Source organism: Actinoplanes sp. NPDC000266 (assembly GCF_042899005.1).
GTDB lineage: Bacteria > Actinomycetota > Actinomycetes > Mycobacteriales > Micromonosporaceae > Actinoplanes.
In genome coordinates, this window is the sequence record NZ_JBIAZI010000002.1 from 950,916 (window position 1) to 1,169,175 (window position 218,260).

At 72.2% G+C, this 218,260-nt stretch carries 159 protein-coding genes and 3 pseudogenes (1 of these 162 running past the window's edge); 85 read left to right on the plus strand and 77 right to left on the minus strand.

The window, feature by feature from the left end; all coding sequences use genetic code 11:
- Window positions 1–908 carry the 5' portion of a beta-galactosidase gene (locus ACFY36_RS10650; protein WP_499745678.1) on the minus strand. It extends 1,018 nt beyond the left edge of the window, so only the first 908 of its 1,926 coding nucleotides appear in the window; the start codon lies at window positions 906–908; its stop codon lies off the left edge, out of view.
- 125 nt (window positions 909–1,033) lie between these two features.
- Between ACFY36_RS10650 and ACFY36_RS10655 the strand changes: the two genes are divergently transcribed.
- Complete coding sequence (locus tag ACFY36_RS10655) at window positions 1,034–2,065, plus strand: LacI family DNA-binding transcriptional regulator (protein WP_499745679.1); 1,032 nt, start codon at window positions 1,034–1,036, stop codon at window positions 2,063–2,065.
- Window positions 2,066–2,131: 66 nt separating this feature from the next.
- On the opposite strand, the gene ACFY36_RS10660 is transcribed toward ACFY36_RS10655, so the two are convergent.
- The 10 genes from ACFY36_RS10660 to ACFY36_RS10705 form a co-directional block, all read right to left on the minus strand.
- The gene (locus tag ACFY36_RS10660) at window positions 2,132–2,722 is read right to left on the minus strand and encodes a GTP-binding protein (RefSeq protein ID WP_499745680.1); all 591 of its coding nucleotides are present in this window, start codon (window positions 2,720–2,722) and stop codon (window positions 2,132–2,134) included.
- Window positions 2,706–3,044: a DUF742 domain-containing protein gene (locus ACFY36_RS10665; protein ID WP_499745681.1), complete on the minus strand. Its 339-nt coding sequence runs from the start codon at window positions 3,042–3,044 to the stop codon at window positions 2,706–2,708. The genes ACFY36_RS10660 and ACFY36_RS10665 overlap by 17 nt, the downstream gene beginning before the upstream one ends.
- Complete coding sequence (locus tag ACFY36_RS10670) at window positions 3,041–3,460, minus strand: roadblock/LC7 domain-containing protein (RefSeq protein ID WP_499745682.1); 420 nt, start codon at window positions 3,458–3,460, stop codon at window positions 3,041–3,043. Before ACFY36_RS10670 ends, ACFY36_RS10665 begins: the two co-directional genes overlap by 4 nt.
- 95 nt (window positions 3,461–3,555) lie before the next feature.
- On the minus strand, window positions 3,556–5,895 hold the full coding sequence (locus ACFY36_RS10675) for a sensor histidine kinase (RefSeq protein ID WP_499745683.1): 2,340 nt from the start codon (window positions 5,893–5,895) through the stop codon (window positions 3,556–3,558).
- A 189-nt stretch (window positions 5,896–6,084) separates the two neighbouring features.
- A complete protein-coding gene (locus tag ACFY36_RS10680) occupies window positions 6,085–6,843 on the minus strand; it encodes a DeoR/GlpR family DNA-binding transcription regulator (RefSeq protein ID WP_499745684.1) in 759 nt (252 codons plus the stop codon).
- Between the two features lie 17 nt (window positions 6,844–6,860).
- On the minus strand, window positions 6,861–8,555 hold the full coding sequence (locus ACFY36_RS10685) for a glycerol-3-phosphate dehydrogenase/oxidase (protein ID WP_499745685.1): 1,695 nt from the start codon (window positions 8,553–8,555) through the stop codon (window positions 6,861–6,863).
- 13 nt (window positions 8,556–8,568) lie between these two features.
- On the minus strand, window positions 8,569–10,044 hold the full coding sequence (gene glpK / locus ACFY36_RS10690; RefSeq protein WP_499745686.1) for a glycerol kinase GlpK: 1,476 nt from the start codon (window positions 10,042–10,044) through the stop codon (window positions 8,569–8,571).
- A 148-nt stretch (window positions 10,045–10,192) separates the two neighbouring features.
- On the minus strand, window positions 10,193–11,791 hold the full coding sequence (locus tag ACFY36_RS10695; protein WP_499745687.1) for an alpha/beta hydrolase: 1,599 nt from the start codon (window positions 11,789–11,791) through the stop codon (window positions 10,193–10,195).
- 90 nt (window positions 11,792–11,881) lie between these two features.
- On the minus strand, window positions 11,882–14,122 hold the full coding sequence (locus ACFY36_RS10700; RefSeq protein WP_499745688.1) for an ABC transporter permease: 2,241 nt from the start codon (window positions 14,120–14,122) through the stop codon (window positions 11,882–11,884).
- Window positions 14,119–14,778 (minus strand): ABC transporter ATP-binding protein, encoded by a 660-nt coding sequence (locus tag ACFY36_RS10705; RefSeq protein ID WP_499745689.1) that lies wholly within the window; start codon window positions 14,776–14,778, stop codon window positions 14,119–14,121. Before ACFY36_RS10705 ends, ACFY36_RS10700 begins: the two co-directional genes overlap by 4 nt.
- A gap of 131 nt (window positions 14,779–14,909) precedes the next feature.
- Between ACFY36_RS10705 and ACFY36_RS10710 the strand changes: the two genes are divergently transcribed.
- The 4 genes and pseudogenes from ACFY36_RS10710 (at window position 14,910) to glpK (ACFY36_RS10725) (ending at window position 19,142) form a co-directional block, all read left to right on the plus strand.
- On the plus strand, window positions 14,910–16,217 hold the full coding sequence (locus ACFY36_RS10710; protein ID WP_499745690.1) for a sensor histidine kinase: 1,308 nt from the start codon (window positions 14,910–14,912) through the stop codon (window positions 16,215–16,217).
- Window positions 16,214–16,876, plus strand: coding sequence for a response regulator (locus tag ACFY36_RS10715; RefSeq protein ID WP_499745691.1), 663 nt, complete (start codon window positions 16,214–16,216; stop codon window positions 16,874–16,876). Before ACFY36_RS10710 ends, ACFY36_RS10715 begins: the two co-directional genes overlap by 4 nt.
- 28 nt (window positions 16,877–16,904) lie before the next feature.
- Window positions 16,905–17,667 (plus strand): annotated as a pseudogene (locus ACFY36_RS10720) (IclR family transcriptional regulator).
- Entirely contained in the window at window positions 17,664–19,142 is a 1,479-nt protein-coding gene (gene glpK / locus ACFY36_RS10725) for a glycerol kinase GlpK (protein ID WP_499745692.1), read from the plus strand. Before ACFY36_RS10720 ends, glpK (ACFY36_RS10725) begins: the two are co-directional and overlap by 4 nt.
- Here glpK (ACFY36_RS10725) and ACFY36_RS10730 read toward each other — a convergent pair.
- On the minus strand, window positions 19,132–20,802 hold the full coding sequence (locus ACFY36_RS10730; protein WP_499745693.1) for an alpha/beta hydrolase: 1,671 nt from the start codon (window positions 20,800–20,802) through the stop codon (window positions 19,132–19,134). The two genes, glpK (ACFY36_RS10725) and ACFY36_RS10730, sit on opposite strands and share 11 nt — an antisense overlap.
- 156 nt (window positions 20,803–20,958) lie before the next feature.
- Between ACFY36_RS10730 and ACFY36_RS10735 the strand changes: the two genes are divergently transcribed.
- From ACFY36_RS10735 to ACFY36_RS10750, 4 genes are read left to right on the plus strand one after another with little or no spacing between them, the layout of a single operon-like run.
- Window positions 20,959–21,660: a class I SAM-dependent methyltransferase gene (locus tag ACFY36_RS10735; protein WP_499745694.1), complete on the plus strand. Its 702-nt coding sequence runs from the start codon at window positions 20,959–20,961 to the stop codon at window positions 21,658–21,660.
- Window positions 21,661–21,677: 17 nt separating this feature from the next.
- The gene (locus ACFY36_RS10740; protein WP_499745695.1) at window positions 21,678–22,721 is read left to right on the plus strand and encodes a GGDEF domain-containing protein; all 1,044 of its coding nucleotides are present in this window, start codon (window positions 21,678–21,680) and stop codon (window positions 22,719–22,721) included.
- Window positions 22,722–22,749: 28 nt separating this feature from the next.
- Window positions 22,750–24,165, plus strand: a complete 1,416-nt coding sequence (argG, locus tag ACFY36_RS10745; RefSeq protein WP_499745696.1) for an argininosuccinate synthase — start codon at window positions 22,750–22,752, stop codon at window positions 24,163–24,165.
- 34 nt (window positions 24,166–24,199) lie between these two features.
- A complete protein-coding gene (locus tag ACFY36_RS10750; RefSeq protein ID WP_499745697.1) occupies window positions 24,200–27,199 on the plus strand; it encodes an AfsR/SARP family transcriptional regulator in 3,000 nt (999 codons plus the stop codon).
- On the opposite strand, the gene ACFY36_RS10755 is transcribed toward ACFY36_RS10750, so the two are convergent.
- Entirely contained in the window at window positions 27,175–27,729 is a 555-nt protein-coding gene (locus ACFY36_RS10755; RefSeq protein ID WP_499745698.1) for a dihydrofolate reductase family protein, read from the minus strand. The genes ACFY36_RS10750 and ACFY36_RS10755 overlap by 25 nt on opposite strands.
- 36 nt (window positions 27,730–27,765) lie before the next feature.
- Complete coding sequence (locus tag ACFY36_RS10760) at window positions 27,766–28,833, minus strand: GAF domain-containing protein (RefSeq protein WP_499745699.1); 1,068 nt, start codon at window positions 28,831–28,833, stop codon at window positions 27,766–27,768.
- A gap of 87 nt (window positions 28,834–28,920) precedes the next feature.
- Here ACFY36_RS10760 and ACFY36_RS10765 point away from each other — a divergent pair, with 87 nt between their 5' ends.
- The 6 genes from ACFY36_RS10765 (at window position 28,921) to ACFY36_RS10790 (ending at window position 37,116) form a co-directional block, all read left to right on the plus strand.
- Window positions 28,921–30,537 carry a SulP family inorganic anion transporter gene (locus ACFY36_RS10765; protein ID WP_499745700.1) on the plus strand — a complete coding sequence of 539 codons (1,617 nt, stop codon included), beginning with the start codon at window positions 28,921–28,923 and terminating at the stop codon, window positions 30,535–30,537.
- A gap of 137 nt (window positions 30,538–30,674) precedes the next feature.
- Window positions 30,675–31,901 (plus strand): ABC transporter substrate-binding protein, encoded by a 1,227-nt coding sequence (locus ACFY36_RS10770; protein WP_499745701.1) that lies wholly within the window; start codon window positions 30,675–30,677, stop codon window positions 31,899–31,901.
- Window positions 31,898–33,817 carry an ABC transporter permease subunit gene (locus tag ACFY36_RS10775; protein WP_499745702.1) on the plus strand — a complete coding sequence of 640 codons (1,920 nt, stop codon included), beginning with the start codon at window positions 31,898–31,900 and terminating at the stop codon, window positions 33,815–33,817. Before ACFY36_RS10770 ends, ACFY36_RS10775 begins: the two co-directional genes overlap by 4 nt.
- Entirely contained in the window at window positions 33,814–34,563 is a 750-nt protein-coding gene (locus tag ACFY36_RS10780) for an ABC transporter ATP-binding protein (RefSeq protein ID WP_499745703.1), read from the plus strand. The genes ACFY36_RS10775 and ACFY36_RS10780 overlap by 4 nt, the downstream gene beginning before the upstream one ends.
- Window positions 34,556–35,245, plus strand: a complete 690-nt coding sequence (locus ACFY36_RS10785) for an ABC transporter ATP-binding protein (protein WP_499745704.1) — start codon at window positions 34,556–34,558, stop codon at window positions 35,243–35,245. The genes ACFY36_RS10780 and ACFY36_RS10785 overlap by 8 nt, the downstream gene beginning before the upstream one ends.
- Entirely contained in the window at window positions 35,245–37,116 is a 1,872-nt protein-coding gene (locus tag ACFY36_RS10790) for a GMC family oxidoreductase N-terminal domain-containing protein (protein WP_499745705.1), read from the plus strand. Before ACFY36_RS10785 ends, ACFY36_RS10790 begins: the two co-directional genes overlap by 1 nt.
- On the opposite strand, the gene ACFY36_RS10795 is transcribed toward ACFY36_RS10790, so the two are convergent.
- Complete coding sequence (locus ACFY36_RS10795; RefSeq protein ID WP_499745706.1) at window positions 37,113–38,120, minus strand: hypothetical protein; 1,008 nt, start codon at window positions 38,118–38,120, stop codon at window positions 37,113–37,115. The genes ACFY36_RS10790 and ACFY36_RS10795 overlap by 4 nt on opposite strands.
- Window positions 38,121–38,194: 74 nt before the next feature.
- Window positions 38,195–39,046: a pyridoxal kinase PdxY gene (gene pdxY, locus ACFY36_RS10800; protein WP_499745707.1), complete on the minus strand. Its 852-nt coding sequence runs from the start codon at window positions 39,044–39,046 to the stop codon at window positions 38,195–38,197.
- Window positions 39,047–39,130: 84 nt separating this feature from the next.
- Here pdxY and ACFY36_RS10805 point away from each other — a divergent pair, with 84 nt between their 5' ends.
- Both ACFY36_RS10805 and ACFY36_RS10810 read left to right on the plus strand, forming a co-directional pair.
- Window positions 39,131–39,895 carry an NPP1 family protein gene (locus tag ACFY36_RS10805; protein ID WP_499745708.1) on the plus strand — a complete coding sequence of 255 codons (765 nt, stop codon included), beginning with the start codon at window positions 39,131–39,133 and terminating at the stop codon, window positions 39,893–39,895.
- A gap of 130 nt (window positions 39,896–40,025) precedes the next feature.
- Entirely contained in the window at window positions 40,026–40,631 is a 606-nt protein-coding gene (locus ACFY36_RS10810) for a hypothetical protein (RefSeq protein ID WP_499745709.1), read from the plus strand.
- Here the strand turns inward: ACFY36_RS10810 and ACFY36_RS10815 are convergent.
- Both ACFY36_RS10815 and ACFY36_RS10820 read right to left on the minus strand, forming a co-directional pair.
- Window positions 40,628–41,770, minus strand: a complete 1,143-nt coding sequence (locus tag ACFY36_RS10815) for an acyl-CoA dehydrogenase family protein (protein ID WP_499745710.1) — start codon at window positions 41,768–41,770, stop codon at window positions 40,628–40,630. The two genes, ACFY36_RS10810 and ACFY36_RS10815, sit on opposite strands and share 4 nt — an antisense overlap.
- A gap of 2 nt (window positions 41,771–41,772) precedes the next feature.
- Window positions 41,773–42,624: a hypothetical protein gene (locus ACFY36_RS10820; RefSeq protein WP_499745711.1), complete on the minus strand. Its 852-nt coding sequence runs from the start codon at window positions 42,622–42,624 to the stop codon at window positions 41,773–41,775.
- A 98-nt stretch (window positions 42,625–42,722) separates the two neighbouring features.
- Between ACFY36_RS10820 and ACFY36_RS10825 the strand changes: the two genes are divergently transcribed.
- Together ACFY36_RS10825 and ACFY36_RS10830 are read left to right on the plus strand one after the other, a co-directional pair.
- A complete protein-coding gene (locus ACFY36_RS10825; RefSeq protein ID WP_499745712.1) occupies window positions 42,723–43,166 on the plus strand; it encodes a hypothetical protein in 444 nt (147 codons plus the stop codon).
- 171 nt (window positions 43,167–43,337) lie between these two features.
- Window positions 43,338–44,474, plus strand: coding sequence for an adenosylhomocysteinase (locus ACFY36_RS10830; RefSeq protein ID WP_499745713.1), 1,137 nt, complete (start codon window positions 43,338–43,340; stop codon window positions 44,472–44,474).
- A gap of 44 nt (window positions 44,475–44,518) precedes the next feature.
- On the opposite strand, the gene ACFY36_RS10835 is transcribed toward ACFY36_RS10830, so the two are convergent.
- Both ACFY36_RS10835 and ACFY36_RS10840 read right to left on the minus strand, forming a co-directional pair.
- The gene (locus ACFY36_RS10835) at window positions 44,519–50,263 is read right to left on the minus strand and encodes a ThuA domain-containing protein (protein ID WP_499745714.1); all 5,745 of its coding nucleotides are present in this window, start codon (window positions 50,261–50,263) and stop codon (window positions 44,519–44,521) included.
- Window positions 50,264–50,406: 143 nt separating this feature from the next.
- Complete coding sequence (locus tag ACFY36_RS10840) at window positions 50,407–53,217, minus strand: beta-galactosidase (RefSeq protein ID WP_499745715.1); 2,811 nt, start codon at window positions 53,215–53,217, stop codon at window positions 50,407–50,409.
- A 118-nt stretch (window positions 53,218–53,335) separates the two neighbouring features.
- On the opposite strand from ACFY36_RS10840, the gene ACFY36_RS10845 reads away from it, so the two are divergent.
- Window positions 53,336–55,330, plus strand: a complete 1,995-nt coding sequence (locus tag ACFY36_RS10845; RefSeq protein ID WP_499745716.1) for a M6 family metalloprotease domain-containing protein — start codon at window positions 53,336–53,338, stop codon at window positions 55,328–55,330.
- Window positions 55,331–55,333: 3 nt separating this feature from the next.
- Here the strand turns inward: ACFY36_RS10845 and ACFY36_RS10850 are convergent, their stop codons facing one another.
- Window positions 55,334–56,740, minus strand: coding sequence for an FAD-binding oxidoreductase (locus tag ACFY36_RS10850; RefSeq protein WP_499745717.1), 1,407 nt, complete (start codon window positions 56,738–56,740; stop codon window positions 55,334–55,336).
- A 97-nt stretch (window positions 56,741–56,837) separates the two neighbouring features.
- Here ACFY36_RS10850 and ACFY36_RS10855 point away from each other — a divergent pair, with 97 nt between their 5' ends.
- From ACFY36_RS10855 to ACFY36_RS10865, 3 genes are read left to right on the plus strand one after another with little or no spacing between them, the layout of a single operon-like run.
- Complete coding sequence (locus ACFY36_RS10855) at window positions 56,838–58,652, plus strand: AfsR/SARP family transcriptional regulator (protein WP_499745718.1); 1,815 nt, start codon at window positions 56,838–56,840, stop codon at window positions 58,650–58,652.
- Complete coding sequence (locus ACFY36_RS10860) at window positions 58,649–59,020, plus strand: DUF1622 domain-containing protein (protein ID WP_499745719.1); 372 nt, start codon at window positions 58,649–58,651, stop codon at window positions 59,018–59,020. The genes ACFY36_RS10855 and ACFY36_RS10860 overlap by 4 nt, the downstream gene beginning before the upstream one ends.
- On the plus strand, window positions 59,017–59,277 hold the full coding sequence (locus tag ACFY36_RS10865; protein WP_499745720.1) for a hypothetical protein: 261 nt from the start codon (window positions 59,017–59,019) through the stop codon (window positions 59,275–59,277). Before ACFY36_RS10860 ends, ACFY36_RS10865 begins: the two co-directional genes overlap by 4 nt.
- On the opposite strand, the gene ACFY36_RS10870 is transcribed toward ACFY36_RS10865, so the two are convergent.
- Genes ACFY36_RS10870 through ACFY36_RS10880 form a run of 3 tightly spaced genes read right to left on the minus strand, consistent with a single transcriptional unit; the run spans window position 59,240 to window position 61,762 of the window.
- Window positions 59,240–60,016 carry an SAM-dependent methyltransferase gene (locus ACFY36_RS10870; protein ID WP_499745721.1) on the minus strand — a complete coding sequence of 259 codons (777 nt, stop codon included), beginning with the start codon at window positions 60,014–60,016 and terminating at the stop codon, window positions 59,240–59,242. The two genes, ACFY36_RS10865 and ACFY36_RS10870, sit on opposite strands and share 38 nt — an antisense overlap.
- A 13-nt stretch (window positions 60,017–60,029) precedes the next feature.
- Window positions 60,030–61,481: a glycoside hydrolase gene (locus ACFY36_RS10875; RefSeq protein WP_499745722.1), complete on the minus strand. Its 1,452-nt coding sequence runs from the start codon at window positions 61,479–61,481 to the stop codon at window positions 60,030–60,032.
- A 59-nt stretch (window positions 61,482–61,540) separates the two neighbouring features.
- Window positions 61,541–61,762, minus strand: coding sequence for a hypothetical protein (locus ACFY36_RS10880; protein ID WP_499745723.1), 222 nt, complete (start codon window positions 61,760–61,762; stop codon window positions 61,541–61,543).
- A gap of 137 nt (window positions 61,763–61,899) precedes the next feature.
- Here ACFY36_RS10880 and ACFY36_RS10885 point away from each other — a divergent pair, with 137 nt between their 5' ends.
- From ACFY36_RS10885 to ACFY36_RS10905, 5 genes and pseudogenes are all read left to right on the plus strand, one after another.
- Entirely contained in the window at window positions 61,900–63,387 is a 1,488-nt protein-coding gene (locus tag ACFY36_RS10885; RefSeq protein ID WP_499745724.1) for a glycosyltransferase family 4 protein, read from the plus strand.
- A 36-nt stretch (window positions 63,388–63,423) separates the two neighbouring features.
- Window positions 63,424–64,464, plus strand: coding sequence for a CinY protein (locus ACFY36_RS10890; protein ID WP_499745725.1), 1,041 nt, complete (start codon window positions 63,424–63,426; stop codon window positions 64,462–64,464).
- Window positions 64,465–64,500: 36 nt separating this feature from the next.
- Window positions 64,501–64,965, plus strand: coding sequence for a hypothetical protein (locus ACFY36_RS10895; protein ID WP_499745726.1), 465 nt, complete (start codon window positions 64,501–64,503; stop codon window positions 64,963–64,965).
- Window positions 64,966–65,033: 68 nt separating this feature from the next.
- On the plus strand, window positions 65,034–65,585 hold the full coding sequence (locus ACFY36_RS10900; RefSeq protein WP_499745727.1) for a helix-turn-helix domain-containing protein: 552 nt from the start codon (window positions 65,034–65,036) through the stop codon (window positions 65,583–65,585).
- Window positions 65,582–66,691, plus strand: a pseudogene (locus ACFY36_RS10905) (MFS transporter); the annotation flags it as partial. The gene ACFY36_RS10900 and the pseudogene ACFY36_RS10905, both read left to right, overlap by 4 nt.
- Here the strand turns inward: ACFY36_RS10905 and ACFY36_RS10910 are convergent.
- Window positions 66,647–67,615: a DMT family transporter gene (locus ACFY36_RS10910; RefSeq protein WP_499745728.1), complete on the minus strand. Its 969-nt coding sequence runs from the start codon at window positions 67,613–67,615 to the stop codon at window positions 66,647–66,649. The pseudogene ACFY36_RS10905 and the gene ACFY36_RS10910 sit on opposite strands and share 45 nt — an antisense overlap.
- A gap of 72 nt (window positions 67,616–67,687) precedes the next feature.
- Between ACFY36_RS10910 and ACFY36_RS10915 the strand changes: the two genes are divergently transcribed.
- Window positions 67,688–68,611, plus strand: a complete 924-nt coding sequence (locus tag ACFY36_RS10915; protein ID WP_499745729.1) for a LysR family transcriptional regulator — start codon at window positions 67,688–67,690, stop codon at window positions 68,609–68,611.
- A gap of 10 nt (window positions 68,612–68,621) precedes the next feature.
- Here the strand turns inward: ACFY36_RS10915 and ACFY36_RS10920 are convergent, their stop codons facing one another.
- The 4 genes from ACFY36_RS10920 to ACFY36_RS10935 form a co-directional block, all read right to left on the minus strand.
- Complete coding sequence (locus tag ACFY36_RS10920) at window positions 68,622–69,977, minus strand: glycoside hydrolase family 43 protein (RefSeq protein ID WP_499745730.1); 1,356 nt, start codon at window positions 69,975–69,977, stop codon at window positions 68,622–68,624.
- Entirely contained in the window at window positions 69,974–71,161 is a 1,188-nt protein-coding gene (locus ACFY36_RS10925) for a CE1 family esterase (RefSeq protein WP_499745731.1), read from the minus strand. The genes ACFY36_RS10920 and ACFY36_RS10925 overlap by 4 nt, the downstream gene beginning before the upstream one ends.
- Entirely contained in the window at window positions 71,161–72,468 is a 1,308-nt protein-coding gene (locus tag ACFY36_RS10930) for a glycoside hydrolase family 10 protein (RefSeq protein ID WP_499745732.1), read from the minus strand. The genes ACFY36_RS10925 and ACFY36_RS10930 overlap by 1 nt, the downstream gene beginning before the upstream one ends.
- 75 nt (window positions 72,469–72,543) lie before the next feature.
- A complete protein-coding gene (locus ACFY36_RS10935; protein WP_499745733.1) occupies window positions 72,544–73,497 on the minus strand; it encodes a glycoside hydrolase family 6 protein in 954 nt (317 codons plus the stop codon).
- Between the two features lie 165 nt (window positions 73,498–73,662).
- On the opposite strand from ACFY36_RS10935, the gene ACFY36_RS10940 reads away from it, so the two are divergent.
- Complete coding sequence (locus ACFY36_RS10940) at window positions 73,663–74,670, plus strand: LacI family DNA-binding transcriptional regulator (protein WP_499745734.1); 1,008 nt, start codon at window positions 73,663–73,665, stop codon at window positions 74,668–74,670.
- 8 nt (window positions 74,671–74,678) lie between these two features.
- Here ACFY36_RS10940 and ACFY36_RS10945 read toward each other — a convergent pair whose 3' ends face one another.
- Window positions 74,679–76,295: a glycoside hydrolase family 27 protein gene (locus ACFY36_RS10945; RefSeq protein ID WP_499745735.1), complete on the minus strand. Its 1,617-nt coding sequence runs from the start codon at window positions 76,293–76,295 to the stop codon at window positions 74,679–74,681.
- Window positions 76,296–76,509: 214 nt separating this feature from the next.
- Here ACFY36_RS10945 and ACFY36_RS10950 point away from each other — a divergent pair, with 214 nt between their 5' ends.
- Window positions 76,510–78,510 (plus strand): RICIN domain-containing protein, encoded by a 2,001-nt coding sequence (locus tag ACFY36_RS10950; protein ID WP_499745736.1) that lies wholly within the window; start codon window positions 76,510–76,512, stop codon window positions 78,508–78,510.
- A gap of 59 nt (window positions 78,511–78,569) precedes the next feature.
- The gene (locus ACFY36_RS10955; RefSeq protein ID WP_499745849.1) at window positions 78,570–80,015 is read left to right on the plus strand and encodes a non-reducing end alpha-L-arabinofuranosidase family hydrolase; all 1,446 of its coding nucleotides are present in this window, start codon (window positions 78,570–78,572) and stop codon (window positions 80,013–80,015) included.
- A gap of 21 nt (window positions 80,016–80,036) precedes the next feature.
- On the opposite strand, the gene ACFY36_RS10960 is transcribed toward ACFY36_RS10955, so the two are convergent.
- Entirely contained in the window at window positions 80,037–81,548 is a 1,512-nt protein-coding gene (locus ACFY36_RS10960) for a sigma-70 family RNA polymerase sigma factor (protein WP_499745737.1), read from the minus strand.
- A gap of 53 nt (window positions 81,549–81,601) precedes the next feature.
- A complete protein-coding gene (locus ACFY36_RS10965; RefSeq protein ID WP_499745738.1) occupies window positions 81,602–81,805 on the minus strand; it encodes a hypothetical protein in 204 nt (67 codons plus the stop codon).
- Between the two features lie 103 nt (window positions 81,806–81,908).
- Here ACFY36_RS10965 and ACFY36_RS10970 point away from each other — a divergent pair, with 103 nt between their 5' ends.
- The 5 genes from ACFY36_RS10970 to ACFY36_RS10990 all read left to right on the plus strand — a co-directional run bounded on the left by ACFY36_RS10970 (window position 81,909) and on the right by ACFY36_RS10990 (window position 88,748).
- Window positions 81,909–83,348, plus strand: a complete 1,440-nt coding sequence (locus ACFY36_RS10970; RefSeq protein ID WP_499745739.1) for an endo-1,4-beta-xylanase — start codon at window positions 81,909–81,911, stop codon at window positions 83,346–83,348.
- A 19-nt stretch (window positions 83,349–83,367) separates the two neighbouring features.
- Window positions 83,368–84,654 carry an ABC transporter substrate-binding protein gene (locus ACFY36_RS10975; RefSeq protein ID WP_499745740.1) on the plus strand — a complete coding sequence of 429 codons (1,287 nt, stop codon included), beginning with the start codon at window positions 83,368–83,370 and terminating at the stop codon, window positions 84,652–84,654.
- Between the two features lie 5 nt (window positions 84,655–84,659).
- On the plus strand, window positions 84,660–85,631 hold the full coding sequence (locus ACFY36_RS10980; protein WP_499745741.1) for a carbohydrate ABC transporter permease: 972 nt from the start codon (window positions 84,660–84,662) through the stop codon (window positions 85,629–85,631).
- A gap of 2 nt (window positions 85,632–85,633) precedes the next feature.
- Window positions 85,634–86,449 (plus strand): carbohydrate ABC transporter permease, encoded by an 816-nt coding sequence (locus ACFY36_RS10985; protein WP_499745742.1) that lies wholly within the window; start codon window positions 85,634–85,636, stop codon window positions 86,447–86,449.
- Between the two features lie 103 nt (window positions 86,450–86,552).
- Entirely contained in the window at window positions 86,553–88,748 is a 2,196-nt protein-coding gene (locus tag ACFY36_RS10990) for a putative bifunctional diguanylate cyclase/phosphodiesterase (protein ID WP_499745743.1), read from the plus strand.
- On the opposite strand, the gene ACFY36_RS10995 is transcribed toward ACFY36_RS10990, so the two are convergent.
- The 9 genes from ACFY36_RS10995 to ACFY36_RS11035 all read right to left on the minus strand — a co-directional run bounded on the left by ACFY36_RS10995 (window position 88,735) and on the right by ACFY36_RS11035 (window position 98,483).
- Window positions 88,735–89,769, minus strand: a complete 1,035-nt coding sequence (locus tag ACFY36_RS10995) for a sensor histidine kinase (protein ID WP_499745744.1) — start codon at window positions 89,767–89,769, stop codon at window positions 88,735–88,737. The two genes, ACFY36_RS10990 and ACFY36_RS10995, sit on opposite strands and share 14 nt — an antisense overlap.
- Window positions 89,769–90,431 (minus strand): response regulator transcription factor, encoded by a 663-nt coding sequence (locus ACFY36_RS11000; protein WP_499745850.1) that lies wholly within the window; start codon window positions 90,429–90,431, stop codon window positions 89,769–89,771. Before ACFY36_RS11000 ends, ACFY36_RS10995 begins: the two co-directional genes overlap by 1 nt.
- Before the next feature lie 41 nt (window positions 90,432–90,472).
- Window positions 90,473–91,633 carry a mannosyltransferase family protein gene (locus ACFY36_RS11005; RefSeq protein WP_499745745.1) on the minus strand — a complete coding sequence of 387 codons (1,161 nt, stop codon included), beginning with the start codon at window positions 91,631–91,633 and terminating at the stop codon, window positions 90,473–90,475.
- 34 nt (window positions 91,634–91,667) lie between these two features.
- Window positions 91,668–93,098, minus strand: coding sequence for a sensor histidine kinase (locus ACFY36_RS11010; RefSeq protein ID WP_499745746.1), 1,431 nt, complete (start codon window positions 93,096–93,098; stop codon window positions 91,668–91,670).
- Window positions 93,095–93,790 carry a response regulator transcription factor gene (locus ACFY36_RS11015; RefSeq protein ID WP_499745747.1) on the minus strand — a complete coding sequence of 232 codons (696 nt, stop codon included), beginning with the start codon at window positions 93,788–93,790 and terminating at the stop codon, window positions 93,095–93,097. Before ACFY36_RS11015 ends, ACFY36_RS11010 begins: the two co-directional genes overlap by 4 nt.
- A gap of 33 nt (window positions 93,791–93,823) precedes the next feature.
- The gene (locus tag ACFY36_RS11020; RefSeq protein WP_499745748.1) at window positions 93,824–94,588 is read right to left on the minus strand and encodes an ABC transporter permease; all 765 of its coding nucleotides are present in this window, start codon (window positions 94,586–94,588) and stop codon (window positions 93,824–93,826) included.
- Window positions 94,585–95,493: an ABC transporter ATP-binding protein gene (locus tag ACFY36_RS11025; RefSeq protein WP_499745851.1), complete on the minus strand. Its 909-nt coding sequence runs from the start codon at window positions 95,491–95,493 to the stop codon at window positions 94,585–94,587. The genes ACFY36_RS11020 and ACFY36_RS11025 overlap by 4 nt, the downstream gene beginning before the upstream one ends.
- Before the next feature lie 99 nt (window positions 95,494–95,592).
- Window positions 95,593–97,782, minus strand: coding sequence for a penicillin acylase family protein (locus tag ACFY36_RS11030; protein WP_499745749.1), 2,190 nt, complete (start codon window positions 97,780–97,782; stop codon window positions 95,593–95,595).
- 38 nt (window positions 97,783–97,820) lie between these two features.
- Window positions 97,821–98,483, minus strand: coding sequence for a TetR/AcrR family transcriptional regulator (locus ACFY36_RS11035; protein ID WP_499745750.1), 663 nt, complete (start codon window positions 98,481–98,483; stop codon window positions 97,821–97,823).
- A 108-nt stretch (window positions 98,484–98,591) separates the two neighbouring features.
- Here ACFY36_RS11035 and ACFY36_RS11040 point away from each other — a divergent pair, with 108 nt between their 5' ends.
- Window positions 98,592–99,506, plus strand: a complete 915-nt coding sequence (locus ACFY36_RS11040; RefSeq protein ID WP_499745751.1) for an SDR family NAD(P)-dependent oxidoreductase — start codon at window positions 98,592–98,594, stop codon at window positions 99,504–99,506.
- On the opposite strand, the gene ACFY36_RS11045 is transcribed toward ACFY36_RS11040, so the two are convergent.
- Window positions 99,490–100,488: a hypothetical protein gene (locus tag ACFY36_RS11045; protein ID WP_499745752.1), complete on the minus strand. Its 999-nt coding sequence runs from the start codon at window positions 100,486–100,488 to the stop codon at window positions 99,490–99,492. The two genes, ACFY36_RS11040 and ACFY36_RS11045, sit on opposite strands and share 17 nt — an antisense overlap.
- A 180-nt stretch (window positions 100,489–100,668) precedes the next feature.
- On the opposite strand from ACFY36_RS11045, the gene ACFY36_RS11050 reads away from it, so the two are divergent.
- The 4 genes from ACFY36_RS11050 to ACFY36_RS11065 all read left to right on the plus strand — a co-directional run bounded on the left by ACFY36_RS11050 (window position 100,669) and on the right by ACFY36_RS11065 (window position 106,562).
- On the plus strand, window positions 100,669–101,322 hold the full coding sequence (locus ACFY36_RS11050; RefSeq protein ID WP_499745753.1) for a lytic polysaccharide monooxygenase auxiliary activity family 9 protein: 654 nt from the start codon (window positions 100,669–100,671) through the stop codon (window positions 101,320–101,322).
- A gap of 80 nt (window positions 101,323–101,402) precedes the next feature.
- Window positions 101,403–101,966: a hypothetical protein gene (locus tag ACFY36_RS11055; protein ID WP_499745754.1), complete on the plus strand. Its 564-nt coding sequence runs from the start codon at window positions 101,403–101,405 to the stop codon at window positions 101,964–101,966.
- Window positions 101,967–102,052: 86 nt separating this feature from the next.
- A complete protein-coding gene (locus ACFY36_RS11060; protein ID WP_499745755.1) occupies window positions 102,053–104,761 on the plus strand; it encodes an ATP-binding protein in 2,709 nt (902 codons plus the stop codon).
- 190 nt (window positions 104,762–104,951) lie between these two features.
- Window positions 104,952–106,562: a phospholipase D-like domain-containing protein gene (locus tag ACFY36_RS11065; protein ID WP_499745756.1), complete on the plus strand. Its 1,611-nt coding sequence runs from the start codon at window positions 104,952–104,954 to the stop codon at window positions 106,560–106,562.
- Here the strand turns inward: ACFY36_RS11065 and ACFY36_RS11070 are convergent.
- Window positions 106,553–107,143 carry a hypothetical protein gene (locus ACFY36_RS11070; protein WP_499745757.1) on the minus strand — a complete coding sequence of 197 codons (591 nt, stop codon included), beginning with the start codon at window positions 107,141–107,143 and terminating at the stop codon, window positions 106,553–106,555. The two genes, ACFY36_RS11065 and ACFY36_RS11070, sit on opposite strands and share 10 nt — an antisense overlap.
- Before the next feature lie 142 nt (window positions 107,144–107,285).
- On the opposite strand from ACFY36_RS11070, the gene ACFY36_RS11075 reads away from it, so the two are divergent.
- The 4 genes from ACFY36_RS11075 to ACFY36_RS11090 all read left to right on the plus strand — a co-directional run bounded on the left by ACFY36_RS11075 (window position 107,286) and on the right by ACFY36_RS11090 (window position 112,016).
- On the plus strand, window positions 107,286–108,407 hold the full coding sequence (locus tag ACFY36_RS11075) for a sensor histidine kinase (RefSeq protein ID WP_499745758.1): 1,122 nt from the start codon (window positions 107,286–107,288) through the stop codon (window positions 108,405–108,407).
- Entirely contained in the window at window positions 108,404–109,057 is a 654-nt protein-coding gene (locus tag ACFY36_RS11080) for a response regulator (protein ID WP_499745759.1), read from the plus strand. The genes ACFY36_RS11075 and ACFY36_RS11080 overlap by 4 nt, the downstream gene beginning before the upstream one ends.
- A 192-nt stretch (window positions 109,058–109,249) precedes the next feature.
- Window positions 109,250–111,337: a DUF4153 domain-containing protein gene (locus ACFY36_RS11085; RefSeq protein ID WP_499745852.1), complete on the plus strand. Its 2,088-nt coding sequence runs from the start codon at window positions 109,250–109,252 to the stop codon at window positions 111,335–111,337.
- A 67-nt stretch (window positions 111,338–111,404) separates the two neighbouring features.
- On the plus strand, window positions 111,405–112,016 hold the full coding sequence (locus ACFY36_RS11090) for a DUF5701 family protein (protein WP_499745760.1): 612 nt from the start codon (window positions 111,405–111,407) through the stop codon (window positions 112,014–112,016).
- On the opposite strand, the gene ACFY36_RS11095 is transcribed toward ACFY36_RS11090, so the two are convergent.
- Both ACFY36_RS11095 and ACFY36_RS11100 read right to left on the minus strand, forming a co-directional pair.
- Complete coding sequence (locus tag ACFY36_RS11095; RefSeq protein WP_499745761.1) at window positions 112,017–113,372, minus strand: permease prefix domain 1-containing protein; 1,356 nt, start codon at window positions 113,370–113,372, stop codon at window positions 112,017–112,019.
- Entirely contained in the window at window positions 113,369–113,719 is a 351-nt protein-coding gene (locus tag ACFY36_RS11100; RefSeq protein ID WP_499745762.1) for a PadR family transcriptional regulator, read from the minus strand. The genes ACFY36_RS11095 and ACFY36_RS11100 overlap by 4 nt, the downstream gene beginning before the upstream one ends.
- 122 nt (window positions 113,720–113,841) lie before the next feature.
- Between ACFY36_RS11100 and ACFY36_RS11105 the strand changes: the two genes are divergently transcribed.
- The gene (locus ACFY36_RS11105; RefSeq protein ID WP_499745763.1) at window positions 113,842–114,417 is read left to right on the plus strand and encodes a hypothetical protein; all 576 of its coding nucleotides are present in this window, start codon (window positions 113,842–113,844) and stop codon (window positions 114,415–114,417) included.
- On the opposite strand, the gene ACFY36_RS11110 is transcribed toward ACFY36_RS11105, so the two are convergent.
- Both ACFY36_RS11110 and ACFY36_RS11115 read right to left on the minus strand, forming a co-directional pair.
- Window positions 114,407–115,078, minus strand: coding sequence for a class F sortase (locus ACFY36_RS11110; RefSeq protein ID WP_499745764.1), 672 nt, complete (start codon window positions 115,076–115,078; stop codon window positions 114,407–114,409). The two genes, ACFY36_RS11105 and ACFY36_RS11110, sit on opposite strands and share 11 nt — an antisense overlap.
- A complete protein-coding gene (locus ACFY36_RS11115; protein WP_499745765.1) occupies window positions 115,075–115,899 on the minus strand; it encodes a DUF4397 domain-containing protein in 825 nt (274 codons plus the stop codon). Before ACFY36_RS11115 ends, ACFY36_RS11110 begins: the two co-directional genes overlap by 4 nt.
- Window positions 115,900–116,055: 156 nt before the next feature.
- Here ACFY36_RS11115 and ACFY36_RS11120 point away from each other — a divergent pair, with 156 nt between their 5' ends.
- The 6 genes from ACFY36_RS11120 (at window position 116,056) to ACFY36_RS11145 (ending at window position 122,449) form a co-directional block, all read left to right on the plus strand.
- Window positions 116,056–116,637 (plus strand): RNA polymerase sigma factor, encoded by a 582-nt coding sequence (locus ACFY36_RS11120; protein WP_499745766.1) that lies wholly within the window; start codon window positions 116,056–116,058, stop codon window positions 116,635–116,637.
- Window positions 116,591–117,316: an anti-sigma factor gene (locus ACFY36_RS11125; RefSeq protein WP_499745767.1), complete on the plus strand. Its 726-nt coding sequence runs from the start codon at window positions 116,591–116,593 to the stop codon at window positions 117,314–117,316. Before ACFY36_RS11120 ends, ACFY36_RS11125 begins: the two co-directional genes overlap by 47 nt.
- Window positions 117,317–117,399: 83 nt before the next feature.
- Complete coding sequence (locus ACFY36_RS11130) at window positions 117,400–118,044, plus strand: fasciclin domain-containing protein (protein ID WP_499745768.1); 645 nt, start codon at window positions 117,400–117,402, stop codon at window positions 118,042–118,044.
- 121 nt (window positions 118,045–118,165) lie between these two features.
- Entirely contained in the window at window positions 118,166–119,605 is a 1,440-nt protein-coding gene (locus ACFY36_RS11135) for a glycoside hydrolase family 76 protein (protein ID WP_499745769.1), read from the plus strand.
- A 52-nt stretch (window positions 119,606–119,657) separates the two neighbouring features.
- Window positions 119,658–121,307 (plus strand): hypothetical protein, encoded by a 1,650-nt coding sequence (locus tag ACFY36_RS11140; RefSeq protein WP_499745770.1) that lies wholly within the window; start codon window positions 119,658–119,660, stop codon window positions 121,305–121,307.
- Window positions 121,308–121,411: 104 nt separating this feature from the next.
- Complete coding sequence (locus ACFY36_RS11145) at window positions 121,412–122,449, plus strand: adenosine deaminase (RefSeq protein WP_499745771.1); 1,038 nt, start codon at window positions 121,412–121,414, stop codon at window positions 122,447–122,449.
- 41 nt (window positions 122,450–122,490) lie between these two features.
- Here the strand turns inward: ACFY36_RS11145 and ACFY36_RS11150 are convergent, their stop codons facing one another.
- From ACFY36_RS11150 to ACFY36_RS11165, 4 genes are all read right to left on the minus strand, one after another.
- Window positions 122,491–125,631, minus strand: a complete 3,141-nt coding sequence (locus ACFY36_RS11150) for a S8 family serine peptidase (protein WP_499745772.1) — start codon at window positions 125,629–125,631, stop codon at window positions 122,491–122,493.
- A 66-nt stretch (window positions 125,632–125,697) separates the two neighbouring features.
- Entirely contained in the window at window positions 125,698–126,348 is a 651-nt protein-coding gene (locus ACFY36_RS11155) for a hypothetical protein (RefSeq protein ID WP_499745773.1), read from the minus strand.
- Window positions 126,345–126,842, minus strand: a complete 498-nt coding sequence (locus ACFY36_RS11160; RefSeq protein WP_499745774.1) for a sigma-70 family RNA polymerase sigma factor — start codon at window positions 126,840–126,842, stop codon at window positions 126,345–126,347. The genes ACFY36_RS11155 and ACFY36_RS11160 overlap by 4 nt, the downstream gene beginning before the upstream one ends.
- Window positions 126,839–127,138: a hypothetical protein gene (locus tag ACFY36_RS11165; RefSeq protein ID WP_499745775.1), complete on the minus strand. Its 300-nt coding sequence runs from the start codon at window positions 127,136–127,138 to the stop codon at window positions 126,839–126,841. The genes ACFY36_RS11160 and ACFY36_RS11165 overlap by 4 nt, the downstream gene beginning before the upstream one ends.
- 89 nt (window positions 127,139–127,227) lie before the next feature.
- On the opposite strand from ACFY36_RS11165, the gene ACFY36_RS11170 reads away from it, so the two are divergent.
- Window positions 127,228–128,181: a DUF8832 domain-containing protein gene (locus tag ACFY36_RS11170; RefSeq protein WP_499745776.1), complete on the plus strand. Its 954-nt coding sequence runs from the start codon at window positions 127,228–127,230 to the stop codon at window positions 128,179–128,181.
- Here ACFY36_RS11170 and ACFY36_RS11175 read toward each other — a convergent pair.
- A complete protein-coding gene (locus ACFY36_RS11175; RefSeq protein ID WP_499745777.1) occupies window positions 128,172–129,185 on the minus strand; it encodes a LuxR C-terminal-related transcriptional regulator in 1,014 nt (337 codons plus the stop codon). The two genes, ACFY36_RS11170 and ACFY36_RS11175, sit on opposite strands and share 10 nt — an antisense overlap.
- Window positions 129,186–129,364: 179 nt before the next feature.
- On the opposite strand from ACFY36_RS11175, the gene ACFY36_RS11180 reads away from it, so the two are divergent.
- Entirely contained in the window at window positions 129,365–132,202 is a 2,838-nt protein-coding gene (locus ACFY36_RS11180; protein WP_499745778.1) for a M4 family metallopeptidase, read from the plus strand.
- Between the two features lie 48 nt (window positions 132,203–132,250).
- Here ACFY36_RS11180 and ACFY36_RS11185 read toward each other — a convergent pair whose 3' ends face one another.
- The 3 genes from ACFY36_RS11185 to ACFY36_RS11195 are packed head-to-tail and all read right to left on the minus strand — an operon-like array spanning window position 132,251 to window position 134,178.
- Window positions 132,251–132,715, minus strand: coding sequence for an RDD family protein (locus tag ACFY36_RS11185; protein WP_499745779.1), 465 nt, complete (start codon window positions 132,713–132,715; stop codon window positions 132,251–132,253).
- Window positions 132,716–132,742: 27 nt separating this feature from the next.
- Complete coding sequence (locus ACFY36_RS11190; protein ID WP_499745780.1) at window positions 132,743–133,609, minus strand: SDR family NAD(P)-dependent oxidoreductase; 867 nt, start codon at window positions 133,607–133,609, stop codon at window positions 132,743–132,745.
- Window positions 133,606–134,178: an NAD(P)-dependent oxidoreductase gene (locus tag ACFY36_RS11195; RefSeq protein WP_499745781.1), complete on the minus strand. Its 573-nt coding sequence runs from the start codon at window positions 134,176–134,178 to the stop codon at window positions 133,606–133,608. Before ACFY36_RS11195 ends, ACFY36_RS11190 begins: the two co-directional genes overlap by 4 nt.
- On the opposite strand from ACFY36_RS11195, the gene ACFY36_RS11200 reads away from it, so the two are divergent.
- On the plus strand, window positions 134,168–134,740 hold the full coding sequence (locus tag ACFY36_RS11200) for a TetR/AcrR family transcriptional regulator (RefSeq protein ID WP_499745782.1): 573 nt from the start codon (window positions 134,168–134,170) through the stop codon (window positions 134,738–134,740). The genes ACFY36_RS11195 and ACFY36_RS11200 overlap by 11 nt on opposite strands.
- 8 nt (window positions 134,741–134,748) lie before the next feature.
- Here the strand turns inward: ACFY36_RS11200 and ACFY36_RS11205 are convergent, their stop codons facing one another.
- The 5 genes from ACFY36_RS11205 to ACFY36_RS11225 all read right to left on the minus strand — a co-directional run bounded on the left by ACFY36_RS11205 (window position 134,749) and on the right by ACFY36_RS11225 (window position 138,786).
- Window positions 134,749–136,419 (minus strand): DUF885 domain-containing protein, encoded by a 1,671-nt coding sequence (locus ACFY36_RS11205; protein WP_499745783.1) that lies wholly within the window; start codon window positions 136,417–136,419, stop codon window positions 134,749–134,751.
- 25 nt (window positions 136,420–136,444) lie between these two features.
- Complete coding sequence (locus tag ACFY36_RS11210) at window positions 136,445–136,855, minus strand: hypothetical protein (RefSeq protein WP_499745784.1); 411 nt, start codon at window positions 136,853–136,855, stop codon at window positions 136,445–136,447.
- 85 nt (window positions 136,856–136,940) lie between these two features.
- Window positions 136,941–137,429 carry an SRPBCC family protein gene (locus tag ACFY36_RS11215; RefSeq protein WP_499745785.1) on the minus strand — a complete coding sequence of 163 codons (489 nt, stop codon included), beginning with the start codon at window positions 137,427–137,429 and terminating at the stop codon, window positions 136,941–136,943.
- Between the two features lie 32 nt (window positions 137,430–137,461).
- A complete protein-coding gene (locus ACFY36_RS11220; RefSeq protein WP_499745786.1) occupies window positions 137,462–138,250 on the minus strand; it encodes a DUF4142 domain-containing protein in 789 nt (262 codons plus the stop codon).
- A gap of 110 nt (window positions 138,251–138,360) precedes the next feature.
- On the minus strand, window positions 138,361–138,786 hold the full coding sequence (locus ACFY36_RS11225) for an Hsp20/alpha crystallin family protein (protein ID WP_499745787.1): 426 nt from the start codon (window positions 138,784–138,786) through the stop codon (window positions 138,361–138,363).
- Window positions 138,787–139,075: 289 nt separating this feature from the next.
- Between ACFY36_RS11225 and ACFY36_RS11230 the strand changes: the two genes are divergently transcribed.
- The 3 genes from ACFY36_RS11230 (at window position 139,076) to ACFY36_RS11240 (ending at window position 140,342) form a co-directional block, all read left to right on the plus strand.
- The gene (locus tag ACFY36_RS11230; protein ID WP_499745788.1) at window positions 139,076–139,246 is read left to right on the plus strand and encodes a hypothetical protein; all 171 of its coding nucleotides are present in this window, start codon (window positions 139,076–139,078) and stop codon (window positions 139,244–139,246) included.
- Window positions 139,243–139,845: an RNA polymerase sigma factor gene (locus ACFY36_RS11235; protein ID WP_499745789.1), complete on the plus strand. Its 603-nt coding sequence runs from the start codon at window positions 139,243–139,245 to the stop codon at window positions 139,843–139,845. Before ACFY36_RS11230 ends, ACFY36_RS11235 begins: the two co-directional genes overlap by 4 nt.
- Before the next feature lie 131 nt (window positions 139,846–139,976).
- On the plus strand, window positions 139,977–140,342 hold the full coding sequence (locus tag ACFY36_RS11240) for an STAS domain-containing protein (RefSeq protein WP_499745853.1): 366 nt from the start codon (window positions 139,977–139,979) through the stop codon (window positions 140,340–140,342).
- Window positions 140,343–140,370: 28 nt separating this feature from the next.
- Here the strand turns inward: ACFY36_RS11240 and ACFY36_RS11245 are convergent, their stop codons facing one another.
- Window positions 140,371–141,276: a hypothetical protein gene (locus ACFY36_RS11245; RefSeq protein ID WP_499745790.1), complete on the minus strand. Its 906-nt coding sequence runs from the start codon at window positions 141,274–141,276 to the stop codon at window positions 140,371–140,373.
- A 114-nt stretch (window positions 141,277–141,390) separates the two neighbouring features.
- On the opposite strand from ACFY36_RS11245, the gene ACFY36_RS11250 reads away from it, so the two are divergent.
- Complete coding sequence (locus ACFY36_RS11250; RefSeq protein ID WP_499745791.1) at window positions 141,391–141,846, plus strand: hypothetical protein; 456 nt, start codon at window positions 141,391–141,393, stop codon at window positions 141,844–141,846.
- A 15-nt stretch (window positions 141,847–141,861) separates the two neighbouring features.
- A complete protein-coding gene (locus ACFY36_RS11255; protein WP_499745792.1) occupies window positions 141,862–142,062 on the plus strand; it encodes a hypothetical protein in 201 nt (66 codons plus the stop codon).
- 11 nt (window positions 142,063–142,073) lie between these two features.
- On the opposite strand, the gene ACFY36_RS11260 is transcribed toward ACFY36_RS11255, so the two are convergent.
- The gene (locus ACFY36_RS11260; protein ID WP_499745793.1) at window positions 142,074–142,433 is read right to left on the minus strand and encodes a Rieske 2Fe-2S domain-containing protein; all 360 of its coding nucleotides are present in this window, start codon (window positions 142,431–142,433) and stop codon (window positions 142,074–142,076) included.
- An 80-nt stretch (window positions 142,434–142,513) separates the two neighbouring features.
- Complete coding sequence (locus ACFY36_RS11265; RefSeq protein ID WP_499745794.1) at window positions 142,514–143,308, minus strand: NAD(P)H-binding protein; 795 nt, start codon at window positions 143,306–143,308, stop codon at window positions 142,514–142,516.
- A 152-nt stretch (window positions 143,309–143,460) separates the two neighbouring features.
- Here ACFY36_RS11265 and ACFY36_RS11270 point away from each other — a divergent pair, with 152 nt between their 5' ends.
- The 4 genes from ACFY36_RS11270 to ACFY36_RS11285 are packed head-to-tail and all read left to right on the plus strand — an operon-like array spanning window position 143,461 to window position 147,531.
- Window positions 143,461–144,384, plus strand: coding sequence for a phytanoyl-CoA dioxygenase family protein (locus ACFY36_RS11270; RefSeq protein WP_499745795.1), 924 nt, complete (start codon window positions 143,461–143,463; stop codon window positions 144,382–144,384).
- A 20-nt stretch (window positions 144,385–144,404) separates the two neighbouring features.
- A complete protein-coding gene (locus ACFY36_RS11275) occupies window positions 144,405–145,457 on the plus strand; it encodes an NADPH:quinone reductase (RefSeq protein ID WP_499745796.1) in 1,053 nt (350 codons plus the stop codon).
- A complete protein-coding gene (locus ACFY36_RS11280; protein WP_499745797.1) occupies window positions 145,433–146,227 on the plus strand; it encodes an arylamine N-acetyltransferase in 795 nt (264 codons plus the stop codon). Before ACFY36_RS11275 ends, ACFY36_RS11280 begins: the two co-directional genes overlap by 25 nt.
- Window positions 146,228–146,247: 20 nt before the next feature.
- Window positions 146,248–147,531 carry a phthiocerol/phthiodiolone dimycocerosyl transferase family protein gene (locus ACFY36_RS11285; RefSeq protein WP_499745798.1) on the plus strand — a complete coding sequence of 428 codons (1,284 nt, stop codon included), beginning with the start codon at window positions 146,248–146,250 and terminating at the stop codon, window positions 147,529–147,531.
- 50 nt (window positions 147,532–147,581) lie between these two features.
- Here the strand turns inward: ACFY36_RS11285 and ACFY36_RS11290 are convergent, their stop codons facing one another.
- The 5 genes from ACFY36_RS11290 to ACFY36_RS11310 form a co-directional block, all read right to left on the minus strand.
- Window positions 147,582–148,802 carry a cytochrome P450 gene (locus ACFY36_RS11290; protein ID WP_499745799.1) on the minus strand — a complete coding sequence of 407 codons (1,221 nt, stop codon included), beginning with the start codon at window positions 148,800–148,802 and terminating at the stop codon, window positions 147,582–147,584.
- 40 nt (window positions 148,803–148,842) lie between these two features.
- Window positions 148,843–150,465, minus strand: a complete 1,623-nt coding sequence (locus ACFY36_RS11295; RefSeq protein ID WP_499745800.1) for a class I adenylate-forming enzyme family protein — start codon at window positions 150,463–150,465, stop codon at window positions 148,843–148,845.
- Between the two features lie 14 nt (window positions 150,466–150,479).
- Window positions 150,480–152,054, minus strand: coding sequence for a class I adenylate-forming enzyme family protein (locus tag ACFY36_RS11300; RefSeq protein ID WP_499745801.1), 1,575 nt, complete (start codon window positions 152,052–152,054; stop codon window positions 150,480–150,482).
- Between the two features lie 29 nt (window positions 152,055–152,083).
- Window positions 152,084–153,652 carry a class I adenylate-forming enzyme family protein gene (locus ACFY36_RS11305; RefSeq protein WP_499745802.1) on the minus strand — a complete coding sequence of 523 codons (1,569 nt, stop codon included), beginning with the start codon at window positions 153,650–153,652 and terminating at the stop codon, window positions 152,084–152,086.
- Window positions 153,653–153,745: 93 nt separating this feature from the next.
- Entirely contained in the window at window positions 153,746–154,768 is a 1,023-nt protein-coding gene (locus tag ACFY36_RS11310; protein ID WP_499745803.1) for an acetamidase/formamidase family protein, read from the minus strand.
- A gap of 217 nt (window positions 154,769–154,985) precedes the next feature.
- On the opposite strand from ACFY36_RS11310, the gene ACFY36_RS11315 reads away from it, so the two are divergent.
- Window positions 154,986–170,594, plus strand: a complete 15,609-nt coding sequence (locus tag ACFY36_RS11315) for a type I polyketide synthase (protein WP_499745804.1) — start codon at window positions 154,986–154,988, stop codon at window positions 170,592–170,594.
- Between the two features lie 4 nt (window positions 170,595–170,598).
- Here the strand turns inward: ACFY36_RS11315 and ACFY36_RS11320 are convergent, their stop codons facing one another.
- Window positions 170,599–170,763, minus strand: a complete 165-nt coding sequence (locus ACFY36_RS11320; protein ID WP_499745805.1) for an MbtH family protein — start codon at window positions 170,761–170,763, stop codon at window positions 170,599–170,601.
- Window positions 170,764–170,855: 92 nt separating this feature from the next.
- Complete coding sequence (locus ACFY36_RS11325) at window positions 170,856–172,061, minus strand: cytochrome P450 (RefSeq protein WP_499745806.1); 1,206 nt, start codon at window positions 172,059–172,061, stop codon at window positions 170,856–170,858.
- Window positions 172,062–172,287: 226 nt separating this feature from the next.
- Between ACFY36_RS11325 and ACFY36_RS11330 the strand changes: the two genes are divergently transcribed.
- The 5 genes from ACFY36_RS11330 to ACFY36_RS11350 are packed head-to-tail and all read left to right on the plus strand — an operon-like array spanning window position 172,288 to window position 176,769.
- The gene (locus ACFY36_RS11330) at window positions 172,288–172,905 is read left to right on the plus strand and encodes a class I SAM-dependent methyltransferase (RefSeq protein ID WP_499745807.1); all 618 of its coding nucleotides are present in this window, start codon (window positions 172,288–172,290) and stop codon (window positions 172,903–172,905) included.
- Window positions 172,906–172,953: 48 nt separating this feature from the next.
- Window positions 172,954–174,114, plus strand: coding sequence for a DegT/DnrJ/EryC1/StrS family aminotransferase (locus tag ACFY36_RS11335; protein ID WP_499745808.1), 1,161 nt, complete (start codon window positions 172,954–172,956; stop codon window positions 174,112–174,114).
- Window positions 174,111–175,196 (plus strand): Gfo/Idh/MocA family protein, encoded by a 1,086-nt coding sequence (locus ACFY36_RS11340; protein WP_499745809.1) that lies wholly within the window; start codon window positions 174,111–174,113, stop codon window positions 175,194–175,196. Before ACFY36_RS11335 ends, ACFY36_RS11340 begins: the two co-directional genes overlap by 4 nt.
- A 14-nt stretch (window positions 175,197–175,210) precedes the next feature.
- Window positions 175,211–175,861, plus strand: a complete 651-nt coding sequence (locus ACFY36_RS11345) for an HAD-IA family hydrolase (protein WP_499745810.1) — start codon at window positions 175,211–175,213, stop codon at window positions 175,859–175,861.
- A complete protein-coding gene (locus tag ACFY36_RS11350; protein ID WP_499745811.1) occupies window positions 175,858–176,769 on the plus strand; it encodes an ROK family protein in 912 nt (303 codons plus the stop codon). The genes ACFY36_RS11345 and ACFY36_RS11350 overlap by 4 nt, the downstream gene beginning before the upstream one ends.
- On the opposite strand, the gene ACFY36_RS11355 is transcribed toward ACFY36_RS11350, so the two are convergent.
- The 3 genes and pseudogenes from ACFY36_RS11355 to mhpA form a co-directional block, all read right to left on the minus strand.
- Window positions 176,761–177,939, minus strand: coding sequence for a nucleotide disphospho-sugar-binding domain-containing protein (locus ACFY36_RS11355; protein WP_499745812.1), 1,179 nt, complete (start codon window positions 177,937–177,939; stop codon window positions 176,761–176,763). The two genes, ACFY36_RS11350 and ACFY36_RS11355, sit on opposite strands and share 9 nt — an antisense overlap.
- Before the next feature lie 52 nt (window positions 177,940–177,991).
- Window positions 177,992–193,162 (minus strand): annotated as a pseudogene (locus ACFY36_RS11360) (SDR family NAD(P)-dependent oxidoreductase); the annotation flags it as partial.
- A gap of 158 nt (window positions 193,163–193,320) precedes the next feature.
- On the minus strand, window positions 193,321–194,838 hold the full coding sequence (mhpA, locus tag ACFY36_RS11365; protein ID WP_499745813.1) for a bifunctional 3-(3-hydroxy-phenyl)propionate/3-hydroxycinnamic acid hydroxylase MhpA: 1,518 nt from the start codon (window positions 194,836–194,838) through the stop codon (window positions 193,321–193,323).
- Between the two features lie 139 nt (window positions 194,839–194,977).
- On the opposite strand from mhpA, the gene ACFY36_RS11370 reads away from it, so the two are divergent.
- The 8 genes from ACFY36_RS11370 to rubN8 all read left to right on the plus strand — a co-directional run bounded on the left by ACFY36_RS11370 (window position 194,978) and on the right by rubN8 (window position 205,890).
- Window positions 194,978–198,925, plus strand: a complete 3,948-nt coding sequence (locus tag ACFY36_RS11370) for an amino acid adenylation domain-containing protein (RefSeq protein ID WP_499745814.1) — start codon at window positions 194,978–194,980, stop codon at window positions 198,923–198,925.
- Window positions 198,922–200,151 carry a cytochrome P450 gene (locus ACFY36_RS11375; protein WP_499745815.1) on the plus strand — a complete coding sequence of 410 codons (1,230 nt, stop codon included), beginning with the start codon at window positions 198,922–198,924 and terminating at the stop codon, window positions 200,149–200,151. The genes ACFY36_RS11370 and ACFY36_RS11375 overlap by 4 nt, the downstream gene beginning before the upstream one ends.
- The gene (gene fabG / locus ACFY36_RS11380) at window positions 200,148–200,897 is read left to right on the plus strand and encodes a 3-oxoacyl-ACP reductase FabG (RefSeq protein ID WP_499745816.1); all 750 of its coding nucleotides are present in this window, start codon (window positions 200,148–200,150) and stop codon (window positions 200,895–200,897) included. Before ACFY36_RS11375 ends, fabG begins: the two co-directional genes overlap by 4 nt.
- A gap of 85 nt (window positions 200,898–200,982) precedes the next feature.
- On the plus strand, window positions 200,983–201,438 hold the full coding sequence (locus tag ACFY36_RS11385; protein ID WP_499745817.1) for a type II 3-dehydroquinate dehydratase: 456 nt from the start codon (window positions 200,983–200,985) through the stop codon (window positions 201,436–201,438).
- A gap of 12 nt (window positions 201,439–201,450) precedes the next feature.
- Window positions 201,451–202,230 (plus strand): thioesterase II family protein, encoded by a 780-nt coding sequence (locus ACFY36_RS11390; protein ID WP_499745818.1) that lies wholly within the window; start codon window positions 201,451–201,453, stop codon window positions 202,228–202,230.
- On the plus strand, window positions 202,227–203,348 hold the full coding sequence (locus ACFY36_RS11395; protein ID WP_499745819.1) for a DegT/DnrJ/EryC1/StrS family aminotransferase: 1,122 nt from the start codon (window positions 202,227–202,229) through the stop codon (window positions 203,346–203,348). The genes ACFY36_RS11390 and ACFY36_RS11395 overlap by 4 nt, the downstream gene beginning before the upstream one ends.
- A 29-nt stretch (window positions 203,349–203,377) precedes the next feature.
- The gene (locus ACFY36_RS11400) at window positions 203,378–204,613 is read left to right on the plus strand and encodes a class I SAM-dependent methyltransferase (protein WP_499745820.1); all 1,236 of its coding nucleotides are present in this window, start codon (window positions 203,378–203,380) and stop codon (window positions 204,611–204,613) included.
- Window positions 204,614–204,627: 14 nt separating this feature from the next.
- On the plus strand, window positions 204,628–205,890 hold the full coding sequence (rubN8, locus tag ACFY36_RS11405) for an amino sugar nitrososynthase RubN8 (RefSeq protein ID WP_499745821.1): 1,263 nt from the start codon (window positions 204,628–204,630) through the stop codon (window positions 205,888–205,890).
- Window positions 205,891–205,948: 58 nt separating this feature from the next.
- Here the strand turns inward: rubN8 and ACFY36_RS11410 are convergent, their stop codons facing one another.
- Complete coding sequence (locus ACFY36_RS11410) at window positions 205,949–206,815, minus strand: ParB N-terminal domain-containing protein (protein WP_499745822.1); 867 nt, start codon at window positions 206,813–206,815, stop codon at window positions 205,949–205,951.
- A gap of 581 nt (window positions 206,816–207,396) precedes the next feature.
- Between ACFY36_RS11410 and ACFY36_RS11415 the strand changes: the two genes are divergently transcribed.
- Entirely contained in the window at window positions 207,397–208,629 is a 1,233-nt protein-coding gene (locus ACFY36_RS11415; protein WP_499745823.1) for a helix-turn-helix transcriptional regulator, read from the plus strand.
- Here ACFY36_RS11415 and ACFY36_RS11420 read toward each other — a convergent pair.
- Window positions 208,626–209,453 carry a shikimate dehydrogenase family protein gene (locus tag ACFY36_RS11420; RefSeq protein WP_499745824.1) on the minus strand — a complete coding sequence of 276 codons (828 nt, stop codon included), beginning with the start codon at window positions 209,451–209,453 and terminating at the stop codon, window positions 208,626–208,628. The genes ACFY36_RS11415 and ACFY36_RS11420 overlap by 4 nt on opposite strands.
- Before the next feature lie 163 nt (window positions 209,454–209,616).
- Here ACFY36_RS11420 and ACFY36_RS11425 point away from each other — a divergent pair, with 163 nt between their 5' ends.
- Genes ACFY36_RS11425 through ACFY36_RS11440 form a run of 4 tightly spaced genes read left to right on the plus strand, consistent with a single transcriptional unit; the run spans window position 209,617 to window position 214,496 of the window.
- Window positions 209,617–210,669 (plus strand): 3-dehydroquinate synthase family protein, encoded by a 1,053-nt coding sequence (locus ACFY36_RS11425; protein WP_499745825.1) that lies wholly within the window; start codon window positions 209,617–209,619, stop codon window positions 210,667–210,669.
- Window positions 210,666–211,889, plus strand: a complete 1,224-nt coding sequence (locus ACFY36_RS11430) for a 3-deoxy-7-phosphoheptulonate synthase (protein WP_499745826.1) — start codon at window positions 210,666–210,668, stop codon at window positions 211,887–211,889. Before ACFY36_RS11425 ends, ACFY36_RS11430 begins: the two co-directional genes overlap by 4 nt.
- 34 nt (window positions 211,890–211,923) lie before the next feature.
- Window positions 211,924–213,123, plus strand: a complete 1,200-nt coding sequence (locus ACFY36_RS11435; protein ID WP_499745827.1) for a glycosyltransferase — start codon at window positions 211,924–211,926, stop codon at window positions 213,121–213,123.
- The gene (locus ACFY36_RS11440; protein ID WP_499745828.1) at window positions 213,120–214,496 is read left to right on the plus strand and encodes an NDP-hexose 2,3-dehydratase family protein; all 1,377 of its coding nucleotides are present in this window, start codon (window positions 213,120–213,122) and stop codon (window positions 214,494–214,496) included. The genes ACFY36_RS11435 and ACFY36_RS11440 overlap by 4 nt, the downstream gene beginning before the upstream one ends.
- Here the strand turns inward: ACFY36_RS11440 and ACFY36_RS11445 are convergent.
- Together ACFY36_RS11445 and ACFY36_RS11450 are read right to left on the minus strand one after the other, a co-directional pair.
- Window positions 214,488–215,474 (minus strand): NAD-dependent epimerase/dehydratase family protein, encoded by a 987-nt coding sequence (locus tag ACFY36_RS11445; RefSeq protein ID WP_499745829.1) that lies wholly within the window; start codon window positions 215,472–215,474, stop codon window positions 214,488–214,490. The two genes, ACFY36_RS11440 and ACFY36_RS11445, sit on opposite strands and share 9 nt — an antisense overlap.
- Window positions 215,471–216,406 (minus strand): putative sugar O-methyltransferase, encoded by a 936-nt coding sequence (locus ACFY36_RS11450; protein WP_499745830.1) that lies wholly within the window; start codon window positions 216,404–216,406, stop codon window positions 215,471–215,473. The genes ACFY36_RS11445 and ACFY36_RS11450 overlap by 4 nt, the downstream gene beginning before the upstream one ends.
- 179 nt (window positions 216,407–216,585) lie before the next feature.
- On the opposite strand from ACFY36_RS11450, the gene ACFY36_RS11455 reads away from it, so the two are divergent.
- Window positions 216,586–218,142: an FAD-binding oxidoreductase gene (locus ACFY36_RS11455; protein ID WP_499745831.1), complete on the plus strand. Its 1,557-nt coding sequence runs from the start codon at window positions 216,586–216,588 to the stop codon at window positions 218,140–218,142.
- Window positions 218,143–218,260 lie beyond the last annotated feature (118 nt).

Below are 218,260 nucleotides of genomic sequence, written 5' to 3' on the forward strand. Positions count from 1 at the left end.
GTGGACTGCTCCATGAGCATCCACGGCTTGCCGCCGGCCAGGCCACGGGTCAGGTCGGCCGCGAAGCTGAGCTCGGCCGCCGGCTGACCGAGGCGGTGGTCCAGGTAGTGGTCGTTGGCGATCACGTCCATCCGCGGGGCCCAGCGCCAGTAGTCCATGTTGCGGATGTGCGCGGTGACCATGAAGTTCGTGGTGACCGGGACGCTGGAGTGCCGGCGCAGCACGGCCGCCTCGGCCTCGTAGTAGCCGAGCAGCTCGTCCGACGAGAACCGGTGGAAGTCGAGCATCTGGGCCGGGTTGCGCAGCGACAGCGCGGCCCGGGGCGGCAGCACCTCGGACCACTCGCCGTAGCGCTGGCTCCAGAACGACGTGCCCCAGGCCGCGTTCAGGCCGTCCACGGTCTCGTAGCGGTCGGCCAGCCAGGCCCGGAACCGCTCGGCGCTGGCGTCGCAGTAGCAGAGCGCGTTGTGGCAGCCCAGCTCGTTCGAGACGTGCCACAGGGCCAGGGCCGGATGCCGCCCGTACCGCTGCGCGACCTGCTCGGTCAGGGCCAGCGCGTGCTCGCGGAAGACCGGCGAGCTCGGGCACCAGGCCTGCCGTCCGCCCGGATAGCGCCGGGTGCCGTCGGCGGCCATCGGCAGGATCTCCGGATGGCGGGCGCCCAGCCACGGCGGCGGGGAGGCCGTGGCCGTACCCAAATTGATCTTTATGTCGTTCTGGTGCAGCAGCTCGACGATGCGGTCGAGCTGTTTGAAGTCGTATTCGCCGGACCGGGGTTCGAGGTCCGACCAGCCGAAGATGTTGACCGCGACCAGGGAGATCCCGGCGGTCCTCATCAACGCGACGTCCTCGGCCCACACCTCGGCCGGCCACTGCTCCGGGTTGTAGTCGCACCCCAGAGTGATCACAGGCTCTCCTCGTCTGTGCACGTGCACACATTTCTGCTGCGTAAAACCCGCAGGTCAGATGTGTGAACGTGCACACATTAGGTTTCCTCAATAGGCCCGTCAAGACCAAAAGATAAGGTCGTTGCGTGAGCGCGACCGAACAGCCGAACAAGCCGGGCAAAAGGGCGACCGTGCACGACATCGCGGCCGCGGCCGGTGTCTCGCGGGGCACGGTGAGCCGTGTGCTCAACGGCGGCTACGTCTCGGTCACCGCCCGCGCCGCCATCGAGCGGGCCATCCGCGAGGTCGGCTACGTGCCCAACACGGCCGCCCGCAACCTGGTCATGCAGCGCTCACAGGCCGTCGGCTTCATCGTCCTCGAGCCGCACACGCTGTTCCTGGAAGACCCGAACATCGGCGGCATCCTGCTCGGCGCCAACACGACCCTGTCCGACGCCGATTACCAGATGGTCAACCTGGTCGTCGACTCCGAACGCGACACCGCCCGCATCACCCGCTATCTGAGCGGCGGCTTCGTCGACGGCGCGATCATCGTCTCGGCCCGCAGCCACGACCCGATCATCCAGGTGGTCGGCAGCCTGGCCCTGCCCTCGGCCTTCGTCGGCCATCCGCGCGACCTGCGCCCCGAGATCCCGTACGTGGGCATCGACAACCTCTCCTCGGCCGAGGAGATCACCCACCGTCTGCTCGGCACCGGCCGCCGCCGGATCGGCATGATCGCGGCCGCCGTCGACCGCGACTCGGGCGCCGACCGCCTGGCCGGCTTTCGCCGGGCCCTGGGCCCGCTGTTCGACGAGAGCCTGGTGGCCGAGGTCCCGCTGTACGACTTCTCGTGCGGCGCCAAGGGCATGCGCACGCTCCTGGAGCGCGAGCCGAAGATCGACGGCGTCTTCGCCGCGTCCGACGCGGTGGCCGCCGGCGCCGTCGAGGCCCTGCGCGAGGCCGGCCGGGCCGTGCCCGAGGAGGTGGGCGTGGTCGGCTTCGACGACAGCTCCTGGTCGACCCGCACGCGGCCCCACCTGTCGACGGTGCACCAGCCGGCGGCCGACATCGGCGCCCACGCCGCCGACCTGGTGCTGCGCCAGCTGAGGGGCGAGCAGATCCCCCAGGGCGGCCTGCTGCTCCCCTCCCCCGTCGTCTGGCGCGAATCAGCCTGACGGGCGGCGCACTCCTTTCCTCCCCCGCCGGTCGGCGCTCCTGCTCTCCCCTGGCACTGGCACGAGTCAGCCTGAGCGGCGCCGCCGCCTGATCAGGATCTCCTCTGTCAGCGCGAGCAGCACGTCCTTCACCGACTCGCGGCGCCGGGCGTCGCACTCGACAATGGGGACGACGTCGCCGACACCCAGGGCGTCGCGCACCTCGGCCAGGTCGAAGCGCTGCCCGCCGTCGAACCGGTTCACCCCGACGATGAACGGGATCCCGTTCTCCTCGAAGTAGTCGATCGACGGGAACGAGTCCTCGACCCGGCGGGTGTCGACCAGCACGATGGCGCCGAGCGCCCCGTCGACCAGGTCGTCCCAGAGAAAGGCGAACCGGTCCTGCCCCGGGGTGCCGAACAGGTAGAGCAGCAGCGCGTCGTCGAGGGTGAGCCGGCCGAAGTCGAGGGCGACGGTCGTGGTGGTCTTGCCGGACACGGCCGACGTGTCGTCCACGCCGATCGACGCCTCGGTCAGCTCGGCCTCGGTGACCAGCGGCTCGATCTCGGAGACAGCACCCACGAAGGTCGTCTTGCCCACCCCGAAACCACCGCTGATCACGATCTTCACAGCGATCGGCGGCGCCGCGGTCGCTGTGGGGTCAGAGCGCACGGACACGGTCCCGGATCCTCTCGATCAGCTCGGTGGAGAGCTCGTCCGGCTGCTCCTCGATCCGCAGACAGCCCTCGGCGAGCAGATCACCGACGATGACCCGGACCACGCCGAGCGGCGCACCGAGCGCGGCCGACAGATCGGCCAGCGAGTGCGGACGCTGACACAGCTCGACGATGCGGCGCGACTCGAACCGCAGGGGCGCGCTGAGCGCGGCCGGCGCCGCCCCGAGCGGGGTCTCGAGGCGCAGCCCCTCCAGAACCGGCTGGGTCCGCCCACCGGTGAGCATGAACGGCCGTACCACGGGGTCCTCGTCGTACCCGGTCATCGCGGTAGGTGTTGCCGGGCCTCGGCGATCAGGGCCGGCGTGAGAAGGGCGCCGAACCGCTCGGCCAGCAGCGAGATCTCGTAGCCGACGAGGCCGACGTCGCACTCGCTGCCGGCGACCACGCCGAGGACGCTGCCACCGTCGATCTGCGACACGAGCAGGAACCCCCGCCGCATCTCGATCATGATGAGTTTGAGGCCGTCGAAGTCGTACCGCCGCGAGGCGCTCCGTGAGAGACCGGCCAGGCTCGACACGATGGCGGCCAGTTGGTCGGCCTCGGCCCGGTCGAGCCCGGCCGACCCGGCGATCAGCAGACCGTCCGAGGAGACCGCGACGGCATCACGGACGCCGTCGGTCTGGTGGACGAAGTTCCCGAGCAGCCAGTTGAACTGCCCGGCCGACGCGTCGACGCTCATCCTTGTCCCCGTTCCTGTCGTGTACCGATCACGGCCGTCCCCGCTTCCCACGCCGGGCGATCACGGCCGTCGCCCCCTGCTCGTTCATCGGCCGATCACCCCCGTCCCCCCTCTCCCGCGCCGGCCCGGCTCACGCCGGCGCGGAACGCGGTGAGCCGGTCGCGGACCGCCTCCGGCGAGTCGGTGACGGCCGCCGGCGAGCGAGGGCCCGGCGCCCGGTCCGGCTTCATGCTTGTGGCCCGCCTCCGGCGCGGGCTGCGCCGGCGCAGCCCGTTGGGCGTGCGCTCCTCCACATCGGACCGATCGAACCCACCGCCCGTCGCACCGGAGTTCCTGGAGGCGCCCCCAACCACCGCGCCCGTCTCCCGGAGAGCGGCCCCAGCGAGCGCGCCGTCCCTCGACGCCGCTCCCTCCATCGCGCCGGATTCGCTGGGCGGGACTTCGGCCGCCGCACGGGGATCCGCCGGCGCGCCGTCGGGCACCACCACGAACTCGATGGTGTCGGAGCGCAACGGCCGGGGCGCCGGTGGGAGCGAGCGGGACCCGCCGGCGCCGACCGTCCTCTGTTCGCTGATCACCGTGGACGGCAGGGCCAGGCGGGCCGTCACGCCGGTGATCGGTGACGGGATCAGTTCGACCCGGACGCCGGTCTCGGCGGCCAGGCGGCCCACCACGAAGTGGCCGAGGAAGCGGGCCGGGGCCGTGATGAAGTCGCCCTCGCCGCGCAGCCGCTGGTTGGCCTTGTCCATCTCGGCCGCGGTCATGCCGACGCCGGAGTCGGTGACCGCGATGAGGTAGCCGTCGCCCGTCACCCGGCCGTGGATCTCCACGTCCACGTCGGGCGGCGAGAAGGCCAGGCCGTTCTCGATCAGCTCGGCCAGCATGTGCGCGATGCCGCCCACCGCCGAGCCGTTGACAAGCACGTCGTCCACGCGGCGCAGGGTGACCCGGCGGTATTCCTCGACCTCGCTGACCGCGGCCCGGATGACGTCGGCGATCGGCAGCGGCTCGGTCCACTGGCGCGGGCTGGCCGCTCCCACCAGCACGAGCAGGCTCTCCGCGTTGCGCCGCATGCGGGTGGCCAGGTGGTCGAGCTCGAACAGGTTGGCCAGGCCGGCCGGGCTGGTCTCCTCGCTCTCCAGCCGGGTGATGAAGCCGAGCTGGCGGCGCAGCAGGTTCTGGTTGCGGCGGCCCAGGTTGGCCAGCGACTCGGCGGTGGCCACGCGCAGCCGGGCCTGTTCGGTGGCCAGCTCGTACGCGGTGTTCTGCACCCGTTCGAAGGCCTCGGCCACCTGGCGCACCTCGACCGTGGCGTCCCCGGGCACCCGGATCGGGGGCGGGCGGTTGTCCGGGCCGCCGGCGGTGGCCCGGCGCACCGCCTCGGGCAGCGACTCGGCGCCGATCCGGGCCGCCTGCCCGGCCAGCGCGGCCAGTGGACGGGCCAGCCAGCGGGACGCCACCAGGGAGAGATAGACCGCGCCGATCAGGCACAGCGCGACCAGGACGGCCAGCACGCCGAGGCGTACGGTGGCCCGGTCTTTGATGTCGCCGGCGTTCGCCTGTGCGACGGCGCCCATGTCCTGGCCGGCCTGGAGCAGCACGTCGAGGACCGCGCCGGACGCCGTCCACCAGTCGGCGGCGTTCACCGTCAGCGCCCGGCCACCGGCCGCGGCCAGGGCGGCGTTCTCCATCGCGACGACCTGCTTGCCGGCCGGGGTGTCGAGCACCAGGCTCTGCGCCTGGAGGGCGGCCGGGTTGCCGTACTGGTTGAAGGCCAGCACGGCCGAGTCACGGGCCGACTTGGCCGAGACGAACTGGACGAACTCGCCGTTGCCGAACCGGCCGGCCGCGAAGACGCCGTACAGCAGCACGCGCTCCTGCGCGCCCGACTCCTTGGCCAGGTTGATCATGCTGAGCGTGGCGTAGTTGCGGCGCAGCTCGCTGTTGCCGACGGCGTCGAGACCGAACTCGATGGTGTTCAGCCGGCTGATCATGGCGGTGTAGAGGCGGGCGGTGTCGGCCGGGCCTCCATCGCCGGTGTCGGTCGTGGCCCGCAGGGCGGCCAGGCCGTCGAGCTGGGCGGTGGCCGCCGCCACCCGGTCCTCGACGTCGCCGCCGCGCTCGGTCAGCTCGTCGACGGCCGCGCGCTGCCGGTCGACGGCCTGGCGGGCCGGGGCGAGCCGGGCCCGGAAGGTCGGATCACCGCCGAGCAGACCGGCCGCGAAGCCGCGCTCGGCCTGCAGGGCGTCCACCAGTTCGAGCACGGCCAGGTCGAGGCCGACCGCGCGGTCGGTCCGGTCGGCGTCGCGGTAGTTGCCGATCTCGCCGGCCGCGACGACGCCGAGCAGGACGAGGGTGACGGCGACCGGAAGGGCGAGGGTGCGCGCGATGCGGCCCCGGATCGTGCCGTCGGTGCGGCGACGGGGTGCGGACACGCGATCAGCTCCTCGGCAAGGTGTGTGCTCGTGCACACGGTCGGTTCGGCGGCACTCCTGAGGTGGGAGACGGGGATGGTTTCGAGCGGTTGGGAAGGGATCACTCTCCGCTGACCGCCGAACCAGAATCTGCGCTCCAGCGGCCATGGTCAATACTCTGACCGCAGGAAATTCAGATCGGTCAGTCCTTTACGGAACGTCGGCGACGATCAGCCGGCCGACCCGGCCGCGCAGCGCCGACCGGCCCGCCCGCACCAGGCCGTCGTCGGTGACCACCACGTCGGCCCGCTCGAGCGGGGCGATCACGGCGGCGCCGGCGGCGCCCCAGGCGCCGTGGTCGGCGAGCACGACGACCCGCCGGGCGGCGGCGATCAGGGCGGCCCCGATGCGGGCCTCGGGCCGGCCGGGCGCGGTGAAGCCGGAGGGCACGTCCATGCCGGACACGGCGACGAAGACGACGTCCACGTTGAGACCGGCCGCGGCCCGCTCGGCGACCGGGCCGGTCAGCGCGCCCGACCGGGTACGCACCCCGCCGAGCAGCAGCACCATCTGATCGGGCCGGCCGCCGTGGTGGAACACATCGGCGATCGGGATCGCGTTGGTGACCACGCTGAGACCGGGCACCCCCGCCAGCTCCCGGGCCAGCAGCGCCGTGATGCCGCCGGCCAGGATGCCGATCGCCTCGTCCGGCCGCACGAGCCGGGCCGCGCTGCGGGCGATGGCCGTCTTGGCCCGCAGGCCGGCCCCGCGTGCGGGCGCGGGCACGGCGGTGCGGGCCATCGCCCCGCCGCGCACCCGCGCGACCAGGCCCCGCTCGGCCAGCGCCTCGACGTCGCGGCGCGCCGTCACGTCGGAGACGCCGAGGCGGGCGCCCAGGTTCGTGATCCGCACCCCGCCGGTCCGATCGATCTCGGCCAGGATCCGAGCCTGCCGCTCCTCGGTGGACACGACTCAGGCCCGGCGTCTCATACCGCGGCGAGCCGGGTGGCGTCGGCGCTCTCGTCGTCGGGCTGCTGCTGCGCGGCCAGCTCGGCGGACACGCGGGCCTCGTACCGGCCGATCTCCTTCTCCGTCTCGGCGGCGGACCAGCCGAGCGGGCCGGCGATCACGGCCGCCGTGGCCCGGGCCGCGGTCACGCCGCGGTCCGGGGTCTCGATGGAGACTCGCGTGCGGCGGGTCAGCACGTCGTCCAGGTGGCGGGCGCCCTCGTGGGTCACCGCGTAGACCACCTCGGCCGCCAGATGATCGGGGGCGCCGTCCAAGGGGCGGCCCAGCGCCGGTTCGGCGCCGATCAGGGCGAGCACCTCCTCGGCCAGGGTGCCGTAGCGCTTGAGCAGGTGCTCGACGCGGGAGACGGGCAGGCCGGCGCGGCGGGCGAGCTGGGCCCGCCGGTTCCAGGCGGCCCGATATCCGGCCGCGCCCAGCAGCGGCACCTGGTCGGTGCAGGACGCGGGCACGCGGGCGTCCAGGTCGGCCACGGCGGCGTCGACCGCGTCCTTGGCCATCACCCGGTACGTCGTGTACTTGCCCCCCGCGACCAGGACCAGGCCCGGTGCCAGCCGGTCGACCGCGTGCTCGCGGGACAGCTTCGCCGTGATGGCCGCGTCGGCCGACAGAAGCGGGCGCAGGCCGGCGTAGACGCCCTGCACGTCGTCGCGGGTGAGCGGGGTGGCCAGGGCCTTGTTGACCTCGTCGAGCAGATAGTCGACGTCCTGGGCCGAGACCGACGGGTGGGCCTTGTCGAGGTTCCACGGGGTGTCGGTGGTGCCGATGATCCAGTGCCGGTCCCACGGGATCACGAACAGCACGCTGGTCGCCGTCCGCAGAATCATGCCGGCGCTGCCGATGATCTTCTCGCGGGGCACGACCAGGTGGATCCCCTTGGACGCGGTGATCTTGAACTGGCCGCGCTCGCCCTTCATCAGCGACTGGATGTCGCTGGTCCACACCCCGGTCGCGTTGATCACCGTACGGGCGCGGATCTCCAGCTCGGCCCCGGTCTCGGTGTCGCGGGCCCGGACGCCGACGACCCGGCGGCCCTCGCGCAGGAAGGCGATCACCTCGGTCCGGGCCGCGACCTGGGCCCCGTACGCCGCGGCCGTGCGCACCAGGAACATGGTGTGCCGGGCGTCGTCGACCTGGGCGTCGAAGTAGCGGATGGCGCCGACCAGCGAATCGGGCCGCAGCGCCGGGAACGCCTTGAGCGCCTCGGTGCGGCTCAGGTGCCGGTGGCGGGGCAGCCCCGCGCCCCAGCCGGAGAGCGCGAGCGTGTCGTAGAGCGCGATCCCCGCGCCGACGTACATCCGCTCCCAGGCCCGGTGGTGCAGCGGATAGAGGAAGGGCACCGGGCGGACCAGGTGCGGCGCGAGCCGCTGGATGAGCAGGCCGCGCTCGCGCAGCGCCTCGCGGACCAGCCCGAAGTCGAGCATCTCCAGATAGCGCAGGCCGCCGTGGATGAGCTTGCTGGACCGGCTGGACGTGCCGCTGGCGAAGTCGCGGGCCTCGAGCAGGCCGACGGAGAGCCCGCGGGTCGCCGCGTCGAGGGCCGCGCCCGCGCCGACCACGCCGCCGCCGACGACCAGCACGTCGAGCTCGTCGCCGGACGCCATGGTGGCCAGCGCCGCCGTACGGGCCTCGGGTGACAGGTTTCCGGTGTTCATGATGATCTCCGATTCAGCTGACCCAGTCGAGGCTGCGGTCGATGGCCGCTCGCCAGCGGGTGGTTCCTTCGTGGCGCCGCTCGGGCGACCAGGACGGCAGCCATCGCCGGTCCTCCCGCCAGTTGGCGCGCAGCTCGTCCGGTGACGTCCAGAAGCCGACGGCCAGCCCGGCCGCGTAGGCGGCGCCGAGCGCGGTGGTCTCGGCGACCGCGGGCCGGCTCACCGGCACGCCGAGGATGTCGGCCTGCAACTGCATGCAGAGAGCGTTGGCGGTGACGCCGCCGTCGACCTGGAGGCAGTCCAGCTCGGTGCCGGAGTCCTGGGCCATCGCGGCCACGACGTCGCGCGTCTGGTAACAGATCGCCTCGAGCGCGGCCCGGGTGATGTGGGCCGCGGTGTGATAGCGGGACAGCCCGACGATCGCGGCCCGCGCGTCCGGGCGCCAGTAGGGCGCGAACAGCCCGGAGAACGCCGGCACGAAGCAGACGCCCTCGCTGTCGTCGACCCGGGCCGCCAGCTGTTCGCTCTCGCTCGCCGAGTCGATGACGCCGAGCTGGTCGCGCAGCCACTGCACGGTCGAGCCGGTGGCCGCGATCGACCCTTCGAGCGCGTAGACCGGCGCGTCCTCGCCGAACCGGTAGGCCACGGTGGTGAGCAGCCCGTGCGTCGAGCGGACCGGGGTCGTCCCGGTGTTCAGAAGGACGAAATTCCCGGTTCCGTACGTACATTTGGCGTCGCCAGGCGCAAAGCACGTCTGCCCGAAGAGCGCGGCCTGCTGGTCGCCGATGGCGGCCGCGATCGGCACACCGGGCAGCGCCGTCGAGGCGTACCCGTAGATCTCGGCCGATGACTTGATCTCCGGGAGCATGGCCCGCGGAACGCCGAACAGCTCCAGCAGCTCGTCGTCCCAGTCGAGGGTGTGCAGGTTCATCAGCTGGGTGCGGCTGGCGTTGGTGACGTCGGTCAGGTGGTGCGTGCCGCCGGTCAGGTTCCAGATCAGCCAGCTGTCCAGGGTGCCGAACAGGACCTCGCCCCGCGATGCCCGTGTCCGCAGGCCGGGGACGTTGTCGAGCATCCATTGGACCTTGGTGGCGGAGAAGTACGTGGCCGGCGGCAATCCGGTCCGATCCCGCAGGAGCGAGGCGTCCAAGGAGTTGATCGAGGAGGCGGTCCGGGTGTCCTGCCAGACGATCACGTTGTGGCACGGACGGCCGGTGGCGCGGTCCCAGATCAGGGCGCTCTCGCGCTGGTTGGTGATGCCGACGGCGGCCAGGTCGGCCGGCGTCAGGCCGGCGTCGGCCAGAGCGACGTCGATGGTCTTGAGAGTGTTCTCCCAGATCTCGTCCGCGTCGTGCTCGACCAGCCCGGCCCCGGGCAGGATCTGCCGGTGCTCCAGCTGGTGACGGCCGATCTCGTGACCGGCCCGGTCGAAGACCATGAAGCGCGTGCTGGTGGTGCCCTGATCGATCGCGCCGACGAAGTCCGCCACATCGCCCCCTTCTCGTGGGAGCGACGCTAGGGAGCGACAGGATCAGGAGCAACGCCGACCGTGCGACAATGTCGCACGATGCCGGGTCTGATGACGGGCCGGCGGCCCGGTTACCCCGAAGGGCTGCCGGGCCGCCGGTGAGGTGACGTCAGCGCGGCGCTGGTGCGGCGTCGCGCAAGGCCGCCTTCAGGCTGCCGTTGGTGGTGGTGGCCGTCGACCGGGCGGCCGCCGCCGTCGGATCCGGCTGGGGAACCGGGGCGCACTTCTTGTCGGAGCGGTTGCCGTGCACCCGGTTCGGCAGGGCGCCGGTCTCCAGGTACGCCGCGATCGTGTCGTCGGTGCACGCGATGCCGCTCAATGAGCCGGAGTGCGTGGTGCCGCCGACACCCTCGATCAGGACCGAGCGGGGGAACCGCTTGCGGATCTCCAGGCTTCCCGCGTACGGCGTGGCGGCGTCGTTGGTCTCGCTGATCAGCAGGATCGGCGGGGCCTTCTTGCCGTTGACGTTCACCGGCCGGCCGACGTCGCCCTTCCAGAACAGGCAGGGCGCGTTGTACCAGGCGTTGTTCCAGGTGATGAACGGGTACTTCTGGTAGATCCGCCAGTTGTCCCGCTTCCACTTGTCCCAACTGGCCGGCCACTGCACGTCGGTGCACTGGGTGCCCAGGTAGACCGCGTAGCCGTTGTCCGATCCGGGACCCGGCTCGGAGTACAGCTCCAGCAGGCCGGAGGCATCGCCGCTGTTGACATACGCCGAGAACGCGGTGGCCACGTCCTCCCAGCCGTACACGTAGTAGCCGGCCGACACGAAGATGTCGTTCCACTCGTCCGGGCCGATCTTGCCTTCGGCCGGGGCCGAGCGGAGCTTCTGCAACGTGGCGTAGTACTTGGCCTTCACCGCCTTGCCGGTGGTGCCCAGGTGGTAGACCGAGTCGTACTTGGCCACCCAGCCGAAGTAGGTGTCCATGTTCTTGTCGAACTGGACGTCCTGGCTGAGGTTGGCGTCGTACCAGACGCCGCGCGGGTCGACGACGCCGTCGAAGACCATCCGCCGGACCTGGGCCGGGTGCAGCGTGGCGTAGACCTGGCCGAGATACGTGCCGTACGAGAAGCCGTAGAAGTTGATCTGCTTCTGGCCCAGCGCCTTGCGGATGCTCTCCATGTCGGCCACGTTGTCGGTGGTCTTCAGGTGATCGAGCAGCGGGCCGCCGGCGCGGTCACAGGCCTGGGCGTACGCCTTGGAGCGGGCCAGCCAGGTCTTCTCGAGCTGCCGGTTGACCGGGACGTAGTACGGCCGGTTGTAGCCGGCGACGTTGCCGTCGCACGCCAGCGACGGCACGCTCGAGCCGACCCCGCGCGGATCGAATCCGATCCAGTCGTAGTCGAGCCCGGCGTTGCCGGGGATCGCGCTCTGCAGCACCGAGTAGATGAGGCCGGATCCGCCCGGGCCGCCCGGGTTGACCAGCATGACGCCCTGATAGTCGGCGGCCGGCGACTTGGCCTTCACCCTCGACACGGCGATCTTGATTTTGGTCCCACCCGGGCGCGCGTAGTCGAGCGGGACGATCACGAATCCGCACTCGGCGCCGCGCGCCTTCAGGGTGGCGTTGGTGCACGTGCCCCACGCGATCGGCGGGGGCGTGTAACTCGGAGTTCCACTGTGGGCCTGCGCCGCGGCCGGGATCATGCTGCCGCCGAGCGCCAGTCCGACAGTCGTGGCGACGGTGGCCGCCAGAAGTCGTCTCATTTTCGGAGGGTAACCATCCGGACACAGCGATGAGGCTGCCCGTTAGGACAGACCTCAAGCACTGTTCAGAGGGTGGTGATCATGTGGCCTCTACTCGGTGCGCAGAGCCACCGCCGTCCGGGTGCGGGCGGCCCATCCGGCCGGGAGCAGGGCGCCGATCGCGGCCAGGATCAGGCCGGCCAGGGTCAGGGTCAGGAGCAGGCCCGGGGCGTATACGTCGATGATGCTGTCCGGCAGGCGGATGCCGGCCCCGCGGGCCATCGCGGGCACCGCCCAGTGATGCACGAGATAGCCGGCCGGGACGCCGGCGGCGCCGCCGAGCAGGCCGGCCACGCCGACCGAGGCGATGACCATGACGGCGGTCTGCTTCGGTGTCATGCCCACCGACTTCTGCACGCCGATGTCGTGCACCCGGTCGCGTGAGTCGAGGACGACCGCGTTGAGCACGCCCAGCGCCGCCACCGACACCAGCAGCGCCGTGAGCAGGGCGGTGAGCGAGTTGAGCACGATCAGCGTGCCGTCGGGGCCCTCGGCCCGGGTGGCCTCGGCCGGGAGGTTCTGGCTGGTCAGGGACTGAAGATAGGCGGCTTGGCCGGTGCCCGGCGCGAGCTTGACGTACCACTCGAACGGCGAGGTCAGGCCGGGCATGCTGGCGACGTCGGTGTAGAGGTGGTTGTTGGCGCTGCCGTCGAACACCTCGCCGACGAGCGTGAACGGCCGGTGACCGGCGCCGGTGACCGTGTCACCGATCTTCTTGCCGGTGGCGGTCAGGAACCCGGTCGTGACGACCGCCTCGCCCGGAGCGGCATACCAGCGGCCCTCGAGCATCTCGTAGCCGGCGGCGCGGGCGTCACCGGTGGTGACCGTCCCGTGTGCGGCCTCGCGCAGCCCGTCGACGGTGATGTCGGCCGGCCCGCGCCCGTAGTAGCTGCCGGTTCCCGGTGTGGCGGCGATGACGGCGCCGGCGTCCGTGCCGTTGTTGTCCGGTGCCGGGTGGACGATCACGTCGGCCGAGGTGACGGCCTTCTGGTCGGCCGCTTGGATCAGGCGCAGCGAACCGCCCAGCCCGATCGCGAACGTCGCCGCCGCCGTGCCGAACGCGACCGTCAGCAGCATGGCCAGCAGCCGGGCGGGCCGGGTGAACGGCTGGGCCAGGCCCAGGCTGAGCGGCCTGGGCAGCCGGGAGCGGGCGGCCAGACGGGCGGCCAGACGGCCCCGCCCGCTGAGCGGGGTGCGGCCGACCGCGAGCGCGTCGACCGTGCGCAGCCGGGCCGCCCGCCACGCGGCCGGGGCCGCGGTGGCGGCGATGACCAGCGCCGCGGCGACGATCGCGGCGGCGTCGACCCAGGGGGTGACCGACAGCGGGACGGTGCCGAACAGGTCGGCCACGTCGGAGGTCAGCGGCACCGCGAGCAGGTTGCCGGCGATGATGCCGAGGACCGCGCCGATCATTCCCGGTATCAGGGCCTGGATCAGGCAGGCCCGCACCACCTGGGCCGGGGTCAGGCCGAGCGCCTTCATGACGCCGATGCGGCGGGTGGCCGAGGCGACCGTGCCCGCGGCGACGTTGCCGATGACCAGGGCGGCCAGGGCCAGGCCGATCAGCCCGAACGCGCTGAGCAGCGGCACGAACAGCTTGGTGCGGTGGGCCGCGTCGTCGCGGACGCCCAGCCAGGACTGCGTCTGCGCGCCCGGGCCGATGGCCGCCTGATGTGCGGTCATCGCGGCCGCGGTGCCGGCGTCGGCGTACCGGTAGAGCATCTGCCAGCCGGTCTGGCCGAGCGCGGCCGCCTGGTCGGGTGTCACCCAGCCCTGCGCGGTCTGGCTGATCGACCGGGCTTCGCCGACGACCGTCAGCGTGGACCCGTTCTCCAGGCTCAGGACGGTTCCGGTGGCGATCCTCAGGTTGCTGCGGGCCACCACCACCTCGCCCGTGGTGCGGGCCCAGCGCCCGGACAGCAGGGTCACCTTGTCGATCGGGTCGCTGACCGGGTCGGCGCGCCCGACGACCTTCAGCGCCATGGGTGGCATGCCCCGCAGGCCCTCGGGCCGGACGGCGGCCGTGGCCACCGGGAACGGGCCGATCGCCTGCTCGGCCCGCGACGCGGTGGCCGCGGCCTGGTCCCTGGTCGTCGCCTTCGCGTCGAAGAACGCGGTGAGGTGGGCGCCGTTCTGGCCGGCGAACGCGTTGGCGAACGGCGCCGAGGAGGCGGCCAGCAGCAGGCCGGCCAGGACGGTCGCGGTGACGGCCATCGCCGTCGCCGCGATGATCACGATGGTGGAGACGCGGCGCCGCTGCGCGCCCCGCACGACGGTACGGACGCCGCTCATCCGGCTGCCACCTGCCCGTCGACGAGACGGACGGTGCGGGTGGCGACGGCCTCGGCGAGGACCTCGTCGTGCGTGACCAGGACGATGGTCTGGCCGTCGGCGTGCAGGTCGATCAGCAGTTTGCGCACCTCGGCGCCCGAGGCCGTGTCGAGCGCGCCGGTCGGCTCGTCGGCGAGCAGGAGCGGCGGCCGGTTCATCAGGGCCCGCGCCACGGCCACCCGCTGGCGTTCCCCGCCGGACAGACGGCCCGGATAGGCGCCGGCGTGCCGGTCGATGCCGAGCGTCTCCAGCAGTTCGCGGGCCCGCCGGCGGGAATCGGCCGAGGGCCGGCCGGCGATCTGGGCCGGCAGCAGCACGTTGTCGGTGACGGTCAGGTCGTCGAGCAGGTTGAAGAACTGGAAGACCAGGCCGATGGTGGCGCGGCGGTAGCGGGCGGCCGCGGCCTCGCCGAGCCGGTCGACGCGGGTGCCGCCGACCGTGACGCTGCCCTCGGTGGGCCGGTCGAGGCCGGCGATCAGGTTGAGCAGCGTCGACTTGCCGCTGCCGGACGGTCCGAGCAGCGCCAGGCATTCACCCTCGGCGACCCGGAGGCTCAGATGGTCGAGGGCGGCCCGGTCGCCTTCGTAACGGCGGCTCACATCTACGACGTCAATCATGGCCGGGACACTATGGACGGCCGCGTACCTGGGTCGTCGGCCGTGAGAGCCCCTTTCCGGACCGGGGTCATCCTTGCGGCGTAGTCCAGAGGTTGATGCGTACGCTCGACCGGCCCGGACACAATGAGCGGATGCCGCACCTGCTCGCGCGGGCTTTCCGCCGCTCCGGCCCGCAGCCACGGATGACCCGCCGCAACTGGGTCTTCGACGGGCTGCTGGTCGTGGCGTTCGTCGTGGTGGCGCTCAGCGGGACCAACATCACCGAGCATCTGTTCGACACCACCAACGACGTGGCGATGATGGTGCCGCCGCCGGACCTTCCCGATCTCCCCGATTTCCCCGATCCTCCGAAACCGGCGGAACGCGGGCAGGTTCCGGTCGACCCGTGGGGGAACGACCTGCGCGAGATACGCGACCCGCAGAGCCCGGGCTGGATCGCCATCGCCGCGATCCTGCCGCTGCTCCTGCGGCGCCGCTATCCCCTGGCCACCCTCTCGGTCATCCTCGGCATCACGGTGCTGTCGCTGCACGGCGTCGAGCCGAGCACCGACATCCTGCGCGTCTCCTTCTACGCCTGCGTGATCGCCGGGTACACCGCCGCCGCGTACAGCCCCTATCGGCTGTGGGCGCTGGCCGCGCTTCCGGTGGCGGCGCTGCTGTACAGCTCGTTCCCCGACCTGGCGGTGCCGATCGTGCCGGTGGGCTGGGTGCCGTTCCTGGTGCTGCTGCCGATCGGGCTGGCCGTGCACGGCATGCGCACCTGGCGTGAGCGGGCCGACCGGCTGCGTCAGGAACGCGCCGACGCGACGCGGGAGGCAGCCCGCCAGGAACGCGCCCGCATCGCCCGCGAGCTGCACGACATCGTCACCCACAACGTGTCCATGATGGTGATCCAGGCCGGCGCCGCCCGTAAGGTCCTCGACGCGGCGCCCGAGGCCGCCCGTGACGCCCTGCTCGCGGTGGAGGAGGGCGGTCGCGCGGCGCTCGGTGAGCTCCGCGGCGTCATGGGCCTGCTGTCCGCGGCCGACGACGAGGACGATCTCACCCCGCAGCCCGGCCTGGCCCAGCTGCCACCGCTGATCGACCGGGTCCGCGACGCCGGCGTCGACGTCGACGTCACCACCAGCGGCGACCCCTACCCGCTGCCGGCCGGCCTGGAGCTCGCGGCCTACCGCGTCGTGCAGGAGGCTCTCACCAACACCGTGAAGCACGCGTCCGGGGCCAGCGCCACGGTCGACGTCGCGTATGCGCCGGACGGGCTGCGCATCACCGTCACCGACACCGGCGGCCGCCCGGCCCCGGACGCCGCCACGTCCACGGGCCGCGGGCTGGCCGGCCTGCGTGAGAGACTCGCCGTCTACGGCGGCACCCTGCAGGCCGCCACCCGCCTGACCGGCGGCTACCGCGTCCATGCCCGGCTTCCCCTGGAGACCCCATGAACACAGTGCCGTTGCGGGTCGTGATCGCCGACGACCAGGCGCTGGTGCGGGCCGGTTTCCGGATGATCCTGGCCGCGGACGGCATCGACGTGGTCGCCGAGGCCGAGAACGGCGCCGAGGCGGTCGAGGCGGTCCGGCGGTCCGGGCCCGACGTGGTCCTCATGGACATCCGCATGCCGGACATGGACGGCATCGAGGCCACCCGCCGCATCCTGGCCGCCGCCGTCCCGCCCCGGGTCATCATGCTGACCACGTTCGACCTCGACAACTACGTCTACGCGGCCCTGGGCCTGGGCGCCAGCGGCTTCCTGCTGAAGGACGTCACCCCGGAATATCTGGTCGCGGCGGTGCGGATCGTCCGCGACGGCGACGCGCTGCTCGCCCCGAGCATCACCCGCCGCCTGGTCGAGCGTTTCACCACGCCCGAGCCCCGCGACTCGCCCCTGCACCGCGACCTGACCGCGCTCACGCCGCGCGAGCGCGAGGTGCTGACCCTGCTCGCGCAGGGCCTGAGCAACGTCGAGATCGCCGGGCGCCTCTTCCTGTCCGAGGCGACGGTGAAGACCCACGTGGCCCGCATCCTGGCCAAGCTGGGTCTGCGCGACCGGGTCCAGGCGGTGGTCGTCGCCTACGAGACCCGGCTGGTCACGCCGTCCTGAGCCCGGAATCCGTGCGACAATGCCGCACGTGCCCGGCATGATTCAGTCCGTCGAGCGGTCGTCGGCCGTGTTGCGCCTGCTCGCGGCCGGTCCGGCTGCGGGTGAAAGAGGTCGCGGACGCGCTCGGGCTGCCCAAGTCGACCGCGCACAGCATCCTGCGCACGCTTGAGCACGTGGGCTTCGCCGAGCAGGATCCGCGCACCGCGCGCTATCGGCTCGGCCGGGGCCTGCTGGAGCTCGGCCGGGGCGGCATCGACGTGAACGAGCTGCGCTCGCGGGCCCTCGACTGGGCCGACGCGCTGGCCTCGCGCACGGTCGAGTCGGTACGCATCGGGGTCCTGGACGGTGCGGGGGTGAAGGTCATCCACCACGTCTTCCGGCCCGACGACACCAGCCAGTCCATGGACATCGGCCTGGTCATCCCGGCGCATGCGACATCGCTGGGCAAGGTCCTTCTGGCCTACGACGCGCCGGCGGCCGACGCCGCGGTCCGGGGCGGCCTCGACCCGTACACCCGGAAGACCTTGACCGATCGGCGAGGCCTCGCCGCCGCACTGACCGAGATCCGCCGCCAAGGCTGGGGCGATGCGGTCGAGGAATGGGAGCCGGGCCGCGGGGGCATCGCGGCGCCGATCCGCGGCATCGGTGGGCTGGTGGTCGGCGCGATCGGCATCTACGGTCCGGTCGAACGCGTCTGCGATGCCCGGCTGCGCCCCCGCCCGGCCCTCGTGGCCCAGGTGTGCGCCACCGCCGAGTCGATCAGCCGGGACCTGACCGGCCCGCGCTCATGACCGAGCGCTACATCCTGGCCATCGACCAGGGGACCACCTCGACGCGGTGCATCCTCTTCGATCGGCGGGCGACCGTCGTGGCCGTCGCCCGGGCCGAACATCCGCAGAGCTTCCCGAAGCCCGGGTGGGTGGAGCACGACGCGGCGCGGATCTGGCGGGACACCCAGAAACTGATCAAGCGGGTGATGGCGTCGGCCGGGATCGGGGCGTCCCAGGTCGCCGCGATCGGCATCGCCAACCAGCGGGAGACCGCCGTGGTGTGGGACCGCGGGACCGGGGTGCCGGTGGCGCCGGCGATCGTCTGGCAGGACACCCGGACGTCCGCGCTCGTCTCCGCGCTGGACGCCGGCTTCGTCCGGGAGCGGACCGGCCTGCCGCCGGCCACGTATTTCTCCGCGCCCAAGGTGCAGTGGCTGCTCGACCACACGCCGGGGCTGCGGGCCCGCGCGGAGAAGGGCGAGGTGCTCTTCGGGACGATGGACAGCTGGCTGATCTGGAACCTGACCGGCGGCCGGCACCACCTCACCGACGTCACCAACGCCGCCCGCACGATGCTGATGGACCTGACGACGCTGCGCTGGGATGCTTCCCTCGTCGATGTGTGCACGATCCCACACGCGATGCTCCCGGAGATCCGGTCCTCGTCCGAGGTCTACGGGGCGGCCGACTCGGTGCTGCCGGGCGTGCCCATCGCGGCCGCCATGGGCGACCAGCAGGCCGCGCTGTTCGGGCAGACGTGCTTCGCGCCCGGCGACGTCAAATGCACGTACGGCACTGGTGGTTTCCTGCTCATGAACACCGGCTCGACGCCGGTGCGGTCGACGCACGGGCTGCTGACCACGGTGGGTTACCGGATCGGGAACGAGCCGGTGGCGTACGCCCTGGAAGGGTCCATCGCCGTCGCCGGATCACTCGTGCAGTGGATGCGCGACGGGCTCGGGCTGATCGGCACCGCCTCGGAGATCGAGACCCTGGCCGGCGCCGTCGCCGACAACGGCGGCTGCTACATCGTGCCCGCCTTCTCCGGCCTGTTCGCGCCGCACTGGCGCAGCGAGGCGCGCGGTGTGATCGTCGGCCTCACCTCGTACATCACCAAGGGTCATCTGGCCCGGGCCGTGCTCGAGGCCACCGGCTGGCAGACCCGCGAGGTGGTCGACGCGATGAACGCCGACTCCGGTCTCGCCCTGACCACGCTCAACGTGGACGGCGGGATGACCTCCGACAACCTGCTCATGCAGATCGTCGCGGACGTGCTGGACGTGCCGGTCGTACGGCCGATGGTGGCCGAGACGGTGTCGCTGGGCGCCGCCTACGCGGCCGGGCTGGCCGTCGGATATTGGTCCGACCTGCAGGACCTGCGCAACAACCGGCACCGAGCGGGCCGGTGGCTCTCGGCCATGGACGCCGATCGGCGCGCCGCCGAATATACGAGGTGGCGGCGCGCCGTCGACTGCGCGGTGTTGTTCAGCTCCTGAACTGCTCGCTGTGCAGGGCGAAGGAGCGGTCGAGCTCGGGCATCCAGTACGAATCCGCGTGGTTGCCGGGGCCGAGCTGGTAGTCGTGCTTCACGCCCTTCGAGGCCAGGGCCACGCTCATGTTCCGGGCCGCGGTGCCGAAGCCGTACTCGTCGGAATCTCCGCCGTCGAAGTAATAGGTGTGCCGGTTGAGCTCGGCCGCCGTCATCGACTGCACCAGCTTGATCGGCTGGAGGTACGCGTTGGCGGCGCGCTCCTCGGCCGTGCCGACCAGCGGGGCCAGGCTCAGCGCGCCGATGTGGCTGGCGATCGAGCTGAACAGCTCCGGGTGGGTGAGGCCGAGCGTGAAGGCGCCCTGCCCGCCCATCGACACGCCGGTGACGCCGCGGTGCTCGCGGTCGGGAATCGTGCGGTAGACCCGGTCGACCATCGGCAGCACCTCCTTGACGATCATCGACTTGTAGTTGCCGGCCGACGTGTCGACGTACCAGCCGCTGCCGCCGTCCGGGAAGACCACGATCATCTCCTCGAGGCCCTTGTCCTTGATCAGCTTGTCGAGGACGGTGCCCATGTCACGGGCCTCCCACTCGATGTTGCTGCCGTTGAACCCGTTGAGCATGTAGACGACCGGGAAGCGCTTCGCGGTCGTACGGGTGTAGCCCACCGGCAGGTAGACGTTGAACTGGACGCGCTTGTTCATCGCCGTCGAGACGTAGCTGTCGCGGAAGAACCGGGACTGGTCGCCCAGCTCGACGCCCTTGCGGGGGTCGAAGTGCAGGAACTCACGCGTGGGCGGCAGCAGCTCGGTGCCGTCGGTCGCGGTCCAGGCGCGGATGGTGTCGACGACGATGCGGCCCTTGTCGTCGACGAAGACCTCGGCCTGGGCGTCGGTCAGCCTGACCCGCTTGTTCCAGGCCTTGATCTCGGAGAGCCGCCTCGCCGTCGTGTCGCCCTGGTGGAAGAAATCCTTGGACAGGGTCGAGGCGTACGTCCTGAGGTCGCCGGCGGCGATGGCCCGGTGTTGCTTGGTGAGCAGCGCGCAGGCGTACGCCAATTGGCTCTTGCTCGCGGCTTTGCCCCCGCGGAAATGCGCTTTGGTGTAAAGGCCGACCGGCCCGGCGTAGAAGCCGCCGCCACCGGTGCCGTCGTAGACCCGGACCGCGATGGTGTTGACGCCGCCCCAATTCAGCAGCCCGTCGGCCGGGTAATACTCGCGCGGCACCTCCCAGGTGGAGTCGAACGCGGGCGGGAATCCCCCGGTGCGGCCGATCTCGGTGCCGTTGAGGAAGGTCTGGTCGGCGTCGTCGATCTGGCCGAGGGTCGCCATGACCGCCGAATCGGTGACGCCGGACGGGCGCGCGGGCAGGGTGAAGGTCTTGCGATACCACGCGAAGCCGTCGTAGTTCTTCAGATCGGCCTCGTTGTTCCAGTTGTCGGGCACGCTCCACGATTTCCACGCGGCGTCGTCGAACGACGGGGCGGCCCAGGCGACGTCGTCGCCGGTGGTGAACTTCCAGCCGTCGCCGGCCAGATCGAATCCATAGTCGACCGAGCCGGTGGTGGCACAAGAGGTATCGGCCAGCGCCGGCTCCCCGGACGAGACGACCACCCCGCCGGCGAGAATCAGGGCGAGGAGCGCGCGAGAAAGTTTGCGAGACATTCGACCGCCTGAACAAAGTCAAACACGAAACATGATGGACGCACACTCGCAACAATCCCAATCTCTGTCAATGGCCTTGACTCGAGTTGAGGATCCTTGTTCGATCATGTTTGATATTCGCCTTCCCCGCGCTTTCGAAAGCCTTAACATGTCGTGGTGGACAGCACGGAAATTCAAAAGCTGATCGCCCTCGAAGATCGACACTGGTGGTACCGGGAAAGGCGGGCGCTTCTCGCCCGCAATCTGCGCCGATTGCCCGGAGCTCCCGGAACGGCCCTGGACATCGGCGCCGCGGGCGGCGGGAACACGCGCGTGCTGCAGAAACACCATTGGTCCCCGATCGCCGTCGAATACGGCCACGACGGCGCCGCGGCGGCCCGGAAACGCGCATTACCCACCGTGCGCGGAGATGGCCGTCATCTCCCCTTCCGGTCGGACTCGGTAGACCTTGTCGTCGCATTCGACGTTCTCGAACACATTGACGACGATGAGCGGGTTGTCGCCGAAATGCGCCGGGTTCTGCGCCCCGGCGCCAGCGCGCTGATCACCGTGCCGTGCGACATGAAGCTGTGGTCGGCCCACGACGTCGCGGTCGGCCACCTGCGGCGCTATACGCGCGACACCCTGCGCACGGTCCTGGAGAACGGCGGCCTGCGGGTCGAACGGCTCTGGAGCTGGAACGTGCTGTTGCGCCCGGGCGCGGCGTACACCCGCAAGAGGTCCACCAGCAGCGACCTGCGCAAGATGAACCCGCTGGTCAACGCGGCCCTGAGCGCCGTCATCGTGACCGAGCGCTTCCTGCCGGTGCAGTCGCTGCCCGGCGTCTCCCTGATGGCCCGGGCGGTCCGCGACGCCTGACGGCATCGGGCACCCGCATGGACAACGATCTGGAGCACCGTCGCGCCCTGGAACGGGTCGCGCTGTGGTCCCGGGCCTGCGTGATGGTGCTGGTCGGTGTCGTCGTGGCCGGGACGCCGGACGACATCCGCTGGACCACCGGCTGGCAGCCGGCCCTGTGGCAGGTGGCGTCGGTGATCGGCGGGCAGCTGATCGCGGCCATGACTCTGGCCGTCGTCCGGCTGCGGCACGCCGCGGACGGCCGATTTCGATGGGTGGCCGGGGCGCAGACCGTGTTCGACGTCCTGGCGGTGGCGACGCCGATGCTGGTCATCGACAGCGTGGCCGGCGTTCCGGTGTGGCCGACCGCGGTGCTCGCCCTCATGTCCGCCGCCACCCGGCACAAGCTCACCGGCGTGCTGATCGCCTGGGCCGTGGTGTCGGCCGCCCTCGTCGCCGGGGTCCTGCTCGGCCACGGCGGGCCCGGCACGCCGCACGGGGCCGGCGTCGCGCTGGCCGTCGTCGTCCTGCTCGTCACCGCGGCCACCGCCGGCGTGCAGGCGAGCAGCCTCGACCGGTACGTCACCGAGCTGCACCGGGCCCGGTCGGCCATGGCCCGCCAGGCCCGCACCGACGCGCTGACCGGGGTGGCCAACCGGCTGGCCCTCGACGAATACGAGGCGGCCCGGCCGGACGGCGAGGTGAGCCTGGTGCTGCTCGACCTCGACGGCTTCAAGGAGGTCAACGACACCCACGGCCACCACGCCGGAGACGTGCTGCTGAAGACCGTCGCCGAGCGCCTGCGGAACCGGCTGCGGGCCGAGGACCTCCTCGTCCGGCTCGGCGGTGACGAGTTCGTCGTGGTCCTGCCCGGCATGCCGCCCGAGCGGGCCGAGGAGGCGGTCGCGAGCTGGACGCGGGCGGTCGCCGACCCGGTCGAGATCGGCGGCGGCACGGTACGAGTCGGTGTCAGCGCCGGCGTCGCCCATCGCCCGATCGGTGAGACTTCCGGCCTCGCGGAGCTGCTCCGTACGGCTGACCGGCGTATGTATCGCGACAAGCGCGGCCGCCGCTTTGCATGAAAATGCGGATCGGTGCATAATCTGACCCGTGACCAAGGTTCTGTCCTCTCTCCCGGTCGGCCAGCGGGTCGGCATCGCCTTCTCCGGTGGCCTCGACACGTCGGTCGCGGTCGCGTGGATGCGTGAAAAGGGCGCCGTGCCCTGCGCGTACACCGCCGAGATCGGCCAGTACGACGAGCCCGACGTGACCTCCGTGCCCGACCGCGCGCTGGCCTACGGCGCCGAGGTGGCCCGGCTCGTGGACTGCCGCTCGGCCCTCGTCGAGGAAGGGCTCGCCGCGCTCGCCTGCGGCGCGTTCCACATCCGCTCCGGCGGCAAGACCTACTTCAACACGACGCCGCTGGGCCGGGCCGTCACCGGCACCCTGCTCGTGCGGGCCATGCTGGAGGACCAGGTGCAGATCTGGGGCGACGGCTCGACGTTCAAGGGCAACGACATCGAGCGCTTCTACCGGTACGGCCTGCTGGCCAACCCGTCGCTGCGCATCTACAAGCCGTGGCTCGACAAAGACTTCGTCACCGAGCTCGGCGGGCGCAAGGAGATGAGCGAGTGGCTGCTCGCCCACGACCTGCCCTATCGTGACTCGACCGAAAAGGCGTATTCGACCGACGCCAACATCTGGGGCGCCACCCACGAGGCCAAATCGCTGGAACACCTCGACACCGGCATCGAGATCGTCGACCCGATCATGGGCGTCCGCTTCTGGGATCCCGACGTGGCGATCGCCAGCGAAGACGTCACCATCGGATTCGTCGAGGGCCGCCCGGTCACGGTGAACGGCAAGGAGTTCGGCTCGCCGGTCGACCTGGTGCTCGAGGCCAACGCGGTCGGCGGCCGCCACGGCCTGGGCATGTCCGACCAGATCGAAAACCGGATCATCGAGGCCAAGAGCCGCGGCATCTACGAGGCGCCCGGCATGGCGCTGCTGCACATCGCGTACGAGCGGCTGGTCAACGCGATCCACAACGAGGACACGGTCACCAGCTACCACACCGAGGGCCGCAAGCTGGGCCGCCTCATGTACGAGGGCCGCTGGCTCGACCCGCAGGCGCTCATGCTCCGCGAGTCGCTGCAGCGCTGGGTCGGCAACGCGGTGACCGGCGAGGTGACCCTGCGGCTGCGCCGCGGCGACGACTACTCGGTGCTCGACACCAAGGGCCCGGCGTTCAGCTACCACCCCGACAAGCTGTCGATGGAGCGGACCGAGACGCCGGCGTTCGCCCCGGCCGACCGGATCGGCCAGCTGACGATGCGCAACCTCGACATCGCCGACTCCCGGGCCAAGCTCGAGCAGTACGCGCTGCTCGGCATGGTCGGCAGCCCGCAGGGCCTGGTCGGCGCGCTGCCGGCCGGCGGCGCCGAGGAGATCGCGTCGCGGGGCGCCGAGTCGGCCGCCGAGGACGCGCTGCTCGACCAGGCCGCCATGGAGTCCGGCACGGACTGAGTGGGGTCGACCCGCGGTCGTAACATGTCCCGCTGTGCGCTTCGGGATCCTCGGACCGCTCGCCGTCACCACCGACGACGGCGAGCCGGTGGTGGTGCCCGGAGCCAAGGTACGGATGCTGCTCGCCGACCTCCTGGCCCACCGCGGTCAGGTGGTCTCCGCGGACCGGCTCATCGACGACCTGTGGGGCGACGACGCGCCGGCCAGCCCGGCGGCCGCCCTCCAGGTGCGCGTGTCGCAGCTGCGCAGGGCGCTCAACGACGCCGAGCCCGGCGCCCGTGACCTGATCGAGTCACGGCCGCCGGGCTACCGGCTGCACGCGACCGATGTCGACGCCGACCGTTTCGCCACGCTGGCCACCGCCACTGCCGCCGCCACCGACGTGGACCGGCTGGGCGAGGCGCTCGCGCTGTGGCGCGGCGAGGCGTACGCCGACATGGCCGACCACGAGTTCACCCGAGCCGAGGCGACCAGGCTGACCGAGCAGCGCCTCGTCGTGCAGGAACGGCTGGCCGAGGCCCGCCTGGCCCGGGGCGAGCACAACCTGGCCGCCGCGTCGCTGGCCGAGCTGGTCGCGCGTCACCCGCTGCGCGAGGGCTTGCGCGCGCTGCAGTTGCGAGCCCTGTACGCGGCGGGCCGGCAGGCCGAGGCCCTGGAAAGTTACGCCGGCTTGCGTTCCCGCCTCGCCGAGGAGTTGGGCCTCGACCCCGGCCCGGAAGTGACCGCCCTCCACCGCCGCATCCTCAACCAGGACCCGACCCTCATAGCGCAGCCCGGAGCGCCGGACGAGTTGATCGGGCGGGACGAGGACCTGGCCGAGCTGCGTGCTCTGGTGCCGGCCGGCCGGCTGCTCACGCTGGTGGGGCCGGGCGGGGTGGGCAAGACCCGGCTCGCCGAAGCCGTCGTGGCTGAGCGGACGGCGCCGGACGGCGTCTCTCTCGTGGAGCTGGCGTCGGTGCCGGCCGTCGGCGCTCGGGTGGCTGAGCGGGTGCTTGAGGCGCTCGGCCTGCATGAAGCGCCGGGTACCGCCGGGGCGGCCGATGATCGGCTGGTGGCGGCGCTGCGGCGGCGGGAGATGCTGCTTGTGCTGGACAACTGCGAGCATGTGGTCGAGGCGGTGGCCGGGCTTGTGGTACGGCTGCTCCGGGAAGCTCCGGGTGTGCGGGTACTGGCCACCAGCCGTGAGCCGCTGGGGCTGAGCGGTGAACGGGTCTGGGAAGTCGGGCCTCTGTCTCTGCCCGGGGAACCGGGGGACGTCGCGGCCGTGCGGCGGTCGGCCTCGGGGCGGCTCTTCGTGGCTCGGGCGGCCGCCCAGCATCGCGGGTTCCGGCTCGACGCCGAGACCGCGCCCGCGGTGACTCAGCTCTGCCGGCGGCTCGATGGGCTGCCGCTCGCCCTTGAACTTGCCGCTACCCGGGTGCGGGCTCTCGGCGTACAGGGAATCGTTGACGGGCTTGACGATCGTTTTCGGCTGCTCACCACTCGGCAACGCGATGTGCCGGAGCGGCAGCGCACACTGACCGCGGTGATCGCCTGGAGCTGGGATCTGCTCGAACCGGCCGATCGGACCGTGCTGGCGCGGCTCTCCGTGTTCCGCGACGGCTGTACGCCCGAGGCCGCCGAGCAGGTGTGTGACGCCGGCCTGGACGCGATCGACCGGCTCGTGGCGCGCTCGCTCGTGGTGGCCGAGGACGGGCCGCGCTATCGGCTGCTGGAGTCGGTTGCCGAGTTCGGCGCCGCGCGGCTTCCCGGCGCCGCCGCGATTCGGGCCCGTCACGCCGCGTACTTCCTCGATCTGGCCGAACGCGCCGATCCCCGGCTGCGCGGGGCCGAGCAGCGAGCGTGGCTGGCGGTTCTCGACGCCGAGCGGGCCAACCTGCGGGCCGCCCTCACCTACGGCGGTGGGCTACGGCTGGCGCTCGCCCTCACCTGGTACTGGTTTCTGCGGGGGCGGCTCAGCGAGGCGCGCCAGGCCCTGGCCACCGCCGGTCCGGCGGAGCAGGAGCGCCTGGCGGCGCCCTGGCGGCTTGGTCTCGCGCTGCTGCAGGGTGAGCCGGTCACTTCGGCCGTACGGGATGTGCCCGCTCCCGATCCGGACGGGCGCTCGGCCTGGTTCGTGGCCCACGCCGTGCTGGACCGGGGTGATCTGACCCTCGCCGCCGAGCTGCTGCCCGAGCGGTACGACGGGCCGTGGACCGAGGCCGCGGTGCTGACATCGCGGGCGATGCTCGCGCACGCGGCCGGTGATCTGAACGCGCTGGAGGCGGCGGCCACGCGCGGTGACGCGCTCTTCGCCGAGCTGGGTGACCAGTGGGGGCGGCTTCGGGCCAGTGACTGGGTCGGTGGCCTGGCCGAGTTCCGCGGTGAGGACGAGCGGGCGGCCGCCGTGCACCGGGAAGGGCTGCGCTGGGCCACCGAGCTTTCGCTGTGGCCCGAGGTCGGCGCCAAACTGTCCTGGCTGGCCTGGCTGGCCGTGCAGGGCGGCGACCACGAGAACGGCCGTGAGCTGGCCGAGCGCGCCTACCGGCTGGCCGTCGAGCAGGGTGCGCCGACCGCCGTCGTTTTCGCCGAGATGAGCCTCGGCATGGCGGCCCGGCGCTCGGGACGGCTCGACCAGGCCGTCACCCACCTGAGCCGGATCGCCGACGAGGGGCGGGTCCAGCCGCAGCCGCCGCCGTACCTGCCGATGATCCTGGTCGAGCTGGGCTACGCCCGGGAGCTCCAGGGCGATCCGGCGGCCGCCTGGGCGCTGCACGTGGAGGCGTACAAGGCCTCGATCGGCTCCACCCGCGACGGCATCGGCGCCGTCGAGGGCATGGCCGCGCTGGCCGAGCCGGCCGCCGCGGCCCGGTTGCTGGGCGCCGCGGCCGCCGCCCGCGCGCAGAACGAGGCCCCGGCCTCCCCGGCCGAGCGGCGTGAGCTCGGCCGGGCGGAACGGCGGGCGGTGGCCGCGCTCGGCCGGGGACGCTTCGACGCCCTGGTGGCCGACGGGGCCGGGCTCACCCTCGATCAGGCGGTCGCCTTCGGGCGATAGGTGGCGACGATGACGCCGTTCGTGAAGACCCGGGTGCCGATCAGTTCGAACATGGCCTTCACGTCGCTCAGCGCGGTGCTGAAACTGGGCACGCCCTCGATGACCGGGTGGATCCAGAACTTCACCTCGTCGACCAGGCCGGCCCGGACGAGCTGGGCGGTCACCGAGCCGTACCCGTACTGAACGATGTCCTGGCCGTTCTCCGCCTTGAGTTTCGTGACCGCCTCGACCAGGTCGCCCGCCAGCACCTCGGTGTTGTTCCAGGAGGGGTCCTTGAGGGTCGTCGACGCCACGTACTTCTTGACGTTGTTGAAGAAGGCGGCGCCGGTGCTGGGGTCGCTCTCGTCCATGGCCGGCCAGGCCTGCGAGAAACCGTCGTAGGTGGCCCGGCCCATGAGCAGCGCGTCGGCGCCGCCGGTGATCTCGCCGGCCACCTCGGCCGCCTCGGCCGCGAAGTACGGCGACGTCCACACCGGGTTGTCGATGACGCCGTCGAGGGTGAGGTATGTGGAGTTGATGAGCTTGCGCATGCCGGGAACGGTGCCCGACGGCCCTTACGGTTTCCTTCAGGTCCGGTTCACGTAGGCGGCCAGGCCGCCCAGCTCCTCGCTGGCGATGAAGACCGACCGCACGCTGATGATGGCCTCCTCCACGTGGTCGGGGCAGCCCCACGCCGCGTCGCCCCACGAATCGGCCAGCTTGATCTCGGCCGGGGCCGGGCAGGGCTGAGGGCCGCCCAGCTGGCAGTGCTCGGGGTGCGGAGCGGCGGCCTGCGCGGCGGCGGCCGCCTTCATCCGGGCGGCGCGCTCCTCGGCCTCACGCGCGGCCGCTTCGGCGCGCTCATCGGCGTGGTGGCGTTCGATGGCCAGGGCCGCGGTGCCGGCGAACACCCGGGCCAGCGCGAGGTCGGCCTCCTCCGGGACGCGCGGCTCGCGGTGGTACATGGCGAACGTGCCGAGCAGGCCACCGTCGCGGTCCAGGATCGGCGTGGACCAGCAGGCGGCCACGCCGGCCCGCCCGGCCAGGTCGCGGAAGTCGTCCCAGAACGGGTCGGAGGCGATGTCGGTGACGATGACCGGCTCCCGCCGGTGGGCCGCGGTGCCGCAGGAGCCGACGCCCTCGCCGGTGGCGATCCCGTCGATCGCCTCGTTGTAGAAGGCGGGCAGGCTCGGCGCGGCGCCGTGGCGCAGGTGCCGGCCGTCGGGGTCGGCGAGCAGCACGGAGACGAACACCTCCCGGGGCGCGAGCGCCTCGATGCTGCGGGCCATCCCGTCCAGCACCTCGGTCAGCGGCGCCTGCCGGGCGATCTGCTCCAGCAGCGCCCGGTGCTCGGCCATCAGCCGCTGGGCCTGCTTGATCTGGGTGGTCTCGACGCCGATCAGATGGACACCGACCACCTCGCCGTCCGCGTTCCGGCGCGGCTCGAAGGTGAAGTCGAAAGAGGCCTTACCGACCAGAACGTCCCGCTGGGTGAGCGGCTCCCCGGAGCGGTAGACCTGGTCCAGCTGGCCCCGCAGGTCCGGCCCGGGGGAGAAACTCCCGGTCTCGATCACATGTTCCGGCCCGGACAGCGACGCGAAGACCGCCGTCGGCCGGCCGAACAACGCCCGCTGGTCCTCGTTCGCCTCTGACATGGACACTTGTCTACCAGCAAGCATTTTCCGGCGCTCATCCGCCCCGCATGATGCCTGGTCCACGGAGCCCCGCCGACAATCACGAGCGTGGTGATCACCGGCCGGGCCCGCAAGGTCCGCAAGGATCTGGTGGCCGGACTGACCGGGGCGATCAGCGGCGTGCCCGACGGCATGGCGGCCAGCGTGCTGGCCGGGGTGAACCCGGCGTTCGGGCTCTACGCCAGCGTCTTCGGCCCGATCGGGGGCGGCCTCACCGCCGGCAGCCGGCTGATGGTCATCACCACGACCAGCGCCGCCGCCGTCGCCGCCGGCTCCGCGCTGGCCGGCGTCCCGGACGCCGACCGGCCCCGGGCGCTGTTCCTGCTGACCCTGATGGCCGGGGCGCTGATGGTCCTGGCCGGGCTGCTCCGGCTCGGGCGCTACCTCCGCTTCGTGCCGCACTCCGTCATGATCGGCTTTCTCTCCGGTGTGGCGGTCAACATCGTCCTGGCCCAGATCCCGATTCTCGCGGGCACCACCGAGAGCGGCCCGCTCGGCCTGCTGCGGCACCTCGACCGGGTGAACGCCGGCGCGCTGCTGGCCGGGCTCTTCGCCCTGGCCGTGCTGGTGGCGTTCCGGCGCACCCGGTTCGGTGCCTACGCGACGCTCGTCGCGCTGATCGTGCCCAGCGTCGCCATCGCGCTCCTCGACGGCTCGGCGCCGGTGGTCGGCGCCATTCCGGGCGGCCTGCCGGCGCCCGTGCTGCCACGTCCGTCGGACTTCTCCCTCAGCCTGCTGGCCGGCGCGTTCGCGGTCGCCCTCGTCGTCCTGGTGCAGGGGTCGGGGGTGAGCGAGTCGGCCCCCAATCCGGACCGGACGCGGGCGGACCCGAACCGCGACTTCCTCGCGCAGGGCGTGGGCAACCTGCTCGCCGGGCTGTTCCGCGGCCAGCCGGTGGGCGGGTCGGTCGGCCGCACGGCGCTGAACGTCGCGGCCGGCGCCGCGGACCGCTGGGCCGCCGTGTTCTCGGGCCTGTGGATGGCCGTACTGCTGCTGCTCTTCTCCGGCCTGGTCGGCGCCGTGGTGATGTCGACCCTGGCCGCGGTGCTCATCGTCGCGGCGATCGGCGCCTTCCGGGCCGCCGATCTGCGGGCGATCGTGCGCACCGGCGCCATCTCCCGGATCGCGGTCGCCGCGACCTTCCTGGCCACGCTGTTCCTGCCGGTGGCGGCCGCGGTCGGGGTCGGCGTCGCCCTGTCGCTGCTCATGCAGCTCAACCGCGAGGCGGCGGACCTGCGGGTGGTACGGCTGACGCCGCGCGACGACGGCGCCTTCGTCGAGCAGCCGGCGCCACGGCACCTGGAGTCAGGCGAGGTGACGTTGCTCGACGTCTACGGAAGCCTGTTCTACGCCGGGGCGCGGACCTTGCAGGCCCGCCTGCCCGACCCGGCGGGCGCCGAGCGGCCGGTGGTGGTCCTGCGGCTGCGCGGCCGCGCCATGCTCGGCGCCACCGCCTTCGCGGTCCTGTCGGACTACGCCGCACGGCTGGCCGACGCCGGCGGACGGCTCTACCTCACCGGCGTCGACCCGGCGGTGCTGCGCCAGCTGCGCCGCAACCGGACGGTCGAGCGGGTGGACGGCGTCCGCGTCTTCGAAGCGACCGACGTGATCGGCGAGTCCAGCCTCGAGGGCTACCACGCGGCACGGCGCTGGCTCGGCTTGTAAATCAGAAATCACTTCTTCTGAGTCGGATTGTCCTGCGTGTTTCCGCAGCTAACCTTATCGACTCTTCCCAATAAGTTACCTCTGAATTACAGTGCCGACATCCCGCAGCTCCTCCCGTCCTTCCGAACGAGGTAGCTATGCAGAGACATCTTTTCGCGCTCGTCGCCGTCCTGGTGACGGTGGCCGGTTGCGGCTCCACGTCGTCCCCCTCCTCCGGCGCGCCGGCGTCGTCCTTATCGAAGCCGCCGATCCTCGTCGGCTTCCTCAACCCGTCCGGCGGGCCGGTCCCCCAGCCCGGGACCGACACCGGGGTCAAGGCAGCGCTGTCCTACATCAACGGTGAGTTCGGTGGCGTCGACGGCCATCCCATCGAGGTCGTCTCGTGCGACACCGACACGACTCCGGAGCGGGCGCAGTCCTGCGCCAACATGTTCATCGAGAAGAAGGTGGTGGCCGTCATGGACGGCTACAACCTGTCGTCCAGCGCGACCCTGCCCGCGCTGACCGCCGCCCAGATCCCGCTGGTCGGCATGATCCCGTTCGACTCGGTGACCGGGGCCAAGGCCGAGAACCGGGTGTTCTTCGCGGCGCCGCAGGCCTCCTTCCTCATCGGCGCGCTCCAGGCCTTCCAGTCCGAGGGCAAGAAGTCGGTCACGCTGGCCCTGGTCGACACCCCCTCCTCGCACCAGACCATCGACACCCTGCTGCCGGTGCTGGCCAAGACGCTCGGCATCGACGCCAAGGGCATCTACTTCTCGCCCACCAACCCCAATTTCACGGCCGTGGCCTCGGCCATCGCCCAGGGCGACCCGGACGTGGGCGGGCTGGTCGCGTCGCCGAGCGAGGCGGTCTGCACGGCGCTGGTCAAGGCGCTGCGGCAGCTCCGGTACGAGGGCGAGATCTTCACCGCCGCGTGCACCGACTACATCAAAGCGGCGCCCGCCCAGGCCGCCGGCGGCGCGCTGTACTCGTCCAACTGGCTGCCCACCGCCGCCACGTACGCACCGCCCGAGGTGCAGGCCGAGCTGAGCCTGGCCGAGAAGTACATCTCGGCCGTGGACGGCGGCACCGCGGGTTACTACGCGATCGGCGAGTTCGCGCTCTTCGTGAACTTCGCGAAGGCCATGGCGGCCGCGACCGAGGCCGGCCTGACCGGCCCCGGGGTGCTGAAGACGCTCAAGGGACTGAAGGACTTCCCGAGCTTCCTCGGCCCGAAGATCACCTGCGGCAGCGCCACATCGCCCAACTGCACCACGCAGATGCTGCTGTTCAGCGTGCGGGACGACGGCTCGACCAAGCCGGTCACCGGCACCTGGATCACGCCGGCGCCGCAGATCCTCGCCGCCATCCCCGGGGCAGCATGAGCCAGGTTCTGCTGTTCGTCACGCTCGGCTTCGCCGCCGGTGCGGTGTACGCGGTGATCGCCGCGTCCATCGTGTCCCTGCACGCGGCCACCGGCGTCCTGAACTTCGCCCACGGATCCCTGGCCCTGTGGGGCGTCTGGGTGGTGGCCGAGGCCCGGACCAGCGGCACGCTCGTGCTGCCGGTCGGCTCGGTGCGGTTCGGCGACCCGGTGCCGGCGTGGCCGGCCGTCGCGCTCGGCGTGCTGAGCGCGGCGGCCCTGGCCCTGGCCGCGCACTGGCTGATCTTCCGGCCGCTGCGCTCCTCGCCGCCGCTGGCCCAGGTGGTGGCCTCGGTCGGGTTGATGCTGGCGATCGCGGCCCTGGTCCCGTTGCGCTTCGACACCGAGGGCAGGCTCGCGCCGGCCCTGCTCACCGAGCGGACGGTGACGGTCGCGGGCGCGGTCGTCAACGTCAGCGACCTGATCCTGCTGGCCGTGGCCCTGATCGTGGCGGCGGCGCTGTCGGCCTACCTCCGGTTCACCCGGTGGGGCGTGGCCACCCGGGCCGGCGCCGAGAACGAGCTCGCGGCCCGGCTGACCGGGCTGTCACCCGACCGGCTGGCCGGCGCCATGTGGGTGCTGACCGGCGCCGCCGCGGCGCTGACGGCGATCCTGTCCGCGCCCACCCTGGGCCTCGATCCACTGGCGTACATGCTCTATGTCCTGCCCGGGCTCGCGGCCGCCCTGCTGGCCCGGCTGACCTCGATCGTCACCGCCTGCCTGGCCGGCCTGGCCATCGGCGTCCTGCAATCGCTGCTGCTGTTGCTCAGCACCATCGACGGCTGGCCGGCGTGGGCCCAGGCCGGCCTGGGCGACGCGGTGCCGTTCCTCCTGGTGATCGTCGCCCTGGTCGTGCTGGGCCGGCGGATCCCGGCCCGGGGAACGCTCGGTACGATCCGCATGCCGGCCGTCGTGCTGCCCCGCCGGCCGGGGCCGGCCGCCCTTCTGCTGACCGGTGCGGCCGCCCTCGCCATCGCCCTGACCTCGGGCAGCTGGCGGTTCGGGGTCGTCACCTCGATCATCATGGCGCTCATCGCCCTGTCGTTGGTCGTCCTCACCGGCTATCTGGGGCAGATCTCGCTCGCCTCGATGGCTTTCGCCGGCAGCGGCGGGTTCATCCTGTCCCGGGCCACGACGGCCTGGCACGTGCCGTTCCCATTGTCGATAGTGCTCGCGGCCGGCGGCGCGACCCTCGTCGGTGTGCTCGTCGGCCTTCCCGCGCTGCGGGTCCGCGGGGCCCAGCTGGCGGTGGTGACGCTGGCCGGCGCGGTCACCGTGCAGCAGCTCGCGCTGGCCAACCCGGCGCTGACCCCCTTCGAGGGCAATCTCATCGCCGGGCCCACACTGCTCGGCCTCGACCTGAACGCCCGCGACGGCACCGATCTGACGACGGCCGCGTTCGCCACCACCGTCGTGGTCATCGTCGGTGTGCTCGCCTTCGCCGTCGTGCGGCTGCTGTCCGGCGCCACCGGGCAGTCGTTCCTGGCCGTGCGGTCCAACGAGCGCGCGGCGGCGAGCGCGGGCATCGACGTGGCCCGGGTCAAGCTGGCCGGGTTCGCCGTCTCGGCCTTCCTGGCCGGGGTGGGCGGATGCCTCATCGGATACAGCCGCTCGCAGCTGTCGGTCGAGTCGTTCGGCGTCGTGGTCGGCCTCAGCGTGCTGTGCATGGCCTACGTCGGCGGGATAACACGGGTCGCCGGGGCCGTCATCGCCGGGCTCATCGCCCCGCTCGGCGTGCTCTACACGCTGCTCACCATCACGCTCGGCCTCGGGCGCTACTACACGCTCATCGCGGCCTGCGCGCTCGTCGTGACCGCGGTGCTGAACCCCACCGGACTGGCCGGCCTGTTCCACCGCCACCGGGAGGCCACGGCATGACCGATCCCCTGCTGGCCACGGCCGGGCTGAGCGTCCACTACGGCGGTGTCGCGGCCAACCGCGACATCACCCTGCACGCCGGCGCGGGCGAGGTGGTCGGCCTGATCGGTCCCAACGGGGCCGGCAAGACCACGTTCGTCGACGCCGTCACCGGGTTCACCGCGTACCGGGGCACGGTCACCGTGGCCGGGCGGAGCGCCGACCGGCTCGCGCCGCACGAGCGCCGGCGGGCCGGCCTGGCCCGCACGTGGCAGGCCGGCGAGCTGTTCACCGACCTGACCGTGCGACAGAACCTCGCGGTCGCCTCCGGCCGGGGTCCGCTGCGCAATCTCTGGGGCGACCTCACCGGCCGTCACGGGCCGGGCCACGACGTCGGCGCGGCGCTGGAGATGTTCGGGCTCCACGGCGACGCCGACCGGCGCCCCGGCGAGCTCGGCCTGGGCCGGCAGAAGATCGTCGGCGTGGCCCGGGCCCTGGTCGGCGCGGTCCGGGTGGTCCTGCTCGACGAGCCGGCGGCCGGGCTCGACACGGACGAGAGCGCCGAGTTCGGCCGCCACGTGCGGGCGATCGCCGAGTCGGGCCGGGCGGTGTTGCTCATCGACCACGACATGACCCTCGTCGCGGACATCTGCGACCGGGTGTACGTCCTGGACTACGGGGCGCTCATCGCCTCGGGCCCGCCTGAGGCCGTGCTGGCCGATCCCGCGGTGCGAACCGCGTACCTCGGGGAGCTGGTCCATGAGTGAGGTGCTGAGCCTGCGCGGCGTCACGGCGGGGTACGCCGGTGCTCCCGCCGTACGAAATCTGGATCTGAAGGTCGCCGAAGGCGAGATCGTGGCCCTGCTGGGGCCGAACGGGGCCGGCAAGACCACCACACTGCTGACCGCGGCCGGCGTCCTGCGGCCGATGTCCGGCGCCGTCACCGCGTTCGGCCGGCCGCTGCACCGGCGGCTGGAACGCAACGCGCGGGCCGGCCTGGTCCTCGTGCCCGATACGAGAGGCATCTTCCACACCCTCACGGTCCGCGAGAACCTCGCCCTCACCCGCAACCCTCGCGGCGCGCTCGACCTGTTCCCGGCGCTGAAACCGATGATGTCCCGCCGGTGTGGCCAGTTGTCCGGCGGGGAGCAGCAGATGCTCGCCATCGCCAAGGCCACCACGGCCCGGCCCCGCATTCTGCTGATCGACGAGATGAGCATGGGGCTGGCCCCGATCGCGGTCCGCAAGCTGCTGCCCGGCATCCGCACGCTGGCCGACCGGCTCGGCGCCGGCATCGTGCTCGTCGAGCAGCACATCGATCTCGCCCTGTCCATCGCCGACCGCGCCGTCGTGCTGCGCCAGGGCCGCGTCGTGCTCACCGGCGGCGCCGCCGAGCTGCGGGCCGACCGGCAGGCCGTCGCCGAGGCGTACTTCTCTGGAGGTATTTGATGGAACTGACCGGCAAGCAGCGGGCCGCCCTGGCGAGCATCTGCGACACCTTCGCGCCCGGCGACGGCGCCGGCGTGCCGTCGGCCAGCGAGCTCGGCGCGGTCGACATCATGGCCGGGCTCGTCCTGACCGATCGCCGCTTCGCGCGGCTGCTGGACGTGTGGATCGCGGTGGGCGGCGCCCGGCGCTTCGCGCGGCGATCGCGGGAGCGCCGTGAGCGGACGCTTCTCGCCCTGGCCGGGTCGCGGTTCGCCCCGCTGTTCCAGGGCCTCAAGGGCGCCGCCACCCTGTCGTACTACATGGCGCCCGGCCCGTCCGGTCACTCCCCCGTGTGGGACGCCATCGGCTATCCCGGCCCGCTCGGCCCCCGTACGGACGCACCTTCGCCTTTGCTGACACCGATCCGCCCGTCCGGCCCTCTCGAGTGGGACTGCGACGTCGTGGTCGTCGGCTCGGGCGCGGGCGGCGGCACCGCGGCGGCCGTCCTCGCCGCCCATGGACTGGACGTCATCGTGGTGGAGAAGGGCGAGTACTACGACGACCGTGACTTCGACGGCGGTGAGCTGTCGGGTCTCTCCCGGTTGTACGCCCCCGGACCGGCCGCCAGCGCCGAAGGCCAGCTGAGCATTCTCCAGGGACAGTGCGTCGGCGGCGGCACGGTGGTCAATTACACGACTTCCTTCCGTACGCCCTCGCACGTCCGCGAGGAGTGGGGCGCGCCGTTCACCACGGACGAGTACGGGCGTTCCCTCGACGCGGTCTGGGCACGGCTCGGCGTCAACCGCGACCACGGCCGGATCTCCTCCCGCGACGCCCTGATGGAACGTGGACTGGAGAAGCTCGGCTGGCACGTCGACGAGATGCCGCGCAACGTCAAGGGCTGCGACACCGGCATCGACTGCGGCCGCTGCGGGCTGGGCTGCCGCCTGGGCGCCAAGCAGTCCACGGCCAAGACATGGCTGGTCGACGCGCAGCGCGCCGGCGCCCGCATCCTCACCGGTGTGGACGTCCGCACTGTTGTTTTAGAGGCGGGCCGAGCCGTCGGCGTCACCGGTGCTCAGGTGACCGTCCGGGCCCGGGCCGTGGTCGCCGCCGCCGGCAGCGTCCAGACCCCCGCCCTGCTGCGCCGCTCCGGCCTGACCAACCCGAACATCGGCCGCCACCTCCACCTGCATCCGGCCACCGGCGTCTGGGGCATCTTCGACGAGGAGGTACGCCCGTGGGAGGGCGGCATGCAGACGCGCTACTCGACCGAACACGCGAACCTGGACGGTCAGGGCCACGGCGTCATCTACGAGACGGCCGCCACCAACCCGGCCACGGCGGTGTCGTTCATGGCATGGACCGGCGCCCGCGCCCACCTGGACCGGATGCGCCAACTGCCCCACCTGAGCGGCGTAGGCGTCATCACCCGGGACCGCGACAGCGGCCGGGTGACGGTGGGCCGCGACGGCGAGCCGGTGGTCCGCTACCGCCTCTCCCCGTACGACGCCGCACACATGCGGGCCGGCATCGAGGGCGCGACCCGCATCGTGGAGGCAGCCGGCGCCCACACCATCTTCTCCGGCCACCAGCGGGGCAACCCGTGGCAGCGGGGCCAGACCCCCATCGACGACTTCATCGAGGCCACAAGGACCCTGGGCACCGCACCCGGCCAGATCGCCATGGCCGCCCTGCACATCATGGGCTCGGCCCGCATGGGCGCCTCCCCGTCGACGTCAGCGGCCAACCCCGACGGCGCCACCTGGGAGATCCCCAACCTGATCATCGCCGACGCCTCGGCGTTCCCGTCGTCCTCGGGCGTCAACCCGATGATCTCGGTGGAGGCGATCGCCCACATGAACGCCGGCCGCCTGGCCGCGACGCTCTAGTAGTTGTGGGCCCAGAGCCAGCTCTTCAAATAGCCGTACTCCTCGCCCGGGAAGAAGAGAGCCCACGCCGAGGCGGGCGCGACATGCTGACCGAGCTCGGCGAAGACAGCCCGGGCCTGTTTACGCCGGCCGGCCAGCGTGAAGAAGAGGGCCACCCATTGCAGACAGGTGGAGAGCAGGACCGGATCGGGGGTGCCGGCCCGCCATTGAGCAACGCACCGGTCCACTTCCTCACCCACTTCGGCCCGGCGGAAATACCGCTGGGCGACCTTGAGGTCACGCTCGGCCCGGGTGTCCCAGAGGAACTCGCGCATGGCGTACTCGAAATGGGCGAACAGCGGAAGAAGCGCCACACCGGAGCCGGCCGGGGCCCCGGCGGCGGCTTCGCGAGCGGTGGCGAACATCAGCTCGTGCGAGCCATACCATTTCTGGCAGCGCAGGCTGACGGCCCGACGGTGCAGATCGAAGTTGTACGGATCCCGGCGGCGCCCTTCCGCATAGAGCTCACCGAACGAGACGGTCATGGCCTCCCGATCGGCGTGCAGAGTGCTCATCATCTCGATCCAGGGCAGCGGATCACGGGACCCGGCCAGCGCCATGGCGTCAAGCCCGCGCTTCGCGGCGGCGGCGGAAAGCTCGTGATAGGTCCGCCCTTGCTGAACGCTGGTGTTGGCGGCCGACGCGAAGCCTCTCGCCTCCCACGCGCGAGCCTCCAAGGTGGCCGCGTCCAGAAGAACAGCCGCCGGATCCGAGGGTTCCTCCTCCAGCCAGGCCACAAGCCACGCGTCATCCTCGGCCGCGGCCTCACTCAGAACACCGAGGCGGCGCCCCCGAAGCGCCCAGTCCTCCCCGGCGCCGGCAAGCACATCACGGGCGGCTCGCCAGTCCCCGTGCCGCACCCGCTCACGAGCCTGACTGAGCGCCAGATCCCCAGCCGTCCCGCCGGGAAGAAACTGAGGCCGGGCCGGCAGAGCCCGGCCAAGCCGGCGCACATAAGAAAGCACCGCGAGATCCTAGATCACCGCCATCGCACGCCAGGCACATGAGCTTCGATCACGGCATGGTGCGACCGCTGCCGTCAACGCACCCGTTCGGACTTGAACTGCATGCGCGGGTTCGCGTAGAACTCCTGAGCCTCCACCAACTGCAACTCCCGCTGGCCGGAGCGGTAAGTCGTCTCAATCAAATCGAAGACGCTTGAGGCCGTACGTTCCAGCGCCACCCCCGCGTCCTTCGTGGCCACGTAATGCGCGGTGAACAACGCCGCCGTCACGTCCCCCGACCCGTTCGCCTTGAACGGCAGGTGGGGCGTGTTCACCAACCAGGCGCCGGCCGGGTCCACCACCAGCATCTCGATCGTGCCCTCTTCTCGGTCCGGGCGTTCCACGCTTGTCACCAGCACCGTCGACGGGCCCATTTCCCGGGCCAGGTCGGCCGACGCCAGGGTCGATTCAATGGTGTCCGGTGAAGTGCCGGTCAGGAAGCCCAGCTCGAACTGGTTCGGCGTGATGATGTCGGCCACCGGCACCACCCTGTCGCGTAGCAGCTCGGGGATCTCCGGCGCCACGAAGCAGCCCGACTTCGCGTTTCCCATGACCGGGTCGCAGGCGTACACCGCCGCCGGGTTGGCCTCCTTCACCCGGCGCACCGCGTCGACGATCACGTCGCCGATGCCCACGCCGCCCTGATAGCCCGACAGCACCGCGTCGATCTGCGGGAACACCCCGCGCTCCTCCACGCCGAGCAACACCGAAGCGACGTCCGCGGGCGGGATCAGCGGGCCGCGCCACGCGCCGTACCCCGTGTGGTTGGAGAAGTTGACCGTATAGACCGGGACGACCTCGACGCCGATGCGCTGCAACGGGAACACGGCCGCGGAGTTGCCGACGTGGCCCCAGGCGACCGCCGACTGGATGGACAGAACCTTCATCCCTCCAGCCTAGGGACCCGGCCGCCGCTCTGTGTTCACGCCCCATCTATTGACGCTTGTGAATCACAACCGCGAAGATCAGCCATGCGCCTGGTACGCCTCGGGGCCGTGTCCGGTCTCGCCACCCTCTTCCTGCTGGTCGCGGCCTCCCCCGCCCTGGCCGACCCTCCCCACAACCTCCCCCAGAACGCCGGCGGGTACGAGCAATCGTTCTCCCCGGCCTACGACTACGACACCGACGGCTGCTACGCCGTCCCCGCCATCGGCCCCGACGGGACGATCAACGGCGGCCTGAACACCACCGGCGCCGTCAACGGCTCCTGCCGCGACCAATGGGACCTGGACAATTCACAGACGTACGCCCGCTCGAAATGCAACAACGGCTGGTGCGCCATCGTCTACGCCAGCTATTTCGAAAAGGACCAGGCGGTCGCCGGCAGCGGCCTCGGCGGCCACCGCCACGACTGGGAACACGTGATCTCCTGGGTCAGCCAAACGTCGAACCAGGTCGAGTACGTCACCACGACCCAGCACAGCTCGCAGGTCACCTACGCCCGTTCCCAGGTGCGTTTCGACGGCAGCCACCCGAAGGTCGTCTACCACAAGGACGGCGCCTCCACCCACTTCTTCCGCCTCGCCAACAGCAACGACGAGCCGCCGGAGAACCACTACCACAATTGGCGCTACCCACCCGTGGTCGACTGGAACGGCTACCCCACAGTCGCCCTGCGCGACAAACTGATGGCCGCCAATTTCGGCTCCGCCACCATCAAAATCAAAGACGGCTCCTTCGAATACCTCCTGAACGCCGCCAAGCCGTCCGCCATCCCCTTCAACCCGTACGCCTAGCACGAATGGCTTAGCACGAACGGCTTCAGAACAGCTCCGAACGACCGGCACCGACGGCCCCGACCTCACCTTAGGTTGGGGCCGTCGTGCGCTTTGCCTCAACTGAGCCCAGTCCTCGCTAGGAGAACCCGTGTCCTACCCGCCGCCGCACCCGGATCAGCCCCAGCCTTCCTGGCAGGTGCCGGCCGACCCGTACGGGACCGGATATCCGCCGAAGAAGCGCAGCAAGCTGCCCTGGGTCCTCGGCGGTGTGGGCGCCGTTCTCGTCCTCTGCGTCGGCGGCACGGTCATCGCCGCGGTGTCCAGCGGCGACGCCAAGGACAGCTTCGCGGACGGCTACGCGCAGGGCGCCGCCGCTCAGGCGTCCGCCCAGCAGACCACGGCGGCTGCCCCGACCACCGCCGCCGTCCCCGCCCAGCCCGCGGAGCTTCCCACTTCCGCCCCGGCGACGACACCGGCCACCACCGCACCGGCCACTACCAAGGCGGTCACCACGAAGGCGGCCCCGGCCAAGGTCAAGGTGCCCAGCGGCGTGGGCCTCGACTACCAGTCCGCGCAGGATCTGTGGCGCTCGGCCGGCCTCATCGTCGCCCCGGCCAAGGACGCCACCGGGGCGCACCGCCTGCCGGTCATCGACGCGAACTGGGTGGTGCTCGCACAGGACCTCAAGCCCGGCTCCACGGTCGAGTCGGGTTCTCTCATCACCGCGACCGTCAAGAAGTACAGCGACGACTAACCGCCGTACCCGAAGATTCTGGCGGCGAGGTCGGCCATCACCTCGCTGGCCCCGCCGCCGATTCCCAGGATTCGCGCGTCGCGGTAATGCCTCTCGACCTCCGACTCGCGCATGTAGCCCATGCCGCCGTGCAGCTGGACCGCCTCGTCGACCACGTATCGGCACGCGTCCACCGCTGCGTTCTTCGCCAAGCACGCCTCCCCCACGACCATCTCCCCGGCCGCGTGCCGCAGGGCCACCCGCCTCGTGTACGTCCGGGCCAGTTCGATCCGCTGCCTCATCTGCACGAGTTTGTGCCGCACCACCTGCCGCGCGGCGAGCGGCTTTCCGAACGTCGACCGGTCCCGCGTGTGCTCCACGCTCAGGTCGAGGCATCGCTGCGCCACTGAATAGGCGTGCACGGCCATCACGATCCGTTCCGGCACGAACACCTGCGCGATCAGCGGGAACGCCTCACCGATCAGATTGCGCGCCGGCACCCGGCAGTCGGCGAAGGACAACTCCGCCGTGTCCGAGCAGAGCCAGCCCATCTTGTCGAGCCGCCGCGACACCGTGAAGCCCGGCGTCCCCTTCTCCACGACCAACAGGCTGATTCCGGAAGCCCCAGGACCGCCCGTACGCACCGCGGTCGTCACGAAATCGGCCCGCGTGCCCGACGTGATGAACATCTTGGCTCCGTTGACGACGTACTCGTCGCCGTCCCGCACCGCCGTGGTCCGCAACGCCGCCACGTCCGAGCCCGCGTCCGGCTCGGTGATGCCGAGCGCGCACACCTTCTCGCCCGCCAGCGCCGGCCGGACGAAGCGATCGATCAGGCCGCCGTCCCCTGAAGCCACGATGTGCGGCAGCGCGATGCCGTGCGTGAACAGCGCCGCGTGACACCCCGACGAGCCACCCGCTTCCAGGAACGCCTCGGCCGCCACCACCACGTCCACGGTGTCGCCGCCGTCGCCGCCGTGTTCCTCGGCGAATCCGATTCCGTACAGCCCCGCCTTGGCCGCCCGCCGATGCAGTTCCCGCGGTATCTCGCCGTCGCGCTCCCATTGGCCGAGGTGGGGCACGATCTCCCGCCGTACGAACGAAGCCGTCGCCTCTCGCAACGCCGCCCGCTCCGAAGTCTCGAAAGGGTCGTCATACATGCCTACTTGAGCACCGCCCTCGGCGTGACACCGGTCGTCTCGCGGCAGAAGGCGGCGAGCGTGCGGTCGTCGCCCTCCTCCCGCAGGCATGCCGTGAACACCGCGAACACGCCGCTGGCGAGCAGGGTAGTGCCGCGTTCACGGTCCATCAAGGCCCGGTCGCCCGGGCGCACCAGACGGCGCAGGCCGAGCCCTTCGGCCATCGCGGTGAGCATCGTGGCCAGGTCGGTGACGGTCAGGCCGGGCCGCAGGGTCAGGCCGTAGTAGCCCAGGATGCCTTCGGCGGTCCGGGCCCAGGCGTCGGTGATCGCCTCGTACATCCGGTCGAGGGCCTCCCGGATGATCGGCACGTCCGGCGCCAGGGCCTGCATGAGCACCTGGAGGCGGAAGTGCTTGTGCTCGAACAGCACCGCCTCGTTGAACGCCATCCGCTCGAACACCGCGTCCACCGGTACCTCGTCGTCGATCAGCTCGCGGACCGTCTCGAACGCGTAGTCGTCGCCGGCGAACCAGCTCGGCACGGTCAGCGCGTAGATCACGAGGTCGGAGTCGAAGCGGGCCTTCGTCGGCCACGTCTTGGCGTACGCGTTGCGGGCGCTGCTGGCCGGGTTGTCCTGCCCGGCGAACTCCTCGTCGAGGGCGGCCCGCGCGCAGACGGCCGGCACGGTCGGGAATCGGAACGGGTCGTCGATCCCGCCGCCGAGGCTCTCCTGCAGGAGCTCCGCGCCGACCTCCAGCAGCACCCGCACGCGCGGATTGCGCAGCCGTCTTCCCTGCTCGACGCGGGTCTGTTCGCTGACGAACGGACCGACGTCGAACGCGCCGTCACCTGTCATCGTGACCCGGACCCCCATGCGGGGCCCTCGGTCGGGGGCCCCGCGGCGGAGTCTTCCGGGCATCGATGGTGATTGGTAGACCTGCGACGGAAGCACGACTCACGAGGGGATGGGACATGAGATTCCGACGTACGATCGCGGCCGCCGCCACGCTGTTCACCGCGCTCCTGGCGTTCTTCGTGGTGACTCCGGCCCAGGCCGCCCCCGGCCAGTCCTACCTGACCACCGGCCAGTCGCTGACCGGCGGGCAATATCTGGTGAAGGGCCGGTTCCGGCTCAACATGCAGACGGACGGCAACCTTGTCCTGTACGAGAACTTCGGCACCAGCAGCCAGCGGGTGTGCGCCGCGTCGAACACGTACGGCTACAACGGCGCCCACGCCTGGAACTCCCCCGACGGCTACTTCGCCGTCTACGCCACCAACGGCGGCGTCCTGTGGACGACCCGCCCCTACACCGACAACGTCAACTACAACGGCGGCCTGGTCCAGCTCATCGCCAACGGCGACGCCGAGTTCACCGGCGCCGGCTACTGGCGGTACGTGTACTGGCGCTGCTGACTTCAGACGATCGCGGCCTCGGCTACCATCGCCGCATGACTTCGATGCCCGGCGTGCGCCCTCCGCGGCGCCGGGCCGTGTTCGGTGACCACTCCTACCGCATGGACTTCTACCAGTAGGTCCGGCCGGCTCTCCCCTGCCCGCCGACTACCACTGGAAGACAAAACCGACATGATTTCTGAGTCCTTGCTGTCCTCGTACGAACACCCGGCCGTTCGCTGGGCCGCCGCCCACATGCCTCTCCTGCACGAGACGATGAGCCGTTCCAAAAACGCTTTCGCCGGCGTACGGCTGGGAATGTGCCTTCATATCGAACCGAAGACCGCCGTCCTGGCCACCCTCCTGGTCCGGGCCGGCGCCCACGTCCGCCTGACCGGCTCCCCCGGCACGACCAGGCCCGAGGTGGTCGCGGCTCTGCGCGAGATCGGCGTCGAGGTGTACGCCGGTGACGACGATCCGCAGGTCACCCAGGTTCTCGACCTCGAACCGGACCTGCTGCTGGACAACGGCGCCGACCTGACCCTGGGCCTTCTCGCCCGTGGCGTCCCGCGGCATTTCCGGGGCGGCACCGAGGAGACCACCACCGGTGGCCTGCGGCTGCGTGAGGGCGGCCACGCCGGCGTGCCCTTCCCGGTCGTGGTGATCAACGACAGCCCGCTCAAGCAGCTGGTCGAGAACCGGTTCGGGGTCGGGCAGAGCGTCGTGCAGGGCTTCATGAACGCCACCAACCGCATGCTGCCGGGCGCGAACGCCGTGGTCGTCGGCTACGGCCCGTGCGGGCGCGGGGTGGCCCAGACGCTGCGCCTGCTCGGCGCCCGGGTGTCGGTGGCCGAGATCGACCCGTACCGCAGCCTCGAGGCCGCCCTCGAAGGGCACGGCACCGGCCCCGCCGAGGATCTCCTCCCCGGCGCCGACCTGGTCTTCCTCGCCACCGGGCGGCCCGGCGTGCTCGGCCAGGCGCAGATCGAGCGCCTCCGGGACGGCGTGGTCCTGGCCGGCGTCGGCCACCGCGGCGACGAGGTGGACCTGCGGCTGCTCGGCACCCCAGGCCCCGGCACCGGCTCACACCACCGCGAGCACCTGCTCGCCGACGGCCGCCGCGTCGTCGTGCTGGCCGAAACCCGCATGATCAACCTGGTGGCCGCCGGCGGCAACCCGATCGAGGCCATGGACCTCGGCCTGACCCTGCAGACGGCGTCGCTCGCCGCCATCGCCACGGGTGCGGTCGCCGGTGGCGTGCAGCCGGTGCCGGACGCGCTCGACCGGGACATCGCCGAGCGGTTCGCGGCCCGCCTGACGTCCTCCTGACAAGCGGAGAGGGCCCGCCCCGCAAAGGACGGGCCCTCCCGACGTCAGCGCCTCGGGGAGATCCGGGTCGGATCGCCGCCGAGACGGCCGGCGCCCTTCAGCAACTTGCCGTCGTTCGCCTTGACGCCGGCCGCGCTGGCCGTGCCGCCGAGGCGGACGATCATCGCGTCGGCGTCGCGGAGCAGCGTGTTCCGGACGTCGGCCTCAGTCGCCTGAGAGACAACCGCGGTCCTGAAGGCGTTCAGCTCCTTGATCGCCTTGTCGTCCTTGCCGGCGGCCTCGGCCTTGCGGACCGCGTCCAGCTTCTTGGTCAGGTCCTTGTGGGCCTTGGCCGAGAGCCGGCTGGTCGCCTTGAACCGGTCCAGCAGGTTCTGCATGTCCCGGAACGAGGTGGTGACGTAGAACTGGACCGTGGTCGTGGTGCGGTTGCCCGCCTTGTCGACCGCGGTCGCGGTGAGGTCGTGCAGGCCGAGCGGCAGCTCGTACAACGCCAGCAGAGCGCCGTTCGTGTACGCCTGACCGTTCAGCGTCGCGCTGGTGCTCTGCACGCCGGAGGTCGGGTCGACCGCCTGCCACGAGACGCGCACGTCCTGGCTGTCGCCGTAGAGCTGACCGTGCGCCACTCCGGAGACCAGCAGTGTCGGCTTGGCCCCGTCGATCCGTACGACCGCGGATTTGAGGGTCTCCGCGTTTCCCGCCTTGTCGGTGGAGCGGTAGAGCAGCTCGTGCTGGCCGTCCCCCTTGACGTCCACGGGTGAGGTGTACGGGGTCCACGCGCCCCCGTCCAGCGACCACTCCAGCTTGCCGACGCCCGATCCGGCGTCGGCCGCGCTGAGCGTGACCGGGATGGCGCCGGCGTGCCAGCCGTTGTCGTTCGGCGGGGCGAACGACGCCGACGTCAGCGGCGCCGTGCTGTCGATCTTCACCGCGGCCGACTTCGCGGTCTCCACGTTGCCGGCCTTGTCGGTCGAGCGGAACCGCACCTCGTGCGAGCCGTCACCCGTGACCAGAACCGGTGCGGTGTAGGCGGTCCAGGCCGTGGCGTTGTCGACCTGATATTCCGTGCCGGCGACGCCGGAGCCGGCATCCGTGGCAGTCAGAGTGACCGTGACATCCCCGGTGTGCCAGCCGTCGACCGGCGTGCCCGACACCGACGCCGCGGTCGCCGGGGCGGTGGAGTCGGAGTTGGCCGCGGTGAGACGGAAGTAGTCGAACGCCACCGTCTTGGCCGCGGTCTGGTCGGTTCCGATGCTGTAGAGACCCACCTTGGAGACGGCGGCGTTGGTCAGCGCCGGGAACGACGTCCACGTCGTGCCGTCGGCCGAGTAGGACGCCGTGTAGGTGCTGCCGGCCTTGGCCAGCCGCAGGTGCCACACCCCCGACGTCAGGTTGCCGGACTGGGGCTGCGGATCCTGTACCGCCGCCCCGATCTCGCTGCGGAACTCGATGCGCCGGCTCACCGCCTGCCCGGCCTCGTTGTCGAGCACGTAGTCGAGCTTGACGTAGTTGTCGTCGTCGCCGTAGACGATCAACCCGGCCTGCTGGTACCGCTCGTTCAGCGTGCTGCCGTCGACCTTCGTCTCCACGGTCCAGTCGCCCGACGGCGCGTTCTGCAGGACGAAGTTCTTCGGCGCGGTGTTGCCCCCGCCATAGATGTCACCGGCCGGTGTGTCGATCCGCAAGGACCCATCGGCGATCCGGTACGCCGTCGCGTCCTCCCGGACGACCGCGTTCCACCGGCACTTGTCGAGCGTCGTGCCGGTGAACTCGTCCGACGGCGCGACCGGCTCGGCCGGCGCGTCGGGCGAGATCTGGAACCAGTCGAACGCCGCGTCCACCACCGGAGCGGTGGTGCCGCCGTTGAGCGCGAACACCCCGACCCGCGGGTTCACGATGCCGGCCAGCGCGGCCGCCCGCCCGACCGCCGTGAAACTCTGCCCGTCAGCCGACGTGGCCGCCGTCAGGTTCGTCCCGTCGCTGATCAGCCGCAGGTAGAACGTGTCGCCGGCCGGGGCCGGGGCGCTGTCGCCGCTCTCGTTGCGCGGCGTGCCGGCCGTCTCCCGGATGAACTCGACCGTGCGGGACCCGTTGTAGAGCAGATCGAGCTTGGCGTAGTTGTCGTCGTCGCCGTAGACCAGAAGGCCGGCCTGCTGGTAGTTCGCGGTCACGGGCAGGGTGATCTTCGTGGTGGCCTGCCAGGCCCCGCTCGGCGCCGGTTGCAGCACCAGGTTGGTCGCGTCGTTGCGGGCGCCGTAGAGGTCGCCCACCATGGTGGGCAGCTTCAGCGATCCGCCGCCGACCGAGAAGGTCTGGTTCTCCCGGACCACCGACCACCGCGTGCGGTTCAGCCCGTCACCGAGGAAGTCGTCCGAGCGCGCCCCGAAGCAGGCCGTGTTCGGTGCTTCGACCTTCACCGGCACATTGACGTACGCCTTGGCGCCGCGCTTGTCCGTGACGGTCAGCGTGGCCGTGAAGTTCCCCGGCGCGTTGTACGTGTGGCTCGCGTCCAGCGTGTCGGCCTTGCCGCCGTCGCCGAAGTCCCAGGCGTACGTCAGCGGGGTGTCGCCCTCGGCGTCGGTGGCGGTGCCGTCGAAGGCGACGGTGACCGGCACGGTGCCGCTCGCCGGTGTCGCCGTGGCGCTGACCGTGGGCGGAGCGTTCTCGGTGACGCCGCGGCCGAGGAAGTCCATCCAGTTCACGTTGAACAGCGATCCGGCGCCGTCGCCCGGGTCCTGGGCGATGAAGAACAGCGACTCCGTCTCGGTGGCGGTGACCGGAACCGTGACGTCGGCCCAGGTCTGCCAGCCGCCCGTGCCCGGCACGGTGGCCGTGGCAAGCAGCGGGCCGTCGGCCGCGCCCGACCTGACCTCGATCCGGCCGCCGTTGACGGCCGAGGCCACCCGGAAACGGATCGAGTCGACGCCGGTCAGGCTGGCCGGGTCGAGCGACCACCAGTCGCCGTCCTCGATGAAGCCGATGTTCTGGCCGCCGCCGGCCGGGTCGGTGGTGGTCTCGCGCTGCACCCCGGCGTCGCCACCGCCGGTGCTGCCGGCCACCCGGCCGGTGCCGATGTAGTACTCGGCCTGCTTGCGCTTGGGCTGCAGCTGCTCGATGGCGCGGCCGGTGAGCGGGGCCGCCCCGCCCTCACCGCCGTCGTCGGTGTAGGTCGCCTCGAACACCGCGAAGACGTCGGCCTCGGCGCCGTGCCCGGCCGCGAGCGCGGTCTGCACGGTGCCGGTGCAGCCGGTGTGCTGCTCCAGCGGGTGGGCGTGCTCGTCGTGGCCGAGCAGCACCTGCAGCTGGATCCGGTCGCACTCGATCGTGCCGTCCTCGGGGTCGGTCACCTTGATCGTGTATTTGACCTGGTCGCCCCAGTCGAAGAAGCCGCCGTCGGGCGGGAACTCGATGGACACGGTGGGCGCGGTGTTGCCGACCGTCACCGGCACGTTGGCGACCGCCGTACGGCCCTTGGGGTTGGTGACGGTGAGCTGCGCGTTGTAGTTGCCGGCCTTGGTGTACGTGTGTTCCGGGTTGGCCTCGCCGGAGGTGCCGCCGTCGCCGAAGGTCCAGGCGTAGGTCAGCGCGCCGCCGTCCGGGTCACGGGAGCCGGCGCTGGAGAACTTCGCCGTCAGCGGCACCGGGCCCGAGGTCGGTGTCGCGCTCGCGGCGGCGATCGGGGCCCGGTCACCGGCCACGTAGTCGATCCGGTAGACGCCGGAGTCGTCGTTGCTGCCGCCGAAGCCGCTGCCCCACTCGATCATGTAGAGCGCGCCGTCCGGGCCGAACTCGAAGTCCATCGGCCGGATGAAGCTCATCCCGGTCAGCAGCTGGTTGATGTCGACCAGCGACTTGCCGTCCGCGGTGACCTGCATCGTGTACATCTTCGACTGGTTCCACTCGCCGAACATGGCCTTGCCGTCGTAGTAGGCCGGCCACTTGCGGTCGGAGCTCAGCGCGGCGTCGTACCGGTAGACCGGGCCGCCCATCGGCGCGCCGCCCCCGCCGATCTCGGGGAAGCGCGGGTTGCCGCCGTAGTCGTAGTCGACGGTCGCCGCGATGGCCGGCGGCAGGTCGGTGAGGCCGGTGTTGTTCGGGGAGTCGTTCTTCGGCGCCGCGCAGTCGAACTTGGCGCCGCTCGGGCCGGACGGGAACGGGTAGTCGTTGTACGCGTAGTTCGCGCCGGTGCAGTAGGGCCAGCCGTAGTTGCCCGGCTTGCCGACGATGTTCCACTCCACGGTGCCCTCGGGGCCCCGGTTCGGGTTGGTGGTGCTGGCGTCCGGCCCGTAGTCGGCGACGTAGAGGGTGCTCGTCGCCGGGTCGACGCCGATGCGGAACGGGTTGCGGAAGCCCATCGCGTAGATCTCCGGCCGCGTCTTGGCGGTGCCGGGAGCGAAGAGATTGCCGGCCGGGACGGTGTACGACCCGTCGTCCTCCGGATGGATCCGCAGCACCTTGCCGCGCAGGTCGTTGGTGTTGCCCGAGGACCGCTGGGCGTCGAAGTCCTGCCGGCCCGGCCGCTCGTCGATCGGGGTGTACGCGTCCGACTCGAACGGGTTCGTGTTGTCGCCGGTGGCCAGGTAGAGGTTGCCGTCGCGGTCGAAGGTCATGCTGCCGCCGGCGTGGCAGCAGGTGTTGCGCTGCGTGCCGACCTCCAGGACCACCTTCTCGCTGGCCACGTCGATGGTGTCGCCGGTGACGGTGAAGCGCGACAGCAGGTTGCGGGGCGTCCCGTCGTTGCGGGCGTAGTAGAGGTAGACCCAGCCGTTGGTGGCGAAGTCCGGATCGAGGCGGATGCCGATCAGGCCATCCTCGTTGCCGGTGAAGACATCCAGGTCGACCGCTGTGGCCGTACGGCCGGTGTCGGGCTTGATGATCTGCACCCGCCCGTCCCGCTCCACATAGAACACCCGGCCGTCCTTGGCGATGTCCAGCTCCATCGGGTTGCTGGTGTTGCCGTCGAGCGCGACCTTCTCGAAGCTGCCGGTCAGCGAGGCGCCGCAGTCCGCCTCGACCACACCGGCCGCGGTCTGGATGCCGCCGAGGAGGTGGGAGAGGAATTGCGGATCGGCGTACGACTCCTGGGTGTGCCCGCCGCCGGTGTACCAGGCCCGCCCGCCGTCGTAGTCCTGGCACCACGCGGTCGGATGGTCGCTGCCCATCGCGCCGGCGCCCGGGCTGTAACTGGTCTCGTCCAGGCTGGCCAGCACGTGCACGTCACCGCGCGGGTTGGTCTGGAAGTTGTACCACTCGTCGAAGCGCGACCAGCGCTCCGGCAGCTCCGCCGTCGACGCGTGAGCGTGGTCCTCGACCTTGACCGTGGCCTGCTGATTGGCCGGGTGGTTCGAGAAGTAGGCCCCGACCAGCTTGCCGTACCAGGGCCAGCTGTACTCGGTGTCGGACGCCGCGTGGACGCCGGCATAGCCGCCGCCGGCCTGGACGTAGCGCTCGAAGGCGGCCTGCTGACCCGCGTCCAGAACGTCGCCGGTGGTCGAGAGCCAGACGACGGCCCGATAGTTGGCGAGGTTGGCGTCGGTGAACGCGGCACCGTCCTCAGTGGCGTCGACGGAGAAGCCGTTGTCGGCGCCGAGCTGGCGGATGGCCTCGATCCCGGCCGGGATGGAGTCGTGCCGGAACCCGGCGGTCTTGGAGAAGACGAGCACCGAGTACGGGTCGGCGGCCGCGGCGGCCGGGGCCGCCTGGGCGGCCGGCGCGCTGATCAGGGTCACGGCCAGGACGGCGCAGGAGGACAGGACGGCGGTGAGCACTTTTCGAAGGCGTCGATGGGGCACAGGAGCTCCTTGTGTCCTTTGAGGTCGGTCCGGCCCGCCGAATAGCCATCCCGCATCGATATTTGTTTAGTCCTTGGACAAACTTCGGGCCTGCGTCACGTTTCAAGCAAGAGCCCGCCGTGTAACGGTTGGGTAACTCATGGTCAACTGACCCCTCCCCGCTGGCTGCCGGCGACCGCCAGGCCCGGCATGGTGACCGTGCTCGGCGAGGTGGCGATGACGGCGATGGCCAGGGTGTTCCGGCCGTCCGGGCGCAGCGGCCCGGCCGGCAGCACGAAGTCGGTCTGCGGGCCGATGGCCGCTCCGTACTGCCCGACCTGCCAGCCGTTGAGATAGACGACGGCCCGGTAGCCGGCCGGTGGCGTACCACCGAAACGCAGCACCACCGAGGTGTCCTGCCCCTCCGGCAGGCCGAGCCGGAACCCGGTGCGGAGCCAGGTGACGCCGGCCGGCACGGTCGCGCCGGCTCTCGGCCAGCCCTGATCGGCGTGACCGGGCAGGGTCCAGCCGGCCCGCTCGCCGTAGAGGCCGCCGTTGTTCAGCCCGCCGCGCACCGGATCGATCGCCGCGGTGCCCTGGATCCGCCACGTCACCGGCGCCGGCGACCCGTTGACCCGGGCCCCGACGAGCCCGCGGGGCTGCCGGAACCGGTTGTCGTCGGCCGTCCAGTCGTCGTTGTGGCCCATGTTCTGCACCAGCACCGACAGCACGGCCGGGGCGCCGGGCTTCAGCAGGCCGGCCGGCACGGCGAACTCCCCCGCGCCGGGCGACGGGTTGGCCGGCGCGTCCGAGTCGGCCTGGACCCCACCGGCGGCCGAGCCGAGATAGCGCCCGTTCAGCCAGACCAGATAGTTGCCGCGTTTGCCGGTGATGGCGTTGAGCGACACGGACGTCTCGCCGCCGGTGGCGGTGAACCGGCCCCGGTACCAGACGCTGCCGGTGTGGAAGCCGTACTCGTCGCTGAACAGCACCGGCTGGGTGAGCGGGACGAACGGGCTCAGACTCGTGGCCCGGTCGGCCACGGTCCAGCCGGAGTCGTCGAAGCCGGGCGCGGCCTCGGGCGCCTCGGCGTGCTGCCGCCAGCCGGTGAGCGCCGGCAGGGCGACCGGCCGCGGCCCCGGCAGGCGGCCCAGCAGCGATCCGCTCGGCGTGCGGCGGGTGGCGACGCGCTCGCCGTTCACGGTCACCGCGCGCCCGGCCGTGAACACCTCGACCGGCCCGGCCTCGGCGGTGTCGGCGCGGAGCGCCACGGCACCCGGAGCCGCCGTGGCCGACCGCAGCAGGCCCGTGCCGCGCACCAGGACCGGGCCGGCGGCGGTGTCGGCCCGCCAGAACGACGCCGCGGTGCCGGCGGTGCCGAGCAGAAGCAGCAGCGGCCGCCGCCCTCCGCCGTCGATCAGCACCCGGGCCAGGCCGCTGTGCTTGTAGTCGAGCCGCAGCTCACCGCCGGCCGGGTCGAAGGACGACGTGACCCGGCCGTCGAGCACGGTCACCCGCGGCCGGGACGGGTAGCGCAGCACGGTCGCGCCCGGCGTGCCCTGGGCGCCGTGGAGCACCGCGATGTCCCGCCCGCCGATCGCCTCGTGGGTCAGGATCTCCGAAGTGGACGCCACGAGCCGCTGGCCGCCGAAGCCGTACTGGCCGGCCAGGACCTTGGCGTCACGCCCGGCGAGCGTCACCGGGAAGGCGTGGCCGCCCCAGTCGAGGGTGCTCGACACGGCCGCCGTGCCCGGGTTGCGCACCAGCACGAACTGGGCGCCGTCGTCCGGGTTGGCCCGCGCGAGGGTCTCCAGCCCGGCCGCTTGCGGCGCGGCCACCGGATCGGTGCGGGTGAGCGAGCCGGCCGTGGCCCGCAGGAAGTAGCCCTGGCGCTTGTACTCGTCGTATTTCGCGGTGAGCTGCCGGGCCTCGGTGATGGCGGCACCGTAGTCGTAGGAGGTGTAGACGTCGTTCGGCTGGGCCAGCCAGCCCCAGTTCGTGCCGCCGAAGCCCATGTAGTAGCTGAACGCCGTAGCCCCGCTGGTGATCAGGTTGCTCTTCTGGAAGTACCGGGTGTACGCCACCCCGGTGAGCTCGCGGCAGGCCTCGTACCCGGCGTTGTTCACGTCGATCGCGCCCGCCTGATATTCGGCCGCGAAGACCGGGGCGTCCTCGCGGACCCGCTCGGTGATCCCGGGACCCCAGGCGCCCCAGACGGTCGCGGCGTTGCCGCAGTCGAAGGACTGCGGATAGTCGTCCACCCCGGGGATCTGCACCGCCCCCGGCCCCGACGCCCAGGTCGAGGTCCACGAGGCCGCGTCGCAGCACAGGTTCGTGGTGATCGGCACGTCGATGCCGTGGCCGCGCGCGGTGTCCTGAAGGTCCTGCATGTAGGCGGCGTCGGTGTTCACCGCGTACTCGTTCTCGACGTTGTAGAGCAGCACCGACCCGCCCCGGGTGATCTGATGCCGGGCGATGATCGGGTTGATGTGCCCGAGCCATTCGCGATAGGCGGCGGTGTAGCCGGGCGCGCTGCTGCGGGCCCGGCCTGGCACGAGCTTGAGCCATCCCGGGAAGCCACCGCCGGTGGTCTCGGCGTTGATGTAGGGCCCGGGCCGCGCGATGACGTACAGCCCCACCTGCTCGGCCGTCCGCAGCAGCCGGTCCACGTCACGCACACCGCTGAAGTCGTAGACGCCGGGCGCGGGCGAGTGGAAGGCCCAGTCGAAGTAGACGGACACGGCGTTGAAGCCGGCCGCTTTCTCCTTCTCCAGGATGTCGCGCCACAGCTCCGGGCTGGGCAGCCGGAAGTAGTGGAACTCGGCCGCCTGCACCAGCACCCGCCGCCCGTCGACCATCAGTGAGTGCTTGTCGTAGCTGACCCGATGCACCGGTTCAGCGGCCGCCGGCGCGCCGGACAGCCCACCCCCGGCCAGCGCCAGTACCAGAACGAGCAGGATGCGGCTGAGCTTCATGCCAGGCCCTTCCACGCTTGTCATTGACACGTGTCAATAAATACTCGCATGGAGAGACGGACAATGGGAGCGCTCCCGAGCATTGAGGTTTGTAAATTCATGCGACAGGATGGCGTTCATGACGAGTGCGCGGCGCCTGGTCTCGGCAATGTCCGTTGTGACGCTGGCCGTGGCCGGCGCCCTCACCGCCACGCCGGCCACCGCGGCGCCGCCCGGCGAGGTCGATCCCGACACGCCCTGGCGGATGCGGCACTGGCCGCAGACCCAGCCGTGGCAGATCGATGAAGCGGCCGCTCTCAGCAAGCCGAACGGGCCGCAACCGGTCGACCCGCAGCGCTACGAGCTGCCCGACACCATGACGTGGTCGGACTACAAGCCCGTGCCCGGCACGAACTGGGCCGACCCGGCCGTGAAGGGGTCGGAGCGCAACTTCAACGGCGCCCTCGTGCTCGTCGACTATCCGAACCAGCCGTTCGTCGTCACGCAGCCCGCCAACTCGACGATCTACGGGAACCCGTCCGGCGTACAGAATCTGACCCGGTCCGAGGTTCCCCAGTTCTACCGGGACTTCCTCAACAAGCCCGGCACACTCAACCGCGGCCACACCATCCACGAATACTGGATGGAGGACTCCAACGGCCGCTTCGGCATCGAGCTCAGCTCCTTCGGCGTCTACCAGATGCCCAGCGACAGCCACGAGTACGGCATCGAGGCCCAGATGCAGCGCGGCCAGGGTTGCCCGGCCGGCGACGTCTGCAACCGCAACCTGCGCACCGACGCCCGCGCCGCCTGGATCGCCGCCGTCGGCGAGGCCGAGGCGGCCAAGTACGACTTCGTCTTCTTCCTCTCGGCCGGGCAGGACGAGTCGGCCACCTGGCAGGAGTTCGGGCCGATGAAGTTCACGACGAAAGAGGACGTGACCGACGAGTGGGGTCCGCCGGACACGGCCCTGCCCAACTGGAACGCCACCCGCTACGTCGACTGGACGTCGTGGCAGGCCTCGGCCAACATCTGGCCCAACGCCAGCCAGGGCAGCTCGCTGCAGGCCGAGAGTTCCGGCATGTCGACGTACGCCCACGAGTTCAGCCACATCCTCGGGGTCGGCGACAACTACAACAACCCGTACAGCGTCCCGGCCCGCCGCGACTACAGCGGACCGTGGGAGATGCTCAGCCGCGGCACGTTCAACGGGCCCGGCGGCCCGCACAGCCGGTGGCTGATCCCCGGCACCTCGGGCTCGTCGATGGGCGCCCAGCACATGCTGCGCAACAAGTTGAAGCTGGGCATCGCCTCCTCCGACGCGGTGCTCCGGCTTTCCCGCGACGCGCTGGCCACGTCGGGTCTGGTGCTGACCACTGTGACGGCTCGAGTGGTCGAGTCGGGCGGCATCAACGTGACCCTCGACGGCGGCGACCGCTCCCCGGCCTGCGACACCGCGGCCGACCCGTTCTGCGACGGCGGCGGCTACGACAACTACACCCTCGAGGTCGTCGACCGCATGGGCTTCGACTCGTTCACCCCCGACTCCGGCGTCCTGCTGGCCAAGACCAAGAACGAGGACGCCGCACCCTTCATCTGGACCATCGACGCCAATCCGCAGGACATCGACAAGGTCGACTTCGTCCTGCCCGACGGCACACCGCAGAAGATGACGATCGGCGACTACCGCCAGCTCTCCGACGCCCTCTTCCACGCCGGCACAAATTCCGGGAGCGCTTTCGAGTACGCCGACACGGCCAACCGCCTGCACTTCTACATCCTCGACCGCAAGCGGAACAGCAAGGGCGTTCTCTCGTACGAGGTCGCCGTGCGCTCCCTCGACGGCGCCGGCCCGGCCAAACGGGGCGTCCGCGCCTATCCGGACACGGCCCGCCCCGACCGGACCGGCTGGACCCGCTGCACCGTCCCGGTCCGCAACACCGGCCGGGCCGCCGACGTCTTCCGGGTCACCGCCCCCGGCGCCACACTCCCCCGCACCGTCATCGGCGTCCCCGCCGGCCAGACATCGGCCGTCGAGGTCTGGACCAAGGACACCCGCCGCACGGCGGTGACCCTCACCTCGGAGAGCAACCCGGCCGCGAAGTCCACCACCACCTGCACGGCCCGGCGGTAGGGCTCACTGCGCCGGCGGGATGTTGTGGTTGACGCGGAACAGGTTGGCCGGGTCGACGCGGCGCTTGATCCCGGCCAGCCGGGCATAGTCGCCCGGCGCGTAGGCCAGGGCCGCCGTCGCCGGTGCCGCGTCGGCGGCGAACATGAAGTTCAGGTAGCGGCGGCCGGTCGACCAGGGCTCGAGGGCGTCGATCAGCCGCTGCTCGTAGGCGTGCAGCGCCTCGGCGTCGGGCGGCCCGCCGGCGGCCACCAGGAAGACGTTGTAGAGCGTCCGGTCACGGTTGCCGACGGCGTTGGGGATTTCGGGGGTACGGCTGAGGGCGCCACCGAGGTGCCGCACCTCGGCCAGCACGAGCGGCGAGCCGGCCTCCGGCCCGGCGTACCGCAGGATCGCGTCGACCGCCTCGGCCGGCAGGTCCCGCAGCAGGGCCGCGTGCTCGTAGAGCGGCAGCGGGTCGACCGGGTCGTTGTGGACGGCGGCCACCGCCGCGTACGGCATCGGGCCGACCGCGTCGATGATCGGCGTGCCCAGCTCCCGGAACCCGGCGATCAGGGCCTCGCCGTCGGACGGCTCGCCGAGATAGGCGACGCGCAGGTGTGCGACGAGCCGGTCGCGCAGCGGCTCCGGCACGAACGGGGCGGCCGGAAGGTGCAGCAGCCCGACCGACGCCGACATCTCCTCCGGCAGGTCGCGGGTCCACTCGCGGAACCGGTGCAGCACCGCGCCGGCGAGCTCGCCCGGGAAGAAGATGCCGCCGCCGTAGAAGGTCGTGATCGGGAAGACGGTGAACTCGATGGCGACGACGATCCCGAAGTTGCCCTTGGCGCCGCGCAGCGCCCAGAACAGGCCGGGATCGCTGTCCGCGGTGACGTGCCGTAGCTCCCCGTCGGCGGTCACCACGTCCAGAGCGGTGACGTGGTCGGCGGCGTAGCCGTACTTGCGCCCGAACGGCCCGAGCCCGCCGCCCAGGGTGTAGCTCACCACCGTCACGGTCGGCGACGAGCCGTTCAGGGCGCCCACGCCCAGCTTGCCGGCCAGCTCGATGAACTCGGCCCAGCGCACGCCGGCCTCGACCCGGGCGGTCATGGCGTCCGGGTCGACGGCCAGGCCGGTCAGCCGGCGGGTGGTGATCAGCACCGAGCCGTCCGACGAGACGGAGGTGCCGTGGCCCGCGCCGAGGACCGCGACCGGCAGATCGTGAGCGGCGGCGAAGCGTACGGCCAATTGGATGTCCTCGGCATTGGTGGCGCCGACGACGACGGCCGGGGTATGCACGACGGTGAGGTTGTACGTCGCGAGTTCCTCCGCGTAGCCCTCGTCGCCCGGCTGGAGGACGGGACCGGCGGCGGACGCGCGCAGAGCGGCGACGCCGGCCGCGGAAGGAATACCGGTCAAGGGGGACGCGCTCATGTGACGGCCTTTCAAGGGGGCCGGCACTGGCGCCGGCCGCGGTAGGCCCATTGAGCCGCACATGGTTCGACGAAGGGTTGACGGAAGATAGATGCCCATGGTGACGGGGGATGGTGTGACGGCGCTGCGAATTCAGGTGCTCGGCCCGGTGCGGGCGTGGACGGACGACGACGAGCTCGATCTCGGCACCCCGCAGCAGCGCGCGGTGCTCACCGCGCTGGCGCTGCGGGAGGGGCGGCAGGCCACGCTGGAGGCGCTGATCGACGCGGTGTGGGGCGCGGATCCGCCGCGGACGAGCGCGCTCACCCTGCGGACGTACATCTCCCGGTTGCGGCAGTCGTTCGGCCCCGGCGCGATCGAGACCGTCAACGGCGGCTATCGGCTGCGGCTCGGCCCCGGAACCCTCGACCTGGCGGACTACACGGCGGCGGTGGCGCGGGCCCGCACGGCGCGCGAGGCCGGCGAGCAATGCCGGGCGGCGCAGGCGTTCCAGCAGGCCGACGGCCTCTGGCGGGGGCCGGCGCTGGCCGACGTCCCGGGGCCGTACGCGGCCGCCCAGCGGGCGCGGCTCGAGCGGGAGCGGCGCGCCGCCGTCGAGGAACGGCTCGCGCTCGACGTCGGTTCGGGCCGTCCCGCCGCCGCGGTCACCGAACTGACCGCGCTGGTCGAGCAGCATCCCCTCGACGAGGGCCTGAGCGCCCTGCTCATGCTCGGGCTCTACCGGACCGGCCGGCAGGCGATGGCCGTGGCCGAGTTCCACCGGATCCGGGAGTTGCTGTCCGGCGAGCTCGGGCTCGATCCAGGTCCGGCCCTGCGCGACGTCTACCAGCGGATCCTGAACGGCGAGCCCACCCCGCCGGTGGAGGAACCGGCGGCCGTCCCGGCGCCCGGGCAGCTGCCGCCGGGCATCCGGGACTTCGTCGGGCGTACGGATCTGATCGAGCAGGTCACCGGGTTGCTCCTCGCGGACGGCCTCAGCGCCCCGGCCGTCGGTCTCGCCGGGCTCGGCGGGGTGGGCACCAGCACGCTGGCCGTCCACGTCGCCCACCGCCTCCGGGACCGGTTCCCGGACGGGCAGCTCTACGCCGACCTGCGCGACGGCGACGATCGCGCGGTGCTGTCCGGCTTCCTCCGCGCGCTCGGGGTTCCGGTCGCCGAGGTTCCGGACGATCCGGCGGAACAGGCCGCGCTGTGGCGGACCGTCTCGCACGGCCGCCGCCTGCTCGTCGTGCTCGACCATGCCCGTGCACCCGGGCAGTTGAAGGTGTTGCTGCCGGCCGGAAGCGGAAGCGCCGCGATCGTCACGGGCGGCCGGCGCGTCCCCGGGATCACGCGCTGGTTCTCCGTGCCGCCCTTCGACCCGGACGATTCCGTCGAGCTGTTCCGCCGGGTCGCCGGCCGCGACCGGGTCGACGCCGAACGCGAGGCCGCGCTGCGGTTCGCCGCCGCCTGCTCCCACCTGCCGCTGGCGGTCCGCCTCGGCGCCGAACGCCTCGCCGCCCGGCCCACGTGGTCGGTCGCGGCGATCGGCGAGCGCCTGCGGGTGGAGATGCGCCAGCCGGTCGCCCTGCACGAGGACTGCGTCCGCGTCGAGGCGCCGTTCGAACGCGACCTGGCCGCGCTGCGGGCCACCGACCCGTTCGCGGCCGTCGCGTTCGGGCTGGTCGCCCTGTCCGACGACCCCGAGATCACCACCGCCGGCGCGGCCCGCCTGCTGGACCTGCCCGAGACCGAGGCCGAACGGCTGATGGAGTCGATGGCCGACGCCCACCTGGTCGAGCCGGCCGGCTACCAGCGCTACCGCTACCTGGAGATCGTCCGCTGGTTCGCCCGCCGCCAGGCGATCGCCGCCCACACACCGCGGCCGCGCACACCGGCCCGGCCACGGCCCGCGCGTACGTTGACGTCATGAACGAGATCTTCAGCGAGCGGTGGCTGTCCGAGGCCGTCGATCTGATGGTGCGGCTGGTCGAGGCGGCCGGCGCGCTGATCATCTTCGTGGGAGCCATGGTGGCTTTCGCCCGGTTCGTCGTGGTCGGGCTGCGGGAGCGGCGCGCCGAGGCCTTCGTGCCGGTGCGGCTGGGCCTGGGCCGGTTCCTCGCGCTCGGGCTGGAGTTCCAGCTGGCCTCCGACATCCTGCGCACCGCGATCGCGCCGACCCTGCGGGAGATCGCCGAGCTGGCCGCGGTGGCCGCGATCCGGACCGCGCTCAACTTCTTCCTCACCCGCGAGATCAAAGAGGAGCGGGACGAGCTGGCCCGGCCGGAACCCGCGCGGTGACCGCGCTCATCCAGTACGCGTCGCTGTTCTGCGTCGCCGCCGGGCTTGCCGGCGGCGCGCTCGTGCTGGCCGTCACCCGTGACGTCCGGGCCGCGCTGCGCACGGCCCTGGACTTCTGGCTCGCCGCCGGCCTGTTGCGGCTGGCCCTGCCCACCTCGGCCACACAGCTGCTGGCCGTCGTGGCCATCATCGCCGTCCGGCAGGTGATCAGCCGGGTCATCAGCGCTTCCGGGCGACCCCCGAACGCCCGTCGGTAGCGGGCGGCACCTCGCCGTCGCCGGGCCGCCACCGCGGGATCGGGACGACGCCCGGCTCGACGAGCTCGAGGCCCTCGAAGTAGCCCTCGACCTGGGCCACGCTGCGGGCGTTGTACGGGTGTCCCTGGTCCTTGGCCGCCTGGTGGCCGGAGCGGGCCTCGCTGCTGGTGTCGGTGCCGTCGGACAGCACCAGATAGCTGCCGGACGGCAACGCGCCCAGCAGGCGCCGCAGGATCGCCCGCGCCTCGTCGTAGTCGGCGACGTTGCCCAGGATCCCGAGCATCACCAGGCCGACCGGCCGGTCGAAGTCGAGGGTGCGCGCCGCCTCGCGCAGGATCAGGTCGGGGTCCTGCACGCTGGCGTCGATGTAGTCGGTCGCGCCCTCGGGGCTGCTGGTGAGCAGCGCCCGCGCGTGGGCCAGCACGAGCGGGTCGTTGTCGACGTAGACGATGCGCGACTCCGGGGCCAGGCGCTGCGCGACCTCGTGCGTGTTGTCGGCGGTGGGCAGTCCGGTGCCGATGTCGAGGAACTGGCGTACGCCCGCCTCGTGCACCAGGAAGTCGAGGGCCCGGCCCAGGAACTTGCGCTGCTCCCGGGCCAGCACGGCGATCTCGGGGAACCGTTCGAGGATCTGGGCGGCCAGCGCCCGGTCGATCTCGAAGTTGTCCTTGCCGCCCAGGATGAAATTCCAGACCCGAGCGCTGCTCGGCCTGCTCGTGTCCAACACCGGTTCCGTCACAGTGTCCACATTGTCATCCCACGCCGTCGATCTGCAACGTGTGCACCGATCCGGCGGGGACCGGCAGCCGTACGGCTTTGCCGCTCACCTGTACGTCGGAGCGCGCTGTGTAGCGGTCGGCGCCGGCCGGGACGGTCGACCAGCGGGTGACCGGGCCGGCCGCCTGGGCGAACCGGGAGAGGTCGAAGGTCAGGGTCTGCGCGGCGCCGGTGTTCACGGCGACGACGACCAGGCGCCGGGCGCCGGGATCGTAGGCGGCCGCGGCGTTGCCGGCGCCGGTGTCGACGATCCGCATGCCGGGCCTGATGTGCCGGGTGAACTGCGCGAGGACGTACAACTTGGTCTCGATCGCTCCGGCCGTGAGCGTGCCCGGGTCGTACCGGACGGCTCCCCAGCCGGCGCTGGGGTCCATCACCTGCCAGTAGCACCAGGCGGCCGGGTGGAGCCACCGCCAGTCCAGGCAGAGGTTGGCGGCCAGGGTGAGCCCGGTGCCGTCCCCGTCGCCGGTCTCGGAGTTCCACAGCACCTTGCCGGCCGCGCGGACGTCGTTGAACAGCAGGTCGCGGCGCCCGCCACCGCCCTGGTAGCCGTGGACGTTGACCTGACCGACGAGGGCCCTGGTCGAGGCGTCGAAACTGCCCCACGTCGTACGGGCGAGGTCGTAGCTCGTCTCGTCGGAGGCGGAGATGGTCACGCCGGAGAGCCCCTGGCGGTCGAGCTCGGCCCGCAGTTGGGCCAGGACGGAGCGCTGGGTGGCGGCGTCGATGTAGCAGCCCTCCTGGGTGCCGTCGGCCCGCCACCAGTTCGACGACGGCTCGTTGAAGGGATCCACGGTACGGAAGGTCACGCCCCACTGGTCCCGGGCCCGGCGGGCGACGATCGCGAGGTGGGCGGCGTGCTGCGTGTGGTTCCACGACTGGAGGTTGGGGCCGCCGCCGGCCGCGCCGGACGGGTTGTGGTTGAGGCACATCCACCACATGGGCGAGTTGGCGAAAAGCTCGCTGGAGGCGCCGCGCTGGGTGGCCTTGACGAGAGCGGCGCGCTGCTTGGCGTCGGCGTTCCAGTTCCACGCGGAGGAGGCGGGATCGGCGTTGCGCCAGTCCTGCCAGAACCCTTCGATCTGCTTGAACCGCGGAATGTTGGGCGAGGCCACCATCCGCTCCCCGCCGACGTCGTTGAAGCTGCTGGCGCCGAGGTTGTAGCGCGCGATGGTCAGCCCGAGCCCCGGCAGCGAGACCCCGTTGTAGGCGACCTGCCTGGTGGTGAAGAAGAGGTCGGCGAAGTCGTCCCGGTCACCGAAGACGTTGGCCCACCAGGCGAGGGAGGTCCCCCACCCTTGCCAGACCCCGTAGTCGGCCGCCGGATCGACGGTGATGGTGGCGTCAGCGCGGGCCGCCCCACCGGCCAGCGTGCCACCGATGGCACCGGCCGCCGCCGCGCCCAGGACAGTCCTTCGGGTAACCATGGCGCCCTCCACTACATAAGTCGATGAGCATCTATGTTTACGTTAACATCCCCGCTCGCTCACGAACCATCAGTGGCGTAACGAACCAGGGTGAGCACCAGGGCGATCGTGGCGCCGCAGGCACCGCCACCGGCCACGACGGCCAGGGGCATCGGGACCCCGCCGGCGTAGGACAGCAGGCCGGTGGCGGCGCCCACCAGCACGCCCGCGATCAGGGCGAAGCCGATCCACACCGCGCGCGGCACGCTCGGGGAGGGTGGCGTGGGGTTCGTGGACGTCATGGGAGTTTCCCTTCGTTCCGAAGTGGGTCTCCTCCACCTTCGACTCCCCGCGAAGGCCGTTGACAGATCGCACCGAAGGCTGACAGCCCCTTACAGGATTTGACGATCCGCTCCAGGCTCGTGATGCTCGGATCACCATGTCTGCCGAGTCGCCCGACGATCACCCGCTGGCCCGGCTGCGGGCGCGGATCGATGAACTGCACCTGCACAACGGCGAGCCCAGCACGCGGACCATTTCGCGCCGCGTCGGCAAGGCGATCAGCCACACCACTGTGAACAACGTTCTGCGCGGCGACAAGCTGCCCAGATGGGATCAGCTCGAGCTGGTGGTCGGATCGCTGGGCGGGGACGTCGAGGTCTTCCGGCCCCTGTGGATCGACGCGCGAAAGGCCGGGCCGCCTCAGGTACGCGGAGCGCCCGTCCGAAAGGTCCAGGTCCCTCGCTTCCTACTGGCCGCCAGCGAATGGAATCTGGGTCTCGGCGGCATATCCACCCTCAACCGTGAACTGGCGGTCGCTCTGGCCGACGCCGGCGTCGACGTCCATGTCGCCGTGCCCGCGGCCACGCGCGGGGAACTGAGCGCGGCCACCGGCGCCGGTGTCCACCTGGTCACCCCGGATCCGATACCGGGCGTCGAGGGCAAGGCGCTCATGCTGGCCAAGCCGAGGTTCACCGACCCCGGCTACCGGCCGGATGTCATCGTCGGGCATGGCCGCCAGGTCGGGTCGTACGCATATGGGCTTCAGCGGCTCTATTTTCCCGAGGCCCGGCGGATGCACATCGTGCACACCGATCCCGAAGGCCTGGAAAGCGCCCAGCAGGCGAACGAGCACCTGATCCGCGTGCTCGGCGAAGTTCACAGCAAAGTGGAGATCGATCTGGCCGCCACGGCCACGCTCGTGGCCGGCATCGGCCCGCAGCTCACCGAGCTCATCCGGGATCGCCTGCACGGCCGTCCCGGCACGATCCCCAAGGTGTTCAACCTCCAGCCGGGCCTGCACGACTGGGGACAGGTCGCCGATCCGCGTCATCCGCCGGCGCTCCCCCGGATACTGCTCATCGCGGGTTCCCGGGAGATCGACATGTTCATCCGCGCGGCGCGCACCGCGGCCGAACAGGCGCACTGGGTGGATCGACGCCTCCATCTGGTCATCCGTGGCGTACCCGCGGATGCCGCGCGGGACGTCCGGATGATCGCCGGCGAGGCTTTGGATGTCACCATCCGGCCGTACACGTCGGCCCAGGACGACCTGATCGCGGATCTTCGGCAGGCCCGTGTGGTCGCCGTGCCGGCCCCTCACGAGAAGTTCGGGCTGGAGGCGTACGAAGCGATCGCCGCCGGCGTCCCCGTGCTGGTCAGTGAGGAGAGCGGACTGGCCCGCATGATCGGATCCCTGCTCACCGGCGAGGACCGGCCACCGGGGATCCTGCCGACTCGCGGCGCGGACGCCGATGTGGAGTCGATCTGGGCCACGGCGCTCACCGGCGTCCTGGGCGACCCCGTCGGCGCGTTCCAGCGCGCGGCGCGGCTACGAGGTCAGCTCAGCGCCCGGACCAGCTGGAAGTCGACGATCGCCGAACTGCTCCGGCAGCTCGGCGTCGGGCCGCTCACCCCGGCCGGATGAGGACGGCTGGGCGACCGGCGCCGCAAGGTTTGAGTGGTGCGAGCTCTTCTGCCTCTCCTTCTCGTGGCCTGGACCGCGTTCGGGACCATCGACAGCGGTGGTCAGCATCGGGAGCATGAGCGCATCACCCGGGCCGCCCTCGCCTGCACGAACGGCGAGCCGGCCTGCTTCGAGCCGGCGACCACGGACTATCTGGCCGGTCACGACCGTGAGTTCGGCGCGGTCGGCGCGCCCGACAGCGACGAGATGGCCGACCCGGCCGCGCACTGCGACAACGCCGACTATCTGGCCGGCGGCTATCCGCAGAGCCGCGACACCGCCGCCGCCACCCTGCGGGACTGTGTCGAGCACCTGCGCGGGAATCTCCGGCACGGGCTGGACAGCGCCGGGGATCTCCTCGACGACCAGGGCGAGGTGATCGCCGCCGAGGTCTCGGTCAGCCCGGAATGCGATCCGCGGGAACGGGATGAGACCCGCGCCAAGTGCACGACCCTCGAGGCGTTCGGGCGGGTGCTGCACGGGGTGCAGGACTTCTACTCGCACAGCAACTGGGCCGACCAGGCCGATCCGTCCCGGCCCGTCGGCGACGACAACCCGCCCGGGCTGCACCGGCCCGGGCCCAGCCCGCTGCTCGACCTGCTCGGCCCGGCGGCCGGGGAGCCGCCCGCCGATTTCACCACCGGCTGCTACGTGTTGCAGGACCAGGTGCCGGGCGCCGGCGTCTGCCAGCTGCGGATCACCCACGCCGCCCTCAACAAGGACAAGGGCCTGATCGACCCGGTCAGCGGCCGGGCCACCGAGCCCGGAACGCCCCGCGGCCAGGTCGCCGACAACTTCGCGGACGCGGTGGCCGGGGCGATCGCCGAGAGCCGCCGCCAGTGGCGTGACTTCCGGACCGGCCTGACCACCCGGTACGGCGCCGAGCGGGCCTCGCGGATGGAGTGCGCCCTCACCCACGACGACCCGGTGAACGACTGCCAGGGCCGGAGCCCGAGCCGGATCGTGACCGTCATCGCCGTCGCGCTCGCCGTCGGCGCGCTCGGTGCCTGGTTCGTACGACGCCGCCGGTCATCCTGACAGAAGATGTCAGCTATCCCGCCCTAACCTCCCCGCATGACGAACAACTTCGACTTCTTCATCGGCACCTGGACGTCCAAGCAGCGGCGCCGGCGAGAGGTTCTCGCGGGCAACGACGAGTGGTACGACTTCACCGGCACCACCCGCTGCTGGAGCGTCCTGGGCGGCAGCGGCAACATCGACGAGGTCGAGCTCCCGGAGCTGGGCTACACGGGCCTGACCGTCCGGCTCTTCGACCCGGCCACCGACCTGTGGTCGATCTACTGGGCACGCACCGACATCGGCCTCGCCCTGCCCCCGACCGTGGGCCGCTTCGACCCGGACGGCGTAGGCCGCTTCTACGACGACGAGGAGTGGAACGGCCGCCCGATCCGGGTCCGCTACCAGTGGACGATCGCGTCGGCCGATTCGTGCCGCTGGGAGCAGGCGTTCTCCACCGACCGGGGCGAGACCTGGGAGACCAACTGGACAGCGGACTTCACCCGGTCGGCCCCGATCTGAAAGAGTCTTGCAGGTTTGCGGGGAAGCGGCCTAGGATCTGAAATAGTCTTTCAGATCGGAGTGCCGCCGTGCAGGAACGCCGCCCTCAACTGACCGATCCCGCCGTCGTCGACGCGCTGGCCCATCCGGTGCGGCTCGACGTGCTCGGCTATCTCATGTCGTCCGGGCCGGCCACGGCCTCCGCCTGCGCGCGGGCCGTCGGGGACACGCCGTCGAACTGCAGTTATCACCTGCGGGTCCTCGCGGCGCACGGCCTCGTCGAGCCGGACGACTCCGGTGACGGGCGATCCCGTCCGTGGCGGGCCACACTCACCGGTTTCACCGTCGGGCCCGACAGCGCCGACGCCTCGCGCGTGCTCGCCGCCGCCGTCGAGCTCGACCACCACCTGGCCCGCGAATATCTGCGCCGGCAGCAGGATCTGCCCGAGAACTGGCGCGAGGTCGACTCGCACGCCAGCTTCGGCCTCTCCCTGTCGCCGGAGGAGCTCGCCTCCGTCCTTCGCCGCATCGACGCGGTCGTACGGCCCTACCTCGCACCCACACGCACCGACAGCCCGGAGGACGCCGAGCACGTACACCTCTCACTCATGGCCTTTCCCCGGCCGGGATTCGGGTCATGACCGGTTCGGCGCTGGCGGTTCCCGCGTTCCGCCGGCTGTGGATCGCCGGGCTGGTCTCCGACGCCGGCGACTGGCTCATGTTCATCGCCCTTCCGCTCGTCGTCCTCAAGCTGACCGGATCGGCCCTGGGCACCTCGTTCGCGTTCCTGCTCGAGCTGGCGCCGCCCGTGCTGCTGGCCCCGCTCGCGGGCCGCGTCGCCGACCGCCTGCCGCGGCGCCTCGTCATGGTCGTGGCGATGCTCGCCCAGGCCTGCTCGCTGCTGCCGCTGCTCGCGGTGCACGACCGCTCCGATCTGCCGCTGCTCTACGGCGTCATCGTCGCCCACGCCACCTTCGCCGCCTTCTTCGAGCCCGCCAAGAACGCGGTGCTGCCGACCCTCGTGGGACCGGACCGGGCGGTGTCCGCGAACGCCCTGGTCGGCCTGAACAACGACCTCGGGCGCATCGTGGGCGGCCCGCTCGGCGGCGTGCTGCTCGCCGTCGCCGGGCTCAGCGGCGTCGTGCTGGTGGACATCGCCACCTACCTGGTCGCCGCCGCGCTGGTCGCGACGCTGCCGGCGGAACGGGTCCGGCGGCGGGCGAGGCCGTCCGGTCCGTCGCACGGCGGCCTGCTCGGCGTGCTGGCCGACCCGGCGAGCCGTGCCCCGGTCGTGGTGGCGTTCGTCGCGGCCATCGCCCAGGGCCTGTTCGTCCTGCTGTTCGTCTTCTTCGTCACCGACGTCCTGGGCGGCGCCGAGCAGGACGGGGGCGTGCTCCGCGGCGTCCAGGCCATCGGCGCCATCGCCGCCGGCGTCGTCCTGGGCATGCTGGGCGCCCGCCTCGACATCCTCCGCTTGACCATCGCCGGCGCCATCATCTTCACCGTCCTCACGGCGGTGACGTGGAACCTGTCGTTCCTGACGCACACGATGCCGGTCTACGGCGTCCTCTTCGCCGTCATCGGCGCCCCGGGCGTCCTTCTCGGCGCGGGCCTGACCAGCCTGTTGCAACGAGCGTCGGACGACAGCCGGCGGGGCAGCGCCTTCGCCGCGTTCGGCCTGGCCCAGGCCACCGGCCAGGCGCTAGGCCTGGTCGCCGCGGGCGCGCTGCAGAGCGTGGCCGGCACCATGCCGCTCCTCGAGGTCCAGGCCGCCACTTACGCCGTCGCCGCGATACTCGCGCTGATCCTGCTGCGGAGGAACATCGGGCGTGCCGGTGCGGTGGGTTCGTTCGACCCGCTGGCCCCAGAAGGTGCCGGCCAGGACGAGGGCTATGCCGGCCGCCGCCAGAGCGGTCAGGTGTTCGCCGCCGAGGCTGAGGCCGATCAGGACGGCCCACACCGGCTCGGTGCCGAGCAGCAGGCTCGCACGGGCCGGTGAGGTTCGGCGTACGGCCCACAGCTGCACCACGAACGCGAAGACGCTGCAACCCAGCGCCAGGTAGAGCACGCCCAGCCACTCCCCCGCCCCGAATCCGCTTGCCGCCGGGAGCAGCGCCGGGCCGGCCGCGATCGTGAAGGCGACCGCGCCCACCACGGTCTGCACCGTGGTCAGGGTGACCGTGTCGTACGACGGCCGGCTGAGCCGCCCCGAGAGCGTCACGTGCACGGCCCGGACCACGGCGGCCGCCAGCATCAGAGCGTCGCCGGCCGAAGGCGCCCGCAATCCCGGACCCGCGACCAGCAGCACCACCCCGCCCGTGGCCACGCCCGCGGCCAGAAAGAATCTCGGCGGCAGGCCGCCCTGCAACAGGGGCGTGAGCAGGATCGTCAGGCTGATCAGCACGCCGGCGTTGGTCGCGCTGGTCATCGAGACGCCGTACGTCTCCAGGGCCAGCACCGACGCCTGCGTACAACCGAGCAGAAGCCCCACCTTCAGCTCGCCCCGCCCCGGACGCCGGCTGATCATCAGCGGCAGCATGGCCGCCATCGACACCAGGTACCGCAGCGCCAGCACCACCAGCACGCCGCCGGCCACGACCAGCGTCTTGGCCGCCAGATAGCTGCTGCCCCAGATCACGGCCACGGCCAGCAGCAGAAGGTCTCCTGTCACACCCGAAGCCTGCGGCCGCCCAATACGGTAGACAAGACGCCACATGCTGAAACGACGATGTAGTGAGGCCTAATGGATCCGCACCACCTGAGGCTCCTCCGCGAGCTGGGCGAGCGGGGCAGCGTGGCTGCCGTGGCCCGCGCGCTGCACATCACCCCGTCGGCCGTCTCCCAGCAGCTCAACGTCCTGCAACGATCGTCGCCGGTCCCCCTGACCGAGCGCAGCGGCCGGCGCCTCGTGCTGACCGGCGCGGGCCGGGCCCTGGCCACGGCCGCGGTCGAGGTGATGACCGCCCTCGACCGGGCGTCCCGGGCCGTCGGCGACTATCTCGACGCGCCGGGCACGCCGGTCACCATGGCCGCGTTCCACAGCGCCGGCCTGACCTGGTTCGCACCCCTGATCGCGCGGTTTCCGGAGCTGCGGTGCGCGGACCGCGATGTGGCCGAGGCCGATTTCCCCGCCCTGGTCGGCGACTACGACCTGGTGCTGGCACACCGGCTGACCCACAGCCCGCCCTGGCCCTCCGACCGGCTCACGGTGATCCCCCTGATGCGGGAGCCGTTGTACGTCGCGATGTCCGCCCACCATCCCCTGGCCGCGCGCGAACGGCTCACCGCGGCCGACGTGAGCGCGTGGCCGTGGATCAGCGTCCACGAGGGGTTCCCGCTGACCGGGGTGCTGACCGCGATCGCGGCCGCGGCCGGGCGCCCCCTCGACATCCGCCACCGCATCAACGAGTTCACGGTCGCGGCGTCGGTGGTCGCGGCCGGCGAGGCGCTGGCCCTGCTGCCGGGCCACACGACGCCCCCGGATCCACGACTCGTGCTGCGCCCCGTGACCGACCTGCCGGCCGACCGCCACATCGACGTGCTGACCCGGCCGGAGACACTGCACCGCGCCCCGGTCCGCTCCGTGCTCGACGCGTTGCGGGAGACAGCGGTCTCCGGTCCGGCCCTCGGCGATGCCACCGAGGGCCGGATCCGCCCGGTCGCCTGACCGCGATCGTCTACGTGCTGAACTGCCACCAGTTCAGGTTCAGCAGGTAGCCGCTGCCGCCGGTGAACCTCAGGTAGAGGTCGCGGGTCCCGGTGGCGGCGCTGACCGGGCAGGTCACCGACGTCCAGTTCTGCCAGCCGCCGGTGCCGGGGACGGTGCAGGTGCCGGCCACGGCGCCGGTGGGGCTGTCGAGGCGCACCTCGACCTTTCCGCCGCTCGTGGCCGAGGCGGCCCGCGCGGTGAAGGAACGGGCGCCGGCGCCGAAGCCGGCTCCCTTGACCTTCAGGTAGTCGCCGTTCTCGATGTAGCCGACGTTCAGGCCGCCCTCGGAGGAGCGTTCGGTCTCCACGCCGGACGCCCAGGCGACGGTCTCGGCCTCCTGCCGGGCGTACGGGTTGAGCGAGCCGGCCTGCGGTACGCCGGCCGTCGTCATGGTGATCGTCGGAATGGTGCCGTCGGAGCGGTAGGCGAATCTTTCGACGGCCACCGAACGGGTGAAACCGCCGCCGCCGGGCAGCGCGCCGTTGTGATAGAAGAAGTACGACGCGCCGTTGAAGTCGATCACGCCTGCGTGGTTGGTGAAGCTGCTCCCCTGCGTCGGCATGATCGTGCCGCGGTAGGTCCACGGTCCGGCCGGACCCGGTGCGGTGGAGTACGCGATGAACTCCGAGCAGCATTTCGCGGCGAAGACGAGGTAGTAGAGGCCGTTGCGTTTGTAGACCCACGGCCCTTCTTCGAACAACGTGGGCCGGTTCGCGTCGCCGGTTCGCGTGCCGAAGCCGGCCGTGGTCAGCGGAATCTTGGTGGGGCTACCCGAGTACGAGGTCATGTCCGCGTTGAGCTTGACGTACCAGAGATCGGGGTTGCCCCAGTACAGATAGGCCTGCCCGTCGTCGTCGACGAACACCGTCGGGTCGATCTGGCCGTTGCTGACCAGCGGGCGCCCGATGGCGTCGGTGAACGGGCCGGCCGGGCTGGCCGAGACGGCCACGCCGATGCCCATCTGCCCGGTGGCGCGCACGGTCATCGGGACGTACCAGTAGAACTTGCCGTTGCGGTGGACCGCCTGACCGGCCCACGCGTTCGCGCCGGCCCAGCTGAAACTGGCCAGGTCGAGCGGTGAGCCGTGGTCGGTCCAGTTGACCATGTCGGCCGACGAGTAGACCCGCCACTCCTTCATCGTGAACCAGGTCGAGTTGTCCTCGTCGTGGCCGGTGTAGAGGTAGACGCGGCCGTTGTGGACCAGCGGCGCCGGGTCGGCGGTGTAGATGGTCTGGACGATCGGGTTGTCGGCCCGGGCCGCACCCGGCAGCAAGCCGAGAACAGCCAGCACCGAGAGGACCGCGGCGAGCGTACGGCGTCTCACGCCGGCCCACAGGTGGTGGTGGGCACGCTGTTGGCGCCGGTCCAGGTGCCGAGGAAGCCGAAGGTGGCCGACGCGCCCGCGCTCAGCCCGCCGTTCCAGGTCTCGTTGGTCACGGTCGGCGCGCTGCCGCTCCCCGTGACGCGCCCGCCCCAGGACTGGGTGATCGTCTGGCCGTCGGCGAAGGTCCAGCCGACCCGCCACCCGGTCAGCGCCGTGGCGCCGGCCGTCACCGTGACCTCGGCCTGGAAGCCGCCCTGCCACTGGCCGGTGATCCGATAGGCGGCGGTGCAGGCGCCGGACGGAACAGGCGGTGTGGTCGGCGTGGTGCTGCCCAGCCCCGTGAAGAACCGCCAGACCTCGGCGCCCACCCACGTGAGGGCACCGCTGGTCGAGGTGGATTCGTCGACGGGTTCCGGGGTGTGGTCGCCGTCGAACGCGGCCCAGGACACCGGATATCCGGCGCGGCAGCCCGCGTACGAGGTCACGATGTGGGTGAGGCTGCCGCGGGCCGGCTCGGGCGGATTCTGGGCGGTGCAGCCGTTGTTGCGGACGAAGGTGTCGCGGATGGCCCGGCCCTGCGAGATGTTCAGCACGCTGTCATGGGTGCCGTGGATGCCCAGGTAGGCGACCGGCTGCGTGCCCGGGTCGCAGCCGCTGAGATTGGCGCCGGACAGGACCGCGACCGCGCGGAAGACCGCCGGCCGGGCACACGCGACGGCGTAGCTCATGGCCCCGCCGTAGCTCCAGCCGAGCGCGAACACCTGGGTGGTGTCGACGCACAGATCGCCCTCGATCAGCGCGGTCAGGTTGTCGACGAGGGTGAGGTCGCGGTTGCCGGTGTTGGCCCAGCCGTTGTCGATGCCCTGCGGCGCGACCAGGATGGCCGAGTTGTTCGACAGTCCCTGCAATCCGTAGTAGCCGCCGCCGGCCACGGTGCCCGCGGTTCCGTTCAGCCAGTGAAAGGCGAAGATCAGTTTGTACGGCTTGGCGCGGTCGTAGTTGTCCGGCACGCGCAGGATGTACGAGCGGTTCTGGCCGCCGCTGGAAATGGTGCGGGTGCCGCTGGTCAGCGTCGGCGCCTTGCCGCACCCGCTGGTGGCCGCGGCGCCGGCCGGGACCGCCGTCGCGATCGCCAGCGCCGCCGCGGTGACCAGCAGGACTGCCATGATTCTTCGGATCGACATCACGACTCCTCGTCTGCCGAACAGGTGGGGGTGGCCGTGGGCCCGCTGCCGGTGCCCTGGAAGCCGAACTCGGTCGAGCCGCCGGCCGGGATCCGGCCGTTGTAGCTGACGTTGCCGAAAGCGCCGCCGCTGTTGGTGGCGTTCCAGATGCCGGTGATCGCGCCGCCGGCGGGCAGGGGAATCCCGACCGTCCAGCCGGAGATCGCCGCCGCACCGGCGGTGACCCGCACCGTGGCCACGAAGCCGCCGTTCCAGGAGTTCAGCGACACCGTGGCGGCGCAGGCGCCGGAGGGCGGGGGCGGGTTGGTGGTGCCGCCGGCGTTGAGGGCGTTCAGGACCGAGGTGTACGCCGCCTTCTTGTTGCCGGAGTTGTCGAACAGCAGCGGGTTCTCCCCCGTTCGCCACGAGTCGCTGTCCCGGATGCCCCAGACGGTGATGCCTGTGCACCGGGACACCGCCATACAGGCGCGGGTGACACCGGCGTACACATTGGCCTGGTTGCCGCCCTGTGCCACGTCGAGCTCGGTGATCTGCACGTCGACGCCGAGGTCGGCGAAGCGCTGGAGGTTGGCCTGATAGGTCGAGTCGAGGCCGGCGCCGAGGTGGGACTGGAAGCCGACGCAGTCGATCGGCACGCCGCGGGACTTGAAGTCGCGGACCATGGTGTAGATGCCGGTCGACTTCGCGTTGATGCCGTCGGTGTTGTAGTCGTTGTAGCAGAGCTTGGCGTTCGGGTCGGCCGCGCGGGCGGCCCGGAAGGCGGCCTCGATCCAGTCGTTGCCGGTGCGCTGGAGGTTGGAGTCGCGCCGGGCGCCGCTGCCACCGTCGGCGAAGGCCTCGTTCACCACGTCCCAGGCGTAGATCTTGCCTTTGTAGTGGGTCGCGACCTGGGTGACGTGGTTGATGGCGGCGTTACGCAGGGCGCTGCCGGACAGCGACTGCGCCCACGAGGGCTGTTGCTGGTGCCAGAGCAGGGCGTGTCCGCGGACCTTGGCGCCCATGGCGAGCCCTTGGTTGAGGATGCGGTCGCCGTTGGTGTAGGTGAACCGGCCCTGTGACGGCTCGGTGGCGTCCCACTTCATCTCGTTCTCGGCGGTGACCGAGTTGAACTCGGTGGTCAGGATCCGGGTGTACGTGGAGTCGCCGAGACGGCCGGCGGCGATGGCGGCGCCGTAGTAGCGGCCGCTCTGGGCGGCCGAGGCGCCCAGCGTGGAGGCGGCATTCGCGGTGCCGGCGATGGCGATGGCGATGGCGACGGCAACGCTCACCGCGAGCAGCGCCGCCCCGCCGTGCCTGGGGATGGGCATGAGCACGCAACCTTTCTCGGGGGAATTGAGCGGTACGCCTCAGGAGCGCTCCCAAAAAGGCGCCGCGAAAAGGCGTCAGTAGCCGAAGATCATCTTGTAGGCGACTTCGGGGAGGAACTGCCCGGCGGCCGAGCCCGCGCCGACGCCACAGTTGCCGTCGGACTCACCCGGCGTCTTGAGCCAGAGCAGCATCTCGGCGCCGCCGCCGAGCTGGCTCGGGGTGCCGATCCGGCGGCCGGCCGGATTGCACCAGGCGCCGTTGGAGCCGTTGCCGTTGCGGCTGGTGTCGACCACGAACGGCTTGCTGTAGCCGTAGCCGCGCAACGCGGCCGCGACGCTGGTGCCGTAGTTGACGTTCTCACCGGTGGTGAAGTAGTTGGACACGTTCAGCGCGAAGCCGTGCGCGGCCGGGACACCCGCCGAGTTCAGGCGCTGCGCCATCGTCCGGGCGTCGACCCAGCCGGGGTTCCCGGCGTCGAGATAGGCCCAGGCGTTGGGCGCCTTGGACCGGAACTGCCCGGCGGCGCGGGACAGCATGCCGAGGCGGTCGGCGATCTGGGCCTGGCTCATGCAGCCGAAGTCGCCCAGCGAGTCGGGCTCCAGGACCACCACGGCCGGCCGTCTGCCGATGGCGGCGGCGAAGGAGGCGATCCACGCGTCGTAGGCGGCGACGCTGCCGGCGCCGCCGCCGGAGTGGCCGCCGCACGCGTCGCGGCCCGGAATGTTGTAGGCGACCAGGATCGGCAGCTTGTCGACGGCGTCGGCGGCGGCCACGTAGGAGCCGACCGCCGACCCGATGTCGCCGCTCCAGTTGCCGAACCAGGCCGCCATCGGCCTCTGCGCGATCTGGGCCCGGATCGCGCCGGCCCGGCCGTCGTTCGGGTTGGCGGCGGCCCAGGCGGCGGGACTCGAGTGGGGATTGACGTAGAAGCCGCTGGTCTGGCCGACGGGGTCGGCGTGGGCGGCCGGAGCGGCCAGCAGGACAGCGGGAACCACCAGCGCCAGCGCGGCGCTCAGCACACGTCTCATCAACGAACCTCCTCAAAACTGGAAGCGCTTCCGGTCTCCTACATTTACGGATATCGATTCCAGGTTGGGACCGGCCCGATGGCATGTCAAGAGCCTCGGGGGAAAACTGGGAGCGCTTCCAGTTCGCCGCCCGATCCAACGGCGAATGTCGATATCATCATCGAGATGGCGGCGCAGTCACGGAAACCCACTCTCGACGAGGTGGCCGAGCGCGCGGGCGTTTCCCGCTCGGCCGCGTCCCGTGCCATCAACCAGGCGCCGCACGTCAGCCGCGCCGCCCGCGAAGCCGTCGAGAAGGCCATCAAGGAGCTGGGCTACCGGCCCAACCGCACCGCCCGCGCGCTGGCCACCCGGCAGACGGGCGTCGTCGCCCTCGCGGTGTCCCACGACGATCCCGAGCTGTTCGCCGATCCGTTCTTCGCGCAGGTCATCGTCGGCGTCTCGGCGGCGCTCGAGGAGACCGAGCTGCACCTGCTGCTGTGCCTGGCCAGCTCCGGCCGGGGCCGGTCCCGGCTGACGAACTTGCTGCACACCGGCGGCGTCGACGGCCTCATGTTGCTGGCCACGCGCCAGGACGACCCGGTGAACCGGATCGCGGGCCAGGCCGGTCTGCCCACCGTCTACGGTGGGCGGCCGCTCGGCTTCGAGCCGCGGTGGTACGTCGATTGCGACAACCTCGGCGGCGCCCGGCTTGCCACCGAGCATCTGATCGGCCTCGGCCGGACCCGCATCGTCACGATCACCGGCGAATCCGGCAGCGGCGCCGCCGACGCGCGCCACCGGGGTTACCGCGAGGCGCTGGCCATGGCCGGCCTCACCCCGCACGGCGTGGTCGAGAGCGACTTCACCGAGGCCGGCGGGGCGGCGGCGATGCGCACCGTGCTCGAGCGCCACCCCGGCGCCGACGGCGTCTTCGCCGCCAGCGACAACATGGCCGCGGGAGCCCTGCGCGTCCTGCGCGAGGCCGGCCTGTCCGTGCCGGGCGACGTGGCCGTGGTCGGCTTCGACGACCTGGGCGCGGCCCGCCGCACCGACCCTGCCCTGACCACTGTCCACCAGCCCATTCAGGCTCTGGGCACGGAGATGGCCCGGCTGCTCATCGGGCTGATCGCCGGGCAGGAGCGCAGCTCGCTCATCCTGCCCACACGACTGGTCCGGCGCGCCTCGGCGTGACCCCGGGGTCACGACCGTGACCACCGCTGATTGAGGGCCGCGGTGCAGGTCCAGAGCAGGGTCAAGGTTCCGTTGGCGGTGAGGTTGCGGTCGACGTCGAGGCACAGGCCGGACAGGGTGGCGCGGACGGTGCCGTCGGTGTTGAGCGCCCACTGCTGGTTGGCGCCGCCGTTGCAGTCCCACAGCTGGACCTTCGCGCCGGCGGTGGCGCCGATCGGGGCGTCCAGGCACTTGCCGAGCGAGCGCAGGGTCGAGCCGGACACGGTCCACTGCTGGTTGGCGGCCCGGTTGCAGTCCCAGATGACCGGCTGCGTGCCGTTGGCGGTGTTGCCGTTGGGAACGTCCAGGCAACGGCCGGAGGCCGCGCTGACGAGGGCGGCCGACGTCGGGGTGGTGCCGCCGCTCACCCGGTAGACGACAGTGGCGTGCGACGGCACGCTGGCGCTGATCGTGCCGCTGGTGGTCGTCGTGGCGCCGGTCCAGGCGTCGACGAGGGTGAACGACGAACCGCTCTTGCCGATCGCCGCGGCCGTGGTGGAGATCGTCCGGGTCGAGCCCGACTGGTTGAACAACGCCACCGCCACGTCGTCGTTGGAGAGCCGCTTGGCCAGCACCCGCTGGTTGCCGTCGGCGGCCACCGACACCGCCTGGCGGCCCAGGGTGTCCTGGTTGATCGCGATCAGGCGGGCGTTCTTCAAAATCGTCTGGGTGACCGCGCTCATCCCGCGGAGGTCGTTGCCGGCGATCAGCGGGGCGGCCATCATCGCCCAGAGCGCGAAGTGGGATCGCTGCTCGGCGTCGCTCAGCGTGCCGCGGCCGACCTCCATCATGTCCGGGTCGTTGAAGGCGCCCGGCCGCGCGTAGCCGGACAGCGGCACGTTGACGTCGACGATGTTCTTGACGCCCATCGGATATCCATTGGCCTGACCGGTGTCCCAGGCGAGCTGGATGTCCTCGGTGGTACGCCAGATGTTCGCCACGTCGCCCCAGTCGCGCTGGGGCCCGGTCTTCGCGTGGATGCTGTTGGAGTTGATGCTGTAGAGGATCGGCCGCCCGGTGGCGGCCAGCGCGTCGCGCATCTTGGCGAAGGTGGCGACCTGCTGGTCGATGGTTCCGGTGGGCGAGCACCAGTCGTACTTGAGGTAGTCGACGCCCCAGGCGGCGAACTGGCGGGCGTCCTGCACCTCGTGGCCCTGGCTGCCGGTGGCTCCCGGGTAGGAGCCGAAGTACTGCGCGCAGGTCTTGTCGAGCGGCGCCTGGTAGATGCCGAACTTCAGGCCTTTTCCGTGGATGTAGTCGCCGAGCGCCCGCATGCCGCTGGGGAAACGGGACGGATCCGCCTGCAGGTTGCCGTTCGCGTCGCGGTCCGGGTTCATCCAGCAGTCGTCGACCACCACGTACTGATAACCGGCGTCGCGCATGCCGCTGCTGACCATGCTGTCGGCCATCCCACGGATCAGCGACTCGCTGATCGCGCAGCCGAAGGTGTTCCAGCTGTTCCAGCCCATCGGCGGGGTGCGGCCCACGCCGTTGTCGAGCGCGTTCGCGGCGGACCCCGGGACGGCCGTCAGGGCCCCGGTCAGCAACAGCATGCCCGCGACCAGCGCGGTCCTCAGACGCCCCATGGTTACCGCCCCTCAGTTTGAGAACGTTAACACGGCACATTGCCAGAGCAGTTACAGCGAAACAAGTCTCAAGAAGTGTTATGACGCGCTCACCGTTCTAGTCGACGTATTCACCTCGTTGCACGACCGCTTAATGCCGTGGCAACATTGACGAAATCCAATGCAAGACCCCTCGCGAGTACGCATGTTAACGTTCACTACTGCTGGAGGAAGCATGCGGTGGATCGTCGCTGTGGCTCTACTGGCCGGAGTCGTGCTGGCCGCCCCGGCCGCGTCGGCCGCCACGATCGACACGAACACCTGGTACGTCCTGGTGAACCGCAACAGCGGCAAGGCCCTCGACGTCTACAACCTCGCCACCAACGACGGCGCCCGCATCACCCAGTGGACCCGCAACGACGGCAACCAGCAGCAATGGCAGTTCGTCGACTCCGGCGGCGGCAACTACCGGCTCAAGTCCCGGCTGTCCGGCAAGGTCCTCGACGTCAGCAACAACTCGGCCGCCGATGGCGCCGCGATCGTGCAGTGGACCGACAACAACACGACGAACCAGCAGTTCCAGCTGGCCGACTCGGACGGCGGTCACGTCCGGCTGATCAACCGCAACAGCGGCAAGGCCCTCGAGGTGCAGGGCGCTTCCACCGCCGACGGCGGCAACATCGTCCAGTACGCCGACTGGAACGGCGCCAACCAGCAGTGGCAGCTTGTGCCCGCCGGCGGCAGCTTCACCAATCCCGTGGTCTGGCAGGACTTCGCCGACGGGGACATCATCCGGGTCGGTGACGCGTACTACTACTCCGCCTCGACCATGCACTACTCGCCGGGCGCGCCGATCCTGCGCTCGTACGACCTGGTCAATTGGGAGTTCGCGGGCCACTCCGTACCGAGGCTCGACTTCGACTCCGCCGCCTACGACCTGAGCGGCTCACGGGCGTACGTCAAAGGCATCTGGGCCTCCGCCTTCAACTACCGGCCGAGCGACGCCACGTATTACTGGCTCGGGTGCACCGAGTTCAACCGCACCTATGTGTACGCCTCGGCGGCGGTCGGCAACGGCTGGGCCAGGAGAGCCCGGATCAACAAGTGCTACTACGACGCCGGCCTGCTCTTCGACGGCGCGACCCCGTACGTCGCCTACGGCAACGGCACGATCAGCGTCGCCCAGCTCTCGGCCGATCTGAGCTCGGAGGTGCGGTCGCAGACCGTCTATACGACACCGTCGAGCATCGGCACGCTCGAAGGCTCGCGCATGTACAAGCGGGGCGCCTACTACTACATCTGGCTGACCCGGCCCGCGAACGGGCAGTACGTGCTGCGCTCGGCCAGCCCGTGGGGTCCGTACGAGCAACGCCAGGTCCTTCTTGATCTGCCCGGCCCGATCTCCGGTGGTGGCGTGCCGCATCAGGGCGGCCTCGTGCAGACGCAGAACGGCGACTGGTGGTACATGGCGTTCACCGACGCCTACCCGGGCGGGCGGATGCCGACGCTCGCGCCGATCACCTGGAGCGGTGATGGCTGGCCGGTGCTGACCACCGTCAACGGCCGCTGGGGCGCCACCTATCCGAAACCGAACATCAGCACCACGAAGACCGTGCAGTCGATGATCGGCCCGGACTCGTTCACCGGTACGGCACTGTCGGCGCGCTGGGAGTGGAACCACAACCCGGACACGTCGAAGTTCGCCGTCGGCAACGGGCTGCGACTGTCCACCGCGACCGTCACCAACGACCTCTACAACGCCCGGAACACGCTGACGCACCGGATCCAGGGCCCGGCGTCGACGGCCACCATCCAGCTGAACTACGCGTCGATGGCCAACGGCGACCGGGCCGGGCTGGCCATGCTGCGCGACCGCTCGGCCTGGATCGGCGTCCGCAAGGACAACGGCGCCACCCGTGTCTCGATGACAAACGGCCTGACCATGTCGGCCAGCGGGTGGACCACGACCGGCACCGGCTCCGAGGCCGCCGGAGCCCCCGTCTCCGGCGGCACGGTCTGGCTGCGGGTCACCGCGAACATCCAGCCCGGATCCGGGCGCACGGCCACGTTCTCGTACAGCACGAACGGCAGCACCTTCACCACGCTCGGGCCGGCACTCGTGCTGAACAACGACTGGCAGTTCTTCATGGGCTACCGCTTCGGCCTCTTCAACTACGCCACGAGCACCCTCGGCGGCTCGGTCACCGTGAACCGGTTCGACCTGACGGCGCCGTGATCCCCTTCCCCCACCACCCCTAAGGAACCGACGTGAAGAAATCCCGATGGCTGGCCGCCATCACCGCCACCGCGACCGCGCTGGCCGGTGGCCTGCTCAGCGTGATCGCCGCCCCGCCCGCCTCGGCCGCGACCATCGACACCAGCGCCTGGTACGTGCTGGTCAATCGCAACAGCGGCAAGGCGCTCGACGTCTACAACCTCGCCACCAACGACGGCGCCCGCATCACCCAGTGGACCCGCAACGACGGCAACCAGCAGCAATGGCAGTTCGTCGACTCCGGCGGCGGCAACTACCGGCTCAAGTCCCGGCTGTCCGGCAAGGTCCTCGACGTGTACAACTTCTCCACCGCCGACGGCGGCGCGATCGTGCAGTGGACCGACAACAACACCACCAACCAGCAGTTCAGCGTCCAGGACGTCGACGGCTACATCCAGCTGATCAACCGCAACAGCGGCAAGGCCCTCGAAGTGCAGGGCGCCTCGACCGCCGACAGCGCCAACATCGTCCAGTACGCCGACTGGAACGGCACCAACCAGCAGTGGCAGCTGGCCCGCGTCGGCGGCTCGACCCCGACCACACCACCGCCGTCCGGGTCGTGCACGCTGCCCTCCTCCTACCGCTGGAGTTCGACCGGGGCGCTGGCGCAGCCGCGGTCCGGATGGGTCTCGCTCAAGGACTTCACGACCGTCCCCTACAACGGACGGCAGCTGGTGTACGCCACCACGCACGACAACGGCACCACGTGGGGTTCGATGAACTTCGGGCTGTTCACGAACTGGTCCGACATGGGCTCGGCCTCCCAGAACGCCATGTCGTCGGCCACCGTCGCGCCGACCCTGTTCTACTTCGCCCCCAAGAACATCTGGGTGCTCGCCTATCAGTGGGGCTCGTGGCCGTTCATCTACCGGACCTCCAGCGACCCGACCAACCCCAACGGGTGGTCGGCGCCGCAGCCCCTGTTCACCGGCAGCATCACCGGCTCGGGCACCGGGCCGATCGACCAGACCCTGATCGGTGACGGCACGAACATGTACCTGTTCTTCGCCGGGGACAACGGCAAGATCTACCGCGCGTCCATGCCGATCGGGAACTTCCCCGGCAACTTCGGCTCCTCGTACACGACCATCATGAGCGACTCGACGAACAACCTGTTCGAGGCGCCGCAGGTCTACAAGGTGCAGGGCCAGAACCAGTACCTCATGATCGTCGAGGCGATCGGCGCCAACGGCCGCTACTTCCGGTCGTTCACGGCCACCAGCCTGAGCGGCTCGTGGACCCCGAACGCCGCCACCGAGGGCAACCCGTTCGCGGGCAAGGCCAACAGCGGCGCCACCTGGACCAACGACATCAGCCACGGCGAGCTGGTGCGGGTCAGCGCCGACCAGACGATGACCGTCGACCCGTGCAACCTCCAACTGCTCTACCAGGGCCGCTCCCCCAGCTCGGGCGGCGACTACGGCCTGCTGCCCTACCGGCCGGGCCTGCTGACCCGCCAGCGCTGACCGCACCCGCCCTGGCCGCCGTCACCCGGTGGCCAGGGCGGGACGCACCCGGAACGAGCTCGCCGTGCGGAAATCGGCTGTGTTCTTGAGATAGCCGATCCCGAATACGGAGCCCGTCCACCGCAGGCGGAAATCGCGATAGTTGAACGACTGGAGCACCACCGAGCCCTCCACCGGACCCGGGAGGGGGCAGTAGGTGGCGTCCTCGCGGAAGATCTGGCTGTAGTCGAACGGGGCGACGTATCCGCGGAGCTCGTAGTGCCGCAGATAGCGGCCGTCGCCGGTGCGGAACGAGAGGCACTTGGGGTCGGCCAGGCCGTTGACGGCGGTGAAGGTCGCGCGGCGGCGGCTCTCGGCGTCGTCCACTGTGGCCACGACGATGGCGTCGGTGTTGTCGCCGCGGCTGAGATAGCCGCCGCCGGACCATTCGAGCGACAGCGCGCCGAGGGGCACGGCGGCCGCCGGCGCCACCGACGGGCGCGGGCTGGTGGATCGCGGCGCGGGCGCCGGGGTGCTGAAGAGCGCCGCCGAGGTGGCCGGGGCGGGCGCCGCGATCGGGCCGGAATCCCGCGACTCGGACACGACCAGCGGAACGGTGACGGCCACGGCGGCGACACCGGCGACGATCCCGGCGATCACTTTGCCCCCGACCGCCGCGGCACCGCCGCCCGCGATCGCCGCAGCCCCGCCGCCCGCAACCGCCGCGGCGCCGGTGGCCGCGACAGGGGCGGCGGCGATCGAGCCGACGACGGTGTGGGCGAGGCCGGCCGGCACCGCGAGAGTGGGCAGGGTCGCCAGCAGCTTGTCGGCGGGCAGTTGCCCGTCCCCGGCCGCCGTGCAGGCGGGGCAGCCGCGGACATGCCGGGCGGCGCGCTTGCGCCAGAGAGGGCTCGGCCGCCCGTCCCAGTCGGCCGTCTCCGCGGCCAGCCGCGCGCAGACCGGCCGGGCCGCGAGCGCCGCGACCACGGCCCGGGCGAGGTCGAGCTGCTCCCGCGCGCGCTGGACGCGGACGCCCGCGTGCGCGACGCTGACGCCGGCCGCCACCGCGAGCTCGGCCCGGGACAACCGGCCGGCGACCTCCTGCCACCACAACGACAGCAGCCGGCGGTCGTCGGGGTCGAGCCATCGCGTCGCCTCGGCCACCTGGCGGCGCTGGTCGCTGAGCTCGCCGCGCAGGGCGGTCACGTCCTCGATCTCGGCCCGCGGGTCGGCCCGGCCGGCGGCCTCCTCCAGCGGCCGGAGCCGGCGGCCGGCGGCCCGGCGCTGCTGCCGGTGGGTGCCGACCTGACGGACCGCGATCACGGCCAGCCAGGCCCGGAAGCTGCCCGGGGCACGCAATCCCGGCAGCTCGCGCACGGCCCGCAGCATCGTGTCCTGCACGACGTCGTCGACGTCCGCCGGGTCGTCCATCGCCGCGCTGACGAGGTTGTAGACCAGCGGAAGATGGTCGGCGATCAGCCGCTGCAGGGCCCGGCCGTCACCGTTGCGGGCGGCGGTGACGAGCTCGGCCACATTCGCACTCGTCAGGTCCATAGCGACGCCACCCTATGCCGCTCCCCAGTGGAAAGAAACCGAACGAAAAGTTGTTATGCGATCTCCCGCTGGATGGTCGCAGCTCCCGGAAGTTTCGGAAAGTCGATCTTCAGGTCATCGCGCATTTGTAGCTCTACCAGCCATTTAAGCACCGCCAACGCTTGCATAACCGCTGGTAAGAACGTTTCAATACCGGTCCAAGACTTCCGGAATGTTTCCGGAAAGTATTGTTTCCCCGTCGTTTCCCGTGTCAGCATGACCCGACATTGAGGTTCGTCGTTCCCGATACACCGGCTCCCCCGTGCTTCCCCGCGCGCGGTGATCGACCGGCGCGACGCGACCCTCGAGAAGGGAGCTTCCGTGACCACCCGTCCCCCCAGATCCCCCCGGATCCGGCTGCTGATCAGTGCCGCCGCCGCCACCGTCGCCGCCGCGGGCGTGATGATGGTGATGCCGACCGCCGACGCGGCGGAAAGCACCCTCGGCGCCGCGGCCGCGCAGTCGGGCCGATATTTCGGCACGGCCATCGCCGCCAGCCGGCTCAGCAACTCGACGTACACCACCATCGCCGGTCGTGAGTTCAACATGATCACGGCCGAGAACGAGATGAAGCCGGACGCGACCCAGCCGCAGCGGGGCCAGTTCACCTTCAGCTCCGGCGACCAGATCTACAACTGGGCCACCCAGCGCGGCCTGAAGGTCCGCGGCCACACCCTCGCCTGGCACGCCCAGCAGCCCGGCTGGATGCAGAGCCTCAGCGGCAGCAGCCTGCGCCAGGCGATGATCGACCACATCAACGGCGTGATGGGCCACTACAAGGGCAAGCTCGCCGCCTGGGACGTCGTCAACGAGGCGTTCAACGAGGACGGCAGCCGGCGGTCGTCCAACCTCCAGGGCACCGGCAACGACTGGATCGAGGTGGCGTTCCGCACCGCGCGCGCCGCCGACCCGTCGGTCAAGCTCTGCTACAACGACTACAACATCGAGAACTGGTCGTACGGCAAGACGCAGGGCGTCTACAACATGATCCGGGACTTCAAGGCCCGCGGTGTGCCGATCGACTGCGTGGGCCTGCAGACCCACTTCACCGGCGGCAGCTCGCTGCCCGGCAACTTCCAGACCACGCTGTCGAGCTTCGCGGCGCTGGGCGTCGACGTGGCCCTGACCGAGGTCGACGTCACCAACGCCTCGACCTCCCAGTACGCCGGGCTCACCCAGGCCTGCCTCAACGTTCCGCGCTGCATCGGCATCACCGTCTGGGGCGTCCGCGACAGCGACTCCTGGCGTTCCGGTGAAAGCCCGCTGCTGTTCGACAACTCCGGCAACAAGAAGGCGGCGTACACCTCCGTCCTGAATGCCCTCAACTCCGTCGGCCCGACCACCCCGCCCACCACGACGCCGCCCACCACAACACCCCCGCCGACCGGCTCCAACCGGATCGTCGGCGCGCAGTCGGGCCGGTGCGTCGACGTGCCCGGCGCCGCACAGACCAACGGCACGAGGGTGCAGCTCTACGACTGCAACGGCCAGGCCAACCAGACCTGGACCCTCACGTCGAGCAAGCAACTGACCGTGTACGGCTCGAGGTGCCTGGACGCGGCCGGCTCGGGCAACGGCTCGGCCGTGCAGATCTACAGCTGCAACGGCCAGGCCAACCAGCAGTGGAACGTCAACTCCAACGGCACCATCACCGGCGTCCAGTCCGGGCGGTGCCTGGACGTCTGGGGCACCGGAAACGGCCAGCAGATCCAGCTCTACGACTGCAACGGCCAGGCCAACCAGCGGTTCGCGCTGAGCTGACACATGAAAGGTGATCGCCTTGGCAGCTAAGAGGATTCTCACTGTGGCCGTCGTGCTGGCGCTGAGCGCCGCCGGCCTGGTCGCTTGTGGAGGTGACGACGACAACCCGGACTCGGGCGGCGACGTCACGATGCAGTTCTGGCACAACGCCACGACCGGGCCCGGCAAGGCCTTCTGGGACAAGACGGTGGCCGATTTCCAGAACGCCCACCCGAATGTCAAGATCAAGATTCAGTCGATCCAGAACGAGGACCTGGACGGCAAGCTCCAGACCTCGCTCAACTCCGGCTCGGCGCCCGACATCTTCCTCCAGCGCGGCGGCGGGAAGATGGCCGCGATGGTCGAGGCGGGCCAGCTCAAGGACATCACCGGCGACATCACGGCCGAGACGAAGCAGGCCGTCGGCGACGCCGCGCTCAAGACCGGGCAGGTCGACGGCAAGGCGTACGCCGTGCCGGTCTCGATCCTTCCCGGCGGTTTCTGGTACAGCAAGGACCTGTTCGCCAAGTCCGGCATCGCGTCGCCGCCGGCCACGCTGGAGGAGCTCGACGCGGCGGCGGCCAAGCTCAAGGCCAACGGCACGCCGATCGCCCTCGGCGGCAAGGACGCCTGGCCGGCCGCGCACTGGTACTACTTCTTTGCGCTGCGCGCCTGCTCACAGGCCTCGCTCGACGCCGCGGCCAAGGACAAGAACTTCGGCGACCCGTGCTGGACCAAGGCCGGTCAGGACCTCAAGACCTTCGCCGACACCAAGCCGTTCAACGACGGCTTCCTCACCACCTCGGCCCAGCAGGGCGCGGGCAGCTCGGCCGGGCTGGTGGCCAACCACAAGGCCGGCATGGAGCTGATGGGCGCCTGGGATCCCGGTGTGATCGCCTCGCTCACCAAGGACACCAAGCCCCTGCCCGATCTGGGGTTCTTCCCGTTCCCGGCGGTTTCCGGCGGCCAGGGCGACCCGGGCGCGATCATGGGCGGCGCCGACGGCTATTCCTGCTCGGCCCAGGCGCCGAAGGAGTGCGCCGACTTCCTCAACTACATCCTCACCAAGGACGTGCAGGAGGGCTACTACAAGGCCTTCAACTCGCTGCCCATGAACAAGCAGGCTCAGGGCGCCGTCACCGAGGACTACCTCAAGGCCGTCCTCGACGCCTACAACAAGGCGCCGTACGTCTCGCAGTGGCTCGACACCGTGTACGGCCAGAACGTCGGCAACGCCCTGAACGTCGGCGTGGTCAACCTGCTCGCCGGCAAGGGCGACGTCGCCGGAATCATCCAGGCCGTCAACGACGCGGCCAAGAAGGGCTGAGCGGCGTGACGGTCACCGAGGCCCGGACCGGCGGTGGCGTGCAGGCGCCGCCGCCGGTCCGGCCCCGCCGGCGCGGCATCGGCTGGGCCCAGCGGCTGGAGATCGTGGCCCTGTCCGGCCCGGCCATCCTGATGTTCACCGGCTTCGTCATCTTCCCGGTCCTGATGGCCGCGTACTACGGCTTCTACCGGTGGAAGGGCTTCGGGCCGCCGACCGACTTCGTCGGCCTCGACAACTACGTCACCATCCTTCAGGACAAGGCGTTCCACGAGGCGCTGTGGCACAACGGCCAGATCGTCGTGCTGTCACTGGTCCTCCAGGGCCCGATCGCCCTCGGCCTCGCCCTGCTGCTCAACCAGCGGATGCGGGGCCAGTCGGCGGTCCGGGTGCTCATCTTCGTCCCGTACGTCATCGCCGAGGTCATCGTCGGCACCGCCTGGGCCCTGCTGTTGCAGACCAACGGCGCGGTGAACGACGTGCTGCGATCGGTGGGCCTGGGCGGCCTGGCCGCCGACTGGCTGGCGAACCCCGGCCTGGCCATCTGGACGCTGATGCTGATCCTGACCTGGAAGTACGTCGGGTTCGCGGTGATCCTGTTCCTGGCCGGCATGCAGAACATCCCCGAGGAGCTGGCCGAGGCCGCCGCCGTCGACGGCGCCACCTACTGGCAGGTCCAGCGGCACATCACCCTGCCGCTGCTCGGCCCGACCATCAGGATCTGGGCCTTCCTGTCGATCATCGGCGCCCTGCAACTGTTCGACCTGGTCTACATCATCTGGGGCCAGTACGTCGCCTCGACCGCCGGCACGTCGACCATGGCGACCTACATGGTCGTCGAGGGCCGCAACGCGGCCAACTACGGCTACGGCAACGCCGTGGCCGTCGTCATCTTCGTCATCTCCATGCTCATCGCGCTCGTCTACCAGCGTTTCGTTCTGCGCCGGGACACCGAGGGCGCGCTCACCGAAGGGCGGTAGCCATGAGCACCCGCAACCCGGCCGTCTACGCCGCCGCGCTCGCGCTGGTCGGTCTCATGCTCGGCCCGGTCGTCTACATCATCCTCGGCGGCTTCCGCACCAACTCACAGATCACGACCGACCCGGCGGGCCTGCCCGACCCGTGGCAGTTCGGCAACTACACCGGCGTGCTGACCAGCGACACCTTCTGGCGCCAGGTCGGCAACTCGACGATCGCGGCCACGGCCACCACGGCCGGCGTGGTGACGCTGGGCGTGATGGCGAGCTACGTGCTGGCCCGATACCGGTTCCGCGGCCGGGGCGCGATGTACGCCCTGTTCGCGGCCGGCCTGATGTTCCCGGTGACCGTGGCCATCACGCCGCTCTACATCCTGGTGAAGAACCTCGGCCTGGTGAACACCCTGCCCGGCGTCATCCTCCCGCAGATCGCCTTCGGCCTGCCCACCACCATCATCATCCTGGTCCCGTTCCTGCGGGCCATCCCCAAGGAGATCGAGGAGGCGGCCGCCATCGACCGCTGCGGACGGCTCGGCTTCTTCTGGCGGATGGTCCTCCCGCTCTCGGTGCCCGGCCTGATCACCACCGGGATCCTGGCCTTCATCGGCAGCTGGAACAGCTATCTGCTGCCGCTGTTCATCCTCAACGACCAGGACAGCTTCACCCTGCCGCTGGGCGTGCAGGCGTTCTCCTCGCAGTATTCGGTCGACACCGCGAAGGTTCTCGCCTTCACGTCGCTGTCGATGATCCCGGCCCTGCTCTTCTTCAGCCTCTTCGAGCGCCGCATCGTCGGCGGCCTCACCGGCGCCGTCAAAGGTTGAACCCCGCCACGCCTTGAACGCGACTACTCGTGCGTGTGAGACTGCGCCGCGTGAATTCGTTCGTACGGCCTGTCGGTCTGTGGTGACGAGTCAGCAGCGACACGTGGCCGTGCTGGTCGCAGTGTGCCTCGCGGCCGGGGTGCCGATCTTCCTGCTGTCGGGGACGGCTGTCGCGCCGTACACGCAATTGGGCAGTAGCCTTCTGGCCTGTCTGGGCGCCATCCCCTGTGTCACCGCCTCCCGCCGGGTGGAGGGAAGCGCCCGTCTCGGCTGGCGCCTGCTCGCCGCCGGGAGCCTGAGCTGGGGTCTGGGCAACTTCTACTGGTCGTGGAACGAGCTCGTCGTGCACGCCGAGGTGCTGTTCCCCTCCCTGGCCGACATCGGCTATCTGCTGTTTCCCTTGCTCGCCACGGCCGGGCTGTGGCTGATCGCCGGCTGGACGTCGATCGGATCCCGCGTGACCGTGCTGCTCGACGGCCTCATCGTCGGCTGCGCCCTGTTCGTCATCGGCTGGTCCCTGACGGTCCGCGAGGTCTGGGAGACCGGCGCCGACTCGGTGCTCGCGTTCGCCGTGTCGATCGCCTACCCGGTCTGCGACATCGTGCTGGCGACCGTGGCCGTGCTGCTGGCCGCCCGCACCCGCCGCGACAGTCGCGGCGTCGGCCTGCTGCTGCTCCTGGGCCTGGCCGGGATGACCGTCAGCGACGTGCTGTTCGCCCTGGACACCTCGGCCGGCACCTACGCCACCGGGCAGGACTCGGACGCCGGCTGGTTCGTCGCGTTCGCCGCGTGCGCGGCGGCCGGCCGGCTGGCGACGAGGTGGCCGATGAAGTTCGACCACACCGGAGTGCCGGCCCGCTGGCAGACCGCCCTGCCGTACGTCCCGTTCGGACTGGCCGCGCTCGTGGTCGCCGGTCAGACGCTGGCCGGTGTCCGGGTCGACGCGGCCGAGGCGGTGCCGCTGATGATCGGGCTCCTGCTGGTCCTGCTGCGGCAGCTGTCCACGCTCCTGCACAACTCGACGCTGACCCGCCGGCTGCGGCACCAGGCCTACCACGATCCGCTGACCGGGCTCGGCAACCGCGCGCTGTTCCTGGAGAAGCTCGAGGGCGCGCTGGCCGCCGGGCAGCCGGTCGCGATCGTCTATCTCGACCTCGACGACTTCAAGATGATCAACGACTCGCTCGGGCACGACGCCGGCGACGTCGTACTGCGTGCGGTCGGCGAGCGCCTGCGGGCCTGCTTCGCCGGGCCGGACACCATCGCCCGGTTCGGCGGCGACGAGTTCGCCGTGCTCACCGCCCGCGTCCACGACCTGCCCGCTCAGGCCGAGTGGCTGCTCGGTCTGCTGCACGAGCCGGTCGAGGTCGGCGCCCGCACGGTCCGGCTGGGCGCGAGCGTCGGCCTCGCGCTCTCCGACGGCACGGCCGGGTCGGAGGACCTGCGCAAGAACGTCGACCTGGCCATGTACGCGGCCAAGGCGCAGGGCAAGAACGCGTACGCGATGTTCGAGCCCTCGATGCGGCAGGGCTTCGACCAGGAGGTCATGTGGCGGTCCGACCTCCGGCAGGCCCTGGCCGACCGCGAGCTGCACGTCGCCTTCCAGCCGATCGTCGCGCTCGACGGCCGCCGCGTGGCCGGTGTCGAGGCGCTGGCCCGCTGGCGGCACCCGCGGCTCGGCCCGGTGACGCCGGACGTGTTCGTCCCGGTCGCCGAGCGGGCCGGCCTGATCGGTGAGCTCGGCCTGCAGGTGCTGCGCCGGGCGTGCGCGGAGTTCGCCTCGTGGCCCGGCTCGCGCACGGCCTACCTGTCGGTGAACGTGTCACCCTCGCAGATGCTCGACGCCTCGTTCCCGTCGAAGGTCATCGCGACGCTGTCCGAAGCCGGGCTGCGGCCGGGGCAGCTGGTGCTCGAGGTGACCGAGAACGCGCTGGCCGACGAGTCCGAGGTGATCGGCACGCTGCGCCGGCTGCGCGAGTTCGGCATCCGGATCGCGATCGACGACTTCGGCACCGGATACGCCTCACTGCGCTATCTGCACCGGTTCCCGGCCGACATCGTCAAGATCGATCGGACGTACGTCCAGGACATCGCCCGCGATCCGGCCGCCGTGCACATCCTCGGCACCCTGTGGCAGCTGTTCGGCGCGCTCGGCCTGACCGCCGTGGCCGAGGGCATCGAGGACCCGGCTCAGGCCGCGATGCTGGCCGAGCTGGGATGCCAGGTCGGCCAGGGCTTCCTGTACGGCCGCCCGGGCCCCCTGGGCGCCATCACCACCGAGCCGGTCACGGCAGGCTGACGGCGACGCGCAGGCCGCCGTCGGCCGGCGCCGTCGCGGTGATCGTCCCGTCGTGGGCCCGCACGATCGACCGGGCGATGGCCAGGCCGAGCCCGCTGCCGCCGCTGTGGTCGATCCGCCCGGTGGCGAGCCGGGTGAACGGCTCGAACAGCCGGGCCACCTCCTCGACCGGCACCACCGGGCCGGTGTTCTCCACGATCAGGCCGGCGCCGACGGTCACCGTGACAGTGCCGCCGGGCCGGTTGTACTTGATCGCGTTGTGGACGAGGTTGCGGAGGAGCCGCTCCAGAAGCACGGCATCGCCCTCGACCTCGTACGGGCTCGTCTCGATCTTGATCTTGACGTCGGCGTCCTCGGCAGCCCGGGTGTGCGCCTCGACGACACCGGCGGCGATGCCGTCGAGGCTCTGCGGTGTCCGCGTCCGCAGGCCCTGATCGGCCTGGCTGAGCACCAGCAGGCCCTCGATCAGGCGCTCGTTGCGGGCGTTGGTCTCCAGCAGCTGGGTGGCCAGCAGGGCCGACTGCCCGGAGGTCAGCGGCTCGGCCAGGCCGACCTCGATCAGCGCGCGCTGCAGGGCGAGCGGGGTGCGCAACTCGTGCGAGGCGTTCGCGGCGAAACTGCGCTGGCCCTCGTAGCCGGCGGCGATGCCGTCCATCATCGCGTCGAGCGCCCGGCCCAGCCGCTTGATCTCGTCGCGGCCCCGGCCGGGCCGGATCCGGTGTCCGAGGTTCTGCGGGCCGACCTGGGCGATGACCGGCAGCATCCGGCGTACGGGCGTGAGGACCCACCACACCAGCAGCGGCACGATCAGCAGCGTCGCCGCCAGCACGATCCCGTACTGCGGCAGGTTGTCGATCGGGATCTTGCGGGTGATCCGGCACGCCATGCCGTCGACGTCGCCTTCGAAACAGGGCGAATAGTACGGCGGACTCCACGGCAGCTGCGTATAGACGAACAAGGCGACGAAGACGAAGGTGACAGTGGCGAACACCGCGACCGCCAGCCGCGCGCGCAGCCCCATCAGCGCAGTCCGACGCGGTAGCCGGCCCGCGGCACCGTCTGCACGACCTGTGGCTCGCCGAGCTTGCGGCGCAGGGTGGAGACGGTCACCCGGACGACGTTGCTGAACGGGTCGGCGTGCTCGTCCCACACCTGCTCCAGCAGGTCCTCGGTGGTGACGGCCTGCCCCTGCGCCCGCATCAGCGTGTGCAGAACGCCGAACTCCTTGTGGGTCAGCGCGAGCGGCCGCCCGTCGCGGCTCGCGGTGCGGGTCGCCACGTCGAGCTCGACGCCGTCGCGCTCGAGGACCGGCGGCAGGGCCGGAGCCGTGCGGCGGGCCAGCGCCTGCACCCGCGCGACGAGCTCGGCGAAGGCGAACGGCTTCGTCAGATAGTCGTCGGCGCCCAGCCCGAGGCCCTCGACCCGGTCGTAGATGCCGCAGGCGGCGGTGAGCAGCAGCACCCGGGTGGTCAGCCGCCGCTCGGCGATCCAGCGGCAGACGTCGTCGCCGGTCGCCTCCGGCATGTCCCGGTCGAGCACCGCGACGTCGTACCGGTTGATCCCGATCTTCTCGATCGCCTCCGCGCCGTCGTAGGCGATGTCGACCGCCATGGCCGCGCGCCGCAGGCCCACGGCGATCGTCTCGGCCAGCAACCGCTCGTCATCCGCCACCAGAACTCGCACGGCGGCCATGCTGCCATGATCCGTATAAGGTCCCGATAAGGTCACGCCACCAGGAACGTCCCGGCCATGAAGATCACCAGGAAGACCGCGTGCAGGGCCGCGCCGACCACCAGAACCGTGCGGTCGACCACCGGGTGGGCGCCCATCCGGGCCAGCACCAGGAAGATCGCCACGGCCTCCATGGCGTACCGCGCCGCCGACTGCATCGAGCGGCCGCCGACCTCGGTCGACATCAGCATGACGAGGGTGATCCCGCCCTGCACGACCAGGTAGAGCTGGTCACGGCGGAACCTGTACGGGCCTTTCAGGCACAGGATCAGCAGCGCCACGGCGACCAGGACCGTGCCGGCGTCCAGAACGGCGCTGATGGTGGCCTTGTCCAGCGGCTCGGCGATCTGCCGGACCGAGATGAGCCACGCCTCCCCCGGGAATGTGTACCTTCGGCCCCACTCGTCCTGGGCGATGCTGAACTGGACCGGGCTGCCCAGCTCGATCCAGCAGTAGACGCTGTAGCCGACCACTCCCAACGGCACGAGGGCCAACCCGAGCACGTCGGTGCGGATCCGCCACTTCGTCTGGCGCAGATATTCGACGGCCAGCGGGGCGATCAGCAGCACACCGAACAGCCGGGTGGCCGACGAGAAGGCGCCGAGCGTCCCGGCCAGCCACCAGTGCCCGCGCCGCGCGGCGTAGAGCGCCCCGACCACCAGCAGCAGGAACAGCGACTCGTTGTAGCCGATGAACAGGAAGAACCCCATCGGGAAGACAGCGAGATACCACGCGGCCCGCCGCGCCACCCGCGGCCCGAACTCGTAGTCGGCCAGCCGGTAGAGCAGGACGAGGGCGCCGAACGCGGCCGCGTTGGCCACGAAGAGGGCGGCGGCCGGGCCGCCGCCGAACAGGTTGATCAGCATCGGGTACAGCGGGAAGAAGGCCGGGAAGCCCGGGCCCAGGTGATAGCCGCCCTCGGCGATCCGCACGTAGTGCCCGGCGTCCCATCCGTTCCAGGCCATGACGATCGACCACGGATCGGGAGCGGGGCCGTCACCCTCGTAGGCCAGCCAGGCGAGCGCGCCCACCACGAGATGGACGACGGCCGAGGCCGACCAGACGGCGAGCCCGGCCAGCAGGGCCGAACGCCACGGCCGGCGGACCGGCACGGCGAGGTCGGGCGCGACGAGTACGTCTTTCACGAGTTCCACGGGGACACGGTGACCGAGCGTGGATAAGGCCCAGTTAAATGCTCACCGGAAGCACTAGGCGGAAGCGGGCGCCCGCGCCGACGGCGGTCGTCAGCTCGATGTCGCCGCCGTGGGCGCGGGCCAGCGAGCGGGCGATGGCCAGGCCGAGACCGGCGCTGGCGCCGCCGGTCCGGGTGCGTGACCGGTCCGTACGGTAGAAGCGGTCGAAGACCCGGCCGGCCTGATCGGCCGTCATCCCGGGCCCGCTGTCCGCCACCTCCAGCACCGCCTGCCCGCCGACCGTGCCGACGCCGATCCGGACGGCCGTGCCGGGCGGGGTGTGCGCGATCGCGTTGCCGACGAGGTTGGCGACCACCTGCCGGAGCCGGGCCTCGTCCGCGTCGACCGGCGCCGGCCCGGGCGCGCCGTCGCCGCCCGGCCCGGTCACCTCGACCGGCCGGGACGGATCGAGGGCCCGCACGTCGTGCCGGGCGTCGGTGGCCAGCGTGCGCAGGTCCATCGGTCCCCGGTCGAGCCGGCCCTCGGGGGCGTCGTCGAGCCGTGCCAGCAGAAGCAGGTCCTCGGTGAGCGCGGTGAGCCGGTCCGCCTCGCGGCCGATGCGCCGCATCGCCTCGTCGACGTCGGCCGGCGTGGTCACGGCGCCCATCCGGTGCAGGTCGGCCGAGCCCTTGATGACGAACAGCGGTGTCCGCAGCTCGTGGCTGACGTCCGACACGAAGGTCCGCATCCGCGCCTCGGAGGCGGCCCGGCCGGCGAACGCCTTCTCGAGCTGGCCCAGCATCGTGTTCAGCGAGCCCGCGAGGTGCCCGACCTCGGTGGCCGGCGGCGCGATGGCCGGCACCCGTGAGGACAGGTCGCCCGCGGCGATCGCGGCCGCCGTCCGCTCGATCGTGCGCAGGGGCCGTAACCCCCGGCCCAGGGCGAACCAGCCCAGCCCGGTCAGCAGGACGAGCAGCACGCCCCCGCTGGCGAGGCTGGTCGTCCGCAGCTGGGCGACGGTGGCGTCGGCCTGTGCCATCGGCGTCGCCGCGACCACGGTCGCGCCCGAGGTGGTCCGGGCGGCGGCCGCCCGCCAGCGTCCCGAGTCGTCGGCCGCGCGGAGGAAGACCCCGGAGCCGTCGGCCGGGATGGCGCGGAGCTCGGCCACCGGCGGCAGCCCGGCCCGGTCCTGCCGGGAGGAGAGAATCCCCTCGGCCACGCCGCCGTCCGCGTCCAGATAGACCAGGTAGGGCGCGCCGATCAGGTCGAGGGCGGGGTCGAGGACCCCGGTCGCGGCGGCGGCGCCGGCCGACTGCGGCCGGTCGGCCGGCACCCTCGAGATCAGCGTGGTGAGGGAGGCCAGCTGGGTGTCGAGGCGGTCCAGCTGGTAGTGCTCGAGGCGGTCGGAGACGACCGTGCCGACCAGGCCCAGCCCGGTCAGCAGCAGAACAGTGGTGATCAGCAGCAGCCGCACGCGCAAGCTCATCGGCGCGGCCCGCGCATGACGTAGCCGACGCCGTGGACGGTCTGGATGAGCCGGGGTTCGGCCGTGTCGACCTTGCGCCGCAGATACGAGATGTAGGTGTCCACGATGCTGGCGTCCCCGCCGAAGTCGAAGTGCCACACCCGTTCCAGGATCTGCGCCTTGGTCACCACCCGGCCGGCGTTCTCCATGAGATAGCGCAGCAGCCGGAACTCGGTGGGCGAGACGCGCACCGGGCGGCCGTCCCGGGTCACCTGGTGGCCCTCCGCGTCGAGAGCCAGCGGGCCGACCGTCAGCAGGCCGGCGTGGTGACCGGAGGTGCGGCGCAGGATGGCCCGGATCCGGGCGATCAGCTCCTCGAGGTCGAACGGTTTGGTCACGTAGTCGTCGGCGCCGAGCGACAGGCCGGTCACCTTGTCGGCCTGCCCGTCGCGGGCGGTCAGGAAGAGCACCGGCACCGGGCCGGCGCGCCCCCGCGTGCGTTGCTCGCGCAGACGCCGTACCACCTCGAAGCCGTCCATGTCGGGCAGGCCGACGTCGAGCAGTACGAGATCGGGCGGCTCGCCGGCGGCCGAGGTCATCGCCTCGGCCGCCGTTCCCGCCGAGGTGACCCGGAAGCCGGCGAACCGCAGCGTCGCCGAGAGCAGTTCCCGCACGGTGGCCTCGTCGTCCACCACCAGCAGACGTTCCGTCATGACGGCCAGCCTACGAACGCCCGGCGACGGCCATCAGACATCGCGCCGCCGGAAGACCACGAACGCGACGGCCAGCACCGCCGCGACACCGAGGCACATGCCGCCCAGGTTCAGCCACGGGTGCGGATAGTCCGGGTCGGCGACCGTGCTGAGGGCGGCCGCGCCGCCGATGGTCGGCCAGAAGTCGAAGAGATCCTGCATCCACGACGGGAAAAGGCCGGCCAGGGCGGGGACCAGCAGGATGATGCCGACCAGGGTGGCCAGGGCACCGGCCGTGGCCCGCATTATCGTGCCGAGCCCGACGGCCAGCAACGCGATCGCGGCCAGATAGAGGCCACCGGCGAACACCGCGGAGAGCACCCCGCTGTCGCCGAGCTCCGCGCTCGGCACCCCCTGCCGGGCCAGCAGCGGCTGCCCGACCAGAAAGGCGGCGAACATCAGCGCCTCGCCCGCCACCACGGCGACGACCGCGGCCAGTGCCACCTTGGCCGCCAGCACCCGTCCGCGCCGGGGCGCCGCCGTCAGCGTCGTGCGCATCAGGCCGGTCGCGAACTCCGAGGTGACTACAAGGATGCCCAGCACCCCGATGATGAGCTGAGCGACGATGTACGTGGTGAGGCTGTGCTCGGTCGGGTCCCAGGCCAGCCGGTCCGCCTCGGTGGCGGTCTCCCAGGTCCGGCCGGCGCCGTTGGCGGCCAGAGCGGTGATGCCCACCCCGACGACGAACAGGCAGGCCAGCGTGTACCAGGTGGAACGCAGACTGCGCAGCTTGATCCACTCGGCACGCAATGCGTTCACGCCGCCACCCCCTGATAGTCGACGCTGTCGCGGGTGAGCTCCATGAAGACGTCCTCGAGCGAGGCCCGCCGCGGGGTGAGCTCGCTCAGCGCGACCCCGTGGAACGCGGCCAGCCGGCCGATGTCGCCGGCGCTCATCCCGGACACCACCAGCGACGCCTCGAGGCCCTCCTGGACGCCGGCCCCGGCGGCCGACAGGCGCCGCGCGAAGGCGCCCGGGTCGGCCACGCGCACCAGCACGGTGCCCTCACCGCTCGCGCCGGTCAGCTCGCTGACGGCGGCGTCGGCCACGAGCTTCCCCCGGCCGATGACGATCAGGCGATCGGCGGTCTGCGCCATCTCGCTCATCAGATGGCTGGAGACCAGCACGGCCCGGCCCTCGGCCGCGAGCGACCGCATCAGGTCGCGCGCCCAGCGGATGCCCTCGGGGTCGAGGCCGTTCACGGGCTCGTCGAAGATCAGCACCTTCGGGTCGCCGAGCAACGCCGCCGCGATGCCGAGCCGTTGCCGCATGCCCAGCGAGAAGCCGCCCGCGCGCTTGCCGGCCACGCTCTCGAGCCCGGTGCGGGCCAGCACCTCGCCCACCCGGCGCCGGGGCAGCCCGTTGCTCACGGCCAGCGCGAGCAGGTGGTCGTACGCCGTGCGGCCACCGTGCACGGCGCCGGCGTCGAGCAGCGCGCCGACCTCGAGCAGCGGCACCGGAAGGTCCGCGAAACGGCGCCCGCCGATGGTCACCGACCCCCGGTCCGGCGCGGCCAGCCCGACGATCATCCGCAGGGTGGTGGACTTGCCGGCCCCGTTCGGGCCGAGGAAGCCGGTCACCTGGCCGGCCTCGACGGTGAACGACAGGTCGTCCACCACGGTGTCGGGCCCGTACCGCTTGGTCAGGCCTGTTACGTCGATCAAGCTCATGCCGCCGATGCTGGCCGACCAGGCTGACCGGCTCGTCAGAGCTTCTGGGAGAACTCTGAGAGATTTCCCGCTCGGGCCGCCGCGACGGCCGCGTCACACAGGAAACTCTCCGGGCCGGTACCGCCGCTCGATGTGCCCCTCCAGGTCGCGCGGGTAGAAGTAGACCGGCCGCAGATCACCGTTCGCGTACCGGACGGCCTGGTCGTTGAAGTGCGGCGACTCGGGGTCGCCGCTGGCACCGCCGGCCGTGATCGCCCAGGCCCGCAGCGTCGGCCCGAACTCGACGACCGCCACGAAGCTGTTGCCGCTCGTGCCGTAATAGCGCTTGGTGCCCGGATAGCGCCGCGCCCCGAACGAGGCCAGCGAACCCCACTGGCCCGACGTGAACGGCACCGGAATGCTGGGCTTGGCGTCGTCGAAGGTCTGTGTGATGGCGCCGTCGTTGCGCTGGAAGCGGTTGATCTCGCCCCACGGCACCCGCCAGCTCCCGAAGTCCTGGGTGAGCCGGTTCACCGCCTGATCGAGCGCGGCCAGCCACTGCGCGCCGGTGACCTGCTCGGTCCCGGAGCCCCAGGTCGGCAGTCCGGCGTCACGGGCGGCTTCGCCCCAGAACACCGCCAGCGAGGTCGCCGTCGACTGGTAGCCCCACCGGAAGTCCCACCGCCGCAGCAGGTCGACCGGTCCGGCCAGCCGCGCCCGTTGCGCGTCGCCCGGCGGCAGCTTCTGCCAGGCCGCGACGACCCGCGGGACGAGGCGGGCGAAGGCGGTGAGGTACGGATCGAAGGCGGCGTCCCGGAGCGTACGGAGGGTGAAGTCCCGCCGGGCCGAAAGCACCCGGATGGCCTGAGGGCCGCGAGGGTTCTCACCGGCCTGGTCGAAGTAGCGCGGATAGTCCCCGGCGTCCGGGCTGTCCGGGCCGGCCGCGGTCCACGGCCAGTTGTTGGTGTTGAAGGCCCAGCCGATCCGCGGGTTCACCGCCTGCGGCAGGCCGGCCAGGCTGTGCAGGCCGCGCCAGTCGGTGGCCGGATCGCTGCCGTCGACCGGCCGCCGGAAGTCGAAGCGGTCGTCGCGGACCGGCATGAACTGCGGCACCAGGAAGGCGGTGTTGCCGCTGGAGTCGGCGAACAGCGTGTTGTTCGAGCTGTTCGCCTTGAGGCCGGCGACCCGGATGAACTCCTGATAATTGCGTGTCTTGGTGCGCAGGAAGCTCTGCTGCAGGGCCGGCACCGGCCGGTTCATCAGCGCGAAGGCGATCCACTTGCCGTCCGCCTCGCGCACGATCGGGCCGTGGTGGGTGGCGTACGTGGTGAAGGTCCGCTTGGCCCGTCCGCCGTCGGCCGTTCGGTACGCCAGCGTGACGGTCTTCGTGGTGATCGGGCGCCACTGGTGGCCGTACCGGTAACGCAGTTTCGCCGTATCGACGGTCTCGGTGAACTCGTCAACGTTGTCCACGCCGCTGGAGGTGTGCATCCAGCCCGCGTCGGCGTTGAAGCCCTGGTAGATGAAGAACTGCCCCCACGTCGCGGCGCCGTAGACGTCGAGCCCCTCGCCGCTGGTCACATGCTGTTCGGAGCGGAAGAAGAAGCTGGTGTGCGGATTGATCAGCAGCAGCGCGTGCCCGTCGCGGGTGCGGTGCGGCGCGATGGCGAAGCCGTTGGAGCCCCGTGGCTCGCGGTCCTCGACGGCCGGTTCGGCCACGGCGCGCTGGGTGTAGAAGGCCTCGAGCTGGCTGAGCGACACCCGCTCGATGTCGCCGCCGATGCTGCCCTCGGAGAAGCTCAGCGGCATCCAGGGCTCGAAGCGGGTGAGCACCCGGGGCCGCACCTCGGGGTGGGTGGCGAGATAGAAGTTGAGCCCGTCGGCCCAGGCCTGCATGAGCCGGCGCAGCCAGGCCGGGCTGCGGGCGTAGTCGCGCTTCAGCTCTCCCGGCTCGAGCCAGAGCCGCTGGCGCAGGTCCTGCCAGATCGCGGTCTCGCCCTCGGCCTCGGCGAGCCGGCCGAGGCTCACCAGATAGTTGCGTTCGACGCGCGGGAAGTCGTCCTCGGCCTGCGCGTACATCATCCCGAACACCGCGTCGGCGTCGGTGCGGCCGACCACGTGGGCAATGCCCCAGTCGTCGCGCGTGATCGTCACCCGCGCGGCCTGCTTGCGCCAGCGGGCGACCTCGGGTGTGTCCCTTCCGGCCGCGGTCGCCGGGCCCGGCGGCAGCCCCACCGCGGCGACAGCCGCGGCGCCCACCGCTCCGCCCAGCATTTGGCGACGGCTCAATCCGTGGTCCACCATGCCGGCACCATATCGTCATTCATCGATCGATGGCAGCGTCAGGCGCGGGGCAGCACCCCCAGGAGGGTTGCGGTCAGCGCCAGCCGCAGGGAGTCCCGCAGCTCCAGGTGGAAGCGGGCCAGTTCGGGCTCGGCCTCGTAGGCCGCCCGCAGGCTCGGCGGCGGCGCGCTGTACGCCGACAGGGCGCCGGCCAGGACCATGGTCTGCAGGCTGAACAGGGTCGCGCTCTCCCCCAGCTCGGGCAGGCACTTCTGAATCAGGGCGGTCATGGTCGTCAGGCGCTCGAGCGAGGCGCGCTTGTAGCGGGCCACGACCTCGACGGAGACGTTGTGCTCGAGGACGCTGCCCTGCGCGCCGAAGAGGTCGCAGAGCACCACCCGGCCGGCGAGCGAACGACTGAGAACCTCGGCCACCGCGGTCGCCCGCTCGGCCATGGGCGCGCTCTCGCCGACCTCGGCCAAGTCGCCCGCCAGCTCGGTCAGCCACTCGCGAAGGAAGTGGTCGAGCACTTCCAGCAGCACCGCCTCGCGCGACTCGAAATAGCGCAGCACGTTCGGCTTGGCCAGGCCGACCCGGCGGCTGAGCTCGTTCAGGGTGACCGCGGCCACCGGCATCTCGTCGAGCATCGCCGCCGCCACGTCGAGGATGGCCCGGCGCCGGATCTCCCGCTGTTCCTCGGTGCGCGCCCGCTGAAAAGTCACGATCACCAGCCTAACTTAAGTACCCCCGGTACGTTGACATCATACCTTCGGTACTTTAACGTCGTACGGGCAAGATACCTCCGGTACTTAATTGATGGGGAGCCCGACATGAACTGGACGACGACCGACATTCCCAGCCAGCACGGCCGGGTGGCCGTGGTGACCGGAGCCAACACCGGGCTGGGGTACGAGACCGCGCGGGCGCTCGCCGAGCGCGGCGCGTCCGTGGTGCTGGCCGTGCGCGACGTGGAGAAGGGCGAGCGGGCGGCGGCCGGCATGACCGGCGACGTCACCGTGCAGGCGCTCGACCTGACCTCCCTCGACTCCGTCCGCACAGCCGCGGCCGGCCTGCGGTCCCGGCTCGGCCGGATCGACCTTCTGATCAACAACGCCGGCGTGATGTACACCCTGAAGAAGACCACCCGGGACGGCTTCGAGATGCAGTTCGGCACCAACCACCTCGGCCACTTCGCGCTCACCGGCCTGCTGCTCGACCTGATGCTGCCGGTGCCCGGCTCCCGGGTGGTGACGGTCAGCAGCACCGGCCACCGCATCCGGGCCGCCATCCACTTCGACGACCTCCAGTGGGAGCGGTCGTACAGCCGGGTCGGCGCCTACGGCCAGTCCAAGCTGGCCAACCTGCTGTTCACGTACGAGTTGCAGCGCCGCCTGGCCCCGCACGGCACCACCGTCGCGCTGGCCGCGCACCCTGGCCTGTCCAGCACCGAGCTCGCCCGCAACGCCCCGGCCGCTCTGCGGCTCCCCCTCACCTGGCTGGCCCCGGTCATCACCCAGACGCCGGCGATGGGCGCGCTGCCCACACTGCGCGCCGCCACCGATCCGGCCGCCCTCGGCGGCCAGTACTACGGCCCCGGCGGGCGCTTCGAGATCAAGGGCCACCCCCGGCTGGTCACGTCCAGCCCGCAGTCGTACGAGGTGGCCCTGCAGCAGCGACTGTGGGCAGTCTCCGAGGATCTGACCGGGGTGACCTTCCCCGCCGTCCCGGTCAGCCGTTCTTGGTGAGGACGACCTTCGTCCCCGAGGCCTTGATGGTGTACGCGACGGTCTTGCGCGTCCACGGGTTCGTCGCGTACACGCGTACGCCCTTGGTCACGTTCTTCGTCTTGACCATCGTCACCGTCAGCTCCGCGTTGGCCGCGGTCACGTCGCGCCGCACCACCTGGCGCAGCGTCGCCACCTTGACCTTGTGGCCGCGGGACGCCCGCCGGGCGTCGTCCGTCGCCTGCTTGGCCACCCCCGCGACCGTCGCCGGCATGGTCAGATAGGCCATGCCCTGGGTCAGCGCCGCGGCGCTGACCGTCGCCGGCGCCGCCGGGATCGTCACCCGCTGCGGGCCGTACGTGTAGGTCAGCGCGACGTTCACGCCGTCGTCGTTCGCCCGCGCGGACGCCAGCACCCCGGCCGCGTCGACGTGCATGGTCACGGCCGCGCCGCTCTCGTCGCGGAACTTGTAGTCGACGGTCCCGTCGTCGTGGGCCGTCTTCGTTCCGGCGCGGGCGGTGTCCTCGGTCAGCACCGTCGACGGCGCGATAGCCGCGTCCTTCACGTACGCGTCGAGTTTGAGTGCCTTGTTCGCCGTGAACACGAACTTGACCGCCGGTAGGCGCATCATCTTGAGCGCCGACCGCGCCGACGGGTCGGCCAGATATTCGTAGAGGCCCTTGCCCGCCACCGCGTAGTCAGCGGTCATCTGCCGGCCGATGATGGTCCGGTCGAACACCACACCGGCGGCCGGGTCGACCACGAACAGGCCGGTGGCCGACAGCGACCCGGACAGGCCCATGGTGGCCCTCCAGCCCTTGGACGTCGCCGCCGTCGACGCGGTCGCCACCGTCTTGAGCGCGGCCGACATCTCGGCCGCGGACAGGGACGTGGCCGTGTCGGCGGCGTAGGCGGCGCCCGGGCCGGCGAGAACGGCGGTCATCGATACGGCGGCCGTCAGCGCCACGGGCCGGGACAGGTGGAACATATGCACCTCGCGCAAGATCCTTCGAAACGGATCACGACCATATCCCCGCGAAATGCGACGAAATATCGTCCATGCGGTCAATAAGGTCGTACCGATCGGCGCCGTACATAGATGCCGGTTGATATTTGGACCGTTTGATGCGACTGTGAGTGGGAGCGCTCCCAACGCCCGATCACCGACGAATGGAGGCATACCGTGCGATCCCCCTCAGCCGTACGCCGTCATCCCCTCCGGGTGCTCGCCGTGGTACTCGCCACGATGATCAGCACGCTGTCCTTTGCCGGCACGGCACAGGCACACGGCACGATCATCAACCCGGCCAGCCGCGCCTATCAGTGCTGGCAGACCTGGGGCAGCAACCACATGAGCCCGGCCATGCAGCAACAGGACCCGATGTGCTGGCAGGCCTTCCAGGCCAACCCGGACACCATGTGGAACTGGATGAGCGCCCTTCGCGACGGCCTCGGCGCGCAGTTCCAGGCCCGCACCCCGGACGGGCAGCTCTGCAGCAACGGCCTGGCCCGCAACAACAGCCTCAACCAGCCCGGCGCCTGGAAGCAGACCACGCTGTCGCGCAACTTCACCGTGCAGCTCTACGACCAGGCCAGCCACGGGGCCGACTACTTCCGCGTCTACGTCAGCAAGCAGGGGTTCAACCCGGCCACCCAGAGCCTGGGCTGGGGCAACCTCGACTTCATCACCCAGACCGGACGGTACGCCCCGGCGCAGAACATCTCCTTCAACATCTCCACGTCCGGCTACACGGGACACCACATCCTGTTCGTCATCTGGCAGGCCTCGCACCTCGACCAGGCCTACATGTGGTGCAGCGATGTGAACTTCACCTGACCGAACCCACCCGGCCCGGCCCCGGAACGCCGCCCGGCGTCCCGGGGCCGGGAACCCCCGTGACGAGGTGAGAAGCCGGCATGTCCTCCCGTTGGTACCGCAGCCGCTTCACCGGCGTGGCGGCGATCCTGATCGCCGCGTCGGCCGGCGCGGCGATCCTGCACAGCACCTCCGGCTCGGAGGCGAAACCGCCCGACCTGCGGACGCAGATCACCGAGCGGTTGCGCCACACGCTCGAGAGCTCCAGCCCGGCCCAGCACAACCACGCCGGTCACGACGCCTCGACGGCGGCCGGCGGCGCTCAGCCCCCGGTGATCTGCGGGGTCCATCTGTACGGCTTCGAACCGGCCCTGGCCACCACGGCGGCCGAGGTCCGCACGGTCTACGGCTTCCACCTCTGCGGCGTCGCCGAACCGAAACGACCCTGGGACGTGGCGGTCAAACTGGCCGGCCCGGTGATCGTCGACATGTCGTCCGACCCGCCCGGCATCCGGACGGTCGAGGCCACGGCCGAGGTCCGCTTCGTCGACCGGCTGCGTGAGATGTTCCCCAGCCCGTACGAGGAGCTGGCGCTCAAGGAGGCGCTGACCTCGGACGAGATGGCCGAGGTACGCCGTCGCTACGACGACGCGGCCGGCCTCTGAGCGATCTCCACTGTCGTGCCGGGGCCGCGTGCCTCATAGTGGTAGGTCCGAGCCGCCCGGACCGCTCGATCATGAGGTTGCGACTGTTGGATCGCGTTGGTTTCGCCGTCGATGCCGCACTGCTCGACCGTTTGGCACATCTGGGTGGCAATGTGTCGGCCCTGCATCGAGAGCTGATCGCCGGCGGCACGCCCGTGCCCAGCCTGGCGACGCTGCACCGCGCCGTGACCAGGGCTGTGTCCACCAGCGCGCCGCCGGGCGGCGACAGCCGGGAACCACCCGACCCGGGGGTGGCCATGACGGTGGACGAGCTGGCCGAACGGCTCCGATCGCTCAAGGCCTGGGCCGGCGATCCGTCCTACGCGCGGATCACCACCCTGGTCAACGCGTCGTGGCGCCGGGCCGGCCGCCCGGGCAGCGAACTGGCCGGCCGGACCACCGTCGTCGACTGCTTCCGGCCCGGCCGGCGCCGGCTCAGCGCGGAGCTGGTGACGGCGATCGTGCAGGCGCTGCACCCCGATCCGGCCTATGTGGCGCAATGGCAGCAGGCGTTGCTGGCGGTCGCCGGTGAGCGGCGGGCGGCCGCCCAGGTCCGCGTGCACGACAGCCTTCCGCCGGACCTGGCGCTGTTCACCGGCCGTACGGCCGAGTTGCGCCGCCTGCGGAACGCGCTCGCCGCGGACGGCCCGGCCGTGATCGCCACGATCGAGGGGATGGCCGGGGTCGGCAAGACCCAGCTGGCCCTGCGGGTGGCCCATCAGCTCCCGCACGACCGGACGCTGTTCGTCAGCCTGCGCGGCTTCGATCCCGATCCGGCCCATCCACCGGCCGACCCGGCCGCGGTGCTGGACGGCTTCCTGCGGACGCTCGGCGTGCCCGGCTCGGCCGTTCCGCACGACCTCGAGGCCGGCCGGCGGCTTTACAACGAGCGGCTCGCCGGGACCCGCACGCTCATCGTGCTGGACAACGCCGTCGACGCCGATCAGGTCCGGCCCCTGCTGCCGGACGCGCCGGGATGCGCGGTCCTGGTCACCAGCCGCCGCAGCCTCGACGCGCTGAAGCCGGCCGTCTCGCTGACCCTCGCGGTGTTCGGCCGGGCGGAGGCGCTGCGGTTCCTGACCGAAGAGATCGGCACGGCGGTGGTACGCCAGGACCCGGGCGCCGCGGAGCGCATCACCGAGCTCTGCGGCCGGTTGCCTCTCGCTCTCGGCCTGATCGCCGCCCAGGTGCGGGCGAAACCGGGCTGGGGCCTGGCCGACCACGCGGAATGGCTCGGCGAGCGCCGCCGGGCCGGGCGCCTGGAGGACGGGGTGGCCCTCGCCCTCGACCGGTCCTACCGGAACCTGGACGCCGACCGGCAGCGGCTGCTCCGCCTGGTGGCGCTGCACCCGGCCGACGACTTCGACGCCCACGCGGCGGCCGCCCTGACCGGCGGCGACCTCGAGGCGGTCCGGGCCGGGCTCCGGCAGCTGTGTGACGACCACCTGATCCAGCCCGCCGGCGACGGCCGGTACACCCAGCACGACCTGATCCGCCTGCACGCGGCCGAGCTGGCCCACGAACAGGAGCGCCCGGCCGCGCGCCGGGACGCCCTGAGCCGCCTGCTCGACCACTACCTGGCCACGGCCGTGTCCGCGATGGCGATCCTCTACCCCACGGGCGCCGACCGGCGGCCCCGCGCGCCGGAGACGACCACGGCGGCTCCGCACCTGCCCGGCCCGGAAGCGGCCTCGGCGTGGCTGAGCGCCGAGCACGCCACGCTGATGGCCGTGTCCGCGTACGCCGCCGGGCACGGCTGGCCGGCACACACCACCCGCCTGGCCGAGGTGCTGTTCTACTACCTGCTCTACACCAGCTATCGCGACCTGCTGGCCATGAACGAGCGGGCGGCCGCGGCGGCCCGCTCGGCCGGTGACCCGCTCGCCGAGGCCAAGGCCCTGTCGGCCCAGGGCGTCGCGTTCACCTCCATCGGCCGGACCGAGCCGGCGGCCGACCGTCTCGAACGGTCGGCCGGGCTGTTCCGGAGCGTCAACGACGTCCGCGGTCAGGCCCACGCGGTCATCAACCGGGCCAACCTGGAGTTCTACCATCGCGGGCCGGCGGCTTCGAAGGTCCACTACGAGAAGGCGTACGCCCTCTATCGCGAGGCCGACGACCGGATCGGCGAGGCCCGGGCCCTGCACAACCTCGGATACAACGAGGGAACGCTCGGCAACTTCGACGAGGCGATCGACTTCCTGACCCGTGGGCTCGCGGCCCACCGCGAGGTCGGCGACCTCGACGGTGTGGCCAAGGCCCTGAGCAACATGGCGAACATCGAGGTCCGCCGCGGGCGCCCCGGCGAGGCCCGCGAGCACTGCCGGGAGGCGCTGGCCCTGAGCCGGCGGCTCGGCAACCGCAGCTTCGAGGCGGACGCCCTGGACGCCCTCGGCCTCGTGCACACCCGGCTCGGCGAGCCCGAGCAGGCCATCGACTGTCACGAGCGGGCGCTGGCGATCAAACGCGAGGCCGGCGACCGCGTCTCCGAGGCCGACATCCTCAACGGCCTGGGCGAGGCGACCCTCGCGGCCGGCCGGCTCGACGCGTCGATCGCCCATTTCGAGGCGGCCCTGGCCATCACCGGCGACGACGGCATGGCCGAGCAGCGGGCCCGCGCCTACACCGGCCTCGGGCACACCCTCGACCGGCGGGGCGATCCCGGTGCGCGCGCGTTCTTCGAGCGCGCGCTGCACCTCTACATCGAACACGGCATGTACGAGGCCGGCGCCATCCGCGCGCTGCTGGCCGGCCGGTAGAGCGGACCGGGCGGCCGAACGACGACGCCACACCCTCGCGGCGCGTGCCATCGTTCCCCCGTTCAGCCACCCGTTCCCGCTCGCCCTCAGCGATCATCCCGTCACGGCGCCCGCCGACGGCGAAACCCGACCGACTCCGACCGTTTCTCAGACATCGACGGGACCGCCGGTTTCCGGTGTAATCACGGGCATGTCGCACGCGTCGCTCACCGATCTGATCGGCCGGTACCTGCCACCGGCCACCGAGGCGTGCCCGGTCTTCGCCGAGAACTCGCACTTCGAGCCGATCATCGACGGCGTCGCCTACTTCACCGAGCTGGCCGATCACATGCGGGCCCTCGGACCCGGCGACGCCGTCTACATCGCCAGCTACCAGGCCGATCCCCACCTCGACCTCACCGGGCGCGTCGCCGGCGAGACCGGCTACCGGCCGTTCGCCGACGTTCTCGCCGAGAAGGCCGCGAACGGCACCGACGTGCGGATCGTGCTCAGCGCGGCCGAGTTCTCCGGTGGCGTGCCGTGGCTGCCGGTGGGGCCGTTCCGGGCCAACACGATCGCCGCGCGGGTGATCCGGGCGTGGAAGTCGCCGGCGCACGACGCCGTGACGCCGTTGGAGGACCGCGTGCTGCTCGACTGGTCCGGCCCGGTGCTCGGCTCCAACCACCAGAAGCTGGTGGTCTTCCGGCACGACGGTGTGCTGACGGCGTACGTCGGCGGACTTGACCTCTCCCCCAGCCGCTTCGACCACAATCCGCACCGCCGGCTGAAGCTCGGCGCCCATCGGTGGGGCTGGCACGACGCGGCCGCGCGCTTGCGGGGCCCGGCGGCCGTACGGGTGTGGGAGACGTTCCGCTTCCGCTGGCAGAACACCGCCGCCCTGCCGCCGCGGTCCATCGCCAGGAACCTGCCGCCGGAATATTTCCACCTGCCCAGCGGCGGCTTCACCTGGATCAACCCGCTGACGCCGCCGCGCGAGGTGCCGCCGGTGCCCGATCAGCCGGAGCATCCGGCCGACGGGACCGCGGTCCAGGTGGTGCGCTCCTACCGGCCGTGGTCGCTCTATCGCCACCGCGGGCTGCGCCGGATGCGCCGGGCGAACGTCGTCCGGGCCGGCATCCAGGAGATCTACCACTCGATGATCACCGCGATCGGCGCCGCCGAACGCTACATCTACCTCGAGGACCAGTACTTCCACGAGTCGCCCGGCGGCGATCCACGGTTCCAGCTCTACGGCCAGTTGCGCGCGGCCGCCCAGCGCGGCGTCAAGATCATCCTGATCGGTTCCGGCCGCCGCGACCCGGCCGACGGCGGCGACAGCACCGTCCACCCGGTGATCACCCATGACCTGCGGTGGCGCGTCCTGGCCCGGCTGCCGGCGGCCGCCCGCCGCAACGTGGTCATGTACCGCGTCGACAACCTGACCGTCCACACCAAGCTGATGCTCGTGGACGACGTGTTCGCCAGCATCGGCTCGGCCAACTTCTTCAGCCGTTCGATGGTCGGCACCGACAGCGAGATCACGTCCACCTTCGTCACCAGTGGCCCGCTGGTCCGTGACCTGCGCACCCGGTTGTGGGCCGAGCATCTGCGCACACCGCTCGACGACCGGCTGACACCGGCCCTGACCGACCTCGACACCGCCCTGGGCATCTGGCGCCGCGAGTGGCTGCCGGCCGGCCACCCACCGGACACGTGGCGCCGCCCGGGCCTGCCGGCCGGCTTCGCCCCGGCCGAGTGGGCCCTGACTCCGGCCCGCTGGTCCTCCGCCGTCTGGCGCCGCGAGAGGCGGGCTCAGCCATAGATCACGGTCAGGGTCAGCGGGGCCAGCGCGGCTTCCGTGTTCCCGATGACCATCAGCATCAGCAGCACGCATCCGGCCGCCGACAGCACGCCGGCGCCCACCAGCAGCCGGCGCCCGGTGGATCGGCGGAGGATCGTCCGCCAGAGGAGGACGGTCAGCGTCACCAGGGCCACGAGCAGGACGGCGCAGATGACGGCCTTGGGCCGTTGCCAGGCGAGCCGGTCGTCGATCGCCTGCTGGAGCGCCGGTGAGATCTCGGCCCGGCCCTCGTCGAGCCACCTCTGCCCGACCGGGGAGAAGGCCGTCCCGGACAGGGTCTTCCGGGGGTCGGCGACGCTGGTCACGTTGGCCCAGCAGGCCACGACCATGAACAGGCCGAGAATCAGGCTCGCCACCCCGAAACCGAGGTAGGTGCGCCGCTCGAAGGTGTGGCCGGCGGCCCGCCTGAACCGCAGCCAGGAGAAGACGCAGAACAGCAGCAGGAGCACGGTGAAGAGGCCGCCGACGACGAGGAACACGACGTGATAGTTCCGGTCGTCGGCCAGGACGCGGTCGTAGGCCGGGCTGGTCTCGAATGACATGGATCGACCGTATGAACGGCTCGGCCCGGGAACCTCGGGCCTCGTGATGGTCTTCTCCCCGGCGCTCTACGACCAAAGGATGAGGCGAAAGTCGGCGCGGGGTCGGACGCGGCGCGGCGGCCGGCTACCTAGGCTGGCTCCCATGACGCTTCGGCAGGTGGCGGTCGATGTGGCGCCGGCGGCGGTCGTGGCGGCCGTGGCCGTGCCCCAGCTCTCCTATCACGCCACGCACGACGACCCGCGCTTCGGCGCGTACGTGCTGTTCAGTGTCCTGATCCTGGTTCCGCTCATCTGGCGGCGGCGGTTCCCGCTGCGGATGTTCGCCCTCGCGGCCGTCGTGGCGCTGGCCCAATGGACGGCCGACGTACGCCTGGCGGCCGACCTGGCCCTGCTGATCTCCCTCTACGCGGTGGCGAGCCGCCATCCGATGCGGGTGGCGATCGTCGCCGCCGGCGTCGTCGAGGCGGGCGCCCTGCTGGCCGCCCTCCGCTGGCCCGAGACCGGGTCGTGGGCCGGGACAGGGTCCTGGTCGGAGACGTTCCTGCTGCTGTCCGGCCCGGTGGTCACCGCCCTGCTGCTGGGGGCCAACGCGCGGCACCGGCGCGACGCCCTGCGCGCCGCCGTCCAGCAGGCGGCCTCGGCCGAGCGCACGCGTATCGCCTCCGAGATGCACGACGTCATCGCCCACAGCCTGGCCGTCATGGTGACCCTGTCCGAGGGCGCCGCCCGCAAGCAGGCCAAGGATCCGCAACGGGCCGGTGAGGCCATGCGCCAGGTCTCGGACACCGGGCGCCAGGCCCTGTCCGAGATGCGCCGGCTGCTCGGCGTCCTGCACGCCGGGCCGGCCACCGGCGACCGTCATCCCCAGCCCGGCCTCGCGCAACTCGGCGACCTGCTCGATCAGGTCCGGTCGACCGGCCTGACCGTCGAGTCGGCCGTCACCGGCGAGCACACCGGCGTGCCGCCCGGCGCCGAGCTGACGATCTACCGCATCGTGCAGGAGGCCCTGACCAACACGCTCAAGCACGCGACCGGAGCCCGCCGGGTCAGCGTCGCCGTCACCCTCGCACCGGGATCCGCGACCGTCGACGTGCACGACGACGGCGCGCCCGATCCGGGCCGCGCCGGCACCGGCCACGGCATCGCGGGCATGCGCGAACGGGCCGCGGTCTACGCCGGCACGGTCACCGCGGGCCCCGACCCGCGCGGCGGCTGGCGCGTGCACGCCGGCCTGGCCCTGCCGGCCGGGGCCACGGCCCGATGACGATCCGCCTGCTGCTGGTCGACGACCAGGCCCTGATCCGCGCCGGGTTCCGGATGATCCTCGAGGAGACCGGCGGCATCGACGTCGTCGGCGAGGCGCCGGACGGGGCCGAGGCGGTGCGGCTGACCGCCGAGCTGCGCCCGGACGTGATCCTCATGGACGTCCGCATGCCCGGCGTCGACGGGATCGAGGCCACCCGCCGGATCGTGGCCCGTGACCCGGCGGCCCGCGTGCTCATTCTGACCACCTTCGACCTGGACGAGTACGCCTTCGCGGCGTTGCGGGCCGGCGCGAGCGGGTTCGTGCTCAAGGACGTGCCGGTCGACGAGCTGGCCCGGGCCGTACGGGCGGTGGCCGACGGCGACGCGGTCGTCTCCCCGCGCATCACCCGGAGCCTGCTCACCGCCTACACCACCCACCTGCCCGTGCCGGCCGGCCGCGCCCGGGCGGTCCTCGACCAGCTGACCCCGCGCGAGCGCGAGGTGCTGCGGGCGGTGGCCGCCGGCCTGTCCAACACCGAGATCGCCGCGCAGCTGGTGGTCTCCGAGGCGACGGTCAAGACGCATGTCGGCAGCGTCCTGTCCAAACTGAACCTGCGCAACCGCGTCCAGGCCGTCATCCTCGCGTACGACATCGGCCTCGCCGGATAAAGCGGATAGCCCCCCGGGTTGTTCTCGTGGTCTACTCTCCAGGCGTCGCGGCGATACGGACCCGTCCTGACGTAGAAATCGCCTGTCGGATCAACCCAGGAGGGTGCAGTGGCGGACCTGCCACCGAAGCAGCCCGGTCCCCCGGAGGACCGGGCCGAAGACGTTTCCCCGCCGGCGCCCCAGCTGCTGGTCATGCCGCCCAACGACGCGATCCCCTCGCTCGTCTGGCCGGGAGCCGAGGGCGAAACGGCGTGGGCGATCCCGGTCCAGATTCCGTCTGGCACGCGGGGATTCGCGGTGTTCCTCCCGATGGTTCAGGTCGAGGCGACGGCCCCGGCGGCCGCCGCCAAGCAGGCCGCTCCCCCGGACACGTCGGCCGCCGCCAAGCAGGCCGCCTCCGCGGCGGCCGTCGCCAAGAAGGCCGATCCGGCCCCCACGCCGACCATCACCAAACAGGCCGAGCCGCCCGCCACGCCGGCCGCTTCCGGGCCAACAGCACAGGCCGCCGCCGAGCTTGCCGACAAGGCCGCGACGCCGGCCGCCTCCGGGCCCGCCGAGAAACCGGCAGCGCAGGCCGCCGCCGGACCGGCTCATGAGCCCGCGGCGCAGGCCGCCTCCGGGCCGGCCGAGAAACCCGCGGCGACACGGGTGGCCACCGCCCCGGAGCCCCGGGTGGTTCCGCCGCTCAACCCGCAAGCGGCGCTCGCCCAGCGCCCGCAACCTCAGCCCTACGCCCAGCCGGGCCGCCCCTTCGTCACGTACGAGCGGCCGCCCAGTGCCTGGCAGACCTTCCGCGAGAAGCACTGGCCCGGACCGAAGCCCGCCCGCGGCTGGGCCGCCCCGGCCGGCGTGCTCGCCGGCGCCCTCGGCTTCCTGATCTTCCTGCCGCTGGACCGGGTCGGCATCGGCTGGTTCCTCGGCTGGCTGGCGCTGACGCTGGGCGTCGGGTTCGCCGTTCGCCAGTCCAAGGACCTGTCCCGGCGGGAGCGGCTGATCCGTTCCGGCTGGGCCGCGGCCGCGCTCGCCCTGCTGCTCGTCCCGGCCTTCCGCAACGCCTGGTGGCTGGTGACGTTCAGCGTGCTGGGCGCGATCGGCTGCACCGCCCTGGCGATCGTCGGCGGCCGGCAGGTCCGGTCGATCCTGTTCAGCCTGGTCGCCGCCCCGTACGCCGCGCTGGCCGGCATCCCGTGGGTCCGCCGGCATCTGACCGGGGGCCGCAACCCGGGGATCACCCGGCGGATCTTCTTCTCGGCCGCCCTCACCGTCGTGGTGCTTCTCGTCTTCGGCGCCCTGCTGTCCTCCGCCGACGTCGCGTTCTCCCAGCTGCTGGACGACGCCGTGCCCGACTTCAACGTCGGCGCGATCTTCCAGTGGATCTTCCTGGCCGTGGCCGGTGGCCTGCTCGCCGTGTCCGGCGTCTACACGCTCAGCGCGCCTCCGGTGACCTCCGGCATGGACACCCGCGGCCGGGGCCGGTTCGGCCTGATCGAGTGGGCGCCCGCCGGCGCCGCGCTGGTGCTGCTCTTCGCCGGTTTCGTGGCGGTGCAGTTCACCGTGCTGTTCGGCGGGAGCCGTCACGTGCTCAAGACGGCCGGGCTCAGCTACTCCCAGTACGCCCGGAGCGGCTTCTGGCAGCTGGTCGCGGTCACGCTGCTGTCCCTGGCCCTCATCGCGGCCCTCGCCCGCTGGTCGAAGCGGGACACCCGGGCGGAACGGCTGCTGTTGCGCGTACTGCTGGGCCTGCTCTGTGCCCTCAGCGTCGTCATCGTGGCCTCCGCCCTGTCGCGGATGTGGGAGTACCAGCGCGTCTACAGCTTCACCGGCGAGCGGATCTTCGTCATGGCGTCCGAGATGCTGCTCGGCGTCATCTTCGTGATGATCGCGGCGGCCGGCATCAAGTGGCAGGGCCGCTGGATCCCGGCCTCCACCGTCGGTCTCGCCGTGCTGATGCTGCTCGGCCTGGCCGCCCTGGACCCCGAGGGCTATGTGGCCAGCCGCAACGCGGCGCGTTACGAGGGCTCGGGCAAGATCGACGCCTGGTATCTGCGTGCTCTCTCGGCCGACGCGACTCCGGCTCTGACGAAATTGCCCGATCCGGTACGCCGGTGCACGCTCAGCTGGATCGCGGAGGACCTCAAGGAGCCCGATCCGTGGTACGCCTGGAACCTCGGCCGCCAGCGGGCGCGCGAAGCCCTGGACGAGCTGGGCCCGGCCGCCATCGGAAGCCAGAAGGACTGCAAGGCCGCCGACCAGTTCGACCTGCCCAAGACGCGACGATGAGCGACGGTGCTCCGGCCCCGGCCGGAGCACCGGAATAATCCGTATGCCATACGGAGTTGTGCGCCGTATGAGCCTGACTCTTCAGCTGAACCGCCTGATCGAAGCCGGTCTCGCCGACATCACCGGCGAGACCGCGACCGGCCTCGCCGCCCACGTCGCCGCGCTGCCCGGCGAGCCCGGGAGCGTGCTGGCCGTGCACCCCACGCTGGCCACCGCCAGTCAGCTGGCGCCGCTGCTGCGCCACCACGGCAAGCCCGGCTTCGTCGTCGAGGACATGACCGACCTCGACGAGTTCGTTCCCCTCGACGGCCTCACCGTGCCGGCCGGGCCGTTCTATGTCATCCGCGAACCCGAACGCGGCGACGACATGCGCAACTGGAGCCCGAACGAGGCGCTGCCGGCGATCCTCGAGCGCGGGCGTACGCCGCTCACCGTCAACGAGGGCATCAGCTGGCTGCTCCAGGAGCCGAAGATGCTCGAACCCAACCACTGCTTCATGACCATCGGCTCCCGCAAGCCCAAGGGCGGCGCCCTCGACGCCCGGACCCCCGCCCTCTGGATCAGCAACGGGACCGGGCGCGACGGCGCCGCCCGCCGCCGCGCCCCGAAGGTCGGCTGGTGCTGGGCCGGCAACCGGCACACCTGGCTCGGTTTCGCCTCCGCCCACTCCCGCGCCTGATCAGCGGAAGCCGAACACCAGGGGCAGGATGAGGACGACGGTCCAGAACCACACGGCGTACACCGGAAGGTAAAGGGTCTGCCATCGCTCGATGGCCGCGAACCCGGACCGCCGCCGCACGAATCCGAACAGCAGCCACGCCGACCAGGCGAGGTTGACCAGCAGCACGATGTTCTGGCCGATCGCCGTCACGTTGTTGGGGGTGGTGCCGTACTCGGCGATCCGGCCGGCCATCGTGTAGAGCACCAGGGCGTCGATGAGCAGGGCGCTGACCACGAGGGCGAGCTGCATCATGTCGAACGGCCCGCGCGGAGCCCGCGGGTCCCGGGCCGACAGCGAATAGAGCAGCAGGCCGAGGACCACCGCGAGCAGCAGGTCGAACATGACCAGGGCGCTGCGGTCGACGTCGATGCCCGTGCCGTTCCAGCCGATGACGACGAGGTAGGCCAGCAGCGTGACGGTGAACAAGGGGGTGAACAGCCGGGTCAGCACGGGTGCGATGTTCTCGATGACGCCCTGCTTGACCTCGACCAGCCAGCCGCCGACGACGGCCGCGGCCACCAGCCCGCACGGCACCACCCAGCCCTGGATGAGATCGTCGGCCCCGATGCCGATGGCCTCGAAGATGCCGTAGAGGAAGGCGATGAGCACCCCGCCACCGAGCATCATGAGCACGAAATAGACGAACCATTCGCCGGTGAAGCGGATGAAGTCCATGCGCCGCCGTGACGAGCGCAGGTCGTCCGAGACGTACGCCAGACCCAGCACCAGCCACAACGCGGCCGGCAGATGCGTCATGACCAGACCGGCCGACTGGTCGCTCTCGGCGAGCGGATAGGCGTTGGCCACCACGGCGCCGAGCGCGAACAGGGCCACCAGCACCCCGTACACCCAGGTCGCGGGCCGGCGCCGCCACAGCAGGAAGGCGGCCAGCCAGGGCAGGGCGAACAGGCTGAGGTTGGCGCCGTAGAAGACGCCGAAGTCCTGAAAGGACAGCCCGAACAGCGCCGGCACCTTGATCGAGACGGCGGCGCCGACCGCGCAGACCAGCATCGCGGCGAGGTCGCGCCGTTTACCCGGTACGCCGGGCTCGCTGGTGAACATGAGCTGCTTCCACAGCCGTTCCGAATGCTCGCGGGCGAACTCCCGCGACAGCTCGTCCAGCCCGCCCATCCGCTTGACCGCGACGAGGAACGCCTCGTCGCGGCTCAGGCCGAGCATCGTCAGTTCGTCGACCGAGTGCCGGAGATGGTCCTCCAGCTCGTCGGCGTCGGACTCCACCAGCTCGGGCCGGCGGCGCACATGCTCCCGCCACCGCACGAACTGGTCCTCCAGCTCGTCATTCACGACAGTCACGCGGTGCCCTCCAGTGGGGTGAACAGCGGCCAGACCTGCTTGAGCGCTTCGACCACGGTCTGCCACTGACGTTGTTGTTCGGCCAGCTCGGCCCGGCCCTGCGGGGTGATGCGGTAGTACTTGCGGCGCCGCTCCCCGGCGACCGCCTGCCAGCTCGCCTCGACGTGACCGAGACGCTCCAGCCGGTGCAGCAGCGGATAAAGGAAGCCCTCGGTCCAGTCCAGCTCCCCGCCGGACAGGTCACCGATGCGGCGCAGGATGGCGTAGCCGTAGCTCTCCCCCTCGGCGAGGATGCCGAGCACGATCGGTGTCGCCGAGGCGGCCACCAGATCCTTGGTCACCCGCACGGGCGCCTCCCTCATACCTAGAAGTACGAGGCATAGTAGTTCTAGGCATCAAGGAAGGGAAGCGCGACCCCACTGGAAGGTCTACCGTCATCAATCGCAGCCGATACGATGCGGAGTCCGACGTGCGAAAGCCCTACACATGCCTGCTCACGGCCGCGCTGTTGTTCGGCGGCGCCGCCGGATGCGCGGACGGTGATCGGACGCCCGCTCCCCCACCGGCTCAGGCGTCCACACCGGCCGTTTCCGCGTCGCTCACTTCCGCGCCGCTCACTTCCGCGCCGGCCACCTCAGCGCCGGCCTCGGCGCCCGCTCCGCCGCCGGCGAAGACGACAAGCAGGCCCGCCACGGACAAGGCGTTCCCACTGACCGTGTCGCGGCGCGGTGGACTGGCCGGGGTCGACGACAGCGTCCGGATCTCCGCCGACGGCTCCGCGATCGTCACGCGCCGGGGACGGCCGCCGGTGACCACCACCGTGCCGGCCACCAAGATGGCCGAGCTGCGCGGGCTGCTCGACCGACTCGGCCCCGCCGCCGGCCGCCCGGCCCGATCCGGCCGCCCCGGGGCGGTCTGCAACGACGGCTTCGAATACCAGATCACCGGCCCGTCGATCGCCGCGCGCGTGGACGGCTGCGGCACCCCGGAGAACACTGAGCTCACCCGGCTCCTGACCGTCGCCGCCGCCCTGTTCAACTCCTGACGGCGGCCGCGGTGATCACCACGTTGTCGCGGTAGTGCCGGGTCTCCGGGTCGAACGGTCCCCCGCACGTGATCAGGGTGAGCCGGGCCGCTCCGTCCCGGGCGAAATACTTCTCCAGCGGCACGGCCGTCTTGCGGTACCGCTCGCGGGCGATCACCTCGAACGCGCGCTCCCGGCCGCCCGGCCCGGCGAGCGTCACGGTGTCGCCCCGGTCGAGACGGCCGAGCCGGAAGAACGCGCCCTCGCCCTCGGCGGCGCTGTCCACGTGCCCGGCGATGACGATCGAGCCGGCCTTGGCGGAGAAGCCGGGCCCGTACCGGTACCAGCCGACCCGGTCGACGCTCGGCGGGACGGCGAAGTCGCCGGTGGCTTTGTCGATGCCGACCGCGTCGACTGTCGCGTCGAGGCCGAGGGCGGGGATGCGCAGCCGGGCCGGGCCGTCGGCGGTGGTGGCCCGTGGCGGCGCCCCGTCTTGAATGGGCACGCGCTTCGCGGGCACCGCCGGGGATGCCAGCGCGGTCACCGCTGGGGCGCCGAAGTCGTCCGCCGGCTGCGACTGGCAGGCCATCACGCCCGCCGTCACCGCCAGGGCCACGCCCGACACCGTGAGGGACAGGGCACGCCCCGGACGGGTCCGGGGCGTGCCGCGACGCGAGCTCATCGACGTCCGGTCGCCAGCCGCGTGATCCCGAACGCGGCCAGCAGGATGCCGACCGCGCCGGCGCCGTACCAGGGCAGCGAGCCGTTGCCGTCGGCCCGTCCGCCGTCGCCGCTGGGCACGCCGCCCGGCGCCGAGTGCAGCCCGGTGATCGACTGCGTCACCAGGTCGAGGGTCTTGTCCTCGGCCGACCCCACCGCGTACACGATGGTCGCCGTTCCCTCCTTCAGGTCAAGATCGGCCGGCCCGAGTACGCGGGTCTGCGTGCCCGCCAGGACCACATCCGCCGAGACGGTGCCGGCGTCGACGTCGGCCTTGCCCTCCTTGCCGTTCGTCACGTCGGAGAAGACGGGCTGCCCGCCGGCCCGTACGTCCACCGCCGGCGCCGCCGCCGTGTGCCGCACGATCAGGCGGGCCTTGCCCGCCGCCAGCTTGGCGGTGTCGTTGACGAACGGCGTCAGCGTCGGCTTGCCGTCCGCCGTGAGGTGCGCGACCAGGCTGATGTTGGCGCCGCCGGGCACCTCGGCGTCGTCGACCTTCAGCAGCGCGCTGCCGATGGCCTCGCCCGGCTTGGTGAGAGCGATGTCGTACTGCCCGGCGGGTAGGCTCAGCGGGCCGGCGACCTTACCGGGCTGGAAGTCCGGGATCGTCTTCTCGCCGTTCACGTAGACATCGACCGGCTGGCCGGGAATGCCGTGCACGACCGACACCTGGGAGTTCGCCTTGGCGTAGGCCGGGGTCAGGCCGAGCGCCACGGTTCCGCCGAAGGCGAGCATGGTCACCGCGCCGGCCGTGGCCGCACGGCGAAGGGACAGAGTGCGCATCTGAGCTCCTGAGGTGGTCGTCGATGAATCGGTACGACCGGTCCTTCGTCGGGGCGGCGGCGCGTGGATGCGGGGCGGCCGAGAAAAATTGGGTGCAACCGCGGCGGGCCCGCCGAGCGAACACACAGGTGAACCCTTATCGGAGGAAGGAGGTCGATGAGCTCCGACGACGAGCTCGCCGAGCGGTTACGCGACGGCGACGAGACGGCATTGCGTACGGCGTACGACCGGCACGGCTCCGCCGTGCTGTACCTGGCCCAGCGGCTGCTGGGCAACCGGGCCGACGCCGAGGACGTCACCCAGCTGACATTCGTGGCGGCCTGGACCGGCCGCGACAGCTTCGACCCCCAGCGCGGGAGCATGCTGGGCTGGCTGCTCGGCATCGCCCGGCGCAAGGCCGTCGACCGGCTGCGGTCGGCGGCGCGTGAGCAGCGGACGGCCGAGGTCGTCCAGGCTCAGCAACCGCCGCCGCCGGACCCCGAGCAGACGCCCGAGCTGACGGTCGACCGCCTCGTGGTCGCCGACGAGCTCTCCCGCCTGCCGGCCGAACAGCGGCGCACACTGGAACTGGCGTTCTTCGACGATCTCACTCATCCACAGATAGCGGCGGTCACCGGGCTGCCGCTCGGTACGGTCAAGAGCCATATCCGCCGGGGAATGGCCAACCTGCGACGTCGTTGGGAGGTGGACGGTGCAACATTTGGATCCCGATCGGCTGGTCCTACTCGCGCTCTCTGAAGAACTCGAGGAACTGAACGAGGCCGATCACCTGACGCGGTGCGACGTCTGCCGCCACGAGATGCAGGCCCTGCGCCACGTGGCCGAGCTCGGCGCCGGCGGGCAGCAGCTGCGCGATCTGCCCCCGCCGCCCGAGCATGTCTGGCAGGCCATCGAGGCCGGCATCGCCCGCGCGCCCGAGCCCGCCCGCCCGGCGGCCCCGGTCGTCGACATCACGGCGCGGGCGCGGTCGCGCCGCCCCCGGCCCCGCTGGCTGACGCCGGTGCTGGCCGCGGCCGCCGCGGCGGTCCTCGCGGTGGCCGGCGTGATCGCGGTCGACCGGCTCACCGGCCGCGCGCCGGCCGAGCAGGTGACGGCGCGGGCCACGCTCGAGCCGTTGAAGACCGTGCCGCCGAACGCGGGCGGTGACGTGCAGGTGTTCTCCGACGGGCAGCTGCGCATCGACGTCCGCAACCTGCCGCTGACCACCGGCTTCCACGAGGTGTGGCTGCTCGACCCGGACGACCCCGGGAAGATGGTGGCCATCGGCAACCTCTCCGACAAGCCGGACGCGCTGCTGCCGGTGCCACCGGGCACCGACCTCAACCGGTTCCGCCTGGTCGACGTCAGCGACGAACCGCACGACGGCGACGCCACCCATTCGGGTCGCAGCCTGCTGCGCGGAACTCTGACGGGTTAGGTGCATCCATCCGGCGCCCGCCGGGCGAAGGACGGGGTGGTGGCACCGAGGCCACCATCCCGTACCGGAAAGGACGCACGAAGATGAGGATCACCCGAGCCGCCGCCGTAGCGACCGCGGCCATCGTCGCCTCCGCCCTTACCGCCGCTCCGGCCAGCGCACACGGCACGACGAAGACCTCCGGCACCAAGTCCCTGGCCGCGGTGCTGACCGCGGACAAGAGCGGCTTCGACCGCAACGGTTACGACTACGACATCCTGACCGCCGCCGTGCTGGCGGTCCTGAAGGCCAAGCCGGCCAGTCCGGTCAAGGTGCTGGCCGACGGCAGGACCGCGGTCACCGCGTTCATCCCGAACGACCTGGCCTTCCGCCGGCTCGTGGCCGACATCCAGCACACCAGGCACCTGCCCGGTGAGAAGGCGGCCTTCACCGCCGTCGCCGGCCTGGGCATCAACACGGTCGAATCCGTTCTGCTCTACCACGTCGTCCCGGGCGCCACGATCAACCGCAAGGCCGCCCTCAAGGCCGACGGCGCCAAGCTGAAGACGGCCACCGGCGCGACGATCAAGGTCGACGTCTACGGCCCGCGCTGGCACAAGCGCATCGCCCTGATCGACGCCGACCGCAACGACCGCAACCCGCGCGTCATCCGCTTCGACATCAACAAGGGCAACAAGCAGATCGCCCACGGCATCGACCGGGTCCTGCGCCCGATCAACCTGCCCTGACCCTTTCCTCACCTCGACGGCGGGCGTCCACGGGCGCCCGCCGTTTCGATATCAATCGATTGACATCGATGTCATACCGGGTTAACGTCGCCTCATCCCCCGCGGGAGAGGACGGCTCCTCGTGCGTACGCTGTCGAAACTCACCGCCACGGCGCTGACCGCCGTGTCGATCGGCCTGGCCCCCGTCACCTCCGCCTCCGCCGCCCCCACGGTGGTGTGCAACCGCTACTGCGACGGCCGGGACGCGGCGTCGGCCGCCGGCGACCGGGTCGCCGTGACCAGCGCCCTCTACGGGCGCACGTTCAAGCTGCACGTCGACGACACGAACGCGATGGGCTGGGCCACCGTCGACGGTGGCCGGGCGGCCGACGAGGTGTGGATCGACCGCTCCTTCGACGGCGGCCGCTCGTGGCCGGACAACGGCCGGCTCGGCGCCACGACCATCCCGGCCGGCTCGACCGGCTGGCGCACGGGCCAGTTCAACGTCGACGACTGGAACACCAACGGCGTCGGGGTGCTGCGCGCCTGCGGCAAGGCCGGGGACCGCCCCGAGATCAGCTGTACGCCCTGGGCCCGCAGCACCTGGAACGCGTGGGACCGGCGCACGGCCGCGGCGACCGCGCTGATGACGCGTTTCGACCGCGGCACCGGCCTGTTCGACGGCAACGGCTGGTGGACCGGCGCCAACGCGCTCACCGCCCTGGTCACCAACATCCAGCGCAGCGGCATGCGCAGCTATCAGTACGCCATCGCGAGCACCTACGACAAGAACGTCAGCGCGCGGCAGGGACAGTTCCGCAACGAGTTCCTGGACGACACCGGCTGGTGGGGCCTGGCCTGGATCGCCGCGTACGACGTGACCGGCGACAGCCGCTACCTGAGCACCGCCCGGGCCGACGCCGACTGGATGCACAGCTACTGGGACGGCACGTGCGGCGGCGGCGTCTGGTGGAAGACCGACCGCAAGAACAAGAACGCCATCGAGAACAGCCTGTACATCCAGCTCAACGCCATGCTCAGCCGGCGCCTCCCCGGAGACACCACATATCGCGACCGCGCCCGGGCCGGATGGTCGTGGTTCCAGAGCACCGGAATGATCAACGGTGCGAACCTGGTGAACGACGGCATCAACCTGGGAACCTGCCGGAACAACGGCGACACCACATGGACGTACAACCAAGGGGTTTTGATCAATGGCCTGGTCGAACTCCACCGTCTGACCGGCGACGCGACCGCGCTGGCCACCGCCCGGCGCATCGGTGACGCGATGACCACCAGCGGCTATCTGTCCCCGAACGGCATCCTGCGCGAGCCGAACGAGCCCGACACGTGCGGCGGTGACGGCGCCTCGTTCAAGGGCGCGGCGATCCGCGGCCTGGGCGCGCTGAACACGGCCGTCGGCGGGGCCTACAACACCTATCTGGCCCGCAACGCCGACAGCGCCCACGCGAACGACCGCGACAGCATGGACATGTACGGCTCCCATTGGGCCGGGCCCTTCGCCGGCACGAACCACAGCTGCCAGCACAGCGCCCTCGACCTGCTGAACGCCGCCCCGTAAAGCTGAGCCGGGCCGGCCCGGCCCTTGCGCACATCACGACCGGAAGCGTCTGATGAACAGGGTGCGCGGGGGAACAGCACGGACGGTCGGCCTGGTCGTGGCCGCGCTCGCGGCGCTGGCCACGGTCATCGTGGCCGGCCGGCCCGATCTGAACGGTGATGTGCGGTACGTCCTCGGCGGCCTCGAAACGGCCGGCCGGGGCGGTGTGAGCCTCGGGGACATCTTCGTCTCGCGGCCGCTCGCCTACAAACTGCTGATCGCCGCGCTCGACGAGGGCCGTATCGCGCTCGTCCGCGATTCCTCGTTGGACACCACCAGCCTGGTGATCCGGATCGAGACGTACCTCCTGGTCCTCGCCGTTGTCGCTGTGTTGTTCGTGGGGGTCCGGCGGGTCGCCGGGTGGCCGGCGGCGGCCGGGATCGCCGGTGGCACCGGCCTGGCGCTGCTCGTCGCGCCGCCCTGGCATTTCCTCGAGCCCGACTGGGCCGCCGCGCTCGCGGCCGTGCTGGCGGTCGGCGCCGCGTGCGCGCCCCGGCGGCGATGGCTCGGGGCGCTGCTGGCCGGACCGGCCGTCATGCTCGTCGTGGCCATGAAAGCCTCGACCTTCCCGGTCGCGCTGATCGCCCTGCTCGTCGTCTTCGTGCTCGACCGGCGCCGCGCCGCCTGGACGGCATTGTCCACAGTGATCTGGGTCGCGCTCTGGTATCTGGTGAGCAGACACTTCCAGCCCTGGGAGTGGACCTGGCTGAGCGACCTGGCGACCCTCGTGCACGGCAAGCCGCAGGGCATTTACGCCGACGATCTGCGCCTGCTGCGGGTCGCGATCGGTGACGCGGCGGTGCACAGCCCGATCCTGGCGCTCGCGCCGGCCGCGGCGGCGGCGCTCGTCAGCCGCCGGCACTGGATCTTCGCACTGGTGGCGCTGCTTGCCGCCGCGTTGTCGCTGGCTCCGGCGTACGGGCAGGCGGAGTTCTTCGACTACCATTTCGCGGCCGCGGTGGTCCTCGCCGGCGGGGTCTGGGGCGCCGCCTTCGCGCTTCGTCCCGGGTTCCGGCTGCCGCTGGTCGCCGCCACGGTGCTCGTCGCCGCCGTCAGCCTCGTGCTGCTGCGGCAGCCCGCCTCGTGGCGGCTGGAGCACGGCGGGCCGGTGGTCTGGGCGTACGAGATCGGCGCAGTCGCTCTGGCCGTTGCCGCCTGGTTCCTCGGCGGCCGCAGCACCGTTTCCGTTCCCTGGCCGGCCGGCGTGGTCGCGCTCTGTTTCGCGCTGCTGCCGGCCGTGCTGCCGGGTTATCCGTACACGTTCAGCACCTACAACTACAACGTCCGCAACGGTCCGCCGACCAGCGCGCCGCTGGTCGAGCTCGGCCGCCGGCTCGGGCGGGACACGCCGGTGCTGTACCTGACCTACGGCACCGTCAACTACGGCATGGGCAATCCGACAAGCTGCCGATACCCGTCGCCGTTGTGGCTGCAGCGGGGGGCTGTCGCTCCGCGGCTGCGCGCCCTGCCCAGCTATGCCGACAACCTGCGCTGCCTGACCGAGAACCGCGACGCCCGATATCTGATCGTGCAGACCGCCTGGTTCAGTGTTCCGCAGTCGGCTCCCGACGTGCGGGCGCTGATCAGCGAGCGGTTCGACTGCTCCCCGGAGGCACAGGTTCCGGCCACGCCGGGGCTGCTGGTCTGTCCGGCCCGGCCATGAGTTGATAGCGTGCGGGTACGGGCCGAGAGGCGCTGCGACGGATCATCATCCGCCACGCTCGACCCGGTCGACGGTCCCAAGGGCGCCTCCCTCGTGGAGGACACATGGCAACGGACCTGACCGCATTCATCGCCGGGCTGCCCAAGGTTGAACTGCACGTCCATCACGTCGGCTCGGCGACGCCGGACACGGTGGCCCGCCTGGCCGAACGGCATGCCGGCACGACCACGGTGCCGGCCGACCCGCGGCTGCTGGCCGACTACTTCACGTTCACCGACTTCGCGCACTTCATCGACGTCTACCTGTCGGTCGTGGACCTGATCCGCGACGCCGAGGACGTGGCTACGCTCACCTACGACATCGGCGCCGGCCTCGCCGCCCAATCGGTGCGGTACGCCGAGCTGACCCTGACCCCGTACTCGTCGGTCACCCGCGGCATCCCGGCCGAGGCGTACTGCGAAGCGATCGAGGACGCCCGGCGCCGCGCCGCCCGTGACCACGGCATCGAGCTGCGCTGGTGTTTCGACATCCCCGGCGAGCCGACGATGACCGGCGCCGACGTCACCCTCGACGTGGCGCTCGAGCAGCGCCCGGACGGCCTGGTCAGCTTCGGCCTGGGCGGCCCGGAGGCCGGCATCCCCCGCTCCCGGTACGCCGGCCACTTCGCGGCGGCCCGCGCGGCCGGACTGCACAGCGTTCCGCACGCCGGCGAGTCGACCGGACCCGGCACAGTCTGGGACGCGATCCGTCACCTCGCCCCGGAGCGCCTGGGCCACGGCATCGCCGCGGCTCAGGACCCCGAGCTGATGGCACATCTGCGCGAGCACGACATCGCCCTGGAGGTGTGCCCGACCTCAAACGTGTGCACCCGCTCGGTACCGTCGCTGGCCGACCATCCACTGCCCCGGCTGGTGGCCGCGGGCGTGCCGGTGACCATCAACTCCGACGACCCACCGATGTTCTCGACAACGCTCAACCGCGAATATCAGGTGGCCGCCGACCTGCTGAACCTCGACGAACAAGGCGTAGCCGAGCTGGCCCGCCAGGCCGTGCGCTACTCGTTCCTCGACGGTCCCGGCAAGGCCGCCGTGCTGGCCGAGATCGACGCTTACGTCAAGGATCGGAAGAACCGCCCCCGGTAAGCCGGACCGGCATGCCCGGCCGGGCATGCCGGTCACGTTTTTCAGCTGATTCGGTAGGCGCGGATGACGGTCTGCTCGACAGTGTCTCCGGCCGAGGTTCGGGCGCTGACCCGCAGCGAGGCGAAGCCGGCGGACAACGGGTGGCGGACCCAAGCCGTGTGGTTCGTGCCGTGGCCGGTCACCGTGGCCGGCTTCCAGGTCCTGCCGTCGTCGTAAGAGACCTGGGCGGTGACGCCGGCCGGGGAGTTCAGCTTCAGGGGTACGCCGAACCGCCGGCCCCGCGGCGCGCTGTTGCCGAGGTTGAGCGCGGGCGACATCCGCACCGACAGAAGCGGCAGCGGCGTCGCCGTGGCCGTCGATCCGGAGCGGAAGGTCCACGTGCTCGTCACCGACGTCGAGAGCTCGTACGGCGCCGTCCTCTTGGCCGTCGCGGTCATGCGGTACCGACCGGCTGTGGCGGGCACGGTGAACTGCCGGGGCTGTTCGGCGTTCTCGTCGATCGTGCCGATCAGCCCGCCGTCCCGGTAGAGGGTGATCGTCCGGGGCCGGGCCGTGATCCCGTTGACCCGCACGCCGGACGCGTCGGCGTACATGGGCAGGTCGACGTTGATTTTGTCGCCCTCGCGGGTGACCGAACCGGCGGCGGCCGACGGCGCGAACACGGCCTTGTTCCAGGCCAGGTGGTACGTCTGACCCGGCTTGTACTGGACCGGGGAGCGCTGGGCGAAGCCGAGGTAGGCATCGGCGTCGACGTCGTACTCGCCGAAGCCCGCGGTCCAGGAGATCCCGTTGTCGGTGTTGACGAAGTCGGTGCGCGACGCCGGCATCGCGATCCGCGTGTCCGGGCTGTAGCCGGTCTCGATCAGCTGGCCGTCGCGCCGGGAGAGGGCGGTGAAGCCCACCATCCCGGGCGCGCCACCGGCCGCCCGGGCGTAGGTTCCCTCGATCGCGGCCAGATCCTTTCGGCCGTACGCCTTGGCGACACCGGTCGGGAAGCGGCCGTCGCGCGGCCAGTGCAGCCGGAACGACGAGGTGGCCGACGTCAGCGTCGTCGTGACGGCCGAGTGGAACAGCGGTTCGGCGGTGTGGTCACCGATCTCGGCGAAGTACAGACCCGGGCCGGGGCCGTTGACGGCGGTGTCGCTGAAGATCCCTTCCGGGGAGAGCCAGGTGCCTCGGATCGCGGTGAAGGTGGGCGTGGCCTTCTTGTCCGGCACGGACACCGCGACCGGCTTGGCCCGGCGCGCGTCGAGGTCGACCGTGAGGTCGCGGTCGACGACCAGGCGGGGCTGCACGAGCAGGGTGGTGGCGCCGTCCCCGCTCTCGGCGGTGCTGCTCAGGCCGTACGTCCCGGCGGGCAGCCGGATGGTCGAGCCGGTGGCCTCGGCGTACGCGAAGGTGGTCAGGTCGGTGAAGCCGGTGAACTCGGTGACCGGGGCGGCGCCGTCGTGCCCGGTGTGGCGCAGGGTGACCGTGTAGGCGGGGCCCTCGCGGTGCACGCCGAACGGGACCTCGGCCCGGACGCCGCCGGTGGCCGTGGCGACGATCCGGCCGCCGATCCACTGCTGGTCGCTCTCCACAGTGGTGTCGGCGGTGAGCTTCGCCGTGGCCGTCGCTCCGGCCGCCACGGTCAGCGACGGCTGGCCGACGGTGAACATGCCGGCCGGCGCGGTGGTCTCGACGGCGAGTCGCAGCGTCACCGGCACGGTGCCGTCGTTGCGGAAGGTCACCGTACGGTCGATCGGCTTGTCGTCGGTGTGCGGGAAGGGCACGGTGCCGAAGTCGGCGCTGCCGGTGGCGGTGGCCACGGTCTGCGTGATCGCCCGGGCGACGTCGACCCGGCCGGCGCCCTGGGCGTACGTCTCGAGACCCGGCGTCGGCTCCGCGGAAGCCATCAACGCGGTCTTGAGCTGCTGCCCGGTCCACCCGGAATGCCGCTGGGCCAGGATCGCGGCCGCGCCCGCGACGTGCGGGGTGGCCATCGACGTGCCCGACAGGCTCGCGTAGGCCGGGTTGCCGGCCGGGTCACCGATGGTGGCGTGCGCGGCCCTGGCCGCCACGATGTCCACACCGGGCGCGGTGATCTCGGGCTTGACCAGCTCGCCCTCGAGCGCGGGCCCCCAGTTGGAGAAGTCCGCGATGGCGTTGTCCCGGTCGACCGCGCCCACCGACAGCGCGGCCGCCGCGGAGCCGGGCGAGCTCACCGGCGCGTGGCCGTTGTTGCCGGCGGCGACGACGAAGAGCGTGTGGTAGCGAGCGCTCAGCTCGTCGACGGCCTCCTCCATCGGATCGGTGCCGGGCTCGTCGTCGCCGCCCAGGCTCATGTTGACCACCGGCGCGCTGGCCGCGGCCCAGGCCATTCCGGCCAGGATCGCGGAGTCCTGGCACTCCTCGCCGGGGCAGACCTTGCCGATCAGCAGCTGGGCGCCGGGGGCCACGCCGCGGTAACGCCCGTCCGAGGCGGCGCCGGTCCCGGCGATGGTGGAGGCGACGTGGGTGCCGTGCCCGAAAGTGTCGCCGGCGTCGGGCGCGTCGGTGAAGTTCCGTACCTCCTTCAGCCGTCCGGCCAGGTCGGGGTGGGTGGCGTCGACCCCGCTGTCGAGCACGGCGACAGTCACGCCGGTGCCGTCGAGGCCCTGCTGCCACGCGGCCGGGGCGCCGATCTGCGGCACGCTGCGGTCCAGGGTGAGCTTGCGCTTGCCGTCCAGCCAGATCCGCTCGACGCCGGAACGCCGGGTGCGCCCGGTCATCTCCGCCCACAGGTCGTCGCGCTGCTGCCGGTTCGCCCGCACGGCGACCATGCCGAGCTCCGGCAGGCGGGCCACGGCCTTGGCGGCCGTGCCTTTGATCAGGAGCGGCAGGTCGCTCGACCCGGTGTAACCGAACTCGGCGAGGGCGGTGAGGTCGAACAGCCGGCGGTCCAGGCGGCCGGCCCGCACGAGCGGGAGCGCGTCGGACGGGAACACGTAGCGGTGCCCGCCGTTGCTGCGCTCCACAAAGGTCACGCGCTCGCGGCCGGGCGCCCGGGCGACGGTGAGGTTGTCGCCGCGCCGTACGACCCGGTCGCCCGTGATCAGCGTGAAGGTCTGCCGGCCGGGCCCGGCGGCGTGCGCCGGCTCCACCGCGACCGTGCCCGCGGCCAGCAGGCCGGCCAGGGCCGCGGCCCAGATCCGTCGTCTCAAGGTGTTCCTCCGAAGTGTGTGGTCCGGAGAAGACGCCTCAGGGAGGGTCCCGGTTGCAAACGACTTTCAGGCCCGGGTCACGGTGAAGCGGAGGGCGGCGCCGGCGCCTCCGGCCACGAGCGCACCGTCGTCATCGATCCGGACCGGTGATCCGTCCCACGCCAGGTCGTACGTCCGATCGTCGATCGTGGTCAGGGTGAACCGCTGGGCGGCGGTCCCGGCCCGGCACACGCGGAGGTGGAGAGCGCCACCGGCCTCCCGGCTCGCGCAGACCCACCCGCCGGGTCGCTTGACCGCGAGCCGCAGGGCGAAGGCGCCGTCGTCGGGCACGATCAGCCAGCGGTTGCGCGGCTCCGGATCCTTGCCCTCGGTGGCGGAGACGAGAACCCGGTCGTCATCGTCGTAACCGGCCATCACCTTCGCCGCGGGTGCGGTGGTGGCGAGGGTGACCGGGACCGTACCGGCGAACAGTCCGGTCGGCGGGGCCGGGGCCGGGGACGGAGCGGCCGGAGGTAGCTGCTCGGGTGGCGGCTCCGTGGATCCGGGTCGCCAGAGGAGCCCGCCGCCGAGCACGAGAACGGTCAGCGCGCCGGCCACGGCCGCACGACGGCGACGGCGGCGCTGCCGGCCTCGCCGGATCACCGCCTCGACCGCACGCGGGCGCAGGGACGGGGCGCTGTCGGCCAGGAGGGAGGACAGACGCTCATCGAGGTTCACCGGCCCACTCCTCTCACGTCATGCTCACCCAACAGGGCGGCCAGCACCTTGCGCCCGCGGGACAGCCGGGCCTTGACGGTTCCGGCCGGCGTCCCGGTCTCCTGCGCGATCTCGGCCACCGACAGGCCGGCCAGATGATGCAGCACGATGTCGCGCCGCTGAACTGGCGACAGCGTCCGCAACGCCTGCATCAGGGCGACGTGATCCGCGCTGAGCCCATCGAGCACCTGATCGCCCGCCTCCCTGCGGTGGGCCAGCAAGCGGTTGGCGGCCTTGCGCCAGCCGCTGATCGCGATACGCGCCGCCACCGTACGCACCCAGGCCTCCGGGCTGTCCGCCCGCGAGACCACCGACCACCGCTGCCACGCCCGCGCGTAAGCCTCCGCCACCGCGTCCTCGGCCTCAGCCCGATTGCCGGTCATCACGAACAGGTGCCCCAGCACCCTCGACGACGAGGCGGCGTAGAACTCCTCGAATTGCTGTACGGGCGTCACCGCACCGGCAGCCTCACCCGCCGGCCCAGGCCGACCTTCGGGGCGTTGGTGTCGGTGATCATCGCGAAGGCCCCCGGCGGCACACCCTTCCGGGTCGCCACCCGGGAGGCCGCCTCGAGAAGCGTCCGCTCGCGGCGGCCGGCGATGAAGAAGATGTACTCGTCCCCCGACTCCTCGCCGTCCTCGACCTCCTCGATGCCGAGCTCCTCCTCCAGATCGATCAGATAGTCGCCGACGTCGTCGATCCACTCGTCGTCGGCGGTCATCGGGAAGTGGATCTCCACCATCAAAGCCATGCCGCCATGGTCCAACATCCTCGTCGAGTCACGCGCGGACGGGTCCCCGGCTTGCAGTACCCATAGGGGGTAGGGGTACAGTCACGGACATGGCTACTCGGAGCTACGCCGTCCCGGCCCGGCTGGGCGCGTTCGGCCTGGGACTGGCGGTCGTCTTCACCGCCGCCCTGGGCCTGGGACGCGCCGTCGGCCCCGACCGGGAACCGGCGCCGGACGCCACCCATGCCCAGCACAGCGGCACCACCGAGCAACCCGCCGGCGAGCAGCCACTCCCCGCCGGGCTTCAGGTGAGCGAGAGCGGATATCAACTGGCGCCGCTGACCGGCGAGCTGTCGACCGGCGATCCGGAGCCGTTCCGCTTCCGCGTGATCGGCCCCGACGGCAAGCCGGTGACCGCCTACACCACCAGCCACGACAAAGACCTGCATCTGATCGTCGTACGGCGTGACCTGTCCGGCTTCCAGCATGTGCACCCGGCCCTGGCCGCCGACGGCACCTGGTCGGTCCCGCTCGCCGTAGCGGCCCCCGGCCAGTACCGCGTCTTCGCCGACTTCCAGCCGGCCGGGCGCGAGGGTCTCACCCTCGGCACCGACATCCCCGCCCCCGGCGACTACCAGCCCCGGCCGTTGCCGCCGGCCCGGACCACCACCACGGTCGACGGTTACACCGTCACGCTGGCCGGCACCCTGAAGCCGGGCGCCTCATCCCCGCTGACGCTGTCGGTGAGCAGGGACGGCCAGCCGGTCACCGACCTGCAGCCGTACCTGGGCGCCTACGGCCATCTGGTCGCCCTGCGCGCCGGCGACCTCGCCTACCTGCACGTGCATCCCGACGGCACACCCGGCGACGGGCGAACCGCGCCCGGACCGGGAATCACCTTCCACGCCGACGTGCCCTCGACCGGCACCTACCGGCTCTACCTGGACTTCCAGCACGCCGGAAAGGTGCGCACCGCCGAGTTCACCGCGACCGCCGGCACCGTCGCGCCCACTCCGTCACCCACCCCCAGCGAGCACGGCTCCGACGGCCACACTCACGACTGAGGTTGCGTTCGATCGGTCAGCCATCCCCGCTTCGCTGCCAGCACGGCGATCTGGAAGCGGGTCCGGGCGCCGAGCAGGGAACCCGCGTCGCTGATGTGCTGCTGGACCGTGCGGCGGCTCAGGTTCAGGGCCCGGGCTATCGTCTCGTCCTTCATCCCGGCCGCCATCATGCGCAGGATCTCCCGTGTTCGCAGGTCTCGGCCCGAGGCCGGAATTTCGCCGTCCGGGCGGTCGTGCCGCCTCGACAGCGACACCGGCTCGGCGCACTCCCACATGCTCTCGAACAGCGCCACGAGCGCCACCACCAGCGCCGGCGAGTGCACCACCAGCGAACCCGACGACGGGCTGTCCCCCTTTATCGGCAGCAGGGCCGCCGCCCGGTCGAAAATCACCAGCTTCACCGGGATCTGGGATGTCAGCCGTAACTCTCCGCCCCGGCTCGAGCCGCGCAGGGCTGTCATGAGGGACACCGCGTCGGTGAAACCCTCCGTCTCGTACACCGAGCGCATCAGCACGCCGGGCGTCATCCCCGCCGCCTCGCCGGACGCCGATCCGCCCGTGACGTACGGCGGCTTCGCCAGATGCAGGACCTCGAGCGAGCTTCCCATCAGCAGCTGGCGATAGCGCGCCTGCACCTCGTCCTCGCTCGTCAGCACCTCCACCATGTCCGTGGCGCGTGGCCCGGACACCGCCTCGTGTGCCTCGGAGAGCCGCTCCACGAGGGACTCGACACGGGCCAGTTCGGCCCTTCGCCGGGCCAGGAGGGCGCCGAGCGACGGCCTCGGCGGCGCGGCCGCCCATCGCGGCGCCGCACCGCCGATCCGCGACGCCAGCGACGCGTCCACCAGGAGCCGCAGCGCCCGCTCGGCTTCCGAGGGTGACACCCCGGCCGCGGACGCCATCTCGTCGCGGTCCGCCGATCGGACGGTCATCAGGAGCTCCAGCACCCGGCCGGCCAGCGGATCGAGACCCGTTGCCGACCACGGTATTTCCGTTCCGTCCATACGTTGTCGCACCCTCCGATGTGAGCATGCCAGGAGCGCCGCCCGCTGCGATTAATCGGGGATTACGGATGTGTAAGGGCCGGTCTGCTGGTTTGCGCAACTGCACAAGGTCGTCCTTGTGGCGGTGACCGGCAGCGGGGTGAGCTGGGCGAACCCACAACCTCGCAGGAGCACCGAAATTGCGTAGACCCCAGGCACTACCCGCCATCGCCGTCCTGGCGACGGCCGCCATCCTCGGGACGACGGCCCAGGCCGCGCACGCGGCGACCCCGCCACCGGCCGTCGACGTCACCGGCACACCCTCGCTCGTGGACGATGTGGCCGACCCGGTCGACGCCACGGTCGCTCCGGACAAGGCGGCCAAGGCTCACCTCGCGAGCCACCAGGACCGCTACCGGATCGGCGACCCGGCCGGCACGCTCACCACGGCGAGCGTCCAGACGGAGGGCGAGCGGGAGACGGTCCGGCTCAACCAGAAGTACAAGGGCCTGCCCGTGTTCGGCGCCCAGTACGTGGTCCGTACGGAGAAGACCGCCGGCAAGCGCACGGTGACCGGCACGTCGGGCAGCTACTTCACCAACCTGGACGTCGACACCACCGTCACCCCGATCCCCGCCTCGGTCGCCGTCTCGCGAGCGGTCGACGAGGTACGCCGGAGTCTCAACCCGGCCGCGGTGGTCGTGGCCGGCAAGGCCGAGCTCACCGGCACCGACCAGGGGCTCCTGGTCATGCCGACCGGCACCGGTGTGCTCGCGCGGCGCGTGCTCGTCCAGGGCAAGGACACCGTCACCGGTCAGCCCGTGCTCCGCGACGTCTATGTGGGCGCGACCAACGGGGTGGCGCTTCTCAGCGTCAGCCGGATCAAGTCCTTCGCCGACGCTCCGAGGGCCGGCACCGCGCCGCAGACCACGAAGAAGGCGGCCCCGGCGGCCACCGGGACGGCGGCGGTCACCGGACAGGGCACCACCCTGCACGGCGCCACGGTGTCGCTCCCGCTCGTCCGGTCGGACGCGGGGTCGTACCTCATGAAGGATCTGACCCGGTCGGCGCCGATCACCACGTGGGACGCCCGGGGCCGGGACTACTACGAGCTGATCGGTGGCCAGTGGCCGGAGGGCCTGGCGCCGTTCGCGTCGCCGTCGACGACGCTCGGCGCCGACCTGACCGAGGCCGGCGCGGTGGACGCCGCCTGGGACGCCACGCAGGTGTTCGACTGGTACAAGGCGAAGTTCGGGCGGAACAGCCTGGACGACGAGGGCATGCCGATCGACTCGGTGGTCGGGATCACGTATGGCGGCTCGCCCTGGGTCAACGCGTACTGGGACGGCACCCGCATGGTGTACGGCAGCGGCGACGCCGAATATCTGCCGCTGTCCGCCGACCCGGACGTCGTCGGCCACGAGATGACGCACGGCGTCGTGGAGCACACCGCGAGCCTCGTCTACGCCGGGCAATCGGGCGCGCTCAACGAGGCGATCGCCGACTACTTCGGCAACGCCATCGACGTCGATGCGTCGGGCACGTCGATGTCCGACCCGCAGGCGAGCCTGCTCGGCGGCGACCTCTGCCGCACGCTCTCCCCCGCCCAGTGCGCCCTGCGCGACCTCGACGACGGCGCCACCACGGCCGACTTCCAGCACCTCATCGACACGCCGTCCATGGACGACGGCGGCGTGCACCTCAACTCGACGATCGTGTCGGGCGCGCTCTGGGACCTGCGCCAGGCCCTCGGCAAGACGGTCGCCGACAAGGTCGTCTACCGCGCTCTCACCGACTACCTGACGCCCATGTCGGACTTCGTGGACGCGCGTGACGCCGTACTCGCCTCGGCCCGGTCCTTCCGCTTGAAGAAGGACGACCTCAAGGTCGTGCAGAAGGCGTTCGACTCCCGCGGCATCACCGCGAAGTGGGAGGAGAAGCTGTACGGCAAGGGCACCGACGTCCTGATCGACCGGCTCAACACCGGGATGTACGCCGACATGAGGGCCAGTGCGGCCGGCGGCTGGTTCGCCGTGCCGCGATCGGACGCGAACCGCACCGAGCCGACGTCGATCTGGGTCGGCCGTACGAACGGCAAGGGCACGCCGTACCGCATCTCCCCGAACGACGGGAGCGTCAACAGCTTCCCGCACACCGACGGCAAGCGGGTCGTGTGGATGTCGGTCGTCCTGGATCCCGCCTCACCGACGTACGAGACGAACCGCATCCTCTCCGCGCCGATCGGCGGAGGCCCGGTCAAGGAGCTCTACAGCTCCCCCTACCGCGTCGACGGTCTGGGCTTCGACGGCGACGTCATCGCCTGGAGCCAGTACGACCCGGACCAGGGCTACCTCGACGTCGTGCGCTACCTGCGCGGCAGTTCGAAGACCGTCCGCACGCTGACGCACCCGGACTGGCGCGGCAGCGCGACCGCTCCGAGCGTCAAGAACGGGAAGATCTCCTACGTCCGGTACGAGAATTTCGAGCAGCCCGACGCCAACGGCGTCTACTGGTCGCTGGGCGTGGAGGTGTACGACGTCACGACCGGCCGGACGGCCTACGCCGGCGGCGACGCGGGCGCCGAGCGGATGAGCTACCCCGACCTGTCGAGCACCGGCGTCGCCTGGATGACCGACCGCGACTACGGCACCATCGTCGACGGCCAGTGGACCCAAGGGGCCTACTACGACTCCGTACGCCTCTATGACTTCGCCCAGGGCACCAGCCGCCTGCTGTTCGACGAGAGCACACCGCAGGCGATCCGCGCCGTCACGGTCGCCCTGTCCGACACGACCCTCACCGTCACCGAGGAGGCGCCGGTGAAGGCCTGGCTCGAGACCGGCGGATATCCGAACAACGTGCTCAACCCGAAACTCAAGCAGTACACGTTGCGGGGCACGTACGTCGGCCCGGCCTCCTGCAGCCCGGGCGCCCAGATGTACGCCACGGCGGGGAAGAACCGCGAAGTGGTCTACATGGACTCCTCGGCGTCCGGTTTCGGCCTGGCCCACGCGAACGGCGTCAAGTCCTGTAAGTGATCACCGCGGCGCGCTGGGATCTGTCACCCGACGGTCCCGGCGCGCCGGCTACAGGTGACGGACGATCGAGCCGGCCATCCGGTCGTGCAGGGTCCGCTGACGGTCGCCGAAGACCATGAACGCGTCGATCCAGAAGTAGACGCTCAGCGTCACCACGTCGAGGAACCATCCCAGCAGGCCCTTCACGCCGAACTCGCGCACCGCCATGCGGCCCCAGTCGAACGGCTGCCCGGTCTCCGCGTCGGCCACCACGTAGCCCAGCAGTTTCTTGCCCGGACTTTGGCCGTCGGACCAGGTGAACATCGACCAGACGAACCAGCCGATCCAGAGGGTGACCAGCATCAGCAGGCCGTCCAGCAGGAGCGCGCCCAGCCGGCCGCCGGCCGAGACGAGTTGGCCGCGCGGCGCGGCGCCCGGCATGACGTAGCCGGGCCGGTAGGGCTGAACGGCCGCCGGCGGCGGCTGCGTGACGGGCGCCGCCCACTGCTGTCGGTACATGTTCGGATCGCTCATACCTTTCTCTGACGGACAGGCCCGGATTCAGCCGGCATAGTGCAGCTCGCTGAGGGCGAGCAGCCTCCGCTGCACGGCGGGGTCGTGGGACACCGGCGGCGTGGTCGCTTCCCGGTCCCGGTTGAAATATCGGCCGGTCACACCGGCCAGGCCGGGGTCGGTGGCCACACGCAGCGCGGTCTCGGCGCCCTCACCGGGCGTGAGGAGGCCGCGTCGGATCAGCCCGCGCAGGGGACGCAGCCCGGCCGGCACCAGGTCGTCGATGATGTCGGTGGCGACGATTCCCGGATGCACCGCGTTCACGGTCACGCCGTCGGCGGCGAGACCACGCGCCAGGGCATAACCGGCGGTGACGGTCATGAGCTTCGCCCGGGCGTACGCCTCGAACGGCACGAAACCGTCCGCCCCGTTCACCTGGTCCAGGCGGTCGACGCCGGTCAGGTCCAGAGTCGCCGGCCGGGGCCGCCCCGCGATTTTGATCTGGCGGGTGTCGTTGAGGGTGTCGCTGGCGACGTTCACCACCCGCGCGGCGCCACGCCTCAGCGGGCCGTCCAGCAAGGTCATGAGGCCGTACGGCGCCAGGTAGTTCAGGGCGATGTGCAGCTCGACGCCATCGGCCGAGAGGCGATGCCCGGGGAAGTGGGCGCCGGCGTTGTTGATCAGGAGATGGATCCGTTCGTGCCGGCCGGCGATCGTGCGCGCCGCGGCCACGACGTCCTCGCGCCGGGACAGATCCCCCGGGACGACTTCGAGATCAGCGGTCACCCGGGCCGGATCGCGGGCGATGGTGACGACGTGCGCGCCGGCGCCGACGAGCCCGGCGGCGATGACCTGTCCCATGCCGCCGGTCGCACCGGTGACGACGGCGACCTTCCCCTTCACCGGCCTCGTCATCGGGTGACCCGCGGGTAGGCGCGTTCGAACCGGGCGCTCTCGGCCTCGTCGACCAGGAACGCGGCCAGGTCCGCGCGGCCGATGGAGCTCCACACCCGCATCGGGAGTTCGGCGCCGGCCCTGTACCTGCCGATGGCGTCATGGTCCGACAACTTCGGCGGCCGCACGATCGTCCAGTTCAGCCCGGAGGCGGTGATGAGGGGTTCCATCGCCTCCTTGTCGCGCATCCGGTCGGCCACACCGGCCCACACCGCCCGGGAATACAGCGACGCGTCGTGTGACTCCAGCACGCCGTGGGCGCTGACGGCGATCAGCCGGTTCACCCCCGCTGACTTCATGGCGGTCACGGCCGACCGGATGCCGTCCGCGCAGACCGTGGTCGGCCCTTTGCCGGCGCCGCCGAGGGCGCTGATCACGACATCGGCGCCGGGAAGGGCAGCCGTGAGGGCCGGGATGTCGGTCACCGCGGGCCAGATCACCTCGGTCAGCCCCTCTCGCGGCGCGAACGTCCCGGGCCGCCGGACGACAGCGACCGCCTCGTGGCCGCGGTCGAGGGCGGTGGAGACCACGTACCTTCCGGTGGCTCCCGACGCGCCGAGGACCACCATCCGCTGCGCGGGCCGCGAGCTGCTCCTGGAAAGGGGCCCGGCCGCGGTGACGCACGTGCAGGTCGCCGAGCGGGCCGGGGTGGGCCGGGCCACCGTCTACCGGCATTGGCCACGGGCCGAGCTGCTCCTGATGGAGGCGATGGCCACCGTACCCATGCCGTTCTTCGCCGAGCCCACCGTTCCGGCCAGGCAGTGGTTACGGCGAGAGCTGACCGCGATGGCCGAGCAGCTCGACCTCGACGACGTACGAGCCGTGGCCACGACGCTGGCGACAACCGCGCAGTGGGACGACACCATGGACGCCCGGCGCGAACAGTTCGCGGGCATCCTGCGGGACCGCCTCGCGGCCGCCCTCGACGAGGCCCAGGCGCGCGGCGAGCTCACCTTGACCGTCCCCAGCCGCGACGCCGCCGCCATGGCCATCGGCCCGCTGTACTACCGCAGCACGATCGAGCGCACCACCACCACGCCGGCCTTCGTCGAAGCCGTCATCGCCGCGCTGGGCACCTGGTCCTGCGCCTAGCCCGCGTCTCAGAGCCGGCCGAGGGCCCGGCGGAGCGGGTCGAGGCCCAGGGTGCCGAGGTCGAGGGCGTCGCGGTGGAACGCCTTGAGGTCGAAACCGGCGCCCTGGCGGGCCTGGGCGTCCTGGCGCGCCTGGAGCCAGATGCGCTCGCCGACCTTGTACGACAGGGCCTGGCCGGGCCAGCCGAGGTACCGGCGCAACTCGAAGCGCAGAACCTGCTCGTGCATGCGGCTGTGGCCGCTCAGGAACTCCCAGCCGAGCTCCGGCGTCCACCGCTCACCCGGGTGGAACCCGAACGGGTTGCCGGCCGGGATCTCCAGCTCGAGGTGCAGGCCGATGTCGAGAACGACCCGCGCCGCGCGCAGCGCCTGCAGGTCCAGCATCCCGAGGCGGGCGCCGGGGTCGTCGAGATATCCGAGCTCACCCATGAGGCGCTCGGCGTACAGGGCCCAGCCCTCGGCGTGACCGGAGCAGAAGCTGAGCAGCCGCTGCCAGCGGTTGAGCCGGCCGGACCGGAAGATCTTCTGCCCGAGCTGAAGGTGATGGCCGGGGACACCTTCGTGGTAGACCATCGACGTCTGCTGCCAGGTCGAGAAGGACGTCTGCCCGTCCGGCACGGCCCACCACATGCGCCCGGGCCGGCTGAAGTCGTGGTTGGGCGGCGTGTAGTAGATGGCGCCGTCGCTGGTCGGCGCGATGTGCGCCTCGATCGCCCGTACGGCCGGCGGAATGTCGACGTGCGTTCCGTTCAGCTCCGCGATCGTCTTGTCGGCGGTGGCCTGCATCCAGTCGCGGAACTCCTCCTTGCTGTGCAGCCGCCGGGCCGGGTCGGCCTCGAGCACGGCGACGGCCTCCTCGACGCTCGCGCCGGGACCGGCGATCTCGGCCGCCACGACGCGCATCTCCGCCTCGATGCGGGCGAGTTCCTCGAAACCCCAGGCGTACGTCTCCCGCTGGTCGATGACGGCGCCGAGGAAGTACTGCGCGGCGCGGGCGTGCCGCTGCGCGCCGACGGCTTCCTTCTCCCGGCCGTACGGGGCCAGGCGCGTCCGCAGGAACTGTCCGAACTCGGCAGTGGCCGCAGCGGCTTGATCAGCGTTGCGCTTCAGGTCGGCCCCGAGCGCGCCGGTGGCGCCGGCCCGCTCGGCCAGAGCGGGATAGAAGTCGTCCCGGGCCGGGTCGGTCCAGGCGCCGGCCTGCTCGGCGACGGCCAGCATCTGTGCGCGGGCGGCGGCGTTGCCCTTGACCGCCTCGGCCAGCAGCGTCTCCTCGTACTGCCGCAAGGCGCCCGGCACGGCGGCGAGCCGCGCCGCGACGGCGGCGAGCGCCGGCTCGCCCTCCATCGGCATGACGTCGAAGACGCGCCGGATCGCGTGCGCGGCGCTGGAGATGACGTTGACGTCGGAGGTGGTGTCACCCTCGTCGTACCGGGCGAGGTCGAGGCCGAGCCGCTCTTTCATGGCGTCGGCCGAGACCCGCTCGGCCTCCGTGGCCGGCACGATCGCGTCGATGCCGGCCAGCGTGCGGCGGAGCAGATCGGCGCGCGCCGCGTAACCGTCCGGGGAGAGATCGTCGAGGGTCTCCCCCGGCCCGCCCAACCCGACGAAGGTCGCCCCGATCGGATTGAGCCGGGCCCAGTCGTCGACATACTTCTCAGCGAGATCATCGATAGCGCTCATGGTCCCAACTTACGCAGACCACGCTTCAGTTCGAGTCCTCCACCGCCGCCTGGATGACCTCGGCCGCGCCTCTGATCATCCCGAACAGGGTCTCACCGAACGCACTCAGGAAGTGGGCCGACTGGGGCCTGTTCACGACCGCCAGGAAGATCAGAATGATGACGAACGGAGCCCAGCTCAGGTGCATGGCGATCCGGCCGGCCGCGGTCCGCGCCGACGCCCGGCCGAAGATCAGGCCCACCAGCAGCGCCGGGGTGAAGATCGGGCCCAGGCGGGGCTCGGCGCCACTGTCCGAACCGACAGCGATCAGGTCGATGGCAAGGGCGGTCATCTCGGTGACGGCCGCCAGGACCGCGACCACCGCACCGTACGAGATGAGGTCCTTACGTTCCTGAAAAGCCGATCCCGGCGGTAGCGACGGATCGCTGGATGTCATGAAGCCAGACTGTCAGCCGAGCGATAAGCGGGTAATAGGGCGAATTGCCGACAACCAGCAGCTGTCCCGGCTAATCCGTTCGGCGTCAACCACCCAGGTCACCACCACTCTGCTTCTCGACGTCCCGGGCCAGCGCGCGCAGCGTGGCCGCGAACCCGAGTCGCCCGGCGAGGGACAGCACCGGGCCCGCGAACCTGGTGATCTTCCGCGGGGAGACGGTCACGTCCTCGTACCAGACCACGCGGCTCCGCCGGCCCGGCAGCGGCGTGACCGAGAACCAGGCCCGGCCGTGCACGACCCGTCCCGACTTGGCCACCTCGCATCGCCCGAGCCGGTCACCCGCCTCGTCACCGGACGGCGGCTGCCAGGCGACCACGGTCATCGGGTCGTCGAACCCCAGCGGCCCCACGCCGGTGCGGGCCACGAACATGGCGCCCTTTCCCCCGGCCGGCCCGGGCAGAGTCCGTACGGCGGTCAAGGGCGCCCAGTCACCGTGGCGGGGCCAGTCCACCAGGGTCTCCCAGACCACGGTGGCCGGGGCGCGTACCTCTTGAACGACGGTGAACTCAGCCATCCGTCAACTCTCCCAGACCGGCGCCGGGATCCTCAGTAGTAGTACCGCCGGCGGCGCGGACGCCGGCGCGTCGACATGGTGCGCCAGGTGAAGAAGGCCCCGGCGGCCAGCGCCGCGGCGAGGACACCGATCACGAGGCCCTGACCCGAGCCGCCGCGCTGGTTCGCGCCGACCGAGGAGAGAGCGGCCGGCTCGACCGCGGCCGAGGTGGCCGGCGCCGGCGCTGGTGCCGTGGGGAGCCCCTGGAAGTCGACGATGCCACTCGACTCCAGCAACGTCATGTGAGTGGCGACGAACTGGTTCGCCTGCTGCGCCAGCTTGCGGACCGTGTCGTTGCGCGTGCTGCTGCGAATGGTCGCGATCGCCGGGAAGATCTTGCCGTGGGCGGCCCGCAGCCGGTCGATGTAGATCCGGTCGAACTCCTCGCCCTCGGCGTCCCGCATCTCGCCGAGCCAGCCCTGCTGGTCGGCGTTCGGCCGGTCAGGCAGCTTGATGCCGAGCTTGCGGGCGGCCGCCTTGTCCAGCTTGTCGAGGACGACGTGCTGGTCGGCGATGCTCTTTCCGATCTGCCGGATCCTGGGGTTGCGCGACTTCTCCTGCGCCATCTGCCCCGCCGGGATCTCCCACAGCCCGGCGAGCCGGACCTTGACGACCAGGTCCTTGTCGGCCGCGGTGATCTCACCGTCGTTCGTGTCGGTGATCAGCTCACCCGGCGGCACCGGAACACCGGGCTCGGCACGGGCGGGCGACCGCAGCGGATCGAGCAGAACCAGAACCAGGGCCACGAGCACCGGACCCCACAAGCGACGCAGCCACCGCACGAGAACCTCCCGTCACATTGACACCTGGCAGGCAGTACGTGCGGGAGCGGCGTACGGATCACCGGACGCGCCCGCCTCGCCCAACCGAGGCGGGCGCGCGCTGCGGCGGATCAACCGGCGATCTGCCGCCGGCCGCTGGTGCCGGAGGCGACGTTGATCCGGCGCGGCTTGGCCCGGTCCGAGATCGGGATGCGCAGCGTGAGCACGCCGTTGTCGTACGTCGCCTCGAGTTTGTCGGTGTCGAGGGTGTCGCCGAGGAACAGCTGACGGCTGAAGACACCCATCGGCCGCTCGCTGATCACCGGCTCGACGCCGTCCTGGCGGGCCCGCAGACGCTCGGCCCGGACCTGGAGCACGTTCTGCTCGACGGTCAGGTCGATCGAGTCGGGGTCGACGCCCGGCAGGTCGAAGTAGACGTTGAACCAGTCGCCGTCACGCTCGGCGTCGACGTGCATGACCGCGGGCCGGCCGGAGGTGCCGACGAACTGCTCGAAGACGCGGTCGATTTCACGGAACGGATCGGTACGCATCAGCATGGTCGTGTCCCCCTTCGGTGATTCACCCGGTAGTTGAGCGCCATCGACTCAACTCTCTCTTTCACGTTTACAACGACTCGAATCCAGCGTCAAGACCTTGCCACCGGCCCGCATGTCGCGGCCAGCCCGCACGAGGTCCAGGACCCCTCGTCGACGTCGGCTGACCCCGATCCCCGTCGAGCCACTTTCGAGTCTTTCTTGGCCGCGGCTTTCACGGCGGGCGGCCCTGGGCGGCCCTGCACTACGACAATGTCGTGCAGCGTGAGGAACGGCGAAGGGCAGCCCGCAAATGACGACGACGAACGGTGAACGCGGCCGGACCGACCCGATTCTGCTGGTCAACGGCACCCTCGTGGGGGTGGGCGGGGTCTTCACGGCGACCGCCTCGGTGGCGGCGACGGCGATCGCCGCCCTGGCCTGCGTGGTCCTGGGCGTGACGGTGGTCGTGGCGCGCCGATGACGCCGCCCGACGAGGAGTTCGACCCGTTCTACCGCGCGACCTATCCCGAGCTGCGCAAATACGGGGTGGCCTGGGGCCGGAACTGGCAGGACGCCGACGACGCCGCGCGTGACGTCATGATCGACGTACGGCGGCGCTGGTTCACCATCGCCCCGAGCCGGCGTGCGGCCTACGCCCGGGTCGCGCTGGTACGGGCCATCCTCAAGATCCGCCGGGAACGGCACGCGCACGACACCAGCCCCTTTCCCGTCACCGAGCTGCCGCTGCCACCTCGCGACGATCTCGACCTCGGCGCCTACGAAGGCCGGCAGTGGGTCGGCCAGCTGCTGGGCGGCCTGCCGTGCTCGCAGCGCGCGGTGATGGAGGCCTTCCTGGCCGGCATCACCTTCAAGGAGTTCGCGGCCGAGCTTCAGCGGCGCGAGGCGGCGATCACCGGCCGGATGTCCGCCGAGGAGGAGGCCGCCGACCTCGAACGGCGCGCGGCGGCCGCCCGCAAGAATTTCCAGCACGCCCGGACCGCGCTCCGCCCGCTGGTGGCGGAGTTCGAGCGGTCCCGGACCGGCGACGGCACGACGACGGGAAGGGGTGAGACCCGGTGACGGACCACGAACCGACGGCCGACATGATCCGGGGGATCGACCGGCTCGTCGACGCCGAGCTGGACGAAGCGGAGCTGACCCGCCGGCTCGAGGACATCAAAGCGCGGTCCCATCGGGAGGCGGAGACCGCGGTGGCCGGCGGCACCATCATCCCGCTCGAGGGCGAGATCGACGTGGAGAACGCCTACGAGGTCCGCGAGGCGGTGGCCATGGTGCTGACCGACGGGTCGCCCACCCTCATCGAGATCGACATGTCGCGGGTGACGCTCATCGACTCGGTGGGGATCAGCGCCCTGGTCGCCGCGTTCCAGCTGGCCGCCGTGTCGGGCGTCAAGCTGGTGATCACCCGCCCCAGCCGCTTCGTGCACCGGCAGCTGTGGGTGACGGGCCTGCTCGGCCTGTTCGGGTCGCCGGCGCCCGGCGAGGCCGAGCGGCAGGGCGCCACCGGAGGCCGCCGATCGGAGACGACCAGCCAGGAGTTCAAACCGGCGAAGTAGACGCCCCGGGTCCGGCGGTCGCCGCTCGTCAGGGCGTCCGGCCGCCGTCGGAGCCGCTCGCCTCGCTCTCGGCCACGGTCTCCATGGCGGCTTTCACGAGCCGCTCGGCCAGGTCCACAGTGGCGTCGAGCTCGGCCTCGATACTCTTCGGCTTGGACTGCAGGCTGATGACGCGGACCAGCCGGTTGTCCTCCGCCCAGAACGCCATCCGGGGAGCGCCTCCCTTCACCGGCACGATCCCGAGTTTCTGAGCAAGCCACGCCTGTACGCCCGGGGCGGTGTCCGACGTGAACGGGGTCTCCGGCGAGTCGAGCACCCGCATGTACGGCAGGGCGATCGGCAACGTCACCCGGAACGCGGCCTTCTCGGTCTTGGACGTGTCCCGGAAGGAGAAGATGAGGAACGGGAACCCCTTGTGCTCGCCCGCCACCACGTCGGCGGCGTCGGGCCGCCCGGCCGTGTAGGGCTTGAACAGTCCGGCTTCCGAGGCCAGGGTCAAATGCTTCGGCTCGTACGCCCACCCGTGCGCCCCGGCCAGCGAACGCCGCCCGGCCGGCGCCCGGGCCACCACCACGAAGGCCACGATCACCGCCGCCAGCAACGCCGCCGAGATGACCAACGGCACGACCGCGACGAACCGCCAGATCAGGTCGTCCGTCCGCAGATCTCCGGGCTGCACGGCGGCAATCTGCTTCGCCTTCATCTCCTCGTAGGTGCCGCCCCGCTCCGCGGCGCCCCGCCCGAACGCCATGCAGACGTCGCCCGGATGCATCTCCTTGTCATCGCACAGCACATGTTCGGCACTGCGGCGCTGCGACTCGGCCAGCAGCTCGGCATCCGACTTCCAGTGGCTGTCGAGCAACCAGATCCCGAGCCACCCGAACAGGACAGCGATGAAACCGACGACGAGGCGACGGGTCAGCGTATGCACCATGGGCGCAGCGTAGTGAACATCATCAAACTCTTGGAACGAGGCGCAGTCGCGCTGACGGATTCACCGTCAAGCTGCGGGATGGTGTGGCCGTCCGGCGTCCGTCAGGCTTCCGGCATGAACAGCTTCGAGCTGTACGAACTGGGACGCACGCTGATGCGGATCGGCGAGGAAGCCATTCCGGGTCCGCCCGGTTCCCGGCGGCTGGCTCCCGGCGCGCTCACCGTCATGGCCGACGTGTTCGAGCACCCGGAGACGACGGTCAGCGAGATCGTCGCGCGTACCGGCTTCCCGGCGAGCCAGGTAGCGGTGTTCCTGACCGCCCTGAGCGACCTCGACGCCGTCACCACCACCGCCGTCGACCCGGACGTCCCCGGGCGCACTGTCGTCCGGCCGATTCCCCGGCACGGCGGGGATCCGAGCGTCGACGAACTGCTCGCCGCGGCCGCCGGGATCCAGGATCCCGGCCAGGCCAAGGACGTCATCGACACGCTCGAGAAGCTGGCGCGCCGGCTGGCCGGGACCTTGTCGCCGGAACTCTTCGACTGGTACACCGCCGAGACCCGTATCTGAACACGGCAGGCCGAGATGATGCGTATCTTCAATCCGTTCGCTTTTTTCTACTACGCCTCCGTCGCCGAACTGGACAGCGCCGTGTCGTATTTGCGGGACTGCCTGGACGCTCAGGATCGGGAGGTGCAACCCCCGCCCTCCGGAGCGGAGTTGGAGGAAGCCGGGTCTTCCGGCCATCCGATCGAACGGATACGCCGGCGCGTCGAGGACCGCTGACGTTCCGGCGGCTACCTCACCATCCAGAGGTAGCCGCCGGCCTCGCGTACCTCGACAGTGCGGGCGGGCTTGCCGTCGGGACGGTTCAGGCAGGAGCCGTTCGGCCCGAACAGCCGGCGGTGGACCGGGCATTCGAGGGCGTCACCGACCAGGCGCGCCCCGACCATGCTGAACGGCTTGTGCGGGCACACGGAATCCATGGCCACCGGCTTGTCGGACCGGGTGCGCCACAACAGGACCGTGCGGACGACGTCGCCGCTCCTGAGCTGCCGCACCACCACGGTGCGGCCGACCTGGTCGCTGCTGACCACCCGGACCCAGCCCGCCGCCTGCAAGCTCTCGCAGTCGTCGTGCGCGTCCCGCCCGGCCACGCGGCGGAGGTAACACCAGATCGGGATCAGCGCACGCCTCAGTCGGGCGGCTCGCAAAGGCATAACATCCCCTGTGGACGTCAGCGGAAGTCTTCGATGTGGTCCTCGACCCACTGCCGGAACGTGCGGGCCGGCACCCCGGTGACCTCCTCGACGGCGGGCGTCACGACACACTCGGCCTTCAGAAGCTCGGTCATGTTGCGGACGAAGGACTCCGTGGGTTTCGGATCGAGGTCCTCCGGGGCCACCTCGGCCACCTCGACGGGACGCCCGATCACCTCGCCGATCACCTCGATGTGCCGCCGCAGCGTCAGGGCCTGCGGCCCGGTCAGCCAGTACGCCTGTTCCTCGTGCCCGGTGCTGGTCAGGGCGCGGACCGCCACGTCGGCGATGTCCCGTTCGTGTATCGACGCGATGCGCACGTCCAGGAACGGGCCTCGCACGACCCCGCCGGCGCGGATCTGCCCGGCGGAGCGGAGGTTCAGGCCGGCGAAGGTGGTCGGGCGCAGGAAGGTCCACGCGATCCCGGACTCCCGCAACGCCCCCTCCACCGCGGCGTGCCTGCTCGAACTCACGCTGTGCCTGGTGGCCGGGTCGACCACGGAGGCCGACGACAGCAGCACGACGTGCTTCACCCCGGCCGAGCGCGCCGCGCTGACGAACGTGGCGATGCTCTCCGGCCGGGCGTACAGGAAGACCTTCTCGACGCCGTCGAGAGCGGCCATCAGCATCGCCCGGTCGTCCACATCGAGCCGGACCAGCGCATCGCCGTCCGGTGTACGGCTGGTGCCGCGAACCGGGACTCCGGCCGATTGCAGCCCGGCCATCACATGGCGTCCCACATTACCTGTCGCACCGATCACAAGGACGGGCATGCATTCTCCAAAGGGAGGCTGGCCGGCGGAATTGCCATGAACCTAACCGGGTCGCACAGACACCGGCATCCCCTGGGCTGACAGACCGGCACACCACGTTGCTGTCAACACTGGGGATATAGACCCCGCCACATCCGCCTTAACCTCGGCACGTGGCTGAAAACAACACGATCACCATTCACGTCGATGACCGGATCGAACAAGCCCTCGCCGCCCTGACCCGCGGCGGCATCTCACCCACCACCGCCATCGAACAAGCCATCCTCGAAACCGCCCGGCGCGCCACCCCCACCGCACCCACAACCATCGACTCACAAACCCTGAGCGTCCAACGCAAACTCACCCGCGACCAACTCCTCGAATTCGCCGAACGCGGATACATCGTCATCCCCAACGTCATACCCCCCGACATCCTGGCCGCCGCCAACGCCGCCATCGACGAACGGCTCCGCGAGCAGCCACCCGCCGACGGACACACCGGACCCCACTTCATGTTCGGCAAATGGGACGAAGAACCAGCCCTCGCCGCCCTGCTCCGCGACACCCCCGCCTTCGCCCTCGCCGAAGAACTCACCGGCGACGGCGCCATGGAATACCCCTGGCAAACCCAAGTCGCCCTCACCTACCCGCCCTACACCGACGACCGCGGCATGCCCCACATCGACGGCGGCATGACCCGCAAAGCCGACGACCCACCCCGCACCTTCACCGTCCTCGCCGGCTTCTTCCTCACCGACCAAGACACCCACGACACCGGCAACCTGTTCGTCTGGCCCGGAACACACCGCCAACACGCCCAATACTTCCGCGAACACGGACCCGACGCCTTCACCTCCTACCCCGACATCAAACTCCCCGAACGCGAACAAATCAGAGCCAAAGCCGGCGACATGCTCCTCAAGCACTACATGGTCGGCCACAACGTCGGAAACAACACCTCCAACCAAACCCGCCGCACCGTCTACTTCCGCCTCCGCCGCCGCGGACACGAAGCAACCTGGCGCGAAATCCTCCAAGACCCCTGGCACGACTTCACCCCACTACGACCCCTGGTATCGGAATTCGAAAACAAATGACAACCCGTCAATCTCCCGGCATGAAGGCGATAGCGTATTCGTCAACGGGCGAAAGCGACGTTCTCCGACTGGTGGACCGGCCCGTTCCCGAACCGGGGCCCGGCGAGGTCCGGGTCCGCATCGCGGTCTCCGGGGTGAACCACTCCGATTGGAAAGGCCGGCGGTTCGGGCACCGCAACGGCGTCCTCATGTTCCCCGAGGTGATTCCGCACAACGACGGCGGTGGTGTGATCGACGCCGTGGGCGAGGGCGTCGGACCGGAGCGGGTCGGCCAGCGGGTGTGGGTGTGGGAGGCGGCGTACAAGCGGCCCTACGGCACGGCAGCGGAGTACAGCATCGTCCCGTCCCGGCTGGCGGTGCCGCTGCCGGCAAACGCCTCGTTCGAGACCGGCGCCTGCCTCGGTCTCTCCGCGGTCGCCGCCCACCGCTGCCTGATGACCGTGCAGGACGGCCCCGACCGGCTCGGACCGGGCACCCTGAACGGCCGGACGGTGCTGGTCGCCGGCGGCGCCGGCGTGGTCGGTCATGCGGCGATCCAGCTCGGCGCCTGGTCCGGGGCGACCGTGATCGCCTCCGTCAGCGGCCCGGAGAAGGCGAAGCTGGCCCGGATGGCCGGGGCGGCGCACACCGTCGACTATCGGGCGGACACCGTGGAGGCCGACATCCGGGCCGTCACGCCGGACGGGGTGGACCTCATCGTCGAGGTGGCGGCGACCAGGAACATCACCACCGCCATGGAGGTCCTGGCGCAGAACGCCACCGTCGCCGTGTACGGCACCGAGGGCGACCGCACGCTCGCCATCCCGGCCAAGAAGGCGATCGGGCGCAACCTGCGCTTCCAGTTCGTGCTGGTGATGACGCTGCCCCTGGCCGACAAGGACCTCGCGTCGGCCGACATCACCCGGGCGGTGGCCGACGGGGCGTTCGCCGTGGGCGAGGAGGCCGGACTGCCGGTCCACCGGTTCCCGCTGGAGCAGACCGGCGAGGCCCAGGACGCCGTCGAAGCCGGCGTCCTCGGCAAGGTCGTCGTCGAGATCGGGGACGGAAGATGTACGACAGCGACACCTACCTGAGGCGGCTGGGGTTCGACCCCGCCGCCGGACGGCCGGGCGCGGACCTGACCACCCTGATCGCCCTGCACAAGCGGCACATGGAGAGCATCCCGTTCAACAGCGCGGGCTCGATGGCCGTACCGGCGCCGAGCGGCCGGCTGGTCGACCTGGTCGACTTCGACGAGGACGCGACGTTCGACGCGGTGGTCGCGGCCGGCCACGGCGGTGGGTGCGTTCAGATGACCCGGCTGTTCCTGCGGCTGCTGCGTGACCTCGGGTTCGACGCCGGCCTGATCGGCGGAACGACGGCGGAGGGACGCGAGGCGTACGGCGTCGAGGTCGAGCACATGCTGATCCTGGCCCGTGTGGACGGCGGTTCCTGGCTGGTGGACATCGGGTACGCCGGGCCCTCCTTCATCGAGCCGCTGCGCCTCGACGGCACACCCGGCGACCAGATCCAGCACGGCTGCCGCTACCGCCTGGTGGCCGAGGGGGACGGCCTGTCGCTGCGGCGCCGCCCCCGGCTCGACCGCTGGAGCACGGTCTACGCCTTCACACCCAAGATCCGCGAACGGTCGGACTGGGCGCCCGCCGAGGCGGCGATCAACGACGCGCTCGCGGCCGGCGGCGAGGGCGGTGGCCTGTACAGCCGGGCCGTCTCCGACGGCCAGGTGGTGCTGAAGGGCCGCCGCTACCTGACCGTCCGCGGCGGCATCGAGTCGGCCCGCACCGTGACCGACGACGAGTGGCACGCGTGCCGCGACGCCATTCTGGCCGGCGAAGTCGGCTGACCGGACAACGAGGAGGAACCATGCGCCGGCGAATCGCCCGGTCGGAACGGATGTACGTCAGTGAGATCAGGACGCAGGGGCTGCAGATCTGCGTGGTGCGCGGTGGCGTCGACGCCGAGCTCCTCGACGCGGCGTTCACCGCGGTCCTGGCGGAGGCGCCGGGTCTGCGCAGCCGCCTGGAGAAGGACGGCGACGACTACTACCTCAGCCTGCTGGACCCGAGCGAGCTGCCTCGCCTGCACGTCCGGCCGAACGAGCCTGGGGCGCAGGTCGCGGAGTACAACAAGCCGTTGCACCTGGGCGGCCCGCTCGCCCGCGCCGTCCTGCTGACCGGCGCCGACGAGGACGTCGTGATGTTCGGCGTCGATCACGCGATCTGCGACGGCCGGAGCGCGACCGCGTTCTGCAGCCGGGTCTGGCAGCGGTACATCGACATCCAGTCCGGGACCTACAGCGCCCCCGGCGACCGGCGGCAGGACTGGCCGAAGCCGCTCGACGACTGGCTTCCTCCGCGCACCGGGGCCGAGCTGGACGCGTACGTCCAGGAGCGGATCCGCCGGGCCGAGGGAGCGCCGGTGGCGTCGCTGCCGTTCCTGGGGGCCGGTTCCCTGCCGGTCCCGCCCGAGACCCTGATGACCTCGCGCCGCCTCCGGCTCACCGAAGCGGAGACCACCGGCCTGCTGGCCTTCGCCAAGGACGCCGGGGTGTCGGTGAACGGGCTGGTCGCCGCGGCGCTGCTGGCGGCCGTACGCGCCGGGCTGCCGGGCGAGTTCGACGACCACCGGCTGTCCAGCTTCTGCACCGTCGACCTGCGCGATCAGGTCGCACCAGGCCTCAGCCACGAGGCCATGGTGCCGATGGTCTCGTGGTACCGCGACCTGCTGGACGTGCCCGACGGCGCCGACCTGGTCAAGCTCGGCCACCGGTTCACCACCGGCCTGCGGGCCGGCATCGAGCGTGGTGACGCGGCACTGGAGATGCAGGCCCTGGACCGGCTGCTCCCCCACCCCCAGCTCTGGCCGACCAGTCTGGTGCTCACCAACGTCGGCCGGATCGACGGGCCGCCGTCGCCGGAAGGGCTGGAGATCGTCGACATGACGAAGTTCCCGCTTTCCAGCCGGTGGGATCCGCAGCGCGGGGCGGGCCCGTTGCTCGCCTCGCCGGCCACGATCTACGGCCGGTTCAGCCTCGAGATGCCGTACAGCACGCAGTGTTTCACCACCGAGCAGATGGACGCGATACACGACCACATCCGCGGCTCGCTGCTGAGCTGCGCCGATCGCGCGGTGAGCACCCGCCGGTGACACGGAACGGGCGGCCGGATGTCCTCCGGCCGCCCGTTCCGTGTCCGGGTTCAGAAGCGAACGGGCAGGCGCAGCGCGCCCAGCACGGGAGTCTTCAGGCGCACGGGAACCTCCTGGAGCCGCACGTCCAGGGCGAGCCCGGGCAGGCCGAGCACCAGCGACGTCAGCGCCTCGGCCATCACGAGCCGGGCCAGCCGCTGCCCGACGCAGGCGTGCACGCCGTACCCGAAGGCGAGGTGGGCGGACGCGTCCTGGCCCAGGTCGAGCCGGTCGGGGCAGCCGAACCGGGCCGGGTCGCGGTTGGCGGCCGGCAGCGCGACCGTCACCGTCTCCCCCTCCCGGATGAGTTCCCCGCCCAGCTCCACATCAGACGTGGCGGTGCGGAAGATCTGGAACTGGTTGACCGACGTGTACCGCAACAGCTCCTCGACCATCGCCTCGATGCCGCCCGCTCCGCCGGCCCGGGCGGCCGAGCGCAGCGCGCCGAGCTGGTCGCCGTGGTGCAGCAGCGCCAGCAGCGACGACGCGAGCGCGCCCTCGCAGCTGGCCAGGCCCGCCGCGAACACGATCAGCATCATGTTGGTGATCTCGCGATCGGTCAGGTCGTTGCCGGCGGCCAGCCGGCCGATGACGTCGTCGCCCGGCTCGGCCCGGGCCTTGCCCACCAGATCCAGCAGGTGCAGGTAGGCGTTCGATCCGGCCTCCCGCTCACCCTCGAGGCCGACCCGGTCGTCGGTGGCGCTGTCGGTCAGGGTGGACAGGACCGCGCTGCCGTCGAACGGGACGCCCATCACCTCGCACAGCACGCGCAGCGAGAGCGGCCGGATGTAGGTGGCCATGAGGTCGGCCGGCGAGCCGTGCGCCCGCACCTCGGCGAGCTGCGCGGCGGCCAGCTCGGCCACCCGCGGGCCGTACGCCGCCGTCCGGCGGGCGCTGAACTCGCCACTGAGCAGATTCCGGTAGCGGGTGTGGTCCGGTGGGTCCATGTGGATGAACCCGCCCGGCACGAGCGGGACGCCCGGAAAGATCTCGCCCTTCTTCGTCACCGGGGCGTGGGTGTCGTAGAACCGGTGGCTGAACGCCTGGCTGCTGAGCACCTCCCGGGCGAGGTCATGACCGGTGGCCAGCCAGCCGATGTGCCCGTCCGGGTATTCCATCCGGGTCAACGGCCGGGTGCGGACCAGCTCGGCGAGCACCGCCGGCGGATCGAACGGATCCGTGCGATCCCAATGCCTGAGGTACGAGATCGGCTCCGGGGCTCTCTCGGTCATGCGGCGACATCCTCTGGTCGGTAGCGGATTCAGGGTCGGATCACTGCTGCGCGGCCTGGGCCCGAAGCGCTTGCCGGTCCACCTTCCCGGCGGCGCTCAGCGGCAGGGATGACAGCCGCAACAGCCGTTCCGGGAACTTCCGCGGCTCCATACCGGCCGCGGCGAGATGGGCGGTGAGGTCGGCCAGCGTGAGCTCGGCCGAGGTGGCGACGCAGGCGCAGACCCGCTCGCCGTACAGCGGGTCGGCCACCGCCACGCAGGCGACGTCGCGGACCTCGGGGTGGGTGATCAGCACCGACTCGAGCTCGGCGGGGCTGATGTTGAGGCCACCGCGGATGACCACGTCCTTGCGGCGCCCGACGATCCGCAGCCGGCCCTGGTCGTCGATGGTCCCCAGGTCGCCGGTGCGGGTCCATCCGTCCGGGGTGCGCTGCGTGCGGTCCAGGCCGGGCGAGTTGACGTAGCTCATCGGCGACATCGGACCGCGCGCGACGACCTCACCGGTGGCCCCGGCCGGAAGCTCGAGCCCGTCCGGGCCGACGACGCGAATGTCCGCGACGGCCGGGTCGGGCCGGCCGACCGTACCGTCGTAGAGGCCGAGGCCGCTGTTGCACGAGACGCCGTCGGCCGAGCCGTACAGCGAGACGACCGTGCAGCCCAGCTGCTTCTCGGCACGCCGGGCCGTGTCCTGGTCGAGCGTGGACCCGCCGAGCACGGCGGCCTGCAGGCTGCTGAGGTCGGCGTCGAGGATCTCCGGGCAGTCCAGCAGCATGCGCAGCATCGTCGGCACGCCCAGCAGGTGGGTGGGACGGGTCTCGGCGATGGTGCGCAGCGTCGCCACCGGGTCGAACGCCGGCCTCAGCACGAGGGTGCCGCCCAGGGTGGCCAGGGTCACCGGCGTGCCGCTGGAGCCGAACGCCGATGCCAGCGGAACCAGGAACAGGTTGCGCATCGTGTCCGGCGCGCCTCGGTGCAGGCCGGCCATCATGGCGCCCCGCCCGCCGGCCAGAGCGTTGTGCGAGTACAGGACCATCTTCGGCTCCGCCTCGGATCCCGAGGTGACCAGGATCCGCGCCGGGCCGTCGGGATCCACCTCGGGCGGCACGAACTCGTCCGCGATGGCGGCCACGCCCATGACCTCGATCGGCATGCAGCCGGGCGTCCCGGCCGGGGGGCCACCGGCGACGATGACGGTCCGCAGACTCGGCAGGGCGCCGGCGTGCTCGCGGATGCGCTCCGCGCAGGGGTAGCCGCGGTGGTCGGCGACGGTGATCACCGCGACCGCCCCGGAGCGGCTCAGCAGGCTCACCGCGTCCCGGTCCCCCCGGCCGAGCGGGAACGGCAGAACGATGCCGCCGATCGCCGCGACGGCGAGGTCGACCGCGCACGCCAGCCGGGCGTTGGGCAGCTGGACCGCCACCACGTCGCCCGCGCCGATGCCCTGCTGGGCCAGCCCGCGGGCCAGGCGCCGGGCGGTCCGGTCGAGCTGGGCGTAGGTGACGGTCCCCCTGGCGTCCATGACGGCCGGCGCCTGGGGCGCGCGCCGCACGTGCTCGCGGAACAGGGAGTACAGGTCGCGGTCCGGATAATGGCCCGCGGCGGCCCATGCGCGGCGCCGGCCGGCGGAGATGTGGTCGATGTACCGGGTGGAGGTGCGGTTCACGGGACCCTCCCTGGTCAGTGCCTGACGAGCCGGGCCAGTGCGGCCCCGGCGTCGGACCGGAGTCGGACGCGATCGGGTTTGCCCCAGCCGGTCCTGGGCAGCTTGGCGCGGATGTCGATCAGGCTGGGGACGTGGATGTCGGACAGGGCCGCGGCGACGTGACGGCGCAGTTCCCCGGGGTCGACGACGGCGCCGGGCTCGGGCACGACGGCGGCGTAGATGTGCTCGGCCCCGTCGGCGTCCTCGATCCCGCACACCGCGGCCAGCGACACTCCCGGGGCCTGGGCGAGGACCTTCTCCACCACCTCGGCGTGGATGCTCACGCCCTCGATGGTCATCATGTCCGCGAGCCGGCCGATCACGTGCAGCCGGCCGCCGTCGTCGAGGTACCCGACGTCGCCGGTACGGACCCAGCCGTCCCGGATCAGGGCCGCGGTGAGCTCCGGCTCGTGCCAGTAGCCCGCCGGCGGCCATGACGGGGCCGCGTAGATCTCACCGGTCTCGCCGCCGTCCAGCGGTGCACCGGTCCGCGGGTCACGGATGCTCAGCGCGGCCGGATCGACCGGCCGGCCGGCCGTCGTGGCGGCGTCCGGGTCGCCGTGGTCGTCCGGGGTGAGCTCGGCGAGCACCCCGGCCTCGGTGGTGCCGTAGATCTGGCGGAGCCGGGGACCGAAGATCTCCCTGACCTCGCGCCGCCGGTGCGGCGGCCCGGGGCTGCCGCCGCAGACGATGTCGGTCAGGCTCGACAGGTCGGTGGCCGCCCGGTCGGGATGCTCGGCGAGGGCGGACACGTGCGGACCGCCGAGCATGAGCCGGGTGATCCGGTGGTCGGCGACGGCACGCAGCACGGACCCCGCGACGAAGCCGGGCTGCAGCACGACCAGGCCGCCGCTGACGAGGGTGTCCTCGGCGGCGAAGACGTCGAAGTGGATGATCGGGGTGATCAGCAGCAGCCGGGCCGGGCCGCCGGCCCGCGCGGCCGCTCTGGTCGGCAGGCACGGCGCCGCCGCCAGCATGCTGTTGCGGACGCCGAAGGTCCAGCAGACGCCGGCGCGGACGCCATCCGGCAGCCTGATCTGAGTGACCACCGCGAGGTCGTCGCCGGAGAGCTCCGGACAGGGTGGAACGCCGCCGGCGGAACCGGTGGTGAGATCCACGCTGCCCGGCTGCCCAGGGCCCAGCACGCCCAGGACCGGCCCGCCGGCCGCATCCGGCAGCAGGTCACGGAGCCGCTGCTCATTGGCCGGGTCCACCGCCAGCATGCGGGCACCGGCGTCCGCGCCGAGGAACCGTCGCAGCTCCACTCGCAGCTCGTCGCCCTGGCCGTCCGGATGCACCCAGCGCAGATGCACGGCGGCCGCGCCGGTCAGATTCGCCGCCCACTGCAGGATCAGCGTGGCGGCGGTGTTCGGCGCGGTCAGGATGCCGACCACGCCGCCGCGGCCCATGCCCTGCTCGCTCATGACGCTCGCGGCGCGGCGGGTGGCGCCGGCCAGTTGTCCCGCGGTGAGCGCGACTTCCTCGCTGACAAGCGCGGTGCGAAGCGGATCGGCGTCGAAGTGGGCCAGCAACCGCTGGACATAGTGCACGGTTTCGCCTTCCTGTCCGTGAGGAGAACTCACACCCGGGATGCCGGCCGGATCAGCGCCGAGCGGGCGTCGGCCCGCAACTGGACCCGGTCGGGTTTGCCCGGCCCGGTCACCGGGATCTCCGGGCGGACCTCGATCAGGCTGGGGACGTGGTTCTCGGACAGGGTCCCGGCGACCAGGCGGCGCAGCGCCGCGAGGTCCACGGCGGCGCCCGGTTCCGGCACGACGGCGGCGTAGATGAGCTCCACCCGGTCGGCCCCCTCGACACCGCAGACCACCGCCTGGGAGACCCCCGGGGCCTGGCTGAGCACCTTCTCCACCGCCTCGGGGTGGATACGGAGGCCCTTGACCTTCATCATGTCCGCGATCCGGCCGGTCAGATGCAGGTAGCCGTCGGCGTCGAGGCGCCCCATGTCGCCGGTACGGGTCCAGCCGTCCCGGACGAGCGCCGCGGTCAGCTTCGGTTCGTGCCAGTACCCGGCCGTCGCCCAGCGGGGGATCGCGCAGATCTCGCCGGCCTCGCCGTCCGGCAGGGCCAGGCCGGTCTCCGGGTCCCGGATGCTCAGCGCCGCCGGGTTGACCGGCCGGCCGACCGTGCCGCAGCGGGCGAGGTCGCCGTGATCGCCGGGCGGCAGCATGGCCAGCACCCCGGTCTCGGTGGTGCCGTACACCTGGATCAGGACCGGTCCGAAGATCTCCTGGGCCTCGCGCAGCCGCCGGGGCGCCGCCGGGCTTCCCGTGTAGATCAGCTCGGTGAGGCTGGACAGGTCGGTGGCCGGCCGGTCCGGGTGCGTCGCGAGCGCGTACACCTGCGGGGTGCCGATGATCAGCCGGCCCACCCGGAGCTCGGCCACCGTGCGCAGGACGGCTCCCGCGTCGAACCCGGGATGCAGCACGACCGTGCCGCCCGTGATGAGCGCGTCATCGGCGCTGAACCCGCTCGAGTGGGTGAGCGGGGCGGTGATGAGGATGGTCGTCCGTCCACTGCGGCCGGCCGCCGTCGTGACCATGTCGTTCTTGACGCCGAAGGTCCAGCAGACGCCTTTCGGCAGGCCGCTCGACCCGCTGGTCTGGGTGATGACCGCGAGGTCGTCGTCGGTGAGGTCGGCCTGAGGCACGGCCTGCCCACCGGGATCGGCGGTCAGGCCGGCCGTGTCCGGGCCGCCCGGCCCCAGAACCGCGAGAACCGGCCGGTCGGCGCAGCCCGCCAGCAGATCGCGGGCCCGCTGCTCGTGCGCCGCGTCGACCGCCAGCATCCGGGCGCCCAGATCCGCGACCACGGCGCGCTGCAACTCGAGCCGGAGCTCGTCGTCCGGGATGACGGCGTTCATCCCCCGCACGTGCGCGGCGGTCGCACCCACCAGATTGGCCGCCCAGCGCAGGATCAACGTCCCGGCCGTGTTCGGCTCGGTCAGGATGCACACGACATCTCCGCGGGAGACGTCCTGACGGCTCATCGCCACGGCCGTACGGCGAATGGCATCGGCGATCTCGCCCGCGGTGTGGGTGACACCGCCACTGACTATCGCGGCGCGATCCGGATCGGCGTCGAAATGGGTGAGCAACTGCTCGACATAATGCACATGCGTCGTACTCATAACCCGGTTTCGCCTTCCTTCTCCGGGAAATTGCGATGACCACCGCCGACCGCAGAAAGCACGCTAACCGGCGGCTCGCACGCCTGGAATCCCTCACCTTGACAGCGCTCGGCGCTCCTTTCGGGGGCGCAGCCAACGGTCGACACGGGCGCGCAGATCGTCCGGGAAGACGTCCTTGCGCAGCAGGGCGTGCACACCCTTGGGCGGCAACGGGACGTCCACGTGGTGGATCTCGCTCTGATCGGCGTACTGGGTGATCCGGAAGCTGGCCACCATGCTGCACAGCGCGTACGCCTCGGCCCGGGTGACGCCGGACGCCACGCTGAACCAGCTGATCAGGCCGCGCAGGCAGTCGAGCAGCGCGGCCTCCAGGTCGCCGGCCAGCCCGATGCCGATCCAGTGGGTTCCGGTCTCGGCCAGCGGGCGGGTGAGGCCCACGTTCTTGTGCAGGTCGTACCGCATCCGCAGGCGCTCAGCGGTGGACTTGAGGCCGGTCTGGTCGACCAGCCCGTCGCCCTGCAGGGCGTGGATGTCGCCGATCCAGATCCGCGCTCCGGGCTTGGCCACCGGGAGGAACAAGGACGAGCCCACGGTCAGCTCGGGCAGCGCCAGGTTGCCGCCGTGCGAGCCGCCGACCAGCGCGCTCGTCGGCCGGTCGCCGGCCGGTTCGGCCGCGATGATGCCGGCGAACGGGTCGAGCGGCAGCGATATCCCCTGGACGTAGCCGGCCCGGGTGCGGCTCTCGTCGAAGCGGAAGTCGTGCGAGTACGGCTGGTCGAAGTCGTACGGCAGCGCTCCGGCCCGGGTCGGGAACGCGTTGCCACCCCAGTCACCCGGCCGCAGCTCGATCAGCCGGCACTCGACGACGTCGCCGGGCTCGGCGCCGGTCACCTCGACCGGGCCGACGATCGGGAAGGGGCAGCCCGGGTACTCCCGGCGCAGCCGGGCCCGGTCGGCCGGGGCCATGCCGTACCGCAGCTGGTTCTGCCAGTTGGTCCAGGTGTCCAGATAGAGAACGTCGTCGCCGGGCTCGGCCTTGGCCGCCGGCGCCGCTGCCGGATCGAGAATTCCCGACCGGACCGTGGCCATTGTGGACTCGACTGTATGCGTCGTCACGGATGCCACGCTAGGCAGCCGCCGATAAGCCGGGCAAGCAATTCCGGGCATCGCCGGAATTACTACCAACATGACGGAGGGAATGACGACCACCCGATCGGGAAGGCGTCTACCAGGCTGAGGGATGCCCGGCCGGCGCGGCCGCTTCTAGCCTCCGAAATGCGGGCCGCCGGGCTTTGTCCGTCGGTCCCCACTCTTCGAGAGGACGTGTGGAACCGTGCGCGCCGAACTGATCAAGGCCCTCCCCCTGGTGTTGCGGGAACACAGGGACAGCTTCGGCGAAAAGCTCGCCTTCCACGACGACAGACGAGCCGTCACGTACCGCGAGCTGGAGGCCCGGACCCGGCGGCTGGCCGGCCACCTGGCGGCCCTCGGCGTGCGGCGCGGCGACCGGGTGATGATCTGCCTGCGCAACGGCGTGGAGATGATCGAGAGCTACTTCGCCGTCCTGCGCGCCGGCGCCGTCGGAGTTCCGGTCAACCCGGCGTCCTCCGACTCCGAACTGGACTATCTGCTGGCCGACAGCGGGGCCGGTGTCGTCGTCACCGATCCGGTGCACTCAGCCGGCTTCCTGCGCTCTCCGTCGCTGCCGCCCGGCGCCCGGCTGCTGGTGACCGGTGACGTTCCCGGGCATCCGGCGGTCCACGCGTTCGCCACGCTGGCCCGGACCGAGCCGGCCGAACCCGCCCGGGACGACCTCGGCCTGGACGAGGTGGCGTGGATGTTCTACACCTCGGGGACCACCGGGCAGCCGAAGGGTGTGCTGTCCACCCAGCGCAACTGCCTCTATTCGGTGGCGGCCAGCTACGTGCCGATCCCGGGGCTGACGGCGGACGACCGCGTGCTCTGGCCGCTGCCCCTGTTCCACAGTCTCTCCCACATCGCGTGCCTGCTGTCGGTCACGGTGGTCGGCGCGACCGCCCGGCTGCTGGACAGCCCGTCCGGCGACGAGTTCCTGGAGGCCGCGCGGGAGAACGCGGCCACCTTCGTCGCCGGCGTGCCGACCACGTACCGCTACCTGGTCGAGGCGCGCCGGCAGAGCGGGATCACCCTGCCCGGGCTGCGGATCGGGCTGGTCGGCGGCGCGGTGGCCGGCGCCGAGCTGTGCCGGTCGTTCCGCGAAGGCTTCGGGGTGCCGCTGGTCGACGCGTACGGCAGCACCGAGACGTGCGGCGCGATCACCATGAACCCGCCGGGCGGCGACCCCGTCGACGGATCGTGCGGGCTTCCGGTGCCCGGCGTGGACGTCCGGATCGCCGACCCGGACACCGGCCGGGAGGTCCCGGCCGGTGCCGAGGGCGAGGTGTGGGTACGCGGGCCGAACGTGACCTCCGGCTACCACAACAAGCCGGAGGCGACCGCGGCCGCCTTCCGGGACGGCTGGTACCGCACCGGCGACCTGGCCCGCCGGGACGCCGACGGCTACTTCACCATCCGGGGCCGGATCAGCGACATGATCATCCGGGGCGGCGAGAACGTCCACCCGGAGGAGATCGAGGCGGTCCTGCGCTCCGTACCGGGAATCGCCGACGCCGCGGTGGCCGGACAGCCGCACGAGGTGCTGGGCGAGGTGCCGGTCGCCTACGTCGTCGCCGACGAGCCCGGCGCCGACATGGGCGGCGTGATCGAGCGATGCCGGCGGGAGCTGTCCCCGTTCAAGGTCCCCGAAGAGGTGTACGAGGTGGCCGGCCTGCCCCGGACCGCGTCGGGCAAGATCCAGCGCCGCCTGCTGGCCGGGCAGCCGGCCGTGCCGCGGCACACCGCGAGCGGGCGGCAGGACGGCGTGCTGCGCGTCCAGTGGATGCCCGCGCCGACCGGCGGCGGGGTTCTCCTCGGCGCGGAACCGGACCTGACGGTGTTTGCCGCTCCCGAACTGCCGAGCGCCTGGGACGAGATCCGCGCGGAGGTCCGCCGCCTGGTCGGCGACATGGCGGCGTGGGCCGCCCGGACCGGATCGGGGCAGCTGGTCCTGGTGACCCGGCAGGCGGTGACGACGGCCGACGGGGAGTCCGCCGATCCCGGTCAGGCCATGCTGGCGGCCGCGGCGGCCCGGGTTCTCGGCGACCGGGCCATCCTGGTCGACCTCGACGAGCGGTCACCCATCGACGCCGTGCCGTACCCGGACCTGCGGGCCGAACCGCGGTGGGCGCTGCGGTCGGGCCGGCTCCTGGTGGCGCGGCCGGTCCGCGAGGAGGTTCCCGATCATCCGGCCCGGGATCCCTGGTCCGGCCGAGGCGGCGTGATACTGCTGACGGGCGCGGACACCACGCGCGGGGCGGCCGTGGCCGCCCACCTGACCGCCTTCCGGCCGGACGCACGACTCCTGCCGGTCGCCGCCGGACAGGAGGAGCCGGCCGGCGCGGCCGACGTGGTGATCCTGGCCGACGGTGACCCGGAGGTGGCCCGGAGGCTCAGCGCCGCCGTCGATTCCCGCCACACCGTGTTCATCGTGATCACCGACTCGCACGAGCTGGCCGGTACGGTCGATCCCGGCCCGGCGGTCGCCGCGGCCGAGCTCGACGCCATAGTCCTCGACCGCCGCCGGCGCGGCCTGCACGGGGCGTCGCTGGCCTGGTGCGAGACGGCCGGATCGACCTGGACGCGCGACGGGTTGTCCGCGCTCGAGACGCTGCTCGCCACCCCCGCGACGGCTTCATTGCTGGCCCTGCGCCCGCGCCGGCCGGAAACCGGAGCCGCCGGGCCGCGGCCCGTCGGGGACGGTGGCACGGCCTCCGCGTTCCGCGCCGAGCTGGCCGGTCTCGACCGGCACGCCCGGCTGGCGCGGCTGCAGACCCTGGTCCGGGAGGAGACCGCGGCGGCGCTCGACCGGTCCGGCACCGACGGCGTCCCGGCCGACCGGGCGTTCCGGGACCTCGGGTGCTCCTCGGCCACGATCGTCGAGCTGCGGGCCCGGCTGATGGCCCGGACCGGCCTCAAGTTGCCGACCGGGGCGGCGTTCGACCATCCGACGCCGCGCGCGCTGGCCGCGTACCTGCAGGCCGAGCTGGCCGGCGACGCCGGCGCCGACGTCGCCGAGCGGACGCCGATGGCGAGCGACGAGCCGATCGCGATCATCGGGATGGCCTGCCGGCTGCCGGGCGGGATCGCCGGGCCGGAGGACGTGTGGCGGCTGGTCAGCGAGGGCCGGGAGGCGTACGGGCCCTTCCCCGGCGACCGTGGCTGGGATCTGGACCGGTTGTTCGACGCCGACCCGGGCCGCGCCGGGACCTCGTACGTCGACCGCGGCGGCTTTCTCGACGGCGCGGCCGAGTTCGACGCCGGCTTCTTCGGCATCTCGCCGCGCGAGGCGACCGCCATGGACCCGCAGCAACGCGTGCTGCTGGAGACCGCGTGGGAGGCGCTGGAGCACGCGGGGATCGACGTGTCGTCGCTGCGGGGCACCGACGCGGGCGTCTTCGCCGGTCTGATGGAGCAGGGTTACGGCGCCGGCGGCCCGGTGCCGGAGGAGTTGGAGGCCTTCCAGACCACCGGCACGGCGGGCAGCGTCGCGTCGGGCCGGATCTCTTATCTGCTCGGCCTGCGGGGCCCCTCGATGACCGTCGACACGGCGTGCTCGTCCTCGCTGGTCGCCCTGCATCTGGCCGCCCACGCGCTGCGCCGCGGCGAATGCGCGCTGGCGCTGGCCGGCGGGGCCACGGTGATGGCCGGCCCGCAGTCGTTCGTCGAGTTCTCCCGGCAGCGCGCGCTGGCCGCCGACGGCCGGTGCAAGTCGTACGCGTCGGCGGCCGACGGCACCGCGTGGGCCGAGGGCGCCGGAATCCTGGTCCTGGAACGCCTGAGCGACGCCCGCCGCAACGGGCGCCGGATCCTGGCCGTTCTCCGCGGCTCGGCGGTCAACTCCGACGGGGCCTCCAACGGGCTGACCGCGCCGAGCGGCGAGGCGCAGCAACGCGTCATCCGGCAGGCGCTGCGGGCGGCCGGGCTGGAGCCGGACGCGGTCGACGCGGTGGAGGGGCACGGCACCGGAACCGTACTGGGCGACCCGATCGAGGCCGAGGCGCTGCTGGCCACCTACGGCCGGGACCGCGACCCCGACCGGCCCCTGTGGCTCGGCTCGCTCAAGTCGAACATCGGGCACACCCAGGCCGCGGCCGGCGTCGCCGGTGTGATCAAGATGGTCCAGGCCCTCCGGTACGGGGAACTGCCGGCGACGCTCAACGTGGACGAGCCGAGCTCGCGGGTCGACTGGTCGGCCGGCGGGGTCGCCCTGCTGACCGAGAGCCGGCCCTGGCCGGACCGTGGCCGTGCGCGCCGCGCGGGAATCTCCAGCTTCGGCCTGAGCGGAACGAACGCTCACGTGATCCTGGAGGAGGCGCCCGGCCCGGTGACCGCCGAGCCGGTGACCGCCGTTCCCCCCGTGGTACCGCTGGTGCTCTCCGCCCGCAGCGCGGGGGCGCTCAGCCGGCTGGCGGACCAGCTGGCCTCCCTGATCGAGGCCGCGGAGGAGTCGTCGCTGGTCGACGTCGCGGTGGCGCTGGCGTCCCGGCGTACGGTCATGGACGAACGCGCGGTGGTGCTGGCGGTCTCCCGGGACCAGGCGGTGGCGGATCTCCGCGCGCTGGCCGCCGGCGAGGCGGGTCCGTCGGTGGTGCGCGGCGCCGCCGGTTCCGACGCGTCGTCCGGCGTCGTCCTGGTGTTCCCGGGACAGGGCGCCCAGTGGACCGGGATGGGGCGCGAACTGCTCGACACCTCCCCCGAGTTCGCCACGGTCGCGCGGGAGTGCGCCCGGCTGCTGGCCGAGTGGGCCGACTGGTCGTTGACGGACGTGCTGCGCGGCGAAGCCGGCCCGGAACTGATGGAACGCGTGGACGTCATCCAGGTGGCGAGCTTCGCGACGATGGCCGGGCTGGCCGCGGTCTGGGCGGCGGCGGGCGTACGTCCCGACGCGGTCGTGGGTCATTCGCAGGGTGAGATCGCCGCGGCGTACGTCGCCGGGGCGCTCACGCTGCACGACGCGATGCGGGTCGTCGTGGTCCGCAGCCGGATGATCGCCGAGACCCTGTCCGGCCGGGGCGGCATGGCCTCCGTCCGCCTCGGCGCCTCCGACGCCGCCGCGCGGCTGGCGCGATGGGAGGGCCGCCTCCAGATCGCCGCGGTCAACGGGCCGTCCTCGGTGGTCGTCTCCGGCGACTCGGAGGTGCTGACCGAGGCGTTGCGCGAGCTGGCCGGGTCGGGTGTCGACGTCCGGCGGGTGGCGGTCGACTACGCCTCGCACAGCGACCACGTCGAGGCCCTCCGGGAGCAGCTGCCGGCGGCGCTCGACGGCCTGGCGCCGGCCGAGCCCGTGGTGTCCTTCCACTCGACGGTGACCGCCGGCCGGGTCGAAGGGGCGCTGGACGGCGACTACTGGTACCGCAACCTGCGTCAGCCGGTCCGTTTCGGCCCCACCGTCGACCGCCTCCTGGAGCAGGGCTTCGGGGCGTTCATCGAGGTCAGCTCGCATCCGGTGCTGGTACAGCCGATCGCCGGGGCCGCACACGCCGCGGGCCGTGCGGCGGTCGCGGCCGGCTCGCTGCGGCGCGGTGACGGCGGGCTCGGCCGCCTGGAGCGGTCGATGGCCGAGATGTTCGTCGCCGGTGTGGCGGTGGACTGGCGCGGCCTGCTCCCGGCGAGCGACCGGGCCCGCTGGGTCGACCTTCCGACGTACCCGTTCGAGCGGGAGCGGTTCTGGCGGCGGCCGGCGGCGCCCTCCGGCGCGCCCGGCCTGGGCCTCGACGACCCCGGGCATCCGCTGCTCGGCGCGCTGGTCCGGTTGCCGGATTCCGGTGGCCTGGTCGCGACCGGGCGGTGGAATCCCGCAACGCTGCCGTGGGCGGCCGGGGACGACGTGCCGGAGGCGGCCCTCGTCGCGCTGGCGCTCTGGGCCGGTGACCTGATCGGATCCCCGGTGGTCGAGGAGCTGACCGTCGACCGGCCCGTGACGCTGCCGGACCGCGGCGGTCTCGACGTCCGGATCGTCGTCGGGCCGCCGGACGGCACGGCCCGCCGGTCGCTGACGGTCCACTCGGGTACGTCGCCCCACGCCGCCGGAACCCTGGCCCCAGCGGCCGGATCCGCACCGGCGGCTACCGGCGCCGCCTCGGCCGAGATCACCCTGGACGACGCCGGGCGGGCCGATGCCGGCCGCTACGGCATCCATCCGGCGCTGCTCGACGAGGCAGTCCGGACCGTCTTGCCCGCCGGCCGGGCCAAGACCTGGCGGGGCGTACGCCTGCTGGCCTCCGGGGCCGGCACCGTCGAGGTCCGGTCGGCACCCGCCGGGGACGGCTCGGCCCTGCGTGTCGAGCTGACGGATCCGGCCGGGCAACCGGTGCTGGTGGTGGCCGAGCTGATCGCCGGGGAACCGTCGTCCACCGCGGCGCTCTTCCGCCTGGACTGGACCGACGTGGTGCCGGACACCACCGCCGGCGCGCCCGGGACCCCGCTGATCCACGAGGCCGGCGTCGCGGCCGGCGACCCCCGTGCGGCGGTCGTCGAGGTGCTCGGGGTGATCCAGGACTTTCTGGCCCGGCCGGGCTCGGACGACACCCGGCTGGTCATCGTCACGCCCGACGACGACGGTGTCGCCACCGGCGCCGTCTGGGGGCTGGTCAGGTCGGCGCAGGCCGAGCATCCGGGCCGGCTGGTGCTGGTGGCGGCCGGTCCGGCCGACCGGGCGACCGCCTCGCTCGTCGCGGCCGCGCACAGCGGTGAGGCACAGCTGAGGCGGCGCGACGGCCGGTGGCAGGCGCCCCGGCTGGCCCGGGACGAGCCGGCGTCCCCGCCCCGGCCGCTCGACCCGGACGGAACCGTCCTGATCACCGGCGGGACGGGAACGCTGGCCGCGGTGACCGCGCGGCATCTGGTCACCGAGCACGGCGTTCGCCACCTCGTCCTGGCCGGCCGCCGCGGTCCGGCGGCCGACGGCGCCCCGGCGCTGCGGGAGGAGCTGGCCGCGCTGGGCGCCACCGTTCGGATCGTGGCCGCCGATGTGGCCGACCGCGAGCAGGTGGCGGCCCTGCTCGCCACGGCCGGCGGGGAACACCCGCTGACCGCGGTCGTGCACACGGCCGGGGTCCTCGACGACGCGGTGATCACCCGGCTCGGCCCCGGGCACGTCGACGCCGTGTTCGGCCCCAAGGTGGACGCCGCCCGCCACCTGGACGAGCTCACCCGCGACCTCGATCTCGCCGCGTTCGTTCTCTACTCCTCGGCGGCGGGCGTGCTCGGCAACCCGGGCCAGGCCAACTACGCGGCCGCCAACGCGGCCATGGACGCCGTGGCGCGGCAACGGCGGCGAGCCGGGCGGGCGGCCGTCTCGATCGCCTGGGGCTACTGGAGCCGGGACAGCGGCCTGACCCGCCACCTCGGCCGGGCCGACCACCGGCGCAACCGGGACGGCGGCATGACCGGCCTGTCCGACCGGGACGGGATGGCGTTGCTCGACCGGGCCCTGGGCGCCGGTGAGGGAACCGTCGTGGCGGCCGCGCTCGACCCGGCCACGCTGCCGGCGGCCGACGACGCGCGGCTGTCGCCCGTGCTGCGTGGCCTGCTGCCGTCCCGGCGGCCGGTCAGCCGGGCCGGCGCGGTCGTCCGGGCGGCCGCCGCGGCGCCGGCCGCCCGCACCGGCGGCATCGGCCAGCTCTCCGAAGCCCAGCTCTCCGAGGCCCAGCGGCTCGACGCGCTGGCCGACCTGATCCGCCGGCAGGCCTCCCTCGTCCTCGGCCACGCGAGCGGCGACGCGATCCGGCTCGACCGCACGTTCAAGGACTCCGGCTTCGACTCCCTCACGGCGCTCGAGCTCCGCAACCGGCTGGCGGCGGAGACCGGGCTGACCCTGTCCCCCACGATGATCTTCGACTTTCCGCGGCCCCGGGAGCTGGCGGCCCACCTGCGGGACAAGCTCGCCGGCCGGCGGCAGGCCGGGCCGGTCGCCGCGAAGCCCGCGGCGACGGCCGGCGAGCCGATCGCCATTGTCGCCATGGCCTGCCGGTTCCCCGGCGGCGTCCGCAGCCCCGAGGACCTGTGGCGGCTCGTGACCGACGAGACCGACGCGGTCAGCGAGTTCCCCTCCGACCGGGGCTGGGACACCGACCGGCTGTTCGATCCCGACCCCGACCACCCCGGCACGACGTACGTCCGTCACGGCGCCTTCCTCGACGAGCCCGGCGCGTTCGACGCGGCCTTCTTCGGCATCTCCCCGCAGGAGGCGCTGGCCATGGACCCGCAGCAGCGACTGGTCATGGAGACCTCGTGGGAGCTGCTCGAACGGGCCGGCATCGACCCGCGCGGGCTGGCCACCCAGGACGTCGGCGTGTTCGTCGGGGTCAACAGCCATGACTGGAACGTGCGCACCCACCTCGCGTCCGCCGTGGAGGGCTTCCGGCTGACCGGCGGCTCGGGCAGCGTCGTCTCCGGACGGGTGGCCTATCACCTGGGGCTGGAAGGCCCGGCCATCACGGTCGACACCGCCTGCTCGTCCTCGCTGGTGACCCTGCACCTGGCCGCGCAGGCGATCCGGAACGGCGAATGCTCGATGGCGCTGGCCGGCGGAGTGATGGTGATGGGGTCGGTGGAGACCTTCGTCGAGTTCTCCCGGCAGCGTGGCCTCGCCCCGGACGGCCGCTGCAAGGCCTTCGCCGACGCGGCTGACGGCACCGGCTGGTCGGAAGGTGTCGGGCTGCTCCTGGTCGAGCCGCTGGCGCAGGCCCGGGCGCGGGGTCACCGGGTGCTGGCCCTGGTCCGGGGGACGGCGGTGAACTCCGACGGCGCCTCCAACGGGCTCACCGCGCCGAACGGCCCGTCGCAGCAGCGCGTGATCCGCAAGGCGCTCGCCGCCGCCGGGCTGCGCGGCGACGAGGTCGATTCCGTCGAGGGACACGGCACCGGGACCACGCTGGGTGATCCGATCGAGGCGCAGGCGCTGCTCGAGACGTACGGCCGGGACCGGCCGGACAACCGGCCGCTGTGGCTCGGGTCGGTGAAGTCGAACATCGGCCACACCCAGGCCGCGGCCGGCGTCGCCGGCGTGATCAAGATGGTGATGGCGATGCGGCACGGCGTCCTGCCGAGGACGCTGCACGTCGACCGGCCGTCGACCCACGTGGACTGGTCGGCGGGCGCCGTCCGGCTGCTCACCGAACGCCGCGCCTGGCCCCGGGACGGGCAGCCGCGCCGGGCCGGCGTCTCCTCGTTCGGCATCGGCGGCACCAACGCCCACGTCATCCTGGAGGAGGCGGGCGAGGAGGACGTCGAGGAGGCCGGAGCCGAGGTCACCGGTCCCGGCGACGAACAGTACGTGCCGGTGCCCCTCTCCGCTCGCACCCCCGCCGCGCTGCGGGCCCAGGCCGGCCGGCTGGCGGACTTCGTGGCCGCGCGGCCGGAGCTGCGGCCCGCCGACCTCGCCCTCGCGCTGGCCACCGGCCGGGCGCAGCTCGACCGCCGGGCCGTCCTGGTGGTCCGCGACCGTGAGCAGCTGGCCGGCGAGCTGCGCGCCCTGTCCGCGGGCGCCGCCCCGGTCATCGGCGGATCCGCGGCCGGCGGCCGGTTGGCCGTCCTGTTCACCGGGCAGGGCAGCCAGTGGCCCGGCATGGGCCGAGATCTCGCCGAGCGGTTCCCGGTCTTCGCCGAGGCGTTCGCCGACGCCTGCCAGGCCGTCGAGAAGCACTGGGCCGGCCACGCCACGGCATCTCTGGCCGACGTCGTTCTCGGCGCGCCGGCGATGCCCGGGGACCGGTTGATCGACCAGACCCTCTACACCCAGGCCGGCCTGTTCGCCCTGGAGACCGCGCTGTACCGGCTGTACGAGTCGTGGGGGCTGCGCCCGGACGTGGTGGCCGGCCACTCGATCGGCGAGATCACCGCCGCCCACGTCAGCGGCGTGCTCGACCTGGCCGACGCCGGCACGCTGGTCGCCGCCCGGGCCCGGCTCATGCAGGCGCTGCCGCCGGGCGGCGCCATGGTCGCCATCCAGGCCAGCGAGGCCGAGGTGACGCCGTCACTGGTCGAGGCGCCCGGCGTCATCGATGTCGCGGCGGTCAACAGCGCCCGGTCGGTGGTGGTGTCCGGCGACGAGGTGGCGGTCCTATGGGTGGCGAGCGACCTGGCGCAGTCCGGCCACAAGACCCGCCGGCTGCCGGTGAGCCACGCCTTCCACTCGCCGTTGATGCGGTCCATGCTCGCCGAGTTCCGGCAGGTGGCCGAGTCCGTCACGTACCGGCCCGGTGCGATACCGGTGGTGTCCACGGTCACCGGCCGGCCGGACACCGGGCAGCGGTTCGCCACCGCCGATTACTGGGTCGCGCAGATCTGCGCGACGGTCCGGTTCGGTGACGCGGTCGTCTCGGCACACCGTGAGGGCGTGACGACCTTCCTGGAGCTCGGGCCGGGCGGGGTGCTCACCGCGATGGCGGCGGAAAGCGTGGACTCGCCGGCGGTGTCCTTCATCGCCACGCTGCGCGCGGACGGCGCGGAGGTCGCCGACGTGGTGGCCGCCCTCGGTGAGCTCCACGTCCGCGGTGTGGCCCTCGACTGGCCGGCGATCACCGGCCGGCCCGCGGGATCCGCCGGGGTCCTGGCCACCGAGCTGCCGACGTACGCGTTCCAGAGCCGGCGGTACTGGCTCGACCAGCCGAAGTCCGGCGAGACCGTCCCCGCCGCGCAGGACATCCCCGCCGCGCCGACCGTCCCGGCCAGGCTGGCGGACCGGTCCGGCGCCGAACGGGAACGGATCGCGCTCGACGTGATCCGGGAATCGGTGGCGGTCGTGCTGGGCTACGACCGGGCCGACCTCGACGCGATGGACGACGACCAGACGTTCAAGAGCCTGGGCTTCGACTCGCTGGGCGGGGTGCGGCTGCGCAACCGGCTGCGCGACCTCACCGGCGCCGACCTGGCCGTGACGGCGGTCTTCGACCACCCGACGCCGAGGATCCTCGCGGCCCGCCTGGTGGACGAGGCGCCCGGCGAAGCCCCGCCGACCGTACGGACCGAGACCCCGGCCGACCCCGACGAGCCCATCGCCATCATCGGGACGGCCGTCCGGCTGCCGGGCGGCGTGCAGAGCCCGGACGAGCTGTGGCGGCTGGTCATCGAGGGCCGCGACGCGATCTCCGGTTTCCCCACCGACCGGGGCTGGGACACCGACGGGATCTACCATCCGGATCCCGCGCACCCCGGGACGACCTACACCCGGTCGGGCGGCTTCCTCTACGACGCCGCCCAGTTCGACCCCGCGCTGTTCGGCATCTCTCCGCGCGAGGCGCTGGCCATGGACCCGCAGCAGCGATTGCTCCTGGAGGCCTCCTGGGAGGCCCTGGAACGGGCCGGCATCGATCCGCTGTCGCTCCGGGGGGAGGAGGTCGGCGTGTTCACCGGGATCGTGCACCACGACTACGCGACCCGGCTCAACCGGATTCCCGAGGACGTCCGGGGCTACGTCATGACCGGCACCTCGCCGAGCGTCGCCTCCGGCCGGATCGCGTACGTCTTCGGGTTCGAGGGCCCGGCCGTCACCCTGGACACCGCGTGCTCGTCCTCGCTGGTGGCGATCCACCAGGCGGCGCAGGCCCTCCGGCGCGGCGAGTGCACGATGGCGATGGCGGGCGGGGCCACGGTGATGGCGAGCCCGGAGGCGTTCGTCGAGTTCTCCAGCCAGCGCGGCCTGTCGGCCGACGGCCGGTGCAAGGCGTTCTCGTCCACCGCCGACGGCACCGGCTGGTCGGAGGGCGCCGGTGTCGTGCTCCTGGAACGGCTCTCGGTGGCCCGGCAACGCGGTCACCGGGTCCTGGCCACGGTACGCGGGTCGGCGGTGAACTCGGACGGCGTCTCCAACGGGCTGACCGCACCGAACGGCTCCGCGCAGCAACGGGTGATCCGGCGGGCGCTCGCCTCGGCCGGGCTCGGCCCGGCCGATGTCGACGCGGTGGAGGCACACGGGACCGGCACCGTCCTCGGCGACCCGATCGAGGCGGGTGCGCTGCTCGCCACGTACGGGAACGGCCGCGATCCCGCGCAGCCGCTCTGGCTCGGGTCCCTGAAGTCGAATGTCGGGCACACCCAGGCGGCCGCCGGCGTGGCCGGCGTGATCAAGATGGTGGAGGCCCTGCGCCGCGGCGCGCTGCCACCGACCATCAACGTCGAGGACCCGACCGGCCAGGTGGACTGGTCGGCCGGCACCGTGGCGCTGCTGACCGAGGCGCGGGACTGGCCGCGAACCGGCCGGCCGCGCCGGGCCGGGGTGTCCGCGTTCGGCGCCAGCGGGACCAACGCGCACGTGATCCTCGAGCAGGCCCCGGCCGAGGAAGTCCCCACCGTCCCGTCCGGGGAGCCGGCATTCACCGCCGACGTCGTACCGCTGGTGGTGACGGCCAGGAGCACCGCCTCGCTCGCCGCACAGGCCACCCGGCTGCGGGCGACCATGGACGATCCCGCGGCGCTGCCCGCCGTCGCCGGCCCCCTGGCCCTCGGCCGGGCGACGCTGCCGGAACGGGCGGTCGTGCTGGCCGGCTCGGCGGACGAGGCGCTGACCGGACTGGCCGCCCTGGCCCGTGGCGAGACCGCCCCCCACCTGATCACCGGCAGCGTGGCCGGCTCCGGCGCACCCGGCCGGCTGGTTCTCGTCTTCCCGGGCCAGGGCTCGCAGTGGACCGGCATGGGACGCACGCTGCTGGACGGCTCGGCGGTCTTCCGGGCGCGGATCGACGAATGCGCGCGGGCCCTCGAACCCTGGGTGGACTGGTCGCTGACCGCCGTCCTGCGCGGCGAGGCGGACGAGCACACCCTCGGCCGGGTGGACGTCATCCAGCCGGCGAGCTTCGCGATGATGGTCGGCCTGGCCGCCCTCTGGGAGTCGGCGGGCGTACGGCCCGACGCGGTCATCGGCCATTCCCAGGGCGAGATCGCGGCGGCCTGCGTGGCGGGCGCCCTGTCCCTGGCCGACGCGGCCCGCGTCGTAGCGGTACGCAGCCGGGCGATCGCGACCACCCTGTCCGGCCACGGCGGCATGGCCTCGGTGATGCTGGGCGCGGCCGAGGCGAACGAACGGCTGGCCCCCTGGGACGGCCGGCTCGAGGTGGCCGTGGTGAACGGCCCGTCCTCGGTGGTCATCGCCGGGGACGTGGAGTCGCTCGCCGAGGCCCTGGAGGCGCTGACCCGCGACGGCGTACGCACCCGCACCGTTCCGGTGGACTACGCCTCGCACACCCACCACGTCGAGCGCATCGAGAAGATCCTGGGGACGGCGCTGAGCGGCATCGTCGCCCGGGCCCCGCGTGTCCCGTTCCACTCCACGGTGACCGGCGGCTGGATCGACGGCGGCGACGCCCTCGGCGCGGACTACTGGTATCAGAACCTGCGGCGCCCGGTCGGGTTCGGCCCGGCCGTGGCCGGCCTGCTGGACCAGGGCTTCGGCGTGTTCCTGGAGGTCAGCTCCCATCCGGTCCTGATACAGCCGATGACCGGCGTCATCGACGACGCCGGCCCGGCCGCACGGTCGCGAGGGTCCGTCCAGCCGATCACCTCCGGCACGCTGCGCCGCGACGCCGACGGTCCGGCATCCTTCCTCGCCGCGGCCGCCCGCCTCTTCGCCGGCGGCGTGCCGATCGACTGGAGCCCGTTCCTGCCGGCGCGGCCGGCCCCGTGGGCCGGCGAGCTGCCCACCTACGCCTTCGACCGCCGGCACTTCTGGCTGACCGAGGCCGCGGCGGACGACGACGGTCCGGCCGGGCCGGCCGGCGACGACGGCTTCTGGGAGGCGGTCGACGACGCCGATCCGGCCGCCCTGGCCGCCCTGCTCGAGCTGCCGGCCGACCAGAGCGCGGCCCTGGACGCGGTGCGGCCGGCCATCGCCGCGTGGCGCCGGGCGCGGGAGACCTGGTCGGCCTCGGCGCACCTGCGGTACGCGGTCGAGTGGGTCCCGGCCCGGCGCGAGGCTCTGGCCGTGCCCGCCGGCCGTTGGCTGGCCGTCACCTCCTCCGCCACCTCCTCCGCCGCCGAACCGCTGATCAGCCGGCTGCGGGCGAACGGTCTCGACGTCGTGGCCTGCCCGGCCGGCGAGCTCGCCTCGTCGCTGGGCGGCGAGGTGTCCGGGGTCCTGTCGCTGCTCGCGCTGACGGACCGGGCCGGCGACGGCCCGGACGATCCGGCGGCGCTCACCACCGCCACCCTGGCCCTGATCCGAGCGCTCGCGGCGGCCGGGGTCACCGCTCCCCTGTGGTGCCTGACCCAGGGCGCGGTCAGCGTCGACGTCCGCGACGCCGCCGCCGGGGCGGCCGAGGTCGCCCAGTCGGCGGTGTGGGGTCTGGGCCGGGCCGCCGCCCTGGAACGCCTGGACCGCTGGGGCGGCCTGATCGATCTGCCGGCCGAGTTGGACGGCCGGGCCGTCCGGTCCCTGCTCGGCGTGCTGGCCGGGCCGTCCGGCGAGGACCAGCTGGCGATCCGCCGGTCCGGCGTCCTCGTCCGGCGGCTGCGGCGGGCCGCCGGCGCGGCCGTGCCCGACGGCGAACGGCGCTGGCGGCCGCGCGGCACGGTGCTCGTCACCGGCGGGGCGGAAGGCCTCGGCCGGTACGTCTCGAGGTGGCTGGCGCGAACCGGCGCCGAACGCCTGGTGGTCACGACCGGCCGGCCCGGCGCGGCCGAGGCGCTGAGCGAGGAGCTGGCGGAGGTGGGCAGCACCACCGTGGTCGAGTCGTGCGCCGCCGACGACCGGGACGCGCTGGCCCGCCTCGTGCTCGACCCCGGCCGGCCGCTGACCGCGGTCGTCCACGCCGCCGACCTGTCGCTGACCGTCCCGATCGACGAGACCGGCGACGCCGAGGTCATCGAGGTCTTCCGGGCCAAGGTGGACACCGCGATATGGCTGAGCGAGCGTACGGCCGGGCTCCCGCTCGACGCGTTCGTCGTGTTCTCCTCGATCGCCGGCATCTGGGGTGGTGGCGGTCAGGCGGCCGCCGGCGCCGCCAACGCGGTCCTCGACGCGCTGGTGCGGCGTCTCCGCGCGGACGGCGTCCCGGCCCAGGCGATCGCCTGGGGAGCGCTGACCGCGGCCGGCATCGGAATGGACGAACAGACCCTCGCGCAGCTGAGGCGGCGCGGGGTCCTCCCGATGACGCCGGACACGGCGATGGCCGCCCTCGACCAGGCGATCCAGGCCGGTACGGAGTCGGTGGTGGTTGCCGACATGGACTGGCGTGCCTTCATCGTGCCGTTCACGTCGGCTCGCACCAGCCCGCTCTTCGACGACCTGCCGGAGGCCGCGGCGGCGATCGAGGCGGCCCAGCCCTCGGACGACTCGTCCGCGAGCACCTCGTCGCTCCTGACGTCGCTGCGCGCGGCCGGTGAGGCGGAACAGGACCGCATCCTGCTCCGGCTGGTACGCGGTCAGGCGTCCACGGTCCTCGGCCACGGGGGCGCCGACGGGATCGGCGCGGCCCAGGCGTTCCAGGAGGCCGGTTTCGACTCGCTGGCGGCGGTCAACTTCCGCAACAGCCTGATCACCGCCACCGGGCTGAAGCTTCCGGCCACGCTGATCTTCGACTGCCCGACCCCGCAGGCGGTGGTCGCATACCTGCGCGCGGAGCTGCTCGGCGGCGAGAACGACGGGGACGTCCGCGAGGAGGACGTGCGGCGGGTGCTGGCCTCGGTGCCGTTCGAACGGTTCAAGGAGGCCGGGGTCCTCGACGTTCTGCTCGGCCTGGCCGACGGCGGGGCGGGCGGCGGGGCGGGCGGGATCGTGGACGACTCCGCCGCGCCCGCCGCCGACGACGAGCTCATCGACGCCCTGGACGTCAGCAGCCTGATCGAACGGGCGCTCGGCTCCGGATCCTGACCGTCTACGCGGACTGTTCGATGAAGGCGGCGCAGGCCTGCCGGGTGTCCGGCCCGGCCACCACGCTCCAGCCCGGCGGAACGTCGGCGAAACCGGGCCAGAGCGAGAAGTGGCCCTCGTCGTTACGAACCACCAGGTAGTCGGCGGTCTCTGCCTCGAACGGGTTCATGCGGATCTCCTTGAACGGGACGGCGAACGGAAACGGGCCCAGCGGTGGCCGCCTCGGCCACTCTCCGCTGAGCCCGTCCCCGGTGGTGGATGTCAGTACCGGCTGACCTCGATGGGCAGCTGGTTGACGCCGATCATCGCCCACGGGTTGCGCAGGTTGACCGGCGCGTCGTCGCGGACCCGGATGTCGCTGTACCGCTCCAGCAGCAGGCGCAGGGCGACCCGGACCTCCAGCCGGGCCAATGGGGCGCCCAGGCAGAAGTGGATGCCCTTGCCGAACGTCAGATGGGGGTTGGGATCACGGTGGATGTCGAACCGGTCCGGGTCGTCGAAGACGCGGGGGTCACGGTTGCCGGTGGTCATCCAGGCCAGGACGAAGGCGCCGGCCGGAATCTTCACGCCGCTGATCTCGGTGTCCTTCTTCGCCTGCCGCCCGAGCCGGGGGAACGGCGGGCGGAAGCGCATGGACTCCTCGATCGCGGCCGGGATCAGCGTGGGGTCGGCCCGCAGCTCGGCCCAGACCTCCGGGTTCTCGTGCAGCGCGAGGACCGTGTTGCCCAGGGTGGAGGTCGCCGTGACGTGCCCGGCCAGCAGCAGCAGGCCGAGGAAGCCGACGGTCTCCTCGTCGTCCATCCGCACGCCGTCGACCTCGACCGCGAGCAGCTTGCTGGTGAGGTCGTCGGCCGGCTTCTTGCGGCGCTCGCGCACGAAGTCCAGCAGGTGCAGGTTCAACTCGCGCAGCAGCGGCGCGACGTTGGTGACCGCGCTCTCGCCCAGCGAGTCGAGCGACGCCTCCGGGTCCACGTTGTGCGTCTCGAAGAAGGTGTCGGACAGCCGCCGGACGAACGCGCGGTCGGTGACCGGGATGCCCAGCATCTCCGCGATGACGATGAACGGCAGCGGGTAGCCGAGCCCTTCGATCAGATCCCACTGATTGCCGGTGGCATCCGCGTCGTCCAGCAGCTGGTTGGTGACCTCGGTGATCCGCGGCTCGAGGTCGGCGATCATCTTCGGGGTGAAGGCCCGGCTGACCAGGCCGCGGAGCCGACGGTGCCCGGGGTCGTCGGCCCGGACGAAGTTGCCCTTCTTGAAGAGGTCGAAGTCCTCCTGCTTGGGGGCCAGCGGGGCGACGTCCGACGAGAAGGTCTCCGCGTCGGCCAGCACGTTCTGCACGTCGTGGTAGCCGAGCACGTGCCACGCCTGGATCTTGTCGTCGTAATGCACCTCTCCGCGCGCCCGCAGCCCGTCGAGATAGGCGAGGAAGTTGGACAGGGTCCGTTCGGACTGTTTCAAACTCATGAAACCCACTTCTCTCGTACGGCCGATTCTCCTTACCCTTCAGGCACCCTAGTTTCGGAGCGGCCGGCCGGGATCCCTCGCATTGCTAGTCGTGGCCGCCGCCTTTTCGCCGAACTCACGGAATGCGCTTCCAGCGCCTTTAGGAATCGCTGTCAGGGTGAGGGATAGTGGCCGCGGCGCCGGGCTTCGTACCGTGAGGCGAACCGACGAGAAGGAGCCAGGCAGCATGAGCGCCAACCAGTTGGAAAGCTTCGACGCGCACTACGCGGGCACCCCTCTGTGGGACATCGGCCGTCCCCAGACGGCCATGCGCAGGCTCGCCGAGGAGGGCGCGTTCGCCGGCCGGGTGCTCGACGTCGGCTGCGGCACCGGCGAGCTCGCGCTGCTGGCGGCGGCGGCCGGCCTGCCGACCGTCGGCATCGACGCGGCGCCGACCGCGATCCGGATCGCCCAGCGCAAGGCCCGCGAGCGCGGCCTGCAGGCGCGTTTCGAGGTCGGCGACGCTCTCGAACTGGGCAGTCTGGGCGAGCAGTTCGACACCGTGCTCGACTCCTGCCTGTTCCACGCCTTCGACGAGACCGACCGGATCCGGTACGCCGCCAGTCTGGCCGGCGTGATGCCGCGTGGCGCGCGGCTGTACCTGCTCTGCATCGGCGACGACCACCAGCCGGGCCCGGTCCGGCCGCCGCACGGCGGCATCCGCGCCCGGCGGGTGAGCGAGGAGGTCATCCGTGCCACCTTCACGACCGGCTGGCAGATCGACTCGATCGAGAAAACGGCTGTCGAGAACAACCGGGACAGCACGGGGGCGCCGGGCTGGCTCGCGACGATCACCCGCGCCTGACACCTTTCCGCGAATTCCCCGATTGCGATCAGAAGGAGCAAGGCAGAAATGAGTCCGCGACCCGGGCCGACCTTTCCGGATTGGCCGCAGTTCGACGACACCGAACGCCGAGCTCTCGATCGTGCGCTGAACCAGGGCCAGTGGTGGCGTATGGGCGGCACCGAGGTGGAGAGCTTCGAGCGGGAGTTCGCCGCTCACCACGGCGGCGGGCACGCCCTCGCCGTCACCAACGGCACACACGCGCTGGAGCTGGCCCTTCAGGTGATGGGCGTGGGCCCGGGCACCGAGGTCATCGTTCCCGCGTTCACCTTCATCTCCTCGTCACAGGCCGCACAGCGGATCGGGGCCGTCGCCGTGCCGGTGGACGTCGATCCGGACACGTACAACATCGACGTCGCCGCCACCGCCGCCGCGATCACCCCGCGGACCCGTGTGATCATGCCGGTGCACATGGCGGGCCTGATGGCCGACATGGACGCCCTGGACAAGCTGGCCTCCAACGCCGGGGTCCAGATCCTGCAGGACGCGGCCCACGCCCAAGGCGCCCAGTGGCAGGGCCGGCGCGTGGGTGAGCTGGGATCGATCGCGGCCTTCAGCTTCCAGAACGGCAAGTTGATGACCGCCGGCGAGGGCGGCGCGGTGCTGTTCCCGGACGCGGACACGTACGAGAAGGCGTTCCTGCACCACAGCTGCGGCCGGCCGCGCACCGACCGCCGGTACCTCCACCAAGTGGCCGGCACCAACATGCGGATGAACGAGTTCTCGGCCGCCGTCCTGCGCGCGCAGCTGGGCCGGCTCGACGCTCAGCTCGCGGTACGGGAGCAGCGGTGGACCTACCTGTCGGCGCTGCTGTCGCAGATACCCGGCGTCCGCCCGCAGTCCGGTGACCCGCGGGCCGACCGCAATCCGCACTACATGGCGATGTTCCGGCTGCCCGGCTGGTCGGAGGAGCGGCGCAACCAGCTCGTCGACCGCCTGGTCGACGCGGGGATCCCCGCCTTCGCGGGTTTCCGCGCCATCTACCGCACTCCGGCGTTCTGGCAGTTCGGCGCGCCCGGCGAGTCCGTGGACGCGATCGCCGCCCGGTGCCCCACCACCGACGCGATCAGCCGGGACTGTGTCTGGCTGCACCACCGCACACTGCTGGCATCGGAGCAGGCGCTGGCCGACACCGCCACCATCGTGGCCGAAGCCGTGGCCGCCGGATGAGAATCCGCGCCGTACTGGTCGGGTTCGGGTGGTCGGGCCGGGAGATCTGGCTTCCCCGCCTGATGGCGAGCGGCGACTACGAGGTGGTCGCCGCGGTCGATCCGGGCCCGGCCCAGCGGGCGGCGTTCACCGCGGCGACCGGCCGCCCGGCCGTCGCCGACATCGACGCGCTCGGAGGCGCGGACGCCGACCTCGCGCTGGTCGCCTCGCCCAATCACCTGCACGCCACGATCGCGCGGCGGCTGCTCGGCCGGGGGCTGGCCACCTTCGTGGAGAAGCCGGCCTGCCTGTCGACCGCCGAGGCGGACGTCCTGGCCGAGGCCGAACGGGCCGGCGGCGTCCCGCTGCTGGCCGGCAGCGCGTGCTCCTACCGGGCCGACGTCCGGGCGCTGACCCGGCTGGCCCGCGAGCTCGGCCGCCTGCGCCACGTCGAGCTGGTGTGGAAACGAGCCCGTGGGGTGCCCCGCTCCCAGGGCTGGTTCACCAGCCGTGCCGAGGCCGGCGGCGGGGTGCTGTTCGACCTCGGCTGGCACCTGCTCGACGTGCTGGAGGCGGTCGCCGGCCCACAGACCTTCGATCAGGTCACCGCGTCCCTCTCGCACGACCACGTCGACGACCCTCGGTGGACGGCCGCCTGGCGGCACGACCAGCCGCCGCCGGAGCTCGCCGCGGACGTCGAGGACACCGTTCACGGGTTCCTGGTCGGCGGCGGCGGCCTGTCGGTCGGCTTGCACGCCAGCTGGGCGGCGCACTCGGCGGTCCACGACGTCACCGAGATCCGGGTCGAGGGGAGCGAGGGCTCGGCCACGCTCCGGACCACCTTCGGTTTCAGCCCCGACCGCGAGAAGCAGCCTCGGCTCAGCGTCGTGCGGTGGGGCCGGACCGAGGAGGTCGCGTTCCCGGCCGAGCCGATCGGCACGGAGTACACCCGCCAGCTGGACGACCTCCGGGGCCGTCTCATGGCGCGCCGGTCCTCGGCCGCCGGCGTACGACGAATCATCGGCGCGATCGAAGCGCTCTACACGGCCTCGGCGGCGCCGCTGCTGCCCGCCGGACCGGTCACGACCGCGGCGGCGAGATGATGGCGGGCATACCGATGCGCAGTGTGGTGATCTTCGATCTCGACGGTGTCCTGGTGGACAGCCACGAGGTGATGGGCCGGGCGTTCGCCGCGGCGTACGCCGAAGTGGTCGGCGCCGGCACGCCGCCCTTCGCCGAGTACCAGCGGCACCAGGGCCTCTACTTCCCGCAGATCATGCGGCTCATGGGGCTCCCGCTGGAGATGGAGGAGCCGTTCGTCCGGGAAAGCTACCGGCTGGCCGGCCAGGTGCCGGTGGTGACCGGGGTGCCCGATCTGCTCCGCACGCTGCGGGCGCGCGGGTTCCGGCTCGCCGTGGCCACCGGGAAGGCGGGGCCGCGGGCGCGATCCCTGCTGACCACCCTCGACCTGATCCAGCACTTCGACCACGTCGTCGGCTCGGACGAGGTCGTCAACGCCAAGCCCGCGCCCGACATCGTGCTGCGGGCGCTGACCCTGCTCGGCGCGGACCCGGACGCCGCCGTCATGGTCGGTGACGCCCCGGCCGACATCCGCAGCGCCCAGGCGGCCGGGGTGACCGCCGTCGGGGCGACCTGGGCCACCGTGGACGAGGCCGAACTGCTCTCGGCCCGCCCGGATCTGGTCATCCACTCCCCCGGCGACCTGCTGCCGGTGTGCCCGCCGGTCTCGGTACCGGGCCGGCGGTGACCGGCCCGGCGTCGCGGCCGGGCACCTGGCTCGGGGTCGACGTCGGCGGCACCAAGGTGGCGCTGCGGGCGGAGACCGACGGCGGCCCGGCCCGTGAGCACACCTTCCGGTGGAACGGCCGCGGCCTGGAGTCCGACCTGGCCCAGCTCGCGACCGAGATCGCCGGGTTCCGGCGGTGGAGCCCGGGCCACCTGGCCGGGGCCGGAGTCGCGATGCCGGCCACCGTGGGGGCGGATGGTCTGGTCACGACGTGGCCGAACCGCCCCGAGTGGATCGGTCTGGACCTCCGGAGCGCGTTCCGCTCGATCCTCGGCGACACCCCGGCCCGGTGGGCCGACGACGGCGACCTGGGCGCGCTGGGCGAGGCACGGGCACTGGGCTGCGACGACCTCCTCTACGTCGGGGTCGGCACCGGCGTCGGCGGTGGCCTGGTCGCGGACGGCCGGCTGTGGCCCGGGCCGGACCGGGGCTCCTTCGAACTCGGCCACCTGGTCACCGACGCGGACGGCCCGCTCTGCCGGTGCGGGCGCCGTGGGTGCCTGCAGGCCGTCGCGTCCGGGCCGGCCACGTTGACGCGGGCGAGCGAGCTGCGAGGGGCCCCGGTGGGATACGACGACCTCCGCCGGGGCCTGCCGGCCGGCGCGGAGTGGGCGGTCCGGGCCGTGGACCACGCCTGCCGGCGGCTCGCGGTGGCTGTCACCGGCGTACACGAGCTGGCGCACACCACGACGGTCGTGGTGGGGGGCGGATTCGCGACCGGCCTGCCGGGGTTCGCCGGCCTCGTCGCCCACCACGTGGCCGATCTGGCGCGGCCGGGCGTGCCGGCGCCCATGGTGCGCCCGTCCCGGTTGGGCGCGCGGTCCACACTGCACGGCGCGGTGACGCTGGCCCGCCGGCTGTCAGGCTGAGAGACGCAGGCTCGGCACGGCCAGCTTGGTCAGTTCCGGCACCAGATCGGACGGTGCCGGCTGCGACACGATCTCCTGGCGTAGCCGCTCGGCCGCCGTACGGCACTCCCGGTCCTCCAGCAGCGCGACGACGTGCGCCCGGACCCGCTCCACGGTGGTCTCGCTGTGGGTCAGGTGGCGCGCGGCGCCACCGGCCGCGTACGCGTCCCCGACGGTCATCTGGTCGGGGAACCGGGTGACCATCAGCTGAGGCACGCCGAGGCCGGCGGCGGTCAGCGCGGTGCCGATCCCGCCCTGGTGCACGATCGCCCGGCAGGTCGGCAGCAGCACGTGCAGCGCGAGCGAGCCGGCCACCCGGACGCCGTCCGGCAGCGCCCCGAGAGCCGCCCGGGTGGCGGCCGAGAGGGCGAGCACGACCTCCACCTCGAGGCTGGTGACCGCCTCGATCGTCCGGTGCAGCAGATCGGTCACCGCGTCACCGCCCATGTGCACCGTCGCCGTGCCCCAGGTGATGCACACCCGGGGCCGCGACGGCGGCTCGACGAGCCAGGCCGGAACCGCGCCGGGAGCGTTGTACGGGACGTACCGCATGGAGAGGCGGGGCGCCGAGATCTCCCCGCGCTTGCGCTTGCTGGGCGGGCAGGGGTCGATCCACACCGTGGGAACGGGTCGCGGCCCGGCGCCGTGCCGGCGGAAGAGGTCCACGAACTCCGGCAACGGCGCCGGGTTCCCCTTTCGCACCAGCATCCCGGGGATGATCGGCATGCCGGTCCCGTGCGCGGCGGACGGCACGCCGAGCACCTCGGCGGCGACCGCTCCGGCGAAGGTGACCGACTCGTGCACGATCATGTCCGGCCGCCAGCTCCGGGCGTACGCGATGAGGTCGTCCGTCATCGCGTCGGCGACCTCGTACATCGTGAGCGCCATCCGGTGGACCGCTTCCCGCTGGTCGCTGGGCGCACCGCTCAGCGCGCCGGCCCGGGCCCGGGCCGCGACGTCGATGTCCCTCCCCACCGGCACGGCGGGAAGCCCGGTCGTGACGACGGTGTCGGCCAGCGACGGCGGGCTGGCCACCCGTACGTCGTGGCCGGCGGCCCGGAGCGCCCACCCCAGCGGCACCATCGCGTGGTAGTGCGACGGCCAGGCGAACGTCGTGAACAGGAAGCGCAAGGGCGTTCTCCCATCAATCGGAGTGGGCAAGCCGTTCGAGGAGATAGCGGGTCAGCGCGGCCGGCGTCGGGTGGTTGAACACCGCGGCCGGGGTGAGCGAGGTGCCGGCCTGGCTGTTCAGCCGCCGCGTCAGGTCGAGGGCCATCAGGGAGTCCAGGCCGACCTCGAAGAAGCCACGCCCGGACTCGACCGGCTCGTCGGGGCTCAAGCCGAGGACGCGCGCCAGCTGCGCCCGCACCAGGTCCAGCACCGTCCTCTCCCGCTCGGCGCCGTTCTGCGAGCTCAGCAGATCCGCCCACCGGCCGGTCGGCTCCACGGCGGACGCCGCCCGGTACGCGGGCCGCCGCCGGGCCCGGACGAGCCCTCGCAGCAGCGGCGGGACCGGCCGCCCGGGCTCCGGCGCGGCCCACCGGCCGGGGGACCCGGGTACCGGGAACCGGGAACCGGTGTCGATCGCCGCCGACAGGGCCGACAGCCCCGCGCCGTCCGCGGTGGCCAGCATCGGCGCGCGGGCACCACACCGGGTGGCGGCCGCCAGCGCGAGCCCGTCGGCGGCGCCGTCGGCCGCCTGGTCGGCCGGGCCGATCAGGCCGGCGGCGGTGATGACCACCGCGACCAGGGCGAGGTCCCGGCCGGTGGTGAGGTCGGCCAGGTGCCGCAACGACGCGTCCCGGGCGTCCAGGACGGCGCCGAGCCGGTCCCGGTCGAGCTTCGCGAGCGGGGTGCGGCCGGCGGTCCCGGCCGCGTGCACCACGCCGGTCAACGGGTGGGCGGCCGGGATACCGGCCAGCAGACCGCGTACCGCGTCCCGGTCGGTGACGTCACAGGCCACCACGCTCGCGGTGGCGCCGGCCGCGGCGAGCTCGTCGACCAGGTCCGCCGCCCCGGGGGCGCCCAGGCCACGCCGGCTCGCGAGGACCAGGTGCCGGACGCCGTGCCGGGCGGCCAGATGCCGGGCGACCCGGGAGCCGGCCCGGCCCGTGCCACCAATGATCAGGACGGTTCCGGCCGGGTCGAGCGGGCGAACCGCCGGGCCTGTCTCCGCGACGGGGACCAGCCTCGGGGTCAGGACGCGCCCGGACCGCACCGCCGCATGTGCGACGCCGGCGGCCAGCCCGGCCCGGGGGCCGGCGTCCGGTTCGACGTCCACGAGGACGAACCGGTCCGGGTGCTCGGCCTGGATGGCGGCGATCATCCCGTGGACGGCCGCGGCGGCCGGATCGAGCACCGCGCCGGGCTCGACGGGCACGCCGTCGCGGGTCCGCACGACCAGCCGGGCGCCGTCCAGCTCCGGTTCGTCCAGCCACGCCTGGGCGACCGCGAGCACCCGCCGGCAGGCGGCCGCCGGCGACTCGCCGGGTGGCACGTCGAGGACCGCCACCGAGCCGGCCAGGGCCGGCGGATCGCCGGCGAGCTCGAGCACCTCGTCGTCGTTGTTCACCGGGACGGCCCGCAGCGGACCGGAGTCGCCGGCCACGTCGAGCTCGGCCCAGGCGACCCGTAGGGCGCCGTCCGGCCGGATCGGCCGCGGCTCGCGGGCCGGCCGCGGGGCGATCCGCCCGGCCGTGAACACCGTCCGGCCGTCCTCGCCGGCCGCGAGCAGCTCGACGCCGTCCCCGGCCGGGCGTACCCGGACGCGCAGCGACGCGGCGCCGGTCGCGTGCAACTCGACATCCCGCCACCGGGCGGCGTCACCGTAAGCGCCGTCCGTGGCCCGGAGCGCGGTGTCCAGCAGAAGAGGATGTATGCCGAAGGCGGCGGCGTCCCGGCCGTGGTCGTCCGTGAGGACCACCTCGGCGAAGGTTTCGTCACCGCGGCGCCAGACCTCCCGTACGTCGTCCCGCTGGGCACCGGCCGGGGGCCAGGCCGCGAGATCGGACCCGGCCTCACCGGCGCCGGCCGAGCCGGGATCGAGCAGGCCGGTCGCGTTCAGCGTCCAGTCGCCGGACGGGGAGGGCGCGGACCGTACGGTGACCGGCCGCCGCCCGTCGTGGTCCGCGCCGCCGACGAAGACCTGCACCGACAGGGTCGTTCCCCGGTCCAGCCAGGCCGCCTCGGCCACGTCCAGTTCCGTCAGCCGGCCGCAGTCCAGCTCGTCCCCGGCCCGGATGGCCAGCTCGGCCCAGACCGAGGCGGGCACCTCGGCCGGACCGCCCCCGGCGCCGCCGAGCCACGGTTGCCGGTGCGCGGACAGCCGCCCCACGGCGAGCACGCCGCCGGAATCGGGCAGGGCGGTCACCGTGGTCAGCAGCGGATGCTCCGTCTCCTCGGCCGGCGCGGCGGCGGGGGAACCGCCGCCCCGCAGCCAGTACCGGCGGTGCTGGAACGGGTGGGTGGGCAAGGCGTGGCAGACCTCCCGCCATGCCGGGCCGGAGTCCGGGACGGCCGCCGTCCAGTCGACCGGCAACCCGATGGCGAACGCCTCGGCCATCGCGGTCAGCACCTGCCGTACACCACCGTGGTCGCGCCGCAGCGTGCCGATCACGCCGACCGGCCGGCCGGTGTCCGCGATGACGTCGAGGATCGGCGCCACCAGACCCGGGTGCGGGGACACCTCGACGACGGCCCGCATGCCGGCGGTCACCGCGCGGACGGCCGGTTCCAGCTCGACCGTGCGGCGCAGGTTCCGGAACCAGTAGCCGGCGTCCAGGACGTCGTCCGGGCCGATCCACCGGCTCTCCACCGTGGAGTAGAACCGGCACCGCTCGACCAGGCCGCGGGCCGGGCGCTCGCCGACCCCGTCGAGCTGGGCCAGCATCGGCCGCTCCAGCTCGTCCACGAGGAAGGAGTGCGACGCGTAGTCCGCCCGCAACCGCCGGAACCAGATGTCCTGCTCGGCCGCGGAAGCCGCGAGCCGCTCGATGGCGGCGACCTCGCCGGAGACGCCGACCATGGCGGGCCCGTTGACGGCGGCCAGCTCCAGCCGGCCGTCGTACGCGGCCAGCAGCTCCTCCGCCCGCTCCCGGCTGACGCCCAGCACGAGCATCCCGCCGGTCGGCGGCAGCGCCGCGGCCAGCCAGGAACGCACCACGCAGATCCTCAGCGCGTCGGTCAGCGACAGGACCCCGGCCACGCAGGCGGCGGCCAGTTCGCCCTGCGACGACCCGACGACCACCTCGGGCTGGACGCCGGCCCGCGCCCAGAGCTGGGCCAGCCCGGTCATCATCACGAACGCGGCGGGCTGGACCACGTCGGTGCGGGAGAGGTCGTCCGTCCCGTCGAGAGCCTGCTCCAGCGTCCAGTCGCAGCCGTACTCGTCGAGCAGTTCCTGGCAGCGGCGGATCCACTCGCGGAACTCGGCCGAGGAGGCCATCAGCTCGCGGCCCATGCCGGCCCACCCGCCGCCCTGGCCGGGGAAGACGAACACGGCGCCGCTGCCCGGCCCCGACCGCCCGGTCACGACGTCCGGCGCGGGCTCGCCGGCGGCCAGGCTCCGCAGCTTGGCGGCCAGCTCGGCGTGGTCGGCGGCGAGTACGGTGGCCCGCTCGCGGAGTCGTGCGCGGCCGAACGCGAGCGCGGCGGCCAGGTCCGGCAGTGGGGGCCGCCGGTCCTCGACGGCGTCCGCCAGCCGCATCGCGACGGCGGCGAGGCGGCCCGGGTCGCCGGCTGACAGGACGAACGGCAGGAGGGCGGGGCCGGCCGGCTGGGGCGTGCCGGGCGGCGTACTGCGAGGCGCCTCCTCCACGATGACGTGGGCGTTGGTGCCGCTGGCCCCGAACGCGGACACGCCGGCCCGGCGCGGCCGGTCCGGGCGGGCCGGCCAGGGCTGAGCGTCGGTCAGCAGCCGGATGGTGTCGCCGGACCAGTCGACCTCGGGGGTCGGCGCGTCCGCGTGCAGGGTCGCCGGCAGCGTCTCGTGCCGCAGCGCCAGCACCATCTTGATCACGCCCGCGACACCGGCCGCCGCCTGGGTGTGGCCGACGTTGCTCTTCACCGACCCCAGCCACAGCGGATCGGCGGCCTCGCGCCGGCCGTACGTCGCCTGCAGCGCCTGCGCCTCGATCGGGTCGCCCAGCCGGGTGCCGGTGCCGTGCGCCTCGACGACGTCCACCTCGGCCGGCGACAGCCCGGCGACCGCGAGGGCCCGCCGGATGACGCGCTGCTGCGCCAGCCCGTTGGGGGCGGTCAGCCCGTTCGAGGCGCCGTCCTGATTGACGGCCGAGCCCCGGATCACCGCGCCGACCGTGCTGCCCTGCTCCTCGGCGTCCGGAAGCCGCTGCAGGAGCACCACGCCGACACCCTCCGACCAGCTGGTGCCGTCGGCCGACGCCGCGAAGGCCTTGCACCGCCCGTCGGCCGCGAGCCCGCCGGCCTTGGCGAACTCGACGTACGCGTTGGGCGTCGCCATGACCGTCACGCCACCGACCACGGCGAGCGAGCACTCCCCGTTGCGCAGGGCCTGCATGGCCAGGTGCATCGCCACGAGGGACGACGAGCAGGCCGTGTCGACCGACATCGCCGGCCCGGTGAACCCGTACGCGTAGGACACCCGCCCGGACGCCACCGACAGCGCGCCGCCGGTCACCCGGAGGCCATCGGTCTCCGGGTCGCCGCCCTGCATGCCGTAGCCCTCGCCCATCACCCCGACGAAGACGCCGACATCGGAGCCCCGGTACGCCGCCGGGTCGAGCCCGGCGTCCTCGAAGGCCTCCCACACCACCTCGAGCAGCAGCCGCTGCTGGGGGTCCATGGCCGTCGCCTCGCGCGGCGAGATGCCGAAGAACCCGGCGTCGAACCCGGCCACGTCGTCGAGGAAGCCGCCGGCCTCCACCGGGATCGTGGACAGGTCCCAGCCACGGTCGGCCGGCACCGGCGCCCGGCCTTCGCGGCGGGCGGTCAGCAGGTCCCAGAAGCCGTCCGGGTTGCGGACGCCGCCCGGCAGCCGGCAGCCGAGCCCGACCACCGCGATCGGATCGGCCAGGTTGCCCGCCGTGACGGCGGTGACCTCCACCGGCGCGTCCTCGCCGGACAGCCGTTCGCGGAGGAACCGGGCCAGCTCCACCGGCGTCGGGTAGTCGAAGACCAGCGTCGCGGGCATGGCGAACCCGGCCTCGGCGCTGAGCCGGTTGCGCAGCTCGACCGCGCCCAGCGAGTCCATGCCGGCCGCCTGGAACGGGGTGTCCGGCGCGATGTCCTCGGCCGAGGCGTACCCCAGGACCAGCGCCACCCGGGTGCGGATCAGGGCCAGGAGGATACGTTCCCGCTCGCCCTCCGGCCGGCCGGCCAGCGAGGCGGCCAGGTCGCCGGTGTCCGCCGCCCGGCCCGCCCGGCGGCGGACCCGCACGAGATCGCGCAGCAACGGCTGGACCGTGCCCCCGTCGGCGGCGCCGGCCCGCGCGGCGGCCAGGTCGAGCTTGATCGGCACGAGGTGCGACGCGCCGCTGTCGACCGCCGCGTCGAAGAGCGCGAGCCCCTCCTCGTGACTCAGCGGCGACACCCCGGCGCGGCGCATCCGCGCCCGGTCGGCGTCGCCCAGGTTGCCGGTGATGCCGCCGTCCTGCGCCCACAGACCCCAGGACAGCGACACACCGTGGCGGCCGTTCGCGCGCCGGATCGCCATACGGCCGTCCAGATACGCGTTGGCGGCGGCGTAGTTCGCCTGCCCGGCCGAGCCGAGCAGCGCGGCGGCCGAGGAGAAGGCGACGAACGCGGCGAGGTCGTGGTCGCGGGTCAGCTCCTCCAGGTGGCGGACGGCGTCCGCCTTGGGGGCGAAAACGGCGGCCAGCCGGTCCGGCGTCATCGCGTCGAGCAGCCCGTCGTCCAGGACGCCGGCGGTGTGCACGACGGCGGTGAGCGGGTGCTCGGGCGGGATCGCGGCGAGCAGCGATGCCACGGCGTCCCGGTCCGCCACGTCGCAGGCGGCCACCGACGCCTCGGCGCCCAGCTCGGCCAGCTCGGCCACGAGCGCCCGCGCACCCTCGGCGGCCGGGCCGCGCCGGCTGACCAGAAGCAGCCGCCGGACACCCCGGGTCCGTACCAGGTGGCGCGCCACGAGCGAGCCGAGGGAGCCGGTGCCGCCGGTGATCAGCACCGTGCCGTCGGGATTCCACTCGGTGGGCTCGGCGGCCGTCACATCGGCCGCGGCGAGGCGGGGAACCCGGAGTCCGCCGGTTCGGGCCGCGAGCTGCGGTTCGCCGGAGGCCAGCGCCGCGGCCAGGGCCGTCCCGGCGTCCAGGCCCGGCTCCACGTCGAGCAGCACGACGCCGGGCATCTCGGCCTGGGCCGCCCGGACCAGGCCCCACACGGCGGCGCCGGTCGCGTCGGTGAGCTCGCCGACGGCGCCGGCGGTACGCACGACCAGCCGCCCACCGGCGGAGGCGCCGCGCTGCCAGGCCCGCAGTACGGCCAGCACATCGGCGAGGACGCCGGCGACCGGTCCGGCGGGCACGTCGTACACGGTGTCGTCCGGCCGGCCGGGTTCGACGTCGGCCGCACCGCCGAGCGTGACGACAGCGGGCGACGCGGCCTCGTCCGCCGGAACGACCCCGGCCGCCGGAACAGCCACGGGCTGCCACACCACCCGGAACATGGCGTCCGCAGCCGGGCGCGCACCGACATCTTCGGCTCGGACCGGCGTGGCGCCGACCGAGCGCACGGTGATCACCGGCCGCCCGGTCTCGTCGGTGGCCCGCAGGCTCCAGCGGTCGCCGGCCAGCCGGGCGAGGTGCGCCCGCAGCCGGCGCGTCCCGCCGGCGTGCAGCACCACCGATTCCCACGGCGTCGCGATCGCGTCCGGGCCGAGCACCGCCCGGAGCGCCGTGTCGAGCAGCGCCGGGTCGAGGCCGAAGGCTTCGGGCTCCGCATCGTCGGCCAGCCCGACCTCCACGAAGGTGTCCTCGCCGTGGCGCCACAGCGCGGCCGTCTCCGCGCGTCCGTCGCCCTCCGGGTCGATCGCCAGCTGTTCCGCACCGGACGGTGGCCACTGCCCGGCCGTCCCCGGATCGGCGACAGCGCCGGCATCCAGGGTGCCGTTCGCACAGTGGACCCAGGTCGCCTCGGTGTCCCGCGCGCCGTAGACGGTGAACGGACGGTGGCCGCCGGTGTCGGCGCCGACCACGATCTCCAGCCGGACGGTCGTGCCGTCCGGGATCGCGAGCGGCGCCCCGACCGCGAGGTGGCCCAGCACGCCGCAGCCCAGCTCGTCCCCCACCCGTACGGCGAGGTCGGCGAGCGCGGCGGCGGGCAGGACCGGCACGCCGTGCAGCCGGTGCCCGGCGAGCCAGGGGTGGGTGGTGAGCGACAGCCGGGCCGTGCCGATCAGGCCGCCGGTGTCCGGCATCGGCACGATCGCCGCCAGCAGCGGGTGCTCGACCTCGACCTGGCCCAGATCGGCCGCGTTCACCGCGCCCGGCGCCGAGGTCAGCCAGTAGTGCCGGCGGTCGAACGCGTACGTCGGCAGCGGCACGGCCGGGGCGTCGGCGGGCACCAGCGGCTCCCAGTCCACCGGCACGCCGCGGACGAAAAGCGCGGCGACCGAACCGATCAGGGTCTCCGCCTCGGCCTGCCCGTCCCGCAGCGCGGGCACGCACACCGGTTCGTGGCCGGACCGCGACGCCGTCTCGAGGACCGGCGCGGACAGGCCCGCCCCGGGCCCGAGCTCGACGAACAGCCGCCCGCCCCGGTCCAGCGCGGCGCGCACGCCGTCGGCGAACCGGACGGTACGCCGTACGTGATCCACCCAGTACCCGGCGCCGGTCAGGTCGGCCCCGTCGGCGGTGACCACCGGGATCCGGGCCGGTTGCCAGGTCACACCGGCGATGGCGTCCCGGAACCCGGCCAGCATCGGGTCCATCCGCGCCGAGTGGAACGCGTGCGACACCGGCAGCCGGCGCACCTTGCGGCCCTGCTCGCGCAAGGCGCGCACGGCCGCGTCCACCCCGTCCTCGTCGCCGGACAGCACCACCGACCCCGGATCGTTCACCGCGGCGAGGCAGAGGTCAGGACCGAGGAACGGCCGGACCTCGTCCTCGGTCGCGGCCACCGCCGCCATCGCCCCACCGGCCGGCAACCGCTGCATCAGGCGGCCGCGGGCGGCCACCACGGTCGCCGCGTCGTCCAGCGACAGCACCCCGGCCACGTGCGCCGCGGTGATCTCGCCGATCGAGTGCCCGAGCAGCAGGGCGGGCCGTACGCCCCACGACTCGACCAGCCGGAACAGCGCCGTCTCGACCGCGAACAACGCCGCCTGGGTGTAGACGGTCTGGTTCAGCGCGTCCGCCTCGGGGCCACCGGGCTCGGCGAACACGACGTCCCGGACGGAGGAGTCCACGGCGCCGTCCAGTCGCTCGTCGAGCCGCGCGCACGCCTCGTCGAAGGCGGCGGCATAGACCGGGTACCGCTCGTACAGGGCGCGGCCCATGCCGGCGCGCTGCGCCCCCTGACCGGGAAACACGAAGACCACCGACGCTCCGGCGCCGGCCGTGACGGCGCCCACCGCCGCGCCCGGCCCGGGCCGGCCGGCCGCGACCGCGCCGAGACCGGCGAGCAGAGCTTCCCGGCCGGCGGCGGCGACCACCGCCCGGTGCGCCAGCAGCGACCGGGCGGTGACGAGCGTCCGGGCCGCGCCGGCCGGCGGCACCCCCCGGGCCACGGCGGTCCGCAGCCGGTCCACCTGGCCGGCGAGGGCGGCCGCGCTCTGGGCGGACAGGACGAAAGGCAGGACATCCGGTTCGGCGTCCCGGTCCGGCTTCGGCGCGACCGGTTCGGGGACCTGCTCCAGGATCAGGTGGGCGTTGGTGCCGCTGATGCCGAACGACGAAATGCCGGCGCGCCGGGGCCGCCCGGCCTCGGGCCAGTCCCGGCCCTCGGTCAGCAGCTCCACGGCCCCCTCGGACCAGTCGACGTGCGGCGTGGGCTCGTCGACGAACAGCGTCGCCGGCAGGTGCCCGTGCCGGATCGCCTCCACCATCTTGATGACGGCCGCGACTCCGGCCGCCGCCTGGGTGTGGCCGAGGTTGGACTTCACCGAGCCCAGCCACAGCGGCCGGTCGGCCGGGCGCCCGTGACCGTACGTCGCGATCAGGGCCTGCGCCTCGCTCGGGTCGCCGAGCGTGGTGCCGGTGCCGTGGGCCTCCACGGCGTCGACCTCGTCCGGGCCGATGCCGGACGCGGCCAGGGCGGCCCGGATGACCCGCTGCTGGGCCAGGCTGTTCGGCGCGGTCAGGCCGTTGGACGCCCCGTCCTGGTTGATCGCGGACCCGCGGACCAGTGCGAGCGGGCGATGGCCCTTGCGCCGCGCGGTGGACAGCCGTTCGAGCACGACCACGCCGACGCCCTCGGACAACACGGTGCCGTCGGCGGCGGCCGAGAACGCCTTGATCCGGCCGTCGGCGGCCAGCCCCCGGGCGCGGGAGAAGCCGGTCAGGCCGACCGGGGAGCCCATGACGGCCACGCCGCCGGCCAGCGCCATCTCGCACTCGTCCTGGCGCAGCGCCTGGGCCGCCAGGTGAACCGCCACCAGCGAGGACGAGCACGCGGTGTCGACGGTCATGGCCGGGCCCTCGAGCCCGAACACGTACGACACCCGGCCGGAGGCCACGCTGCCGGCCGTCGCCGTGGTGGTGAAACCCTCGTACTCGGCCGGGACGCGCGCCAGGTCGCCGAGGTAGTCGTGGATGGACATGCCGGTGTAGACGCCGACCGGGGCGCCACGCAGCGACGAGGGGTCGACACCCGCCGACTCCAGCGCCTCCCACGTGGTCTCCAGCAGGAGCCGCTGCTGCGGGTCCATGGCGGTCGCCTCCCGCGGCGAGATGCCGAACAGCGCCGCGTCGAAGTAGCCGGCGTCGTGCAGGAAGCCGCCCTGCCGCACGTAGGTGGTCCCGGCCTCGTCGGGGTCGGCGCCCAGGAGGCGGTCCACGTCCCAGCCGCGGTCGGCCGGCATCGCGGACATGCCGTCCCGTCCCTCGGCCACGAGGTCCCAGAACTCGGCCGGCGTGGTGATACCGCCCGGCAGGCGGCACGCCATCCCGACGATCACCACCGGGTCGTCGGCGGCCGGGAGCGAACGCTCGGGAACCCGCGGCGCGGGGGCGGCGCCGGCGGCGGACGATCCGCGCACCTTCTCGATGAGGTGATCGGCCAGCTGCCTCGGCGTCGGGTAGTCGAAGATCAGCGTCGCCGGCAGCTTCACGGCGGCCGCCGCGGTCAGCCGGTTGCGCAGCTCGACCGCGGTCAGCGAGTCGAACCCGATGTCGCCGAACCGGCTGTCGTCCGAGGCGGCGTCCAGGTCGGCGATGCCGAGCACGGTCGCCACCTCGGCCCGCACCAGCGCGAGAACCAGGTCGGTCTGCTCGGCGCCGGTGAGCCCGGCCAGCCGGCGCCCCAGCGCCCCGCCGGGCTCGCCGGCTCCGGCCGTCGCCGTACGCCGGGCCGGCCGGACCAGCGACCGCAACAGCTCCGGCACGACGCCGCCGGCACCCGCCTCGGCCCGCACCGCGGCCAGGTCGAGACCGATCGGCACCAGCAGCGGCAGGCCGGAGCGGATGCCCGCGTCGAAGCCGGCCAGCGCCTCGGTGGTGGACATCGGACGGACACCGCCGCGGCTCATCCGCGTCCGGTCGACGTCGGCCAGACGGCCGGTCATCCCGGTCGCCGGGCTCCACAGGCCCCACGCCAGCGCCACCGCGGGCAGGCCCTCGGCGGCGCGGGCGGACACGATCGCCTCGGCGTACGCGTTGGCGGCCGCGTAGTTGCCCTGCCCGGCCGATCCGAAGACGCTCGCGGCCGACGAGAACACCGCGAAGACCTCGGGCGGGTCGTCGCGGGTCAGCTCGTCCAGCAGCCGTACCGCCGCCTTGGGCGCGAACACCTTTGCCAGGCGGTGCGGGTCGAGGCCGGTGACGACGGCGTCGTCGAGCACGCCGGCCAGGTGGATGACGCCGGTCAGGCGGTGCTCGGCCGGTACGCCGGCCAGCAGCGCGGCGAGCGCCTCCCGGTCGGTCACGTCGCACTCGGCCACCTCGGCCGTGGCGCCGAGCCCGGCCAGTTCGGCCACCAGTTCGGCCATCCCCTCGGCGGCCGGGCCGCGCCGGCCGGCCAGGACCAGACGGCGTACGCCGTGTTCGGCCACCAGATGCCGGGCCAGCACCGCCCCGAGCACCCCGGTGCCACCCGTGATCACCACGGTGCCACCGCCGGCGAAGCCGGACGCGGCCGCACCGCCGGTCAGGACGGCGCGGCCCAGCCGGGGAGCCAGCACGACGTCCGCGCGGACGGCCACCCGCTCCTGTCCCGACGCCAGGCCCGCGGCCACCGACCGGTCCCGGTCGCCGTCCGGCTCGGCGTCGACCAGGACGATCCGGCCCGGGTGCTCGGCCTGCGCGGACCGCACGAGCCCCCAGGCCGCGGCGCCGGCCGGGTCCACGACCGGGCCCGGGGCCGGAACCGCGCCGTGGGTCAGCACCACCAGCGGCACCGGGACGAGCGCCGGCTCCTCCAGCCAGGCCTGCACCACGCCGAGCACCCGGCCCAGCAACGGCAGCGGGTCGGCCTCGCCCGCGTCGACCGGCGCGACGTCCAGGACCGCGACGTCCGGACGGGGATCGCCGAGCTCGTCGGCCAGCGCCAGCCGCACCACGTCGCCGGAGGTCTCCACGACTACCAGGTGCTCCGGCACGGCGGCCGGCGGCGGCGAGGCCAGCGGCGCCCAGTCGACCTGCCAGAGCGACTCCGGCGCCCGGGCCGCCGCCGACCCGTTCACGTCGGTGATCGGAAGCGAGACCAGCGAGTCCATCGACAGCACCAGCGCACCGGTGCCGTCGGCGGCGTCGAACGACAGCGCGTCCGGCCCGCACGGCGCGACGCGCACCCGCAGCGCGACCGCGCCGCCGGCGTGCAGCCGGACCCCGTTCCAGGCGAACGGCAGGACGTTACGGTCGTCGGCGCGCCGGTGGAAGGCGTTCGCGTGCAGGGCCGCGTCGAACAGAGCCGGATGGATGCCGAACCGGTCCACGTCGTCCCGGTGGCCGGCGGGCAGGGACGCCTCGGCGAAGACCTCGTCGCCGCGCCGCCACACGGCGGTCAGCCCGGCGAAGGCGGACCCGTACTGGTATCCGCGCCCGGCGAGGCGCTCGTAGAAGTCGTCGACCGGTTCGGCGACGGCGCCCGGGGGCGGCCACGAGGTGAAGTCGAAACCGCTGCCGGCCGCCGCGTCGTCCGCGCCGGACAACAGGCCGGCGGCATGCCGGGTCCATCCACCCCCGGCCCGGGAGCTGTGCACCTCCACCCGGCGGCGACCGGCGGCGTCGGGCGCGCCCACGGCGACCTGGAGGCTGACGGCCGCGTCCGCCGCCAGCACCAGCGGGGCCTCGATCACCAACTCGTCGAGCACGCCGTAGCCGAGCTCGTCACCGACCTGGATCGCCAGATCGACGTACGCCGTGCCGGGAACCAGCACGGTGTCCTGGATCCGGTGACCGGCCAGCCACGGGTGGGTGGCCAGCGACAGCCGGGAGGTGGCGACCACGCCGTTGGTCTGCGGGAGGTCCACCACCGCGCCGAGCAGCGGGTGGCCGCTGGTTGCCTGGCCCAGCGCCTCGGGCCCGGCCGAGGTGACCGGCATGGTGATCCAGTACCGCTGGTGATCGAACGGGTACGTGGGCAGCTCGACCCGGAACGTTCCGGCGTCCTCGGGCAGCAGCGCCCGCCAGGTCACCGGCACGCCGCGCACGAACACCTCGGCGGCCGAGGTGGCCAGCCGGGCGGGCGCGTCCTCGTCCCGCCGGATCGACCCGACCGCGAGGACGTCCGCGTCCAGCTCGGCCGCGGTCCCGGTGATCGCCGGCACCAGCACCGGGTGGGCGCCGAGCTCGATGAAGACCCGGTGGTCGCCGGCGATCAGCGCCCGCACGGCCGGCTCGAACAGCACCGGCTGACGCAGGTTACGGAACCAGTACCCGGCGTCGAGCGGCTCGTCGCCCGGCCGGCCGGGCTCGACCGTCGAGCAGAACGGGATGCGCGGCTCCACGGATGTCACGGCGGCCAGATCGGTCAGCAGCGCGGACCGCAGGCTTTCCACGAAGTGGCTGTGCGAGGCGTAGTCGACCGCCAGCCGGCGGAACCGGATGTCGCCGCCCGCCACCCGCGCGGCGAGTTCGTCGAGCGCGTCACCCTCGCCGGCGACCACCACCGACGCGGGCCCGTTGAACGCCGCCACCTGCAGCCGCTCGCCCCACGGCTCGATCAGGGCGCGTACGGCGTCCTCGGCCAGCCCGACCGACGCCATCCCGCCCCCGGCCGGCATCAGCTCGGCGATCACCTGGCTGCGCAACGTCACCACCTGAGCGGCGTCGGCCAGGGACAGCGCACCCGAGAAGCAGGCGGCCGCGATCTCACCCTGCGAGTGGCCGACGACCGCGTCCGGGACGACACCGAGAGACTCCCAGACCGCCGCCAGGCCGAGCATCATCGCGAAGCACGCCGGCTGCACGACGTCGACGCGGTCGAGGGCATCGGGGACCTCGCCGCGCAGGACGTCGGCGAGCGACCAGTCGACCCAGGGCTCGAACGCCTTCTCACATTCGGCGATCCGGGCGGCGAACACCGGCGAGGTGTCCAGCATCCGGCGGCCCATGCCGGCCCACTGGGTGCCCTGGCCGGGGAAGACGAAGACCACCTGGCCGGGGCCGGCCGTCCGGGCCGAGCCGGCGGTCACCCCGGGGCCGGTCCGGCCCTCGGCCACCAGACCGAGGCCCGCGCGCAGTTCCTCCGGGGTGCTCGCGACCACCACCGCCCGGTGGCCGCGCACGGCCCGCCCGGTCGCCAGCGCGTGGGCGAAGCCCGCCAGCGGGACGGCGTCGCCGACGGTGTCGCCGACGGTGTCGCCGAGCCGGCGGCCGAGCTCGGCCAGCGAGGTCGCGGTCCGGGCCGTGACGACGAACGGAAGTGCCGTCTCCGGCCCGGTTCGCGCGACCGGCTCGACGGCCCCGGCGGGCGGCGCCTCCTCCACGATCATGTGGACATTGGTCCCGCTGGCGCCGAACGAGGAGATGCCGGACCGGGCCGGGCGCCCGGTGTCGGGCCACACGCATCCCTCGGTCAGCAGCTCGACGGCGCCGGCCGACCAGTCGACCTGCGGGGTCGGGGCATCGACGTGCAGCGTTCTCGGCAGATAACGGTGGCCGAGCGACAGCACGGTCTTGATCAACGCCGCCACGCCCGAGGCGCCCTGGGTGTGGCCGAGGACCGACTTCACCGAGCCCAGAAGCAGGGGCCGCTTCGCGTCCCGGTTCCGGCCGTACGTCGACAGCAGCGCCTGTGCCTCGATCGGGTCACCCAGCGTGGTTCCGGTGCCGTGGGCCTCGACGGCGTCGATGTCCTCCGGCGCGAGCCCGCTGGCGTCCAGCGCGGCGCGGATGACACGTTGCTGCGCGGGCCCGTTCGGGGCGGTGAGGCCGTTCGACGCGCCGTCCTGGTTGACCGCCGAGCCGCGGATCACGGCGAGCACCTGGTGCCCGTTGGCCCGCGCGTCCGAGAGCCGTTCGAGCAGGACGACGCCGACGCCCTCGGCCCAGCTGCTGCCGTCCGCCGCGGCGGCGAACGACTTGATCCGGCCGTCGCGGGCGAGCCCTCGCTGGCGGGCGAACCCGACGAAGCCGCCCGGCGTGGCCATCACGGTGGAGCCGCCGGCCAGCGCCATCGTGCACTCTCCGCGGCGCAGGGCCTGGCTGGCCAGGTGGATCGCGACCAGCGACGACGAGCACATCGTGTCGATCGTGACCGCGGCCCCCTCGAGCCCGAGGCAGTAGGCGACCCGGCCCGACGCGATGCCGCCGGCGCTGCCCAGCGCCCGTTCGAGGCTGAGGAAGCCCTCCGCGCCGGCCAGGTCGGGCGCGTAGTCCTGGTGCACGATCCCGGCGTAGACGCTGGTGGTGGTGCCGCGAAGGCTGTCCGGGTCGATGCCGGCGCGTTCGATCGTCTCCCAGCAGACCTCGAGCAGCTGCCGCTGCTGCGGGTCCATGGCCGTCGCCTCCTGCGGCGAGATCCCGAAGAAGCGGGCGTCGAACTCGGCCGCTTCGTGCAGGAAGGCGCCCTGTTCGACGTACGTCGTGCCCGGGGTGTCCGGGTCCGGGTCGTAGAGGTTGGCCAGGTCCCAGCCGCGGTCGCCGGGGAAGGGTGTGTAGACGTCGGCGCCCTCGGACACCACCCGCCAGAAGTCCTCCGGCCCGGCGATGCCCCCGGCGAAGCGGCATCCCATCGAGACCACCGCGATCGGTTCCGAGGCCGCGGCGAGCAGCTGACTGTTGCGCTGCTTCAGCCGGGTCGTTTCCTTGACCGACTCCCGAAGGGCCCGGATGAGGTCTTGCTCGGAGGTACTCACTTCGTCGACGCTAGGGGCCGCACCGGGCGGCCGGGATCCCTCAGCCTGACGGGCGGCGGGTGTCAGCCGGTGCGGAGCCGGGCCCGGAGACCGTCGACGAGCACGGCGAGCTTGCCTTCGGCCACGGTGCCGTAGACGTGGAAGTCCGGCCGGACCAGAACCGATGCCGCGCCCCGGTCCCGCAGATAGGAGAGGTAGGCGCCGTCGATGTCCTGGACGTGTCCCGGGACGAGGTGGACGACGGTGGCCCGGATGTCGTGCAGGAAGGCGCGCTGGGCCTCGCCGACCGCGGCCGGCGCCTCGGTCGTGACGAGGGCGAAGCCCGGTGGGACGAGGTCTTCGAACCGGCCGGTGACGCCGTCGCGGGCGATCCGGCCGGAGACGATGACATCGCCGGAGCCGGGCAGGAACAGACCGGCGGTCAGCCGCGTCGCTTCCGGAGGTCCCGTCCGGCCGCCTCCACCGTTGGCCCGCATGGCCGCGTCGCGGTCGGCCGCGGCCGCCGGGTCGGTGACGCAGATGACCCGCCCGAGCTTGACCGAGGCGAGGACGGCCTCCCGGGTGTGGCCGCGCCGTTCGGTCGTGTAACTGTCGAGCAGCCGTTCATCCGCGCCGCCACCGAGCACCAGGTCCAGCTTCCAGGCCAGGTTGCTGACGTCGCGGATCCCCGAGCACATGCCCTGCCCGGCGAACGGCGGCATCAGGTGGGCCGCGTCGCCGGCCAGCAGGACCCGGCCCTGCCGCCACTGCTGCGCCCACCGGCCGTGTGACCGGTAGACCCCGGTGCGCAGCAGCGTCGCCGTCCGGGGCGTGACCCCGTGGGGCGACAACAGCCGCCACGCGGCCTCGGCGCTGTCCAGCTCGGCCGACTCCCCCGGCAGGCACATGAACTCCCATCGCCGGCGGCCGGGCCCGCTGCCCACCAGTGTCGTGGGCCGGGCCGGGTCGCACAGCTGGATGTTCGTCGGCTCGAACTGCCGGGGCTCGTGCAGCGCGACGTCGCACAACAGCCACTCGAAGGAGAAACCCAGGTCGGTCATCGGCACGGCGGCCAGCGCCCGCACGATGCTGTTGGCCCCGTCGCAGCCGACCAGCCAGCCGGCCCGGAAGGTGTGGGTGACACCGGCCCGGTCCTCGGCCACCGCGGTGACACCGTCGTCGGTCTGGCTGATGCCGACCACGGACAGGCCCCGCCGCACTTCGATCAGCGGTTCGGCCGCCAGCGCGGCGGCGAGCAGCTGCTCCAGCGCGGGCTGGTGCATCGTGTTGGCGTCCGGCCAGCCGTACCGCCCGGTCTCGCTGAAGCCGATGTCCAGCAACACCTGCCCGTTGGCGCCGCGCCACTGGTAGCCGGTGGCGGGCACCGAGATCCCGGGCAACCCGGCCCCCACGCCGGCCGCCGCCAGCAACCGGGCGGTCTCCCCGTCGAAGCTGGTGGCCCGGGGCAGGCCGAAGACCTCGGGATGCCGCTCGATGACGGTGACCCGCCGGCCCCGGCGGGCGAGCAGGGCGGCGAGCACGGCGCCGCTCGGTCCACAGCCGACCACGATGACGTCGGCCGGTGAGGGTGCGGAAGTCATGGAACGCGACCGTACGCACCGGATCCACCGGGCCACCATCGCCCGCCCTGACGGTGCGGCCACTGTCAACGCGAGGGATCCGGGCCGGCCGGGCCGGCTCCTACCGTGGCGGAAACCGAGCTGTATTGGAGATTCCCCGGTGCGGTGGCATGACCACTACGTTCGCCAGATCCTCGGCCGGCTCGACACCGATCCCGCCGCCGCCGTCGTGTTCCTCCGGGACGAGCCGTTCTCGGCCGGCCGGCTGGCCGGCGCGATCCGTACGACGGCCGCGTGGATGCGCCGCGCCGGCGTCCACCCGGGCGCCACGGTCGCCGTGCTGACCAGCCCGAACACGCCGTCCACACTGGTATACCGGTACGCCGTGAACCTGGTCGGCGGGACGGCGGTCCACATCCGCGGCGTCAACGCGGCGGACCCGCGTGACGACCTGGGCCTCCGCGTGCAGGCGGAGATCCTCACCGATCTGCGGCCCCTGGTGCTCGCGGTCGACGCGGACAACCTCGACCGTGCCCGCGCCCTGCGCGCCGCGACCGGGCCGAACTTCGCCATCATGGCGCCCGGCCGGTTCGGCGCCGACATCCTGGACACGACCCAGCCGGCCGGGACACCGTTCGACGACGCCACGGCCGAACGCCCGGAGACCGCCGTGGTGACCTTCACGAGCGGCTCGTCGGGACGGCCCAAGGGCGTCAGCTGGTCGTTCGCCGTCAAGAACGAGATGGCCGCCGCGGCCGTCGCCGCCGAGCCGGCGGTGTGCCTGATCAACGGCGCGCTGACCCACTCCAGCGGCTTCTCGGCCGACGACGCGATCCTCGCCGGCGGCAGCGTCGTGCTGCACGACGGGTTCGACGCCGGCGCGGTGCTCCGGGCCGTCGCACGGCACGGCGTCAACCGGATGGTTCTGGCCTCGCCGCAGGTGTACGCGCTCACCGAGCACCCCGCGTTCGACGACTTCGACCTCAGCAGCCTGCGCGAGGTGTTCTACACCGGCAGCCCGGCCGCGCCGGAGCGGCTGGCCGCCGCCGCCAAGGCTTTGGGTCCGGTGCTGTTCCAGGTGTACGGCAGCAGCGAGACCGGCCTGATCAGCCTGCTCACGCCGCGGGACCACGCGGATCCCGACCTCCGGCGCACGGTGGGGCGGGCGCCGGCGAACGTCCGGATCACCATTCGTGACCCACGGGACCACGTCCGGATCCTGCCGCCCGGCGAGCCCGGCGAGATCTGCGTGGCGGGGCGCTGGAGGATGAGCCACTACTGGAACGACCCGGAGCAGACCGCCCGGACCGTCCGCGACGGATGGGTGCACACCGGGGACGCCGGCCGGCTCGACGAGTCGGGTTACCTCACGTGGGAGGGCCGGCTCGACGGCGTCCTCAAGGCGCATGGCGTCCGCATCCACCCGGAAGCGGTGGAGCGGGTGCTGCTCGAGCACGAGGACGTGGCTCAGGCGGCGGTCTTCGGCATCGAGGACGACGATCGTCTGGCGCTGGTCCACGCCGTGGTGACGCCGGCCGCCGGGCGCACGCCGCGGCCGGAGGCCCTCCGGGCGTACGTCGCGGACACGCTCGGCGACAGCCACGTCCCGGCCGAGATCGAGGTCCGGCCGGAACTCCCCCTGCTCGGTTCCGCGAAGCCGGATCGCGCTCGGCTGCGCCGTCAGGCCCTGAACGCCCGGTTCTGGCGATCCGCGCTGGCCGGTGCCGACCGGCCCACCCGCCTGCTGGACATGCTCGGCGTCCCCTCGACCGGCGCCTCCCGGCAGGAACGGCGGCTGGCGGTGGCGGCGACCGACGACGCCGTCCACGGCGCCTGGGCGGTCCTGCTCCATCTGCTGGGCGCCGGCTCCCCGGTGGTCTTCGGCACCCGGACGAGCGGCGCCGATTCCGGCGTACGGCCGGTGCGGGTGCCGGTCGCGCCCGGTGATTCGTTCGGCGCGGTCGTGGACCGGGTCGCACCGGCCCTGGCCGTCGCGGCCGAACACGCCGATCTCGGGCCGCGGGGACACGCCGTGCTCGGCGAGGCCGCCGGTTCGCTGTTCGACACCGTGGTCACCCTCGCCCGCTCCGGGGAGCCGCTGCCCGATCCGGACCGGCCGCCCACCGTCGAGCTCCGGGTGGACCGGGCCGGCGACGCTCTCACGCTGACCCTTGTCGCCGACCCCGAGCGGATGGGCGAGGCGCCCGCCGGACGCCTCCTGGACATGGTCGAGCGCCTGCTCCGGGCATTCCACGACGCTCCCGGGCAGCCGCTCGCGCGGCTGGACCTCTTCGACGCCGCGACCCGCCGCCGGGTGCTGCGGGAGTGGAACGCGTTTCGGGAGGCCGAGCCCGCCGCCACGCTGGGCCGGATGTGGGAACGCGCGGTGGCCTCCAACGCGGAGCGCCCGGCGGTGGAGCAGGACGGCGCCGCCATCTCCTACACCGAGCTCGACCGGCGTGCCGGGCACCTGGCGGCGACGCTCGCCGAGGCCGGTGCGGCGCCGGGGAAGCGGGTCGCCCTGGCGCTGCCCCGGTCGCTCGATCTGATCGTCGCGGTTCTGGCGACCGTACGGACCGGCGCCGCGTTCGTCCCGGTCGACCCCGGCTACCCCGCCGAGCGGATCGCGGCCATGCTGGAGGACTGCGACCCGCTGGCGGTGGTGTGCGCGACGGCTGACGACCTGCCGCTGACCCGGCCGTGGCCCCGCATCCCCGTGGACGCCCCGATGGCTCCCGGGCGAACCGGCGAACTCCCCCGGGTCGTGCCGCGGCTGGCCGACACGGCGTACGTCATCTATACCTCCGGAACGACCGGCCGCCCGAAGGGCGTCGCCGTCACCCACGCCGGGCTGGCCAACCTGGCCGCCACCAAGCGCGAGGGCCTGGGCCTGGACGGCCGGTCCCGGCTGCTGCAGTTCGCCTCGCCCAGCTTCGACGCGTTCGTCGCCGAGTTGGTGGGCACGTTCACCGCCGGGGCCACACTGGTCGTACCCCCGCCGGGTCCGCTCGCCGGGGAAGCCTTGACGGCGGTCCTGCTCGACCAGAGGATCACCCACGCCATTCTCCCGCCGGTGGCGCTGTCCAGCGTCGATCCCGAGGCGGTGCCCGGCCTGCGCGGCCTGATCAGCGCCGGCGAACAGTGCCCGGCCGAGTTGGCGGCGCGGTGGTCGAAGAACCGCCGGATGGTCAACGCCTACGGGCCCACCGAGGTCACCGTCTGTGCCACTCAGAGTCGCCCTCTCACTCCAGGTGACCGGCCCCCGATCGGGCGGCCCATCGCGGGCGCACGGGTCTACGTGCTCGGGCCGGGACTTCAACCGGTGCCGCCGGGGTTCCGGGGTGAGCTGTACGTAGCGGGGATCGGCGTGGCCCAGGGTTACGTCAACCGGCCCGGGCTGACCGCCGAACGTTTCGTGGCGGACCCGTTCGGCCCGCCCGGAAGCCGGATGTACCGCACCGGCGACATCGCCTCCTGGCGCGGCGACGGGAACCTCGACTTCCACGGCCGGGCCGACGACCAGATCAAGCTGCGGGGGTTCCGGATCGAGCCGCGTGAAGTCGCCGCCGTGCTGGAGGAACTGCCGGCGGTCGCCCGCGCCGTGGCCGGCGTCCGCGAGGACGGCGACGGCCGGCCCCGGCTGGTCGCCTGGGTCGTACCGGCCCGGACGGCGGCGCCCACCCCGGACGACCTGCGCGCGCACGCCATGAGCCGGCTGCCGGAGCACATGACCCCCAGCCGGTTCGTGCTCCTCGATGCTCTCCCGATGACCCGGAACGGCAAACTCGATCCGGCCGCGCTGCCCGAGGCGGCCGAACCCGACACTCCCGCCCCGGCCGGCCAGGCCCCCGGAACCCCGTCCGAGCGAGCGCTGGCCGGCCTCTTCCGGGAGCTGCTGGGCGTCGGCGGCGAGGTGGGCGTCGGCAGCAACTTCTTCGCGCTCGGCGGCGACAGCATGCTCGCCATCTCGCTGATCCGGCGCGCCCGCGAGGTGGGCCTGGCCCTCTCGCCCAAGGAGATCGTGGAGAACCCCACGGTCGGTGCCCTCGCCGCGGTGGCGACGGCGCTGCCCTCCCCGTCCGTCCCTCACGCGGAAGGCCGTCGATGATCCGCCCCACCACCAGCTCCGAGAACCTCGAGTCGCTCGACCTCACCGACCCCGTGCTGCACGCCGAGAACGACCTGTCCGAAGTCTGGCGCGCGCTCCGCGAGGAACGGCCGCACTACTGGCATCCGCCTAAGGGCGACCGCCCCGGCTTCTGGGTCTTCACCCGCCACGCGGACGCCATGGAGATCTACCGCGACCGGAAGAACTACACCACCGAGGGCGGCAACATGCTCGAGACCCTCCTCACCGGGGGCGACTCGGCGGCCGGCTCGATGCTGGCGGTGACCGACGGCGACCGGCACACCCAGCTGCGCAACGTGCTGAACGCGGCGTTCTCGCCCCGCCGGCTCAAGAGCATCCGCGAGGCGATCCGGCGCACGATCGACGACCTGATCAAGGCGGCGATCGAGAAGGGCGAGTGCGACTTCGTCCACGAGGTCTCGGCGAACATCCCGCTCGGCGCCATCTGCGGGCTGATGGATGTGCCCGAGGCGGACCGGCGGTACCTGCTGGGGCTCACCTCGCGCGCGTTCAGCTCCGACTACGCCGGCGCCCCGCCCGAGGAGAGCTGGCAGGCCAAGAGCGAGATCCTGCTCTACTTCGCCGACCTGGCACACACCCGGCGCGACAGCGACTCCGACGACGTGGTCAGTCTGCTGGCCAACTGCCACGTCGGCGGCCGGCGGCTCGGCGACGCCGACCTCATGTCCAACTGCTACGGGTTGATGATCGGCGGGGACGAGACCGGCCGGCACGCCATCTCCGGCGGCCTCCAGGCGCTGATCGAGTGGCCGGACCAGTGGCGTGCCCTCAAGGAGGGCACGGTCGGCCTGGACACCGCCGCCAACGAGATCCTGCGCTGGAGCGTGCCGGCGATCCACAGCGGGCGCAAGGTCACCGGCGACACCACGGTCGGCGGGCAGCCGGTCAAGAAGGGCGACATCGCCAGCATCTGGATCTCGTCGGCCAACCGGGATCCCGGCGCCTTCGAGGACCCGGACCGCCTCCGGCTCGACCGCCGTCCGAACAAGCACCTCACCTTCGCCTTCGGCACCCACATCTGCCTGGGCCACACGCTGGCGCGCCTGGAGGTGGAGGAGGTGCTCGACTCGCTGCGGACGCTCGTGGCGTCCGCCGAGCAGACCGGCCCCGAGAAATGGATCTACTCGAACGTCCTGAACGGCATGAGCTACCTGCCGGTCACGCTGACGCCGGAGCCGGCGTGAACCGCGTCGCCATCGTCACCGGGTCGGCCCGGGGCATCGGCGCGGCGGTGGCCGCCCGGCTGGTCGAGGACGACATCGGCGTGGCCGTCCTCGACATCGACCCGATGGCCGCCGAGAGCACGGCCGCCCGCCTGGTCCGGGCCGGCGGCCGGGCGACGGCGATCGGGGTCGACGTGAGCGACGCCGGCTCCGTGCGCCGGGCGGTCGACGAGGTGGCCGACCGGCTGGGCGCACCCGGCATCCTGGTCAACAACGCCGGCATCACCCGCGACAACCTGCTGTTCCATCTGTCGCCGACCGACTGGGACCTGGTCATCAACGTGAACCTGCGTGGCCCGTTCCTGATGACCCACGCGGTCGCCGAGCACATGGCCAAGCTCGGCTGGGGCCGTGTGGTGAACCTGTCCAGCATCGCCGCGGCCGGCAACGTCGGCCAGGCCAACTACTCGGCGGCCAAAGCCGGGGTGGAGGGCCTGACCAGGACGCTGTCCCTCGAGCTCGGCCCGCTGAACGTCACCGTCAACGCCGTGGCGCCCGGCTACGTGGCCACCGAGATGACGGCGGCCCTGGCGACACAGGCCGGCCTCACGGCCGAGGAGCACCAGGCGCGGGCGGCGGCCACGATCCCGTTGCGCCGGGTCGGCCAGCCTCAGGATGTCGCCGACGTGGTGGCGTTCCTGGTGAGCGACCAGGCGTCGTACGTCTCGGGCCAGGTCGTCCACGTGGCCGGCGGACCGGTCCGCTGACCGCGCCGCGAACTGTCAGGCCGGGTAGTTGTCCGCCCGCGGCGGATCCCACCAGCATGGCTGCAGAGAGAAGGAGATCGCGCTCGTGTCCACTGTGCTGCTGCTCAACGGCCCCAACCTGGGGATCCTCGGCGATCGCGAACCGGAGGTCTACGGCTACGACACCCTGGACGACATCGTGAAGTCCGTCGCCGACGAGGTGGCCGGGGCCGGTTGGCAGGTCGTGCCGGTCCAGGACGACCACGAGGGAGGCCTGGTGCGAACGGTGCACGCGCACCGCCGGTCGACGATCGGCGCGATCGTGAACCCCGGCGCGCTGATGATGGCCGGGTGGAGCCTGCGCGACGCGCTCGCCGCCTATCCCGCGCCGTGGATCGAGGTACACCTGAGCAACGTCTGGGCACGCGAGCGGTTCCGCCACGAGTCGGTCCTGGCCCCGCTGGCCAGTGGCGTGGTCGTGGGTCTCGGCGCGCTCGGCTACCGCCTGGCCGCCCGGGCGCTGCTGGAGCTGTGCCGCCCCGACCACGCGCACCGGGACTAGGGGGCCTCCACCATGCCGGAATCTTCGGCGCCGTCCGAGGCGTGGCTGCGCCGCTTCCGCCCGTCCGGCGACGCGGCCTCGTCCCTCGTCTGCCTGCCGCACGCGGGCGGCTCGGCCAGCTTCTTCTTCCCCCTCGCGCGGGCGCTGGCCCCCGACGTCGACGTCCTGGCCGTGCAGTACCCGGGCCGGCAGGACCGCCGTCACGAGCCGGGCATCGACAGCATCCCGACATTGGCCGACCTCGTCGCCGACTCGCTGCGGTCCCTGGACGACCGGCCGTTCGCGCTCCTCGGGCACAGCATGGGCGCGCTGCTGGCGTACGAGGTCGCCCTGCGGACGGCCGCCGCCGGGCGGCCCACGCCGGCCCACCTGTTCGCCTCCGGCCGCCGGGCGCCGTCCCGCTACCGGGACGACCGGTTCCACCTCTCCTCCGACGGCGACATGCTGGCCCATGTCCGGCGGCTCGGCGGTCCCGGGTCGGCGGCGCTCGACGACCCCGAGCTCCGGGAGATGGTCCTTCCCGTCATCCGCAACGACTACCGCGCGGTGGAGACCTACCGGCACGACCCGTCGGCCGTCCTGGACTGCCCGATCACCGTGCTCACCGGCGATCGCGACGCGCTGGTGAGCACGGACGAGGCGCGGGCCTGGGCCGCACACACCACCGGGCCGACCGACCTCGAGGTGCTGCCCGGTGGCCATTTCTACCTGTCCGACTCGACCGGGCAGGTCGCGGAGCTCCTCCGCCGCCGGCTCGCCGGAACGCAAGTCCACGAGGGAGGAAGACGTTGACCGTCCGTGTATGGGACTACCTGCCGGAGTTCCACGACGAACGCGAGGAGGTCCTCGCCGCGGTGACGAGGGTGTTCGAGTCCGGTCAGCTGATACTGGGCCCGAGCGTGGCCGGCTTCGAGGCGGAGTTCGCGGCGTACCACGGCATCGCGCACTGTGCCGGTGTCGACAACGGCACCAACGCCATCAAGCTGGCGTTGCAGGCGCTCGGGGTGGGTACCGGCGACGAGGTGATCACGGTGGCCAACACCGCCGCGCCGACCGTCGTGGCCATCGACGGGACGGGCGCGAAGCCGGTCTTCGTGGACGTTCGCGAGGACGACTTCCTGATGGACACCGACCAACTGGCGGACGCGATCGGCCCGCGGACCCGGGCGCTGGTCCCGGTGCACCTCTACGGCCAGTGCGTCGACATGGCCCCGGTGCGCCGGCTGGCCGGCCGGCACGGGCTGGCGGTTCTGGAGGACTGCGCGCAGTCGCACGGGGCCCGTCACCACGGCCGGCTGGCCGGCACGCTGGGCGACGCCGCGGCGTACTCGTTCTATCCCACGAAGGTTCTCGGCGCGTACGGCGACGGCGGGGCCGTCATCACCGGCGACGAGCACATCGACCAGAACCTCCGGCGCCTGCGCTACTACGGCATGGAGGACCGCTACTTCGTCGAACGGGTTCCCGGGCACAACAGCCGCCTCGACGAGGTCCAGGCCGAGATCCTGCGCGGCAAGCTCCGCCGGCTCGACGCGTACATCGCGGGGCGCCGGGAGGTCGCGCGGCGCTACACCGAGGAGCTGAGCGACGTCGCCGGGCCCGGCGGGCTGGTGCTGCCGGCGGTGACGCCCGGCAACGACCATGTCTATTACCTGTACGTCGTCAGGCACCCCCGGCGGGACGAGATCATCGAGCGGCTGCACGCGTACGGCATCGCGCTGAACATCAGCTACCCCTGGCCGGTGCACACGATGAGCGGGTTCGCGCACCTCGGCTACGCCAAGGGCTCGTTGCCGGTCACCGAGAAGCTGGCCGGCGAGGTGTTCTCGCTGCCGATGTACCCGTCGTTGCCGCCGGAGCGGCAGCAAGCCGTGATCCGGGCCCTTCGTGAAGTGCTGGCCGGTCTCTGAGACAACCCATCTGGTACGGAGGGAAAACCATGCCGCGTGAACTGGCGAGCGCCACCTGCCGGGTGTGCGAGGGAAACGTCCATGAGTTCCTCGACCTCGGGCGTCAGCCGCTCTCCGACGCGTTCCGGGCGCCGGGCGACGACACCGAGGAGTTCTTCTACCGGCTCGCCGTCGGGCAATGCGAGAAGTGCACCATGGTGCAGCTGACCGAGCAGGTGCCACGGGAGAAGATGTTCCACCAGGATTACCCGTACCACTCGTCCGGGTCGTCGGTCATGCGCGAGCACTTCGCGGGCGTGGCGCGGCGGCTGCTCGCGACCGAACTGGCCCGGCCCGACCCGTTCATCGTCGAGATGGGCTGCAACGACGGCGTCATGCTGGGCACGATCCGCGAGGCCGGCGTACGCCATCTCGGTTTCGAGCCGTCCGGGTCGGTGGCCCAGGCCGCCCGGGCCGGGGGCATCCGGGTGCGCACCGCCTTCTTCGAGGACTCGACCGCGGCCCAGGCCCGGGCCGAGGAGGGACCGGCCCAGGTCATCTACGCCGCGAACACCATGTGCCACATCCCGTACCCGGACTCGATCTTCCGCGGCGTCGACGCGTTGCTGGCGCCCGACGGCGTGTTCGTGTTCGAGGACCCGTACCTCGGTGACGTGGTGGCCAAGACGTCGTTCGACCAGATCTACGACGAGCACTTCTTCCTGTTCAGCGCGCACTCGGTGCAGACCATGGCCGCGCACTACGGGTTCGAGCTGGTCGACGTGGAACGGCTGCCGGTGCACGGCGGCGAGGTCCGGTACACGCTCGCCCGGGCCGGCAAGCGCACGCCGGGTCCCGCCGTCGCCGCTCTGCTGGCCGAGGAGGACGCCTCCGGGCTTTCCCGCCTGGATACCTTGCGCGGGTTCGCCGCCAACGTCATGCGCATCCGCACCGACCTGGTGGAGCTGCTCCGGCGGCTGCGGGCCGAGGGATCACGGGTGGTCGCGTACGGCGCCACGGCCAAGAGCGCCACGGTCGCCAACTTCTGCGACATCGGGCCCGAGCTCGTCTCGTACGTCAGTGACAGCACCCCCGCCAAGCAGCACCGGGTGACGCCCGGCAAGCACATCCCGGTACGCCCACCGTCCGCGTTCCGCGACCCGTACCCGGACTTCGCGCTGTTGTTCGCCTGGAACCACGCCGACGAGATCATGGCCAACGAGCAGGAGTTCCGGCGCTCCGGAGGGAAATGGATCCTCTATGTGCCGACCGTCCGCGTGGTGTGAGGAATCGAGGAGCCATGCCTGAACGAATCACGGAGCGAACGGCGACACCCCCCGGCGATCTGACCGCCGCGGCCACCGAGCCGGGCCGGGAGTTGCTGGCTGTCCTGGAGCGGCACATCCCACGGATCCGGGCCGAGGCGGACACCAACGACCGGGACGGCACCTTCCCGGCCGAGACGTTCCGTCAGCTCGCCCGGGACGGCGTGCTGGGCGCGACAGTGCCCGCCGAGCTGGGTGGGATGGGCGTCGGCACCCTGCACGACGTGGCCGTCGCCCTGCTGCGGGTGGCCGGGGCGGACGCCTCGGCCGCGCTGGCCCTGCACGCCCAGTTCAGCCGGGGGATCACCCTGACGTACGAGTGGCGGTACGGCCCGAAGCCGACCCAGGAGCTGGCCGAACGGCTGCTGCGCGCGATGGCCCGCGGCGAGGCGGTGATCTGCGGCGCGGTCAAGGACCACGGCCGGGACGTCACCCGGCTCCGCTCCGACGGCAACGGCGGCTGGCTGCTCTCCGGCCGCAAGACGCTGGTGACGATGGCGCCGATCGGAACCCACTTCGTGGTGTCCGCCCAGGCCCCGGTCGAGGGTGGCCCGACGCTGCTCTACGCACCCATCGTGGCCCGGGAGAACCCCGGTCTGTCCATCATCGAGGGTTGGAGCGGGCTCGGCATGCGGGCGTCGGGCACCCTCGACATAGCGTTCGACGACTGCCCGATACCCGCCGGTGACGTCCTGGAGCGTGGCGCCGTCGGCGCGCACAGCGACGCGGGCCTCGCCGGGCAGGCGGTCAGTTCGATCGCCATGCTCGGCATCTACGCCGGCGTCGCGCAGGCCGCCCGGGACACCGCGGTGAGCACGGTCGCGCGGCGGGCGGCGCCCCCGGCGGCGGCGACGCGCACTCTGTTCACCGAGATCGAGGCCCGGTTGTACGCGCTGAAGGCCACCGCGTCGGCGGCGCTGGTCAACCTGGACGAGTTGTCCCCGCGCCACGACATGGATCCCGATGAGCGCGGCCGCCGGATGATGACCCCGTTCCAGTGCGCCAAGCTCATCGTGAACCAGCTGGCGGCCGAGGTGGTCGACCACTGCGTGACGGTGGTGGGAGGCGCCACGTACACGGCCGGGCACCCGCTGGCCCGGATGTACCGCGACGTCCGCGCCGGCCGGTTCATGCAGCCGTACACGTACGTCGACGGTGTCGACTACCTCAGCGCGCAGGCGCTGGGCCTGGAGCACGACAACAACTACGTGAGCGTCCGGGCGACACGGACGACCTGAGCACCCCGGCCGTTGTTCAACCGTCGCACTGACGCGGTTGAACACCCCGGCCGCCCGGTCACCGCAGCAGATGCTCGATCTCCGTGGCGAAATGCTGCCACTCGTCGGCACACCGGCGGGCCACCTCGGCGATCACGTACCGGCAGTGAACGGGCGAGTTCTTCAAGACGTCCTCCCACCCCTGCGGTCCGGTGGCGTGGCTGAAGAGCCAGCGCAGCACCTCCCGGCCGTTCTCGTTCATCCGCAGGGCCGGGTCGTTCTTGAGGTTCTGCAGCAACGGCCGGGGGTCGCTCCCGCCGGCGCCCGGCGGAGGGGCGAGCGCGGCGGGCCGGCCGGCGGGAACCGGGTCCTCACCGCGGCGGATCCGTTCCCGTACGTCACGCGCGGTCGCGACCGAGACGCCGGCCACCCGGGCGATGTCCCGCAGTGAGGCGTCCGGCCGGCGGGCCAGCTCGTCGCCCGCCGTGCGGCGGCCGGCGGCGGCCGACAGCGGGCGGACCCGGCCGTCGCGGCCGATCCGGACCGGCGCCTCCCCGGCGGCCGTCTCTCTGCGGATACGGGCGACCGTCGACGCCGAGAGCCCGGTGACGGCGGCGATGGCCCGGTCCGCGTACGCCGGGAAGGATCCAATGATGCGGACCGCGGCCGACCGGCGGTCCGGCCGGCTGAGGGGAAGGCCGTGGGCGCTGTTGGCGATCACCGCGAGCACGAAGGCGTCCTCGGGCGAGCAGTCGACGAACTGCACCTGGACCGAGGAGCGGCCGGCGGCCACCGCGGCGCGCAGCCGATGCGTCCCGTCGATGACCCGCATGCTGTCGCGGTGCACGAGAATGGGCGGCAGTTCGGCGCCCACCTCGGAGAGCAGGCGTACGTGCTCCTCGTCGGCGTTCGAGCGGGGCGAATCGGCGGCTCGCAGCGCGGCCACGGGAACCGTGTGCCGGGCGCATTCCCGCGCCCGGCGGTGCAATTGGACGAGGGGCTCAAAATCGAAGGGCGACCGTTCCCATTCGGAGCGATCAGGGTCATCGAGCGCCGGCAAGAGCCACCCCCGCGATTCGATGATCTACATGTGTCCGGCAACAGGTCGCCCACCCGGCGGGCCCGGTGGGCCGGACCGGCGGGCGGCGACTGCGGACAGTAGTCGTAGATCAACGTTACGCACTCGACGACCATAGACCGAACGACCCGGGACCGCCTAGTGCCGATCAATGAAAGACCGTTTCACGTGGGGATTCACGTGCGGTTGACACCACCTGGGTCCACTTTCGACGATCGGCGGCGGCGACCCCGCACCAAGATCCAGTCGCGATTGACAGCACAGGGTCCTCCTGTATCGTCGGCCGCAAGAACAGGAGTTGACAGACGTCTATGCGCTTCAGCGGGGAAACGCATTTGTCGAATACTCGGACGTCGCTCCGACCATTCTAAGATGTCGAATGACTTCGGGGAGTCGAATTGTGTGAGCTGGGTTTTCCCCCGCAAGCGTGCATGTCCACTCATGACTGCGTGAACCTCGAGATCCTGGCCACGGCGGCGTCCGTCTGGCGCGGCGGCGACGTCCTCTCGGCGCTCTCCATCGCCAGGGCGGCGGCGACCGCCCGGTGCAAGCGGGGCAGCGAGTGGTGCTCGTCACTGGCGGGCATGCAGCAAGCGCTCCTCCTGACCAACATCCGCCGCCTCGACCTGGCCCGTCGCGTGGTGCGCCGGTCGGCGGCGGCCGTGCAGGACCCCGTCATCGACGCCATCGCGGCCGTGGTCGACGCGAAGATCGCCCTGTGTGAGGGCCGGACCGGCGAGGCCACCGAGTTGTGCGACCTGGGACTGCGGCTGGCCGGCGACGTCCGGCTCCTGTCGTGGGCGGCGGTCGGCAACGTCGTACGGGCGGTCACCGCCCTGCGGCGCGGCGAACTCGTCGCCGTGCTCGAGCACGCCGACCAGCTCAAGGAGGACGTGCTCCTCGGCCGGGACGTCCTGCCCTGGAACTCGCCCGCCTGGCTGATCGTGCAGGTCGCCGAGACCGAGAAGGGCGGGGTGGCGGCCGCGCCGCTCGCCCGCCAGCTGCTGGAGTCCGAGACCTCGATGCGGGGCCTGCTGCTCTCCGAACCCACGTCGGCCTCCTTCCTCGTACGCATGCTGTTGCGGGCGGACGATCGGAAGACCGCGTTACGGGGGCGGGAGCACGCGTCCGCGCTCGCCGCCGACAACCCCGACATCGCCACGTTGAGGGCGGCCGCCCTGCACGTCGACGGCCTGGTCGACGGGGACCCGCGACAGCTGGAGCAGGCCGCGGCGGCCTACCGTGACCCCTGGGCGCGCGCCTCGGCCCACGAGGACATCGGCCGCCTTCTGGGCTCCGGCAGCGCGGACGGCGACCGGGCGCGCTCGCACTACGAGCTGGCGATGCGGCACTACGAGGTCGCCGGATCGCCGCGCGACTCGTCGCGGGTGAGCAGCAAGCTGCGTGGCCACGACACCGTCATGGCCACGCCGGGCTACTGGCCGCCCAGCCGGATCCCGACGCTGACCGACACCGAGTACGCGGTGGCCGAGCTGGTCGCCGGGGGCCTCACGAACGCCGAGGTGGCCGACCGGATGTTCCTGTCCCGGCACACCGTCGCCTTCCACCTCCGCAAGATCTTCCAGAAGATCGGGACCAGATCCCGCATCGAGCTCGCGCTCCGGTGGAAGCAACTGGTGGCGGGCGCCCCGGAGCGGCGCCTGGCCGGCCACCGGAGCTAGGGCCGGTCGAGCCCGAAGTAGTCGCGGTACATGTCGATCTGGTGGGCGAGCATGGGTTCCCCGTACTGGACGGGATGACCGAGCTCCCCGGCCACCCGCAGCAGACGGGTGTGCCGGGGCTTCATCACGATGTCCGCGACCAGCGCGCCGGGACGCAGGCCGGCCGGGTCGAACGGCAGCTCGTCGCCGGCCCGCAGGCCGAGCGGCGTGGCGTTGACGACGATGTCGGCGGCGGCGAACCCGGGCACGGCGACGGCCTGGACGCGTCCCGGCCACGTCGTGGCCAGCCGGTCCACGAACGCGGTCATCCGCCCGGTGTCGCGGTCGTACACGCTCAGCAGCGCGACACCCGCGCTCAGCAGAGCCGTCGCGATGGCGGCGCCGGCCCCGCCGGCCCCGGCCAGCGCCACATGCCGGCCCGCGGGCGGGTAGCCGCGTGCCACCAGACCGGACACGAACCCGGCGCCGTCGAAGTTGTCCGCGTGCCACGACCCGCCGGGCTCCCGGCGTAACGCGTTGGCGCTGCCGGCCAGCGAGGCGGCCGGGCTGACCGCTGACGCGTGGCGCAGCACGTCGATCTTGTGGGGGACGGTCACCAGCAGGCCGATGACGTTCCGTACGGCCCGCAGGCCCTGGACGACGGTCCCCAGCTCGTCCGCGCCGACGTGCACCGGGACCACCACGGTGTCCGCGCCGAGCCGCGCGAGCAGGCGGTTCAGCAGCGCCGGCGCCCGCACCTGAGCGATCGGGTCGCCCAGCACGGCGATCAGCCGGGTGGTGCCGCTGATCGCCGGCGATGGCGGGGAGTACGCGTCGTCAGGCATACCGCATTCAAGCGCGGGGCGGCGGCGGCCCGGCACCGTCAGCCCGGATGGTTGCCGCCCGGACTACTCACGTGGGTGATGCCTGCCCCGACCGGCCCGGTCAAAACTGATCGGGCGGTTGGTGCCGGCGCGAGCCGCTTACGCAACGGCCGAAGGGGACAACATGACCGCGGTTTCCCTCCGTCTGAGGGACCACTCGTACGACGTGACCATCGGCCCGGGTGTGCGCACCCGGCTCGCCGGCGTCGTCCGGCGTCTGGGCGCCGAGCGGGCCGTCGTCGTGTCGGCTCGTCCACCGGAATGGGTGCCCGACCCCGGAGTGCCCAGCCTGGTGCTGCCGGCGCGCGACGGCGAGCACGCCAAGACCCTCGCCACGGTGGAGGCCCTGTGCGGAGACTTCGCGCGGTTCGGGCTCACCCGCACCGACGTGGTCGTCTCCTGCGGCGGCGGCACCACCACCGACGTGACCGGGCTGGCCGCCGCGCTCTATCACCGGGGCGTGCCCGTGGTCCATCTGCCCACGTCGCTGCTGGCTCAGGTGGACGCCAGCGTCGGGGGGAAGACGGCGGTGAACCTGCCCGCGGGCAAGAACCTGGCCGGCGCGTACTGGCAGCCGAGCGCCGTCCTCTGCGACACCGACTATCTGACGACCCTGCCGCGGCGGGAGATGCTGAGCGGCCTCGGCGAGATCGCCCGCTGCCACTTCATCGGCGCGCCGGACCTGCGCGGGCTCTCCCTGGCCGAACAGATCACCGCCAGCGTGACGCTCAAGGCCCGCATCGTGGAGGCGGACGAGCGCGACACCGGGGTGCGGCACCTGCTCAACTACGGCCACACGCTCGGCCACGCGCTGGAGAAGGCCACCGACTACGCCGTACGCCACGGCGAGGCGGTCGCCGTCGGAACGGTCTTCGCCGGGCGGCTGGCCGAGGCCCTCGGCCGCATCGGGCGGGCCCGGGCGGCGCGGCACCTCGAGATCGTCCAGCACTACGGGCTTCCCGCCGCCCTCCCGGCCGAGGCCGGCACCGCCGCGCTGATGGACCTCATGCGGCACGACAAGAAGGCGGTTCACGGATTCACGTTCGTCCTGGATGGACCGGGCGGCGCCGAGGTCGTGGACGACGTGCCACCGGACGTGATCGCGAGCGTGCTGGACGCCATGCCGCGAATCCCGGTCGCCGAGCTCGCCGGCGTGCCCGCGGAGGCCCGCCGATGACGGACTTCTCCCGGCCGGACGGCCCTCTCGCCGCCCGCCTGGAAGCGGCGTTGCGCAAGCCGGTGGCGCAGCAACCGGTGTGGCCCGACCCCCGCCGGGCGCGGGCCGTGATGGCGCAGCTGAGCCGGGCGGAGCCGGTCGTCACGCCGGACGAGACCGCGCGGCTGGCCCGCGAGCTGGCCGCGGTCGCCCGGGGCGAGGCGTTCCTGCTGCAGGGCGGCGACTGTGCCGAGACCTTCGCCGGCGACACCGAGGCCCACCAGCGCGGCAATCTCCGGACGCTGGCTCACATGGCGGCCGTGCTCGTCCACCGGACCGGGCTGCCCGTCGTCAAGGTCGCCCGCATGGCCGGTCAGTACGCCAAGCCCCGCTCCCAGCCCGTCGACGCGCAGGGCCTGCCGGTCTACCGCGGCGACATGGTCAATTCGGCCGACCCGACGGCCACGGCCCGGACGCCCGACCCCGGCCGGATGCTCCGGGCCCACGCCGGCGCGTCCCGCAGCATGGGCGTGGTGCGCGAGTTCCACCGCGACGGCGTGCCCGGCAGCCAGATCTACGTCAGCCACGAGGCCCTCCTGCTCGACTACGAGAGCTCGCAGTTGCGGGTGGACACCGGCGGGCCGGAGCCCCGCCTGTCCAGCGGCCTCGGGCATTTCCTGTGGATCGGCGAGCGCACGCGTCAGCTCGACAGCGCCCACATCGCCTTCGCCGAGCTGCTGTCCAACCCGATCGGCGTCAAGATCGGCCCGTCGACGACCCCGGAGCAGGCGGTCGAGTACGTACGCCGGCTCGACCCCCACGGCGAGCCGGGGCGGGTCACGCTGATCAGCCGCATGGGCCGATCGTGGGTCCGCGACGTCCTGCCGCCGATAGTCGAGAAGGTCGCCGCCTCCGGCTCCTCGGTGATCTGGCAGTGCGACCCCATGCACGGCAACACCTACGTGTCGGCGAACGGTTACAAGACCCGCGACATCCGGCACGTTCTCGACGAGATCACCGGCTTCTTCGAGGTGCACCGGCGGCTGGGCACCCATCCCGGCGGCATCCATGTGGAGGTGACCGGCGACGACGTGACGGAGTGCGTCGGCGGCGCCCCGGCCCTCACCGAGAACGACCTGCCGGCTCGATACGAGACAGCCTGTGACCCGCGCCTGAACGCCCAGCAGGGACTGGCAGTCGCGCTGTTCGCCGCGGAGATGGTCGCCGCGTCCCGGACCTAGCAAGGCCACCGAAACCAACGATCGAAGAGGTGCTATGAAGATCGCCTTCTCCAGCCTCGCCGGCTACGGCCACACCTACCCGATGCTGCCCCTGGCCATCGCGTGCCGGGAGGCCGGCCACGACGTCGTCTACGCCACCGGGGTGCGTTTCGCTCCGCTGCTGCGTGACCTCGGATTCCGTACGGTCCTGGTCGGCATGCAGATCCGGGATGCCTTCCGCATCGCGTTCGAGGGGAAGAGCGACCGGATCGGCGACCTGCCGTGGAAGGAATGGATCGAGCCCGCGACCCGGGCGTTCAGCGAGCTGCTCCCCCGCAGTTACGCCACCGACCTGCTGCCCGTGCTCCGGGCGGAGCGGGCCGACGTGGTGGTTTACGAGGCGGGCAACCCGGGGGCCGGGCTGGCGGCGCACCGTCTCGGCATCCCCGCCGTCTGTCACTCCCACGCCCGGGCCGACGCGACCGACCGGAAGGAGCCGTGGCGGCAGGTCGACATGCTCCAGCTGCGTGCGGTGGCCGCCGAGGTCGGTGTCGACGTGCCCGAGGGGACGTACCTGCTCGGCGACCCGTACCTGGACATCTTCCCGACGTCGTTGCAGGAGCCCTCGTTCCTGAGCCGGCCGGAACGGCGCCCGCTGCGGCCCTTGCAATTCAGCGAGGCCGGTGTGCTCCCGCCGATCGCCGTCGCCGCGCGGAGACGACCGCTGATCTACCTGACCCTCGGCACCGTGGTCGGCACGGCCCCCGCCCTGCGCGCCGCCATCGAGGGGCTGTCGGCCCTCGACGCCGACGTGGTGGTGGCCACCGGGCCGAACCTTCCGGCCGAGCAGTTCCGGGACCTGCCCGGCAACGTCTACCTCGAGCGCTGGGTGCCGCAGGGCGACCTGATGCCCCTCGCCGACCTCGCCGTGCACCACGGTGGCGCGGCGACGACCCTCGGCGCGTCCGGCGCCGGCCTTCCGCAGCTGCTCCTGCCTCTCGCGTCGGACGGGTTCCTCGTCGCCGGCGCGGTCGCCGCCACCGGCGCCGGGAGACGACTGCTGCCGGACGGGGTCGAACGCCCGGACCAGCTCGGCGACGCGGCTGTCGTCTCCGCCGAGGCCATCAGCGCGGCCGCCGCCGAGCTGTTGACCGACGCCGACACCCGGCAGGCGGCCAAGACCGTCGCCGAGGAGATCGCCGCCATGCCGAGCCCGGCCGAAGTGGCGCCCCGCATCGAGGCGATGCTGGCATGACGATCGCGGCGCGACTGGCGGCACGGGACGACACCCGGCTGCCCGCCCGGCTCGCGCTTTCCCGGCGGGCCGTCACGGCCGGCCGGGACATGCGGACCGCGGACTTCGACCTCTGGATGGCCGAACGCCAGAGGGCGCATCGGTTCACCGTCGAACGGGTGCCGCTGGACAGGATCAACGGATGGTCGTCCCACCCCCACACCGGGAACATCACGCATCGCAGCGGCCGGTTCTTCAGCGTCGAGGGACTGCATGTGGCGATCGACGGCCGCGAATGGCAGCAGCCCATCATCGTGCAACCCGAGGTGGGGATCCTCGGCATCCTGGCCAAGGAGTTCGACGGCGCCCTGCACTTCCTGATGCAGGCCAAGATGGAGCCCGGCAATCCTGGGCTGTTGCAGCTCTCGCCGACCGTGCAGGCCACACACAGCAACTACACCGGGGTGCACCAGGGCGCCGGTGTGCGGTACCTCGAGTACTTCACCCGGCCGGACCGGGGCCGGGTCCTCGCCGACGTTCTGCAGTCCGAGCACGGCTCGTGGTTCCTGTGCAAGGCCAACCGCAACATGATCATCGAGACGGACGACGACGTGCCGCCGCACGAGGACTTCCGCTGGCTCACCCTGGGCCAGATCGGCAAGCTGCTGGAACGCGACAACACCGTGAACATGGACGCCCGCAGCGTCCTCGCCTGCGCTCCGACGGCCCCGGCCGAGGCGGGCGCGATGCGCTCCGACATCGACGTGTTGTCGTGGTTCACCAACGAGCGGGCCCGGCACGACGTGCGGGCCCGGCGCATGCCGCTCGCCGAGGTGGCCGGCTGGGAGCGCACCGAGTACGACGTCCGGCACGTCCACAACCGGTACTTCCGGGTCGGCGGGGTCTCCGTCGAGGCCGGCAACCGTGAGGTGACCTCCTGGATGCAGCCGCTCTTCGAGCCGGTCGGCATGGGGGTCTGCGCGTTCCTGGTCCGCCGCTTCGGCGGGGTGCCACACCTGCTGGTCCACGCCCGCGCCGAGGGCGGCCTGCTCGACACCGTCGAACTCGGGCCGACGGTGCAGTGCACCCTGGAGAACTACACGCACCTGCCGGAGGCGGAACGGCCGCCGTTCCTCGAGATGGTACGCCGGGCCGGAGCCGACCGGATCCGGTACGCCGCGGTGCACTCCGACGAGGGCGGCCGGTTCCTCAACGCCGTCAGCCGCTACCTGCTGGTCGAGGCCGGTGAGGCCGACGCGGGGACCGAGCCCCCGCCCGGCTACGCCTGGGTGACCCCGGGCCAGCTGAACTCGCTGGCCCGGCACGGGCGCTACCTCAACATGCAGGCACGTACGCTGCTGGCGGTCCTCGGCCTGAGCAACGGCCTACTGTAGGGCGGCGTCGCGGGCGAACGCGTCGACGCACCGCCGCAGCGCGGTCTCGAGCGGCACCCGCGGACGCCAGCCGGTGACCGCCCGGAAGCGCGCCGAGTCGATCGCGACGCTGTGCATGTCGGTGGCCGTCGCGAGATCGGGCGGCGGCACACAGACGACGGGGACCGGCGGCCGTCCCAGACGGTCGCCGACCAGCTCCGCGATCACGCGCAGCACGTCGCCCAGCGGCACACCGCTCCCGGTGCCCAGCAGCCAGTGCCGGCCCGTGAGCGCGTCCGCATGGTCGATCCCGGCGACGAAGGCGTCGGCGGCGTCGTGCACGTACAGCAGGTCGCGCTCCACCGTGCCGTCGTTCCAGAGGGTGAGCTCCTGGCCGGCGAACGCCTTGCGCACCATGGTGGAGACCACGCCGCGGCCGTTCAGCCTCCCGCGCGGGCTGTCCCCGTAGACGGTCGGCAGCCGCAGCGAGGCCCCGCGGACCCGCCCGGCCGCGGTGGCCTGTTTGAGCACCTGCTCGGCGGCGTGCTTCTGCCGGTCGTACGCGGTCACGGGCGCGTCCGGCTCGCTCTCGTCGAGCGGCATCCGTTGCGGCAGCCCGGCCTGCGAGGTGGAACCGGCGAACAGGACAGTGGCCGTCCGCCCGCTCTCCCCCAGGATCTCGACGAGGTCACGCATCACGCCGACGTTCACCCGTTCGACGTCCGGGTTGTCGCCGGCCTCCCGCCAGCCGGCCGTGTGCATCAGCAGATGGACGACCGTGTCGGCGCCGTCCACCGCCGCCTCGAGCACCGCACGATCCGTGAGGTCGGCGGACAGCACCTCGACATCGGCCACGGCGCCGTCCGGCACCGGCTGCGGCCGCCGGCCCGACGTCCGCAGCCGGATCGGCCGCCGGGCGAGGGCCTCCACCACCGCGGCGCCGACGAAACCCGAGCCACCCAGCACCGCTACCAACGGCCGGTCCTCGCCGGCCGTCACCGGGCCACCGGGCCGACCCGGTACAGGGCCTGCCAGTAGTAGCTCCAGGAGACCGCGCGGTCGCTCGCCACGCACGCCCACCGTTCGCCCGGGCGGTACGCGGCCTCGAAGGCGGGCACCTTGGCCAGCACCGCCTCGCTGTCGTGGATGTCGATCACGTCGCGCAGCAGCCCGCTGTCGAGGGCCAGCCGCACCACGGCGGACCCCTGCGAGTGGCCGTCGAGCGTCTTGTCGAGGTACTTGCCGACCGGGTTGTTGACGTAGAAGTGCGCGCAGGAGGCGTCGATGAGCGCGAGATAGTCCCGCACGGTGTCCGGGTTCATCTCGGCGAACGAGTCGACGTTCACGCACAGGTCGAAACGCTCGCCGGCGACCTGCTCGTCGACCTCGCCGATGCCCACGAACCTGATCTTCGCGAACTGCGCCGGCTCCAGAACGGCCCGCAGGTACCGGTGCGACAGGGCCAGCGTGTTGGGCAGGTCGACGATCGTGTACCCGGCGAGGTCGTGATTGGACAGCAGGGTGTGGCAGGTACGCCCGTAGCCGGCGCCGATCTCCAGGATCCGGGCGCCGTCGAGGGTCATGTTCGCCGCGATGAAGTCGAGCTCGTGCACGGCCTGCAGATAGTCCAGGCACACCGGCTCGCCGTCGCACCGCACCGAATACGGGTCGCCGACCTCGCGGTTGCGCGTGCGGCGCAGTCTTTCCCGGTTCGCCGGGCTGAGCTGCATGCCCAGGGCGAAGGTGAGCGCTTTCAGGTACCGCACGCCATTGGGCGCCGGGTTCCAGAGCGCCAGCTTGAAGTTGACTCCGTTCGACTTGAATCCGGCCAGGTCGGTCACGGCCTCCTCGGTGATGTGCGCCTCGGTGATGTGCCGCCACTGCTCACTTGGGCCGTACCGCCGGTGCACCGGCTGGACCTGCTCAGTCATGGCTTGTTCCTACACCCGCCGGAGGCCGGCCGACAGCCAGTCGATCTGACAGTACTGGGCCCCCGGACCCGACTACCAACACAAGCGATTCGCGCGCGCTCGCCAGCACCTAGGGTCGGGCCGTAAATTCAGCACATCGCGAGATTCGCATCTATAGATCTCTAACGGGGAGAACCGCTGTGACAGGAAACATCACACGTCGTGCCGTCCTGGGCGTCGCCGCCGCCTCGGCGGTCGGCGCCATGACGGGCGGCGCCTCCGGGCCGGCCGGGTCCGCCGCCGGCAGCACCGCGCGGCGTGGAGGCGGCGGCCGCCCGAACTGGGACTCGCTGAGCCGCCATCTCGACGGTGATCTGATCCTGCCGTCCGACGCCCGGTACGGACAGGCCCGCGAGCAGTCGCTGGCCCAGTTCGACAACACCAACCCGATGGCCGTCGCCTACTGCGAGACCCCCAAGGACGTCCGGACCGTCCTCGCGTTCGCCCACGACCACCACGTGCACACCGTCCCGCGCAGCGGTGGGCACAGCTTCGGCGGCTACTCGACGACCACCGGCATGATCCTCGACGTCTCCCGGATGAACCAGGTGGCCATCGACGGCGAGCACGTCACGATCGGCGCCGGAACCCAGCAGGTCGACGCGCTGGCCGCCCTCACCCCGCACGGCATGGCCCTGGTCAGCGGCATGTGCCCGACGGTCGGCTCCGGGGGTTACCTCCAGGGCGGCGGAATCGGCCTGCAGACCCGCACCTTCGGCATGGCCTGCGACCGGCTGGTCTCGGCCGACGTGGTGCTGGCCGGCGGGCGTCTCGTGCGGGCCTCGGCCCGGGAGAACCCCGATCTTTTCTGGGCGTTGCGCGGCAACGGCGGCGGCAACTACGGCGTCGTCACCAGTTACACGCTGAGGCCGATCAACCGTGCCTCCCTCGTCGGCTACCGGCTGGTCTGGCTCGGGGTGGACGCGGCGAACGTGATCGAGAAGTGGCAGCAGTGGATGCTCGCGGCGCCCAACGATCTCTCCTCGCTCCTGCTGGCCCGTGTCCGGAACCCACCCACCCCGGACATCGGGGTGATCCTCACGGGCACCTGGTACGGCGCCATCGAGGACCTGAACATCCTCGTCGACCAGCTGATCGGGGAGGTGGGTGTGGCGCCCACCGTCCGGGCCGTCGCCAACGCGTCGGTCTACGACATGATGATGTCGGTGTACGGCTGCACGTCGCTCACCACCGCGCAGTGCCACCGTGAGGGCACCACCCCCGAGGCGCAGGTGGCGCGGTCGTACCACTACCACACCCGCTCCCGAATGTACGACGACGCGGTGCCTCGCGCCGACGTCGACGACCTCGTGGCCATCCTGACCGACCCGGCCAAGTCCACTCCTCAGCAGGACCGCCTGCTGTACTTCGAGGCCCTCGGCGGCGTGGCCAACGAGCCGGCCCGCACCGACACTGCGTACGTCCACCGGACCACCCGGATGCTGGCCGGTGTCACCGCTCAGCTCCTCGACGCCAACTACACCGCCGACGACGTGGCCCTGAGCGAGAGCTGGCTGGCCGACGCCTTCGCGGTGCTCGACCGGCACTCCCTGCGCGAGAGCTACCAGAACTACATGGACCCGTCGCTGAAGGACTGGCGCAGGGCCTACTACGCCGAGAACTACCCGCGGCTGGTGCGCGTCAAGCGGGCGTACGACCCGTACGGCTTCTTCCGCTTCGCCCGCAGCATCGGCTGACACCGGGCCGGGGGGGGGGGGGGGGCGCCCGCCCCCCCCCCCCCCCCCCCCCCCCCCCCCCCCCCCCCCCGCCGCCCCCCCCCACCCCCCCCCCCCCCCCCCCCCCCCCCACACCCAC

Excerpts from the sequence above, each read along its gene's own strand:
- ACFY36_RS11420 (WP_499745824.1), bottom strand. The coding sequence starts at position 209,453 with ATGCCTGACGACGCGTACTCCCCGCCATCGCCGGCGATCAGCGGCACC.
- ACFY36_RS10880 (WP_499745723.1), bottom strand. The coding sequence starts at position 61,762 with ATGACGTCCACGAACCCCACGCCACCCTCCCCGAGCGTGCCGCGCGCG.
- ACFY36_RS10710 (WP_499745690.1), top strand. The coding sequence starts at position 14,910 with ATGCCGCACCTGCTCGCGCGGGCTTTCCGCCGCTCCGGCCCGCAGCCA.
- ACFY36_RS10730 (WP_499745693.1), bottom strand. The coding sequence starts at position 20,802 with ATGTCTCGCAAACTTTCTCGCGCGCTCCTCGCCCTGATTCTCGCCGGC.
- ACFY36_RS10740 (WP_499745695.1), top strand. The coding sequence starts at position 21,678 with ATGGACAACGATCTGGAGCACCGTCGCGCCCTGGAACGGGTCGCGCTG.
- ACFY36_RS11140 (WP_499745770.1), top strand. The coding sequence starts at position 119,658 with ATGAACAGGGTGCGCGGGGGAACAGCACGGACGGTCGGCCTGGTCGTG.
- ACFY36_RS10775 (WP_499745702.1), top strand. The coding sequence starts at position 31,898 with ATGAGCCAGGTTCTGCTGTTCGTCACGCTCGGCTTCGCCGCCGGTGCG.
- ACFY36_RS11425 (WP_499745825.1), top strand. The coding sequence starts at position 209,617 with ATGACCGCGGTTTCCCTCCGTCTGAGGGACCACTCGTACGACGTGACC.
- ACFY36_RS11185 (WP_499745779.1), bottom strand. The coding sequence starts at position 132,715 with ATGAGCGATCCGAACATGTACCGACAGCAGTGGGCGGCGCCCGTCACG.
- ACFY36_RS10755 (WP_499745698.1), bottom strand. The coding sequence starts at position 27,729 with ATGCGCAAGCTCATCAACTCCACATACCTCACCCTCGACGGCGTCATC.
- ACFY36_RS10815 (WP_499745710.1), bottom strand. The coding sequence starts at position 41,770 with ATGTATGACGACCCTTTCGAGACTTCGGAGCGGGCGGCGTTGCGAGAG.
- ACFY36_RS10805 (WP_499745708.1), top strand. The coding sequence starts at position 39,131 with ATGCGCCTGGTACGCCTCGGGGCCGTGTCCGGTCTCGCCACCCTCTTC.
- ACFY36_RS11450 (WP_499745830.1), bottom strand. The coding sequence starts at position 216,406 with ATGACTGAGCAGGTCCAGCCGGTGCACCGGCGGTACGGCCCAAGTGAG.
- ACFY36_RS11075 (WP_499745758.1), top strand. The coding sequence starts at position 107,286 with ATGACGCTTCGGCAGGTGGCGGTCGATGTGGCGCCGGCGGCGGTCGTG.
- ACFY36_RS11440 (WP_499745828.1), top strand. The coding sequence starts at position 213,120 with ATGACGATCGCGGCGCGACTGGCGGCACGGGACGACACCCGGCTGCCC.
- ACFY36_RS10670 (WP_499745682.1), bottom strand. The coding sequence starts at position 3,460 with ATGAGCGTCGACGCGTCGGCCGGGCAGTTCAACTGGCTGCTCGGGAAC.
- ACFY36_RS11230 (WP_499745788.1), top strand. The coding sequence starts at position 139,076 with ATGACGACGACGAACGGTGAACGCGGCCGGACCGACCCGATTCTGCTG.
- ACFY36_RS11275 (WP_499745796.1), top strand. The coding sequence starts at position 144,405 with ATGAAGGCGATAGCGTATTCGTCAACGGGCGAAAGCGACGTTCTCCGA.
- ACFY36_RS10965 (WP_499745738.1), bottom strand. The coding sequence starts at position 81,805 with ATGCTGACACGGGAAACGACGGGGAAACAATACTTTCCGGAAACATTC.
- glpK (WP_499745692.1), top strand. The coding sequence starts at position 17,664 with ATGACCGAGCGCTACATCCTGGCCATCGACCAGGGGACCACCTCGACG.
- ACFY36_RS11340 (WP_499745809.1), top strand. The coding sequence starts at position 174,111 with ATGAGAATCCGCGCCGTACTGGTCGGGTTCGGGTGGTCGGGCCGGGAG.
- ACFY36_RS11320 (WP_499745805.1), bottom strand. The coding sequence starts at position 170,763 with ATGAACCCGTTCGAGGCAGAGACCGCCGACTACCTGGTGGTTCGTAAC.
- ACFY36_RS11090 (WP_499745760.1), top strand. The coding sequence starts at position 111,405 with ATGAGCCTGACTCTTCAGCTGAACCGCCTGATCGAAGCCGGTCTCGCC.
- ACFY36_RS10760 (WP_499745699.1), bottom strand. The coding sequence starts at position 28,833 with ATGTCAGAGGCGAACGAGGACCAGCGGGCGTTGTTCGGCCGGCCGACG.
- ACFY36_RS10930 (WP_499745732.1), bottom strand. The coding sequence starts at position 72,468 with ATGCCCATCCCCAGGCACGGCGGGGCGGCGCTGCTCGCGGTGAGCGTT.
- ACFY36_RS10705 (WP_499745689.1), bottom strand. The coding sequence starts at position 14,778 with ATGATTGACGTCGTAGATGTGAGCCGCCGTTACGAAGGCGACCGGGCC.
- rubN8 (WP_499745821.1), top strand. The coding sequence starts at position 204,628 with ATGCCTGAACGAATCACGGAGCGAACGGCGACACCCCCCGGCGATCTG.
- ACFY36_RS11190 (WP_499745780.1), bottom strand. The coding sequence starts at position 133,609 with ATGACGAGGCCGGTGAAGGGGAAGGTCGCCGTCGTCACCGGTGCGACC.
- ACFY36_RS11170 (WP_499745776.1), top strand. The coding sequence starts at position 127,228 with ATGGCTACTCGGAGCTACGCCGTCCCGGCCCGGCTGGGCGCGTTCGGC.
- ACFY36_RS10915 (WP_499745729.1), top strand. The coding sequence starts at position 67,688 with ATGGATCCGCACCACCTGAGGCTCCTCCGCGAGCTGGGCGAGCGGGGC.
- ACFY36_RS11175 (WP_499745777.1), bottom strand. The coding sequence starts at position 129,185 with ATGGACGGAACGGAAATACCGTGGTCGGCAACGGGTCTCGATCCGCTG.
- ACFY36_RS10985 (WP_499745742.1), top strand. The coding sequence starts at position 85,634 with ATGAGCACCCGCAACCCGGCCGTCTACGCCGCCGCGCTCGCGCTGGTC.
- ACFY36_RS11120 (WP_499745766.1), top strand. The coding sequence starts at position 116,056 with ATGAGCTCCGACGACGAGCTCGCCGAGCGGTTACGCGACGGCGACGAG.
- ACFY36_RS11235 (WP_499745789.1), top strand. The coding sequence starts at position 139,243 with ATGACGCCGCCCGACGAGGAGTTCGACCCGTTCTACCGCGCGACCTAT.
- ACFY36_RS11070 (WP_499745757.1), bottom strand. The coding sequence starts at position 107,143 with ATGTCATTCGAGACCAGCCCGGCCTACGACCGCGTCCTGGCCGACGAC.
- ACFY36_RS11285 (WP_499745798.1), top strand. The coding sequence starts at position 146,248 with ATGCGCCGGCGAATCGCCCGGTCGGAACGGATGTACGTCAGTGAGATC.
- ACFY36_RS11345 (WP_499745810.1), top strand. The coding sequence starts at position 175,211 with ATGCGCAGTGTGGTGATCTTCGATCTCGACGGTGTCCTGGTGGACAGC.
- ACFY36_RS10840 (WP_499745715.1), bottom strand. The coding sequence starts at position 53,217 with ATGAAGCTCAGCCGCATCCTGCTCGTTCTGGTACTGGCGCTGGCCGGG.
- ACFY36_RS11165 (WP_499745775.1), bottom strand. The coding sequence starts at position 127,138 with ATGGCTTTGATGGTGGAGATCCACTTCCCGATGACCGCCGACGACGAG.
- ACFY36_RS10940 (WP_499745734.1), top strand. The coding sequence starts at position 73,663 with ATGGCGGCGCAGTCACGGAAACCCACTCTCGACGAGGTGGCCGAGCGC.
- ACFY36_RS11110 (WP_499745764.1), bottom strand. The coding sequence starts at position 115,078 with ATGAGCTCGCGTCGCGGCACGCCCCGGACCCGTCCGGGGCGTGCCCTG.
- ACFY36_RS10945 (WP_499745735.1), bottom strand. The coding sequence starts at position 76,295 with ATGGGGCGTCTGAGGACCGCGCTGGTCGCGGGCATGCTGTTGCTGACC.
- ACFY36_RS11330 (WP_499745807.1), top strand. The coding sequence starts at position 172,288 with ATGAGCGCCAACCAGTTGGAAAGCTTCGACGCGCACTACGCGGGCACC.
- ACFY36_RS10875 (WP_499745722.1), bottom strand. The coding sequence starts at position 61,481 with ATGGTTACCCGAAGGACTGTCCTGGGCGCGGCGGCGGCCGGTGCCATC.
- ACFY36_RS11010 (WP_499745746.1), bottom strand. The coding sequence starts at position 93,098 with ATGAGCTTGCGCGTGCGGCTGCTGCTGATCACCACTGTTCTGCTGCTG.
- ACFY36_RS11215 (WP_499745785.1), bottom strand. The coding sequence starts at position 137,429 with ATGGCTGAGTTCACCGTCGTTCAAGAGGTACGCGCCCCGGCCACCGTG.
- pdxY (WP_499745707.1), bottom strand. The coding sequence starts at position 39,046 with ATGAAGGTTCTGTCCATCCAGTCGGCGGTCGCCTGGGGCCACGTCGGC.
- ACFY36_RS10885 (WP_499745724.1), top strand. The coding sequence starts at position 61,900 with ATGTCTGCCGAGTCGCCCGACGATCACCCGCTGGCCCGGCTGCGGGCG.
- ACFY36_RS10780 (WP_499745703.1), top strand. The coding sequence starts at position 33,814 with ATGACCGATCCCCTGCTGGCCACGGCCGGGCTGAGCGTCCACTACGGC.
- ACFY36_RS11305 (WP_499745802.1), bottom strand. The coding sequence starts at position 153,652 with ATGAGTACGACGCATGTGCATTATGTCGAGCAGTTGCTCACCCATTTC.
- ACFY36_RS10845 (WP_499745716.1), top strand. The coding sequence starts at position 53,336 with ATGACGAGTGCGCGGCGCCTGGTCTCGGCAATGTCCGTTGTGACGCTG.
- ACFY36_RS11255 (WP_499745792.1), top strand. The coding sequence starts at position 141,862 with ATGATGCGTATCTTCAATCCGTTCGCTTTTTTCTACTACGCCTCCGTC.
- ACFY36_RS10860 (WP_499745719.1), top strand. The coding sequence starts at position 58,649 with ATGAACGAGATCTTCAGCGAGCGGTGGCTGTCCGAGGCCGTCGATCTG.
- ACFY36_RS11130 (WP_499745768.1), top strand. The coding sequence starts at position 117,400 with ATGAGGATCACCCGAGCCGCCGCCGTAGCGACCGCGGCCATCGTCGCC.
- ACFY36_RS10825 (WP_499745712.1), top strand. The coding sequence starts at position 42,723 with ATGAGATTCCGACGTACGATCGCGGCCGCCGCCACGCTGTTCACCGCG.
- ACFY36_RS10950 (WP_499745736.1), top strand. The coding sequence starts at position 76,510 with ATGCGGTGGATCGTCGCTGTGGCTCTACTGGCCGGAGTCGTGCTGGCC.
- ACFY36_RS11015 (WP_499745747.1), bottom strand. The coding sequence starts at position 93,790 with ATGACGGAACGTCTGCTGGTGGTGGACGACGAGGCCACCGTGCGGGAA.
- ACFY36_RS10700 (WP_499745688.1), bottom strand. The coding sequence starts at position 14,122 with ATGAGCGGCGTCCGTACCGTCGTGCGGGGCGCGCAGCGGCGCCGCGTC.
- ACFY36_RS11030 (WP_499745749.1), bottom strand. The coding sequence starts at position 97,782 with ATGGTGGACCACGGATTGAGCCGTCGCCAAATGCTGGGCGGAGCGGTG.
- ACFY36_RS10770 (WP_499745701.1), top strand. The coding sequence starts at position 30,675 with ATGCAGAGACATCTTTTCGCGCTCGTCGCCGTCCTGGTGACGGTGGCC.
- ACFY36_RS11290 (WP_499745799.1), bottom strand. The coding sequence starts at position 148,802 with ATGACCGAGAGAGCCCCGGAGCCGATCTCGTACCTCAGGCATTGGGAT.
- ACFY36_RS11040 (WP_499745751.1), top strand. The coding sequence starts at position 98,592 with ATGAACTGGACGACGACCGACATTCCCAGCCAGCACGGCCGGGTGGCC.
- ACFY36_RS11245 (WP_499745790.1), bottom strand. The coding sequence starts at position 141,276 with ATGGTGCATACGCTGACCCGTCGCCTCGTCGTCGGTTTCATCGCTGTC.
- ACFY36_RS11065 (WP_499745756.1), top strand. The coding sequence starts at position 104,952 with ATGTCGCACGCGTCGCTCACCGATCTGATCGGCCGGTACCTGCCACCG.
- ACFY36_RS10820 (WP_499745711.1), bottom strand. The coding sequence starts at position 42,624 with ATGGGGGTCCGGGTCACGATGACAGGTGACGGCGCGTTCGACGTCGGT.
- ACFY36_RS10855 (WP_499745718.1), top strand. The coding sequence starts at position 56,838 with ATGGTGACGGGGGATGGTGTGACGGCGCTGCGAATTCAGGTGCTCGGC.
- ACFY36_RS10895 (WP_499745726.1), top strand. The coding sequence starts at position 64,501 with ATGACGAACAACTTCGACTTCTTCATCGGCACCTGGACGTCCAAGCAG.
- ACFY36_RS11325 (WP_499745806.1), bottom strand. The coding sequence starts at position 172,061 with ATGAGTTTGAAACAGTCCGAACGGACCCTGTCCAACTTCCTCGCCTAT.
- ACFY36_RS11225 (WP_499745787.1), bottom strand. The coding sequence starts at position 138,786 with ATGCTGATGCGTACCGATCCGTTCCGTGAAATCGACCGCGTCTTCGAG.
- ACFY36_RS10935 (WP_499745733.1), bottom strand. The coding sequence starts at position 73,497 with ATGAGACGTGTGCTGAGCGCCGCGCTGGCGCTGGTGGTTCCCGCTGTC.
- ACFY36_RS11250 (WP_499745791.1), top strand. The coding sequence starts at position 141,391 with ATGAACAGCTTCGAGCTGTACGAACTGGGACGCACGCTGATGCGGATC.
- ACFY36_RS10925 (WP_499745731.1), bottom strand. The coding sequence starts at position 71,161 with ATGTCGATCCGAAGAATCATGGCAGTCCTGCTGGTCACCGCGGCGGCG.
- ACFY36_RS10790 (WP_499745705.1), top strand. The coding sequence starts at position 35,245 with ATGGAACTGACCGGCAAGCAGCGGGCCGCCCTGGCGAGCATCTGCGAC.
- ACFY36_RS11085 (WP_499745852.1), top strand. The coding sequence starts at position 109,250 with ATGCCGCCCAACGACGCGATCCCCTCGCTCGTCTGGCCGGGAGCCGAG.
- ACFY36_RS10785 (WP_499745704.1), top strand. The coding sequence starts at position 34,556 with ATGAGTGAGGTGCTGAGCCTGCGCGGCGTCACGGCGGGGTACGCCGGT.
- ACFY36_RS11335 (WP_499745808.1), top strand. The coding sequence starts at position 172,954 with ATGAGTCCGCGACCCGGGCCGACCTTTCCGGATTGGCCGCAGTTCGAC.
- ACFY36_RS11210 (WP_499745784.1), bottom strand. The coding sequence starts at position 136,855 with ATGACATCCAGCGATCCGTCGCTACCGCCGGGATCGGCTTTTCAGGAA.
- ACFY36_RS10715 (WP_499745691.1), top strand. The coding sequence starts at position 16,214 with ATGAACACAGTGCCGTTGCGGGTCGTGATCGCCGACGACCAGGCGCTG.
- ACFY36_RS11280 (WP_499745797.1), top strand. The coding sequence starts at position 145,433 with ATGTACGACAGCGACACCTACCTGAGGCGGCTGGGGTTCGACCCCGCC.
- ACFY36_RS10960 (WP_499745737.1), bottom strand. The coding sequence starts at position 81,548 with ATGGACCTGACGAGTGCGAATGTGGCCGAGCTCGTCACCGCCGCCCGC.
- ACFY36_RS11205 (WP_499745783.1), bottom strand. The coding sequence starts at position 136,419 with ATGAGCGCTATCGATGATCTCGCTGAGAAGTATGTCGACGACTGGGCC.
- ACFY36_RS10995 (WP_499745744.1), bottom strand. The coding sequence starts at position 89,769 with ATGGGGCTGCGCGCGCGGCTGGCGGTCGCGGTGTTCGCCACTGTCACC.
- ACFY36_RS11400 (WP_499745820.1), top strand. The coding sequence starts at position 203,378 with ATGCCGCGTGAACTGGCGAGCGCCACCTGCCGGGTGTGCGAGGGAAAC.
- ACFY36_RS11080 (WP_499745759.1), top strand. The coding sequence starts at position 108,404 with ATGACGATCCGCCTGCTGCTGGTCGACGACCAGGCCCTGATCCGCGCC.
- ACFY36_RS10850 (WP_499745717.1), bottom strand. The coding sequence starts at position 56,740 with ATGAGCGCGTCCCCCTTGACCGGTATTCCTTCCGCGGCCGGCGTCGCC.
- ACFY36_RS11390 (WP_499745818.1), top strand. The coding sequence starts at position 201,451 with ATGCCGGAATCTTCGGCGCCGTCCGAGGCGTGGCTGCGCCGCTTCCGC.
- ACFY36_RS11145 (WP_499745771.1), top strand. The coding sequence starts at position 121,412 with ATGGCAACGGACCTGACCGCATTCATCGCCGGGCTGCCCAAGGTTGAA.
- ACFY36_RS11430 (WP_499745826.1), top strand. The coding sequence starts at position 210,666 with ATGACGGACTTCTCCCGGCCGGACGGCCCTCTCGCCGCCCGCCTGGAA.
- ACFY36_RS10685 (WP_499745685.1), bottom strand. The coding sequence starts at position 8,555 with ATGAACACCGGAAACCTGTCACCCGAGGCCCGTACGGCGGCGCTGGCC.
- ACFY36_RS11115 (WP_499745765.1), bottom strand. The coding sequence starts at position 115,899 with ATGCGCACTCTGTCCCTTCGCCGTGCGGCCACGGCCGGCGCGGTGACC.
- ACFY36_RS11435 (WP_499745827.1), top strand. The coding sequence starts at position 211,924 with ATGAAGATCGCCTTCTCCAGCCTCGCCGGCTACGGCCACACCTACCCG.
- ACFY36_RS11265 (WP_499745794.1), bottom strand. The coding sequence starts at position 143,308 with ATGCCCGTCCTTGTGATCGGTGCGACAGGTAATGTGGGACGCCATGTG.
- ACFY36_RS10830 (WP_499745713.1), top strand. The coding sequence starts at position 43,338 with ATGATTTCTGAGTCCTTGCTGTCCTCGTACGAACACCCGGCCGTTCGC.
- mhpA (WP_499745813.1), bottom strand. The coding sequence starts at position 194,838 with ATGACTTCCGCACCCTCACCGGCCGACGTCATCGTGGTCGGCTGTGGA.
- ACFY36_RS11375 (WP_499745815.1), top strand. The coding sequence starts at position 198,922 with ATGATCCGCCCCACCACCAGCTCCGAGAACCTCGAGTCGCTCGACCTC.
- ACFY36_RS10695 (WP_499745687.1), bottom strand. The coding sequence starts at position 11,791 with ATGAGACGACTTCTGGCGGCCACCGTCGCCACGACTGTCGGACTGGCG.
- ACFY36_RS11055 (WP_499745754.1), top strand. The coding sequence starts at position 101,403 with ATGTCCTCCCGTTGGTACCGCAGCCGCTTCACCGGCGTGGCGGCGATC.
- ACFY36_RS10665 (WP_499745681.1), bottom strand. The coding sequence starts at position 3,044 with ATGACCGGGTACGACGAGGACCCCGTGGTACGGCCGTTCATGCTCACC.